We start from the raw sequence: 221691 nt of genomic DNA on the forward strand, positions 1-221691 counted from the left end.
TTCGGCAGATAGAGCGAGGCGACACGCAGGGTCCGGCCGCCGAACGGCCAGACGCCCTCGATATAGCGGGCCTGCTCGTCGCTGGCATCGCCCGGCAGGCCGCGCCGCACCTCGCGCGGCGGCAGGCGGGAAAGAAGGGCGACGCCGTTGAAGCCCTTCTGGCCGGCGGTCTCGACATGATAGCCGGCCGCCTCGATCTCGGCGCGCGGAAAGCCCTCGTCCACCGACTTGATTTCCTGCAGGCCGACGATGTCGGGCTGGCGCTCGCCGAGCCAGGCGAGCAGCGTCTCGAGGCGCGCCTTGACGCCATTGATGTTCCAGGTGGCGACAAGCACGTCGGGGGAGCTCAGATCGAGAAGCTGGTGCCGCAGCCGCAGGAGGCGACGGCGTTCGGATTGCGGATCTGGAAGGACTGCCCCATCAGGTCGTCGACGAAATCGATCACCGCCCCTTCCATATAGGCGAGCGACATCGGGTCCACGAGCACCGTGGCGCCGTCCTTCTCGATGACGAGATCGTCCGGCTCGCCCGCGCCCGTCAGGTCGTATTTGTAGGAGAAGCCGGAACAGCCGCCGCCTTCGACGGAGACGCGGAGCGCGCGCGTCTCCCCGCCTTCCTTCGCCACGATGGCGGCGATGCGGCGGGCCGCGCTGTCCGAAACGGTGATGGGCTCGGCAGGTGTCATGGCGATTTCGACGCGCGCGGCGATCTTTGCGGACCGGCGCCGCCGCCTCTCGTTGTTGGAGCGACGTCACTTAAGTATGCAGCGGCGGGAAGCCGGTCAATCGGCGCGTCGGACAGCTCCGGCGCGGATCGGCAAGGAGCGCGCGCGTGTCGGGCACGATCGGTCAGATGGCGGGACTGGGCTTCGGCCTGGGAAACAGGGCGCCCTATGCCTGCGATCCCGGCGCCTCGCGCGGTCGGCTGTTCCCGGAGGCCGACAGTCCGACCCGCACGCCGTTCCAGCGCGACCGCGACCGCATCGTCCATTCCGCCGCCTTTCGGCGTCTGAAGCACAAGACGCAGGTCTTCCTCGCCTATGAGGGCGACGCCTATCGCACGCGCCTCACCCACACGATCGAGGTCTCGCAGATCGCCCGCGCCTTCGCCCGCGCCTTCCGGCTGGACGAGGACCTGACCGAGGCGATCGCGCTCGTCCACGATTTCGGCCACACGCCCTTCGGCCATGCCGGCGAGCGGGCCCTCAACGCGAAGATGGCGGATTTCGGCGGCTTCGACCACAATGCCCAGGCGCTGCGCGTCGTGACGAGCCTCGAACAGCGCTATGCCGAGTTCGACGGGCTGAATCTCAGCTGGGAAACGCTGGAAGGGCTGGTGAAGCACAACGGCCCCTTGACCGGCCCCTATGCCAAGGCGGAACCGGTGTCGAAGCCGATCCTCGATTTCGACGCGCTGTTTCCCCTGGAACTCGACCGCTTCGCCGGCCTGGAGGCGCAGTCGGCGGCGATCGCGGACGACATCGCCTATGACACCCACGATCTTGATGACGGCCTGCGCGCCGGCCTCATCGACATCGCCGACCTGCGCGGCCTGACGCTGGCCGGCGACATCCTGCGGGAAGTGGAAGCGCGCCATCCGGGACTGGAGCGCTCGCGCCTGATCCACGAGGTGATGCGGCGGCATATCACCCGGATGGTGGAGGACGTGATCCGCACGACCGCCGCCAATCTCGCCGAACTCGACCCGGCCAATGCCGAGGCGGTGCGCGTGGCGGGCCGCGCGATGGTCGCCTTCTCGCCGGCGATGCGCGAGGCGGAAGCCGAGACGAAGCGCTTCCTTTTCGCCAATGTCTATCGCACCGGGTCGGTCCGCAGGGTCATGGACCAGGCGGAGACCGTGGTCGCCCAGCTCTTCGACCGCTACATGACGGCGCCCGAGGAGATGAAGGGGGCCTGGAGCGAGGCGATGGCGGCCGCCCCCGCTTTGGTGCGGGCGCGCCGAGTCTGCGACTATCTCGCCGGCATGACCGATTCCTACGCGATGGCCGAGCATCGGCGCTTGTTTGACGCGACTCCGGAATTGCGTTAGGCGCCCGGCGATCGCTCGCGGCCCTGCGCCGGTGCCCGATGGCTTGGGCCTCGCATGCGCGTTCGCCGCGAGCCATGCCCATTTCCGATCCGCTCGAGACGCTCATGAACATCTTCGCCGATTTCGAAACGCGCATCCGCAAGGCCGTCGGCGCCGTTCTCGGCACGGACGCGCCCGATCTGTCGCGGATCGCGGTCGAGCCGCCGCGCGATGCCGGCCATGGCGATCTTTCGACCAATGCGGCGATGGTGCTGGCCAAACCGCTCGGCCGCAAACCGCGCGAGCTCGGCGAGACGTTCGCCGAGGCGCTGCGCGGCAATGCCGATGTCGAGGCGGTCGAAGTGGCGGGGCCGGGCTTCATCAACCTGCGCCTCAAGCCCGCCTATTGGACGAACCATCTCGCCGAGGTGCTGGAGCGCGGCCTCGACTACGGCCGCGCCGCGCCGACCGGGCGGCGGATCAATGTCGAATATGTCTCGGCCAACCCGACCGGGCCGATGCATGTCGGCCATTGCCGGGGCGCCGTCGTCGGCGACAGCATCGCCAACCTTCTCGCCTTCGCCGGCGCCGAGGTGGTGAAGGAATATTACATCAACGATGCCGGCGAGCAGGTGAACGTCCTCGCCCGTTCGGTCTTCCTGCGCTATCGCGAGGCGCTCGGAGAGACGATCGGCGAGATCCCGGCGGGCCTCTATCCCGGCGACTATCTGAAGCCGGTCGGCGCCGCGCTGGCGCTGACGCGTCGCGACGAACTCAAGCGCATGGACGAGGCGGAGTGGCTGCCGATCGTGCGCGACTACGCCATCAACGCCATGATGATGATGATCCGGGACGATCTGAAGCGGCTCGGGATCGAGCACGAGGTCTTCTTTTCCGAGCGCTCGCTGCATGCCAGGAATGGCGGTAATGCCAGCCGCATCGCTGAGACCGTCGCGGCGCTCCAGGAGCGCGGCATCGTCTATCAGGGCACCCTGCCGCCGCCGAAGGGCCAGCTGCCGGAGGACTGGGAGGATCGCGAGCAGACGCTTCTGCGCTCGACCGAAGTCGGCGACGACATGGATCGGCCGCTCGTCAAGTCGAACGGCAGCTACACCTATTTCGCCGCCGACGTCGCCTATTTCGCCGACAAGTTCGCGCGTGGCTTCGACGAGATGGTCTATGTGCTGGGCGCCGATCACGGTGGCTATGTGAAGCGGCTGGAGGCCGTGGCGAAGGCGGTGTCCGCCGGCCGCGCCGAGGCCTCGGTCGTGCTCTGCCAGCTGGTGAAGCTCTATCGCGACGGCGAGCCGGTGAAGATGTCGAAGCGCTCCGGCGACTTCGTGACGCTGGCCGAAGTGGTGGAGGAGGTGGGGCGCGACCCGGTGCGCTTCATGATGCTCTATCGCAAGAGCGACGCGCCGCTCGATTTCGACTTCGCGAAGGTGACGGAGCAGTCGAAGGACAATCCGGTCTTCTATGTCCAATATGCCCATGCGCGCGCCGCGTCCGTGTTCCGCCAGGCGCAAGGGGCGGGGATCGAGGTGCCGGCGGATGCGGCGCTGGCCGATCGCGAGCGCCTCGCGCTTCTCGCCGACGAGGGCGAGATCGGCCTCATCCGCAAGCTCGCCGAATATCCGCGCCTCGTGCTGGCGGCGGCGGAGGCGAAGGAGCCGCATCGCGTCGCCTTCTATCTCTACGACCTCGCCCAGCTCTTCCACGCGCAATACAATCGCGGCCGCGACGTGCCGGGCTTACGCTTTGTTAACCCTGACGAGCCAAGATTGACCCTGGCGAGACTTGGCCTCGTGCGCGGCGTCGCGTCGGTCGTTGCTTCGGGCCTCAAGTTGATCGGGGCCGACGCGCCCGACGAAATGCGTTGAGCGATCACGCTTTGGTCAACATCGCCGCCTAGGCACTTCGGTTACTTCCGGCCGAAGGTTCGCGGGAACGTCCGGATCGGGCGAAGGATAGCGAGGGGTTGATGGGTAACATGAAGGGCCTGGCTCGCGGCTCCGCCACGAGAGGTGGAGCGCCCGTTTCCGAAGATCCCTTCGCCGAACTCGAACAGATCTTCGAGTCGGAGCTGAAGTATGATGCGCGTTTCGACGACGGCCGGGCCCGCCCGGCGGCGCAGCAGCGCCACGATCCCGACATGGACGGCGCCTTCGACGCGTTGGAGCGGGAATTCGAAACCGCCTTCGAGAGCGACGCCGCCCGGCTCGGCGCCACGCGCCGCGTGGCGGCGCCCTCCGCTCAGCCGGCCCGGCCGGATCGGGCCGTCGCGCGCTCCAGCTCGGCCGCCTCGAAGGGCGCCGGTTCGCGCCCGACCCATCTGACGGACGAGGAGATCGACGACGAGCTGGAATCCGTGCTGCGCAATCTGAGCGCGCCGGCCCGGCCGCGCGATCGCATCGTCGTCGAAACGCAGTCCTTCGCGCCGGAACGGGCCGCCGAGGAGCGGATCGTCCACGAGCCGGTCGCCGAGGTCGACGAGTTCGAGGAACTGATCCGCAGCGAGCTGGCGGTCATCCGCCCGGCCGTCGTGCCGAAGGCGCGCCCGGCCTCGGTGCCGGACGCCGCCTATGCCGAAGGCTATGGCGAGGCGCCGGCGGACACCTATGCCGCCTATGACGGCGCGCCGCACGACTATGTTCCGGCCGGGCGCTCGCGCGGCGGCCTGAAGCGCGGGCTTCTCGCTGGCGGCAGCCTCGCGGCGCTCCTGCTTCTCGGCGGCGTCGGCTATGTCGCTCTGCACGGCTCGGCCTCGACGCTTGGCGCCGATGGCGAGCCGCTTCTGATCAAGGCGGATGCCGAGCCCTACAAGATCGTGCCGAAGGATCCCGGCGGCCGCGCCTATCCGAACCAGAACAAGGCGGTCTACGAGCGCGTCGCCTCGCCGAACAAGAGCGACGACAAGCCGGTCCAGACCGCGCTCCTGCGCAATGCGGAAGAGCCGATGGAACTGCCGAAGGACGAGGACGAGGCCTATCCCGACGCGCTGCCGGGCGTCGAGCTCGGCGCGGACGAGACGGCGGGCGACCAGAAGGACGAGACGCGCATCACCGCCGCGACCGAGACGGAGGAGCAGGGCGCCGCGCATCCGTTGCAGCCGCGCCGGGTGAAGACGATGAAGGTCGGCCCCGACGGCCGTCTGATCGCCAATGACGAGGCGGAGGTCGCCTCCGCCGAGGATGCGTCGATGACGACCGCTTCGACGGCGGCGGCGCCCGCGACGCCGGATCCGGTCCATGTCGCGACGGTGCCGGCGGCGATGAAGCCCGTCGCGGAGAAGCCGGCGAAGGTGCCGCTCGCGACCTCGCGCCCGACGCCTGCGCCCACGCCGGCGGCGCCCGTGGCCGAGGCCCCGGCACAGCCGGTCCAGGTCGCCTCCGCGCTCCCGGCCGGCGGCTATTTCGTGCAGATCTCCTCGCAGCCGAACGAGGCCGCCGCGCAGCAGTCGATGGCGAGCCTCTCCGGCCGCTTCTCCAGCGTGATCGCCGGCCGGTCGGTCGGCATCCAGCCGGCCGAGATCCCCGGCAAGGGCACCTATTACCGGGTACGCGTCGCGGCCGGCTCGAAGGACGAGGCGGCGACGCTCTGTTCCCGGCTGAAGTCGGCCGGCGCGACCTGCATCGTGACGCGCTGACGGACGGGGCAACGTGCAGTCGAAAGCCTGGATCGCCGGCTGCGCCGGCAAGCGTCTCAGCGCCGACGAGAAGGCGTTCTTCGCCGACGAGCGGCCGTTCGGTTTCATCCTCTTCGGCCGAAACATCGGCGAGGCGGGCGAATTGCGCGATCTCATCGCCGAGCTGAAGGAGATCGGCGGTCGGGCGACGACGCCGGTTCTCGTCGATCAGGAGGGCGGGCGCGTGCAGCGCCTGCGTCCGCCGCTGGCGCCGAGCTACCCGCCGGCGGCGGTGCTCGGCGCGCTTCACGCCGCCGAGCCCGAGGCGGCCGAGCGCGCCGCCTGGCTGACCGGGCGGCTCTTCGCCTTCGATCTCGCCGCCTATGGCTTCAACTTCGACTGCCTGCCCTGTCTCGACCTTCATGTCGGAGGCGCGACCAAGGCGATCGGCGACCGGGCCTATGCGGCGGCGCCGGACGTGGTGGCGCGGCTCGGCGGCGCGGCGGCGCGCGGTCTCGCCGCCGGCGGCCTGACGCCGGTGATGAAGCATCTGCCGGGCCATGGCCGGGCGACGATGGACAGCCATCTCCACCTGCCGCGCGTCGAGGCGACGCGAGCCGAACTCTCGGCCTCCGACATCCAGCCCTTCCGGGCGCTGAACGACCTGCCGGCCGCGATGACCGCCCATATCCTCTTCAAGGATATCGATGCGACCGCGCCGACGACATTGTCGGCGATCGTCATCGAGGACGTGATCCGCGAGGAGATCGGCTTCGACGGGCTCCTGATGACCGACGACATGTCGATGAAGGCGCTCGAAGGCGACATGGGCGAACTCTCCCGCCGTGCCATCGCCGCGGGCTGCGATCTCGCGCTGCATTGCAACGGCGACATGGCCGAGATGCGGAAGGTCGCCGGCGCCGTGCCGGAGCTCGACGGCAAGGCGGCACTCCGGGCCGAGGCGGCGGAGGTCTATGGTCCAGCGCGGCTGGAGCCGGCTGACGAGGCGGCGCTGCGCGAGGACTATGCCCGCCTGACAAGTCTCGTCGCCTGAACCGGCCCGGAGGGCGCCCGACCAGTCTCACCTCCGCCACGATCGCGTTCTAGGGAAGCTGGAACGCGTGGATAAGTGCGACCCGAAGCGGCGCGCGACCGCGCGCTGGGCGGTTCTCGTTGATCTCGCACGTCTCTTCGTGTTTGAACAATCGCCGAAGGCCGCTTAACTTGAGAGTTCGGCGCCAGACCATGCCTCGGCGCAGGCGGGCGACCGGCCGGACGCGGAACCGCGCCGCGCGGCACAAGGAGGAAGACAGTGGGTAGCTTCAGCATCTGGCATTGGCTCATCGTTCTGGCCGTCGTGCTGCTTCTCTTCGGTCGCGGCAAGATTCCCGAGCTGATGGGCGACGTCGCCAAGGGCATCAAGAACTTCAAGAAGGGCATGAACGACGAGGACGAATCGACCGTCGCGCAGGAGCGTCGTTCGCTCGACCATCGCGAGGGCGATCTGGTTCGCGAGCGCCAGGCCGAGAAGACCACCATCTGAGCCTTTACGCGGAGGTGACGGGCAGGGGCGTCGACACGCCTTGCCCGCGCCTCCGGCGCGATCGTTTCGACGCCGCTCGTCGCGCCCGTTTCGTCGGGCGCGCCCGCACGTCGCCGGGAGGAGCAGCCGCCGGCAATCCGGGCTCTCAACTCGTTCGAAAGTCTGTCGATGTTCGAAGTCGGTTGGTCTGAGATCCTCGTGATCGGCGTGGTGCTGATCGTCGTGGTCGGCCCGAAGGATTTGCCGCATATGCTGCGCACCTTCGGCCGGATGACGTCGCAGTTCCGACGGATGGCCGGCGATTTCCGCCGTCAGTTCGACGAGGCGCTGCGCGAGGCCGAGATGGACGATGTCCGCGACACCGTTCGCGACATCGGCAAGATGGACCCGCGCAATAATATCCGCGAGGCGTTGAACCCGATCCGGGCGGTCGGCGACGAGATCCGCTCCTCCTTGCGCGCCGCGACCAAGGCGCCGGAGCCCAGGGTGCCGAGCGCCGACGCGCCCGCCGCGCCGACGCCCGCACCGGTCCCTGCCAACGATCCCGCGCCGACGGCGACGCCAGCCGGGCATGGCGATGCCGCCGGAGCGACAGGCACGGAACCGCCCGTCGTCAAGGCTGCGTCCGACGAGCCGGCGCCCGTGCCGGTCGCCGTCGATCGGGAGCGTGCCTGATGCGCGCCGGACAGGACAATATCGACGCCTCCTCGGCGCCGCTGATCGAGCATCTGATCGAGCTTCGCCGCCGGCTGATCTGGTCGCTGCTCGGCTTCTTCGTCGCCTTCGTCATCTGCTTCTTCTTCGCCAAGCCGATCTTCAACCTCCTGATCATCCCGTATCAGACGGCGTCCGGCTGGGCCGGCATCCCGCCGGACCAGGTGGAACTGATCTATACGGCGCCGCAGGAATTCTTCTTCACCCAGGTGAAGATCGCCGCCTTCGGCGGCTTCTTCCTGGCCTTTCCGGTGATCGCCATCCAGGTCTACAAGTTCGTCGCGCCCGGTCTCTACCGGTCGGAGCGGGACGCCTTCCTGCCCTTCCTGGTGGCGACGCCGCTCCTGTTCCTGCTCGGCGCGGCGCTGGTCTATTTCTTCTTCACTCCCATGGTGATGTGGTTCTTCCTGTCGCAGCAGCAATCGGGCGAGGTGCCCGGACAGGCGGCCATCCAACTCCTGCCGCGTGTTTCGGAATATCTCTCGCTGATCATGGGGCTGATCTTCGCCTTCGGCCTCGTCTTCCAGCTGCCGGTCGTCACCTCGCTGATGGTGCGGGCCGGGCTCCTTTCGGCGCAGGGCCTCGCCGAGAAGCGCAAATGGGCGATCGTGCTCGCCTTCATCGCCGCCGCCGTGCTGACGCCGCCGGACCCGATGTCGCAGATCGGTCTTGCGGTGCCGACCATCCTTCTCTACGAGATTGCCATCATCACGGCGCGGATGATCGAACGCAAACGGGCCGGACAATTGGCCGAGACCGAGGCGCCAGCCGAGCTGCAGTGAGGCCCGCGGCCTCGCCGCTTCCAATTGTCCGGGAGCGGAAGAACCATGCTCGATATCAAGTGGATACGCGACAATCCGGATAGGCTCGACGCCGCGCTCGCGGCGCGGGGCGCCGAGTCTCTGGCGGCCGAGATCGTGCGGCTCGACGAGGAGCGGCGCGGGCATCTCAAGCATCTGCAGGACCTCCAGAGCCGCCGCAACGAAGCCTCCAAGGAGATCGGCAAGGCCAAGGCTTCGGGCGATGCCGCCCGCGCCGAGGCGGTGATCGCCGAAGTCGCCGCAATCAAGGCCGCGATCCAGGAAGGCGAGGAGACCGAGCGCCGCATCGACGCGGCGATGACGGACAGGCTCGCCCGCATTCCGAACGTGCCGCTTGACGAGGTGCCCATCGGTCCCGACGAGACCGCCAATGTCGAGGTCCGCCGGGTCGGCACGCCGCGCGCCTTCGACTTCCCGGTGAAGGAGCATTTCGAGATCGGCGAGGCGCTCGGCCTCATGGATTTCGAGCAGGCCGGGCGGATCGCCGGCTCGCGCTTCGCGGTCCTGAAGGGGCCGCTCGCCCGGCTCGAACGGGCGCTCGGCCAGTTCATGCTGGACCTTCACGCCGGCGAGCACGGCTATCAGGAGGTCGTCGCGCCGATTCTCGTCAAAGACGAGGCGATGTTCGGCACCGGCAACCTGCCGAAATTCGCCGAGGACGCCTTCCACACGACGGACGGGCGCTGGCTGATCCCGACCTCGGAAGTGCCGCTGACCAATCTCGTGCGCGAATCGACCCTGGACGAGGCGGACCTGCCGCTGCGCTTCACCGCCCTGACGCCCTGCTTCCGCTCGGAAGCGGGTTCGGCCGGCCGCGACACGCGCGGCATGCTGCGCCAGCACCAGTTCTACAAGGTCGAGATGGTGTCGATCACCTCGCAGGAGACCTCGCTCGCCGAGCACGAGCGGATGACGGCCTGCGCGGAAGAGGTGCTGAAGCGTCTCGGCCTGCCGTTCCGCACGATCGTGCTCTGCACGGGCGACATGGGCTTCGGCTCGCGCAAGACCTACGACATCGAGGTCTGGCTGCCGGGGCAGGATACCTATCGCGAGATTTCGAGCTGCTCGGTCTGCGGCGACTTTCAGGCCCGCCGCATGGGGGCCCGCTATAAAGTGGCCGGCGACAAGCAGGCGCGCTTCGTCCACACGCTCAACGGCTCGGGCGTCGCGGTCGGCCGCTGCCTCATTGCCGTTCTGGAGAACTATCAGAATGCCGATGGCAGCGTGACCGTGCCCGAGGCGCTGCGGCCCTATATGGGCGGCCTGACGACGATCGCGAAGGCAGGCTGATCCCTCATGCGCATCCTTCTCACCAATGACGACGGCATCCATGCGGAAGGCCTCGCGGTTCTCGAACGGATCGCGCGCAGCCTGTCGGACGATGTCTGGATCGTCGCGCCGGAGAGCGACCAGAGCGGCCTGTCGCATTCGCTGACGCTGTCGCATCCTTTGCGCCTGCGGCGCATGGAGGAGAAGCGCTTCGCGCTGACCGGCACGCCGACCGATTGCGTGATCATGGGGGCGAAGCATGTCCTGCCGGGCGCGCCCGATCTCGTTCTGTCGGGCGTCAATTCCGGCCAGAACATCTGCGACGACGTCACCTATTCCGGCACCGTCGCCGGGGCGATCGAAGGCACGATGCTCGGCTATCGCTCGATCGCGCTGAGCCAGGCCCATACGCCGGGCACCGATCGCGACTGCATCTGGGAGACGGCCGAGCGCCACGCCCCGGCGATCATCGCCAAGCTGATCGAGGCGGAATACCGGCCAGGCGTCCTCTTCAACGTCAATTTCCCGGCGGTGCATCCGGATGCCGTCACCGGCATCGAAGTGACGCGCCAGGGCAAGCTCGAATACAATCTCGGCCTCGAAGAGCGGCGGGACGGGCGCGGCTTCCCGTATTTCTGGCTGAAATTCGGCCGGCAGATCGGCGCGGAGATGGAAGGCTCCGACATCGGCGCGCTTCTCGCCGGTCGCATCTCGGTGACGCCGATGAAGCTCGACTTCACCGAGCATGCGCTTCGGGCCGAGCTCAAGACCCTCTTCGACCGCTAGGGGCCAGACGCGATGGAAGGGCTGCGGATGGGGCCGGCGGGCTCGACGGAACGCGACCGCGAGGAACTCGCCGCCTTTCTGATGCGCCTGCGCTCCTCGCGCATCGTCGAACCGCGTCTCCTCCAGGCGGTGGAGGCTGTGCCGCGCCGCCACTTCGTGCGGGCCGGCATCGCCAATCCCTATTCGGACGCGGCGCTGCCGATCGATTGCGGCGAGACCATGCCGGGCGCCTTCTTCGCCGTCTGCCTCGTCAACGACCTGAAGGTCGAGCCGACGAGCCGGATCCTCGAGATCGGCACCGGCAGCGGCTATGTGACCGCCCTCCTGGCGCGTTGCGGCGGTCGCGTGACCTCGCTCGACCGCTATCAGACGCTGCTCGCCAAGGCCGGTGAACGGTTGAAGCAGCTCGGCCTGCCCGGCGTGCAGTTCGTGCAGGAGGATGGACGCGACGGCTATCGCGACGCGGCGCCCTTCGACCGGATCGTCATCCATGCCGCCTTCGAGACGCTGCCGCGCAGCTTTCTCGAACAGTTGGCGCAGCATGGCTCGATCATCTGCGCGCTGGGGCCGGGGCAGGGACAGCAGACGCTCGTCCGCCTCCAGAAGGTCGGCAGCCGCCTGGAGCGCGAGGACCTGCGGCCCGTGCGCTATCAGCCCTTGGCGCATGGCGTGGCGCGCAAGCTCTGAACGACCACGCCGGCATGCCTAACGAAAATATCTCGTGATCCCCGGCGATTAACCGGCGGGTAACCCTGATGCGGTTGAATGATCCCCAACACTGAAGGGTTCACGGGGACATAGATGCGTATCGAGGTGCTGAGGTCCGATCGTCTTCGTCTAGTCCGCACGGTCGCGGTCGTGGCGCTGACAGCGCTCGGCGCCGGCTGCAGCGCGGATGTCGCCCGCTTCGACGACGGGTTCTATACCGGCGCGGTGCCGGGCAAGCCGATGCCGCAGGCGGCGGTCGGTAGTGCTTCGGCCTATCCGTCGAGCATCGACGAGACGCGGACGGGTTCGGTCGGCGGGGCGCGCTCGGCGCTCTATTCCGGCGCGGCGGCGGCGAGCACGCCGTCCTATCCGCAGGTCGCGCGCCAGGACGCGCCGATCCAGCGCAGCATGCTGGCGCCCCCTTCCGCCGCCGCCAGCGCCCCGGCCGAGCCGCCGCACACCTATGCCTCGGCGGCTCCCGCTGTGGCGGATGCGCCCGTCCGCGCCGCGCCGAGCGCGATGAAGGCCGGCTGGAACAAGACCTCGAACACGGTGACCCTGCGCGAAGGCGAGACGCTGGAGACGATCTCCAACCGCTACGGCGTGCCGGTGAAGGCGATCGTCGCCGCCAATGGTCTCGCCAGCGCGGCCGATGTCGCGCCGGGCCAGGCGATCGCGATCCCGACCTATTCCTATGGCGACAAGCCGGGCGCCGCCCCGGCCATGGCGACGGCCGGCGCCGGCGCCGAGCCGCGCACCCTCGGCGCGCCGCCGCAGACCCTGCGCGCGCCCTCGAAGATGGCCGCCGCGACGCCCGGCCGCATCACGGTCGAGCCGGGTGACACGCTGACCGCCGTCGCCCGCCGGGCCGGCGTCAGCGTTGCCGAACTGCGCGCCGCGAACGGCATGACGGACGACACCGTCCGCCTCGGCCAGAAGCTGGTTCTTCCGGGCGGAGCGGCCGAGCCGCGCCGCGTCGCCTCGATCGATCCGCGCGACGGCAGCGAGCCGCGTTCGGCCGTGAAGCCGGCCGCGAAGGCGGTGGCCGAGGCGGCGGAGAAGCAGCCGAAGCCCTATCAGGCGCCGCAGCCGGCAAAGACGGCCGAGGCAGCCAAGCCCGCCGCGCCGCACGCCAAGGCTCCGGCCGCCGCCGATGCGACGCAGCCCGCCGCCGCGACGCCGCCGGCGAAACCGGCTGTCGCCGAGGCGAAGCCCGCCAAGACGGCGCCGGCCGCCAAGCCCGCGGCGGAAGCGGCGCCGGCCGCCACCGTCGCCGAGGCGCCCGCCGCGCCCGCGACCACCGTCGCGGACGAGACGGAGAAGCAGGCCTCGGCCGCAGCGCCGGCCGGCACCGGCATCGATCAGTTCCGCTGGCCGGTGCAGGGCCGGGTGCTGAAGCGCTTCGGCGAGAAGGACGGCGCGCGCCGCAGCGACGGCCTCGACATCTCGGTGCCGCGCGGCACCGCGGTGAAGGCGGCCGAGAACGGCGTCGTCATCTATGCCGGCGACGGGCTGAAGGAATTCGGCAATACCGTGCTCGTGAAGCACGATAACGGCCTCGTCACCGTCTACGGCCATGCCGATGACCTGAAGGTGAAGCGCGGCGAGACGGTGAAGCGCGGCCAGGAGATCGCCACCGCCGGCATGTCCGGCGACGCGCAGTCCCCCATGCTGCATTTCGAGGTGCGCAAGAATTCGGCGCCCGTCGATCCCGGCAAGTACCTCCAGTAAGCCGGGCGCGGAAGCGTCGTCCCGGGTCCGCCGCGACTTCGATGGCGCGGCGGACCCTTCCGCCTTTATGAAAGCCGCTGGCCGAGCTGGCCGGCGAGATCCTGGATGAACTGCCAGGCGACGCGGCCCGACCGGCTGCCGCGCGTGACCGACCATTCCAGCGCCGCGCGATGGATCTCGCCGCGCTCGGCCTTCAGGCCGAAGGCCTCGGCATAGCCATCGATCATCGCGAGATAGTCGTCCTGGCTGCAATTGTGGAAGCCGAGCCACAGGCCGAATCGATCCGACAGCGAGACCTTCTCCTCCACCGCCTCGCCGGGATTGATCGCCGTCGCCCGCTCGTTCTCGATCATGTCGCGCGGCAGGAGATGGCGGCGATTCGAGGTGGCGTAGAAGAGGACATTGTCCGGCCGTCCCTCCACGCCGCCGTCGAGCGCCGCCTTCAGCGACTTATAGGATGCGTCGCCCTGATCGAAGGACAGGTCGTCGCAGAAGAGCAGGAACCGGTAGGGCGCCTCGCGCAGCCGATGCATCAGCGCCGGCAGGTGGTCGATATCCTCGCGCGGAATCTCGATGAGCTTCAGCGGCGCTTCGCCGTCGGGGCGCGCGGCATTCGCCTCGGCATGGGCGGCCTTCACCAGCGAGGATTTTCCCATGCCGCGCGCGCCCCAGAGGAGGGCGTTGTTGGCGGGCAGCCCCGCCGCGAAGCGCGCGGTGTTGTCGAGGAGGATGTCGCGCGAGCGATCGATGCCCTTGAGAAGGGCGATCGGCATGCGGTTGACGCGGGCGACGGGCAAGAGCCGCACCGGCGGCTCGAAGACGAAGCAGTCGGCCGCCTCGAAATCGAGCGGGTCTTCGGGCCGTGGCGCCAGCCGCTCCAGCGCGGTGGCGATCCGATCCAGCAGCACTCCCAGTTCGATCTCTGTGGACATGACGGATGATGCTTGTTTCGCAGCGTGTTGCATTGGGAGGGACCGTTCGTATATTTCGCGCACGCCGTAAAGGGCCGCTCCGGCCCGCAACGCTTTCCCTGGGAGTTCTCGCATGTTCGTTACGCCGGCCATGGCGCAAGCGCAGACCGCTGTGGGCGGAGGGGGCACGAACGAAATCCTGATCTCGATCCTGCCCTTCGTGGCGGTCTTCGCGATCATGTATTTCCTGATCATCCGGCCGCAGCGCAGCCAGATGAAGCGTCGCGACGAGATGATCCGCAACATCCGGCGCGGCGACACCGTCGTCACTGGCGGCGGCATCGTGGCGCGCGTGACCAAGGTGCTGGAGAATGGCGAGCTCGAGGTCCAGATCGCCGAGCAGGTGAAGATCCGTGTCCTCCAGTCGACCGTCTCCGATGTGCGCGTGAAGGGCGAGCCGCAGGCGGCCAACACGAAATAGCCGTCTTCGCGACGCTTGAGGTCGGCCGGCTTTCTCGCAACTGCCGGATCGGAAACGATGATCGGGCGGGTGGCGGCGCAGCAGGCGCCGGCCCGCCCTCCACGCATTCAGGATCGATATGCTGTATTTCTCGCGCTGGAAGACGATCCTGATCTGGGCGGTCATCGCGCTCGGGGCCTTCTTCGCCGCGCCGAACGTCGTTCCCCGCGCCGTCCTCGAGGATCTGCCGGGCTGGGTGCCGAAGCACCAGATGGTGCTCGGCCTCGATCTGCAGGGCGGCGTCTATCTGCTCTACGAGGTCGACCGCGCCGACTATGTCCAGAAGCGGCTGAACAGCCTGCTCGGCGACACGCGCGTCGCGCTCCAGCAGGAGCCGCGCATCGGCTATTCGAACCTGCGAATCAGCAATGGCGGCGTCGAGGTGCGGCTGCGCGACCCGGCGCAGACCGCGCAGGCGCGCCAGCGGCTGGAGCCGCTGCGCAATCCCCTGACTCAGTCGCTGCTCGGCGGCGGCGCCGTGGACGAGTTCGACCTTTCGCTCGGCGACGACGGCCTCGCGCGCTTCACCTATTCCGAGACCGGCCTGACGCGCCGCGTCAGCCAGATCGTCGACCAGTCGATCCAGGTCATCGACCGGCGCATCAACCAGCTCGGCACCGTCGAGCCGTCGATTCAGCGCCAGGGCAACGACCGCATCCTGGTCGAGGCGCCGGGCCTCGCCGATCCGGGCCGTCTGAAGAATCTCGTCGGCCAGACCGCGCAGCTGACCTTCCATCTCGTGCAGAAGCAGGTGAGCGCCGCCGAGGCGCAGGCGAATCAGGCGCCCGGCACTATCGTGCTGCCCGCCAACGAGGACCCGCGCATCGCCTATGTGGTCGATTCCGCGCCGCTCCTTTCCGGCGACGATCTCAACGACGCGCAGGCGACCTTCCAGCAGACGACCAACGAGCCCGTCGTCTCCTTCCGCCTGAATTCCAGCGGCGCCTCGAAATTCGCGCAGGTCACCCAGCGCAATGTCGGCCGGCCCTTCGCCATCGTGCTCGACAACAAAGTGATCTCGGCGCCGGTGATCCGCGAGCCGATTATCGGCGGTTCGGGCCAGATCAGCGGCAACTTCACCTCGCAATCGGCCAACGACCTCGCGATCCTGCTGCGCGCCGGCTCGCTGCCCGCCAAATTGACGATCGTCGAGGAACGCACGATCGGCCCGAGCCTCGGCGCCGATTCGATCCGCGCCGGCCTCATCGCCTCGATCGTCGCGACCGTCTCGATCGCGGTTTTCATGGTGCTCTGCTACGGCAAGCTCGGCTTCTTCGCCGATCTGGCGCTCGTCGCCAACAACATCCTGATGATCGGCATCCTGACGGTGCTCGGGGCGACGCTCACATTGCCGGGTATCGCCGGCATCGTGCTGACCATGGGCATGGCGGTGGATGCGAATGTGCTCATCTACGAGCGCATCCGCGAGGAGGGGCGCGCCGGCCAGTCGGTGCTCGCCGCGCTGGATGCCGGCTTCCGCCGGGCCTTCGCCACCATCATCGACTCCCATCTCACCGCGCTCATCGCCGCCATCGCGCTGTTCTGGCTCGGCTCCGGCCCGATCCGCGGCTTCGCGGTGACGCTGGCGATCGGCATTCTTTCGACGCTATTCACGTCCTACCTCGTCACGCGCTTCATTGTGGCGCTCTGGGTCCGGCGGTCGCGACCGAAGGCTCTCCCCCTCTGAGGCTCCCATGAAGCACATTCGTCTCATCCCCGACGATACGAACCTGCCCTTCATGAAATGGGCCAGGATTCGCACGCCGATCTCGCTCGCCCTGATCGTGCTCTCCTTCGCCCTGTTCTTCACGATCGGGGTGAATGCCGGCATCGACTTCAAGGGCGGCACCGTCATCGAAGTCCATAGCCACCAGCCGGACGCCGATATCGCCGGCATCCGCTCGAAGCTCGACGCGCTCGATCTCGGCGAGGTGCAGATCCAGAATATCGGCGGCCCGGACGAGGTGCTGATCCGCATCGCGGCCCAGCCGGGCGGCGACGCGGCCGAGCAGGCGGCCGTGCAGAAGGTGCGCGACGCGCTCGGCGTCGAGAATTACGACTTCCGCCGCGTCGAGGTCGTCGGCCCGCGCGTGTCGAGCGAGCTCGCCCGCACCGGCACGCTGGCCGTGCTTCTCACCATCGCCGGCATCATGGCCTATATCTGGATCCGCTTCGAATGGCAGTTCGGCCTCGCGGCCGTCGCCACCCTCGTCCATGACGCGATCCTGACCGTCGGCTTCTTCGCCGCGACGCAGATCGACTTCAATCTCCAGAGCCTCGCGGCGATCCTCACCATCATCGGCTATTCGCTCAACGACACGGTCGTCATCTTCGACCGCATCCGCGAACTCCTGCGCAAGTACAAGCAGATGCCGGTGCGCGACATCATCGACCTCGCCACCAACCAGACGCTGGCGCGGACCATCATGACGTCGCTGACGCTGCTGCTCGCGCTCCTGTCGCTCTTCGTCTTCGGCGGCCCGGTGATCCGCTCCTTCACCGCCGCGATGATCTGGGGCATCATCGTTGCGACGGCCTCGTCCATCTTCATCGGCGGGCCGATCCTGATCTATTTCAACATCCGCCCCAGCCAGAGCGACGAGAAGGTGCCGGAGAAGAAGCTCTCGCCCAAGCCCTCCGCCGGAACGCGCTGAGGATGGCGAAGGGGATCGAGATCCGCGAGGCGCATTTTCCGGGACGCGCGCCGATCGAGGCCTATGGCAATGGCGGCTTCCGTTTCGCCGGCATGTCGCATCGCGGCTCGCTCCTCTGCCTGCCCTCCGGCATCTATGGCTGGGACGCCTCGGAGGAGACGCCCTTCGCTGGAGAGCGCCTGTTGAAGGCCTTCGAGGAGGCCGCCGACTACAAGTTCATGCTGTTCGGCACCGGGCGCGAGCTGCGCCGGCTCCCGAAACCGCTCGCCGAGCGGTTTCGCGCCCTCGGGGTCTCCTGCGATCCGATGTCGACCGGAGCGGCGGTGCGCACCTTCAACGTCATGCTGGCGGAAGAGCGACCCGTCGCCGCCGCGCTCGTCGCCGTCGACTGACGCGCCGACGATGAGCGATCCCTTTGTCGAATGCGAGCGGATCGTCCAGCAGGATGATCCCGACCGCGCCGTCGCCACCGCTTTCGCGCCGGCCGATCGCCGACCCTTCCTCAACGCGCTCTACGCCTTCGATCTCGAGACGGCGCGGGTGCGGCGCATCGTCAGTCAGCCGCTGCCGGGCGAGATCCGCCTGCAATGGTGGCGCGACCGCCTGGACGCGCTAGAGGCCGATCCACTGACCAGGGGCGGGCAGGGCAGTCCGGTGGCCGAAGCCCTGCTCCAGACGATCGAGCGCTGCGACCTGCCGCTCGACGCCTTCCGCAATCTCCTCGAAGCGCGCATCTTCGACCTCTATGACGATCCGATGCCGAGCCGGACCGATCTGGAGACCTATGCCGGCGAGACGGCCTCCGCCGTCATGATCCTGGCGGCGATGGTTCTCGACCGCGAGGCGGCGCCGCGCGCCGCGGACGTCGCCGGGCATGCCGGCGTCGCGGTGGTCGCTGTCGCCGCCCTGCGGCTTCTGGCGAGCCGGCCGCTTCATGCGCAGATCTTCTTTCCGAGCGATGTCCTGGAGGCCGTCGGCTGCTCGCGCGACGCCCTGCAGACGGGAGACGTGGACGCCACCGCCCGCGCGCGAACGGCCATGATCGCCTTCGCGCGCGACCATCTCGCCGCCGCCCGCAACGGCTTCGGCGCGCTGCCGAAGAGCCTGCGCCCGGCATTCCTGATGCTGGAGCCGCTGGATCGCTCGCTTCGCGCCCTCGAAGGCGGTGACGCCTCGGGCGAGACCCGCGCGAACCCCTTGCGGCGTCTCTTCGGCTATTGGCGGTCCATGCGCCGATGACGCCCGGCGACGGGGCTCGGCGGCACCGGATCCACACCCTGCTGCGCCGCATGGGCCGAGCGCTCGCTGAAGCGCCCCGCCGGGCCTTCGGCCGTTTCCCGGCGACGATTCTCGCGGTCGCCGGCCTGTCGCTCGTCGCCAATGCCGAGGTGGCGGATGCCGACTGGCTGGCCGGCGGCGAACTCGGCCGGCTGATCGCGGCGCTCGTTTTGGCGGCGGGTGCGTCCCTCGCGGCGGTGCTCTTCGCCGAATCGACCCGGGCCGGACCTGTCGGCCGCGCCGCTCTCGGCTTCGCGACGGCGGTCGGTGCTGGCCTCCTCGTCTGGTTCGGCTCGCCGTCCATCCTCTTCGTGCCGCCGCTCGCTGCCGCCGTGCTGCTGGCGGTTCCGCTCGCGCCTCAGATGATCGGCGCCTCCGACCGCGATTTCTGGAGCTTTTCGCTCTGGACCTTCATCGGGGCCGTGCTCGGCTTCGCCTCGGTGCTGCTCTTCGTCCTCGGCCTTTCGGCGATTCTCGAGATGATCCGCTTCCTGTTCGGGTTCGGCCTCGGCACGCGAAGCTACCAACTCATCTACACGACGGCACTGACCTTCGTCGGGCCGCTTTTCGCCCTGTCGCGGATACCGCTCGACCTGCGGGACGATACGCCGATCGACCGGCGCGATCGCGTCGTCGGCGGCATCGCCTTGCTTCTCGAATGGGTGGCCCTGCCGCTGTGGCTTGCGACGGCGGCGATCCTGCATCTCTATGCCGGCAAGATCGTCATGGCCGGCGCCTTGCCGACGAATCAGATCGGCTGGATCGTCGGCACCTATGCCGGTAGCACGATCGCCCTGCGGATCGCCGCCGATCCGTTTCTGACCACCGGCCATGGGGCGATGCGGCTGTTCCGCAGGCTCTGGGCGTTTGGTCTCGTCGTCCCGCTGGCACTCCTCGCCCAGGCGATCTGGCTGCGCGTCGGCGCCGAAGGCTTCACCGGCGAGCGCTATTATCTCGTCCTTCTGGCGGTGGCGGCTGGGCTCGTGCTGCTCGCCCAGATCCCGCGCCGGAGCCGCGATGCGATCCGGCTCATGGCGGCGATCCCGATCACGCTTCTTGCGATGTCGGCCATCGGCCCGCTTGGCATGGCCTCGGTCGTCGCCCGTAGCCAGACCGGCCTGATCCTCCGCGACTTCACCGATGCGGAGGGACACCTGCGACGCGCCGATCGATCGCCGGAGGCAAAGACCGCGCTTCGACAGCGGATCGCCGCCTTAGCCGAGGTCGATCGGCTGTCGGCACTCGATCCGCTGCTCGACGAGGGCGATCGCCGCGCCCTGGAGGAGCAAGCCGAGCCGGGCCTGGAAGATCGGCTCCTGGCGATGCTCGGCCTCGCCTATGGGATGGAGGAGCCGAGCCCGAGGGAGAGCTTCGCGGCGCGGCGTGACGCGCCCTTCGATGTCGCCGGCTACGACCGCCTCTATCTCCGCTTCGCGCTCCGCGCCGGTGCGTGGTCCGCCCCGACGGATGAGGACGGAGCCCGCCTGTCGGGCGACATCCTCGAACTGCGGCTGAACGGGCGGAACGATCGTCTGCCGGTGCGGCCGGTCTTCGCCGCTTCGCCCGGTCCAGGCGAGGCGCCGATCCGGCTCGAAGGAATGACCGAGGCCGGCCGGCACATCGCCTTGCGCGTCACCGCCTATTCGCGCGATCCGCGCGACCCAGGCGATGCCGAACTCTCCTTCGATCTCGCCGTCAGACGCGCCGAGTGGTCGGACTGATCATTCGGCCGCCGTCGCGACCGGCATGTCGGGCACATCGCCCCGCAGCCAGGCGGCGCAGTCGGCGAGGGCCCGCGCCGACAGAGCCTGTCGCCGGTTCACCGTCTTCTCCTTGCCGCGCAGCCGCTTGCCTTCGACGCGCGGCGCTTCGATCGGCGGGAAGAGCCCGAAATTGACGTTCATCGGCTGGAAGGAGCGCTTGCCGCCTTCTTCCTCGACCGAGAGGTGGCCGCCGGTGATATGGCCGAGAAGAGCGCCCATCGCCGTCGTCGCCGGCGGCGGGGCGGGCATGCGGCCCAGCGCTTCGGCGGCGGCGAACCGGCCGGCAAGGAGGCCGATCGCGGCCGATTCGACATAGCCCTCGCAGCCGGTGATCTGGCCGGCGAAGCGCAGGTCCGGGCGCGATTTCAGCCGCAGCACCGGATCGAGCAGGCGCGGGGAATCCAGATAGGTGTTGCGGTGCAGACCGCCGAGCCGGGCGAATTCGGCATTCTCCAGACCTGGTATGGTGCGGAAGATCCGCACCTGCTCGGCATATTTCAGCTTCGTCTGGAAGCCGACCATGTTGTAGAGCGTGCCGAGCGCATTGTCCTGGCGCAGCTGCACCACCGCATAGGGCTTCACCTCGGGCCGGTGGCGATTGGTGAGGCCCATCGGCTTCATCGGCCCGTGCCGCAGCGTTTCCGGCCCGCGCTCGGCCATCACCTCGATCGGCAGGCAGCCATCGAAATAGGGCGTGCCTTCCCATTCCTTGAAGCTCGTCTTCTCGCCCGCGAGGATGGCGGCGATGAAGCGCTCGTATTCCTCGCGGTCCATCGGGCAGTTCACATAGTCCTCGCCCGTACCGCCCGGCCCGACCTTGTCGTAGCGCGACTGAAACCAGGCCTTCTCCATGTCGACCGTGTCGAAATGGACGATCGGCGCGATGGCGTCGAAGAAGGCGAGGGCATCGGCGCCCGTCTCCGCGCGGATCCCCTCGGCGAGCATCGGGGCGGTGAGCGGACCGGTGGCGACGATCGTCCGCCCCCAGTCGCGCGGCGGCAGGCCCGCCACTTCCTCGCGGCGGATCTCGATCCGCGGGTGGCCTTCGATCTCGGCCGTGACGCGGGCCGAGAAGCCGTCGCGGTCGACGGCGAGCGCACCGCCCGCCGGCACCTGATGCGCATCGGCCGCGCGCATGATGAGCGAGCCCGCGAGGCGCATCTCGGCATGCAGCACGCCGACGGCATTGGTCGCCGCGTCGTCGGAGCGGAAGGAATTGGAGCAGACGAGTTCGGCGAGATCGCTGGTGCGATGCGCTTCCGTCTCGCGCACCGGGCGCATCTCGTGAAGGACGACGGGAAGGCCGGCTTCGGCGATCTGCCAAGCCGCTTCGGAGCCGGCGAGGCCGCCGCCGACGATATGGATGGGGTCGTGTCGCATGCGGAGCGTTTAGCACGATCCAGGAAACAACAACACCCGCCGGGGGAGGAACCGGCGGGTGTCGTTTGGGGGTCTTCGGTGGGAGGAGGATCCGAAGACCTCGATGCCTGCGGTGGGAGGAACCGCAGGCGCATCGCGAAGGGCCGTTGGGAGGAGGATGGCCCTTGCGAAAGCGGAAATTCTTAGGCGACCGCCTTGCGAGCGACGGTCGGGATGTCCGAGCGGGCGATGCCGAGATCGGCCAGTTCGCGCTGAGACAGGCGGTTCAACTCGCTGCAGGTCTCGCGGTAACGGCGCCAGTTGCTGTAGGAGCGGACGAGGTTCATCGTGGTGTCTTTCGGTTCGGACCGGAGCCTTCGGACCATTTCCTCTCGGCCCCGTTGAGCTTGAAGATAGGGGTGGCGGACCTTTCTCACCAGAACGGATTCTGCATGGCAGCGATGCGGATGATGCAACGCAACATGACAGCCCGAAGCCCTGGCACGCAGGGGTTTCGGGCATTGCCGGCGGAATTGTTATGGTGCGGTGCGTTAAGCCTTCCGCAAGGCTCCTGTGCCGCGATGGCGGCACACGTCCCGGGACGCGCGCTGGGGGCGGGCGGGTGCCATCGCTTCGCGCGCGCCGTTTACCCTTTGCCCTATCGGCAAGTGATGGTATGGAGCCCCCCTTGTCGAGCATCGCCGGCAGCGGGTTTGCGGGTGTGGCGAAACTGGTAGACGCACCAGATTTAGGTTCTGGCGCCGAAAGCGTGGGGGTTCGAGTCCCTCCACCCGCACCAAACCTCCCGCTGGCGGGTGTTCGACGGCCATCCCTTCCGGGATGCGATTCATAAAGCGTGCGGACGCGCATCCGACGACGGGCGCGCCGGTCATCGCGACGGAACGGGTCCGCGCGGCGAAGAAGAACAAGAAGGATCGGCGAGCGCGACGGCGTCGGCCGGTCATGAGAGGACTGACGGGAATGCAGGTCAAGGAAACGACGGCCGAAGGGCTGAAGCGCGTGATCGAGGTGGTCGTGCCGGCCAGCGATCTCGAGGCGAGGCTGCAGACCCGTCTGCACGAGGCGAAGGATCAGGCCCGCATCAAGGGCTTCCGTCCCGGCAAGGTGCCGGTCGCCCATCTGCGCAAGATGTACGGCCGCTCGATGATGGCCGAGATCGTCAACCAAATCCTCAACGACACACCCCGCACCGTGATCGCCGATCGCAACGAGCGCTCCGCCATGCGCCCCGAGATCGAGATGACCGAGGACGAGGGCGAGGCCGAGAAGGTGCTGAGCGGCAAGGAGGACTTCCGCTTCAAGATCTCCTACGAGATGCTGCCGACGATCGAGCTGAAGGACACGGCCGGCATCAAGGTCGAGCGTCCGGTCGTCGAGATCCCGGACGACGAGGTCGAGGAGCAGGTCAAGCGCATCGCCGAGAACGCCCGCAGCTTCGAGCCGGTCGAGGAGGCGGCGAAGGACGGCGACCGCGTGACGATCGACTTCGTCGGCAAGATCGCCGGCGAGGCCTTCGACGGCGGCAGCGCCGCCGATCAGGCGCTGGTGCTCGGCTCGAAGAGCTTCATCCCGGGCTTCGAGGACCAGCTCGTCGGCGCGACCGCAGGCGAGGAGCGCGCCGTGACGGTGAGCTTCCCCGAGGATTACGGCGCCGAGAACCTGGCCGGCAAGGAAGCCGTGTTCGACGTGACCGTGAAGGCGGTGGCCCGTCCGGTCGAGCAGGAGCTCGACGATGAAGTGGCGAAGAAGCTCGGCATCGAGTCGCTGGAGCGCCTGCGCACCGTGGTGCGCGAGCAGATCGAGAGCCAGTACGGCATGGCGACGCGCCAGAAGGTGAAGCGCCAGCTTCTCGACGCGCTCGACAAGGACTACGACTTCGACCTGCCGGAGAAGCTCGTCCAGGCCGAGTTCGACAATATCTGGGCGCAGGTCACCCGCGAGCTCGAGCAGGCCGGCAAGAGCTTCGAGGACGAGGAGACGACGGAGGAGAAGGCGCGCGAAGAGTATATGACGCTCGCCCGTCGCCGCGTCCGTCTCGGCCTCGTTCTGTCCGAGATGGGCGAGAAGGCGGGTGTGCAGATCTCCGACGAGGAGATGCAGCGCGCGCTGTTCGAGCAGATCCGCCGCTTCCCCGGTCAGGAGCAGCAGATCTACGAGTTCTACCAGAAGAACCCGGAAGCCCTCGCCAGCCTGCGCGCCCCGCTCTACGAGGAGAAGGTCGTCGACTGGCTGCTGACCAAGATCGACGTCACCGACAAGACGGTGACGAAGGAGGAGCTGATGAAGGAGGACGAGGAGCCGGTCGCGCTCGCGTCCTGAGGTCGCACCCTCTCTTTGCATCTCTGCGAAAGGCCGGCCTCGCGCCGGCCTTTTTTCGTCCACTTTACGAAACGAGAACGCGCGCCCGGCCCCGGAACGCATTTCTAACCACCGACGAGCGCCCCCTCGCGCTCGACTTGCGAAGCGCGGCCGGCAGGTCCTATCTACGCGTCGGGCTCCAGGCCATCCGATTCCTGTTCGCGACGGGTTCTCCGCCGCACCTATCGAAAGCTAGCGAAATGACTCATCCGGTCGAAAGAGCCATGAATCTCGTCCCCATGGTGGTCGAACAGACCAATCGCGGCGAGCGGGCCTACGACATCTTCTCCCGCCTCCTGAAGGAGCGGATCATCTTCATTACCGGTCCCATCGAGGACAGCATGGCGACGCTGGTCTGCGCCCAGCTCCTCTTCCTGGAAGCCGAGAACCCGAAGAAGGAGATCGCCCTCTACATCAACTCGCCGGGCGGCGTGGTGACGAGCGGCATGGCGATCTACGACACGATGCAGTTCATCAAGCCGGCGGTCTCCACGCTCTGCATCGGCCAAGCCGCGTCGATGGGCTCGCTGCTGCTCTGCGCCGGCCACAAGGACATGCGCTTCGCCACGCCGAACGCGCGCATCATGGTGCATCAGCCCTCGGGCGGCTTCTCCGGTCAGGCCTCGGACATCGAGCGCCACGCCCAGGACATCATCAAGCTGAAGCGCCGCCTCAACGAGGTCTATGTCCAGCACACGGGCCAGGACTATGAGACGATCGAGCGCACGCTCGACCGCGACCATTTCATGACGGCCGACGAATCGAAGGAATTCGGCCTGATCGACAAGGTCTATTCGTCGCGCGAGGAGCTGGAGGCCCAGCTCCAGATCACCAGCCAGTGACGCCTCGGCATCGTTCGGGTCCGCCCGGGCGATGCCTTCCCGCCACACTTGTCCGGAAAGCGCCGCAACGGCCCGGCCGGTCCCGACGTTCAGATGCGACGAAGCCGGCCGTGCAAGCTTTCTTAACCGGCCGGACCGTCAGGATGGCTCAAGCTTGCGACATCAGCATCCGAGTCGTCGCAGGAATGTCATAGACGGCGCGTTCCAGCCGCGGGGCGCGACGGTTGCAATCGGGGCAACGTGGCATAACATAGGTCGAGACACGCTGTTTTTGCATCGCAATGCAGGCGTCGGACCGGAAGGAAATTCGAATGAGCAAAGTGAGCGGCGACTCGAAGAATACGCTCTATTGTTCTTTCTGCGGAAAGAGCCAGCACGAGGTTCGCAAGCTGATCGCCGGACCGACCGTGTTCATCTGCGATGAATGCGTCGAACTCTGCATGGACATCATCCGAGAGGAGAACAAGTCCTCGATGGTGAAGTCGCGCGAGGGCGTGCCGACACCGCAGGAGATCATATCGGTTCTGGACGACTACGTCATCGGCCAGTCCTTCGCCAAGAAGGTTCTGTCCGTCGCTGTCCACAATCATTACAAGCGTCTCGCGCACGCCCAGAAGAACAACGACGTCGAGTTGGCGAAGTCGAACATCCTGCTGATGGGCCCGACGGGCTGCGGCAAGACGCTGCTCGCCCAGACGCTCGCCCGCATCCTCGACGTGCCGTTCACCATGGCGGACGCGACGACGCTGACCGAGGCCGGCTATGTCGGCGAGGACGTCGAGAACATCATCCTCAAGCTGCTCCAGTCGGCCGATTACAATGTCGAACGGGCGCAGCGCGGCATCGTCTATATCGACGAGATCGACAAGATCAGCCGCAAGTCGGACAACCCGTCGATCACGCGCGACGTGTCGGGCGAGGGCGTGCAGCAGGCGCTCCTGAAGATCATGGAAGGGACGGTCGCCTCCGTGCCGCCGCAGGGTGGCCGCAAGCATCCGCAGCAGGAATTCCTGCAGGTGGATACGGCGAACATCCTCTTCATCTGCGGCGGCGCCTTCGCGGGTCTCGATAAGATCATCTCGGATCGCGGCCGCAAGACCTCGATCGGCTTCGCCGCCAACGTCGCCTCGCCGGAGGACCGCCGCACCGGCGACCTATTCCGGCAGGTCGAGCCGGAGGACCTGCTGAAGTTCGGTCTCATCCCCGAATTCGTCGGCCGTTTGCCGGTCCTGGCGACGCTCGAGGATCTCGACGAGCCGGCGCTGGTGCAGATCCTGGTCCAGCCGAAGAACGCGCTGGTGAAGCAGTATCAGCGTCTGTTCGAGATGGAGAATGTCGAGCTGACCTTCCACGAGAACGCGCTGCGCGCCATCGCCCGCCGGGCGATCGAGCGCAAGACCGGCGCGCGCGGCCTGCGGTCGATCATGGAGGCGATCCTGCTCGACACGATGTTCGACCTGCCGACGCTGGAAGGCGTGCAGGAGGTCGTGATCTCGGAAGAGGTGATCGAGGGCAAGGCCCGTCCGCTCTATATCTACTCGGACCGCAAGGACGAGAAGGAAACGGTCAGCGCCTGAGGCGCCTTGGCGGCCCGGAACCGTTCAGGTTCCGGGCCGCGACCGTCGAGACCGAACGACATCCGGCTGCGGGCTGGCGCATTGAACCGGACGCCTCCCGTGACCACATAGCCGCCAGGCGTTCGCGTCCGGGTGCTCTCGTGGAGGCTCGGTGCAAGACGGCCTATCGCGGCATCGCCGCAGAAAGGACAGTCATGTCGAATAATCCCACTGAGGGGCAGGGAGGGGCGGTTCTCTATCCGGTTCTTCCGCTTCGCGACATCGTCGTCTTCCCGCATATGATCGTGCCGCTCTTCGTCGGCCGCGACAAGTCGATCAAGGCGCTCGAAGAGGTCATGGGCGCGGACAAGCAGATTTTGCTCGTCACGCAGAAGAATGCCGGCGACGAGGACCCGTCCGCCGAGGCGATGTACGATCTCGGCACCGTCGCCAACGTTCTCCAGCTTCTGAAGCTGCCGGACGGCACCGTGAAGGTGCTGGTCGAGGGCATTTCGCGCGCCCGCATCCAGGAATTCTCGCAGCGGTCCGAATGGCACGAAGCCTCGGCCATCGCCGTTCCGGCGGCCGACGAGGATCCGGTGGAGCTCGAGGCGCTGGCCCGGTCCGTGGTCTCGGAATTCGAGAACTACGTCAAACTGAACAAGAAGATCTCGCCGGAAGTGGTCGGTGCCGCCGGGCAGATCGACGACTATTCCAAGCTCGCCGATACGGTCGCCTCGCATCTTGCGATCAAGATCGCCGAGAAGCAGGAGATGCTGAGCCTCGTCAGCGTCCGGGCGCGGCTCGAAAAGGCGCTGTCCTTCATGGAGGCCGAGATCTCGGTCCTGCAGGTCGAGAAGCGCATCCGCTCGCGCGTCAAGCGCCAGATGGAGAAGACGCAGCGCGAATACTATCTTAACGAGCAGATGAAGGCGATCCAGAAGGAGCTCGGCGACGGCGAGGAAGGCCGCGACGAGGTGGCCGAGCTGGAGGAGCGCATCAAGCGCACCAAGCTTTCGAAGGAAGGCCGCGACAAGGCCATGGCCGAGGTGAAGAAGCTTCGGCAGATGAGCCCGATGTCGGCGGAGGCCACCGTCGTGCGCAACTATCTCGACTGGCTGCTCGGTCTGCCCTGGGGTCAGCGCTCGAAGGTCAAGATCGACCTGAAGCGCGCCGAGGAGATCCTCGAGGAGGAGCATTACGGCCTCGATAAGGTCAAGGAGCGCATCGTCGAATATCTCGCCGTCCAGAGCCGGCAGGCCAAGCTGAAGGGGCCGATCCTCTGCCTCGTCGGTCCTCCCGGCGTCGGCAAGACCTCGCTCGCTAAGTCGATCGCGCGGGCGACGGGCCGCGAATATGTGCGCGTCGCTCTCGGCGGCGTGCGCGACGAGGCCGAGATTCGCGGCCATCGGCGGACCTATATCGGCTCGATGCCCGGCAAGGTCATCCAGTCGATGAAGAAGGCCAAGAAGTCCAACCCGCTCTTCCTGCTCGACGAGATCGACAAGATGGGCCAGGACTTCCGCGGCGATCCGTCCTCCGCGCTTCTCGAGGTCCTCGATCCCGAGCAGAACGCGACCTTCATGGACCATTATCTGGAGGTGGAATACGATCTGTCGCCGACGATGTTCGTCACGACGGCCAACACGCTGAACATTCCGGGCCCGCTGCTCGACCGTATGGAGGTGATCCGCATTGCGGGTTACACCGAGGACGAGAAGGTGGAGATCGCCCGGCGCCATCTCCTGCCGAAGGCGGTGCGTGACCATGCGTTGAAGCCGGAGGAATTCTCGGTCGAGACCGAGGCGCTTCGCGAGATCGCCCGGCGCTACACGCGGGAAGCCGGTGTGCGCAGCTTCGAGCGCGAGCTGATGACGCTCGCTCGCAAGGCGGTGACCCGAATCCTGAAGGGCGAGGCGTCGAAGGTCGAGGTGACGGCGGCGAACATCTCCGACTATCTCGGCGTGCCGCGCTATCGCTATGGCGAGGCGGAGACGGACGATCAGGTCGGCGTCGTGACGGGCCTCGCCTGGACGGAAGTCGGCGGCGAGCTTCTGACGATCGAAGGCGTCATGATGCCCGGCAAGGGCAAGATGACGGTGACGGGCAATCTGAAGGACGTGATGAAGGAATCGATCTCGGCGGCGGCTTCCTATGTCCGCAGCCGTGCCATCGACTTCGGCATCAAGCCGCCGCTCTTCGACAAGCGCGACATCCACGTGCACGTGCCGGAAGGCGCGACGCCGAAGGACGGCCCGTCGGCGGGCACGGCGATGGCCACCGCCATCGTCTCCGTGATGACCGGCATCCCGGTCCGGCGCGACATCGCCATGACGGGCGAAATCACGCTGCGCGGGCGCGTGCTGCCGATCGGCGGCTTGAAGGAGAAGCTGCTTGCCGCTCTGCGCGGCGGCATCAAGACGGTTCTGATCCCGGAGGACAACGCGAAGGATCTCGTGGATATTCCGGACAACGTGAAGAACAACCTGGAGATCATTCCCGTTTCGCGGATGGGCGAGGTGTTGAAACACGCCCTGATCCGTCAGCCGGAACCGACCGAATGGTCCGAGGAGGAAGCCGTGTTGAACTCGTCCGTAGCGGACGATGGCACCGCCGCGGTCGCTCACTGAACCCGTAAAGCTGTGAATTCATTGGGTGCCGCCCCTTCCGGGGCGGCACTTTTTTATTGAAAAGCTCGATTTTCCAGGGTTTCACGACAGACTCACACTTGCCTCATCGGTTCGAGTCGCACATTTTCCTCGCGGATGTAGAAGACGATCCACCGGGATGGAGCACATTGATGAACAAGAACGAGCTCGTGTCCGCAGTTGCGGAAAAGTCTGAGCTGTCGCGCCAGGACGCGGGTTCCGCGATCGACGCCCTTTTCGAGGTGATGCAGGAATCGCTGTCGAAGGGCGATGACATCCGCCTCGTCGGCTTCGGCACGTTCTCCGTCTCGCATCGTGCCGCCTCGAAGGGCCGCAACCCTTCGACCGGCGCCGAAGTCGATATTCCGGCGCGCAACGTTCCCCGATTCACGCCGGGCAAGGCGCTGAAGGACTCCGTCAACAAGGGTAAGTAAGCCCCGTTTCCCCGTTTCGCGCCGCCGAGGACGAGCGAAGGCTCGCCGTCGGCGGCTTTGTCTTTTGTGGCGCCCGAAACGACCCGGTCGCGCCGTGGCTCGGTTCCACCGGAGTGAAATCGGCTGACCGGCGCCTGCTCATATCGCCTGCCTCGACGGAAGGTCGCCGATCGGCGTCTCCGCCGGCGCCGGTCACCGCTCTCCCATTCGCGGTCGGACCCTCGCCATGTCGACCATCGCCTTTGAGGCATTCGTCGGCGCGTCCGACCCCCCCCTATCGCAGCCGCCGTTTCGACCTGCCGTCGCCGGTCGAAACGGCGATGCGACCCTGGTCGCTTCCAAATTCACCGATGATCGTACGCCGGGTTCGTCGCGGAGCCGCGCCGCTGTCCACAATTTCCTGATCCGGCCCAAGCTTGGCGACGGTGATTTACCTCGTGCTGCGGTGCATCGTATTGCCAAAGGCGAAAATGTTTAAAACATTAGCGAACGAGATATTGGTATGGAGCCTTGCATCGGGGCGAGGCGCGCTGGAAGTAGAGTTATCCTTAAGGCAACGAGTGCTCTTCATGAACATCAGAGAACTATTCTGAATTAACGATATGTCTGCTGCGGTGCGTCCATGTGGATTTCAGGCATATTCGTGGTTCCGAAGTCTGTCAGCGCGAAGATAGAGTGCGATTCTCATCGCTGCCGTTTGTTAATGATGGCAATAAGCCTTGATGGTTGATGTTGCAAAGCCGAGTATCGAAATTTCTTCGCCTTATCCCGACGGGAGACTTGCTGCGATGGGGCGGATGGGAGCAATGATCGCTACGGAAGCTAGCCCGCTAAGGAATTTCGGCGGGCGCCGATGACGTGCGATCGAGAGGAAGGGAGGCCAGGGATGGGGGTGACGGAAGCGCGCCGCTTTCTCGTCGTCGGTCGCGTCGGCGACAATTCGTTGCATCGGCACTGGGTTGCCGACACCGCGACCGAGCGGACATGGGATCTGCAGCTGAATGCCTATGGCCATGACGAATCCAAGATCCAGAATGGCGATCTGCCGCCGGTGATCGACCGCGGCACGAAATGGGACAGTCTCGTCCGGCATTTTCGCGCCTATCCGGAGCTTCTCGATCGCTACGACTATGTGATGCTGCCGGACGACGACCTGATGATGGACGTCCGGACGATCAACCGCATCTTCGAGATCGTCGTCCAATACGATCTGACGATGGCTCAGCCCTCGCTCTCCTACGAGAGCTATATCAGCTATCCGATCGTGCTGCGGAGCGCGCCCTTCCGGCTGCGCTACACCACCTTCATCGAATCGATGTCCTGCTGCATGAAGACCTCGTTCCTCAAGCGGCTGCTGCCGATGTTCGAGGAGCATTTCACCGGCTGGGGCACGGACCTGGTCTGGACCATGCTGATGGAAGACCCGGCCTATCGGGCGGCGATCATCGACGAGGTGTCGATGGTGCATACGCGCCCGCTCTATGTCGGGCCGATCTACAAGACCTTCGCGGCGCAATCGATCGATCCCCAGCAGGAGATCGTCACCTTGCGCGAGAGCTTCGAGAACACGCCGGACGCGATGCTGATCTATGGCGGCGTTCTGCGCAACGGCCGCAAGGTCGACGGCGCCGAGGCGCGGCTCCGCAACGGGCTACAGCTCATCGCCTCCTCGCCGCGCTCGCCGAAGCCCTACGACACCTTCCGTTTCGGCGCGGGGTCGCTCCTGCGCATCGTCACGCGCGCCGGCTTCCGCCCCGAGCAGCTTCGGCCGGTGGCGGGAAGCCGCGCCGCCCTCTGGTTTGGAAAGAGCAACGCGTCATGAAGATCCTGATCGTCGGCAATCTCGGCTATGTCGGCCCGATGGTGACCAAGTACCTGCGGGCCGCGCGGCCCGACGCGGTGCTGCACGGCTTCGACAACGCCTATTTCGCCCATTGCCTCACCGGCGCGACCGCGCTGCCGGAAAGCCGCCTCGACCGGCAGATCTATGGCGACGTGCGCCGCGTCTCGCCGGAGATCGTGCGCGGCTATGACGCCGTGATTCTACTGGCCGCGATCTCCAACGATCCGATGGGCAAGCAGTTCGAAGCGGTGACCATGGCGGTCAACCAAGACGCGGCCGTGTCGCTCGCCAAGGCGGCGGCCGAAGCGGGCGTGAAGAACCTCGTCTTCGCGTCGAGCTGCAGCGTCTACGGCATCGCCAGCGGCGGGCCGCGCAAGGAAAGCGATCCGCTGAACCCGATCACCGCCTATGCGAAGTCGAAGATCGGCACCGAGCTCGAGCTCGAGAAGCTCGACACCGACATGGTGATCACCTGCCTGCGCTTCGCGACGGCCTGCGGTATGTCGGACCGACTGCGGCTCGATCTGGTGCTGAACGATTATGTCGCCTGCGCGCTGACGACGCGCGAGATCACCGTCCTCTCCGACGGCACGCCCTGGCGTCCGCTGATCGACGTCGCCGACATGGCCCGCGCCATGGATTGGGCGGTGGACCGCCCGGCGGAAGTCGGCGGCCGCTTCCTGGCGGTGAACGCCGGCTCCAACGACAGCAACTACCAGGTCAAGGATCTGGCCGAGGCGGTGGCGGAGGCGGTGCCCGGCACCTCGATCTCGATCAACCATTCGGCGCCCGTCGACAGCCGGTCCTATCAGGCGGATTTCGGTCTCTACCGGTCGCTGGCGCCCAATCATCAGCCGCTGGTGAGTCTTGGCCAATCGGCCCGCAATCTCATCGAGGGGCTGCGGCGCATGGACTTCGCGGATGCCGATTTCCGCAAGTCGAATCTCATCCGTCTTTTCGTGCTGCAGCGGCATATCGAGGCGGGTCGCCTCAATCAGTCGCTGGAATGGACGCGCAACTGACGGCGACGTCGAACCATCCGGCGGATCGACCGGCATAGACGATCCGTCGACGCCTTTCGGGGGAGAATAGCGATGAAGGTGGCTCTGTTGGCCGGCGGCTTCGGCACGCGGTTGAGCGAGGAGACGACGGTGCGGCCGAAGCCGATGGCCGAGATCGGCGGTCGGCCGATTCTCTGGCACATCATGAAGATCTACGCTCATTACGGCTTCAACGACTTCGTGGTGCTCGGCGGCTACAAGGTCGAGTACATCAAGGAATATTTCCTTCGCTATTTCTCCTATGCCTCCGATTTCACGATCGATCTCGGCACGGGCAGCGTCGACTGGCTGACGAGCCGGACGGAGAACTGGAAGGTGACGGTGCTCGATACCGGCATCGACACGCTGACGGCCGGGCGCGTGAAGCGCGCCCGCGAGTTTCTCGGCGATGGCCCCTTCATGCTGACCTATGGCGACGGCGTCGCCAATGTCGACATCAACGCGCTGCTGCGCTTCCACCGCGATCACGGCAAATGGTGCAGCCTGACCGCCGTCGTGCAGCCCGGCCGCTTCGGCGCGCTGCGCCTGTCGGACGACGGCGCGGAAGTGCACGGCTTCCGCGAGAAGGGCATGGTCGATGGCGGCATGATCAATGGCGGCTTCTTCGTCTGCGAGCCGCAGGTCTTCGACGTGATCGATGGCGACCGGCAGATGTGGGAGGACGAGCCGATGTCGCGCATGGTCGCGGCCGGCCAGGTGGCGAGCTACCGCCACGAGGGATACTGGGAAAGCATGGATACGCTGCGCGACAAGCTGACCCTGGAAAAGCGCTGGTCCACGGGCAATGCGCCGTGGCGGGTCTGGAACGATTGACACCGGTCGAGGCGGCTGCCGATCGGAGGGAGATGCGATGATCATCGTCGACAATGCGTTGAAACGGCGCGAGGCCGAGGGGCGGCCGGTGCTCGTGGGCATGGTGGGGGCCGGGGTCCAAGGCAAGGCGATCACGCGGACGATCGTCCGCTCGACGCCCGGCATGCGGATGGCGGCGATCGCCAACCGCACGATCGAGAATGCCGAGGCGGCCTTCACGGAGGTCGGGCTGGAGCCGGTGCGCTGCGCGACGCTCGCCGAGCTCGAGGCGGCGATCGCCGCCGGCCGACCGGCCGTGACCACCGATCCGGCGCTTCTCGCCGAGGCCAAGGGGCTCGACGCCATCATCGAGGCGACCGGCTCGCTCGAATATGCGGCGCAGGCCGTGCTCGCCGCCATCGAGGGCGGCAAGCATGTCGTGCAGGTGAATGCCGAGCTCGATGGAACGATCGGCCCGATCCTGAAGCAGAAGGCCGAGGCGAAGGGCCTCGTCTATACGGCAGGCGACGGCGATCAGCCGGGCGCGCAGATGAACCTCGTGCGTTTCGTCGAGGGCATCGGCCTGAAGGCGGTGCTGTGCGGCAATATGAAGGGCCTCTACGATCCCTATCGCACGCCGACCACTCAGGCCTCCTTCGCGGCGAAGTGGAACCTGAAGCCGGCCATGGTCGCCTCCTTCGCGGACGGTACCAAGATCTCCTACGAACAGGCGGTGATCGCCAACGGCACCGGCATGAAGGTCGCCAAGCGCGGCATGATCGGCCCGGACTTCTCCGGCGGCGATCCCTACAAGCCGCTGGTGCCGCTGGAGGAGACGATCGCCGGCTTCACCGAATATCTCGACAAGCTCGGCGACGGGCCGGGCTATGTCGACTATGTCATGGGCGCGCGGCCGGGACCGGGCATCTTCGTTCTCGCCAAGCTCGCCGAGGAAGACCCGAAGCAGGCGCATTTCCTCAACTACTACAAGATGGGTCCGGGCCCCTATTACTGCTTCTACACGCCCTATCACCTCTGCCATTTCGAGGTGCCGGGATCGGTGGCCCGCGCCGTCCTGTTCGAGGATGCGACGCTGACGCCGAAGGCGGGACCCAGCGTCGGCGTCATCGCGCTCGCCAAAAAGGATCTCGAACCCGGCGAGCTGATCGACGAGCTGGGCGGGTACGAGGTCTATGGCATGCTCGAGAATATCGAGACGATCCGCGAGGAGGGGTTGATCCCGCTCGGTCTCGCGATCGGGGCCCGGGCCAATCGCGCCATCCGCCGCGACGAGCCGCTGCGCTTCGAGGATCTCGACCGGCCGGACGGCCGCCTGATCGACCGTCTCTACGACGAGCAGGAACAGGTCTTCGGCGCCAGCGCCTGAAGCAGCGGAGCGGGGCGACAGGCCGTGATCTTCGAGAAGACTCATCTCAACGGCGCCTGGCTGATCGATCTGGAGCCGCGGGGCGATCACCGCGGCTTCTTCGCCCGCGCCTATGACACGGCGGAATTCGCGCGACATGGGCTGGTCGCCGACTATCCGCAGACCAACACCTCCTTTTCGGCCTTTCGCGGCACGCTGCGTGGACTGCATTTCCAGCATGGCGAAGCGGCGGAGGCGAAGCTGATGCGCTGCATTCGCGGCACGATGCTGAGCATCATCGTCGATCTGCGCGGCGGTTCGCCGACCTATCTCCAGCACGGGCTTTTCGAGCTCTCAGTGGAGAACCGGCGCCAGCTCTACGTGCCGCCCGGCTTCGCCAATGCCTTTCTCACGCTGACCGACGATGTCGAGGTCGTCTATCCGGTGTCGCAGCCTTACGCCCCCGGCGCGGAAGGGGGCGTGCGCTACGACGATCCCCGCCTCGGCATCCGGCTGCCGATCGAGGTGACGACGATTTCCGACAAGGACAGGAATTGGCCGCTGCTTGCCGAAGGGGCGCCGCCGATCTTCGCGTGAGGCGGAGCGGCGACGGCGCGGCGGAACGAGGAGGAGGGCGCGCGGTGGCGGATGTCGATGTGCTCGTGGTCGGGGCGGGAGTCGTCGGTCTGGCGATCGCGGCGGGTCTCGCCGAGACCGGACAGGATGTCCTGATCGTCGATGCCGAGACCAGCTTCGGCTTCGGCACCAGCTCGCGCAACAGCGAGGTCATCCATGCCGGGATCTACTATGCCGGCACGCCGCTGAAGGAACGGCTCTGCGTGCGCGGCCGGGAGCTGCTCTACCGCTTCTGCCAGGAGAATCACGTCCCGCATCGGGCGATCGGCAAGCTCGTCTTCGCGGCGACGGCGGCGCAGACCGCCGATCTCGACCGCATCGAGGCGAATGCGATGGCGGCCGGCGTTTCGGAACTGCGCCGCCTGACGCGAGGCGAGGCGATCGCCCTCGAACCCGAGATCGATTGCGTCGAGGCTCTCTATTCGCCCGTCACCGGCATCATCGATTCGCACGCCTATATGCTGGCGCTCCTCGGACGGGCCGAGGCGCACGGCGCGCAGTTCGCCCGCTCAACCACGGTCACGGCGCTTTCCCGCGCGCCGGAGGGCTGGGGCGTCCATCTCGAAGACGACGGCGAGCCGGCGCTGGTCGCCCGGCAGGTCGTCAACACGGCCGGGCTGACCGCCCATCTCCTCGCTCGGCGGACCGAGGGGCTCGACCCCCGATTCGTGCCTGAGGTCCGCTACTGTCGCGGCAATTACTTCGCCTATCAGGGGCGATTGCCGTTCGAGCATCTGATCTACCCGGTTCCGGTGCCGGGAGGACTCGGCACGCATCTCACCTTCGATCTCGGCGGGGGCGGGCGCTTCGGCCCCGATGTCGAATGGATCGACGCGATCGACTATTCCGTCGATCCGGGCCGCGCCGACAGCTTCTTCCAGGCGGCGCGACGCATCTGGCCGGCGATCGAGGCGGCAAGGCTCGCGCCGGCCTATTCCGGCATCCGCGCGAAACTGTCCGGCCCCGGCCAGCCCGCCGCCGATTTTCGGATCGAGGGGCCGAAGACCCATGGGCTCTCCGGCCTCGTCAATCTCTTCGGCATCGAATCGCCGGGCCTGACCTCGTCTCTCGCGATCGCCGAGATGGTCAGCGGCCTGCTGCGCGACTGAGCGCCCGCCGCCAAGCCCGCATCCGGCCTCTCGACGTCCCGCGCCGCCATATCGCCGGCAGCGAAGCTCGATGCGGCGAGCAACGGCTTGTTTCGATGGAGAGAAGTGGTGGGCGATGACAGGCTCGAACTGCCGACATCCTCGGTGTAAACGGGCGGGACCGGGCAGTTTATCCTTAAATGCGAAGGATTACGGGGGACTCTGCGTCCCCGGTGAAGGACGCCCTACGCCGCAATCCTCGCCCCCTGCGGCAGGGAGCGGGCAGGGGGAAGGAATACCGGAAATCCTTGCCGATGCACGACCCCTATTTCGACCCAGGCGGTGGGTCGAAACGTGGGTCAAGTTTATCGGATCGTGGGTCGAAATCGAGGGGCCGGGGCGCGCCGACTTGCGTTTAAACGCAAATCCAAAAACATGATTTTAAACGCAAGAAGCCCCCGCGGGCGTCCGGCCGGCGGGGGCTTCCTGTTCATTCCCTCGCCCTTTCGAGCGGAATCTGCTCATCGGCTCGAGCCGACCTTTGATCGCCGACCTTCCCTCGATCGACGACCGGACCCTACGGCGCGGCCGCCGCCCGGATCAACCCGATCCTCGGATCATCCTTTCCGCTCGGTTACCCGTCACAGCGCCAGCAGCCCCGCATAGGGATCGTCCTCGAACAGCGGCAGGTCCGCCTCCGAGCAGCCGCCGTCTTCCTCGTACCGCTCGATCACGTGCCGAAGGAGCTGCAGCGTCTCCGCCATCATCCACATGCCGTTCCGCATCCTCCGCACCGCGACCGTCGTCTCGACCGGCGGCCGGACGAACGCCAGGATCAGCGCATCGTCGAAGACCCTGTGGACGTGCGAGAACCTCGCTCCCTCGAGCGCGTGCGTCGTCGGGTTCGGATCGCGGACGACTTGGTCGCCTTCCCAGTCCATGCCCTCGGGCACCAGGCGCTGGTACGTCCGCCACGCCTTCCTGATCTCGCGGAGATCCTGTGGCGACATGAGCCTGTTCCTGAGGAAGTGGCCGTCGTGCGTTCGCATGAAAGTTGCGATCGACCATCCGATCTGGTCCCAGTACTTCCGCATGCCGGAGACCGTCCAGACGGGGCCGTCCAGCTTCCTCTCGGCTCGAACGTCGGCTGCGACGACGAGCGTGTCGCCGATCGTCTCGACCCCAAGTGTCGAATGCGCCGACAGGACGCGATCGACAGACAGGGTGAGGCGGTGGTGGTAGCGCCGGGGACGAGGGCCCATCCACGTCCCCGAGATCGTCTCCCGGTCGCCGACGCCGATCTCAGTGTTCGGCCAGTCGGGCAGGGAGCCGAACCACCGATCTCCATTCTCCCTAAACCTGGCGACGATCTTCTTCTCGATCTCGTCCATTTAGATCACCAGCAGTTCGGCGAACGGATCGTCGTCTGCCGTCAGCGGCCCGGCCTTCGCCTCCTCCGCTTCCCGTTCTTGTCGGATGACCTCCGCCACGGTCATTCCGGCGAAAAGCGTCCCGTCGGTCGCCTTGATCACCTCGACGGACCGCGCCCAGCCCAGCGGCGTCGTCCAGTGCAGATGCATGGCCGGCCGGAAGCTCGGTCCGGGGCCGAGCCGTAGGCCTTCGCGACTGCTCAGATCGGTCGCGTAGATCGAGCCGATGCAGTGACCGCTCCCGCCGATGCGTCCATCGGCGAGCCACGACTCCGCTTCGGGCATCACAATCGCCTCGCGCCGGAATCCGGCGAAATCCTCCTCGTAGATCCTGCGCTTCCGACGCAGCGCCTTCAGGAACGAGGGCAGGTCGGGGCGGCGTTCGCCGGGCGCCCGGGAAAAGAGGTGCATGCCATCCGAAGCGCGGACGACGAGGTACCAGACCTGGGAGACGCGGAAGGCGATCTTCGTCAGCCCGGAGTTCCAGTACTGCCAGGTGTTGGGCTTCAGGTCGACGCCTCGGAGGAGGTAGATTGGTGCCCCGTCCTGCTTCCTGTTCGCCACCTCTTCGGCGTCGACGAGGACCGTTCCGAGGAAGGTCTCGAAGCCGACACCCTGGACGCGCAGCGCGCCCTCGACCGTCAGCGTGAAAACGTGCCGCGAGGGTTCGTCGGCTCTGCCGGGCCGCATCCTGCGCAATTCTTCGGACCCGTAGCGGTCGTAGGAGATCGCGTCGCCGATGCGGACCTGGGATTGCTCCCACGCATCGATCCCTCGCATCTTCTTCGATCCCAGCTCGCGGAACCGCCCGACGACCTTCTGCTCCAGTTCTATCACGCCGCCGACTCCTCGTACCCGACGACTCGCCGCAGCCCCAGCGCCGTCAGCATCGTCTCGCCCGGCGCCCGGCGTCCGCTCACGACGTCGCCGACGTAGCTCGGCGACAGCCCGACCTCCCGGCACCACGCGGCCCGCGATCCGACCCGGCGGCACTCGATGCGGATGAAACTTCGGACGTCGTCATCGGTGAAAAGGACCCGTCCGAGCGCGTACTTGTGCCCAGCCTTCATCTCGGTCATCAGAACGGCACCTCCTCGTCGACGCCCCACGGCACCACCGGCTCCGGCGTCACCTCCGGCTCCTGGAGCTTCTCCGCCGGCTTCCCGATCAGCAGCACGCCCGCCGTCCGGGCCCTTCCGTCGCCTTCCCGCCAAAGGTACGCCCTCAGCGACCTGCCCGCGTCCAGGTCCGGCGCGACCAGGTCGGCGACGTGCCAGGGCAGGTGGCCGAGCCTGTGATTGTTCCGCCACCAGACGCCGACCGCAGCGGCATGTACGGGATTCTCCGGCTCCCGGACGAGCTGCAGCCGGTCGCCGCGGCGCGGCAGGACGCGGCCGCCGAGGTCGTCCTCGCGGCCGTAGCCGTGGAACTGGAGGCCGGCGATCGACACGGCCGCGTGCGGTTCACCGGCGGAGAGGCGGGGGCGCTCGATGGCAAGGTCGGTGCCGGCGAGATCGGAGAGGTCGATCATGGCGACGACCTGTCTTTCCGGTCCGAACCTTTCAGCGCCTGGCAGCGGGTCTCCCGCGGACCGAACCGCCACAACGGCCACCATTTGTCTGCCCCGTCCGGATCGAACAGCCATTCCTCGGGATCGCCTTCGTGACGCACGAGCACGAGGTGGTGCGTCGCCAGCGTCTCGTCCGACAGGTCCCGGGGATCGGTGAAGACGTTCGCCCGGAGCCAGGCCGCGTAGGCCGCATCGGACGACCCGCTCCACATGTCCAGGGCGATGAACTCGTCGAAGGTCAGCGGCGGCAGGATGAGGACATCTTTCCAGTCGACCTCGTCGACACGGCCAGCGAATTCCGTCGGGATCAGGATCTTCCGCATCACTGGTGCTCCTTCAGATACCGCCTGATTGCAGCCCGGACGTTGAGTGAAGCGCGTCCGAAATCGTCTCCGTGGCCGTGGGGAAGCTTCGTGACGACGTGTCCCTCGATGCGGACGAGGACATGCCTCTTCCGGGGTTCGAGGCTCCAAGGAAGGCGGCAGGCGTTCAGCTCTCTGGCGACGAGCGGATCGAGGCGGATCACGACAGCATCCCCGCGACGACGAGGACGCAGAGCGCGTACGCGGCGGCGTAGCCGAGCCAGATCCAGCCGGCGGGGGTGAGACGGTAGCGGTACCGGGTCATGCCGTCACCGCCTTCCTAGCCTTCGCCTCCGCAGCCCGCCTCGCCCGCCGGTTCGGCGCCCGTGGCGTCCGCGACGCAGGCCCCTCGACGAGCGCGAATTCGCGGATGCGCCGGCCGTCCGGGCCTCGCCTGGGAGCCGGTTTGCTCGTCAGGTCGACGTAGGCGCCATCGAGTTTTCGGACGAGGAGATCGCCGGCGGGCTTCAGCCGCAGCGCGTTCGGGAACGGCCTCATGCCCCGCCTCCCGCCGCGTCCGCTTTCGGCGGCTCGTCCGCCCATTGCGCGACCATGCGCTTCGTCAGCATGACGTCCTCCGGCCGCCCCCCGGCGGCGCGGAGACCAGTCGCGAAGGCGGACACCAGGAGCCTCCGCACGCGTCCCTTGCTCGGGCGCTCGGCGAGGAGCGCTTCGAGGCGCTCGCGTTCGGACCTCTCGCTGACCCGCCACATCGGCGTCGTGCAGTTCGGGCAATCGACGCTCTCCCCGGTCTCGACCGGCACCGGACCATCGGGGCCGGTGGCTTCGAAACGCTGTTCGGCGCCGCAACGAGGGCACCGGCGGAGTCCGGGCACGCACACGTCGTCCTCGAGGCGCCTGATGCGGACCATTGCATCGACCCATCGGTCGAAGTCGCTTTTCGGGCGGTCCATCAGTCCGCCCTCCCGGCTTCGATGGTCTTCTCGACGACCGCGGGATCGGCCGGCGTCAGGGCTCCGGCGCGTTCCGCCTCGGCGAGGTCGCGGACGAACCCCCGGATCGCGTGTTCCGGCATCGAGAGGGCGTGCTCGAGCCACAGCGCCCAGCGTCCGATTTTCCAGCCCGTGCGGCCGCGGTACTGCCGGTGAACCCGCGTTCCCGGGATCTCGTCGAGGATGATGCGCTCGACCTCGGTAACGTGCGCCTTCAAGGACTCGAACGACGCCTGGCCGCCGTGGAGGAGGGCGTAATGCTCCAGCTTGCGGGTCCAGAGCTTTTCGGGGTCGCCTTCCTCGTGCTCGGGCTTCAGCGGCGCCAGGAGCTTGCGGCGGACCTCGTCGGCGGCGTCGCAGAAGACGTTGATCAGGGCGCGGCGTTCGTCGTCCTCCAAGATCTCCGGCTCCAGATGGAACGTGCGGCGGATCGCCTTCGGCCGGCCGGCGGCGTCGAGCTGGATCGACACGCCGCCGAGAGAAGTTGAAGCCGGATTGACGGCGGGAGTCCTCGCCTCAGCCTGGCCGAGGCGTCTGCCGTCGAGAAACGCGTTCATGTAGCGAAGCGCGACAAGCTTGGCGTCGTCGAGAGTACGGCAGCCGAGGAAAGCGATCTCCGGCATCCGGAGGCGACGGTTCAGAAACGTCACCTCCCATTCGTGACCGTCGTTGACCCCGATCCTGCGGGGTACGATGGTCGCGGTGCCGCCAGAGAGGAGATCGGAGATCGCGTCGCGGGCGAGATCGGAGATGCGCTCCGGAACCGCGTCCTCCGGCGTCCCCGTCTTCTCTTCCAGGACCAGGACCTCGGCCTTCACGTGTGCGAGCCGGGCGGCGCTGATCTCGTCGGCGGAGACCGGCAAGCCCCTGCGGCGGTCAGACTCCAGGCGGGCGAGGCGCGCCTTGGCCTCCGCGAGCCTCTCCGAGGCGACGTACCTCTTCACGTCGGCGGCGATCGCCGGATCCGCCGAGCCCGCCTCACGCAGGCGGGCGAGGTTCTCGCCGACTTCATCCGGCGTCAGGCACGGCACGCCGTCTACGGTCGGTCGGCCGTCGAGTTCGTCGAAGAGGGCCTGCGCGGCGTCGCTGGCCTTCCACATCCGCGTCTCGGCGTCCTGGATCGTCATCTCCGGCGCCAGCCGGTCGACCTCGGCGCCGACGGTGTTCAGGAGGACCCGGTGCTCCTCGCGTCCGAGCGACCGCACGATCTCCGCGCAGGACGCGAGGAGCTGCGCGGTGGTGCGGTTGCGGATCGCCGTCTCGTCGAGCCAATCGAGTGGCGCCGTCCTCGCGACCGAGGCCTGGACGATCGGAGCAAGCAGCGGAAGGAGCGCGCCGGGATCGAGCTCGCGAAGAGCGGCGAGCGACATGACAGGCTGGCCTCCGAGACCGCCGGGCGCGTCGACGACGACGGCGAGGTTACTGTTCTCTAGGTCGATCTTCCACCGCTTGTTCCAGGGATTGAACGCCGCGATCGCGTCGAGGTCCGGCCAGACGCCGGTGAACTGGATCCCGCGGTCGTCGATCGTGACGTGCGCCGGCGGGCGGACCTTCGAGAAATCGAGCGAGAGGAAGATCTCGGTGCCCTCTCGAGCCCCGAAGGCGGCGTCCAGTTCACCTTCCAGCCAGCGGCGCACCGCCTCCAGGCCATCGAAATCCTTCAGCCGCGACGACACGACGACCGTCCTGAAGCGGCCGTCGTCGTGCAGAGCCTTGAGGAACTCCATCGCGCCGGGGACGGGGCGATCGGGGATGGTAGACGCGCCCTTCCAGCCGCTCTCGTACCCGTGCAGGACTCCGTCGAAATCGAGCGCGACGAGCTTTCGGTATCCTCCCGTAGAGCGCGCCGTCTCGCTGAGCATCGCCTCCCGCAGCACGCGGTAGACGCCGCTCTTCGGCGAGGCGGAACCGATGTCGCGCCCGTCGACGACGACCCGGGCGCTCTCGCCTTCGTCGATGAGCTCGGCCTTCGCGCCCCCGACGACCTTGTCTGCCAGCTCCTCCCGGAGGCCGTCGGGGACCATTGCGCCCGCGAGCTGGTGCAGCGATTCGAGCGCCCTGATGCGCGTGTCGGTCGTTTTCTCGTTCATCGTGTTCCTCGTTGGAATGCGCGGCCACGCCTCTCTGCGGCGACGTCGCGGGGTTGATTTCAGGTGTCGGAGCGGCTCCGGGCGACGTCGAAGCGGGCCCGGATGCGGGAGAGCGGATCGGCCGGCGGCGCGGCACGGGTGCGGGCGGCTTCGAGCTGGTCGATGAAGGCGGAGACCAGCGCCTGGTCGGCGGCGGAAAGGGCGCCGATGCGGTCGAGGAGGGAGGCGGGGGCGGTCATCACAGCCCTCCCGCCAACACGGCGTCCTCGACGAGGTCGGCCTCGGTCGGCACGTACGTCTCGTCTCGGCGGCGCAGCACCGACTCCTCGTATTCTTCGAGCGCCTGCCTAGCGAAGTACGTCGACTGGTTCACAGTCTCGGGGGCGTGAAAAAGCACCATCCTGCCGTCCGACGCCGGCATCGCCACCGCGCCGACGGCGACGAGGCGCTCGCCGGGAAACCGGATGACGCCGGACACCCGGATCTCGGATGCCGAGCGGGCCTCGGTCAGTCCGACATTCGTGATCGTCACCTCGATCGGCGGCTTGGGCGATTTCTCGATGCCGAAATGTCCAGAGCTCCAGACCGTGAAATCGGCGAGGTCCCACCGGACGTCGGCGATCCGGTCGTACGTGTCGCGCATCCGGTCGGCGCCGGCGGCGGTCCTTCCGACGACGAGGGAGCCGTCGCGGGCCTTGGCGCCGAAGCGCGTCACGATCCGCGGGTTCAGACGGGGCTGTCGGATACCCGTCAGTTGCCAGACGTCGGCGAGAGCGAGACGGCCCTCGACGGCATCGGCGCGGACTAGGATCGCGTCGTCGAAGGCCTGGACGCCGGTCGCTTCCCAGGCGTCCCGGACGGCGACGGCGTCGACGGTGAGGCGATGCCGGTAGACGCGACGTTCGCCATCGATCCGATCGGTCGCACGGGCCCGGAGTCGGGTGACGGCGAGGGCGGGCTCGGAGACGAGCAAGATCTCGGGATCCGCCCACGGCAATTCCGGCGAGACGTGGCCGGAGAGGTACGTGCGGGCGAGGCGGAGAAGGCTCTTGTGGAGGGACTCGTTCCTCATGCCGACGCTCCGAATGCGGCCGACTGGGCACGGGAAGAAATGGACGGCGAGTCCGACCGCAGCTCTTCAACGGCCTCGCGCCGGGCGATGGTCAGGAGACGGCTGCGAACATGGGCGGCCGGGACCCCGAGGCGACGGGCGATCCCGGCCGGCCCGAGCCCCTCGCCGGAAAGCGCGAGGATCCGATCGTCGTGGGGACGACGAACCCAACGCGGATGAATCGTCGATCCCGGGCGGACGATCGCGTGGTAGCGCAGAACGCCCCTCACTTGCGCGAGCGTCAGTCCGAGCCGATTGGCCGTTTCCACCGCCGTCGATCCGGAAACGAAAAGGCGCTCGACTGCATCGACATCGACGCCTTCACGCGGCCGCAACCGTCTCCTCGAGAGCCGGACGGAAATCGCGCCCTTCGACCGGCCGAACCACGCGGACATGTACGAGATCGACGCGCCGGACCGTGCGAGGCGTGCGAGATCCGCGTCGTCCTCCTTCGTCCATACGTCGCCCGAAATGCGCATGTCGTCGTCCTGGATTGCAGTTCCTGAGGACGAAAAATACGCGGATCAGCGGCGGTCGCAAGACGGTCTAAGATGTTTACGTAAATAAAAACGCCAACGTCGATTAAGTTGCAAGTTGCACTTTGCAAACTAATCGCCGAAGGGGGGGTGATACCTGCGAGTACCATACGAAGGATTTCGGGAAATCTTTCTTCGCGGGTGTCTAGGATTTCGTCATTGCCGAATGGAAAGTAAATCGGCGTATGGAAGGAATTCGAGGATGGGTTTGAGAGCACTGATCTCTGCGGCGCTGAAAGCGGCCGTCGCGCTGGTCTTGGTGCCGGTCGAGATGATCGTAGACGGGATCCGCGTCGTGCGGCGATTCCTCGGCATCGCGCCGGCGGCACCGGCATTCGCAATGGCTGACGCGGCCGAAGAGGTGTTGTCGGAGTCCGACGGCGGGATCGCGGCGCAGGACGCGGATCTGGCGACCGCCAGGCGCGCCGGCCTGCGGCTGTCGCCGTCGGAGCGGGTGCGGCGGGCGGCGGGATACGTTCGGAAAGGCCAGGGGGTCCCGCGGGCGTACCTGGATCCCTCGGACGAGGATCAGGCCGAGGTCCTGGAGTGGCTCCGCAGCCTGGACGAGGTCCAGCTCGGCCGCGTCATCGCCGCCGGCGACCGCGACCTTCTGGGCCACCTATCGGGCGTGCAGAAGCTGCCCGTGCCGCTCCTCCCGCGGTTTCAGGAGATCGTAGAGGAGAAGAAGAACGGCGGACGACCGCTCAGCTACGAGCAGTGGGTCCGGTTCCTGAGCGCCCAAGCGGCCGAGGCCGGCGACGACGACGTCGATGTCGATCGGATCCTCGACGAAGCGGAGCGTCTGTCGGCCGAGCATGCGACGCTCGACGACTACAAGACGGCGAACCCGGGCGTCGGGCTCGGGGGCGTCAGCGACGACGGGGAGGAAGCAGCGTGAATCCGGTCTCGAGTTCGGAGAGACGGCGGTACGCTTCGATGAGCTCTGCCTTCAAGGCAGCGTTCCGGCGGCGCTCTGCACGGAGCGCGTTCGCGAGGCGGGACAGGGCGTACGGTCCCGACATGTCGATCGGCTGCGAGGCGCGGGCGGAGGTCGCGGTCGCGAGCGCGGTCGAGCGGATCGCGGTCTCGAGGCCCGACATGAATCCCATGATCGACATCGCTTTTTCCTCTCGCTGTCGACTGCTCCGGCTCCGGCCGGCGTGTCGTTCTCATCATAGGAGCACACAATGGTTGCGAAAACGATAACGCAGCTTCGAAAAGAACGAGACCAAGCCGCGATCCGGGCGGCCCGCTACCGGATCGAGCGTGCGAGCCGGCCGGACGTCAGGGCGGTCGATAAGGCGCTATCGGAAGCGATCGCTGTCCACGCATGCAGCCTTCCGCCGGAAGAAGGCAAGGCGCTCCTGGAACGCCTCGTCCAGCTCGCCGCCGACGGCCTTCGGTACCGCGGGTACGGCGAGAACTCATCGCGGATCCGGACCGCTCGGAGACTGGCCGGATGGACGCGCCCAAACCCGCACAGCGGCTCTGTCAGGGCCGCGAAGCTGCGTGATGGCATCACGGACTGACTCGGCCCACACCCACGTTACTCCCTCATACGGCATCACGGGGACGACGCGGCGCATAACGCATCTACCACAGGAGACGACATCAGCATGTCCGAGAGCATCATCATACGCATCGCCCGCGCCCAGGCCCGCCGACAAGTCCGCTGCGCCGTCGCCAGTCTCGTCGCGGGCCGTGATTTCGGCCGCGACCACCGAGGCGCCTCCGCCGTCCTCGACGCCTCGGATCTCACGGGCCGAGGGTACGAGTGGCTGGACGATCTCCTCGAGTCCGCCGAAGCCGCCGCCCGCGCCGAGGTCGCACCCATCCGGTACGACGACGAACCGCTCGACCCCCCGGACGTCGAGCGCGAGGTCGGCGAGCGGATCGCCGCGGCGCTACAGGATCCGCGGGCGCCCCGGCCGGCAACCGCCTTCCGCTACGGCAGTCGGTAACTTACCGGCAGCCCTCCGACGACCTGCCGCCAACTCCCATCGCCCCGGAGACGATCCGGGGCGCTCTCGTTTCCGGGTCTCGGTAAAGATTTTTCCAGCCGCCGGTTAACGCGGAAAATTCGACGGATCGGTACGGTAAACGTAAGGTATTTCGCCCGCAAGCCGTTGTTCCGCCACTGTTTTCCGGCGCCTCAGGCGTGACGGCGTATTCGAGAAAAGTGATTCCTAAAATCGCAAGTCTGATTCCTGGATCGAGCGGTCCGTTATGCAGCCGATTCCGCGGGTCGGCGGCCGGGGCAGGGGGTGGATTCTGGATTTTCCGGAGAGCATTTTCGAAACGGAGAAGGCCCCGTCCCGGCAAGGACGAGGCCTTCAGAATGTCATCCTGAACCGTCGTGGGGATCAGGGTCTACCGCAAGCCCGAATGTAGCCCGCGAGGGCGCATGAGGCAAGGTCGGATCCCCGCTCGGTTCGCAGAGAATGCGAGAAAAGAGTGGGACTGGCAGCGGTAATCGACGACGACGAGTACGACGGCGCGCAGCCGCAGGACTGGCGCGACGGTCGGCACGCACCCCTGACCCTGCGCTGGGAGACGAGGGGCTTCTGGCCGGCTCTCGAGGGCGTCTTCCCCGGAATGACCGAGGAGGAGGCGGCCGTCGCGATGGCGGTCGTGGACGACTGGGAGCGGGGCGAGATCGGTACGGCCTACTCGCGGAACCGGAACGGCTACCCGAAGCGCGAGAAGCCGAGCAGGCTCCACACCTACCGACGCGTCGTTCCCGCGGTCGACGGCTTGGACGTGCGCAAGCTCGTCGAGCACGACCGGAAGGCGCCGTCGCCGCACGGCACCGGTCGGCAGTCCGCCATCCGCCCGACGCCCGAGCTGATCGCAGGCGTCCGCAAGGCCATCGCGATGGTCGGCCGTCCGGTGCCTGCGATCCCGCCGTACGTGCTCCTCAGGCGCGACCAGGACGGCAACGAGATGTCGGTGCCGGACACGAAGCGCACCCGCGAAATGACCGCGTTCTTGCACGAGATGAACGCCGCCCTGGCCGCAACGAGGATCGAGTACTGGCGCGGCGCCCTGTCCGGCGTCCTCCGCAGGATCTTCAACCGTCACATGAACAGGGGAGGCCGCTTCTACGCCATCGGCCTCGTCTGGCAGCGGATGCCGCCGGAAGAGCGTGCCACGATCACGCTGAACGGAGAGGCGACGGGCGAGCTGGACTACAAGAATCTCCACGTCCGTCTGCTGTACCGCGATGCGTGCTATCGGGTCCCGCCCGGCGACCTCTACGAGCTGCCTGGCTGGCCTCGCGACGTGGTCAAGGTCGCCTTCCTCGTGCTCCTCAACGCCGAGGACGCGGAGCAGGCGGCTTTCTCGATCGCCAGAAAGAAGGCGATGGGGCTCATGGCCGAACTCGGGTCGGCGGAGGCGATGACGCTCGCCCGGAAGCTGATCGTCGACATCAAGGCAGCCCACAAGCCGATCGCCAGCGCCTTCCACAGCGACTGCGGCGGCTACCTGATGCGGAAGGACTCGGACATCGCCGAGAGGGTCATGCGGGCGATGCTGAAGCTGGGCGAGACTGTGCTCCCGCTCCACGACGGCTTCATCGTCCGTCTCGCCGCCCTGGAACTGCTGCGGGAGGTCATGGAGAAGGTCGCGTTCGACGTCGGACTCCACGGAATTCCGATCGAGCGGAAGATCCCAGACAAGCCCATCCCGACCCCGGAAAACAAAGGATCAGAGACCACGTCAGAGGTCCGCGTTCTTACATACCCTCTTCCGTCTCCTTCTCTCCTCTTCTCTCTCTCCTCTCAGGACTCTCAGGATGGGACTCTTGTGGCCGCCGGCGTTTCAGGAGGAGGCGCCTACGCGAGCGAAGCGAGCCGGAGTCACGAGGCCGAAGGCCGCCCGGAGGCTCTGAATCCTTCCATCAGCCCTTCGCAGGCTCGCACCATTCCCGCCACCGCCACCGACCTGCAGGACGTCCAGGAGGCACCTCCGACCGCCACCGCCTCGATCATCCACCTCCGCGACCTCTCCAGGACGCGCCTGGATCCATTCTCAGCCCTCGAAGACGATCACCGGCTGCACGACAAGCCGCAGACTTTCGAGACGCTCCACGACGATCCTGACGCCTCCCATGAACGCTTCATCCTCGTCAGCTGGGGTGACAGACGAGGCGTCGCCCGCATCCCCCTCCGCACTCCCACGATCCGCATCCGCAACCCGCAGGAGCCCGCCATGACCACCGTCGCCACCGAGGCATCCGCCCTCGGCCACCGCCTGGAGATCGCGATCCTCGAGCACGATCCCCGGGGCGGCGACCGCCCGATCTCGCTCGTGAAGTGCTGGCAGCCCTCCGCTTCCGGCCCGTGGCTTCTCCACTGCACGTCGAAGGACGGCACCCCCCGCGAGTCCCGCTACAAGGCCGCCGATCGCCAGGCAGCCATCGTCCGGGCGTTCTCGTTCCTCCTCGAGCCGCACTGGCGGAAGCGCCTGAGGTCGGTGTCGGTGACGTACGACGGACCCTTCGATCCGGCGATGTCCGAGGCCCAGAACCGCCGCGTCCACAGCGTTCCGGCCACGTACCTCCTCGCGACGCCCGAGGTCCTCACGCCGCCCGACACGCCGCTGCCCGTCGGCACGTACGCCTGCCCGACCGATCTCGGACGCGGCTGGCGCGTCCTCCTCGCGACCCCGGACGGCAGCATCCGGATGGACGCCTGGACGCCGCTGTCGGCCGCAGAGATTGCCCGGATCGCCGAGGACGGAGCCCCGGCCGTCCTGCGCGACCTGCCGACACTGGTGCGCGTCGTCGACAGATGCGGGGAACGCCGCTTCGAGATCACCGGCAAGCTCGTGAAGGGGCTCGCGGACGGCCTGTTCCGCCTCGCCTCGGAGCCGCCGGTCGAGCACTGGCGGGGGATCTACGACGCCGCGACGACGCTGGACGAGAACGCTGAGCAGAGGAGGGCAGCCTGAGATGCCCCGTCCCATCGTCGAGATTGATTCCCGTTCCCTCCAGTGCGACGAGCAGGACGAGAAGCGCCACGGCGGAACAGCGGACCGGCGCGATTGTCGTGCGGACGGCGCTTCTCACACTCGTGCCACCCGCCGATCCGGAATCGAACGTCGCCCGACGACGCGAAGGATCTCACCCGGCAGGTCCTCAATGGCGGTCTGCCACGCAGTGACCGTGGTCCCCGAGCACCTCGATGACCCGGCAGGTGTCGACGGAGCCGTGGGTGCAGTCGGCCATGCGAGCGATCTCGACGCGCAGGGCGGACAGGCGTGCGATCTTGTGGTCGATGTCGGCGAGATGGGCCCGTGCGATCTCGTCCGCGCCCTCGCAGGGACTTTCCGGACGATCGGACAATGTCAGAAGCTGGCGGATGGGTTCGATCTCGAAGCCGAGTTCGCGGGCGTGTCGGATGAAGCGCAGGCGCCTGAGGTCGCCCTCGTCGAAGAGGCGCCGTCCGCCGTCCGATCTGGCGGTCGCCAGGAGCCCGATCTGCTCGTAGTAGCGGATCGTCGGAACCTTGATGCCGCAGGCCTTCGAGGCCTCGCCGATCGTCAGGTCGCGCATCGCATCTCCTCCTGATGTCCACCGGGGTAGCGCCGTGGAGCGGAAGGGGCAAGCGACCGCCGGACGGACAACCCGTCGCAGCCCGCATTTTTCCTCTTGCTCCTCTAGCCGCTAGAGGAAGTAGCCGTCGATCCAACAGAACGAACGGGATCGCCCAGATGTCCGAGACCCTCCAGTCACGCTTCCGCATAACCGGCATGGACTGCGCCGCCTGCGCCGCGAAGATCGACACTGCGGTGCGCGGTCTCGAGGGGGTCGTCGACGTCAGCGTCTCGGCCTCCGCCGGCAGGATGACGGTCGGCCACACGCCGGAGGCCCGCATGGAAGCGGTCGCGGACCGCGTGCGCAGCCTCGGCTACCGGGCCACGCCCGAGGCGGCATCCGAACCGGTACCGCGCATGCTCCCGCAAGCCTCCGCGTCCTCCGCGCACGACCACGATCATGCGCACGCGAACGACCATGATCACGGGCACGACCACGCGGATCATGCTTCCCCGGATCGTGCCGAGGATGCCCGTCCGGCGCCAGCGCCGGAGGACGCCGGTCTGCGGGTTCTAGTGACCGGCATGGACTGCGCCGCCTGCGCGGCGAAGATCGACACCGCCGTGCGCCGGCTGGACGGTGTGAAGGACGTCGCCGTCTCGGTCTCCGGCGGATCGGTCCGGATCGCGCACGACGGTCGCCTCGCGGCCGACGCCGTCGTCAGGCAGATCCGCAACCTCGGCTACGGCGCCGAAGCGGAGGCGTCGGCACCGGCGGGCGCCGCCGTCTCCGCTTCCGGACCGACGCCGCACGCCCACGACCATGCCGGCGGAGACGAGGCGGCCGGGCCATGGTGGTGGACGCGCAAGGCGAGGCTGACGATCGCCTGCGGCGCGGCCCTCCTCGTCGCCACCGTGGTCGGCCACCTGTTCCCGCAGCTCGAGAAGCCGGCCTTCCTCGTCGCGCTGCTAGTCGGCCTCGTCCCCGTCGCGAGGCGCGCCTTCGTCGCCGCCCGCTTCGGCACGCCCTTCTCCATCGAGACGCTGATGACGATCGCTGCGGTCGGGGCCGTCTTCATCGGCGCGCAGGAGGAGGCCGCGACCGTGGTGCTCCTCTTCCTCGTCGGCGAGATGCTGGAGGGCGTCGCGGCGACCCGCGCCCGCCGCAGCATCCAGGGCCTGACGGCGCTCGTCCCGAAGACGGCGCTCATCGAGGAAAGCGGCCAGACCCGCGAGGTGCCGGCGGAGAGCCTTTCGGTCGGCGCGGTCATCCTGGTGCGTCCGGGCGACCGCATCCCGGCCGACGGGGCGGTGGTCGAGGGAACGGGCGAGGTCGACGAGGCGCCCGTCACCGGCGAGAGCGTCCCGAAGCGCAAGGCCGTGGGCGATCCCGTCTTCGCCGGGACGATCAGCGCCGGATCGGTGCTCCGGGTGCGGGTGACGGCCGCCGCGGCCGACAACACGATCGCCCGCGTCGTCAAGCTCGTGGAGGAGGCGCAGGAGTCGAAGTCCGAGACCGAGCGCTTCATCGACCGCTTCTCCAGGTACTACACCCCCGCCGTCCTCGTCGTCGGCGCCCTCGTCGCGCTCGTCCCGCCTCTGCTCTTCGGGGCGTCCTGGAATGAGTGGATCTACAAGGGTCTCGCGATCCTCCTGATCGGCTGCCCCTGCGCGCTCGTGATCTCCACACCGGCGGCCATCGCGGCCGGTCTCTCCGCCGGAGCGCGGCGCGGCCTCCTGATGAAGGGCGGCGTGGTGCTGGAGACGCTCGGCAAGATCACGGCGATCGCCTTCGACAAGACGGGAACGCTGACGGCCGGCAGACCGGTCGTCACCGACGTCGTCGCGGTCGGGCGGCCGGCGCGGGACGTCCTGTCGCTCGCGGCGGCGCTGGAGAAGGGATCGAGCCATCCGCTCGCGCTCGCCATCCTCGAGAAGGCGAAGGCGGACAAGGCGCCGGTGCCGCCGGCCTTCGACGCGAACGCGGTTCCGGGCGAGGGGGTGGAGGGCAAGGTCGGCGGCGAGACGGTCTTCCTCGGCTCGCCCAAGGCGGCGGCGAGGCGGCTCGACATCGGCGCGGATCGGCTCGCGGAGATCGGGGCGCTGAACGCGGAGGGCAAGACCGTGTCGGTCCTCCTCGCGAACGGCGCGCTCGCAGGCTTTCTCGCGATGCGGGACGAGCCCCGTCCCGACGCGGTGGACGCGCTTGCGGGCCTCAAGGCGTCGGGCATCCGTCCGGTCATGCTGACCGGCGACAACAGGACCACGGCCGAGGCGGTGGCGAAGGGGCTCAGCATCGAGGCACGGGCCGAACTCCTTCCGCAGGACAAGCAGAGGATCGTCCGCGAGCTGCAGGCCGAGGGCCTCAAGGTCGCCAAGGTCGGAGACGGCATCAACGACGCGCCCGCGCTCGCGGCCGCCGACGTCGGCATCGCGATGGGCGGGGGCACGGACGTCGCGCTGGAGACGGCGGACGCCGCGGCGCTCCACGGCCGGGTGCGCGACGTTCCCGACATGATCGCCCTTTCGAAGGCCGTCATGGGGAACATCCGCCAGAACATCGGCATCGCGCTCGGCCTGAAGGCCCTGTTCCTGGTGACGACCGTCGCCGGCATCACCGGACTGTGGCCGGCGATCCTCGCCGACACGGGCGCCACCGTCCTCGTCACCGCAAACGCCATGCGGGTCCTCGGCTGGAAGCCCCGATGAGCGCCGCCGTCGAAGACCTCCTCCGCTTCGGGCCGGCGATCCTCCTCGCCGTCACCGTCGCATGGCTCGCCCTCGCCACCCGCCGGACCTCCCGGGAGATCGGGGGGCGGGCCTTCGGCTTCGGCAGCGGGCTCCGCCAGCGGTCGGCGCGCCTGCTGTTCGTCGCCTCGATCGGCGGGGCGGCCGCCGCGCTCGTATCGCATGCCGTCGGTAACGCTCCGGCGATCTTCGCGCCGCTCGCGGGCGAAGCGTTCCTGGTCCGTCTCGCCGGGCTGGCCCTTGCCGTCGGCGGACAGGTCCTGACGCTGGTCGCGCAGGGGAACATGGGGCGGCGCTGGCGGGTCGGCGTACCGCGGACGGCGCCCGACGCCCTGGTCACGACGGGTTTATTTGGCCTGTCCCGCAACCCCGTGTTCCTGGGGATGCTCGCGATGGCGGCAGGCCTCGCGGTGGCGGTGCCGTCCCCTGCGGTGGTCGCGTGCGCGCTCGCCTTCTGGATTGCCTGCGAGGTCCAGGTCCGGGACGAGGAGCGCTTCCTCGAACGCTCCTTCGGACCCTCGTACGCCGCCTACCGGAGCGCCGTCCGGCGCTGGATCTGAACAAGGACGAACTCATGGGACACGCACGGACGACGGTCCTCGCCGCCGCGCTCGCTCTGCTCTCCGGATCCGCGCTCGCTGCCCAGAGCGTCGACGTCTTCTCGACGCCGGGCTGCGGCTGCTGCAGCGGCTGGATCGAGCACCTCCGGAAGGCGGGTTTCGAGGTGTCGAACCACGATCTCGGCGCCGCCGACCTGGAGGCGAAGAAGGAGCAGGCGGGCCTGAAGCCCGGCCAGACCTCGTGCCACACGGGCTTCGTCGGCGGCTACGTCGTCGAGGGGCACGTACCGGCGGCGGAGGTGAAGCGCCTCCTCGCCGAGCGGCCCGACGCGATCGGCCTCACCGTTCCCGACATGCCTGCGGGAAGCCCCGGCATGGGGGCGAGCGACGATCCCTACGAGGTGCTCCTCGTCGCCCGCGACGGCACGTCCACGGTCTATGCGAGGTACCCGAAGTGAGAGTTCCGGTACTTGCTGCCGCCGTCGCCGCCTGCCTCTCCGGTCCCGCTGCGGCGCACGAATTCAAGGCCGGCGACCTGACGATCGACCATCCGTCGTCACGGCCGACGCCACCGGGCGCGAAGGTCGGGGTCGGGTACCTCACCATCCGCAACGACGGCGCCGAGGCGGATCGGCTCCTCGGCGGCTCGGCGACCGTCGCCGGACGCTTCGAGATCCACGCCTCCACCGTCGAGGACGGCGTGGCGCGCATGCGTCGCGCCGAGAACGGGATCGTGGTGGGACCGGGGGCAACGGTGAAGCTCGCCTCGGGCGGCACGCACGTCATGCTGCTCGACCTCAAGGAGCCGATCGTGAAGGGGAAGTCCTTCGACGGCACCCTGGTGTTCGAGCGCGCCGGGACCGTCCCCGTCCGCTTCTCGGTGGAGGGGTTCGGTGCCGCGGCAGCGGCCCCCTCCCACGAAGGGCATAAGCCGTGAGGCTCCGCACCTTGCGCCTGTGGCTCTGGGGCGCGGTCGCCGCGACCGCGGGCGTCCTCGTCGGTGCGGCCTGGACCCTTCCGGGCGGCACTCCGGCACCCGCCGCTCAGACGCCGGTCGCCGTTCCGATCGGCGGCGAGTTCGCGTTGGTCGACGAGGACGGGAAGCCGAGGACGTGGTCCGGGTTCCGCGGCAAGCCCGTCGCCGTGTTCTTCGGCTTCACGCACTGTCCCGACATCTGCCCGACGACGCTCGGCGAGCTGTCGGTGCTGCTCGTGGATCTAGGCCCCCGTTCGGACGACCTCCAGGTCGTGCTCGTCAGCGGGGATCCGGAACGGGATACGCCGGAGGTGCTGAACGCCTATCTCCAGTCCTTCGACCCGCGGATCGTCGGGCTGACGGGCCCGGAAGCTGAGATCGAGCGGGCCTTCTCCACCTTCAAGGCCTACCGCAAGAAGGTGCCGACGGAGGACGGCGACTACACGATCGATCACTCCGCCGGGGTCTACCTCTACGACCGGAACGGCGGCTTCGTCGGCACGCTCGACATGCACGAGGACACGAAGGTCCGGCGGGAGAAGGTGGAACGCCTTCTGGCGGCCGATGCCTGAGCGTAGCGACGTCACCGCGATCCGGTCCGGAAGGAGCGACATGACGAGAGCAGCGCCGATCGATCCCCCGCACGTCGAAGGGGAAGCGCGGACGGACGTGCTCCTCGCCGGGGCGTGGATCCTGGCGCTCGCCTCCACCCTCGGCGCCCTGTTCGTCGGGGAGGTCATGGGGCAGGCGCCCTGCGTCCTCTGCTGGTACCAGCGGATCTTCATGTTCCCGCTCGCGATCCTGCTCGGGATCGCCTGCTTCAGGGGCGACGCCGCGGCTCGCGTCTACGCGTTGCCGCTCTCCGCCGCGGGTCTCGCCTTCGCGGCATTCCACACGCTCCTCTGGTTCGGGATCGTGCCGGAGTCGATCGAGCCGTGCGGCCGGGGGCCGTCCTGCACCGAGGCGGACATGACGATCCTGGGCGGGATCCCGCTTCCCGTCCTCTCCCTCGCCGCCTTCGCTGGCATCGCGCTTCTTCTGGTTTCCGCACATAGGAGGATCCGTCCATGAACCGCAGGACGTTCGTCGTCTCGACGGTGACCGTCGCCGCTGCCGTGTTCGCCGGAGGCGCCGCCGTGTTCCGGCGCGGCGCGACGGCACCGGAGCCCGCCACGGCGGGGGCTGACCACCTCGTCCGGGCGCATTCGCCGGTGGTCGGCAAGGCCGACGCGAAGGTGACGGTCGCGGAGTTCTTCGATCCGTCATGCGAAGCGTGCCGCGCCTTCCATCCGATCCTCGAACAGATCCTCGGTGCCCATCCGGAGGACGTGCGCCTCGTCCTTCGCTACGCGCCGCTCCACGACGGCTCCGACGAGGCGGTGAAGATCCTCGAGGCGTCCCGCCGTCAGGACAAGTTCGACGCGGTGCTCGACGCGCTGTTCGAGCGCCAGCCCGAATGGGCGGTGCACGGGGCGCCGGACCTCTCCAAGGCGTGGGAGATCGCCGGGTCGACGGGGCTAAACCTCGAGCGCGCCCGGAAGGACGCGGCGACGCCCGAGGTCGAGGCGGTGCTCCGGCAGGACGTCGCCGACATGGACGCGGCGAAGGTGGACAAGACGCCGACCTTCTTCGTCAACGGCCGGGCACCGGCGCAGTTCGGTCCGCAGCCGCTCTACGACATGATCGTCGCCGAGATCGCACGAGACGGGCGCCCCACCTGAACGCGGCGCCCGGCCACCTCCGCTCCGACAGGCCGCACCCGGACGGACGCTATCGCTTCGGGCGAAGAGGCATCGGCCCCTCAGCCCGAGCGGCACGAGACTACTGGCGATCGATGAAGTGTCTGCATCCGAGGAGGCTGCGGGGACGGTCGCGATCGCCTTTGCAGCGTCGTCATGTGATCCTTTCGAAGAGGAGTACCTCGGTTCCAATCTCCGGCGGAAGGACGAGTGCCTCCAGATCCAGACATCGGGTCGCGACGAAGCCCGTCGGAGCGGCGTAGGCGTCTCGGGCGCCGGTGGCGAAGCCGTGGCGGCTGCCGATCACGAGATAGGTCCGCACGCTCGGCGTCGCGAAGACGAACCGCTCGAAGTCGTTTCCCGGCGGCGGCCAACTGCAGAGGACGACCTCCGGCTCTACCCTCTCCAGCGCGGTCGCCGCATCCATCGACAGCACCTCCGGCGGATACTCGATGGATCCCGACCAACTCCGGTCGTCGGTCGCGACGATGGCGACGTCCTTCAGCTTCAGGAACCGCGACAGGGTGCCGTCGCCGGCGGCGATCTCAAGGCACGACCGGCCGCGGCAGATGCTGGCGATTTCGTCGATCAGCTCCGCGGAAAGGAAGCAGTAGGTCCCGAGCGCCTGCATGCGCGTCAGGAGCGCGCCCTTGCCGCCGACGAGCGGCCACGTCCAGCGGAAGACGCGCAACGGGACGGGCTTCTTGCACCCGCGAGCATCGAAGAACAGACCGTTCGCCAGCGCGCTCGAGATCCGGCGCGGCAGCCAGCTTCCGGCTTCCGACTCGGCAGCTGAGACGGCATGCCGCTCCAGGGCGAGAACGGCCATCCGCCTTCTGACGAGACGCATCGCATGCTCCCGCGACGACCTTCCTTTCCGGTCGGACCCTCGCACGCCGAGGCGTTCCAGACCCACGATCCGGTCCAAGGCGGAGACCGAACGCTTCGACAAGGCGTCGGCGAGTTCACCCTCCAGCGCCCGCCACTCGTCGGGGAACCGACGCCGCATTGCGACGAGGTCCGGCTTGGACGTCAACCAGTCGACGATCTCGAGCGGCGAGGGGGCGTCGGCCGACTTCCTTGAACGACCGGTCATGCCGCTTTCCCAGGCTGGCGCCCGCCGGTGCGGCGGGGCGGGACGGGAAGGGAGGGACGGACAAACGGCGGACGCACCGGTGCCGCGGCGCCAAGCGCGCACGGTCCGGCCGTTGGGCGGGACGGCATGATGATCTCCGAAAGCAAGGTCGACGTCGCGCCGCCGATACGCGGCTTCAGGCGGCGACGGAGACTTTCGGAGGTTCAGGAGACGGATGGAGGTCGACACCTGGACCCCACCGAGTCGATGGCGATGCATGACCCGCACCGCCGGCCGGCGGGGCAAGCAGGTATTCCGGCGGCGTGCCGAGCTTCTCGTGGACATGGCCGCCGTGATCGTGGCGGGCACCGGAGGCGGGACCCCGTCCCGCGTCGTCGTCGCCCACGTGACCGTAGTCGTCGAAGACGGCGGTACCGGAAGTCGCAGCGCCCGGCTCGGCCCATGCGATGGAGGCAACCGGAACGAGAGCGAGCAGGAGCACGAGCGCCAGCACGAAGCGGGCGAGGAACGGCCTTATGGCTCTCCTCATCGACTGCGCGCCTTCAACGTGGGGTGCCCTTCGACTGATCTATCGTCCGCCGTCATCGTCGGCGGCCGACCCGTCGAGGTCAAGATGTCCCGGCCGCGCACGCGGTCATGTCGCAGCCTCGTGCGACGCGTCGGGATCCGGTTCAGCGTCCGGCGGAAAAGGGATCGGCGAGGGCCGCGTCCGGACGGCTCACCGGCACCGAGGTTCGGGAGGTCAGGCGCGACATCTCCTGCGGTCCGAGGCGCGAGAGCAGGTCCCTGAAGCGCGGGTTCATGCCGCCGTCCGAATAGGCGAAGGCAGTCGACGGGACCGACGTCCTCGCCGTCTCGCGCTCGGCGACGAGGTCGGCCTTCCGACGCTCCGAGACTTCGGGCGCCACCTCGGCGACGAGCGCCGGACAGGCGGCCCGCGGGTCCATCGACGCCACGCCGTCCTTGCGTCGCGAGTCGAAGACGTAGCGGCCGGCGCAGGCGGAGACTTCAGGCTCCTTCCGGGTCACCTCGAAGATGTCGTAGCCGGACTTCAGGTTCCGCCAGAAGGAGATGTTCGGGTCGGAGGCATGCTTGGCCATCTGCTGCGGCGTCATCCGGAACGGGAAGGCCTGCACTTGAAAGTCGCTCTGGCCGAGGGCGAACGCTTTCTCGGCCGCCGCGTAGATCTCGGAGACGCCGTCGTCGGTCATCGCGTAGCAGCCCGACGAGGAGCAGGCGCCGTGCACCATCAGGGCATCGCCGGACCACCCGAGCGACTTCTCGAGCGGGTTCGGGAAACCGAGGTTGAAGGAGCGGTGGTACTTCGAGTTCGGGTTCATCAGACCCGCCGTCACCTGGTAGAAGCCCTCGGGCGCCTGCCGGTCGCCCGTCGCCTTCTTCGGTCCGAGCTTGCCGGACCAACGGCACATCGGGAAGCTCTTCACGAGCGCGTATCGGCCGTCGCTTCCCGACCTCCAGAGTTCCAGCTCGCTCTCCTCCTTGAAGATGCGCACGAGGATGGACCCTTCGGGACGGACCTTGTCGGCCTTGACGGTATAGGCCGCCTTCGCCGTCTCGAAGACGTCCTCCGTCGCGGAAACGCATCCGCCGAGACAGGCGAGAAGCACGAGCGCGACGGACATCCAGCGGATTGAAGGACGAGCTGTCCGCACGATCATCCAGGGAACCATTCGACTACGACGTTGCACTGCCGGTGTGCCACGCCCGCCTTGCCCCGGCCAGACCGCAGCGCGACCCCGCCGGCCGAGGAGCGTGAACATCCGATCGCTTAGCGGATCCACCGGGCAGATTTTATGACGCAACTGAAGACCATGCGGCACACGTGCTCCACTCCTGGATCCTGCGAGCGGACGTTTCGCGGGATCGACAGCCGCCCGTGCGGGTCGTTCGACCAAACCGCTCGGAGGACCGGGGTGTCTCGGCTTCAGGTGCTCGGGCCGACGGCGAGCCAGACGGCCAAGTAGTGGACGAGAGCCGCCGCCAGGACGAAACCGTGCCAGATCGCGTTCTGGAAGCGGAGGCGCTCCCAGACGTGGAAGATCACGCCCAGGGAGTAGATCACGCCGCCGGCGCCGACGAGCAGGAGCACCTGCCTGGACAGGACGTCTACGAGCCTGTCGAGGATCGCGACGCCGCTCCAGCCGAGGGCCAGGTAGAGGGCGATCGACAGACGGTCCAGCCGACCTGGCAGGACGACCTTCAGCACGAGGCCGAGAAGCGCGGTGCACCACACCAGCACCAGCAGCCACCAGGTGCCCGCCTTGACGACGAATGGCGTGTAGGTCCCCGCGATCAGGAGGTAGATCGCCGAATGGTCGATCCGACGCAGGATCCACTTCGTCGGGCCGACGGGCCACATATTGTAGAGAGCGGACGCGCCGAGGGCCAAGACGAGCGTCGCCAGGTAGATGCCGGAGGCGACGAGATCATGGGGTTCGGCGTCGCGGCGCGTCATGGCGAACATCGCGGTCCCGGCCAAGGCGAGGAGGATCCCGAGGGCGTGCACCACCCCGTCCGCCCGCCGCTCGCCCGCGGTATAGCGCCAAGGGATCTCTCCGGAACCGGTCGCCTGATGCGCCCTTGATGTGGTTCTCTCCAAGCCGTCGCCTTCTCGGTTCCGCCTGCCGACGCCACAGGGACCTCCGGCCTTCTTTCGGCGCTGCGGCCCGTCGAGCGGCGGCTTTCGCCGACGGCTCGTTCGTGCATCGGTCCACGCCCTCGAGCACGATGGTACACCACAGGATCAGTCCGCTCCGAAGATCTGGCCACGGTGGGAGATCGGGCAACCCTGCGACGCTGTACCCGCGGAGTCACCGGTCCGAACGTCCTAGGGGATCGGACGCCAGTGCGGCATGCGAGATGCGCCTAACCGCGACGACATGACGTCTTGCCTCCAGGGCGGACCTGGATGGCATGGAGGCGGTCCGCAGCCTCTCCGGTGCGGCCGCGACCTCTGGAGTCCGCCTGTCGGTCGCACTCGGATGTCGGTACGTGTCCTTGCCCCGACGCCGCGAGGAAGCCGCGCACCGGTGGCTTCGCAGCAAGAAGGAAGTCGAACATGCGCTCCGTCTACCGCGCTTTCTTCGGCGCGATCTACGCCGTCCTCGGCGCGATGCTCGGCGTCACCATCGCCTTTCTGGCCGTCAAGTTCGTCCACTTGACCGGCTTCGAGCCCGGCGCGGCCGTCGAGGTGCCGGCGGTCGCGGGCGTCGCCACGGCGACCGCCCTCACGGGCTTCTTCGGCTTCTTGAGGTACCGCTGAGAGGTCGAGCCGCGTCCGTCGGCGTCTGACCGGCCGTCACCATCGCCGAACAGACGAATGCAATTGGCGTGCATCCGCCTCGACCGGGTCATCAATCCGTCGACTTCGCCGACCATCCCGGGCCTTCCGAGTCGTTGCCGGCTCGCGAAACCCGACGGAAGGAGCTGCGGATGCGCCTCTCGATATCACCCCTCGTGATGGGCCTCGCGGTCGTCGTGCTCTGGGCGGCACCGCCGGCACTCGCCTCGAGCGACGACGCGTGGGCCGAGTTCGACTCTCGCGTGACGAAGGCCTGCGTCCAGGCGAGCGGCATCCGCAACCCGCGCCCTTCGACGATCGTCGGCTTCGACGACCGGGTCGGGATGGTGGCGATGCTCGTATCGGACCGTAAGCGCGGTTCGACCCTGTCGAAGCTGTGCCTCTACGACAAGAAGACGAGGAAAGCCTTCGTCGACGATGCCGAGACTTGGTCGGCTCCTCCACAGGCTCGCTGAAACCGGTCGCGGGAAGCTTCTGGAGATCTTGAGTAAGCTTCGTCTGCCTGGGTCCGGATGTAGGCCCAGGTGGGGAAACTCGGGGGAGGTTTGCGCCAATCGCGGCGAGATTGATCTTTCAATCAATACCGTCCATGATGGGGCGTAGGATTGATGGATTGATCAATGTCTGGGTTGCAAGCTGTACTGGATGAAGTCAGGTCGGAGGCTCGGCGACACGGCTGGTCGGACGCCGAATTGGCCCGTCGCGCCGGTATCACGCCCGAGGCGCTGTCGCGGATGCGCGGTACCGGCGGCGCCCGGTTCGACACCGTCGAGCGCCTCGCCGCCGTAGTGGGGCAAAAGCTGAAGCTCGCACCGCTCGACGACTATCTAGACGCCCTGCTGGAGGGCGGGCTGCTGGGCGAGATCGACCGATGAGCGACAGGAGCGCCGTCGTCTGGACCAGAGCATCGGGAACGCCTCGTCGTCTCGGTCTGCTCGTGAAGGCCGGCGAGCGGGTGCGCTTCACCTACGACCCCGAGGTCGGCGATCTTCCAGGCATCACCGTGGTGCACGACACGACGAAGACGCGGAACCGCACGATCGAGTACGTGTCGACCGAGGCCAACCCGCTACCGCCGATGTTCCAGTCGCTGGTACCGCCACGACACGAGCAGAACCTTCAGCGCCGCATCCTCATGCACCTCATCGGACGTTCGGGGGGGCGCGTCGACGCGGGCGCCGACCTGGACTGGCAGATGCTGGTCATGGCCGGCCGGAACGGCATCGGTCATCTCGACGTCTTCGCCAGCGACGAGGCCGCACTCGCCTACTACGACCGACCGACGCAGAGCTTCACGCTCGACGAGATCGCCGACGGTCCGCTCTGGCACCTGGTTTCGGACGCGACGTCGCCGACGGCCGACGCCGTTTCCATCGAGGAGGTCGTCGAGACGATCCGGTCGCATCCCACGGTCGGCGGCATGATGCCGAAGCTGCTGGTGAACCTACGCCGGTCGGACGGTACGACGGTCGACGCGCTGGTGAAGATCGGAACGCCCGACTTTCCTCACGTCCTCGCTCTGGAGAACCTCGCCTACGAGATCCACGACAGGATCGGCGTGCACCGTCCATTCAAGCGGTACCAACGGACGGAGGACGGAGTGGAGGTCCTGGCGACCGAACGCTTCGACAGGTCCGAGGGGCGTCCGTTGCCGCTGGAGAGCGTCTTCACGGCCCTCTACGCCGCATCCGCCGGCAAGATCCAGAGCCGCTGGTCCGAGGAGGGTCTCAGGCCGTCGCTGGAGACCGTCGCGACGGCGTTGACGACGCCGATGACGGGCATGTCGTCCTTCCCGGGCCGCGACTGTCGCGAGTTGTTCCGGCGGACGGTGATGGGTCTCCTGACCGGCAACGGGGACAACCACCTGGAGAACCACTCCATCCTCGGCGAGCGGAGGAAGGCGGGGCTTTCGCCGCTCTACGATCCGGCACCGATGCGCGGATACCATCGGCATCAGATGGTGTCGTCCGTCTCCTTCGGCGGGGTCGCCTTCCGCCAAGGGGCCGTTCCCGCCGACTTGGGCGAGGCGGTCCTGCGCTTTGGAGAGGCCTGCGGCCTGCAGGGGCGCGTCGTGCGGCAGGAGATGGCACGCTGCCTGGAGGCGACGGCCGATTTCGCCGATCTCGCCAAGGATGTCGCTCCGGGTCCGGTCGGCGCCGCCCTGGCCGGCAGGCTCGAAGGGGTGCGTTACCGGGTCGAGCGGGCGTCGTTGGCCAACGTCCCGCGTCCAGCCGTCTCTGGAGCCATTCCCGACGGCCTTCGAGAAGAGCCGGTCGATGAAATGGAAGTCGAGGGAGTCACGGTGGAGACCGCGGATCACCGGCGCGTCACGCCCAGCTGGGGGTGAACTCGTCGCCCTCCCACATGTCCTGCGGGATGCGTAAGGGCGCCCGAAAACCGATCGAGCGCCGGCTGCGATCGGCGGCTGGTTGATCGCCGGACGCGCGATAGACGCCGTTGCGAAATGCCGCATGAGGTCGTTCATGTCCGTTCTCGGCTTCGCCCGTGCGCAGCAAGGGCTCCGGACGTCCTGCGACCCCATGGCGGCTCCGGTCGATACGGGCGACGTTCCCATCCAATGGAGAGCCGAGGGACGTGCCTCCGCCCCGCGTATGGCAAGCCTGCCTTGACTGGCTGGATTGCCTCCACGTGAGCGCGGTTCGGCACTGCGGAGCGGTGAGCGGGGGAAATTAAGCGCGACGTGCAGGCCCCGCACGCGGTATCAACGCCGCTTCTTTGGATCTTCCGCCGCCCGCTTCCTTTCGCCGACGTCGCACGCCGGCCGGAAACTGACATAGAGGTTGTCGTCGATCGGCGCGGTCAGGAAGTCGCGCTCGCGTCCGGCCGTCGTCTCCCGGTCGTCATGAAGGGTCCGCGGGGCGCGCACGACCAGAGAGGTGCGCGTCGCGTAGCGGGTCGGGTCGTTCTTGATCCTGCCCATCAGTAGGAACCCAGCACTTTCTGCACCTCCTTCTCGGAGATGTTCGCACGGCATTCGTCTCGAACACGTGTCCGTCGCCCCCCGTTCACCGTCTTGGTTAACTCGCAACTGCGGTCCGGGTTGAGGACGAAGGAATATTCCGTTCCGTTTTCGTTCTTCGTCCAGGTGGTATTATCAGGAGTCCGCGTCATGCGCCAGTCGAACGTCAGGTCGTCGATACCCGACAAGGCGTTCGCGACCGCCAACGCCGAAGGGTAGCGCTGGGCCGGGTCGACCTGGAGGCACTTCCGGACGATGTTCCGGAGCTTCGAGGGAATGTGGGCCGGAAAGGTGCTCCTGTCGGGAAAGCGTCCATTCCGCACGTCGAAGCGGAATCCGTCGCGGTCCGTGATCCCCCGCCCGTATTTCGCGAGCTGCTCGTAGAAGGCGCCGTTGCCGACGCACATCCGATAGAGCGTCAGTCCGATCTGGTAGACGTCGAAGGTGACGTCGAACTCCGCGTTCCTCATGGCCTCCGGCGGGATCATCGGCGTGTAGTGCCGGTCCTGCTCCGCGACCCCGACGAAGTTCATCCTCTTCGCCTGGCCGAAGTCGGAGAGGAGAGCCTCGCCTCGGAGGGAAAGGAGGATGTTGTCGGGTTTGACGTCGAAGTGGACCAGACGCTTGGAATGGATGTTGTGCAGGCCGCTGAGCGTCTGGCATCCGACGGCCACGATCTCCCGCACGGTCATGAACCGTCCGTTCGAGATGAGATCCTTCACCGAACCCCGCTCGTAGTACGGCATCGCCACGTAGACGTGGTCGGCATCCTGGCAGGCGTAGTGGATCTGGACCACGTTCGGATGCGCGCTGGCGTAGAGAGCCTTCGACTCGGCGAAGAACTCGTCGGGATCGCCCAGCTTCGCCTTCGCGATCTGCTTCGTCACGATCTCGGCGTCGAGCTGGTGGTCGCGCGAGAGCCAGGTGCGGGAGTTACGCCCGTCCTGACCGATCTCCCGGATGAAGTCGAAGGCGACCTCGGCCTTGTTGTAGGGCTTAAGCATTCGCGGCACCGATGGCGCAAAGAACCGCTTCCCGGTCCTCCTTCTTCATGTCTTCCCAGCCGTCGACGTCGTAGCCCTCCCGTCCTTCCACCAGGGGTTTGAACCTCTTTCGGTCGATGCCGACCTTGGACGATATGGAGGAGATCTGCCCTACGTAGTAGGCCGTCAGCCTGCTGCTCGCGAAGGCCTCCTGGATGACGCCCTCGATCTGGATCCTCGGGATGTTCAGGGACTGCGCCGAGGGTTCCGTCACCCTGACCCCGGCCTTCTCGACGCCGTACTCCCGCAGCACGTCGAGGAGGTTGCTGCGGAGGTACTTCAGGGCGTCGGGGGTCTGGAAGGCCGCAGGGATCTTGATCTCCTCGACATTGATCACCGTTTCCGTGTCGGTGTCGTAGACGGCGAACGTCACCTCTCGAGGTGCGGCACGAATTCCGATGGTGATCATGCGACGGTGGAGGCTCGTTCAGGATTCTGGCTGCAACCAGAGTGCACGACGCCGTCCGATGTTGCGAGATGAATCGCGCGGACGGTGCTCGAACTTGCGTCGGTGGGAACGGCGAGGTCCGCTCGGCGATCTCCACTCACGGAGGTTCGTCGTCCGATGGACTGCCGTCACGCGTTCCCCAGTTCGACGGCAGTGTCGGCACTCTGAGCGCTTCCGTGATTCCATCGTGTCCTCGTCCTCCTCGGGCAACGCGTCCCGCGATCTCGATCTCTCGTCGGCAGGCACGGAACGAAGGTGGCTCCCGGCGCTTCGGGGCGGACGTCCGACCGGAGAACTCTGCGCGAGGCGAGCATGGTCGGCGCGAAGGAAAGGCTTTCGCCGAAGATGATGACGGTGCTTACCTTGGTCGTCGTCCCAAGGGTGCTCGGTCTCGTGAGAAGGGGAAGCCCGTCGCAAGCGCGCCAGCGGCTGCGGGACCCAGCGAGGACGCCACCAAGTGGGGTCGAAGCCGCGTGACCGCGCCACACGACTGTCGGTTCCAGATTGCGGAAGTCGCCGCTCCGCCCGGGAAGCCGGGACGGATCTGCTCAGGCCGCCCGAGGCGCAAGGAGAATGATCCCGGCACCGAGTAGGCAGACCACCGCGCCAAGCACGTCCCAACGGTCGGGACGGACACCCTCCGCGAGCCAGAGCCAAAGGATCGACGAGACGATGTAGACGCCGCCGTAGGCCGCGTAGGCCCGCCCGGCCGCCTCCGTCTCGACGAGCGTGAGGAGCCAGGCGAAAGCCGCGAGGGAAAGCATGCCCGGCATCAGCCAGAGCGGCGAGCGATCGAGACGAAGCCAAGCCCAGAAGGCGAAGCATCCGGCGATTTCGGCGAGGGCGGCGACAGCGTAGACGACGGGCGTCATGTGGATCCGTTCCTGATGTCGGGCTCGGCGGAACGCGACGGATGCCCCCGGCGGAGGAGGGAGACCAGGCAGACCGAAGCTGCGGCGAGTGCGGTCAGGACGTACAGCGTCGCTGCGACCCCGGCGTACGCGATGATCGCTGCGCCTGCGGTCGGCGCCAAGGCCTGGGCGACCTGGGCCGGACGCGCGAGCCGCCCCATGACCGAGGCATGGGCCTCGGGCCCGAACAGGGCCAGCGGGACGGTGCCGCGGGCGATCGAGAGGATGCCGTTGCCCGCCCCGTAGAACACCATGGCCGCGGCGACCGGCAGGAGGTCGAAGGCGAGCGAGCAGATGCCCACGGCGGTCAGAGCGACGGCGGCACGCATCGTCCAGAGCGGATGGTGCCGCCCGCGGCCGGCCATCTCGAGCACGCGAGCACCGACCTGCGACGGACCGACCATCGCGCCGAAGGCCACCGCCGCCGCCAGCGTCTCGCCCCGCGCCTGGAGGAGCGTCAGCAGATGGACGGAGACCAGCCCGAAGATCGTGCTGCACAGGACCAGGACTCCGGCGAGGAGGAGGAAGGCGCGGCGTTGCTCTCCGGACGGCGCCCGGTGTTCGAACCGCTGTCCCGTGGAGATGTTCGTGGCCACGCCGGAGGGGACGGCGACGAGCGCCAGTGGAAGGGAGACGCAGATGTGGAGGGCCGCGTAGGCGAGACAGGCGCCGCGCCATCCTACGTGCTCGACCATGAACGCCGACAGGGGCCAGCAGACCGTGCTTGCGAACCCGCCCCACAGGGTCAGCGTCGTGATGGCGGACCTGGCGTCGGCGCCGTAGAGCCGCCCAAGCGTGGCGAAGGCCGGGTCGTAGAGGCCCATGCCCATGCCGAGACCGACGACGAGCCACCCCGCGAGGAAGACGGGGAGGTTGGGCGAGAGACCGAGAACAGCAAGGCCGAGCGCCAGCAGCACGGCGCCCAGTGCCAGCACGGATCGCCCGCCGCGCAAGGCAATGGTCGCCCCGACCCGGGGAGAGGCCGCGGCCGAGACGAGAAGGCCGACGCTGACGCCGCCGACGACCCACGGCAGAGACCAGCCCGTGTCCATGGCGATCGGGAGCGCGAGCACGGCCGGCAAGTAGACCGACGATCCCCAGGCGAGGATCTCGAAGACGCCGAGCGCCGAGATGACCTGCCAGCGGGCTCTCACGACACGACCGGGAGCCAGACCCACAGGGCGACGAGGGTCGCGAGGAGGACGGGCGGGGTCAGGACGAGACCGACCTTCATGTACTGGCGCCAGGTAATCCGCTGCCCCTTGCCCGCAAGGACATGGAGCCACAGGAGGGTCGCCAGCGAGCCGATGGGCGTGAACTTCGGCCCGAGGTCGTTCCCGACGACGTTGGCGTAGACCATGAGTTCGCGGGTCAGCGGTGCCACGTCGGCCCGGTCGATGGCGAGAGCGCCGACGAGCGTGGCGGGCATGTTGTTCATGACGGAGGCGAGCGCCGCCACTACGAAGCCCGTGCCGACGGTGGCAATGAGGGTGCCTTGGGTCGCGAGCCACCGCAGAACGCTTGCCGCGATGTCGGTCAGCCCAGCGTTTCCGAGGCCGAAGACGACGAGGTACATGCCGATCGAGAACAGGACGATCTGCCATGGCGCCTCGCGCAGCACCTTGGCCAGCAGGATGACCGCGCCGCGCCCGCCGGAGAACCAGCGTCCGGCGACCGCCATCAGGACGAAGGCGGCGGCGCCCGTCACGAAGGAGATCGGCACACCGAGCGGCCCCGTCACGAAGTAGGCGACGAGCAGGAGACCGAGGAGCGGGAACGCGGCCCGGAACACGGCCTTGTCGCGGATGGCATGGCCCGGATCCTCCAGTTCGTCGACGCGGTAGGCGGCGGGCACGTCGCGGCGGAACCAGAGCCAGAGGACGAGGAGCGTGGCGGCCAGCGAGACGAGGTTCACCGGGACCATGACCGCGGCGTAGCGTCCGAAGGACACGTCGAAGAAGTTCGCGGTGACGATGTTCACGAGGTTCGAGACCACGAGCGGCAGGCTGGTCGTGTCGGCGACGAAGCCGCAGGCGACGACGAAGGCGAGCGCCCCGGCGGGCGGGAAGTCGAGGCGCAGTAGGATGGCGAGCACGATCGGCGTGAGAAGCAGCGCGGCCCCGTCGTTGGCGAAGACGGCGGCGATGGCCGCGCCCAGCAGAACGACGAGCGGGAACAGCCGCCGCCCGTTGCCTCCGCCCCAGCGGGCGACGTGGAGCGCAGCCCAGGCGAAGAACCCGGCCTCGTCGAGGACGAGCGAGATGACGATCAGCGCGACGAAGGTGAACGTCGCGTCCCAGACGATGTGCCAGACCGTCCCGACGTCGCCCCAACCGACGACGCCGGTCGCCAGCGCAACGGCGGCTCCGGCGAGCGCCGACCAGCCGATGCCGAGGCCCCGGGGTTGCCAGATGACGAGAACGAGGGTGGCGACGAAGATCGCGAGGGCGAGCATGGAAGGTCCGGCACGTGAGGTTCAGAGGGTGCGCTGGTTCACGCGCTCGGACAGCTTCTCGGCGCTCTCGACGCGCTCGGAGTAGCGGTCCGTCAGATAGTCGGAGCGGCCGCGCACGAGATGCGTGAACTTCACCAGCTCCTCGCAGACATCGACGACGCGGCTGTAGAGAGCCGACGGCTTCATGCGTCCCGCCTCGTCGAACTCGAGGAACGCCTTCGGTACCGACGACTGGTTCGGGATCGTCACCATGCGCATCCAGCGGCCGAGGATGCGCATCTGGTTCACGGCGTTGAAGGACTGCGAGCCGCCCGACACCTCCATGACGGCGAGGGTCTTGCCCTGCGTCGGCCGCTTGGCGCCGAGGGCCAAGGGGATCCAGTCGATCTGCGCCTTCATGATTCCGGTCATGGCTCCGTGGCGCTCCGGGCTGACCCAGACCATGCCCTCGGACCAGTCGGCGAGGTCGCGCAGTTCCTTCACCTTCGGGTGGTCGGGTTCGGCCCCGTCGGGGAGCGGAAGGCCGCTTGGGTCGAAGGTGCGGACCTCGCAGCCGAACCAGCGAAGCAGGCGCCCGGCCTCCTCGGACAGGAGGCGGGAGTAGGACCGCTCGCGGATCGAGCCGTAGAGGACGAGGATGCGCGGCGGGTGCGTCGGGGCGCCGGGGCCGGCGAGCGCGTCCACGTCGATCGGCTGGAGCTGCGCGAGGTCGACGCTTGGCAGGTCGAGGGCAACGGGGTCCGTCATCGGTCGCTTTCCTTTCGCCACAGGACGGCCGAGGCCGAGCAGAGGCCCATGGCCTGGCGGGTTGCGAGCACTGCGGCGGGCGCCTCCGTCCGGGCGACGCGCCGGAAGCCGAGCGCCGCGAGGAAGGTCCGCTCCCCGGTCGTGAAGGCGAAGGCCTCTGTCGCGCCCAGCTCGCGGCCGCGGTGGATCAGGTCCGCCACGATCTCGCCGCCGAAGCCGTGCCCGCGGTGTTCGGGAACGACGGCGATGGAGCGCAGGAGGACGGCGGCGCCGAGCGGTTCGAAACCGCCTATCCCGACGAACTCGCTGCCTTCGGTCGTGTAGCGCAAGAACACCCGGCCGGGCTCCGCCACGTCCTCGGTCGGCAGCCCCGCCTCGGACAGGAGTCCGACAAGATCGACCGGATCGGCGACGGCGGCCGCAACGAGCCGTGGCGTCATGCCCGGGATGCTCCGACGGTCCCTCCATCCTCCTTGGTAAAGGTGGCAACGGGGTTGTCGAGGAGCGCCAGCACCTTCTCAGACGGGCGGCAGAGCGCGGCGCCCTTCTCAGTGACGACGATCGGACGGTTGATCAGGATCGGGTGGGCCATCATCGCTTCGAGCAGCTCCTCGTCGGACAGCCGGGGATCGTCGAGGCCGAGTTCGGCGTAGGGTGTGCCCTTCTCCCGCAGGATGTCCCGGGGCTTCAGGCCCATCATGTCCAGGAGTTCCGACAGGACCTCGCGACTCGGCGGGTCCTTCAAGTACTCGATCACCTGCGGCTCCTCGCCCGACTGGCGGATCATCTCCAGCGTGTTGCGCGACGTGCCGCAGGCAGGGTTGTGGTAGATCGTGACGGACATGGCGGAGGCCTCAGGCGACGTCGGGCGTGCGAAACGAGGCGCCCTCGAGCTGGCCGATCTCGCGCACCTTCGTGGCAAGCCGGGTCCGCTCCAGGCTCTCGACAGGCAAAGCGGTGAAGGCGGAGATGCGGTTCTTCATGTAGCGGAAGGCCTGCGTGAAGGCGGCGCGCTTCCACATGTCCCCGCGGCTTTCGTAGCTCGGGTCCTTGATGCCCCAGTGGGCCGTCATCGGCTGGCCCGGCCAGATGGGGCAGGCCTCGCCCGCGGCTTGGTCGCAGACCGTGAAGACGAAGTCCATGACAGGCGCTTCGGGTGTCGCGAACTCGTCCCAGGGCTTCGACCGCATCCCATCGGTCGGGTAGCCGAACTCGCGTAGCACCTCTAGCGCCATCGGGTTCACCTCGCCCTTCGGCTGGCTTCCCGCGGAGAAGGCGTTGAAGCGCCCGGCACCGTCCTTGCGGAGAATGCTCTCGGCAAGGATCGAACGGGCGGAGTTGCCCGTGCAGAGGAACAGGACGTTGAAGGGCTGAGCACTCATCGGCAGGTCTCCGGGGCGCAGGTGGAGGCGAAGGCGTCGCCAAGGTTGCCGCAGATCTCTGGATTGCCGGAGCAGCAGTCCTCGGTGAGGAAGGCAAGGAGCTGGCGCATGTCGTCGTAGCTCGCCGCGTAAAGGATGCGGCGGCCGTCGCGCCACGAGCGCACGAGCTTCGACCGCTCCAACGTCGCGAGGTGGAAGCTCATCCGCGTCGGCGGGATGCGCAGCGCTTCGGCGATCTCGCCTGAAGCCATGCCGTTCGGGCCGGCGCGGACGAGCATCCGGAAGGCCGCGAGGCGGTCAGCGTGGGCAAGGGCGGACAGGGCGGCAACGGCTGAGTCGTCGTTCATGGAGTTATAATGCAAATATAATTGTAGATTGCAATACTAACCTGCACGAGGGAGAGCGTCTCTCCCGTCGCTCGCGGCGCTATCGCTCGGCACTTCAGTAATCTCGCTGCGCGGCTAGGCCCCGACACGGAGATAGTATAGAGGGGTATCCTATGGGTCATCTCGCAAAAGACAAAGGCAAGCTCGTCGCTCGGGTGCGTCGACTCCAGGGTCAGCTCGAAGCCGTTGCCCGCAGCCTCGACGAGGATGCTCCCTGCGGGGACACCCTTCAGCTCGTGGCGTCCGTCCGCGGCGCCCTGAACGGGCTGACGGTCGAGCTGATCGAGGAGCACGTGCGAAACCACGTGGTGGATCCCGAACACGAAGCGGACCCGGAACGCGCCAAGGGCGCCGCAGACCTCCTGGCGGTCGTCCGGACCTACATGAAGTGACGGAGGGACATCCGATGTCCACGACCATCCAAGACTGCGGGCACAGCCACGTCTTCCTCGGCGACGACCACGGGCGGAACGAACGACGCGTCCGGGCGGTCATCATGCTCACCGTCACCATGATGGTGGTGGAGATCGCGGCCGGCATCGCCTTCGGATCCATGGCGCTGGTGGCCGACGGGCTCCACATGTCGACGCACGCCGCCGCGATGCTGATCGCCGCGGCCGCCTATTTCTATGCCCGCAAGCACTCGGCCGACCGCCGCTTCTCGTTCGGCACGGGAAAGTTCGGCGACCTCGCGGGTTTTGCGAGCGCGGTGGTCCTCGCGCTGATCGCGCTCCTCATCGGCTACGAGAGCCTGTTGCGGCTGGCGAACCCGGTTCCGATCGCCTTCGGCCAGGCGATCGGCGTCGCGGTCGTCGGACTGGTCGTGAACCTCATGTCGGCCTGGCTCCTGCGGGACGACCACGCGCACCATCACCACGGTCATCATCACGAGCATGGCCACCATGGACACGGCGGCCACGACAACAACCTGCGCGCCGCCTACGTCCACGTCCTCGCCGACGCGCTCACGTCGGTCCTCGCGATCGCGGCGCTCGTCCTCGGCAGCCTCTACGGCTGGCGCTGGCCGGATCCGGCGATGGGCATCGTCGGCGCGTTCGTCATCGCGAGGTGGTCGTGGGGACTCGTGAAGGATGCCGGCGGGGTGCTCCTGGACTACGTGCCGGAAGGCGAGGACCTTCCCGACGAGATCCGCGAGGCCATCGAGGTCGACGGGGACCGGATCACCGACCTCCACGTCTGGCAGGTCGGTCCCGGCCACCATGCGGCCATCGTCTCGATCGCGACGGAGCGCCCGCTGCCGCTCGACGCCTACCGGGCGAAGCTCGCCCACATCCACGACCTGTCGCATCTGACGTTGGAAGTCGACGTGCCGCGGCGGGCGGCGTGACGTCCGGCCAGGCCGGGCAACTGCGAAGTGGACCTCGGGAGCCGATCGCTCCCGAGGCCGGGATGCCGTCGAAGGCTACTTGGCGTGCTTCTCCACCCAGGCGGTCATTTCCTTGATCTCCTTCTTCTGCGCGTCGATGATCATCTGCGCCATCTTCTTGGACTCCTTGTCCTTGCCCGCCTTCAGCTCGACCTCTGCCATGGCGATCGCGCCCTGGTGATGGGCGATCATCCCGCAGTTGAAGGCAAGGTCCGCGTCCTTGATCATGGCCGCCTTCATCATCGGGCCGTGCATCTTCATCATCGCGTCCATGTTGCCCTTCTGGACGTCGTTCATCTCGCTGCCGGACATCATGTCCCGCATCCCGCCCATCATGGACGACATGTCCATGGACCCGGCGGCGGCCTCGCAGGCCTTAGGCAGCGTCACCTGCTCGGAGGACATCGCCATTCCCTGTTGGTCCTGCGCCGAGGCGTGGGAGATGCCGGCGAGGACGAGGACGGCGGAAAGGATCGTGATCTTGCGCATGTATGTTTTCCTGTCGGTGGGGTCGCTCGGGACCGCTGATTGAGACCGGGGCGCCGCGGGATCGCCGCGGCGGTCGTCTGATTGAGGTTCAGGCCGCCATGCGGCGGCAGCTCTCGGCGCATCGACGGCAGGCGTCGACGCAGTCCTGCATGTCGCCGACGCGCTCGCAGTCGGCGGCGCAGGCCTCGCAGATCTCCGCGCAGGTACGGCAGGTCAGTCTGTGATGCTCGGAGCCGATCAGCATGAGGTGCGCCGAGCTGCGGCACGTCTCGGCGCAGGCGGACATCAGGGTGAAGTGGCCTTTCTCGACGTGCTTCCCGCCCATCTCCAGGCAGTGGTTCATCGCCATGGAAAGGCAGGTCTGGTAACAACGCAGGCAGTCGTCGATGCAGGCCTGCATCTCGGGGGACATGTGGTGCATGTCGCCTTCTCCTCGTTCATGGATGTGTCGATGCGGCGGCATTGGCCGCTGGTTCCGTCGTTCGTTCCGCGGTCGGCCGGACGGCTTCGGAGAAAGCGTCGACGGACGCTCCCCGGTCGTTCCGGCGGATCCTCGTTCAGGCGAGTTTCGGCGGACGCTTCGGGCCGGACGGGCGGACGCCCTCGCGGTCGTCGCGGAGAAGGGGAGGCGGGTCCGAAATGCGGGCCCCGCGTTCCAACCGAGGCGGTTCGGGGAACGGAAGGATGCTGGCGCACGACTTCCCGCAGCACGACATGGCGCCGGACGCATCGTCGTGGGCGTTTCCGGCATGGGAGGCGTGCGACCCGGCTTCGGCGGGGGACGCGGAAACCGGGTGTCCGTGGCCCGGTGCGTCCCGGGACATCATCCCGCCGGCCATCGCCGACCCGTGGCCGGCGAACGCGGCGACCGCGACCAGCGACAGGATGACGACGAGTCTACGCAGGCAAGTCCCGAGCATCGGACGTTCCGGTTGTCGATGCTGCGAGAATCCGGAATGCCGCCCGGAGGTTCCGTCCACCAGCTCCCTGGACAATCAGGAAAGGCGATCCGGCCCGCGCCGATCGAGGGCACCCGCCGGCCGTCCGGCGCCGCTCATCTCGGGCCGGCGCGGTAGAAGACCGCAGTTGCCTGCGAGGCCTTCCCGAACGAGAGCACGTCGAACCGCGCGTCCGGGTCGTCGCCCATGCCCGGCGACCCGGCGGGCATGCCCGGCGCCGCGATGCCCGCGACCTGCGGCCTCCCGGTCAGGAGCCGGTCGACCGCCTCCATGGGCACGTGGCCCTCGACGACGTAGCCGCCTACCTTCGCGGTGTGGCAGGACTCCACGGTCTCGGAGACGCCGAGCAGGCGCTTCAGCCCGGCCATGTCCTCGCGGTCTTCGACGGTCACCTCGAACCCGTGCTTGCGGGCGATCTCCACCCACGCGCCGCAGCACCCGCACTCGGGCGACTTGAACACGTGCATGTGCTTCGGCGCATGGTCGGCCGCGGCAGGGACGGCTAGAGCGAGGAAGGCGAGGGCGGCAAGAAGCGGCTTCGTCGGCAGCATGTCGGAACTCCGTCGGATCGTCGCCGGAACCTGCCCGCGATGAGGTCCAGTCCGCAACCCCGTCGGCCGGCGGGCGGGACGGACGGCGTTCACTTGTTCGTTCGACGCAGCATCATACGCGACCCGGATCGGGTCCGCTTTCGACGGAGTCGATCCCCCTTGACCTTCCCATGGTGGGAAGCCCCATCTTCCGGCAAGTTCCATTTTCCGGGATGAAGCCGATGAACCAGATCCTCCCGTCGAAGAAGTTCGAGGACGCCGCCGAAGTCCTCCGCCTCGACATCGAGGGCATGAGCTGCGCGTCCTGCGTCGGCCGCGTCGAGCGCGCCATCGTGGCGGTGCCCGGCGTCTCGTCCGCGTCGGTCAACCTCGCCGCGGAGCGTGCCGACGTGACGTTCGCGGGTCCTGCCGACGAAGCGGCGGTCCTGCGTGCGGTCGAGGAAGCGGGCTACGAGGTCCGGCAGGAAACGCGCGAGATCGGCGTCGAGGGCATGACCTGCGCCTCCTGCGTCGGCCGCGTCGAACGGGCCATCGCCGCCGTTCCCGGCGTCTCCTCGGTTGCGGTGAACCTCGCCACAGAACGCGCCACGGTCCGCGTCCTCCCCGCCGTCGACATGCGTTCGATCGAGGCGGCGGTCCGTGACGCCGGATACGAACCGCGGACCCTCTCGCCGCCCGTGGCCGCCGACGCCGAGGATCCGCGCCGGGCCGCCAAGGAGGCGGAGTACGTCCGGCTCCGTCGCGACTTCCTCGTCGCCGCCGTCCTGACCGCGCCGCTCTTCGTTCTGGAGATGGGCTCGCATCTCGTTCCCACCTTCCACGACCTCGTCATGGACCGGATCGGGATGTGGGAGAGCCGCGTCCTCCAGTTCGTCCTCGCCTCCCTCGTCCTGTTCGGCCCCGGTCTGCGGTTCCTGCGCAAGGGCCTACCCGCCCTGGCGCGCCTCGCGCCGGACATGAACTCGCTGGTGGCGGTCGGGACGCTCGCGGCCTGGGGCTACTCGGTCGTCGCCACCTTCCTGCCCGGAGCGCTGCCCACGGGGACGGTGAACGTCTACTTCGAGGCCGCGGCCGTGATCGTCACGCTGATCCTCCTCGGCCGCCTGCTCGAGGCGCGGGCCAAGGGCCGCACGGGCGAGGCGATCAAGCGCCTCGTCGGCCTGCGCGCCAAGACGGCACGCGTCGCCAGGGAGGGCGGCTTCGCCGAGATCCCGCTCGAGGAGGTCGTCGTCGGCGACACCGTCGAGGTGCGCCCCGGGGAGCGGATCCCCGTCGACGGCACGGTGCTCTCCGGCTCGTCCTTCGTCGACGAGTCAATGATCACCGGCGAGCCCGTGCCGGCCGCCAAGGAGGAGGGCGACACCGTCGTCGGGGGCACGGTCAACACGACCGGCAGCTTCGCCTACCGCGCCGACCGCGTCGGCTCCGACACGGTGCTCGCCCAGATCATCCGCATGGTCGAGGAAGCGCAGGGCGGGAAGCTGCCGATCCAGGCGCTCGTCGACCGGGTGACGCGCTGGTTCGTGCCCGCGGTGATGGCCGCCGCCGCGGCGACCTTCCTGGTCTGGATCGCATTCGGGCCCGACCCGGCGCTGGGCTTCGCCCTCGTCAACGCCGTCGCCGTCCTCATCATCGCCTGCCCCTGCGCCATGGGTCTCGCGACCCCGACCTCGGTCATGGTGGGAACGGGACACGCCGCGGAGCTTGGCGTCCTGTTTCGGCGCGGCGAGGCCTTGCAGGCCCTCCGGGATATCGAGGTAGTGGCCCTGGACAAGACGGGGACCCTCACGGAGGGACGGCCCGCGCTGACCGACCTCGTCCTCGCGGACGGCTTCGACCGGGCCGAGGTGCTCTCCCTCGTCGCCTCGGTCGAGGAGCGGTCGGAGCACCCGATCGCCGCCGCCGTCGTCGCCGCGGCGAAGAGCGAAGGCCTTGCCGTCCAACCCGTCGACCGCTTCGAGGCGGTTCCCGGGTTCGGCGTGGAGGCCGTCGTCGGCGGCCGCTCCGTCGCCGTCGGCGCCGACCGCCTGATGGTGCGTCTCGGCCTCGACTTATCGGCCTTCACCGCGCAGGCGGAGCGGCTGGCCGCGGAGGGGAAGTCGCCCCTCTACGCCGCCGTCGACGGGCGCCTCGCGGCCCTGGTGGTCGTGTCGGATCCCGTGAAGGAGACAAGCGCCGCCGCAGTTGGCGCGCTCCACGACCTCGGCCTGCGCGTCGCCATGGTGACGGGCGACAACGCGGCGACCGCCCGCGCCGTCGCCGCCCGCCTCGGCATCGACGACGTGTTCGCCGAGGTCCTGCCGGAGGGCAAGGTCGCGGCGGTCGAGAGTCTGAGGGCTTCGGGCAAGGTCGCCTTCGTCGGCGACGGCATCAACGACGCCCCGGCCCTGGCCGCGGCCGACGTCGGCCTCGCCGTCGGGACGGGCACCGACGTCGCGATCGAGAGCGCGGACGTGGTGCTGATGTCAGGCGACCTCAACGCCGTCGTCACCGCCATCTCTATCTCGCGGGCGACGATCCGGAACATCCGGCAGAACCTGTTCTGGGCCTTCGCCTACAACGTCGTCCTCGTGCCCGTGGCGGCCGGCGCGCTCTACCCGTTCGGAGGCACGCTCCTGTCGCCGGCGCTCGCCGCGGGCGCCATGGCGCTCTCGAGCGTCTTCGTGCTCGGCAACGCCCTGAGACTGCGGGGGTTCTCCCCCGCAGCCCCGACGTCCGGCCGTCCGCTATCCGGGAGGTGACCCATGAACATCGGTGAAGCCGCCAAGGCCTCCGGCGTGAGCGCCAAGATGATCCGCCACTACGAAGGCATCGGTCTGATCCAGCCGGCGGACAGGGCGGAGTCGGGGTACCGGGTCTACTCGGCATCCGACGTGTCGACCCTCCGCTTCATCCGCCGGGCCCGCGACCTGAACTTCTCCATGGAGAAGATCGGCCAGTTGCTGGCGCTGTGGCGGGATCGGGGACGCGCCAGCGCCGACGTGAAGCGCATCGCCCTGGAACACGTCGAGATGCTCGAGGCACGCATGCGCGAGTTGGAGGAGATGGCCGGGACGCTCCGCCATCTCGCCCGCAACTGCCACGGCGACGGCCGGCCCGACTGTCCCATCATCGGCAGCCTGGCCGACGGGGCGGTGGCGGCCGAGCCGAAGGCGCAGACGCGCCGGTCGTCGCCGAACGCCATCACCAAGGTCGGCGGGATCCGATGAGGCCCTTGACCTTACAACGATGGAAAACCCCATCTTCATGTGAAAGGAGACCGTCATGCTGAAATTGAAGGTGCAGGACATGAGCTGCGGACACTGCGTGTCGTCCGTCACGAAGGCCATCAAGAAGGTCGATCCGGCTGCCGACGTGCGGGTCGACCTCGGAGCGGGCTTGGTGAGCGTGGACACGTCGGCCGCCGTCGACGCCGTGCGAGCGGCCGTCGAGGGTGCCGGCTACCCGAGCGAACTGGCGGCCTGAGCGGGACGGCGGCCGGCATGGAGCGGCGCGGAACGGCCGACCCGGCTGCGTCTCCCCGGTGAGCGCGGAGGTCTGGTCCTACGCCGGCATGTTCTGGTCGGCCCTCCTGTCGGCGACGGTCCTTCCCGGCGCCTCGGAGGTGACCTTCGTCGCCCTTCTCGTCTCCGGCGGCACCGCGCCGGTCGCGCTCGTCGCGGTCGCGACGGTCGGCAACACGCTCGGCTCGGTCTTGAACTGGGCGTGCGGAAGGTTCCTCTCGCGGTTCGCCGACAGGAAGTGGTTCCCGGTCGGCCGGAACCAGGTCGAGAGGGCGGCGCGGATCTTCGACCGCTACGGGACGTGGACGCTGCTCCTGGCCTGGCTGCCGGTCGTCGGCGACGCGCTCACGGTCGTGGCCGGGGTGCTTCGCGTCCGGATGCCGGCGTTCGTGCTCCTCGTCGGCATCGGGAAGCTCGGCCGCTACCTCTTCCTGCTTACCGCCGCCGGATTCGCCACGGCATGATCGCAGGCGTTCCCGACGCAGGGGCCGGCGACCGGAGCGCCCCGCTGGTGCGGAACTGAAGCCGCCGCCGCGTTCCCGATGGACGGGACGCGGCAAATCGTCTACGGAAGACCGATGCTCGACAGGATGGACATGGCGACGGTGACGAGGAGGCTGCTCTCGGCGGTCCTGCTCTGCCTGTCCGTCGTCTTGTCCCAGATGGCGCATGCGGACGTTCCGTCGATCCCGCCCATGCACGACGTTGAAGTCGCGCAGGGCGCCGCGGCCTCGGCCGACGAGGACGCCGCCGTGGAACATCACGCGGCCGGCCACTCCCACGGCGACCGGGACGACGGCACGTCGAAGGCGGACGACCACACGGGACCGTCGGACACCAAGTGCGCCAGCCATTGCCCCTCGGTCTTCGTGCCAACGGAGAGCGATGACGATCGACGCGACTGGATGCGCCAGGGCGGAGCTTCGATCGTGCACGCGTCGCTGACCGGGCTTCCCGGCGCCCTGGCCGAGAGGCCTCCCAGAACGTGACCTGACGGGACGCCCTCGCGGGCGTCCGGCTTCCGCACGTCCGTTCGTCGCGAACGGTGTCCGGAGGCGTTGTGCTGCGTCGTCGCGCCTTCCGGGCTCGGCGGACGCATGTTTCGGCTCGCGCATGATCCGCATCCCGGGGCGAGGCCCCGGCCGGACCGTCATGCCGACGACAGGTCACACCCATGTTCCGCTTCGCATTCCCATGCGCTGCAGCGCTGCTCACGGCAGGCTGCACCGCCACAGGTCCCGTCGGCCTCTCCGACCTCGGCGCGGCCACGCCCCAAGCCGACGCAACGGTCGCCATCGCCCCGGTCCGCTACGGCTCGGTGGTCGGGTCGTACATCCACCGCATGCCGGTGCAGCCGAACGACTGGCGCAAGACGGGCGTCGAGATGGCGCCGGTCGGCCCCGCCGCTCCGGAGGGCGGGCGATGAGCCCGCCCGTTCTGAAGGCCGCAGTCCTTTTCGCCCCGCTCCTCCTCGCGGGGTGCCTCTCCGACGACGACGAGTTCCTGCCGCAGGACGGCTTCCAGACGGTGTCGCTGAGGTCCCGCTCGATCACGGGCAAGGATACGGCCTGGGTCCAGGACCGCCGGCAGGCGGCCGCCGTCGACGCGAAGGTGAGGGCGCTCCTCGCAGGCAGGACGGTCGGAGCCGATGCCGCCGTCCAGGTCGCGCTGCTGAACAACAAGGGCCTCCAGGCCTCGTATGCCGACATCGGCGTCGCGGTCGCAGACCTCTGGCAGGAGAGCCTGCCGCCCATGAACGTCAGGCTCGGGATGAGCTACGGGACCGTCGACTTCACGCGGACCGTCGAGGGGCTCGTCGTCTCGAACGTCATGGCGCTGATCACCCGGGAACGGCGCCTCGACGTCGCGACGAGGCAGGTCGAGGCGGCCCAGCTCGAGGCCGTCCTGCGGACCCTCGAGGTCGCCTCGCAGACCCGGAGGGCCTGGGTCGAGGCGGTCGCGGCCTGGGAGAACGTGTCGCTTCTCAACCGCGCCAAGGTCGCGGCCGACGCGGCGGCCGAACTCGCCGCGGGGCTCGGCGGGACGGGCGCGATGACCAAGGCCGACCAGGCTCGCGAGCAGGTCTTCTATGCCGAGCTGGCTGGTCGCACCGCCTCCGCCCGCCTGGAGGCGAGGCTCGCCAAGGAGCGCCTGGTCCGCCTGATGGGCCTCTACGGCAAGGACATCGACTTCGAGGTGCCGAACGCGCTGCCGCGCCTGCCGAGGACCGTCGCGAAGCGGGAGGGAATCGAGGCGGAGGCGCTGCGCAACCGCGTCGACGTCCAGTTGGCGAAGTTGCGGCTGGAGGCGCTCGCGAGGTCCTACGGCCTGACGAAGGCGACGCGCTTCGTCTCGGACCTCGAACTGGGTGCGGGCGTCGAGGCGGAGGAGGAGGTCGAGGAGAAGGAGGACGGCGGCAAGGAGCGCAAGACCACCTTCGCTCCGGCCATCGAGGCGGGGATCACCATCCCGATCTTCGACAGCGGGCAGGCGCGCCTGCGCAAGGCCGAGTTCGAGTACCTGCGGGCAGCCAACCTCCTGGCGGAACGGGGCGTCAACGTCCGATCCGAAGCGCGGTCCGCCTACCAGGCCTACCGCTCGGGCTTCGACATCGCCCGGCATTACCAGAACAGCGTGCTGCCCCTGCGCACCACGCTCGAGAAGGAGGCGGTGCTCACCTACAACGGGATGATCACCTCCACCTTCGAACTCATCACCGACACCCGCGAACGCATCGAGGCGAACATCGCCGCCCTCGAGGCGAGGAAGAACTTCTGGCTCGCCGACGAGGGCCTCACCAGCGCCGTCTACGGCGGCGGGGAAGGCGACGAGGCCGAGCAGGCGGAGGTCGAGACGGCCGAAGCCGGCGACGACGATTGATCAGGAGATCCATAATGGTTTCGAGACGACAGTTGATCGGCGCCGGCGCGGCGCTCGTGGGTGCCGCGGCCTGGTCGCGCACGTCCGCCATGGGGCTCCCGGAGGCGCCCACCATGGACAGCGCGGCGACGCAGGTGCCGCCGGTCCCCTCGCAGGGGCCGCACTACAATCCCGTCGTGACCCTCAACGGCTGGTCGCTGCCGTTCCGGATGAACAACGGCGTGAAGGAGTTCCACCTCGTCGCCGAGCCCGTCGAGCGTGAGATGGGCGAGGGTATGACCGCCTACCTCTGGGGCTACAACGGCCAGTCGCCCGGCCCGACGATCGAGTGCGTCGAGGGCGACCGCGTCCGCATCTTCGTGTCCAACAAGCTGCCGGAGCACACGACCGTCCACTGGCACGGCATGATCCTGCCGTGCGGGATGGACGGCGTCACGGGTCTGACGCAGCCCCCGATCCCGTCCGGCAAGACCTTCGTCTACGAGTTCGATGCGAAGAAGAGCGGGACCTTCATGTACCATCCGCACGGCGACGAGATGGTCCAGATGGCCATGGGCATGATGGGCTTCTTCGTGATCCACCCGAAGGATCCGAACTTCATGCCGGTCGACCGGGACTTCGTGTTCCTGCTCTCGGCCTACGACATCGACCCCGGCACCTACGTCCCGCGGGTCATGGAGATGACCGACTTCAACCTGTGGGCCATCAACAGCCGGGTCTTCCCGGACGTCGCCCCGCTGGTGGTGCGCAAGGACGACCGCGTGCGCATTCGCGTCGGCAACCTGACCATGACGAACCACCCGATCCACATGCACGGCTACGACTTCGAGGTGACCTGCACGGACGGGGGCTGGGTGCGCCCCGAGGCGCGTTGGCCGGAGGTGACGATCGACATCCCCGTCGGCGCGATGCGGGCCTACGAGTTCGACGCGGTCTACGAGGGCGACTGGGCGCTCCACTGCCACAAGTCGCACCACACGATGAACGCCATGGGGCACGAGATCCCGACGTTCATCGGGATGGACAAGACCAAGGTCGCCAAGAAGATCCGCCAGGTCCAGCCCGACTACATGCCGATGGGCACGAAGGGCATGGCCGACATGGCGGAGATGTCGATGCCGCTGCCCGACAACACCATCCCGATGATGACTGGATGGGGGCAGTTCGGTTCGCTCGAGATGGGCGGCATGTTCACCGTCGTGAAGGTGCGCGAGGGCATCGAGAAGGGCTCCTACGAGGACCCCGGCGAGTACCGGCATCCCCCCGGTACCGTCGCCTACGAATGGACCGGAGCGCTTCCCGAAGCGCCGTCCGCACCCGCCGGCAGCGCCGACGGCAGTTCCCTGCGCCCGGCGGGCAAGTCCGCCTCGGCGGCGCAGGCAGACCATTCCGGCCACGAGTGACGGCCGCGGATACCAACCCTCAACCGAACGGGAAGAAGAGCATGAAGAAGTTGCACATGGCCGTCGCGGCGGCCGCGACCGCTGTCGCCGTGATCGCCGCGGGGCCGGCGCTCGCGTCCGGCAGCCACGCGGGCGGACACGATGAACTCGCCGTCGGCAAGCCGGGCGGCAAGGGCGCGAACGCTCGCATCGTCAAGATCACCATGAAGGAGACGGAGGACGGCAAGATGCTGTTCCAGCCGGCCAAGCTCCAGGTCCGCCAGGGCGAGACGCTGCGCCTCCAGTTCACGAACGCCGGGCAGAACGCCCACGAGTTCGTCATGGACGAGTCGAAGACCCTCGCGGAGCACAAGGAGGTGATGCAGAAGTTCCCCGAGATGGAGCACGACGATCCGAACGCCATCCGGCTCGAGCCGGGCGCCAAGGGCGAGATCGTCTGGACCTTCTCCAAGGCGGGCAACTTCGAGTTCGCCTGCCTGATCCCCGGCCACTACGAGGCCGGCATGCATGGTCCCCTCGTGGTCATGAAGTGATCCATCCAAATCAATCGAAAGACAGGATACCGAAGATGAAGACGTTCACGAAGCTCGCCCTCGCCACCCTCGTCGCATGCGCTGCGGCGCTGCCGGCCGTGGCCGCGGAGTACACCAAAGGGGAGGTGACCAAGGTCGACGAGAAGGCCAAGAAGGTCACAATCAAGCACGAGGAGCTGAAGAACCTCGAGATGCCCGCGATGACCATGGTGTTCGTCGTGCCGGACGAGGCGACGTTCAAGAAGGCCTCGGTGGGCAAGAAGATCGAGTTCGTCGCCGAGAAGGTGAAGGGCAAGATGACGGTCGTCGAGATTAAGTGACGGCTTCGACGGCGGGCCTTCAGGCCCGCCGTCCTCCGGCAGGCCCGTCGGAGGGTCGGCCCCAACCGGCAGGATGAGAAGCCCATGGTGTCCATCGACGCGGCGAGCGGGGATCCGGCGAGGATCCTTTCCGACGTCGAGACGAGGAGCGAACTGAGGACGGCCCTCTGGCGCTTCGTGACCCTTGCGTTATTCGCGCTCGCCGTGGCGCTCGAGCCGGACGGCGGCAGCCACCGCGTCCACCTCGTCCTTCTGCTCGCATACGCTGCCACCACGGTGACGGCGGTCGGACTTGCGATCTTCGAGGCCTATAGGCCGTGGATGAACTGGGTCTACGTCGTCGTCGACGCCGCTCTCGTAATCTACCTCGCCGCCGAGCACATGTTCATCCCGGGAGTCGGCATCGGCGAGGCCGTCTCGACGCCCAGTCTGGCGATTGCCTTCGTCCTCCTCGCGCATGCGGGCCTCAGGATGCGCGCCGGCACGGTGGCGGCCTTTGCGGCGATCGTCTCGATCGGTACCGCAGCCGCCGCTGTCGCCGCGATGCTGTCCGGGCCGGACGCGGGGCTGCCCTCGGCGGGGGACCTGCGGGAGGCGGCCGTCCGGGCCGTCGCCTTCCTCGCCGTAGCCGTGTTCCAGGTCATGCTGGCGGTCGACATACGGCGGGTCGTCGTGACCGCCGTAGCGAGCGCCTCCGAGAGGGTGAACCTCGCCCGCTTCTTCGCGCCGAGCACGGCGGAGCGCATCGCGATCGACGGTCTGCGGATCGGCCTCGCCCGTCGCGAGGCGGCCGTCCTCTTCGTCGACATCCGCGGTTTCACGGGCCTCGCCGAGACCATGCCGCCCGAGGACCTCTGTAGCCTGCTCGCGGAATACCGCAAGCGCGTCGTCGACGCCGTCGGCCATTGGGACGGCACGGTCGACAAGTTCATGGGCGACGGCGTGATGGCGGTGTTCGGCTCCGACGGCTCCCACCCCTCCGACGCCGCGAGGGCGTTCGAATGCGCGTGCCATCTCGTGCACGTCCTGGACACCTGGAGCGAGGCGCGGGCGAGGTCCGGCGCCGAGCCGATGACGTTCGGCATCGGCCTCCACTTCGGAGCGGTCGTCGGGGGCGTCGTCGCCGGCGGTGCGCACGGCGAGCATACCGTCTTGGGCGATACCGTGAACCTTGCGGCGCGCCTGCAATCGATGTGCAAGGCGTTGTCGGCGCGGCTGGTGGTATCGGGCGCCGTCGTCGAGCGGCTGCCGCCGTCTTCCCTCGGAGCGACATGGCAGCTCCGCCGCGGGGTGGAGGTGCCGGGGCGGGTGGAGCCTGTCGACGTCGCCTTCCTGCCTGCGGAATTCCTTCATTGAATGCACGTATGCTTGCCCGGTCGACCGGCGCCGGCGCTTGGGGAGAGGGGAAGCGGATGGACATGTCGGGGCGGATGCCGGCCGTAGACGCCGCGGGAGCCGGCGACGCATCGGAGCGTCCGCGCTGGTCGCGGGTCCAGGTGCTTCTCCACTGGACCGTCGTCGGCCTCGTCGTCGTCCAGTGGCTGACCTACGACGCGATCATGCGCACCCACTCGTCCCTGATGCGCCCGCGACCGATCGACCTCATCGAGCATGCGGTCCACACGTGGTCGGGGATCGCCATCGGCGTCCTCATGGTGGCCCGGCTCGCCTTGCGCTTGCACCGCGGTCGGAACGCGATCCCCGTGCACTTCCGGGAGCGTGCAGCCGCGGTGGTGCACTCCGGCCTCTACCTCGCCCTTCTCGCCCAGGCGGCGAGCGGCTTCACGGCCCGTTACCTCTGGGGAGGAGCCGCCTTCTTCCACGTATGGATCTGGAAGGTCATCCTCGTGCTCCTTGCGCTGCACGTCCTGGGTGCCGTGTTCCACCTCGTCCGGAGGGACGGCGTCGTCGGCGGGATGCTCCCCCGGCGCCGCGCCGTTCGGGGCGCTCCGCGAGGGAAGGTCGAATCCGTGCGACGGCCTTCACGCGCACCCGGCGGCATGGCATCATGACCACGTGAAGAGAACGTACCGCCTCGGAGGTTTCCTCGCGACACTGGTCGTCGCCGCGCTGGCGCTCGTGCCCGCGGGCGAAGCCATGGCGTCGGCGCCGCGGCCGGCCGCCGTGGACGCGGACATGCCGGCGAGGTCCATGGCCGACATGGAAGGCATGGCCGGCGCGGACGGCGAAGCGACAGCCGAAGCAATGCCGTGCTGCCCGGAGAAGGCGAAGCCGGATCCGAAGGACTGCGGGAAGTCGGCGTGCCCGACGATGACCACCTGCGTGGCGCAGTGCATTCCCGCCGGTCTCCCCGCCGCCGCCGACACGGCTTTCGGTAACTGGTCGCAAGCCGTGTTCCGACCGTGGCCCGACCGGATGCTCGCGTCGTTGGCGCGGCCACCGCCACCCCGACCTCCGAAGACCTGACCGCTTCCCGGCGCTCCTCCGCGCCGCATCGAGCGCCCCGGAAACGGGGTGAAGGGACAGCCACGGCATGCGCCGTGCGGCCGAAGGGCACGATGCCCGGCCGATCGATCAGGACGACCACATGAACCACTTCACCAAACGCGTCGCCGCCGCGTCGCTCGTCGCATGCCTGTGCGCCGGCCTCGCGTCCGGCGCGGCAGCCGCGATGTCCGACTACGAGTTCCAGCTCGTGGGAGATACGGTCCCGACGGGCAAGGCCGTCCCCTTCCGCGTCAGGCTCGTCGACACGCGGACGGGTCGGACCGTTCCGGACGCGGTCATCTTCGAGACCCGCCTCGACATGGCGCCGGACGGCATGGAGACGATGACGGCGCCCGTCGAGGTCGTCCCGTCCGGCGAGCCGGGCGTCTACAAGCTGAAGGGGAACTTCGTCATGGCCGGCGGATGGCGGGTCTCGCTCGGCGCGAAGGTGCAGGGCGAGGAGGGGACCCTCCGCGACGAACTGGTCCTCAAGGCCGCCGACTGATGCGACCGCTCTTCTTGGGCCTTTCCCTCGTCGCGTTCGCCGCGGCGGGGGGCGGAGGCTATTGGCTCGGCCTCGGCCGTCCGGACCTCGCGGATCTCGTCGCCACGCTGCCGTCCCTCGTCGCCGGAAGCGCCGCCGCACCCGCCGCCGATGCGCCCGCATCCCCTGCGGTCGCCCCGCGCTCCACGCCCGCGAACGCCGCTCCGACCGCCTACTACCGCGACCCGGACGGCAAGCCCTTCTACTCGGCGGGACCGAAGCGGACGGCCGACGGCCGCGACTACGTGCCGGTCCCCGTCGGAAGCGACGCGGCGGCGGCGGATCCTGCCTCCTCCCCGGCAGCCGGGGCGCCGACGGCCCCGGCGGTCCCGGAGACCGGCGCGAGGAAGGTCCTCTACTACCGCAACCCGATGGGACTGCCGGACACCTCCCCGGTTCCGAAGAAGGACTCGATGGGGATGGACTACATTCCGGTCTACGACGGTCCCGAGGAGGAGGCGGGGATCGTCAGGATCTCGCCGGGGCGGGTCCAGAGGACGGGCGTGCGGACCGAGGCCGTGGAACGGCGGTCCGTCTCCCGGCCGCTCCGCGTCCCGGGCGTCGTCGAGCTGGACGAGCGCCGGATCGCGGTGGTGACGACGCGGGCGGACGCCTTCGTCGAGGAGGTCGCCGACGCGACGACCGGCTCCGCGGTGACGAAGGGAACGCCGCTGGTCAGGCTCTATTCGCCCGAGATGGCGGCGGCCGGGGCGCAGCTCGTCATCGAGGTGAAGGGCGGGGCTTCGAAGACCGGAGGAGGGGCGAGGCTGCGGCTCGAGAACCTCGACGCGCCCGAGGAGGCGATCCGGGAGATCGAGCGGACCGGCAAGGTGCCGCTCTCGATGGTCTGGTCCGCTCCCCAGGACGGCGTCGTCCTCGAGCGGTCGGCAGTGCGCGGGATGATGGCGAAGGCCGGCGACGTCCTGTTCCGCCTCGCGGACATCGCGACAGTCTGGGTCGTCGCCGACGTGCCCGAGAGCCAGGTCGCCGACGTGCGCGTCGGCTCGGCCGCCGCGATCCGTCCGACGAGCCGGCCCGGCCGGACCCTCGGGGGCGTCGTCGACCTCGTCTACCCGCAAGTCGCCGCCGCCACGCGCACCGTCAGGGTGAGGATCGCGGTCGACAACCGCGAGGGACTGCTGCTGCCGGGAATGTACGCCGACGTCGTCGTCGACGGAGGCTCGCCCGCACCCGTCGTCGCGGTCCCGAACGAGGCCGTCCTCGACACCGGCAGCCGCCGCGTCGTGATCCTCGACCGGGGCGAGGGCCGCTTCGAGCCGCGTGCGGTGGAGATCGGCGCCCGCGGGGACGCCTACGCCGAGATCGCCTCCGGCGTCGCCGAAGGCGACCGCGTCGTCGTCGGCGCCAACTTCCTGATCGACGCCGAAAGCAACCTCAAGGCCGCGCTGACGGCCTTGGCACCGCGTGCGGACGAAGCGGAGGCCAAGCCATGATCCCCGGCATCATCGGGTGGTCGGCGCGCAACGTCGTCCTCGTCCTCGTCGGGACGGTCTTCGCGATCCTCGCGGGCCTCCACGCCCTGCGGACGCTGCCCCTCGACGCGATCCCGGACCTCTCGGACGTCCAGGTCATCGTGTACACCGAGTATCCGGGACAGGCGCCCCAGGTCGTCGAGGACCAGGTGACGTTCCCGCTCACGACCGCCATGCTGACCGTGCCGAAGTCGAAGGTCGTGCGCGGCTTCTCGTTCTTCGGCGTGTCCTTCGTCTACGTCATCTTCGAGGACGGCACCGATCCCTACTTCGCCAGGAGCCGCGTCCTCGAGTTCCTGAACGGCGCGGCCCGCCGCCTTCCCGCGGGCGTCAGCCCGACCCTCGGACCGGACGCCACGGGCGTCGGCTGGGTCTACCAGTACGCCGTCGTCGCGAAGGAAAGGACGCTCGCCGAACTGCGCTCGCTCCAGGACTGGGTGGTGCGCTTCGCCGTGTCCGACGCCGACGGGGTCGCCGAGGTCGCGAGCGTCGGCGGCTTCGTCAAGCAGTACGCCGTTGTGGTCGACCCGAACCGCATGCGGACGCAGGGCGTCACCCTCGACATGGTCCGCAAGGCGGTCGCCGCGAGCAACATGGACGTCGGCGGCCGCACGATCGAGCTGACCGAGACCGAGTACATGGTCCGCGGCCGCGGCTACCTGCGCGGCGTCGAGGACATCGGCGACGTCGTCCTCATGAGCGAGGCAGGCGTCCCGCTGCGCCTTCGCGACGTCGCCCGGGTGGAGACGACGGCCGACGAGCGCCGCGGCATCGCCGAACTCGACGGCGAGGGAGAGGTCGCGAGCGGCATCGTGCTCCAGCGCTACGGCGCGAACGCCCTCGACGTCATCGACGAAGTGAAGGCGAGGATCGCCGAGGTGCTCCCGAGCCTCCCCGAGGGCACCTCGATCGTTCCCGTCTACGACCGCTCGCAGCTCATCGGGCGGGCCATCGAGACGTTGAAGGGGACGCTCCTGGAGGAGAGCCTCATCGTGGCGCTGGTCTGCGTCGTGTTCCTCCTGCACCTGAGGAGCGCGCTCGTCGCCATCCTGATGCTCCCGGTCGGCATCCTCATGGCCTTCGCCGCCATGAAGCTGACGGACCTCGGCTCCAACATCATGAGCCTTGGCGGCATCGCCATCGCGGTCGGCGCGATGATCGACGCGGCCATCGTCATGATCGAGAACGCCCACAAGCACCTGGAGCGGGCGCCGCCCGGGAAGCCCAGGCTGGAGATCCTCGTCGAGGCCGCGAGCGAGGTAGGCCCGGCGCTGTTCTTCAGCCTCCTCGTCATCACGGTGTCCTTCCTGCCGATCTTCACGCTGGAGTCGCAGGAAGGGCGGCTCTTCGGCCCGCTCGCCTTCACCAAGACCTTCGCGATGGCGGCGGCGGCGCTCCTGTCGATCACCCTCGTCCCGGCGCTGATGGTGCTGTTCGTGCGCGGCCGGATCGTTCCCGAGCACCGGAACCCGGTGAACCGGGTGCTGATCGCCCTCTACCGTCCGGTCATCGCGACGGTGCTGCGGGCCAAGGTCCCGACGATCCTCCTCGCGGTCGCGATCCTCGCCGTGTCGGTCTGGCCGGCACGCCAGCTCGGCTCCGAGTTCATGCCGGACCTCGACGAGGGAACGCTGATGTACATGCCGACCACCCTGCCGGGGCTGTCCGTCACGAAGGCGGCCGAACTCCTCCAGACGCAGGACCGCATCATCCGGTCGTTTCCGGAGGTCGCGTCGGTCTACGGCAAGGCGGGAAGGGCGCTGACGGCCACCGACCCGGCGCCGACGGAGATGTTCGAGACGCTGATCAACCTGAAGCCCCGCGAGGAGTGGCGACCGGGCACGACGCTCGAGAGCCTGAAGCGGGAGATGGACGCCGCGCTCCAGTTTCCCGGGGTTTCGAACGCCTGGACGATGCCGATCCGCGCCCGCATCGACATGTTGTCGACCGGCATCCGCACGCCCGTCGGGGTGAAGGTCTTCGGCACCGACCTGAAGGAGATGGAGGCGGTCTCCCGCCGGATCGAGACGGTCCTCAAGACCGTGCCGGGCACGTCGAGCGCCTACGCCGAGCGGGTGATCGGGGGCTACTTCCTCGACATCGTGCCGGACAGGACCGCGCTCGGCCGCTACGGCCTGTCGGTCGGCGACGTCCAGGATACGATCGCCACCGCGCTCGGCGCGGAGACCGTCACGACGACGGTCGAGGGCAGGGAGCGGTACGCTGTCGTCGTCCGTTATCCCCGCGAGGCGCGCTCCGACCCGGTATCCGTGGCGAGAAGCGTCCAGGTACCCTTGCCCGGCGGCGGGAGCGTCCCGGTCGGCGACGTGGCGAAGGTGGAGACGACGCGTGGCGCGACGTCGATCCGGACGGAGAACGGCCAGCTCGCCGTCTACGTCTTCGTCGACATCGCCGGGCGCGACCTCGGCGGCTACGTGCGCGACGCGCAGGCGGCGGTGAGGGACCAGGTGAAGCTGCCGCCGGGCTACCGCGTCGCCTGGAGCGGCCAGTTCGAGTACCTCGAACGGGCCGAGGCGCGCCTCGCGGTCGTCGTTCCGCTCACGCTCGCGATCATCTTCCTCCTCCTCTACCTGAACTTCCGGGCCCTGACGGAGACGCTGATCGTCATGCTGTCGCTGCCCTTCGCCGTCGTCGGCGGCGTCTGGCTCATGTGGTGGCTCGGCTTCAACATGTCGGTCGCCGTCGCGGTCGGGTTCATCGCCCTGTCCGGCGTCGCCGCGGAGACCGGCGTGATCATGCTGGTCTACCTCCAGCACGCGGTGGCCGAGGTCAGGGCGAACCGCATGGCCTCAGGGCGGCCGTTCGACCGCGAGGCGCTGCGCGAGGCGATCATGGTCGGCGCGGTGGAGCGCGTGAGGCCGAAGATGATGACGGTGGTCGCCATCATGGCGGGGCTCCTGCCGATCCTTTGGAGCCACGGCGCCGGGTCCGAGATCATGCAGCGCATCGCCGTGCCGATGATCGGAGGCATGGTCTCGTCGACCGTGCTGACGCTCCTGGTGATTCCTGCGGTGTTCGGTCTCGTGAAGGGGTGGGACCTGGCCGGAAGCGCATCGGTGGGTCCGGGACTTCACAAGGACGAGACCGGGTGGGAAGTGGAAGCCGCGTGACGGTCGGTTCCGGATTGCGGAAGACGCCGCTCCGCCCGGGAGTCCGGGACGGATCTGCTCAGGGCGCCCGAGGCGCGAGGAGAACGATTCCGGCACCGAGCAGGCAGACCATCGCGCCGACCACGTCCCAGCGGTCGGGGCGGGCACCCTCCGAGAGCCAGAGCCACAGGATCGACGAGACGATGTAGACGCCGCCGTAGGCCGCGTAGGCCCGCCCGGCCGCCTCCGTCTCGACGAGCGTGAGGAGCCAGGCGAAAGCTGCGAGGGAAAGCATGCCCGGCACCAGCCAGAGCGGCGAGCGATCGAGACGAAGCCAAGCCCAGAAGGCGAAGCATCCGGCGATTTCGGCGAGGGCGGCGGCGGCGTAGATGACGGGCGTCATGTGGATCCGTTCCTCATTTCGGGCTCGGCGGACAGCGACGGATGCCCCCGGCGGAGGAGCGAGACCAGGCAGGCCGAAGCGGCGGCGAGTGCGGTCAGGACGTACAGCGTCGGCGACGAACCCACAGGCGACGACGAAGGCGAGCGCCCCCGCGGGCGGGAAGTCGAGGCGCAGGAGGATGGCGAGCACGATCGGGGTGAGGAGCAGCGCGGCCCCGTCGTTGGCGAAGACGGCGGCGATGGCCGCGCCCAGCAGGACGACGAGCGGGAACAGCCGCCGCCCGTTGCCTCCGCCCCAGCGGGCGACGTGGAGCGCAGCCCAGGCGAAGAACCCGGCCTCGTCGAGGACGAGCGAGATGACGATCAGCGCGACGAAGGTGAACGTCGCGTCCCAGACGATGTGCCAGACCGTCCCGACGTCGCCCCAGCCGACGACGCCGGTCGCCAGTGCGACCGCGGCGCCGGCGAGTGCCGACCACCCGATGCCAAGGCCCCGGGGCTGCCAGATGACGAGGACGAGCGTGGCGACGAAGATCGCGAGCGCGAGCATGGAATGTCCGGGGACAAGAGGATCAGAGGGTGCGCTGGTTCACGCGCTCGGACAGCTTCTCGCCGCTCTCGACGCGCTCGGAGTAGCGGTCCGTCAGGTAGTCGGCGCGGCCCCGTACGAGATGGGTGAACTTCGCCAGCTCCTCGCAGACGTCGACGACGCGCTGGTAGAGGGCGGACGGCTTCATGCGCCCCGCCTCGTCGGACTCAAGGGACGCAGCTCCGAACGTGCCGCGTTAGATGATGCCGGCACTCGGAAAGAGAGGAGGTGCAGACGCTGCTCCGGTTGCGGATTAATATGGAAGTGAAGGGATCGTCAGGCTCGATTCGCCTTCTTCCCCGTACACCAGCGCCTACGAAGCGAGATGCGGACAAACCATGCGGCCCTGATCACGGCCTTGCCGGCCGAGCGGTTGGAAGCCTTCGTGAAGGACTGGCTCAGCGTCCGAACGCGGGACTACCACAGCAGCCAGCGTTGGAACGGTACCGGCGACATGGGACGGGACGTCGTCGGATACGTGACGGAGCGACGCCACGAGGGCGATTGGGACAACTACCAATGCAAGCAGCTGGGGACCAGGCTGTCTGAAGCTTCAGCCTTCGTGGAACTCGGCAAGATCTTCATGCACGTTGCGGACGGTGCGTTTCGGCTCCCGCGTGCCTACTTCTTCGTCGCGCCGAGAGGCATGGTGCGCAACGTTCTGACGTTCATTGCCCATCCCGAGCGGTTTCGGCAGGCGTTCATCGATCGATGGGACGACGTTTGCGCCCCGGCCCTCGTGGAGAACTCTGTGGTTCCCCTTTCGCCGGAGATCGAAGCCGCCATCCGTGCCTTCGACTTCACCCGCGTCCACGGCTTCGACGCAGGCAGCCTCTCGGAGGACCCGGCGATCCGGCCGGTCTTAGTCAAATGGTTCGACGACGACCCCGGCGAAGCGCCTCCCGGCGTCGTTCCCGAAGACATGCAGGCGGAGGAAGCACCCTATCTCCGGCAGCTCGTTGACGCGTATGGAGAGCGGGAGACAATCGTCTTCGCCGGAGCCCATGAGGTTCTGACGCATCCTGTCTGGGGCGACGATCTGCGCGATCAGCGACAGCGTTTCTTCCACGCAGTCGAGTTCAAGAGGTACTACCGGGAGAGCACGTTCCCGGAGGTGATGTCGGCTTTCACGGAAGACGTCTACCATGGCGTGGTCGACACACACAGGGAAGCGTATCCGGATGCGCTCGGACGAATGACCGCCGTGATGAAGGAGGCGAAGAGCGTGGCACCCGCGGGCGCACTTGCCCGTTACGCTCGAGTGCCCGTGAAGCAGGGCGTCTGTCACCACTTTATCAATGAAGGTCGGCTTTCATGGAAACGATGAACCGACCCGATGAATTTCGCGCCCCTTTGTTCAACAGTCCGCTGGAGACCGGGCTGCGGGCCCTCGTCGTGCTGGACGCCCTCCATCCGCGGGGGTGCGACCTTGCGGAGATGACGTGGTTGGACCATCTCGTCGTCCATACCTCCGACCTCGACGGCTATGCCGGAACGGCTGCACCGTCGAGCCTCCATCCCGACCTTCCGAACAGGGTCGGCGAGATCCTCGTCCGTCGTCGTCTGGTGGAGGAGAGCGTGCGGCTGATGCATCGCGTCAACTTGGTTGACGTGGTGCACGACGAGAGCGGCATCCGGTTCGTCGCGGGCGAGGATGCGCCGAGCTTCCTTCGGACCCTGCAGTCCGGATACACCGAAGCTCTGAAGTTGCGTGCTGATTGGTTGGCCGCCCTCGTTCGCGAGCTGCCGGAGGGAGGTCTCGCCCAGCTCGTCACCGAAAAGATCGGTCGCTGGACGGCGGAACTGCCCGTCGACGAACCCGGACGCGATCTGCCGTGACGGGTATCCGCCTCCGCCATCTGGTCTTCACGGGCGAGGGGGTGCAACCTGCCGGCATCCGGTTCGACGAGGGCGTGAACCTCCTCTTCGGTGCGTCCAACACGGGCAAGTCCTTCTCGCTGAAGGCGTTGGACTTCATGCTGGGCGGCTCCACGCCGCTTCCCGCCATCGAGCAGCGGGTGGATTACACCTCCGTCTGGCTCGGACTGACGCTCCCCGACGGCAATCCCGTTACGATCTACCGCGCCGCCGCCGGCGGCGCCTACAAGGTCTTCGACGGCCTGGTCCACGACGCCCAAGACGGCAGAGCGGGCAGGACCCTGCAGCCGGCGCACGACGCGTCTCGGAAGGACAGCCTCTCCCAATATCTCATGGGCGCGCTAGGCCTGGACGGACGGGTCGTCGCCAAGAACATGAACGGGGAGAAGGAATCGCTCACGCTGCGAAGTCTCGTTCCTTACGTCCTGGTGCAGGAGGGAACGATCATGTCCGAGCGCAGCCCCGTGCTCGCTTCGGGCCAAGTGATCCGCGAGACGGCCGAGAAGAACGTCTTCAAGACCCTGCTCACAGGCCGAGACGATTCTGCCGTCGTCGCGACTGTGAACGCGAAGACGCAGAAGACGGTCAGGAACGCCAAGGTCGAACTCGTCGACGAGTGGATGTCCAAGGTCGACATCCAGCTCGGCGATCCCCCGCCGTCGCGCGAGGACGTCGCGCAGAGGCTGTCGCGGGTCGACGAGGAACTCGCCTCGCTCCATTCCGAACTGAGGGAGCTCCAGGACTCGCTCGACGAGCAGGTCGCACGGCGTCGCACGCTGAGCGATCGAGCGGACGAACTGACGGCCCGCCTGCTGGAACTGAGGGTGACCGTGGCCCGCTTCGAACGGCTGCGGGAAATATACGACTCGGACATCTCGCGGTTGGACGCCCTAGAGGAGGGCGGCTTTCTCATCCTGGCCATCGCGGGGCGCGATTGTCCGGTCTGCGGGGCGGCTCCTGCGGACCAGAAGCATTCGCACGGCCTCGACGACATCGCGTCGGCGCATCGCTCCGCGAAGGCCGAGAAGCGGAAGATCGAGCTCGAACGCCGCGACCTCGTCGCGACCATGGCGTCCTTGTCGGCCGAAGGTCGGGGACTCGAAGCGGCTAGGATCGAGAACGAACGGAACCTCGCGGAAGCGGAGGCGGTCCTGGAGGCTCTTCGACCGTCCGAAGGCGGCGTACGCAAGCGCTACGAAGCCATGCTTCTGAAGCGCGCCGAGCTGCACGGTTTGACGGACCTGCTCGATCGCAGAGACGAGTTGTCGGCTCGGAAGGCCCAGCTGGAGAGCGTCGTCAAGAACAAGAAGGGTGAAAAGCTGGTGGTCGGAACCGACGGCAACACCGCCTTCGCGCTTTCGGCGACGCTGCAGGAGGTCCTCGGGCAATGGCGCTTCCCCGGTGCGGAGCATGTCCGGTTCGACAACGACCTGCAGGATCTGACGATTGCCGGAAAGGAGCGGGCGGCGAACGGGAAGGGTGTTCGAGCCATCCTCCACGCCGCGTTCAAGGTCGCGGTCCTCGTCTACTGTCGGCGACACGGCAAGTCCCATCCCGGCTTCGTCGTGCTCGACACGCCGCTCCTGACCTACCGGGAACCTTTGGCGCAACCTCGGTACGGCGAGTTGGAGCCTGACGAGATCGCCCTGCGGCAGGTCGGAATCGTCGAGAGCTTCTACCGGCACCTCCTGTCGATCTCCGACCTCGGACAGTTTGTCGTCATCGAGAACGTGACGCCGCCCGCCTTTCTGAATGAACTCGCCAACGTGGAGACGTTCACCGGCCGCTCGGGCGTTGGGCGTACGGGCTTCTTTCCGCCCCACGCGGAGACGACCGCCTTGGATCTCGTCGCATAGCTCGGATGGGGTTCGGCACGGGTCTCCACAAGGCGATCCTCCCGATCGCGACCCGAAGACCGCCCTTGCCCGACGCTCGTCGGGCTGAGTCGGCCCGCAGCCACGACAAGGACGACAAAAGCCGTGTGACCGCGTCGCATGAGCTTCTTCGAGCCCGAGATGGAGGAGTGGACTCCCGCCATGCCGCTTGCCGCGACCACCGTCTCCTGGACGGTCGACTGGCTGAACTCCTTCGAGTTCTGGACGGTCACGGGGATCTGGCCCGGCGGCGGCCATCATCCGACCGGCGACGGAAACACCCGGAGGGCGATGAGATGATGTCGGCGCCTTCCAGAAGATCCAACGGGACGACCCATCGTACGCGCGAGCGCCAGCCGTCGCCCGAAGGCCGCCCCTTCAAGATCCTCAGCATCGACGGCGGCGGCATCCGCGGCATCCTGCCCGCTGCGATCCTAGCCCAGTGCGAGGACCGCTTTCTCGAGGGCAGGTCGATCGGACCTCACTTCGACATGATCGCGGGCACGTCGACGGGCGGCATCATCGCGCTCGGCCTGGGGAAGGGCATGACGGCGAACGGAATCCTAAACTTCTATCTCGATCGAGGTGACCAAGTGTTCCCGCCGCCCGCAGGGCCGGTCGACCGCATGCTCGGCAAGGTCCGCCGGTTCGTCCTCTCCAAGCACGACAGGCGCAACCTCGAGGGCGAGCTGCGCCGGGTGTTCGACGACACCCTGTTCGGCGAGGCGACCGCTCGCCTTATTGTCCCGGCCTTCGAGGGCGTGCACGGCGAGCCCTACATCTTCAAGACGCCGCATCATCCGGACTACAAGCGCGACGGAAAGGAGAAGATGGTCGCCGTCGCCTGTGCGATGTCCGCGGCCCCGACCTTCCTGGGTACCTTCGACCTCAACGGCTACGTCGTGATCGACGGCGGCATCTGGACGAACAATCCCGTCATGAACGCCCTCGTCGACGCCCTGACCTGCTTCCAAATTGAAAGGAGCGACATCCAGATCCTGAGCATCGGCTGCGGGCAGGCGCGCTATTCGATCACGAGGCGTCAGCGGCATGGCGGGCTCTTCGACTGGCGAGGCGCTCTCGAGGTGGCCTCTCGTGCCCCATCGATGGATGCATTGGGGCAGGCAGGTCTACTGATCGGCCGACAGAACCTCATTCGCCTCGATGCACCCGAGAGCGACGACCTTATCCCGATGGACGATTTCGCACGGGCTGGCGTCGAACTTCCCGGCATGGCGCGAACGATCATAGACGGAGCCGGCGACGGCGTGCGTCGAATGTTCCTGTCCACATGACCGGTCGTGGCTTACCATACGATCCCTCTATGGGAACGCGCGAAGCCACGATCACGCGTTGACGTGATGCTCGTCGCCGGTCTCACATGCTGCCGATACCGATTATGAGCAGCGTCTAGCGCGGTGCTGAACACCCGCTCCAGCCTCCACACCGTGGTCATGTGTCATCCAAAGCTAAGTCCGAAGCGTTCACCCACCGATTTTCGCCGACAGCCGTTCCGAGGAAGCGGCTGTTCAGGGGGCCTCGACGGGCGCGGGCGGCGAGCGCTTCACACTCGACGGCTACTCCGCGACGGTGCCGAGCCGGATGCGCGGGTTCACAGGTAGCTTCACGCTACACGTGCCCTGCGTGCTGTGGACGACGGACGAGAACGGCGACCGGGTATACGACCGCGAGGTCGTCGCGACATGGGGCCCGCTGCCTATCCCAGCGCCCGGCAGCATCGCCGTCGGCCGTGGGGGCCTGGTCTCGTTCGAGATGGGGAAGGTCCGGTGAGCCCCGTGACCGCCCACGCTGTCGTCCGTTGGCTCGAGCGCGTCCGCCGCGTCGACCTCTCCCGGCTGCCTCCGGAATGGTCCAACCTCCGGCGAGCGCAGTGCGGCTGCGACCATCTTCGGATGTCGCTCGACGACGCGAGGGAGGCGATCCTGCCGTCCCGGCTCCATTGCTACTTGGATCTCGATCCGCGGGCGGTCCGTGGCGCCGACCGGGTGCTCGTCGTCCGAGAGCGGAGGGTCGTCACCGTCCTGGCCGCCGAAACCCGCGTTCTCAATCAGCCTGAGGCGGCCTGACGGTCACGTCGTCCGGGTCGATGCCCGCCTCCTTCGCTGCCTCGACGACCTCGGCTTCTTCGACGGCCTCGATGTCCTCGCGCTCGTCGCTTGAGACCGGTGGAACGCTCTCCGTCTCGTTCAGCGGGGGTCGGCTCGGGACGGCCATGGCGTGCTCCTGTCATCGTTTTCTTGCATTCTGCAAAATCTAGAGCGGAGGCCGCCACCGACGAGCTTCCTGTTTTTAGGAAGAAGAGGTTGACTTCCTAAATGTAGGCAGTATGTTCCTCATTACCGGGAGCGGACAGCCGCACCGGGCGCCCGAAGGAGGCCACGATGACCACCACGAACGAGTCCCTGAAAATCCTCTTCCGTCAGGCCCACGAGGCCGCCCGCGCCGTGCACCAGAAGGGCGACAACTACGCCGCCACCTTCGGCCTGGCGCTCCGCGCCGCCTACGCTGCCCTTCGCCAGCCGGCCGCTCCGGTCCGCGAGCGCGTGGACGTCGGCCGCGAGGGCTGGGTCGACGCCGATCTCGAGTACACGAACTATGTCAGGGGCGGCGGCGACGTCACGCCGACGGTGACGGTCTACGACGACTACGCCCAGACCCGCCGCCTGCGCTACGATAGCGACGGCCTGTCCGGCTCGCGCCGCTCGGGCTGGATCTCCTGGAATCTGTCGGAGAACCGCCTGTACCGCCTCGACGGCGTCTCGATCAGCTCCTCGAAAGGCGCGACGCGCTGGGTCAGCACCTTCGAGGGCGTCACCACCTACTACAAGGAAGCCGCCGCCTTCGAGGCCGAGCGCCGCCGCCGCTTCCCGGTCGGCTTCGAGCTGGAGAAGGTCCGGGAGGAGCAGCGCCGCGTCGAGACCGAGGCCCGTCAGCGCCGCGAGATCGAGGAGCAGAAGGCCCGCCTCGAGCGGATGAAGATCGAGGCCGCCGAGCGCGAGAAGGAGATCGCCGAGAAGTGGGCCGTCCTCGACGCCGAAGCGCAGCGCATCGAAGCCGAGGGTCAGACCACGACCGACGGCCTGCCGCTCCTCAAGGGGTCCGCCCGGCAGGTCGCCTGGGCGCTCCGGATCCGCTCCGCCGTCCACCGCCGCGAGCCCGCCAACGCCGCGCTGAAGCGCGCCACGACGGCGAGCTACTGGATCGAAAACTACCGCAGCGTCCTGCCGCGGATCTAAGGGATCATCATGATGGAAAATCGCGATCGGCTCTCCGCCCTCGCCACCGCGGCCTACGGGTCGCGGTGGCAGACCGAGGCGGCCAACGCCCTCGGCGTCTCGGACCGCAGCGTCCGGGCCTGGGTCTCGGGCCGCACCCCCGTCTCCGACGGCGTCGTCCGCGACCTCCGGGGCATCGTCGCCGAACGGATCGGCCTCCTGCGCGAAGCGCTCGCCTCGACCGCCCTGGAGCCGCCGGTCGAGACAACGCCGGTCCTGCTCGATCTCGGGGGCGACCGGCCCGTCACCCGCATCGTCGGCGTCTCCGGGATCCGGCGCTCGGACGGGACCGATGGCGATCTCCTGACCGCGACGGTTCGCGTCGAGGATCCCGAGAGCGGAGAGTTCGTCGAGTTGGAATTCGGCGAGCAGGTCGCCGACGGAGTGTTCGTCACCCTCAACAGCTACCACCAATCCTTCCATCGCGAAGACTGGATCGAGGCGATCGCCCCGGCCCATCCCTGCGCGGCCGACATCGTGTTCGAGGCCGCGAAGGGGCTGGTGCGGGAGCATCGGCCGGACCTGACCGGCCAGGCCGAGGAGGGGGCGGTCCGCGAGGCGCTCGAGGCGGCCGGCTGGAGGATCGTCAGGCGTGATCCGGCCCAGCACTACCACTGGCTCCTCGTCCACGACGGGCACGGGATCCACCAGTGGGAGCCGTCGCTCCGGTCGGCGGCGAGGGAGCTTCTGCCCGACGAGGACTGACGCGGGCCTCATTGGTGCCGAGAGCCCCTCTAGTGCCGCCGCCGCATCCCCGGCGGCGGCTTCCATTGCGCCAAGGCTTCGCGGTTCACGTCCTGAACCAGGCGCCAGCGCACGTACGAGGCCCGCCGCCCGCACCACGAGCACCGCCACCGCAGGTCCTCGATCTCGGCCATCGGCGAGATGAAGCCCTCGAAATTCTGCGCCGGGTCCAACACGCTCTTCCCGCAGCCGCAGCGGACCACGATCGCCATCCTGCGTCGCAAGCCTTCCGCGAAAATCCGGATCCTCTGAACCACCGCCGCGCCTCCCTTTCAGCCTGTGCGGAACTAGAACAGAGAGTGAACAAATCTCGACTCTCATGGCGATCGGGGTCAGAATTACGGCGACGAATTGGAGGATGCCGCGATGTCACGCCTAGCCGAGAAGTTCCTCGACCTGCCCCTCGCCGACGACCTCGACGCTGCCGTGGACGCCGCGATCCACGCCGCCGGCGGCGACGAGCGGACGGCGATCCGCGCCGTGATCCTCGGGCAGCGGAACCTCATGGAAGCGTACGCGGGCGTAATCAGCGCCGGCTACGTGCGGCGCGGGGCGGGGAAGCGGTCATGATCCGCGAGCGCCGACAGATTGCACGAGACCGAGCGTTCTTGTGCATTTCGTCGGGACAGGGGGGGGGCACCGATGATTCGCGAGCGCGAACCCGTTCTCGACGCCAAGGAGATCGGCATCCAGGCGCTGACGTTCATCGCGAGCCATCAGGACCTCATCGACCGCTTCGTCGACGTCACGGGGTTCGCCATCGGTGACCTCCGCCGGCTCGCGACGCAGCCGACGTTCTTCGTCGCCGTGCTCGACTTCTTCCTGGCCCACGAGCCTGACGTGATCGACCTCGCGTCGCAGCTGCACGTGCGGCCGGAGGCGATCGGTCGGGCGCGGAACATGTTGGCGAAGAAGGCGGGAGTCGAGCTGATCGAGCTGCCGGGCTGACCGCTGCACTATTGTCTTTCGTTGCCATTGGCAATATAAAGACGATGTCGAAGTGCCATCGCGGCACGCCCTGCCGGGAGATCCCATGTCCGCCATCGCCGCCGCCAAACCCTCCCGCGCCGATCGCATTGCCGCCGAGTGCGCCGCGATCGCCGCCTCCGGCGTTTGCGTCGCTTCGCACGAGCTGCGCGCCGGCGATCACGTCAGACTGATCGTCTGCGACGATCCGGATTTCAACGTGGGCGCCTACTGCCGCGTCGTCACGGTATTCGAGGGCGAGCACCCGCCGATCAACGTCGCGGCGGCGAAGAAGTACGGGGATCCTTTGCGAAACGTGATGACGAACCGTTGGACCGGAGTGCCGACAAGGATGCTCCACAGCCGGCCCGGCAACCGCTTCCAGATCATCAGCCGCAAGGAGTGACGGCACGTGTCGTACGACCGCATGGACGCAGACGAATTCAGGATGGCTCAGCAGCATCTTGGCCTGTCCGATGCGTCGATGGCCTTGATGCTGGGCATCAGCGACCCGCAACACGTCCGGCGCCTCAAGGCGGGGCCGGAGGCCGGGTACGCACGCGAAATCAAGCCCTGGCACGTCCGGCTGATCCGCGCATACCTCGAGGGCTACCGGCCGGCGGACTGGCCGCAGGAAAATTTCTCGCCGCGCATGCGGAGGACTTGATTTAAGTTGCCATTGGCTACATAACTCTTGGGCGGACATGATCCGCCCACCATCCCCGGTGCCATCGCGGCACTCCAGGAGACGCCAGATGATCAAGACCACCCCGACCGCCGACGGCAAACGCATCTCCATCAGCTTCCCCTACGACCCGAAACTCGTAGCGACCGTGAAGACGATCCCCGGCGCGAAGTGGGACGGAGCGAGCTGGACCGTCGCGAAGCGCTATTCGAAACAGGTCGAGGCGTTCGCCGGTGTCGCCGCCAATGCGGACGCGGCCTACGACGCGCTGATCGAGACGAAGAACCCCGAGATCAAGAAGGCCGCCGGCGGCATAGTTTCCGTCCGCATCGACCGCAAGAACCGCATCGCGGACGTCTCTCCCCTCGGGATGGCGTGGCTCGGACCGGTCGGCAATCTGCAGGGCGCGAGGAGCCAGAAGGACTGGAACGGGAAGTTCCGCGGCTACCACGTTCCGATCGCGACGGAAGACAGGATCGGCGACCTGATCGAGGCCATCGCGGCCGTGGTCGAGGGCGAGAGGGCGAGGAAGGCCGAGATCGAGGCCGCCAGGGCCGCCCGCGCCGCCGAGCAGATCGCCCGCGCCGTCGAGCGCGCCGATCGCATGCAGGCCGACATCGAGGCTGGTCGCGGCCGCAAGATCTACCTGCTCGCCCGCGTCCCGGACGTCGGCAAGGTCGTCCGCATCGGATCCTCGGCCAAGCGCATCACGGGACACGGCAAGGCTTGGCGCCTGGGCGACGACTCGAGCGCGTACGGGATCGACCCCTCCTGGGAGGGCGAGCTGGTCTGCTACGCGTACTACGAGCCGGCGTCCGAAGCGGAGACCGCCGCCCTCGTCGAGCGCGAGACTGCCGCCGAGGCGGCCGAGGCGACCCGCGGGCGCCGCGCTGACGCTATCCGGCAGATCGACGCCTCCACGGACGCCCCCGAGGTCGGATCCGAACCCGACGGAGAGACGATCTGGTCCGACGACAGCGCGGCGCTCGGCGGCTGGCGCCGCTGGGTCGTCCTCACGCCCGACGGCTGGCTCTGGTCGTTGACCTATGCCGGCGGCGACGGCGATAGCTGGGGCATGCGGAACTGCGGGTATTGCACCCGCGGCGTCCGGATCCGCGCCACCGAAGACCTCGTCGCCGCCATCAAGGCCTGATCCACCCCCGGTCCGGCCGAGCCGGACCATTCCATCCCCGGTGCCACCGCGGCACTCCAGGAGTCTCAGATGCCCCCCGACACCACCAAACCGTCCGCCGTCGATCTCGCCCGCGTCCCCGCAATCCTCCTGCGCCGCCGGATGTCCGACACCTCCCGCGTCTACGCCCTCGGGCAGCTGCAGGAGCTTTAGGACTTCATCTCCGCCTTCGGCCGGCCGCCGCGCTTCTCGTACGACGGCCGGATCTTCGAGAACGCGCTAGCGCTCCGTCTCCACGCCTACGAGGCCCTCCTCGCCGCCGAGGACGGCCTCGAGCCGTTGCCGAACCCGCTCGCCGCGCCCCGGAGAAGGCGCGTCCGCAACCGGCCCGCCGCTCCGCCGGCGGCCAGGGATTTCGAGGATTTCAGCCAGGAATACTGGGCCGAAGGAGGTGTGCTGTGATCCCGACATTCTTCTCCGACCTCGGCACCGCCATGATCGTCGACCCGGCCTGCGTTTGGACGAAGGGCTCCGTCTTCCGCAGCGGCTACCGCTTCCTGACCTGCACCCATCGCAGCGCGGATTTCATTGACGCCCGCGGACTCCCGTCCGCCGAGATCCGCTACCGGCCGGCCACCCGCGCCGAGATCGCCACCGCCGATCCGCGCCTTTGGAGCGAGCCGGGCGACCCGAGGACGGTGCAATGAGCGCCGCCTTCGACGCCCGCGCCGTCCTCGACGAGAACGTCCGCCTTCGCGCCGAGGTCGCGTTCCTCCGTGGGCAGCTCGCCTATGTGGTCAGCCAGTCCTCCGCCGGCTTCGCTCGCGGCATGATCCGCACGCCCGGCACCGGACCGTTCCTCGACGTCGCCTCGGAGCCGGAACCGGTCGCCGCGCCCGAGCCCACGCCGCCGCCCGTGAAGGCGGGCGCGTTCCCGCCGGAGCCGCTGCCGCCGGGGTTCGACATGATCGACGCCTACCTCGAATACCTCGCGCTGCCCGAAGGGGAGGACCTGCCGTGACCGTCGCCGAACCCCACAACCTGAAGCCCACCGCCATCTGGAGGACGTCCGACGTCGCCGGTCTCGCTCGGACCTGGCTGCCGGACATCGAGATCGTCGAACTCCCGGACGGACGCTGGAGCACTTCGCTCTATTCCTGGGACGTCGAGAACGACCTCGACGGCTGCATTCACAACACCCGGGCAGCCGCCATCCGGTCGCAGGCCGCCGCCGGGATCCGACACGCCCGCGATCTCGCCGCCGAGCTCAGGTCCGGGATCGAGACGGTCTTCAGCATCTCCGACGAGCAGTTCCGGACCTACGTCGAGTGGCTGCGCGGCATCGTTTCCAGGGAGGCGTCTCGGAGGCAGGCCGCGATCGAGATGTACGAGCGCGGCGTCCGTCGGGCGAATGAATGGATCGCTGACCAGCAGGCGAAGCGAGGCCTGACGGACGACGACCGGTTCGAGGACTCGTATCCGGCCTCCCTGCGGACCGCCCGCGGCAAGGTCCTAGAATACCGGGCGATGCTCGCCGAGCTTCAGGGTCCGATCGGGAAATCCGCGGAGGAAGAAGCGACGTCCGTCGCCGCCGAACCCTTCGCCGCCTATCTCGCCCTCGAGAGCACGCTCGGCGCCAGCATCCAGATCCGCCGTCTCGACGACTTCTGGCAAGCCCGGCACAAATGCAGCTACGGCAACGGCTGCTACTCGATCCAGTATCACGGCAGATTCCCGACGCAGCAGGCGGCGTACGATCATGCCGTGCTTCGGATCCAATCGGCAGCGAGATGGGTGGTCGAGTCGGGCGAAAGCGTGCGGGTGAAGGCTGGCATCGGCGAGCCGGATGTGCTGCGGGCGAAAAAGATCCTGAAGTGGCTCGAGGGACTGACGCCGCCGGAGCCGGACGAGATCCCGGAGCCCGCCCCCGACGCGGCCCCGATCTTCCCCGCGGCGACGCGGAAGAAGGGAAGGAAAAAGGCTGCCGAGGCCGAGACGCCGATCGCCGAGACCGCGAAGCTCGTGCGCACCAGCCGCCGCCTCGAGCACTACCGGGCTCGTCTCGATGGCTGCATCGCCGCGATCGCAAGCGCCAAGGACGATCTCCTCGACCACTACCTGTCCGCCCGCGACGAGCTGCAGGCGATCGTAGACGAGGAGCTCGGGTTCCTGTCGGGTCCGCCCGTGCCGCCGCCGGTCGAGCTGGTCTTCCGTCCGTCGAAGAAGAACGACGAGGTCGTCGAGATCGTGGTCGGCGAGGTGGCGCCGGGGATCTGGTGCGAGGGCACCCGCATCAGCATCGACAACTCGGGCTACGGCGGACCCTCCTGGTCCTTCGGCAAGCGGTTTGCGACCGAGGTCGAAGCCTGGAGCGAGGCCATCGGCAATCTGGCCAAGAACCTCCGCGATCGTCCTCGGCAGCCGGAGTCCGTGAAGAAGGCGCGGGAATGGCTGGAAGGCGTCGCGGCGGAGCGGGGCGTCGACATCGATGCGCAGCTCGAGCGCATGAAGGAGCATCTGCAGGCGGTCCTCGAGATGTATCGATCGCAGAAGATGGCCGACCCGGAGGTCGATGCGCCCATCGCCGATGCCACCCCGCCGTCCAAGCTCGATCAGCTGCGCGGCATGCACGCCGAGTTCACGCGGATGCGCGACCAGCTGGACCGGGCCATCGAGCAGGAGGAGCTGCGGACGGGGAACGGCGCCCCGGAGCATTTCGCGTACTCGACGTTCGCGAAGGCGTGCCGAAAGCGCAAGGCGGACTTGGACGCGTCGATCGCGAAGCTGGACGAGCAGATCGCGGCCGAGACGGCTCCGGTTCTCCCGGCCTGGTCTCCGCCCGCCTGGGTCCGCGACGCCGAGGACACCGGCAGCAACGTCTTCGCTATCGCCGACGCCCTTCCGGACAAGCACGCCCTCGCATGGATCGACGAGCGCAACAGGCAGATCCGCCTCGCGACCGCGACCGTCCCGCCGTTCGAGGCCTGCATCGACTTCGGCCGCAACCTCGGCGCCTCGATCCAGATTCGCTCGACCCAGGACGGCGAGGCCTGGGAAGTCGCGCACGATTGCGCGTGGGGAGGCGGCGGCTACGTCGCACAGTTCCGCGGCCGCTACGTGACGAGGCGGGGTGCGTTCACCGTCGCGGCGAAGGCGATCCGGAAGGAGGCGACGATCCCGATCGAGGCGGCCAAGGTGAAGCCACCGGTGATGTGCGTCGGAGCCGAGGACCTGCGGCGCGCCCGCGAGATCCTGGAGTGGCTCGACGCATTGGCGCCGCCGGGGCCGGACGAGGTCGAGCCGGAAAGGGCGGCGGCGTGAGCGCCGTCGTCGCCCTCCGTCGCCCCGCGGTCCGATATTTCGGCGGGAAATGGCACCAGGCGCCGTTCCTGGTCCGCTTGTTCCCGGCCCACCGCACGTACGTCGAACCGTTCGGAGGCGGCGCATCCGTTCTTCTCCGGAAGCCGAAGGCGCCGGTCGAGGTCCTGAACGATGTGGACGACAACGTCGTGGCCTTGTACCGCGTACTCGCCGATCCACAGCTCTCCCGCCAGCTCGCCTTCGACTGCTACCTGACACCGTTCCGGTCGAGTGTCCTCGCCGACGCATTCCGCGTCCCGGACGACGCCGACGACCTGACGCGGGCTCGCAAACTGGTGACCCGTGGGGCGCTCGCGTACAATTCCTCGGTAAGGCCGAAGACGGGTTCCGGCGCCGGGATCCGGCCACCTCAGAAGAGCGCTGGTCGCGGGACGACGCCCGCACAGGATTGGGCGACCTACCGGAAGAGCGTTCCGGGCTTCCACGCCCGCCTGCGCGAGGTCCGCATCAGCCAGCGTCCCGCGATCGACGTCATGCGCGATCACGACGGCGCCGACACGCTCCACTACTGCGACCCGCCCTACGTCCCGGCGACGCGCATGGCTCCGGACAAAGGGTACCGGCACGAGATGACCGTCCAGGCTCACGTCGAGCTCCTGGAGGTCCTCCGCTCGCTCCGCGGCTACGTCGTCCTGTCGGGCTACCCGAGCACCCTATACGACGACACTCTCGTCGGGTGGACGCGGATCGACCGGTCAGCGACCGACGGCGGCGGGAACCGGAGGACGGAGAGCGTGTGGATGAACCCGCGGGCCGCCGAGGCGACGATGTCGTCCGAGGTCCGGCAGCTCTCCCTTTTCTGACCGCTTGCCCGTCCCGCGTGCGGACACCATTTCAGACGCGACAGGGGGCGAGCCCTGTTGGGGTCCACAGGGCCGCGAACCCGTCGGCGACTACGCCGGCGGGTTCTTTTCCTTCGCCGGCCGCCATGGCGAGTCGTGCCCGGTCCGCGTCCGATCGGCGATGCAGAGCCGGACCGCCTCTTCGAGGTTCCCGCGATCGCCGCGCCGGTCGTTCGCGACGAGGTCGTCGAGCGGCGTCCACGAGTCCGCGCACGCATGCTCGACGGAGCGGAGCGTCGTAGACGTGCCGCGGATATAGAGCCTTGGGCCCACCAGTTCCTGACGCTCGACGACGAGGTCGCCGTAGATGAGGTGTCGCATGCCGCCACCATACCGCACCCTCGGTTTCCGGTCGGTGCACCAGCTGTCCGGCATTCTAGATAAGGCCGATCCACCGCCGACGCTCGAGCCGCAGGGTCTCGTCGAGCGACATCATTCGTCTCCGAACTCGCTGTAGATGCCCTTGGGCGCGATCCCCGGACACGCCTGCCAGCTCGACGACCACGAGACGCGCCCCTCTGGGATATCGAACAGGCCGAACGGGCGGCCGCGCCATTCCCCGACCGCGATCCCGTCGATGATGCCGGCCGGTCCGAGCTGCGCGGCGCCGATGCGGGCCGTGGTCGAGAACGCGCACTTCGGCCTGGCGTCGAGGATCGTCGGATCGGTCGCGGTCCAGCGGATCCGCCAACGGTCGCGGCCGGCCGGCGCGATGTCGAGCTCGCAGACCAGGGTGCCGCATTCCGCGCTGTAGCGGCCCGAATAGCGGTCGGCGGCAATGGTGGGGCAGGTCGCGAGGACGAGCGAGAGGGCGGCGAGAGCGGCTCGCAATGCGGATCTCCAGGATTGGTGGGGCAGGTGGCGGAAGGGGCGTCAGCCCTGGTCGGCGGGGAAATCAAGCCGGCGGGTGCCCTCTGGCGTCAGCTGGTATTCCGTCATGGTCCAGACACCGTCCGGCCGGCGTTGGTGATGCCCGACGCGCCGGGTGACGGTCAGGAGCACGACGAACTCCTCGCGCTCCACCTTCGCCGCCTCGATCGCGGCGAAGAGGTCGGCCGCCGTCGCGTAGTCGTCGCTCGACAGAACGGCTGTCTCCGGCGGCAGGGCGAGGAGCCGGAGGAGGTCGGCCGCCGCGATAACGCGGGTCACTCGCCGTTCTCCGAATCCGGCGCGCCATCTAGGATGCGCAGCGCCGCCGCCGGATCCGCTCGCGACGCACGCTCGCGGAACGTCTGCATCTCGGCCGCCATCTCCTCGGCGCTGCGTGACTCCGGCGCCTTTCCAAACGGCCACTGGAACAGGTCCGGCCGGGCGTACGCGTGCTCGATGTTCGCCGCGGAGACCAACGGTCGCGTGTCAGTGGTGTCGATGATCAGCCGCGGATCGAAGCCCGCGTTCTCGACCTCCGCCGGCCGATGCCGCCCCTGCGCTGCGCGATTATAGCCGCGGGGATTACAGAGGATGCGGGTGCCGCCGATCGAGTAGTCGTGGCGAGCATGCGTATGACCATGGATCCACAAATCCGGTCCGCGCTCGCGGATGAGGTCCTCGAGATCGGAGGCGTACGAGGCGTCGAGCGGCTCCGTTGCGCGGCCGCCGATCAGGCTGCGCGGCGAGGGCGCGTGGTGCGTCAGGACGACGGTCGGGCCGGCGAAGGGGGTGGCCAGGCGGTCCGCGAGGAAGGTGCGGTAGCGGGCGTGCTCCTCGGCGAGGTGGTGCGGCTGCAACTTCCGCTGGTAGTCGAAGCAGCGGATATGCTTAAAATCCTGCATGTGGCGCAGCGCGTCGCGCTCGGCCGTCCAGCGGTCCGAGTACGCGTTGTAGTCCGTCCAGAGGGTGCCGCCGAGGAAACGGACGCCGCCGAGGATCAGCTCGTCCGCATCGAGGATATGGATGCCCTCGGGGAAGGCGTTGCGGTCGCGGAAGCGGGAGATCTCGAGCTCGAGCGAGCCGCGCCAATAATCATGATTTCCTGCGCAGAGGATGATCGGGAGGCCGGTGCGCAGATGCTGACGCGTGAGCCAACGCAGCCCCATGCGGCTGATGCGCCCGGCGATATCGCCCGCGATGATTATCGCGTCGGCTTCGAGATCGGCCGGGACATCGTACGTCCCCATGGACGGCGCGCTGTAGTCGTCGTGGATGTCGCTGAGAATGTGAAGTCGCATCGGAGCATTCCTCGCTTCGACCCGCTTACGGCTTCTGCCGACGTCGGGTACGGCTCTCTTGTAGCAGGCGCTGCTGAACGGATGGTGCAGGCTCGAGTGGAAATTGTAATTGCCTCTCGCTTTTCGGCGCCCCTCGTTTCCTGCGCTTCCGTGCCCGCTCGTCCAGCATCCTGAGGAGCCTACCGGCGGCTTCATCCCACGTCTCGACCTCTCCCGGATCACGCATTTTCGGCGTCTCCGATCCGGGCGAGGATCTCCGGCAGCGCGACAGGACGGTAGCTCCAGCAATCCACGCCGACGTCGCATGAGCGCCCGACGCCGGGACGCCGGCCGTGCACGTGGCCGAACAAGTGGACGGCGCCGCGCCAGTAACCGGCCCATTCGAGGACCGGGTAGTGACATAGGAAAAGACGGTGGCCGTCGACGGCGATCTGCTTTATCTCTGACACCGATTCCCACGCCAGGATCCGCGTGGCCTCGTTGTCATGGTTGCCGACGATGAGGTGCTTGCGACCATGGAGGCGGGCGAAGATCTTCGCCGTTTCGTTGGCCGTGGCGCGGTACGCGAAATCGCCGAGATGGTAGACGTCGTCGTCCGACCTGACGACGGCGTTCCAGGCCGCGATCAGGTGCTCCCGCATTTCCGAAATGCCCTCGAACGGCCGGTTCGAGAGCCTGATGACGTTCGCATGGCCGAAGTGCGTGTCGGAGGTGAACCACACGGTCACGACAGGCCTCCACGGGCTCTGGCGGCGACGAGCTGCATCGCGATGATCCCCAGCGCATGTCTCTCTGGACCGGTCAGATGGCTCCAGACCTCGACTGCCTGGACGATCTGATCGAGAACGGGGATGCCGTCCTCGCGCTCGATCGCGTCCAGGCGTTCGCGGACGTCGGGGCGTAGGGCGATCACCATCAGCGCGACCCTCCGAGTCCGTGCTCCGCTGCGAACGCCTCGAGCGCGGCCTTGCCGAGGACCCGGCGCTCGACCACCAGATCCGCGAGCGCTTCGACGGCCGCCCGGTGCTGGCCGATCAGCCTCAGGGTCCGCCCGTAGAGCTCGCGCAACTTCGTCTCGAGGACCGCGATGTCGACGCGCTCGTCAAAGACTAGGCGGCCGGCGAGACCGGTTCTGCCGATCAGCTGCGCGACGACAGAGGTGGCGCCGTGGAGATCGGCTTCGGCTCCTCCCGAGGCCTCGCCCAAAATGACCTCTTCCGCGGCGCGGCCGCCGAGGCGGACCACGACCTCGTTCTCGTAGTCACGCAGGCGCGCCATTCCGATGAGCGACCCGGCCCGCACGCCGCCGCGGGTGATCCCGTCAGACACGATTGAGACGGACTCCGGGATCCGGCCGAGCAGCATGACGGCGATCGCATGCCCGGACTCGTGGATCGCGACCAGGCGACGGTCCTCGGGCGACAGTCCGTCCGGAGGCATCGCGACGACGAGCAGGTCCTCGGCCGTGACCTCGCGGCGTTCCCGTCTCGCGGCGCGTCTGGCCTCGCGGGCGAAGCGGGCGACATCGGCACCCGACGCGGATCCGACGAGAACGGTCGCCGCCGGCGCGAGCGAGACGGGGTCGATCTCGGGAAGGTGGTGGCGCAGGATGCCGTGCAGCGCCGGCTCGTCGGGCAGCCCGATCTCGAAGCGGCGGTCCAGGCGCCCGGATCTGACCATGGCGGGATCGAGCCGATCGGGATGATTGCAGGCGCCGATCACGACGACGCCTTCCCGCCGATTCGAGCCGTCGAGCTGCTCGAGCAAGGCGCTCGTCACCATCGACCACCAGTCTTCATTGTGTCCGCCACCGCCGCGGGCCCGGACCGTATCGACCTCGTCGATGAAGACGACGCAGGGGGCGTTCGCGTTGGCGGCTTCGAAGATGCTGCGGATCGTCCGGACGACGTCGCTGCCCCACCCCGTCCCTCTTGACTGCCAGTCCGCGTACGAGGTCGGAATGAACGCGACGCCGGCGGTCGCGGCGATCGCGCTGGCGAGCATGGTCTTGCCGGTGCCGGGAGGCCCGTAGAGGAGGCAGCCGGCATCGACTGCGCTCCATCCGATCTCGCCGCGGGCGTAGGCGGCGACATCGTCGGCGAGGTCGAGGGCCCAGAGGGCGGCCTTTCCGTAGCCGTGAAGATCCTCGACCCGAGGAGCCGTCGGACGCAGGACCTCGACGTCCTGCGCCTTGCGCGTCTTCGTCGTTGTCGTCCCCGACTCCTTCGCGATGACCTTCCGGTCCTCCTCGTCGGCGGCGTCGGCGAGAACCTCGAGGAGCGGCTGGACCGACGCCGCGTCCGGCGCCCGGGCGCAGGCGGCGTTGAACGCGATGGCGCCGAAAGCCGTCGCCGGCCGTCCGGTCCAGACTGTCCCGGTCGTCTCGAACGCCGCGTCGATCGCGCCGGCCAGATGGATGGCCGACAGCTCGCGCAGGTCGATGCGAAGATCGATATGCGGCGTCAGGTTCGCAGGCACGACGTCGTCGGCGAGCCGCGTCGTGAAGACGTGGCAGCGGGCGGCGTTGCCGATCACGTCGCCAACCGGCACCTGGTAGATCCGGCTGTCTCTATCGAGCAAAAACTGAACGTGCTTGCGCCCGATGCTCGCTCCGAGATGCCGGACCCCGACGGCATGCAGGAACGCGACGAAGGCACCGTCGACCGCAGTCCGCCAGCGATGATGAGGCAGCACGACGTCGCAGATGAGGAATGGGCTGCGGCCCTCGAGACGCCTCGCGATCGCGCCGTCCTTGTCGTCGAGATGCTCGGACATCGCGAGAAAAAGGGCGTGCTCGGCCGGTTCGAGGCGCTCGACCGCTCGCGAAAGCGCCTGGACCGCTGCGAGCTTCGCTGACGACATCTTCTCTTCGTCGGCGGGGTCGATCTCGGTGACCGTGGCGATCGAGAAGTCGCCGTCGGCGTCCCACGTCAAGTCGTCGGGATCGATGTTCGACACGGCTTCTTCGGCTGTAATCTTCCGCGTGCCCACGACGCGGATCGGACGAATGCCCATCGTTGGCTCCTAGCCAAGCCCCGAGCACGGCTGAAGCCGACGGCGGGGCGATGAAGTGAACCGGATGCTGATGCTGCCGGTCGGATGCGTCCTCTATACAGGAGGGACGGCAAGGAATGGGTTAAGGAATAGCGAAGGATTTTAAAGGTCCGTCGATTTCTGCGGTGCCGGCCGGGGCGGGGGCTCCTCGGAGAGGGTTTTCGAAAACTCGCGGATGCGGAGGCGGAGAAGATTCTCCGGAAGGCCGCGCTCTTTATACTCGTCTACGAGGTCTTCGAGGTCCGCGATCAGGTCGTCGCAGATCGGGGCGAACTGGTCCAGGCGTTCGACGAGGCTCGGCGGATAGGTGCTCTCGCCGCTGAGCCAGCGCTCGGCGTTGCGCTTGCTGACGCCGAGCCAAGTCACGAGCCGGTCGGGCAGGGCGGCGCCGACGACGCGCACGACCAGAGCCTCGATCTCGGCGGTCGGCCTGACGTTCTCGCGGCGGGGTTTCGGGACGTCGGACATGTGCGGCTTTCCTCGCCGTTGGTGTTCGGCGGGATCATGCCCCGCACGCGTTAACCTTCCCTACCACAACCGCTTGCCGAGGTAGGCACCCCCGTCTCATGTTCGGGACATCGAGCAGTCGGCGAATGAAGCCGGAAGCTTCCCCACGGCGCATCTGACGCCGGCAGCGCGGAGAATGACCAATGGCTTCGACGAAGCCCGCACGACTCTATCTTGTCCCCGAACGCCGCGACGAGAACGGCTGGATCCGGCAGAACTCGGTCTGGATGATCCGCGACGGCAAGGTTCGGATCCTCACGAAGTTCGGGCCCGAGCAGCGCCGCGAGGCCGAGGGCAAGCTCGCCGAATATCTCGTCGAGCGCAATCGCAAGGCCTCCAAGGGGGTTAACCGGGCCGCCGCCGACGTGGCGATCGCCGACGTCCTGCAGCACTACGAGGACGAGGCCGGCCGCGACGTCGCCAGGCCAAAGGAGCTGAAGGCGCGCCTCGCCCGCCTCGGCGAGTTCTGGGGCGACCGCATGCTGTCCGAAGTCACGGGCTACACCTGCAAGCAGTACGCCCGGCACCGTTCGACGCCGGGGGCGGCGAGGCGGGAGCTCGAGGACTTCAAGGCGGCGATCCGACTGTATTGCGAGGACGGCCTCTGCCGCGAGCTCGTCGTCGTGAAGCTGCCGCCCAAGGGGGACAGCCGCCAGGGATGGATGACCCGCGGCCAGGTCGCGGCGCTCCTCTGGTTCCTGCTGACGTACCGGACGACGCAGCGCGGCCGGAAGACGCGCCGGCGCTCGCTCCGGCATATCCTCCCGTTCGTCCTGGTCGCCGTCTACACGGGCTCGCGGTCGTCGCGGATCTGGAACGCGTCCTTCGAGAAGGAGGACGGCCGGCCGTGGATCGATCTCGAGACCGGGATCTTCTACCGGGTCGGCGAGGCGGAGAAGCGCTACGACAACAAGCGGGCCGATCCGATCCGGCTGCCGGAGCGGCTCCTGCACCTCTTGCGGATCTGGCAGCGCGGGCCGTTGCGGATCGACGGATACAGGGAGCCGCGGCGCTACCTCGTGGAGTGGCAGGGGCGGCCGGTGGATCCGAAGAAGGGCCTCGTCTTCGCGATGAAGGAGGTCTTCGGCGCCGACCACGGGTTCGTCCGGCACAGCTTCCGCCACACGTGCGCGTCCTGGCTGATCCAGGATCCGGACCAGGACGAGAAGCAGATCGCGAAGTACCTGTCGATGAGCGTTGACATGCTGCGGAAGGTCTACGGGCACCTGCACCCCGACGCCGATCGCGATGTCGGGCAGGCGTTCTCCAGCGGGCGGGCGGGGAGGCGGGGGCAGCCCCGCGGCCACCGGTTCGGCCGCGGGGAGACGAAAAGGGAGAGGGAGGAGGCCTAGGCGGCCTCGCTCCTCCGCACGCGGTTGCGGACAGCCGTCGGGAAGTTCAGGACGGCGAACTCGCCGTGGCGCTCGATCGCCGCGGCGTCGTAGGCCCTGGCGGCCTCGGTCGGCGTCGCGAAGGCGCCGATGAAGACGTTGCGGCCGTCGTGCGTGATGGTCGCGTTCCAGCTCGGCCCCTTGGTGGCCTTGAACACTCCCCTGTAGCCCGACTTGTTCCGCTGCCGCATGCGGCGGTTCGCGGAGTTCTGCTGCGCCGTCGCCTCGCGGAGGTTGGCGATGCGGTTGTCGTCGGGCATGCCGTTCTTGTGGTCGAGGCGGTCCCCCGGCCAGACGCCGTGCGTCCAGAACCAGGCGAGGCGGTGCGCGAAAAACGCGACGCCGTCGATGTGGACGACCCTGTAGCCGTTCTTGTCGAGGTAGCCGGCCGGCCGACCCGGGTGGCGGCCGCGGCGCGGCTTCGTCCAAGTGAAGTGGCCCGTGGCCGGATCGTACACGAGCTCCGCGAAGATCTCGGCATAGGGGCGGTCGTACTTGGGGTGGAGGGACATCCGTGGCGTCTCCGTTGAAGAGACGTCCAAGGGTCACCAGCGCGAAGAAAGATTTCAGCGAAATCTCTCGTTCACCCGCAGTCCCGCCGCATATTTCGCAGGGGTCTGGCAGGGGGTGGTAGCAATCAGTTCGGGAAGGGTGGTGCCTCGATCCGCTGAAGCCCTGCGGCGTAGGGGGTAGGGCTGGTGGGCGATGAGGGACTCGAACCCCCGGCATCCTCGGTGTAAACGAGGCGCTCTACCAACTGAGCTAATCGCCCTTTCGTCCCGCCGCGATACGCGGTTGCGCCGGCAATTTCAAGGCGAGGGGTGGTCGACGCAGATCGGGCGAGGCCGGCGACGGGGCCGGCGCGAATTTTGTCGAAGAGCCGTGATGGATCGCTTGACTCCCAAAGCGGCCTCCCGTACACACCCACTCACGCCGACGGACGAAGCGCCGCGGCGGAAAGCGCGGGTGTAGCTCAGTCGGTTAGAGTGCCGGCCTGTCACGCCGGAGGTCGCGGGTTCGAGCCCCGTCACTCGCGCCATCTCAAAATACCCACCTCCAAAAATTTCTAGAAAACAAACCTTTCGCTCGGATGCGGCCGCTGGCAGCCTTCGCGAAGGTCAGCGCCGATGGCGCGTCGGAGCGTGGAAGTTCGCGGGCTTTTCGGCGACCCAAGTCAGGAAGCGCTGCATTTCGGGATGGGCACGCAGCTCCGCGCCGTCCGTTGTCATCCGTGCGAGTTCGACATTGCTGAAGGTCGCGTGGATCGTCCGGTGGCAGATCGGATGGACCGGCACGGTGTAGCGTCCGCCGCGACTCTTCGGTTGCGGATGGTGCCATTCGATTCTCTCGCCGAGGTCGCGTCCGCATAGCCAGCAGCAGGGATCGATCGGCGACGGCGTTGCGTCCCGCATCTCGGCTTCGCGTTTCAGGATTCGGCGGCGGGACGGTCGCATTCGGGTCCGTTCTCTCGTCTTCGTCTCTTTTTCAGCGCCGGCTGGCCGCCGGCCGTGGCGCCTCGCGCCTGCCGTCCCATATGGGGGCGAGATCCGATCCGGGAGAGTGGGAATGAGCGAGAATTCGGGCGAGGGGTCGCAGCGCAGGATCGAATCGATCGGCGAGCGCCATGGTTTCAGCGCAGATGCGGCCCGAGAGGTCGCGAGCGCTCTTGCCGCCGGTCATGGATCGATGGCGCAGTTCAGCCATCCCGAACTCGGCGGCATGGGGCAATGGTCGCGCGGCGGCATGCTGATGATCGGCGACATGTTCAACGATGGGTTGAAGGGGCGGGTGCGCGCTTTGATCGACGATCTCGCCACGCTCGACCCGGCCGAGATCGCGGGACCGGCGACAGGGCAGGGTGGTGGCTCGGCCCCGAAGCGCTGGTGGCCGGACGAGCTCGGGCAGCCGGCGACGAGCGGCGGACAGAACGACCAGCTCTACGCCGTCTTCCCCGCGCATCGTCGCCTGGCTATCAAGCGGGGCGAGCGGGTGACGATCCACGACACCGGCGATCATCGCATCGGCGGCGCGTCGCAGCAGCAGGGCGCCAGTCGCAGTCTCAGCTTCTCGACGCCCGAGGGCTCGATCGTCGCCGACGATCTGCCGATCGTCGCGGAGTACTGAGGAGGGAGCGGATCCCGGTCGAGCCGAACGGCGCTTCGATACATTTTATAACAGGTTCGGCATCCTGCACGTTATGCGGGAACAAGCACGCCATCATGCAAAACGGACCGAGCGCGCTGGGCGGGCATTTGCCGAGCCGTCGTCCCGAGCGGCGCATCTCTCGTACGCGAAAACCCTTACAACTGGCTCGACAACTGCTGGTACGTATACCCGTGGAGAAAATCCACTAATTTGTGACGCCTGATTTCTTATTTGGATCAATGCTGTGCCGTCCAGAAGCAATCCGATCGACGTTCATGTCGGCAACCGACTTCGGCTCCTCCGCCTTCAGAAAGGCCTGACGCAGGAGGATCTCGGAACGCTGGTCGGCGTCAGCTATCAGCAGATCCAGAAATATGAGACGGGATCGAATCGCATCAGCGCGAGCCGCCTCTATCTGATCTCCTGCCAGCTCGGGGTCGGCCCGGAATATTTCTTCGAGGATCTCGACCCTGCCGCCGCCCTGCGCGCGGCTCAGCATCTTGCGAACGAGGGCGAGGATCGCCATCTCCGGGCCTGAGGACGAGGCGCGTTCGCGTCTCGCTCTCTTCTCTCGATAGTCTCGTCGATCGCGATCGTCCGACCGCGTCGCCCGGCGGCCAACCGACGCATTTACCCTTCGTTGCGGCCGCGTCGTTTAAAGCCGGTTGTCGAAGCACCGCAAATGCGGCTATGGCGTTCCGAGAGCGCGATGCCGCCGTGAATGGCGGGCGCGTCTTCGGAGTTCAAAACGATGCCAGAGCTGCTAGGCTCCTATCTGCCGATCGTCATCTTCGTCGGCGTGGCGCTGCTCATCGGCTGCGCCCTTCTGGTCTCGCCGTTCCTCCTGGCCTTCAAGGCGCCGGATGACGAGAAGCTTTCGGCCTACGAATGCGGTTTCGACGCGTTCGACGATTCGCGCATGAAGTTCGACGTCCGGTTCTACCTGGTCTCGATCCTGTTCATCATCTTCGATCTCGAAGTCGCGTTCCTGTTTCCCTGGGCGGCGACCTTCGGAACGGTGAGCTGGTTCGGCTTCTGGTCGATGATGGTGTTCCTGGCCATCCTGACGATCGGCTTCGTCTATGAATGGAAAAAGGGTGCCCTGGAATGGGATTGAAGGACGGTTTTGACACGTCGCTCGTGCGTGCGCCCGCGACCGACCTCGGCTCCGCCTCGGCGTTGACGCGGCCGGCGGCCGATCCGTTTCTGACGGACATCAACAACGAGATCGCCGACAAGGGCTTCATTGTCACCTCCACCGAGGATCTGATCCAATGGGCGCGCACCGGCTCGCTCATGTGGATGACCTTCGGCCTCGCCTGCTGCGCGGTGGAGATGATGCAGATGTCGATGCCGCGCTACGATGCCGAGCGCTTCGGCTTCGCGCCGCGCGCGTCGCCGCGCCAGTCGGACGTGATGATCGTGGCCGGCACGCTGACCAACAAGATGGCGCCAGCGCTGCGTAAGGTCTACGACCAGATGCCGGAGCCGCGCTACGTCATCTCCATGGGCTCCTGCGCCAATGGCGGCGGCTACTACCACTATTCCTATTCGGTGGTGCGCGGCTGCGACCGCGTCGTGCCGGTGGATATCTACGTGCCCGGCTGTCCGCCCACGGCGGAAGCTCTGCTCTACGGCGTGCTGCTTCTCCAGAAGAAGATCCGCCGCACCGGAACGATCGAGCGCTGAACGCGCCGGTCCCGGCTTCAAGAAACGGACGCGCTTCATGGAAGAATTGTCGAACGACGTTCGCAGGGTGCTCGGCAAGGACGCGGCGAGCCATGTCCTGGCCTATGGCGAACTGAACCTGATCGTTCCGGCCGGCCGGATCGTCGAGGTGCTGACGAAGTTGAGGGACGATCCCTCGCTTCGCTTCGTCTCCTTCATCGATCTCTGCGGCGTCGACTATCCGGAGAACGAGGAGCGCTTCGAGGTGGTCTATCACCTTCTCGCGCCCTATCGGAACCAGCGCATCCGGGTGAAGGTGCGGGCCGGCGAGGACGATCTCGTCCCCTCCGTCACCGGCGTCTTTCCGGCGGCGGACTGGTTCGAGCGCGAGGCCTTCGATCTCTACGGCATCGTCTTCACGGGTCATCCCGACCTCCGCCGCATCCTCACGGATTACGGCTTCGAGGGCTATCCGCTGCGCAAGGACTTCCCGCTCACCGGCTTCGTCGAGGTCCGTTACGACGAGGCGGTGAAGCAGGTCGTCTACGAGCCGGTGCAGCTTCGCCAGGAGTTCCGCAATTTCGACTTCCTGTCGCCCTGGGAAGGGACGGACTATGTCCTCCCCGGCGACGAGAAGGCGCGGCCGAACTGAGGCGGCGATGAGCGAGACCCTCAGCGGCGGTTGCCTCTGCGGCGCGGTCCGCTTCGGCGCCCGTCTCGCCAAGCGCGAGATGGGCGTCTGCCATTGCGGCATGTGCCGGCGCTGGAGCGGCGGCGTCTTCATGGCGGTCGAGGTGGAGCATCTCGACATCGCGGACGAGACGAAGCTCGGCGTCTATCGCTCGTCCGACTATGGCGAGCGGGTCTTCTGCGTCGTCTGCGGCTCCAGCCTGTTCTGGCGCATGCAGGACGGCAGCACGACCGTCGTCTCCTATCAGGCCTTCGACCGGACCGCCGATTTCTCGTTCGAAACCGAAATCTTCATCGACGAAAAGCCCGCCGCCTACGAATTCGCCAATCATACGAAAAAGATGACAGGCGCCCAGTTCGTTGCGGCCATCACGGGCGGAGAAGTGTGACATGGCCGAGATCGACGTCCGCAACTTCAACATCAATTTCGGACCGCAGCATCCCGCCGCGCATGGCGTGCTGCGCCTCGTCCTCGAACTCGACGGCGAGATGGTCGAGCGGGTGGACCCGCATATCGGCCTTCTTCATCGCGGCACCGAGAAGCTGATCGAGCAGAAGACCTATCTCCAGGCGATGCCCTATTTCGACCGGCTCGACTATGTCGCGCCGATGAACCAGGAACACGCCTTCTGCCTCGCCACCGAGCGTCTCGCCGGGATCGAGGTGCCGAAGCGCGGCCAGCTGATCCGCGTGCTTTATTGCGAGATCGGCCGCATCCTGTCGCATCTTCTCAACGTCACCACGCAGGCCATGGATGTCGGCGCGCTGACGCCGCCGCTCTGGGGCTTCGAGGAGCGCGAGAAGCTGATGGTGTTCTACGAGCGCGCCTCCGGCGCGCGCCTGCACGCCGCCTATTTCCGTCCGGGCGGCGTCCATCAGGACCTGCCGCACCAACTGGTCGACGATATCGGCGAATGGTGCGATCCGTTCCTGAAGGTCTGCGACGACATCGAGGGCCTTCTCACCGAGAACCGCATCTTCAAGCAGCGCAATGTCGATATCGGCGTCGTCTCGCTGGAGGAATGCTGGGCGCATGGCTTCTCGGGCGTGATGGTGCGCGGCTCGGGCGCCGCCTGGGACCTGCGCAAGTCGCAGCCCTACGAATGCTATTCCGAACTCGATTTCGACATCCCGATCGGCAAGAACGGCGACTGCTACGACCGCTATCTCATCCGCATGATCGAGATGCGCGAGTCCGTGAAGATCATGAAGCAATGCGTCGAGCGCCTGTCGGGCGCCGAGCGCGTGGGGCCGGTCTCCTCGGCGCAAGGCAAGTACGTGCCGCCGAAGCGGGGCCAGATGAAGCGCTCGATGGAGTCGCTCATACACCACTTCAAGCTCTATACCGAAGGCTTCCATGTGCCGCCGGGCGAGGTCTATGCGGCCGTCGAGGCGCCGAAGGGCGAGTTCGGCGTCTATCTGGTCTCGGACGGCACCAACAAGCCCTATCGCTGCAAGATCCGCGCCCCCGGCTTCGCCCATCTCCAGGCGATGGATTACATGTGCAAGAACCATCTCCTCGCCGACGTGTCCGCGATCCTCGGATCGCTGGATATCGTGTTCGGCGAAGTCGACCGCTGACGTCCGTCCGGCTCGGGCGACGTCAGTCTCCACGTCGAAAGTCTTGGCCCGCGCCCTTCTGCAAGGAGGGGCGCGGATTCGTTTCGGCCCTTGGCGGGATCGGCCGCCCGTCGATTCTCGTCGCGAAAGCGCGGCTCGTGGCTGGCGTCGAAAGGCTTTTGTTCCTATCTGTCTCGCGCGATTGAAAGAACGAACCCGTCGGCTCGTGACGCGGCGGGCAGATTTCGGATCGCTGAGGCCTTCGCATTTCCTCATCCTTTACGGAGGGGAGGGCAAGGTGACGCACCGCCGCCCCCTGGCGGCGGGCAACCGATCCACCACCTCGATTCTCGGACGGGCGTTCGTGATCGATCCCCGCCAACCCGGCCTGTCGATTTCGGTCGAAAGCCCTCTGGAAAGCTGACCGGCAAAGGGTCTATTGCCGGTCCGATCGCTGCGGCCGAAGGGCACTGGCCTTTTGGCAAGCCTGTGTTAGAAGCGGCGCAGCATCGCAGTTTAGAAGCGAACCAAGTTCGATGTCCGTCAGACGCCTTGCGGAAGATTCCGTTCAGCCCGCCAGCTTCGCCTTCAGCAGCGAGAATGCCGTCTGGGCCGAACGGACCATCGGCAAGTATCCCGAAGGCCGCCAGCAATCGGCCGTGATTCCCTTGCTCATGCGAGCGCAGGAGCAGGAGGGCTGGGTCTCGAAGGCCGCGATCGAGCATGTGGCCGATCGCCTTCAAATGCCGCTCATCCGCGTCCTCGAAGTCGCCACCTTCTACACGCAGTTCCAGCTGAAGCCGGTCGGCACCCGCGCCCATGTCCAAGTCTGCGGCACGACGCCCTGCATGCTGCGCGGCTCCGATGCGCTGAAGGATGTCTGCCGTCACCGCATCCACCACGACCAGTTCCATCTGAACGAAGCCGGCACCTTGTCCTGGGAAGAGGTCGAGTGCCTCGGCGCCTGCGTCAACGCGCCGATGGTGATGATCTTCAAGGATACCTACGAGGATCTGACGCCCGAGCGCCTGGAAGAGATCATCGACGCCTTCGAGCGCGGCGAGGGGGCGAGCGTGCCGGTCGGCCCGCAAATCGATCGACATCTCTCGTCGCCTGTCGGTGGTCCGACGACGCTGACGGACGGAAATGCCGGTGAGGGTGCGTCCCGCCCGGCGGCGGAAGCCCCGCATCAGGGCACCGGTGCCGGAGCGGCGACGGGCGGAACGCCGCCTTCGCAGGCCGGCCGGCCCGACACCCATGCACCGGAGACCGATCCGACGCTCGCCGGTCCCGGCAAGGCGACCAATGGCAATGCCGATCAGCACGCGGAAGCGGCCGAGAAGGTCGATGTCGCGGAGGGGGCCGATCAGCCGGGCGCCGGGCGCACTGGTGGAACCCAGCAGGGTCCGACCGGCGCCGCGGAGAAGGATGCCGATGCGCTCGAGCGCGGCTCGGCCTCGAAGGACGCCGACCAGGCGCGTCGCGACGGCCCGCTCGGCGTCAAGGGCGATGCGGCCGAGAGTGCGGTCGTCCAGGATCATAAGCGGGTGGATGCGCCCGATCACGCCGGCGCCGATCGCGCTCCGGCGGGCGATGCGCGCCCCGAGCCATCCGGCTCCGCGCCGGTCGAGAACAAGCGGGTGACCGACGACGTGCTTCCGGGCCCGGTCGGCGGCGATCGTCCGAGGACGAATGCCGAAGTCGAGGCCGACGAGGCGAAGTCGGAGAAGGGGGAGCGGCGCGATGCTTGAGGATAAGGACCGCATCTTCACCAATATCTACGGCCTGAAGGACAAGAGCCTGAAGGGCGCGATGTCGCGCGGCCATTTCGACGGCACGAAGGACATCATCGGCAAGGGCCGCGACTGGATCATCAACGAGATGAAGGCGTCCGGCCTGCGCGGCCGCGGCGGCGCGGGCTTCCCGACCGGTCTCAAATGGTCCTTCATGCCGAAGGAGATCGGCGACCGGCCGCATTATCTCGTCGTCAATGCCGACGAATCCGAACCCGGTACCTGCAAGGACCGGGACATCATGCGCAACGATCCGTTCACGCTGATCGAGGGCTGCGTCATCGCCGGTTTCGCGATGGGCGCGCATGCGGCCTATATCTATGTGCGCGGCGAATATGTCCGCGAGCGCGAGGCGCTGCAGCGCGCCATCGACGAGTGCTACGATTTCGGCCTGCTCGGGCGCGACAACAAGTGCGGCTGGGATTTCGACGTGATCGTGCATCACGGCGCCGGCGCCTATATCTGCGGCGAGGAGACCGCGCTGCTCGAAAGCCTGGAGGGCAAGAAGGGCCAGCCACGCCTCAAGCCGCCGTTCCCGGCCAATATGGGCCTTTACGGCTGCCCGACGACGGTCAACAACGTCGAGTCGATCGCGGTGGCGCCGACCATCCTGCGGCGCGGCGGTGCCTGGTTCGCGGGCTTCGGTCGGCCGAACAATACCGGCACCAAGCTGTTCTCGATCTCGGGCCATGTGAACCGGCCCTGCACGGTCGAGGAAGTGATGGGCATTCCCTTCCGCGAGCTGATCGACAAGCATTGCGGCGGCGTGCGCGGCGGCTACGAGAACCTGCTCGCCGTCATTCCGGGCGGATCGTCCTGCCCGGTCGTGCCGGGCGAGCATATTCTCGACGCTCCGATGGATTTCGACGGCATGCGCGACGTCAAGTCGTCCTTCGGCACGGCGGCGGTGATCGTCATGGACAAGTCGACCGACATCGTTCGCGCGATCGCCCGGCTCGCCTATTTCTACAAGCACGAGAGCTGCGGCCAGTGCACGCCCTGCCGCGAGGGCACGGGCTGGATGTGGCGCGTGATGGAGCGCATGGTCACCGGCAATGCCGAGAAGCGCGAGATCGACATGCTGCTCGACGTGACCAAGCAGGTCGAGGGCCATACGATCTGCGCCCTCGGCGATGCGGCGGCCTGGCCGATCCAGGGCCTGTTCCGCCACTTCCGGGCCGAGGTCGAGAAGCGGATCGACGACTACAGCCGCAACGCGAAGCCAGCCGTGAACAAGCCGGCGATGCTACAGGCGGCGGAGTGATCCGATGGTCGAGATCGTCGGTCGGGCCGAGATTCTGACGGTGCAGAAGGCGGACGTGTCGAGCTCGCTCTTCACGGATTGCGACCTGTCCGACAGCCGGTTCGAGAATGTCGATCTGTCGGGCTCCGAACTCGGAAATGTCGATCTCGCCGAGATTTCCGTCACGAACGCGGATCTCAGCGAGGCGCGCTTCGCCAGGGTCGATCTCACCAATGCCTCCTTCGAGGACGCCGAGATCGAAGGGCTGGTGATCAACGGCGTCAATATTGCGGAATTGATCGGCTCGGGGGCCGGGGCGAAAGCCAAACGAGGCATCAACTGACATGGCGAAGATCAAGGTCGACGGCACCGAAATCGAGGTCCCGGACCATTACACGCTGCTGCAGGCGGCGGAGGAGGCGGGCGCCGAGATCCCGCGCTTCTGCTTCCATGAACGTCTCTCGATCGCCGGCAATTGCCGCATGTGTCTGATCGAGGTGAAGGGCGGCCCGCCGAAGCCGGCGGCCTCCTGCGCCATGGGCGTGCGCGACCTGCGTCCCGGTCCGAATGGCGAGGCGCCCGAGATCTTCACCAACACCCCGATGGTGAAGAAGGCCCGCGAGGGCGTGATGGAATTCCTGCTGATCAATCACCCGCTCGACTGCCCGATCTGCGATCAGGGCGGCGAATGCGATCTGCAGGACCAGGCCATGGCCTACGGCGTCTCGGCCTCGCGCTATCGCGAGAACAAGCGCGCCGTCGAGGACAAGTATATCGGCCCGCTCGTCAAGACGATCATGACGCGCTGCATCCACTGCACGCGCTGCGTCCGCTTCACGACGGAGGTCGCCGGCATTTCCGAGCTCGGCCTCGTCGGTCGCGGCGAGGATGCCGAGATCACCACCTATCTCGAACAGGCGATGACCTCCGAACTCCAGGGCAATGTCATCGACCTCTGCCCGGTCGGCGCCCTGACCTCGCGGCCCTACGCCTTCCAGGCGCGCCCCTGGGAGCTGACGAAGACCGAGACGATCGACGTCATGGACGCGGTTGGCTCGTCGATCCGCGTCGATACGCGCGGCCGCGAGGTGATGCGCATCCTGCCGCGCACCAACGAGGCGATCAACGAGGAGTGGATCTCCGACAAGACCCGCTTCGTCTGGGACGGGCTGCGCACGCAGCGGCTCGACAAGCCCTATATCCGTGAGAACGGGCGTCTGGTGCCGGCGAGCTGGCCGGAGGCCTTCGCGGCCATCAAGGCGAAGGTTGCGGCGGCTCCCGCCGAGCGCATCGGCGCCCTTGCCGGCGATCTCGCGGCGGTCGAAGACATGTGGGCGCTGAAGCGGCTCCTCGAGACGCTCGGCTCGTCCAATTTCGACTGCCGCCAGGACGGATCGCGCCTCGATCCGGCGAATGGCCGCGCGTCCTATCTCTTCAACACGACGATCGCCGGGATCGAGGAGGCCGACGCGCTGCTGATCGTCGGCGCCAATCCGCGCTTCGAGGCCTCTGTCCTCAATGCCCGCATTCGCCGGCGCTGGCGCCAGGGCAACTTCCCCGTCGCCGTCATCGGCACGAAGGAAGACCTGCGCTACGAGGCGCTCTATCTCGGCGCCGGGGTCGACACGCTGTCGGACATCGCCGGCGCCAGCCGCGAGTTCCACGACGCGATGACGGCGGCCAAGAAGCCGATGATCATCGTCGGCGGCACCGCGCTGACGGGCGGTGAGGGGGCGAATGTCCTCGGCCTCGTCGTGAAGCTCGCGCACGAGTTCGGCGTGATCGCCGAGGGCTGGAACGGCTTCAACGTGCTGCACACCGCCGCCTCGCGGGTGGGTGGTCTCGATATCGGCTTCGTGCCGCAGAATGGCGGGCCGACGGCGCTCGACATGGCGGGCGGGGCGGTCGATGTCCTGTTCAACCTCGGCGCCGACGAGATCGACGTCGCGCCGGGCGCCTTCGTGGTCTATGTCGGTACGCATGGCGACAAGGGCGCCCATCGCGCCGACGTCATCCTGCCGGCCGCCGCCTATACGGAGAAGTCGGGCACCTGGGTGAATGTCGAGGGGCGGGCCCAGACCGGCTCCCGAGCGTCCTTCCCGCCGGGCGACGCGCGCGAGGACTGGGCGATCTTCCGCGCCCTCTCGGCGGTGCTCGGCAAGCCGCTGCCCTTCGATTCGCTCGGCGCGCTGCGCCGGGAGATCTATGCGGCGCATCCGAACTATCAGACCGACGCGATCGTCCCGGCCGATGCGAGCGGGCTGCGCGGGCTCGTGGAGCGCACCACCGTTCCGGCGCGCGGCGCGACCTTCGCCTCTTCGGTGGGCGACTTCTATCTGACGAACCCGATCGCCCGCGCCTCGAAGGTCATGGCCGAATGCTCGCGCCTCGCGCGCGCCGAGCATCTCGAAGCGGCCGAGTAGGAGGGAAACACATATGGAATTCTTCTCCCTCTATCTTTGGCCTGCCATCGTCATCCTGGCGCAGAGCGTTCTCTTCCTCGTCGTTCTCCTCGTCCTCATCGCCTATATCCTGCTCGCCGATCGTAAGATCTGGGCGGCGGTGCAGATGCGGCGCGGGCCGAATGTCGTCGGGCCCTTCGGCCTGTTCCAGTCCTTCGCCGATCTCCTGAAGTTCGTGCTGAAGGAGCCGGTGATTCCGGCGACGGCCGACAAGCCGGTCTTCCTCCTCGCGCCTTTGGTGGCGGTGACGCTGGCCCTCGCGACCTTCGCGGTCGTGCCGGTGGCGCATGGCTGGGTGATCGCCGACATCAATATCGGCATCCTCTACATCTTCGCGATCTCCTCTCTGGAGGTCTATGGCGTGATCATGGGCGGCTGGGCGTCGAATTCGAAATACGCCTTCCTCGGCGCGCTGCGCTCGGCGGCGCAGATGGTGTCCTATGAGGTCTCGATCGGCTTCGTCATCGTCACCGTCCTCCTTTGCGTGGGCTCGCTGAACCTGACCAATATCGTGCTCGCGCAGCAGACGGGCGTCGGCACGATGGTCGGCCTGCCGAACACGTTCCTCGACTGGCACTGGCTCAGCCTGTTCCCGATGTTCATCGTGTTCTTCATCTCGGCGCTCGCCGAGACGAACCGGCCGCCTTTCGATCTGCCGGAAGCGGAATCCGAGCTCGTCGCCGGCTTCATGGTCGAATATGGCTCGACCCCTTACATGATGTTCATGCTCGGCGAGTATGCCGCCATCACGCTGATGTGCTGCCTGACGACCATCCTCTTCCTCGGAGGCTGGCTGCCGCCTTTCAACTTCGCGCCCTTCACCTGGGTGCCGGGCGTCATCTGGTTCCTCGCCAAGGTCGCGCTCGTCTTCTTCATGTTCGCGCTGGTGAAGGCCTTCGTGCCTCGCTACCGCTACGATCAGCTGATGCGTCTCGGCTGGAAGGTGTTCCTGCCGATCTCCATCGCGATGGTCGTCATCACCGCCTTCGTCGTGAAGCTCACGGGTGCGACCGGCTGATCGCCGGCCGCGCCCCCGCCAGACGCCTCGAACCGTTCAGGCCCGCCATGAATGCCATCGCACAGACCGTCCGTTCGCTCTTCCTCGCCGAGTTCGTCGGGGCGATCAAACTGACCATGCGCTACTTCTTCGCCCCGAAGTCGACTGTGAACTATCCCTTCGAGAAAGGGCCGGTCAGCCCGCGCTTCCGGGGTGAGCACGCGCTGCGTCGCTATCCGAACGGCGAGGAACGCTGCATCGCCTGCAAGCTGTGCGAGGCGATCTGCCCGGCCCAGGCGATCACCATCGAGGCCGGTCCGCGCCGCAACGACGGCACGCGCCGCACGGTGCGCTACGACATCGACATGGTGAAATGCATCTATTGTGGCTTCTGTCAGGAAGCCTGCCCGGTGGACGCCATCGTCGAGGGGCCGAATTTCGAATTCTCGACGGAAACCCGCGAGGAGCTCTACTACGACAAGGAGAAGCTTCTCGCGAACGGCGACCGCTGGGAGCGGGAAATCGCGCAGAACATTGCGCTCGACGCGCCTTATCGCTAAGCCCCGGGCCGGGCACCCGCGACGCGGGCCAGCCCGACTCTTCACCGAAATGCCGCTCCGGGCCTTCCCGGTTCAACGCTTCCAAGGACACCGGCGATGCTCGGCCTGCAGGCGCTCTTCTTCTACATCTTTGCCCTGATCGCGGTCGGCTCGGCGATTCTCGTCGTGTTCTCGCGCAATCCCGTGCATTCCGTTCTGTTCCTGATCCTCACCTTCGTGGCGGCGGCGGGACTGTTCCTTCTAACGGGCGCCGAATTCCTCGCGCTGATCCTGATCGTCGTCTATGTCGGCGCCGTCGCGGTGCTGTTCCTTTTCGTCGTGATGATGCTGGACGTCGACTTCCTCGCTCTGAAGCGGGGGGCGCTCAGCTACGCGCCGATCGGCGCAATCATCGGCTTCGTCCTGCTCGCCGAGCTGATCATCGCAGTGTCCGGCGCCTACATCACTCCGAGCCCGTCGGTCGCCACCGCGCTGCCGATGCCGCCGATCGAGCAGGTCAGCAATATCGAGGCGCTCGGCCACGTTCTCTACACCCGCTACATCCTGTTCTTCCAGCTCGCGGCGCTGATCCTCTTCGTCGCCATGATCGGCGCCATCGTCCTGACGCTGCGCCACACGGCGCGGCTGCGCAAGCAGTCGATCCCGGCGCAGGTCGCCCGCAATCCGGCGACGGCGGTCGAGATCCGCAAGGTCAAGAGCGGCCAGGGCATCTGAGGAAGGTCTGAAACCATGGAAATCGGCCTTGGCCAATATCTCACCGTCGGCGCCATCCTCTTCGTCACCGGCGTCTTCGGCATCTTCCTGAACCGGAAGAACATCATCACCATCCTGATGTCCGTCGAGCTGATCCTGCTCTCGGTCAATCTCAATCTGGTGGCGTTCTCCGCCTTCCTCCACGACCTCGCGGGGCAGGTCTTCGCGCTGTTCATTCTCACCGTCGCCGCCGCCGAGGCAGCGATCGGTCTCGCCATCCTCGTGGTGTTCTTCCGCAATCGCGGATCGATCGCCGTCGAGGACGTGTCCACGATGAAAGGCTGACCGGCCGATGTATGCCCTTATCGTCCTCCTGCCGTTCCTCGGCTTCCTGACGGTCGGCTTCTTCGGCAACGCGATCGGCGCCAAGGCCTCCGAATATCTGACCTCCGGCTTCATGATCGCGGCCGCGGTCCTGTCCTGGATCGGCTTCATCGCCTATGGCTTCGGCGAAGGCGAGGTGATCCATGTGACCATCCTCGAATGGATGCGCATCGGCTCGCTCGACGTGTCCTGGGCGCTGCGCATCGACCGTCTGACGCTCGTCATGCTGGTCGTCGTCAACAGCGTCTCGGCCTTGGTGCATGTCTATTCGATCGGCTACATGCACCACGATCCGCATAGGCCGCGCTTCTTCTGCTACCTGTCGCTCTTCACCTTCGCCATGCTGATGCTGGTGACGTCGAACAACCTCGTGCAGATGTTCTTCGGCTGGGAAGGCGTCGGTCTCGCCTCCTACCTCCTGATCGGCTTCTGGTATAAGCGGCCGTCGGCCAGCGCCGCCGCGATGAAGGCCTTCATCGTCAACCGCGTCGGCGATTTCGGCTTCGCGCTCGGCATCTTCGGCGTCTTCGTGCTCTTCGGTTCGCTGAACTTCGACACGATCTTCGCCGGCGCCGCCGATCTCGCCGCCAAGATGGGCGAGGGCGGCGAGGCCGGAGCCGCGCCGATTTTCCACTTCGCCAGCTACACGCTGACGACGAGCGGCTTCGTCACCGCCATCTGCCTGCTGCTCTTCGTCGGCGCGATGGGCAAGTCGGCCCAGCTCGGCCTCCACACCTGGCTGCCGGACGCGATGGAGGGCCCGACGCCCGTCTCCGCCCTGATCCATGCGGCGACGATGGTCACCGCCGGCGTGTTCATGCTGGCCCGCATGTCGCCGCTCTTCGAACTCTCGCATACGGCGCTGACCGTTGTGACCTTCGTCGGCGCGAGCACGGCCTTCTTCGCCGCCACCGTCGGCCTGGTGCAGAACGACATCAAGCGCGTCATCGCCTATTCGACCTGTTCGCAGCTCGGCTACATGTTCGCCGCGCTCGGCGTCGGCGCCTACGGCCCGGCGATCTTCCACCTCTTCACGCATGCCTTCTTCAAGGCGCTGCTCTTCCTCGGCGCCGGCTCGGTCATCCATGCCGTGTCGGACGAGCAGGACATGCGCAACATGGGCGGGCTGCGCAAGCACATCCCGAAGACCTATTGGATGATGGTGATCGGCACGCTGGCGCTGACCGGCTTCCCCTTCACTGCAGGCTACTACTCCAAGGACGCGATCATCGAGGCGACCTTCGCTGGCGACAACATCTTCGCGATCTATGCCTGCGGCCTCACCATCATCGCGGCGCTCCTGACCAGCTTCTATTCCTGGCGCCTGATCTTCATGACCTTCCACGGCAAGCCGCGCGCGAGCCACGAGGTCATGCATCACATCCACGAGTCGCCGCCGGTGATGCTGGTGCCGCTCTATATCCTGGCGGCCGGTGCGCTCCTTGCCGGCATCGTCTTCGAGCGCTTCTTCGTCGGCGAGGGCTATGGCGAGTTCTGGCACGCCGCGCTCTTCACCGGCGCCGAGAACCACGTTCTGCACGAGATGCACGAGACGCCGTTTCTGATCGCGATCGCGCCCTTCGTCGCGATGGTCGTCGGCTTCGCGCTCGCCTATCTCTTCTACATCCGTTCGCCGCAGCGTCCGGCGCAGATCGCGGCGCGCAACCGCGGCCTGTACCAGTTCCTCCTGAACAAGTGGTACTTCGACGAGCTCTACGACTTCCTGTTCGTACGCTCGGCCAAGGCCATCGGCCGCTTCTTCTGGAAGACCGGCGATCAGAAGATCATCGACGGCCTCGGCCCGGATGGCGTCTCGGCCCGCGTGCTCGATGTCACCGACCGCGTGGTGCGGCTGCAGTCGGGCTATCTCTATCACTATGCGTTCGCGATGCTGATCGGCATCGCGGCCCTCGTCACCCTGATGATGGTCGGAGGCCGTTGAGGTCCATGGACTTCCCGATTCTCTCGCTCGTCACCTTCCTGCCGCTGGTGGGCGTGGCGCTGATCGCCTTCACCAGCGACGCGACGCCGGAAGGCCGCCACAACATCCGGCGCATCGCGCTGATCACCACGGTCTTCACCTTCGTCGTCTCGCTGCTCATCTGGATCGGCTTCGACAAGTCGCAGGCCGGCTTCCAGATGGTCGAGCATCTCGACTGGATGGGGCAGGGCGGCATCAGCTATCACATGGGCGTCGACGGCATCTCGATGCTGTTCGTCATCCTCACGACCTTCCTCATGCCGATCTGCATCCTGGCGAGCTGGGAATCGGTCCAGAAGCGCGTGAAGGAATATCTGATCGCCTTCCTGCTGCTTGAGGTGCTGGTCGTCGGCGTGTTCTGCGCGCTCGACATCGTGCTCTTCTATATCTTCTTCGAAGGCAGCCTGATCCCGATGTTCATCATCATCGGCGTCTGGGGCGGAAAGCGGCGCGTCTATGCCAGCTACAAGTTCTTCCTCTACACCTTCCTTGGCTCGGTGCTGATGCTCGTCGCCATCATGGCGATGTACTGGACGGCGGGCACGAGCTCGATCCCGGACATGCTCAGCTACAAGTTCCCGGCCTCGATGCAGACTTGGCTGTGGCTCGCTTTCTTCGCCTCCTTCGCGGTGAAGATGCCGATGTGGCCGGTCCATACCTGGTTGCCCGACGCGCATGTCGAGGCGCCGACGGCGGGCTCGGTCATTCTGGCGGGTATCCTTCTGAAGCTCGGCGGCTACGGCTTCCTGCGCTTCTCGCTGCCGATGTTCCCGCTGGCCTCGGACTACTTCTCGACGCTCGTCTTTACGCTCTCCGTCGTCGCGATCATCTACACCTCGCTGACCGCGCTGATGCAGGAGGACATCAAGAAGCTGATCGCCTATTCGTCCGTCGCCCATATGGGCTTCGTGACGATGGGAATCTTCGCGGCGAACGAGCAGGGTGTGCAGGGCGCCTTGTTCCAGATGCTCAGCCACGGCCTCGTCTCCGGCGCGCTCTTCCTCTGCGTCGGCGTCGTCTACGATCGCATCCACACCCGCGAGATCGACGCCTATGGCGGTCTCGTGAACCGGATGCCCGGCTATGCCGCCGCCTTCCTGATCTTCACCATGGCGAATGTCGGCCTGCCGGGCACGAGCGGCTTCATCGGCGAATTCCTGACGATGCTCGGCGTCTATCGCGTCAACACCTGGGTGGCGATCTTCGCCGCGACGGGCGTGATCTGGTCGGCGGCCTATGCGCTCTGGCTTTATCGCCGGGTGATCTTCGGCGCGCTGACCAAGGAGACGCTGAAGGACATCCTCGATCTGACGCCGCGCGAGAAGGCGCTGCTCTACCCGCTGGCGATCCTCACGGTCTTCTTCGGCGTCTATCCGGCTCCGGTCTTCCATGCGACCGAGGCCTCGGTGCAGGCGCTTCTCCAGAACTATACGGCGGCGCTCGAAGCCGCCACTTCCGTCGCCCAGGCGGCGAACTGAGCGGAACGTCCGATGACCCAAGCCTTCTCCGCCAGCCTTGCCATCGCCGCGCCCGAGGTCATCCTCGGGATCGGCGCCATGGTTCTCCTGATGATCGGCGTCTTCACGGGCGAGCGTAGCGCGCGCTTCATGACGACGCTGAGCGTCGTCCTGCTCTTCGTCACGGCGCTCTGGCTGATCTTCGCGACGCCGGACGGACGCGCCTTCGACGGATCGTTCGAGCTCGACGCCTTCGCCCGCTTCATGAAGATCCTCGTGCTGATCGGCTCCGCCGCGACGATGATCCTCACCGTCGGCTATGCCGAATCCGATCACTTCAACCGCTTCGAGTTCCCGGTCATCATCTGTCTGTCGACGGTCGGCATGATGGTGATGGTCTCGGCCGGCGACCTGATCGCGCTCTATATGGGCCTCGAACTGCAATCGCTCGCCGCCTACGTGATCGCCGCCTTCCACCGCGACTCCGTGAAGTCCACCGAGGCGGGCCTCAAATATTTCGTGCTCGGCGCGCTGTCCTCGGGCATCCTCCTCTACGGCGCCTCCATGGTCTACGGCTTCACCGGCCAGATCGAGTTCGAGGCGATCGCCCGGGCCCTGTCCGGCGAGACCCGCTCGGTCGGCCTCCTGGTCGGCCTCGTCTTCGTCATCGCCGGCCTCTCCTTCAAGCTGTCGCTGGTGCCGTTCCATATGTGGACGCCGGACGTCTACGAGGGCTCGCCGACGCCGGTCACTGCCTTCTTCGCCTCCGCGCCGAAGGTCGCCGCGATGGGCCTCCTCACGCGTTTCACGATGGAAGGGTTCGGCCCCTTCGTCGCCGACTGGCGGCAGGTTCTCGTCTTCGTGTCGATCCTGTCGATGGCCTTCGGCGCCTTCGCGGCGATCGGCCAGACCAACATCAAGCGCCTGATGGCCTATTCCTCCATCGGCCATATGGGCTACGCGCTGGTCGGGCTTTCGGCGGGCGATGCCGCCGGTGTGCGCGGCGTCGCGGTCTACATGGCCATCTACATGACGATGACGCTCGGCGTCTTTGCGGTCGTCATGGCGATGCGTCGCCGCGAGGGCCAGACGCAGGACGTCTACGAGCTGAAGGGCCTTTCCCAGACCAACCCGTCGATGGCGCTGGCGCTGACCGTCTTGATGCTGTCGCTGGCCGGCCTGCCGCCGCTCGGCGGGTTCATCGCCAAATACTACGTCTTCATGGCGGCGGTCGGCGCGGGCCTCTGGCCGCTGGCGATCATCGGCGTCGTCACTTCCGTGGTCAGCCTTTTCTACTATCTGCGCATCGTGAAGGTGATGTGGTTCGACGAGCCGGCGGCGGGCTTCGTGCCGGCGAGCCTCGAACTGCGCGGCGTGCTCGCGGTTTCGACCCTCTTCATCTTCCCCGTATACATCTTCTTCGCCGGCCCGATCCTCGCGGCGGCGCAGACGGCGGCGAGCAGCTTCTTTTGAGCAGGAAGCAATGACGGAGCCTGGAAAGGCCCTTGATCGGGAGGCTCCGGCGGCGCGCGTATTTCACGCCGCCGCCGGAGCGCTTTGACGCATGCGCTTCGCTCTGGCGCCTGGCGCCGCGCTCGCCGGCTATCGGCTCGAAACGCATGAGACGATCGGCTCGACCAACGCTCTGGCGCTGGAACGCGCCGCGAAAGGCGAGGCGGGTCCGCTCTGGATCGTCTCGCCGCACCAGCAGGCCGGACGCGGTCGGCGTGGTCGAGCCTGGGCGACGGAGCCCGGCAATCTCGCCGCGACGCTGCTGATCCGCCCGGATGTGCCGCTGCGCGAGGCGGCGACACTCGGCTTCGTCGCGGGCCTCTCGCTGTCCGATGCCTTGAATGCCGTCATGCCGGACGAGAAGCGGATTGCGATCGGCCTCGACGGCGGTTCGGTGGCGGGCGGCGGACGCTTCGCTCTCAAATGGCCGAACGACGTCCTGGCCGATGGCGCCAAGCTGTCGGGCATTCTATTGGAGTCGGTCGTTCTGGCCTCGGGCGCCTATGCGCTGGCGATCGGCATCGGCGTGAACGTCGCGCATCACCCGGACGATCTGCCCTATCCGGCCACCTCGCTGCGGGCCCTCGGGGCAAAGGTCGATGCGGCGATGCTGTTCCTGGCGTTGTCGGATGCCTGGATGGAGAATATCCGGCTCTGGGCGGATGGTCGCGGCCTTCGCGATATCCGCCAGAAATGGCTAGCTCGCGCGGCCGGAATCGGCGCCGAGGTCGCGGTGCGCGTCGACGGCGCGGTTCTGCGCGGTATGTTCGAGACGATCGATGAGGACTGCCGTTTCGTCATTCGCTTGGCGGACGGAAACACAACAAGCATCGCGGCCGGGGACGTCCATTTCGGCGCGGTCGCATCGGCGGGCGCCAGCCCGCGAGCAGGGGATTGATGGCGAATAGGACTGAACCGGAACTCGTGTTCCTGCCGCTCGGCGGCGTCGGCGAAATCGGAATGAACCTCGCGCTCTACGGCTTCGGCCCGGCGCAGGACCGTGAATGGATCATCGTCGATTGCGGCGTGTCCTTCGCGGGGCCGGAATTTCCCGGCGTGGAGCTCGTACTGCCGAACATCTCGTTCATCGAGGCGCAGCGCGACCGGCTGCGCGGCATCGTCATCACCCACGCGCACGAGGACCATTACGGCGCGCTCCTCAGCCTCTGGCCGCGCCTCCAGGTGCCGGTCCATGCGACGCCCTTCACGGCGGGCATGCTACAAGCCAAGCGCGAGGGCGAGCCGGGCGCGCCGAAGATTCCGGTCACCGTGTTCCGGGCGGGCGACCGGTTCTCGCTCGGCGCCTTCGATATCGAAGCGGTGAACGTCACCCATTCGATCCCCGAACCGGTGGCGCTCGCCATCCGCACCCCGCTCGGCACGGTTCTGCACACGGGCGATTGGAAGATTGACGCGCATCCGGCGCTCGGCCGTCCGACGGACGAGACGCGCCTGCGCGAGATCGGCCGCGAGGGCGTGCTGGCGCTGATCTGCGATTCGACCAATGCGATGCGCGAGGGCATTTCGCCGAGCGAGTCGGAGGTCGGCGCCTCGCTGAAGGAGATCATCGAGAAGGCGCCCGGCCGCGTCGCCGTCACCACCTTCTCGTCCAATGTCGGGCGCATCCGGGCCGTTGCGCAGGCGGCGGCGGAGGCGGGGCGCCAGACGCTGCTGATGGGACGCTCGATGAAGCGGGTGGTCGATGTGGCGCAGGAGGTCGGCTATCTGGAGGGCCTGCCGCCCTTCGTCGCGGAAAGCGAGTTCGGCTATATCCCGCGCGAGAAGGCGGTGATCCTGATGACGGGCAGCCAGGGCGAGCCGCGCGCGGCGCTTGCCCGCATCGCCCGCGACGACCATCCGCAGATCGCGCTGTCCAAGGGCGATCTGGTGATCTTTTCGTCCCGCACCATCCCGGGCAACGAGCGCGGCATCATCGACATCCAGAACCGGCTGATCGAGCGCGGCATCGAAGTGCTCGAGGACCGCGATGCGCTCGTGCATGTCTCCGGCCATCCGCGCCGCGCCGAACTGCGGCAGATGTACGAATGGGTGCGCCCGACGATCGCCGTGCCGGTGCATGGCGAGGCGGCGCATCTGGCGGCGCATGCCGAACTTGCCGAGTCGCTCGGAGTGTCGCAGGTGGCGAAGGTGCGGGATGGGCGCATGCTGCGTCTCGCGCCCGGCGCGGCCGAGATCATCGACGAGGTGCCGTTCGGCCGCATCTACAAGGACGGGCTGCTGATCGGCGGCGAAGAGGAGATGGGCATCGCCGAGCGTCGGCGCCTGTCCTTCGTCGGCCATGTCTGCATCTTGGTCGAACTCACCGCCAATCTGGAACTCCGCGACGATCCCGACGTCGTCTGCCTCGGCCTGCCGAAGGCGGACGAAGAGGGCGAGGAGATGGAGGAGATTCTGATCGACGCCGTGGCGGAGGCGATCGAGAGCATTCCCCGCCAGCGGCGCAAGGACCTGGAACTGGTGCGCGAAGCGGCGCGGCGGGCGGCCCGGGCGGCGGCGAACGAGGTCTGGGGCAAGAAGCCGCTGATCACCGTCTTCGTCACGCGGGCCTGACGGCGGGACCGCGTCTCGGCCGTCTCACTTTCGTCGGATAGGTCTCGTCCCATCCGGATGCGGGAGATCGCGGCTTTGCGATCTACCGCTTCGCGGCGGAGCGGCAGGATAGAATGGGCTGGATCAACGCGCTCGCGATCTACTTCATCATCTGGTGGACGGCGCTCTTCGCGATCCTGCCGATCGGTATCCGCTCGCAGCGCGACGAAGGCGAGATGATCCTTGGCACCGAGCATGGCGCCCCGGTGAATTTCAGCTTCTGGCGCAAGGCGTTCTGGACGACGGTCGTCTCGACGCTGGTCTTCGCAGCCTATTACTTCGTGACGGAAGTGCTCGGCATCGGGATCGACAGCTTTCCGAACTTCATCCCCGACAGGCTCTGATACCGGCCCGTTTCTGGGCCGAATTCCCGGTGTGGTTCAGGCGACGGCGAAAAACGCTCCGGGCTTCGGCGACCCCCGTGAAAGCAGGCGTCTTGGAGGCCAGACGCTAACACGCCGCTGCAGCGCACAAAAAAATGCAAGGCCGAAGCCTTGCATGAAATCTTCCGGTCCGGGTTTCACGCCAGATCGTTTGTCCGGGGCAGCGGCGGAACGCCGCGCCGAAAACCTCGCCCTCCCAAGCTTAGACCGGCTGCCGACGTCTTGGAAACGTCGTTTTATGCTCACAAACGCTAGTCGCTCCGTTACCGCTTGTCACGTCGTTTCTCAACTTTGTGACGATTCGCGATGGAGAAGGTGAAAAATTCGGCAAAAGGTGCAAGCGCTTTGGGCAAAACCGCCATCGGCTTTCCAACGGAGCGCGGGGCCGTTAAGAGGTTCCATCCGGCGCGACCCTGCCGGCGGGCTGTCCATTTCCGCGCCATCCTGCCGTCGTAGATCGCGTCCATGCGGTTGTTGTGAGCCCGAAAGCCGAAGCCCCGATGCGTCTGTCGCAATACTTCCTTCCCATCCTCAAGGAGACCCCGAAGGAGGCGGAGATCGTCTCGCATCGGCTGATGCTGCGGGCCGGCATGATCCGCCAGCAGGCCGCCGGCATCTATTCCTGGCTGCCGCTCGGCAAGCGCGTTCTCGACAAGGTCTGCCGGATCGTGCGGGAGGAGCAGGACCGCTCCGGCGCGCTGGAGATCATGATGCCGACGATCCAGTCGGCCGATCTCTGGCGGGAAAGCGGCCGCTACGACGACTATGGCAAGGAGATGCTGCGCATCGAGGACCGTCACGAGCGCGAACTGCTCTACGGCCCGACCAACGAGGAGATGGTGACGGACATCTTCCGCTCCTATGTCCGCTCCTACAAGGACCTGCCGCTCAACCTCTATCATATCCAGTGGAAGTTCCGCGACGAGGTGCGGCCGCGCTTCGGCGTGATGCGCTCGCGCGAGTTCCTGATGAAGGACGCCTATTCCTTCGATCTCGATCAGGAAGCGGCGCGCAACGCCTATAACCGGATGTTCGTCGCCTATCTGCGCACCTTCACGCGCTGCGGGTTGCAGGCGATCCCGATGCGCGCCGATACCGGGCCAATCGGCGGCGATCTCAGCCACGAATTCATCATCCTCGCCTCGACCGGCGAAAGCGCCGTCTTCTGCCATCGCGACTATCTCGACCTGAAGGTCCCGTCCGAGGATGTCGATTTCCGCGATCCGCAGAAGCTCGCCGAGATCGTGACGACCTGGACGACGCCCTATGCGGCGACGGAGGAGATGCACGACGAGGCCGCCTGGGGCACGGTGCCGGAAGGCGAGAAGCTCGCCGCGCGCGGCATCGAGGTCGGCCATATCTTCTATTTCGGCACCAAATATTCCGCTCCGATGGGCGCGGTGGTGACGGGGCCGGACGGCAAGGACGTGCCGGTCCATATGGGCTCCTACGGCATCGGTCCGAGCCGTCTCATCGCGGCGATCATCGAGGCGAGCCATGACGAGGCCGGCATCATTTGGCCGAAGTCGGTCGCGCCCTTCGATGTCGGCATCGTCAACATGAAGCCGGGCGATGCCGAATGCGACGCGGCCTGCGACCAGCTCTATCGCGAGCTCGGCGCGGCGGGGCTCGACGTGCTGCTCGACGACGAGGACAGCCGGGCCGGGGCCAAGTTCGCGACGATGGATCTCATCGGCCTCCCGGTCCAGGTCATCATCGGCCCGCGCGGCGCGAAGGCCGGCGAGGCGGAGGTGAAGATCCGCGCGACGGGCGAGCGCGAGACCGTGCCGCTTTCCGGCCTCGTCGGGCGCCTCACCGCGTGAGCAGCGCGACGCTGGAGGCGGCGGTCGTCGGGGCGCGGGCGAAGACGAAACCCTTCTCGCGCTTCGAGTGGATGATCGCTGCACGCTATCTGCGCTCGCGCCGGCGCGATGCCGGCGTGTCGGTGATCGCCGGCTTCTCCTTCGTCGGCATCATGCTCGGCGTCGCCGCGCTCATCATCGTCATGTCGGTGATGAACGGCTTCCGCGCCGAGTTGCAGGTGCGCATTCTCGGCGTCAACGGCCATGTCGTGATGCGCGACATCGACACGCCCTTCACCGACTATGCGGAGGTGACGGAGCGGGTGGAGAAGGTGCCGGGCGTGACCTTCGCCATGCCCGTGGTCGAGGGTCAGGTGCTCGTCACCGGCGCGACGGACGTGAAGTCCTTCTCGCTGGTCAAGGGCGTGCGCGGCGCCGATCTCGCCAAGCTCACCCCCGTCGCCTCGAACATCAAGATCGGCACGATCGAGGATTTCGATCAGAGCGGCGGCGTGGCGATCGGCACGCGGCTCGCCCAGGCGCTCGGCCTGCAGCTCGGCGACAAGATCACGCTCATCGCGCCGGAAGGCGATTCGACGCCGCTCGGCACCGTGCCACGCGTGAAGTCCTATCCCGTCACCGCCATCTTCGAGATCGGCCTCTCGGATTTCGACGCGGCCTATGTCTACATGCCGCTCTCCGAGGCGCAGCTCTTCTTCAACCAAGAGGGCAGGGTCGGCTCGATCGAGATCTTCACCGACAAGCCGGACCGCGTCGCCGATCTCCAGACGCCCGTCGAGGCGGCCGCCGGGCGGCCGAACTACACTTCCACCTGGCAGACCGACAACCAGGCCTTCTTCTCGGCGCTTCAGGTCGAGCGGAACGTCATGTTCATCATCCTGACGCTGATCATCCTCGTCGCGGCGCTGAACATCATCTCCGGCCTCTTCATGCTGGTGAAGGACAAGGGGCGCGACATCGCCATCCTGCGCACCATGGGGGCGACGCGCGGCTCGGTCATGCGGGTCTTTCTCATCACCGGGGCCTCGATCGGCGTCGCCGGCACGCTGGCGGGTCTCGTCCTCGGCGTCCTCTTCTGCCTGAACATCGAGGAGATCCGGCAGTTCTTCTCCTGGCTGTCCGGCACCGTGCTCTTCAACCCGCAATTCTACTTCCTGTCGAAGCTGCCGGCGGAGATCGATTCCGGCGAGGTCGTCAGCGTCATCGCCATGGCGCTCGGCCTGTCGCTGCTCGCCACCATCCTTCCGTCCTGGAAGGCCTCCAAGCTCGATCCGGTCGAGGCGCTCCGATACGAATGACCGATGCGTCCAAGTCCCTGCGTCTTCAGGGCATCCAGCGCCATTTCGGCGAAGGCGAAACCCGGCTCGACGTCCTGACCGGCGTCGATTTCGCCATCGAGGCCGGCGAGATGGTGGCGCTCGTCGCGCCCTCCGGCACCGGCAAGTCCACCCTCCTGCACATCGCCGGCTTGCTGGAGCGGCCGGATGCCGGCGAGGTCTATGTCAACGGCCTCGCCTGCGGCTCGCTGGACGATGCCCGGCGCACCGAGATGCGGCGCCAGTCGATCGGCTTCGTCTACCAGTTCCACCATCTCCTGCCGGAATTCTCGGCGCTGGAGAACATCATGCTGCCGCAGATGATCGGCGGCCTGCATCGCAAGGAAGCGGCCGACCGGGCGCGGCAGCTGCTCGACTATATGCGCATCGGCAAGCGGGCGACGCATCGCCCGGCCGAACTGTCGGGCGGCGAGCAGCAGCGCGTCGCCATCGCCCGGGCCGTCGCCAACAACCCTTACGTGCTTCTCGCCGACGAACCGACGGGCAATCTCGATCCGAAGACCTCGCATTACGTCTTCGACGCCTTGACCGCGCTGGTGCGCCAGTCGGGCGTCGCGGCGCTGATCGCGACGCATAATCACGAGCTTGCCGCGCGCATGGATCGCGTTATCACCCTCGAAGGGGGGCGGGTCGTTCCCTATTCCATCGAATAGGGGATCGCGTTCGGCATGCAGACGGTCGCCCTCGTTCTCGCGCTGCTGCTCGCCGTCACGCTGTCCCGCTCGCTGGCGCGGCTGACTCGCTGCCCGCTGCCGCTCGTTCAGATTGGCCTCGGCGTCCTCTTCGCGCTCGGACCGTTGCCGAGCGTCGAACTGGAGCCCGAGATCTTCTTCCTCGTCCTCCTGCCGCCGCTGCTCTTCATCGACGGGTGGCGCATCCCGAAGCGCGACCTCTTCCGCGACGGACGGCTGATCGTCGCGCTGGCGATCGGCCTCGTCATCTTCACCGTCGTCGGCATGGGCTATTTCATCCATTGGATGATCCCGGCGATGCCGCTCGCCGTCGCCTTCGCCCTCGCGGCGGTGCTGTCGCCGACCGATCCGGTGGCCGTCGCCTCCGTCGCCTCGAGCGCGCCGATTCCCCGGCGCCTCATGCACATCCTCGAAGGCGAATCGCTCTTCAACGATGCGTCGGGCCTCGTCTGCCTGCGCTTCGCCATCCTGGCGGCGACGACGGGCAGCTTCTCGTTGAGCGAGGCGGCGGCGAGCTTCGTCTGGCTGGCGGTCGGCGGCATCGCCGTCGGCGTTCTCGGCACCTTCGCCGTCACGCAGCTCCAGCGTGTCCTCACCGCCCATATCGGCGAGGATGGCGGTACGCTGACGCTGCTCAGCCTCCTCATTCCCTTCGGCGTCTATCTCCTCGCCGAGGCGATCGGCGGCTCCGGCATCCTCGCGGTCGCGGCGGGCGGGGTCGCGATGAGCTTCGTGGAAGCCGGCGGCCGGGCGCAGGCCCTGACCCGCATGCGCCGCACCGCCGTCTGGGACACGGTGGAGCTCGCCGCCAATGGCGCGATCTTCGTCATTCTCGGCGAGCAGCTGCCGCGTATCGTCCAGGACGCGACGGCGACGATCGGCGCGGATGGCAGCGGAGCGTTGACGCTCGTCCTCTATGTCGTGGCGATCAACCTCGTTCTCGTCCTCCTGCGCTTCCTCTGGGTGTGGGCGACGGTCCATGTCGTGCGCATCCGGCTGCGCTTCATGAAGATGGAGGCGCGCACGGTTTCCCCGCAGCTCGTGCTCGCGACGACGCTGGCCGGCGTCAAGGGCACGGTGACTCTGGCCGGCATCCTCACCCTGCCGGTCGTACTGGCCGACGGCTCGCCCTTTCCGGCCCGCAATCTGGCGATCGTTCTCGCCATGAGCGTCATCCTCTCGACCCTCCTCATCGCGACCGTCCTCCTGCCGCCGATCCTGTCGCATCTGCGCCTCGAGGCGGAGGCCGACGACGACGAACGCCTAGCCTTCGAGGCGAGCGGCGCGGCGGCGCGCCAGGCGATCGAGGCCAAGCACGACCTGTTGCTGAAGGATGGCGGCGACGCCGAACTCCTCGCCGAAGCCGCCGCCCGCGCGCTGCACCGCTACGAGCGGCGCGAGGGCGGAGCCGGCACCGACGACGCGACGGTGGCACGGGCGAGGCACATACGGCGCGCGGCGCGCGAGCTGCAGCTGGCCGGCCTCGAAGCCGAGCGACGTTCGCTCTTCACGCTGCTGCGGCGTCGGCAGGTGGATGACGGCGTCGTGCGCCGGCTCGTGCGCCAGGTCGATCTCCTCGAAGCACGGCTGCGCGAGGATTGAACAGAAAGACTTAACCATGCCGAAGGCCTCCCGGCCTTCGCCTTGACTCGCGCTCGCGAAAGGGACAAAACAAGAACGAACAAAGGGAGAACGAACATGGCGATGATCCTGAAGGATGTGGCGTCCCTCGCGGCGGTGGCGATGTTCCTGATGAGCTTCGGCCTGCTTCTCTCGGTCGTCTGAGGCAAAGCCCGCGGCTGTCCCGAAACCTGTGGGCAAGGGAGGGGCGGACTCGACAGGACCAAGCCCGCGAGCGAAAACTGGCACCTTTGTAAGGGCATGCCGACGAGGACGCGATGGCCGAGAGCACGGAGCCGACGGCGAAGGCGGCGAAGGGGCTGCGTTTCGTTCACCTGCGTTGCCACAGCGCCTTTTCCCTTCTCGAAGGGGCGCTGCGGATCGATCAGATCATCAAGCATGCAAAGGCCGACGGCGCGCCCGCCATCGGCATCGCCGACACGAACAATCTCTTCGGCGCGCTTGAATTCTCGGAAAAGGCGGCGAAATCCGGCATTCAGCCGATCATCGGTTGCCAGCTCGAAGTCGATTTCGGCGATGCGGAGGCCGATGGCGGGCCGGGACGCGACCGATCGCCGCTCGTCGGCTTCCCGCCGCTGGTCTTCATCGCGGCGACGGAGAGGGGCTACGAGAATCTCGTCGAGATCGTCTCGATGGCCTATCTCCAGCATGAGAACAACAGCCGCCCCCATGTGCTCTTCGACTGGCTGACGAACCATGCCGAGGGAATCGTCGTCCTGTCCGGCGGTCCGCTTGGGCCGATCGGCACCGCCATCCAGGCGGGGCGGGGAGCGATCGCGCGGCGGCGCCTGGAGCGCCTCGCCGAACTCTTCGGCGACCGGCTCTATGTCGAATTGCAGCGCCAGAAGTCCCATAGCCGCCGGATCGAATCCGAGACGCTGGAACTCGCCTATGCGCTCGGCCTGCCGATCGTCGCGACCAACGAGCCCTTCTTCACCTGTCCGGACGATTTCGACGCGCATGACGCGTTGATCGCCGTCGCCAGCAATAAGCTGGTGAGCCAGGAGGACCGGCGGCGGCTGACCGCCGATCATTGCCTGAAGTCGCAGGACGAGATGGCGAAGCTCTTTGCCGATCTGCCGGAGGCCCTGGAAAACACGATCGAGGTCGCCCGCCGCTGTTCCTACCGGGTGCGGACGCGCAAGCCGATCCTGCCGCGCTTCGCCGGCGCGGATGCCGACGCGCTGGAGGCGGAGCGGGCGGAGGCGGCCGAGATGCGGCGCCAGGCGGTGGAGGGGCTGGAAGCCCGGCTCGCCGCCCATGGCACGGCGCCCGGCCAGACCGAGCAGGATTATCGCGACCGGCTGGAATACGAGCTCGGCATCATCGAGCGCATGAAGTTCCCCGGCTACTTCCTGATCGTGGCGGACTTCATCAAATGGGCGAAGGCGCACGGCATTCCGGTCGGGCCGGGGCGCGGCTCGGGCGCCGGCTCGCTCGTCGCCTGGTCGCTGACGATCACCGATCTCGACCCCTTGCGCTTCTCGCTGCTCTTCGAGCGCTTCCTCAATCCCGACCGCGTCTCGATGCCGGATTTCGACATCGACTTCTGCCAGGAGCGGCGCGGCGAGGTGATCCGCTACGTCCAGGAGAAATACGGGCGCAGCCAGGTCGGGCAGATCATCACCTTCGGAACGCTGCAGGCGCGCGCCTGCCTGCGCGATGTCGGGCGCGTCCTCGAAATGTCCTACGGGCAGGTCGACAAGCTCTGCAAGATGGTGCCGGCGAACCCCGCCAATCCGGTCACGCTCGCCCAGGCGATCGAGGGCGAGCCGCGCCTGCAGGAGGCGCGCGAGAAGGAGGAGATCGTCGGCCGTCTCCTGTCGATCGCGCTGAAGCTCGAAGGCCTCTACCGCCACGCCTCGACTCACGCGGCCGGCATCGTCATCGGCGACCGGCCGCTGCATCGGCTGGTGCCGATGTATCGCGATCCGCGCTCCGACATGCCGGTCACCCAGTTCAACATGAAATGGGTGGAACAGGCGGGGCTGGTGAAGTTCGACTTCCTTGGCCTTAAGACGCTGACCGTGCTCCAGACCGCCGTCGCGCTGATCGCGCGGCGCGGCGTCGACATCGATCTCGGCAAGCTGCCTTTGGAGGACAAGCCGACCTTCGACATGCTGACGCGCGGCGAGACGGTCGGCGTGTTCCAGGTGGAATCGGCCGGCATGCGCAAGGCGCTGATCGGCATGCGGCCCGACCAGCTGGAGGATATCATCGCCCTCGTCGCCCTCTACCGGCCGGGGCCGATGGAGAACATCCCGACCTACAATGCCCGCAAGCACAAGGAGGAGGAGCCGGACTTCCTCCATCCGAAGATCGAGCACATCCTGAAGGAGACGCAGGGCGTCATCATCTATCAGGAACAGGTGATGCAGATCGCCCAGGTCCTGTCCGGCTATTCGCTCGGCGAAGCCGATCTCCTGCGCCGCGCCATGGGCAAGAAGATCCGCGCCGAGATGGACACGCAGCGCGTCCGCTTCGTCGACGGCGCGGTGAAGAACGGGCTGGACAAGGCCCAGGCCAACACGATCTTCGACCTCCTGGCGAAATTCGCCGATTACGGCTTCAACAAGAGCCACGCCGCCGCCTATGCGCTGGTCACCTACCAGACGGCCTATCTGAAGGCGAACTATCCGACCGAGTTCCTCGCCGCCTCGATGACGCTCGACGTCGGCAATACGGAAAAGCTCAACGAATTCCGACGCGACGCGGTGCGGCTCGGCATCGAGATCGTCGCGCCCTCCGTCCAGACCTCGCACAAGGTCTTCGAGGTGGAGGAGAACCGCATCTTCTATTCGCTCGCCGCCATCAAGGGCGTCGGCGAGCAGGCGGTGGAACATATCGTCGAGATGCGCGGCAGGGACGGCTTCCGCTCGCTGGAGGACTTCTGCGCCAAGATCGATCCGAAGATCGTCAACAAGCGCACGCTGGAGAATCTCATCGCCGCCGGCGCGCTCGACTGCTTCGGCCGCGACCGCGCGCTGCTCGTCGCCAATATCGACCGGCTCAGCGGCTATGCCGCCTGGCGCAGCGAGGGCCGGGCGTCGGGCCAGGACGACATGTTCGGCGGAGGCGGGAGCAAGGGCGAGCTGGAGACCCTGCATCTGGCCGAATCGAAGAAATGGACGTCGTCCGAGCGGCTGATGCGCGAGTTCCAGGCGATCGGCTTCTACCTCTCGGCCCATCCGCTCGACGAATATGCCGACACGCTGAAGCGCCTGCATGTGCAGACCTATGCCGATGTCGTCGCGGCGGTGCGCCGCGGCGCGAGCGCCGGCCGCGTCGCCGGCACCGTCGTGTCCCGCCAGGAGCGGCGTACCCGCACGGGCGGCAAGCTCGGCATCGTCATCCTGTCCGATCCGAGCGGGCAATACGAGGTCGTGCTGTTTTCCGAGACGCTCACGCAATATCGCGACATGCTGGAGCCCGGCGCCTCAGTGATCCTCATCGTCTCGGCGGAGGAGCGACCGGAGGGCATCTCCATGCGGGCCCAAAGCGTCCAGTCGCTGGAGGACGAGGCGGTGCGGACGCAGAAGTCGCTGCGCGTCTTCATGAAGGAGGCGCGGCCCTTCGACGCCTTCCGCAAGGAGCTTCAGGCCGGGGGCGACGCCGAGGTCTCGCTGGTGCTGATCCGCGAGAGCGGCGAGCGCGAGATCGAGATCGCGCTGCCGGGCAAATATCGCGTCTCGCCGCAGATGGCCGGCACGATCCGCGCGACCTCCGGCGTGATCGAGGTGGAACTCGCCTGACGCTTCAGCCGTCGAGGAGGCGGCGGATCTTCGCCGCCGCGTCGGGCCAGCCGGTCGCGGCCTGCGTCCCGGCCGGCATCGGCGGCAGATGCGGCCGGAAGATCTCGTTCGCCATCAGATGCACGAGACTGGCCTTCGGCACGCTGCGCGCGACCGACAGGAGATTGGGCGGCAGGTCGTCGACGAACACCAGCCGGCCCGTCCGCCGCTGCATCAGCTCGGCGGCGACGGCACCCTTCGAGCGCGTCGTCGCGATCATCGGATAGGGCAGGCCGCAGGCATCGAGGAGCCGGCGCCGGGCCGGATAATGATCCGGCGTCATCGCCGTGAGGAAGACGATATCGGTGAGCGGCGCCAGCTCGCCGAGCGCCGCCTGGACGCCCTCGACCGGCGGCTGGCGTGTTTCCTGCTCGCGATAGAGGCGCTGCGTCACCTTATCGAGCTCATGCCCGCTGACCGCCGTTCCGGTGGCGATCGAGCGGACATTGCCGGTCAGCCGGAAACTGTCGACCGACAGGCGCGCGCCATATTCGGCGATGAGGGCGCAGAACGGGTCGATGAAGTGCAGCACGACCTCGTCGATGTCGAGAAGCAGGAGATCGGCGCGGCCGACCGGAATGGCCTCGATCGCAGGGCCGGCCCAGACGATGTCGCGCGTCACCGGGGCACGGTGCCGAAGGCGCGGGCGAGAACGGCGCGCGCCGCGACGATGCGCTCGGGCGGCAGCTCGGCATGGGCCGCGAAGGCGTCGAGCGTCGGCTCGTGGTCGAGCATGAAGTCGAGAAGGCCGGCGAAGAAGGCCGGCCGCTGCGCCTCGCGGCGCAGGCCGTGCGGGTCGAGGCCGGAAAGGGCGAGGAACCGTTCGAGAAGCTCCGGCTGGGCGGCGAGGAACTGCAAAGCCGCGATGCCGATTCCGAGCGCCGCGTCCTCGGTCGGAGCGGCATTTTCCTGTCGTGAACTCTTAAGCATAATTCCAATCGTCTCGCAGAGCCGCCGGGGAGTCCCTAAATTTTAATTGAAATGGTGGTAGTGCTCTAGCTCCTCAACCGGCAGTGAAGCCGGCGGAGTTTGCGCAGCGCATCTGGAGTTCACGGATGCCCAAGACAGTGATGATCGTCGAAGACAACGAGCTTAACATGAAGCTCTTCCGCGACCTCATCGAGGCTCATGGATATGCGACGATTCAGACACGCAACGGGCTGACGGCGATCGATCTCGCGCGCGAGCATCGGCCTGACCTCATCCTGATGGACATCCAGCTGCCGGAAATCTCCGGCCTGGACGTGACTCGCATGTTGAAGGCCGATCCGGACCTGCGCGCGATTCCCGTGATCGCCGTTACCGCCTTCGCGATGAAGGGCGACGAGGAGCGTATCCGCCAGGGCGGCTGCGAGGCCTATATCTCCAAGCCGATTTCGGTCCTGAAATTCATCGAGACGATCAAGTCCTTCCTCGAACCCGCCTGAGAACGGATATGCCCGGACGGATTCTCGTCGTCGACGACGTGGAGATCAACCGCAAGCTCCTCGAGGCGCGGCTGCATGCCGAGTATTTCGAGGTGCAGACGGCGAAAGGCGGCGTCGAGGCCCTGGCGGCCTGCGAGGCCGGCGGCGTCGATCTCGTGCTCCTCGACGTGATGATGCCGGAGATGGACGGCTACGAGGTCTGCCGCCGGCTGAAGGCCTCGCCCCAAACGCGCCATATCCCGATCATCCTCGTGACGGCGCTCGACCTGCCGAGCGACAAGGTGAAGGGGCTGGAAGCGGGGGCCGACGACTTCCTGACCAAGCCGGTGCGCGACCTGCAGCTCTTCTCCCGCGTGAAGAGCCTGCTGCGCCTGAAGTTCCTCACCGACGAACTGCGCATCCGCGCCGATACGACCGCCGCGCTTCTCGGCGGCGACGATTTCCTCGGGCAGATCGGCCAGGGCGGCCTGAAAGGCAATGTCCTCGTCGTCGACGAGACGCATGAGGGTGCCGCGCGCACCGCGCGGCTGCTCGCGACCGAGCATCGCTGCCGCACCGTCGCCGGCGCGCCGAGCGCGGAGGAGACGGGCGATGTCGATCTCGTCGTCATCGCCCTGGCCTCCGGCCTGCACGATCCGCTCCGTCTCTGCTCGCAGCTTCGGGCCAACGAGGCGACGCGACAGATCCCCATCCTGATGATCGGCGATATCGCCGACGAGCAGGCGATCGCCAAGGCGCTGGAACTCGGCGCGAACGATTATCTCATGCGCCCGCTCGACCGGAACGAGCTCTCGGCGCGGGTGCGCACCCAGATCAAGCGGCGCCGGTTCGACGAGGGGCTGCGCCGCTCGCTGCGCACGACGATCGAACTGGCGACCTCCGACGCGCTCACCGGCCTGCAGAACCGCCGCTTCCTCGATGCGCATCTGCCCAGCGTCATCGAGCGGGCGCGCAGCGAGTCGCGACCGACGGCTCTTCTCATCGCGGATATCGATCACTTCAAGCGGATCAACGACACCTACGGCCATGATGCCGGCGACGAGGTGCTGAAGGAATTCGCGCGGCGGTTGCGGGCGGGTCTGCGGGCCAGCGATCTCGCCTGCCGGCTCGGCGGCGAGGAATTCGTGATCGTCATGCCGGACACAGCGGCGGAGGCCGCGGCCCCCATCGCCGAACGGCTGCGCCAGACGATCTGCGAGCGACCTTTCGATCTCGGGAAGGAAAGCCTCGCCGTCACCGTCAGCATCGGTCTGGCGGTGCTGGAGGGCATGGGCGACGACGCGGCGAGCCTTCTGAAACGCGCCGATCTCAGCCTCTATGCCGCCAAGCGCGGCGGGCGCAACCGCGTCGTCAGCCTGGCCGCCTGACGCGAACTTTCGCGCGATGCCGGCCCGCTTGTCATGCGAGCTTCCGGGCCGATTCATGCGGCGCCGGGCGGCGCTCCGTGGCTTGCGCGAGCCGTCGTCGCGCGGCGATGGTTCAGGACCGGTCACTCCGGTCAGGGGGCGAATCAGACTTAACCATTCCTTTCGAAATGGTAAGTCGCAAGGCACCGATCCGATTGCTATTGCTGGCGGATCGCCGGAGACTGGCGTTACGGATCGCAGCCCCGGACCTCGCGTCCCGGCAGAGCTCAGATCCTCATGGGATGTTCAGGTCCGCCGCATCTCCTGAGTCCCGTGGGGCGGCCGATCGGCACCTGGCACAAGCGGTTTCCTCGTTCCGCCGCCGGGGCCGATCGGCCACTTTTCTCATCCCAAACGAAAACGCCGCCCGAAGGCGGCGCATCCAGCATGCAGGATCGAGTAAGGCTTACTTGATCTTGGTCTCTCGGAACTCGACGTGCTTGCGCGCGATCGGGTCGTACTTCGTCTTCGTCATCTTATCGGTCATCGTGCGGCTGTTCTTCTTGGTCACGTAGAAGAAGCCGGTATCGGCCGTCGACAGGAGCTTGATCTTGATGGTCGTGGCTTTGGCCATGGTCACTCGCCTTGCAAAGTCTTGCCATGTCCCTTCGCGGCGGCAGGCCAACGGATGCATGGCGGGATCGGATCGTCGGAGCGGCGCGACTTCGCCGATGGCGAAGGTCCTGCCGAAAATCGTTCGCGCCGCGCGGAAAGCGCGACGCGAACTTTGCCCGGACGTTTATCCGAGCCACCGGCAAAGTCAAGAACGGGCGGCGCGATGGGCGAGGCGGCCGAGCGTCAGCATGATGTAGAAAGCGAAGAAGACGGCCAGCGCATAGGAAAAGCCGTTCAGACCCAGAAGGTCGAGCGAGGCGCCGATGCCCTGCGGGCCGACCAGCATGCCGAGCGCGTAGCAGAAGATGAAGGCTGCATTGGCGGACGCGAGATCGGCGCCCGACAGCTTCGAGCCGAGATGGGCGAGGCCGACAGTATAGAGGCCGGCGACGACGCCGCCCCAGACGAAGAGCACCAGCGCCGTCAGCCACCAGGACTGGATGAGGAAGGGCAGCGCCAGCGAACCCAGAAGGCCGACCACGGCGCAGAGCAGCAACAGGCTGCGCGGATCGCGCACCCGGTCGCTGACGAGACCGAGCGGAATCTGCAGGAAGACATTGCCGAGCCCGACCGCCGTCAGGAGCTGCGCCGCCCCGGCCTCCGAGAAGCCCGCGGCCTGCCCGTAGATCGGAAAGAGCGCGAAGCCGCCCGATTCGACCGCGCCGAAGACGAAGACCGCCGCCGTCGCCGTCGGCACGGCGAGGACGTAGCGCCAGAAGCCGCCCTTGCGGTCGCTCTCGTGGACGGGCGGCTCGCGGTCCCATGCCAGGAGGAGCGGGATCGCCGAGGCGACGAGGACACCGGCGCCAATCGCGAAAGGCAGGACGCCCCGCGAGCCGACCTGCGAGAAGACGAAGGGTCCGAAGGCGAAGCCGAGCGACAGGCAGGTGGCGTAGAGGCCGAGCATCATCCCGCGCCGATGCGGCGGCGCGGCGGTGCTGATCCAGAACTCCGACAGGATGAAGAGCGCCGTCACGGCGAAATGGAAGACGAAGCGCAGCGCGAACCAGGCGGGAAGCGCGGCGAAGAGATAGAAGCCGAAGCCGGAGGCCGCCGCCGCCGCGATCGACAGAAGCATGAGGTTGCGCACGCCGATCCGCTTGGCGAGCGGCGTGACGAGCGGCGCGGCGGCCAGCGAGGCGATGCCGGCGACGGCGGTGTTCGCGCCGATCATCGAGGCGGAGGCGCCGCGTTCCTCGAGAACGACGCTGAGCAGCGGCAGTCCGAAGCCGAGCGAGGTGCCGACCGCGCTGATCGAGGCGATCGCCGCTCCGGCCCCCAGCCAATCGACGGATCGGCCGGCATCGCTGTCGGTCGAGAAGGGCCGGCTCGTCATGGGGCGGAAGTCCAGACCGTCGTGAGGGGAGATCGCGGAAGCGATAGCCGCCCGACGACGGCGTTTCAATGGTCGGCGGACGCGTCCCGGTTGCCGAATCCATGCATGCGCATCGCCCATTGCAACCCGATCGTCAGGCCCTTCATCGGCCGCAGCAGCGCCAGGGTGAGGATGATCGTCAGCGGCAGGAAGATCGCGAGATGCGTCCACATCGACAGGGTGACGAGCTCTTCCAGCGCCATGTAGAGCGCGACGACGAGATGGCCGACCACGAAGACGGTCAGATAAGGCGGCAGGTCGTCGGCGCGATGGCCTTCGAAGATCTGGCCGCAGCTCGAGCAGGCGGGCGCAGTGCGCAGATAGCCGGCGAAGATCGGCCCCTGGCCGCAATTCGGACAGCGGCAGAGGAAGCCCCGCAGCATGGCCTGGACGAGCGGCCGCTCGGCGCCGGTATCGACGGGCGCATGGGTGCGGGTCCGGTCCAGGGTCTCGATCGTCATCGCTTCTTTCTCACCCGGCCGGCGACATTCTTCGGCGGCTTGCCGCGCGGCCGCCCCGAGGGGCGCAGCTTGGTCTTGTGGAACGAGCTTGTCGAGCGCCCGAGCGGACGCGGCTCGGACAGCATCTGGAACTGCATGGAGCCGGCGAGGGGAATGGCCTCCACCAGCTTGACCTCCACGGCGTCGCCAAGCCGGAAGCCGGTGCCGCTGCGACTGCCGACCAGCGAATGCGCCGCCTCGTCGAAATCGAAATATTCGTGTCCGAGTGTCGATATGGGGATGAAACCGTCCGCGCCAAAGCCCGGAAGCGAGACGAAGAGGCCGGATTTCGTGACGCCGGTGATCCGGCCGTCGAACTGATCGCCGACCCGCTCGGCGAGATGATGGGCGATCAGCCGGTCGACAGTCTCGCGCTCGGCCGCCATGGCGCGGCGTTCGGCCTTCGAGATCTCGTCGGCTGTTTCCGTGAGGCGCGCCTCTTCCTCCTTCGTCAGCCCGCCTTCGCCGAGACCGAGCGCCGCGACGAGGGCGCGATGGACGACGAGATCGGCATAGCGCCGGATCGGCGAGGTGAAATGCGCGTAGCGCATGAGGTTAAGACCGAAATGGCCGAGATTCTCGGGTGAGTAGATCGCCTGGCTCTGGGTGCGCAGCACGATCTCGTTGACGAGATGCTCGTGCTCGCCGGCGCGGACCTCGGCCAGAATGCCGTTGAAATGCGCCGGCCGTAGACTGCCGGAGCGGGCCAGCGAGATGTCGAGCGTGCGCAGGAAGTCGCGCAACGCCTCCAGCTTGGCGAGGGAAGGGGCGTCGTGGACCCGGTAGATCAAGGCTTGGCGGCGCGCCTCCAGCGCCTCGGCCGCCGCGACATTGGCGAGGATCATGAATTCCTCGATCAGCCGGTGCGCGTCCAGCCGGTCCGGCACGACGACGCGCTCGACCCGGCCATGCTCGTCGAGGACGATCTTCTTTTCGGGCAGGTCGAGATCGAGCGGCTGGCGCTCCGTGCGGGCTTGGCGAAGCAGCCCATAGGCCGTCCAGAGCGGGCGCAGGACCGTGTTCACGATAGCGGGTGAAACCGGCGATTCGCGCCCGTCGATCGCCGCCTGCGCGTCCTGATAGGCGAGGCGCGCATGGCTGCGCATCAGGACGCGGTGGAACGAATGCTTGACCTTCCGACCCTCGGCCGAGATTACCATCCGCACGGCGAGGGCCGGCCGGTCGACCTCGGGGCGGAGCGAGCAGAGATCGTTGGAGATGCGCTCCGGCAGCATCGGCACGACGCGGTCGGGAAAATAGACCGAATTGCCGCGCAGCCGCGCTTCCTCGTCCAGCCGCGAGCCGGGGCGGACATACCAGGAGACGTCGGCGATCGCGACGGTCAGCACCATGCCGCCGGGATTGGACGGATCGTGGTCGCGTGCGGCATGGACCGCGTCGTCGTGATCCTTGGCGTCCGCCGGATCGATCGTGACGAGCGGCAGCGCGCGCCAGTCCTCGTGTTCGGGACCGAACGCCCGATCGCCGGCGGCCTCGGCCTCCGTGAGCACGCCGCGCGGAAAGATATGCGGAATCGAATGGGCATGCAGCGCGATGGTCGAGATCGCCCGCTCGCTGCCGAGCGAGCCGATCACCGTCACCACGCGTCCGCGTGGCAGGCCAGCCCGGCCGCGATCGAGGGGTTCGACTTCCACGAGATCGCCGCTGCGCGCGCCGCCGGTATCCGCAGGGCCGATCGCATATTCGAGCGCGCGCCGCTCCACCGGCTCGATGCGCCCGCCGCCGCCCGGCGCGGCGCGGAAGACGCCGAGCGCCAGCGTCTGCTTCTTTTCCAGAACCCGGATCACGCTCGCCGTCGGGCCCTCCGGCGCCTCCTGGTCGAGCTTGGCCAGGATGCGGTCGCCGACGCCAGCCGTCGCCGTCCGCTCGTTCTGGCGGACGACGAAGACGGGACGCGGCCCCTGACTGTCTTCCTCCCAGCCGGGCGGCTCGGCGAGAAGGCCGCCATCGTCGTCGCGGCGGCGGATTTCGAGGACGGTGACGTCGGGCAGGGCGCCGGGACGGGAATAGCTGCGGCGGTTGCCCGCCAGCGCGCCTTCCGCCTGAAGGTCGGCGATGATGTCCTTCAGCTCGTTGCGCGACTCGCCCTTCACCTCGAAGGCGCGGGCGATCTCGCGCTTCGTCGCCCGGTCAGGGTTCTCGGCGATGAAGCGCAGCACGGCCTCGCGCGTCAGTTCGGGTCCCGTCGTCCGATGCCCGCCGCGCTTCGCCATCCGAGCTATTCCGCCGCTTCCGATTTCGCCGCCGTCCGCCGCTTGGGCGCCGCCTTCTTCTTCGGCGCCTCGCCCTCGGCCTTCGCCTTCGGCTTGGCCCGCGAGGTGGCGCGCGCCGTCGTCTTGGTCTTGCCGCCGGCGCCGGTCTTCGCCGCCCGCTCGGTCAGAAGCGCGATGGCCTCCTCCAGCGTCACGCTGGCCGGGTCCTTGCCCTTCGGCAGCGTGGCATTGACCTTGCCGACATTGACATAGGGGCCGAAGCGGCCGTCGCGCACGGTGATCGGCCCGCCGAGCTCGGGATGCTCGCCGAGCGTCGCCAGGGCGGCTGGCGTCGAGCGGCCGCGGGCGCCCTTTTCCTTCTTCTCCGCGATCACGGTGACGGCGCGGTTGAGACCGATCGTCAGGACGTCCTCGACCGTCTCCAGATTGGCATAGGCGCCGTCATGCTGGAGGAACGGACCGTAGCGGCCGAGCCCGGCGAGGATCGGCTTGCCGGTTTCGGGATGCAGCCCGACCTCCCGCGGCAGAGACAGGAGCCGCAAGGCCTTTTCGAGATCGATCTCGGCGGCCAGCCAGCCCTTCGGCAGCGAGGAGCGCTTGGCTTCCTTGCCCTCGCCCCGCTGCACATAGGGGCCGAAGCGGCCGGAGCGCAGCGTCACCGCCTCGCTCGTGTCCGGATCGGTGCCGAGCTCGCGCGGCTCGTCGCCCCCGGTGCCCTCCGCCGCGTCGGCGGCGAAGCTCGTGCCGAGCTGGCGCGTATAGTTGCATTCCGGGTAGTTCGAGCAGCCGACGAAGGCGCCGAACTTGCCGAGCTTCAGCGACAGCTGGCCGCTGTTGCAGCGCGGGCAGAGGCGCGGATCGGTGCCGTCCTCCTTGGCCGGGAAGAGGAGCGGCGACAGATCGTCGTTCAGCGCGTCGAGAACGTTCGTGACGCGCAGTTCCTTGGTGCTCTCCACATGCGAGGAGAATTCGCGCCAGAACTCGCGCAGCACGTCCTTCCAGGACAGTTCGCCGGCCGAGATCCGGTCCAGCTTGCCTTCGAGATCGGCCGTGAAGTCGTATTCGACATAGCGCTCGAAGAAGTTCGTGAGGAAGGCCGTGACCAACCGGCCCTTGGCTTCCGGCAGGAGCTTGCGCTTGTCGTTGACGATATATTCGCGGTCCTGCAGTGTCTGAAGCGTCGCGGCATAGGTGGAGGGCCGGCCGATGCCGAGCTCTTCCAGCTTCTTGATCAGCGAGGCTTCCGAATAGCGCGGCGGCGGTTCGGTGAAGTGCTGGCCAGCCTCGACGGCACGCTTGTCGAGCGTCTCGCGCGCCTCGATGCGCGGCAGCCGGGCATCGTCGTCCTCGTCATCGGCCGCGCCGCCGTCCTTCGGCGCGCTGTCGTCGCGGTGATCCACATAGGCGCCGAGGAAGCCGTCGAAGCGCACCACCTGGCCGGTGGCGCGCAGCATCGCCCGCTTCGCGCCGGCCGTCGCCTCGATCTCGGCCACGGTACGCTCGATCTCGGCCGCCGCCATCTGGCTGGCGATCGCGCGCTTCCAGACGAGGTCATAGAGCCGCGCCTGATCACGGTCGAGAAAGCGCTCGACATCCTTCGGATGACGCGTGAACGAGGTCGGGCGGATCGCCTCGTGCGCTTCCTGGGCGTTCTTCGCCTTGGTGGAATAGTGGCGCGGCTTTTCCGGCAGATAGCGCTCGCCGAACGTGCCGCCGATGGCTTTCCGCGCGTCGGCGATGGCCTCCGGCGCCATCTGCACACCGTCGGTTCGCATATAGGTGATGAGACCGACCGTCTCGCCGCCGATGTCGAGGCCTTCATACAGCTTCTGGGCGACCTGCATGGTACGCGAGGCGGAGAAGCCGAGCTTGGCGGAGGCCGCCTGCTGGAGCGAGGAGGTGGTGAAGGGCGGGCCGGGATTGCGGCGCGTCGGCTTCGCCTCGACCGAGGCGACGCCGTAGCGCGCCCCGTCCAGCATGGCGCGGATCGACTGCGCGTCGTCGCCATTGGCGATCGACAGGCGGTTCAGCTTGCGTCCGTCATATTCGGACAGGCGCGCGGTGAACTCGTCGCCGCGCGGCGTCGCGAGACGGGCGGCGATCGACCAGTATTCCTGCGGCTTGAAGCGTTCGATCTCGGATTCGCGATCGCAGATGAGGCGCAGCGCCACGGACTGGACGCGGCCGGCCGAGCGGGCACCCGGCAGCTTGCGCCACAGCACCGGCGACAGCGTGAAGCCGACGAGATAGTCCAGCGCGCGGCGCGCCAGATAGGCGTCGACCAGCGGTTCGTCGATCTCGCGGGGCTTGGCCATCGCTTCCAGCACGGCCGATTTGGTGATGGCGTTGAAGACGACGCGGCGCACTGGCTTCTTGCCGAGCGCCCGCTTCTGCCGCAACACTTCGAGAACGTGCCAGGAAATGGCCTCGCCTTCGCGATCCGGGTCGGTCGCCAGCACGATCGTGTCGGCCTGCTTGGCGGCGTCAGCGATCTCCGAGAGACGCTTCTGCGACGGCTTGCCGACTTCCCAGCTCATGGCGAAATCCTCGTCCGGCAGGACCGAACCATCCTTGGCGGGAAGGTCGCGGACATGGCCGTAGGAGGCGAGAACCTTAAAGTTCGAGCCGAGATATTTGTTGATCGTCTTCGCTTTCGCCGGCGATTCGACGATAACCAGATCCATTCCGAAGTCCTGATTTTCCGGGCGAGGGGCCTGTGCCGCGAACCGTTCGGCGCGCCCATCGGCCGCCGGCCACAGATGGACAGCTTCCGGCGGGCGGTCAAGTCCCGGCTGCATTCCGCCTCGAATGATCGAATGCAACCCTGGGTGACATCCGGATAATTTTACAAACGCAGAAGCTGTGTTATCTCCTTCGCTTACAGCCTCGCATCTCGGAAGACCCATCCATGACGGAGTTTCAGCAGACGCTGCATTATATCCGCGACATGCTGAACCAGCTGATCCGGCTGGTTCCTCCCGAGGCGGGGCGCACGCTTCCCTATCTGCTCGACGTCGCCAAGCTGGAGGCGAACGAGCTGATCGCGAGCGAGGATCAGAAGACGAGCGAGACGTAGCCGCCGCGATGCCGCTCCAGGCGGCCGGCGAGATCGAGTTCGAGGAGGACGAGTTGCAGCGCGGCCGGCGAGGCGCCGGTATGGGCGATGAGATCGTCCAGCGCCGCCGGCGCGGTGCCGAGCGCTTCGAGGATGCGGCCGCGTTCGCCCTCGCTCGGGCCGTCGCCGAGGAAACTCCCCTCCGCGCCCTGGCTCGCGGCGAAGCCGGGTTCCATCCGCGAATCGAGCGGCCGGAGCGCGTCGATCACGTCCTTGCCCTCGGTCACGATGAGGGCGCCGTCCTTCAGCAGCTTGTTCGTGCCGCCGGCGCGCGGATCGAGCGGCGAGCCGGGCACGGCGAAGACCAGCCGTCCCATCTCGCCGGCAAGGCGCGCGCTGATCAGCGAGCCGGAGCGTAGCGCCGCCTCGACCACGAGGAGGCCGTGCGCGAGGGCGGCGACGATCCGGTTGCGGCGCGGGAAATCGACCGCGCGCGGCTCCCAGCCGAAGGGCATTTCGGAGAGGAGGCAGCCGCCGCCGTCGACGATGCGTCGCATCAGCGGGCCGTTCTCCTTCGGATAGGGCTTGTCGAGACCGCCGGCGAAGACGCCGGCCGTTCCCGTCGATATCGCCGCCTCATGCGCCGCCGCATCGATGCCGCGGGCGAGGCCGGAGACGATGACGAAGCCGGCCGCGCCGATCTCGGCGACGAGTTGCCGCGTCAGCTTCACGCCGGACAGCGAGGCATTGCGCGCGCCGACCACCGCCAGCGTCGGCCGGGCGAGAACTGCGGGGTCGCCCATGATCGCGAGAACCGGCGGCGCCGCTTCGGTGGCGAGGAGGATCGGCGGATAGTCGGCTTCGCCCTGGAACAGGAACCGCGCGCCAAGCCGCTCGGCACGGGCGAGCTCGGCCTCGGCGGCGGCTTTCTCGGCGATGCGGATGCGACGCTTCGAGCCGCCGCGCGCGGCGAGGTCCGGCAGGGCCTCCAGCGCGGCTTCCGCGCCGCCATAGCGGTTGATCAGGGCCCGGAAGCTGATCGGCCCGACATTCTCGCTGCGGATGAGGCGCAGCCAGGCGAGGCGTTGGGCGTCGTCGAGACGCGGTCGCGCGGCCTCGCGGCGGGGTGTCACCCCTTGGCTCCGATCCGCCCTTCGGTTCCGGCGAGGAGGCGCCGGATGTTCGGGTGATGCTTGATCCAGACGATAAGGCTCAGCACCGCGACGAAGCCGGCGACGGCGTGCAGCCCGAGGAGATAATAGACGATCGGCACCGCCACGGTCGCGACGAGCGCGGCGAGCGAGGAGAAGCGGAAGGCGAAGGCGGTGCCGAGCCAGGCGACGGCGAAGGTGAGAACGCCGATCGGGGCGAGGCCGAGCAGGATGCCGATATAGGTCGCGACACCCTTGCCGCCCTTGAAGCCGAGCCAGACCGGGAAGAGATGGCCGAGAAAGGCGCCCGCGCCGCCGATCATCGCGCCGGTCTCACCGGCGAAATGGCGGCCGACGAGGACCGGCACGGTGCCCTTCAGAAGATCGCCGAGAAGGGTCAGCGCCGCCAGCGTCTTGTTGCCGGTGCGCAGCGCGTTGGTGGCGCCGATATTGCCCGAGCCGATCTTGCGGATGTCGCCATAGCCGAAGACCTTCGACAGAACGAGGCCGAAGGGGATGGTGCCGCAGAGATAGCCGGCGACGAGGATGAGGAGGAGCGGCAGCGTCGGGAGATCGGTCATCGCGGCATATCCCGGCGGTCCTGTCCGGTCTCGAACACCGTGCGGCCGGCCACGAAGGTGCGCCTCACCTCGCCCTGCAGGCGGGCATTCTCGAAGGCCGTGTTCTTGGACTTCGATCGGATGCGGTCGCGCGAATAGACGAAGGGCGCCTCGAGATCGACCAGCGCGAAATCCGCGACGGCGCCGGGCGCGAGCGTGCCGCGATCGAGCTTCAGGAGCCGAGCCGGAGCGATGGTCAGGGCTTCCAGGATGCGCAGCAGCGGCACGTCGTCCGAATTGTGAAGGCGCAGCGCCGCCGGCAGCAGGGTCTCCAGGCCGATCGCGCCGACCTCGGCTTCCGCGAAGGGATGGCGCTTGCCGTCCGCATCCTGCGGATCGTGGGCCGAGACGATGACGTCGATCGTGCCGTCTGCGAGCGCCGCCACCATGGCCTGCCGGTCGTCCTCCGTGCGCAGCGGCGGCGACAGGCGGAAGAAGGTGCGATACTGCCCGACGTCGTTCTCGTTCAGCGTCAGGTGATTGACGGAGACGCCGGCGGTGACGGACAGGCCGCGCCGCTTGGCGGCGCGCATCGCCTCGGCCGATTCGGCGACGGAAATCTCCGCCGCGTGATAGCGGCAGCGGGTGAGGGCGGCGAGGCGCAGGTCGCGTTCCAGCGGAATGATCTCCGCCTCGCGCGGAATGCCGGGCAGGCCGAGCCAGGAGGCGAGGAGACCCTCGTTCATCACCCCCGCGCCGGTGAGATCGGCATCCTGCGTCGCATGCATCACCAGCGCGTCGAAATCGCGGGCATAGGTCATCAGGCGGCGCAGCAGGGCAGGATTGGCGATCGTGCGCCGCCCGTCGGTGAAGGCCGGCACGCCGGCCTGGCTGAGAAGGCCGATCTCGCTCATCTCGCGCCCCGCCAGCCCCTTGGTCAGGGCGGCCGCCGGAAAGACGTTGACCACCGCCGTCTCGCGCGCCGTGCGCATCACGAACTGGGCGAGGGCGATGTCGTCGATCACCGGATCGGTGTCCGGCATCGTGAGGATCGAGGTGACGCCGCCGGCCGCCGCCGCGCGGCTCGCCGAGCGGATCGTCTCGCGATGCTCGCCGCCCGGCTCGCCGATGAAGACGCGCGCGTCGACGAGACCCGGAATCACCGCCAGGCCCGCGCCATCGACGATCTCGGCCCCGTCCGGCACGCCCTGGTTGCGCGCCTCGGGGCCGGCCGCGCGGATCTGCCCTTCGGCGACGATCAGCGTGCCGAGGGCATCGAGGCCGCGCGACGGATCGAGGATGCGGGCGTTCTCGACGACGATCGGGCGGAGGCTCTCGTTCAACCGTTGCTTCCTTGTGCCGGCAGGAGCGCCTGCATCACGGCCATGCGTACCGCGACGCCCATCTCCACCTGTTCCTCGATGACGCTCTGCGGCCCGTCCGCGACGGAGGAGGCGATCTCGACGCCGCGATTCATCGGCCCCGGATGCATGACGAGCGCGTTGGGCTTGGCCCGGGCGAGCTTGGCCTCGTCGAGGCCGAAATAGCGGAAATATTCGCGGATCGACGGGACGAAGGCGCCGGCCATGCGCTCGCGCTGCAGGCGCAGCATCATCACGACATCGGCGCCCGCGAGCCCGTCTTCCATGCGGTGGAAGATCTCGACGCTCATCTGCTCGATGCCGGCGGGAAGGAGGGTCGAGGGCGCGACGACGCGCACCCGGGCGCCGAGCGCGTTGAGGGCGAGAATGTTCGAGCGCGCGACGCGGCTGTGGAGGACGTCGCCGCAGATCGCGACCGTCAGGCCGCCGATGCGGCCCTTGTGGCGGCGGATGGTGAGGGCGTCGAGCAGCGCCTGCGTCGGATGCTCGTGCGCCCCGTCGCCGGCATTCACCACCGAGCAGCCGACCTTCTGCGCGAGAAGCGCCACGGCACCGGCGGCGTGATGGCGCACGACCAGGATATCCGGCCGCATCGCGTTCAGCGTCATCGCCGTGTCGATGAGGGTCTCGCCCTTCTTCACAGAGGAATTGCCGACGGACATGTTCATCACGTCGGCGCCGAGGCGCTTGCCGGCGAGTTCGAAGGAGGCCTGGGTTCTGGTCGAGGCTTCGAAGAACAGATTGATCTGCGTGCGCCCCTTGAGGACGCTCTTCTTCTTGTCGTCCTGGCGGCTGGTGGCGATCTCGCCTTCCGCCCGGTCGAGCAGATCCTCGATCTCGAACGGCTGCAGCCCGGCCATCCCGAGCAGGTGGCGATGGCGGAAGGTCGGGGCGGGGGATAGGGCGCTCATCTCGAAGCCGGCCTATAGGCAAAAGACGCCCGTCCGGCAAGGATCGTCCGAAGCACGGACGCCGTCTCCCCCCGCCTTTCGCTTCGCCGGCTCCGCGACGCGGTTAGGGTTAACGAAAGGTTACCGATTGCCAGCGGGCGGCGAAGCGCGAGATTGATCGGCATCGCTTGGTTGTCCGGGAGGCGAGACGATGCGACGTCCGATCAGCATGACCTTCCTTGGAGCCTGGGCCGGCTTCTTCGGCACCCTGTCCGCCATCGCGTCGCTGGCGATCGTGGCGGCCGCCTATCCGACCCTGCCACCCGTGCCGCTTATCGGCGACGAGGTGACGCGCATCGCCGTGCTCGTCCTCAGCCAGGGCAGCGCGACCGTTTTCGGCGGCGCGATCGCCGGCTTCGCCTGCGCGGTCCTGACGCTTCTTCTGCTCCTGTCGATGTGGATGCTGCAGGGGGCGGCCCCGACCGACCGGGCGGCCGGCGAGCGGCTGGCGCTCGCGACGCTCGGGCTTGCCGCGCTGCTGCTCGGCCTCGCCTGGGCCGCCGGTCTCGATATTCTCGGCGAGAACGTGACGCTGCCGGGCATCGCCACGGTGCTCGGCCTGTCGAGCCTCGCGCTCGTCTTCGATCGGCTGGTCGAGAGCGAGGGGAGCGGGGAGGGCGACAGCGAAGAGGAATTCTACCGTTCCGCCCTTCTCGTCGGGCGCGAGATGGCGCGCGAGGTGACGCTGCGCCCGGTGCCGACCATTCACCGCCGCGACCGGGAGCTCTGACGCATGCGGACCTTTCTCGTTCTCTGGCTCGGCCCGATCGCCGGCTTCTGGGTCTGGCATCTGATGACGGTGAACGGGCTGGTCTTCTCGCTCGAATATCACGACCGGGTCTTCGCGATCTATGCCGCGCTGCTCGGCATCGAGCCCGCCGCGATCCCGCCGCTCTTCGCCCAGGGACTGCTGTTCGACGGACTGATTCTCGGTCTTGTCCTCGCCTTTCGTCGCCGTCGCGTTCTGGTCGTGCTCGCGCGTGATACGATCCGCCGCCTTCGCGAGACATGGGCGTTGCGTTCCGCTTCCAGCGCCTTTCGGCGGCGGCTGAACGAGGTGAGCGAAACCCGCTATCCGTCCCTGCCGCCGGAGAGCGGCGAGCGGGTCGGCGCTCTCTGAAGTCCGTCGATCGGCGCCGACCAGGGCGGCGATCAGAGCGAGGCGAGGCGATCCAGCGCGCCTTGCAGGATGAAAGCTGCAGCGGCGGCATCGACCCTTTCCGCTCGTTTCGCCCGCGAGACATCCATCGAGATCATGGCGCGCGTCGCGGCCACCGTCGAAAGGCGTTCGTCCCAGAAGGCGATCTGCCGGTCGTCGAATTTCAAATAGTTGCGCACGAAGGCCCGGGTCGACTGGACGCGCGGGCCTTCCGTGCCGTCCATGTTGAGCGGCAGTCCGATGACGATGCCGCCGGCCTGGGTGTCGTCGAGCAGCGCCTTCAAGGCCGTCGCGTCGGCGGTGAACTTGGTGCGGCGGATCACGCTGCGCGGCTGGCCGAAGGCCCAGGAGAGGTCGGACAGGGCGACGCCGATCGTCTTCGTGCCGAGATCGAGCCCGGCAAGGCAGACCCGAGCGTCTCGCAGCGAGGCGAGCTCCGTCACGTCGACGATCGGCATGAAACGCTTTCCCTCGATGGCGCGCGGCGCTTGACCAACTGGCCCGTCGCGGCACTTAACCCGCGCGTCCGGCCGGCGAAAGGCCGCTCGCGCTCCGATTCCCGAGGCTCGCCATGAAGATCATCTATTTCGGCCATTCGGCCTTCCGCATCGAGACCGGGTCCTCCGTCATCCTGATCGACCCCTTCCTGTCCGGGAATACGCATTTCAAGGGCGACGTGCGGCAGGCGACCGAGGGGGCGACTCACATCCTGCTCAGCCATGGCCATGCCGATCATCTCGGCGACACGGTCGAGATCGCGACGCGCACCGGTGCGCGGGTGGCGGCGACCTTCGAACTCGCCAATTTCGTCGGCAAGCAGGGCACCGAGGCGATCGAGCCGATGAATACCGGCGGCACGGTGAAGCTCGGCGATTTCTCCGTCACCCTCACCCAGGCTTACCATTCCTCGTCCTGGATCGATGACGAGGGCACGATCAGCTATCTCGGCATGCCGAACGGCCTGATGCTGCATTTCCAGGACGGGCCCACCGTCTATCACATGGGCGACACCGACATCTTCTCCGACATGGCGCTGATCGAGGAACTGCATCATCCGGCGATCGGCATGGTGCCGATCGGCGACCGCTTCACCATGGGCGGCGCCGTCGCCGCGCTCGCCTGCCGGCGCTATTTCAACTTCGAGAAGATCGTTCCCATCCACTGGGGCACGTTCCCGCCGCTCGACCAGAATGTCGAGAAGTTCCGCGAGGCGATGGAGGGCGAGGCCGACAAGATCCTCGTGCCGACGGTCGGCGAGGCCTTCGAGATCTGACGGGACGTTGCCTCGGCGGCGACCGCTTTGTATAGCGGGAGCCAGAGAAAGAGGTGCGGCATCCGGCTGCGGGACGCACCGACCCGAATCCGAGACTTCCGCCTCATGTCCGTCGATACCGCCACCGTCCGTCGCGTCGCGCGCCTTGCCCGGATCGCCGTGTCCGAAGAGGACGTGGTGGCGATGCAGGGCGAGCTGAACGCCATTCTCGGCTTCGTCGAGCAGCTCGGCGAGGTTGATGTCGAGGGTGTCGAGCCGATGACCTCGGTGACGCCGATGGCGATGAAGAAGCGCCAGGATGTCGTGACGGACGGCGACAAGGCCGAGGACGTGGTGGCGAATGCCCCGATCCATGACGAGCACTTCTTCGCGGTGCCGAAGGTCGTCGAATGACGGCTTTCGTCATCGCCGAGGAAACGGCGCTCCAGCCCTCGGTGCGCGCGCTGGTGGCGGATCTCAACGACCATCTGCGCCCGCTCTCGCCGCCCGAGTTCCAGTTTCAGCTGACCGCCGAGCAGATGGCGGAGCCGGGCGTCACGCTCTTCGTCGTCCGCGACGGCGAGGGGACGGCGATCGGCATGGGCGCGCTGAAGGCGCATGATGCCGAGTTCGGCGAGGTGAAGCGCATGTTCTCCGCACCGACGCGGCGCGGCCAGGGCATAGGCCGCCAAGTGCTCGGCGCCGTCGAGGCGAAGGCCCGCTCGCTCGGCCTGAAGCGCCTCGCGCTCGAGACCGGCGCGACGTCCGGCTTCGAGCCGGCCTGGGCGCTCTACGAGCGCGCCGGCTTCCGGCCCTGCGGCGCCTTTCTCGATTATCCCGATTCCGGCTTCAGCCGCTTCTACGAGAAGAACCTGATCTGATGACCGAACTCACGGCCCTCACCATCGCCGAGGCGCGCGCCGCGCTCGCGAAGAAGGACGTTTCTGCGACCGAGCTGACCGAGGCCTATCTCGCCGCGATCGAGGCCGCCAATCCGGCGCTCAACGCCTATGTCACCGTGACGCCGGACAAGGCCCGCGCCATGGCGAAGGCCTCCGACGAGCGTCTGGCGGGGGGCGAGGCCGGCGCCCTGGAAGGCATTCCGCTCGGCATCAAGGACCTCTTCGCCACCGAAGGCGTGCATATGCAGGCCTGCAGCCATGTCCTCGACGGTTTCGAGCCGCGCTACGAATCGACCGTCACCGCCAATCTCTGGGCCGATGGCGCGGTGATGCTCGGCAAGCTGAACATGGACGAGTTCGCCATGGGCTCCTCCAACGAGACGAGCCATTACGGGCCGGTGATCAATCCCTGGCGGCGGCGCGATTCCAATCTCGACCTCGTGCCGGGCGGCTCGTCCGGCGGCTCGGCGGCGGCCGTCGCCGCCATGCTCTGCGCCGGCGCCACGGCGACCGATACCGGCGGCTCCATCCGCCAGCCGGCCGCCTTCACCGGCACGGTCGGCATCAAGCCGACCTATGGCCGCTGCTCGCGCTGGGGCATCGCCGCCTTCGCCTCCTCGCTGGATCAGGCCGGGCCGATCGCCCGCGACGTGCGCGACGCGGCGATCCTTCTGAAGTCGATGGCCTCGGTCGATCCGAAGGACACGACCTCGGTCGAACGCGAGGTGCCGGATTACGAGGCGGCCGTCGGGCGTTCGGTGAAGGGCCTGCGCATCGGCATTCCGCGCGAATATCGCGTCGAGGGCATGCCGGCGGAGATCGAGGCCGTCTGGCAGCGCGGCATCGACTGGCTGAAGGCGGCCGGCGCCGAGATCGTCGACGTCTCGCTGCCGCATACCAAATACGCGCTGCCCGCCTATTACATTGTGGCGCCCGCCGAGGCCTCTTCCAATCTGGCGCGGTATGACGGCGTGCGCTACGGCCTGCGCGTGCCGGGCCGCGACGTCATCGAGATGTACGAGAACACCCGCGCCGCCGGCTTCGGCCGCGAGGTGAAGCGGCGCATTCTGATCGGCACCTATGTGCTCTCGGCCGGCTATTACGACGCCTATTACATCCGGGCGCAGAAGGTGCGAACCCTGATCAAGCGCGACTTCGAGACCGTCTTCCACGACGGGATCGACGCCCTCCTGACGCCCGCGACCCCATCCGCCGCCTTCGGCATCGCCGACGAGGACCTCGCCTCCGATCCGGTGAAGATGTATCTCAACGACGTCTTCACCGTCACGGTGAATATGGCAGGGCTGCCGGGCATCGCGGTGCCGGCCGGTCTGTCGGAGACGGGCACGCCTCTCGGGCTTCAACTCATCGGCCGCCCCTTCGACGAAGAGACGCTCTTCACGGCCGCGGCCGCGATCGAGCAGGCGGCCGGCCGTTTCGCGCCCCAGCGCTGGTGGTGAGGTCGGACCATGGCTGAGCGCAAGAGCCCCGAATCCTGCCAGGACATGGCCTCCTTGCGGGCGCTGATCGACGGGATCGACGACGAACTCTTCGATCTCTTCGCCGCGCGCATGGCCTGCATCCATCGCGCCGCCGACCTGAAGAAGGCGGAGGGCCTCCCGGCCAATGTGCCGAGCCGCGTCACCGAGGTGATCGCCAATGCCGAGCGCCGCGCGGCGGCGCGCGGGCTCGATCCGGCGCTCTATGGCGGCATCTGGCGTGCCATCGTCGATGCGGCCATCGCCGAGGAAGAGAAGCATCTCGGCGGACAGCCGAGCCGATGAGCAGTGCCGCGCCCCTTCGCCGAGCCCTCGAACGGCTCGAAGTCGGCGACTGGGCGGGGGCGCATGACATCGTACAGGACGATCCTTCGCCGGAAGCGGCCTGGATCCATGCCCATCTTCATCGCGTCGAGGGCGATCTCGGCAATGCCGCCTATTGGTATCGCCGGGCCGGTCGCCCGTGGAATCCGGCGATCTCGATGCCGAGCGGCATCTCATCGCTCGCACCCTCGGTCAGTCGCGCGACACGTTGCGATAGATCTCGGCGAGCGTCAGCGTGACGTCCAGCATCTCGATCCGCGTTTCGCCTTCCGTGATCACCTCCGGCGAATCCGGCCAGTTCCCGTTCGCGTCCCGGGTCCATTGCCAGAGGCATTGCGTATCCTGCGCCGCGATCAGATAGGTGTCGAGCGTCGGCAGACTCAGATATTCGCGCTGCTTGCGGCCGAAATCCTCGGCGGCCGTCGAAGGCGACAGGACCTCGATGATGAGGACGGCGCTGTCCGTCACGCGCGCCTGCCCCGAGCCGCCGACCGTCTCCACCATGACATCCGCATAGCGCACGCTGTGGGGGCCGGTCGGAATGGCGAAGTCGCCCTGATAGACGTCGTATCGATCGCGGTCGATGCGCGACATCAGCAGAAACGAGAAATTGGCGACCAGCTTCGCGTGGTTGCGCTTTACCCAGGGCTGCAATCTCGGCCTTCCCTCGATCAGTTCATATCTTTCGGTATGCGCCTCGCTCCAGGCGAAGAACTCCTCGATCGACATCGCCACCACGGGACGGGAAAGGGTCTGGACATTCATGCGCCGCTCCTTCCATGAGCGTCGAAACATAATCGACATCGCCGCGCCTGACGAGGCGCGGCACCGTCTTCCCTTGAACGCCTCGCCCGATTCCTCTAGCGCTCAGGCGAGCCGATCCGCATCGCCAGACGAACGATGACCATTCTCGACACCCGCACGCCCGACCCGAAGAAGTTCATCCCCGGCGCCACCGGCGACTGGGAAATCGTCGTGGGCATGGAGGTGCATGCGCAGGTGCTCTCCAATGCCAAGCTCTTCTCCGGCGCCTCGACCAGCTTCGGCGCGGCGCCGAACGCCAATGTCAGCCTGGTCGATGCCGCGATGCCGGGCATGCTGCCCGTCATCAACGAGGAATGCGTCAAGCAGGCGATTCGCACCGGCCTCGGCCTGAAGGCGCAGATCAACCATCGCTCGGTCTTCGACCGGAAGAACTATTTCTATCCGGACCTGCCGCAGGGCTATCAGATCTCGCAGTTCAAGGATCCGATCGTCGGCGAGGGCAAGGTGCTGATCTCAGTCGGACCGACGAGCAAGGGCGAGTTCGAGGAGGTCGAGATCGGCATCGAGCGCCTGCATCTCGAACAGGATGCCGGCAAGTCGATGCACGACCAGAGCCCGACCCTCTCCTTCGTCGATCTCAACCGGTCCGGCGTCGCGCTGATGGAGATCGTCTCGAAGCCGGACCTGCGCTCGTCCGACGAGGCGAAGGCCTATCTGACGAAGCTGCGCACCATCCTGCGCTATCTCGGCACCTGCGACGGCAACATGGACGAGGGCTCGATGCGCGCCGACGTCAATGTCTCGGTGCGCCGGCCGGGCGGCGCCTTCGGCACGCGCTGCGAGATCAAGAACGTCAATTCCATCCGCTTCGTCGGGCAGGCGATCGAATCGGAGGCGCGGCGCCAGATCGCCATTCTGGAGGATGGCGGCGCGATCGATCAGGAAACGCGGCTCTTCGATCCGAACAAGGGCGAGACGCGCGCCATGCGCTCCAAGGAGGACGCGCACGATTATCGCTATTTCCCCGACCCGGATCTCCTGCCGCTCGAATTCGACGCGGCCTATGTCGCCGCGCTGGCCGAAGGCCTGCCGGAACTGCCGGACGACAAGCGCGCCCGACTGGTGCGCGACGCCGGCCTTTCGCTCTACGACGCCTCTATCCTCGTCTCCGAGAAGGCGATCGCCGATTTCTTCGAGGCGGTCGCCGCCGGTCGCGAAGCGAAGCAGGCGGCGAACTGGGTGATCAACGATCTTCTCGGCGCGCTGAACAAGTCCGGCAAATCCATCGAGGAGACGCCGATCTCGGCCGCTCAGCTCGGCGCGATCCTGGATCTCATCCGCGCCGGGACGATCTCCGGCAAGATCGCCAAGGACCTCTTCGAGATCGTCTGGACCGAAGGCGGCGATCCGGCGGCGATCGTCGAGACGCGCGGCCTGAAGCAGGTGACCGATACCGGCGCGATCGAGAAGGCGGTGGACGAGATCATCGCCGCCAATCCCGATAAGGTGGCGCAGGCGCAGGCCAAGCCGACGCTTGCCGGCTGGTTCGTCGGGCAGGTGATGCGCGCTTCCGGCGGCAAGGCCAATCCGCAGGCGGTGAACGACCTCGTGAAGCAGAAGCTCGGTCTCGAATGAGCGTCGCGATCCGCCCCGCCGGCGAAGACGATCTCGAAGCGCTGCGGCTTCTCCTCAAGGAGACGTGGCACGCGACCTATGACGCGATCTACGGCGCCGAGGATGTGGATCGGCTGACGGCCGAATGGCACTCGATCGAATCGATGGAGCAGCGCCTGACGCGTCCGCACAGCCGGTTCCTCGTGGCGGTCGTCGGTGATGCGATCGCCGGCATGGCTTTCGCGGCCGAGGAGGAGCCTCGGATAGTCTTTCTACACCAGCTCTATGTTCTACCGGAGAGGCAGGGAGGCGGGATCGGTTCGGCGCTGCTCGCGGCGGTGGAACAGGGCTTCGTCGGCTGCGAGCGGATGCGGCTCGATGTCGAGGTGGCGAACCGTCCGGCCGTGACCTTCTACGAGCGCCACGGCTTCTCGGCGCTCGGCCTCGAGGCCGAGACCAAGGTGCCGAAGATGCTGCGGATGGAGCGCGTCCTTTCGGAGCGCTGATGCGATGGACTTTCGGGCGCGGGGAGGCGATAACCCCTCGCGACAAGCGGTGGGTCACCCCATGAACAAATTGCTTCTGACGATCTTCACCTGGTGGAACGGTTCGACCGTCGGCACCAACTTCTACACCCGCCGTTTCGGCAAGAAGGTGGGCGAGGACGAGCGTGGGAACGTCTATTACCAGACCGCCGACGGCAAGCGCCGCTGGGTGATCTATAACGGTCCGGCGGAAGCCTCGGCCATACCGCCCGGCTGGCATGGCTGGATGCATCACCGCAGCGATGTCGCGCCGTCGCAGCAGAACTACAAGCCGCGCGACTGGCAGAAGCCGCATCAGGAAAATCTCACCGGCACGGCGGCGGCCTATCGCCCGAAGGGCTCGCTCCTGAAGCAGACCACGCGGCCGCGCGTCACAGGCGATTACGACGCTTGGCAGCCTTAAGCGGCGCCGCGTCGCGCGCCGGCTCTTCCCGCATGAGATCCCTCGCTTCCGCCGCGCTGATCGGCGCGGCCATGCTCGCCGCGACCGTGCCGTCCTCGGCCGAGCGCATCCGCAATCCCGTCGCCGAATTCTCCGGCCTCGACAAGATCACCGGCCGACTGACCACCTTCGACGCGCCGATCGACGAGACCGTGCAGTTCGGCGCGCTGCAAGTGACGCCGCGCGTCTGCTATACGAGCGCGCCGGACGAGCCGGCCAAGATCGACGCCTTCGTCGAGGTGAACGAGATCACGCTCGACCGCCAGATCAAGCGCATCTTCAACGGCTGGATGTTCGCGGATTCTCCCGGCCTCAATGCCGTCGAGCATCCCGTCTACGACGTCTGGCTGAAAGCCTGTAAGACGGCGCCGGGCGAGGCGACCTCGCCGCAGGGCGGCTGAAAGCTGGCCTCGGCGGCGACCGCGTCCTGCAACAAAGCCTGATAGGCGGCGCGGCTGATTTCCACCGCGCCGAAGCGTTGGAGATGCGTGGTGATGAACTGCGTGTCGAGCAGCCGATAGCCGCCGCGCCGCAGGCGGTCCACCAGAAAGACGAGCGCGACCTTCGAGGCGTCGGTCTCGCGCGAGAACATGCTTTCGCCGAAGAAGGCGCCGCCCAGCGACACGCCGTAGAGGCCGCCGACCAGACGGCCGTCGCGCCACGTCTCCACCGAATGCGCGTGGCCGGCGGCATGGAGCGCCAGATACATGCCGCGAATATCGGCATTGATCCAGGTCTGCTGGCGGCCGGGCGCCGGCTCGGCGCAGCCGTCGATCACGGCCGCGAAGGCGCTGTCGAAGCGCAATTCGAAGCGGTCCTGGCGAATGACCTTGGCGAGGCTCTTCGGCAGATGGAAGCCATCCAGCGGCAGGATGCCCCGCTCGCTCGGATCGATCCAGAAGATGCTCGGATCGTCGGCGCTCTCGGCCATGGGGAAGATCCCGCAGGCATAGGCCTTCAGCAGGATCTCCGGGGTGATTTCCAGGCGCTCCGAGCGACGGCGGGCCATCGCGCTCAGCCGGACTTCGCCATGCCGAGATATTTCTCCAGCCAGTGAATGTCGTAGGCGCCGTTGACGATGTCCTCGTTCTCGGCCAGCGCCTGGAACAGGGGCAGGGTGGTCTTGATACCGTCGACGACGATCTCGTCCAGCGTGCGGCGCAGGCGCATCAGACATTCGGCGCGGTTGCGGCCGTGGACGATGAGCTTGCCGATCAGGCTGTCGTAATAGGGCGGGATCGAATAGCCCTGGTAGATGGCGCTGTCGATGCGCACGCCGAGACCGCCGGGGGGGTGGTAATAGGTAATCTTGCCGGGCGAGGGCGCGAAGGTCTGCGGGTCCTCGGCATTGATGCGGCATTCGATCGCATGGCCGGCGAAGCGCACGTCGTCCTGCGTCACCGACAGGCCCTGGCCGGCCGCGACGCGCAGCTGCTCGTTGACGAGATCGATGCCGGTGATCGCTTCCGTCACCGGATGCTCGACCTGCAGGCGCGTGTTCATCTCGATGAAATAGAACTCGCCGTTCTCGTAGAGGAACTCGATCGTCCCGGCGCCGCGATAGCGCAGCTCGCGCATGGCATTGGCGCAGGTCTCGCCGATGCGGACGCGCTGCTCGTCGCTCAGCGCCGGAGAGCGCGCCTCTTCCCAGACCTTCTGGTGACGGCGCTGCAGCGAGCAGTCGCGCTCGCCGAGATGGATGGCGTTGCCCGCGCCGTCGCCGAAGACCTGCACCTCGATATGGCGCGGCTTCTCGAGATATTTCTCGATATAGACCGCGTCGTCGCCGAAGGCGGCGCCGGCTTCCGAGCGGGCGGTGGCAAGCGCGACGGAGAGGTCGGCGGCGCCGCGCGCCACCTTCATGCCGCGACCGCCGCCGCCGGCGGAGGCCTTGATGATGACGGGATAGCCGATCTCGCCGGCGATCCGCGCCGCTTCCGCATCGTCCGACACGGCGCCGGCCGAGCCCGGCACCACGGGGATGCCAAGACGCTTGGCGGTGCGCTTCGCCTCGATCTTGTCGCCCATGATGCGGATATGGTCGGCGGTCGGCCCGATGAAGGTGATTTTATGCGCGTCGAGAATATCGGCGAAGCGCGCGTTCTCGGACAAGAAGCCGTAGCCGGGATGGACCGCGTCCGCGCCGGTGATCTCGCAGGCGGCGAGGATCTGCGGAATGTTCAGATAGCTGTCGCGGGCCGGCGGCGGGCCGACGCAGACGCTCTCGTCGGCGAGGCGCACATGCATGGCCGAATTGTCGGCCGTCGAATGGATGGCGACGGTCGGGATGCCGAGTTCCTTGCAGGCGCGCAGCACCCGGAGGGCGATCTCGCCCCGATTCGCGATGAGGACCTTCTTGAACATCGCCGGCGCGCTCAGCCGATCACGACGAGAGCTTCGCCGTATTCCACGGGCTGGGAATTGTCGACGCAGATCCGCACGATCTTGCCGGCGCGCGGCGCGGGGATCTGGTTCATCGTCTTCATCGCCTCAATGATGAGCAGCGTATCGCCTTCCGCGACCGTCTGGCCGACCTCGATGAAGGGCTTGGCGTCGGGGCTCGGCGCGAGATAGACCGTGCCGACCATCGGCGAGGGGACGGAGCCGGGCTCGGGCCCGGTGGCCGGGGCGGGCGCGGCGGCCGGGGCAGCGGCTGCGACGGGAGCGGCGGCCGGCATCGCCGCCGGCGGCACCATCATCTGGAAGCCGCCCGGCGGCAGCATGGCCGGCGCTTCCTTCTTGCGCGAAACGCGGATGCGCAGCGGCCCCTGCTCGATCTCGATCTCGGTCAGGTCCGTATCGTTCAGGATATCGGCGAGCTCCCGGACGAGTTCGCGATCGATGCTGTTTTCCTTCGTGGACATTCCGTTCCTTCCGAACATCATTCGCCGCCGCATCCGGTCCCGCGCGCCGATCCGATCGGCGGCGGCCGATCCGCTGGAGCCGGCGGCCGTGCCGCTGGCGCGGCGGGGCGAAGATGCCGCCCGTTATTTTGATGGAGCCGTATAGACTGCGGCGCGGCCGACGCAAAGCCGGTATTTCGGCCGCCGGTCTCTCGTCTCAGCAGCTGGCCTTGGCGCAGGACCGCATATTCTGGATCTTGGCGGCGAGCGCCTCGCGTCCGACCGCCCCGGACACGACCTCGTCGCCGATGACATAGGACGGGGTGCCGTTCACCTTGAGAAGCGCCGAGAGACGGTTGTTCTCGTCGATCGCCTTCTGGACGTCCGGCGAGCCCATGGCGCCGCGCAGGTCCGCCTCGGCGACGCCGAGACCTTCGGCGACGCCGATCGCGCTGTCCTCGTCCGCGACGCCGCGCATGCCGAGCAACTTCTCGTGGAACTCGCCGTAACGTTGCGGCGCCAGGTGGCGGAAGGCGAGACTGACGCGGCTCGCGGCAACCGACTGCTCGCCGAGCACCGGGATCTCCTTCAGGACGACGCGCAGCTTCGGATCGGCGGCGACGAGCGCTTCCATGTCGGTAAGGGCATGTTTGCAGTAGCCGCAATTATAGTCGAAGAACTCGACCAGCGTGACGTCGCCCTCGGGATTGCCGATCGCGGTGCCGGGCGGCGTCGCGGTGAGTTCGCCCGCGAGACTGGCGATGGCGGCCGACTGATTCCGCGCCTCTTCCGCCGCGCGCTTGGCCTCCAGCGCATCCATCGCTTCCAAGAGCACTTCCGGATGCTCCAGGAGATAGGCGCGGATCTCGCCGCGCAGCTCGCTCTTCTGCGGCTCGTCCATGGCGGCGGCCGCCTGCGGCAGGACGGGCAGGGACAAAAACGCGGCGAGCGCCGCGGCGCGAAGGGGGGCTCTGCTCACGGACAAAAGACCTTTCGAGCGCGCGGCGCTCATTTCGACTGGAGGATGTCCTGCGCCTGGAGCCATTGCGGCGTGCCGGGCTTTAATTTCAGCTGGGCGCGCGCGGCGAAGATCCGGGCGTCCTTCATCGCACCGCCATGCCAGTAGCCCTCGGCCGTGGCAAGCTCGGCGGCGGCATCGTCGCCGAGCGCGTTATAGGCCATGGCGAGGAAGCGATAGGCGACGGAATTGGTCGGGTCGGTCTCCAGGCCCTTCTTGATATGGGCGACCGCATCCTTCATCTGCCCCTTGTCGCCGCCCGTGACGAGCGCCTGGCCGATGGAGGCCTCGATCAGGCCGGATTTCTTCGGGTCGAGCTTCGAGGCCGTCTGGAAGGCGGCGGCGGCGTCGCGGGCGCGGCCGGCCTCCATCAGGATCTCGCCGCGCATCTCGTGGAAATACGGGTTCTTCGGATTCTTCGCGATGACGGCGTCGATCTTCTGCAACGCTAAGGCCGGCGAGCCGGCGAGATGCGTTGAGATCGCGTCGCCGTAGAGGGCGGGAAGGCCGCGCGGGTCCTTGCGGAACACCCGCTGCACGGCGCCGGCGCCGTCGTTATAGGCGATGATCTTCGCCCGCGCGAGATCGTGGCGAAGCTGGAGCTCGGGGCTGTCCGGGACGTCGAAATAGGGGCTCTCATGCGCCGCCGTCTGCAAGAGCGCGATGCGGTCGCGCGGCGCCGGATGCGAGGTGATGTAGCGGTTCGGCTGCACCCCCGACAGGATGTTGTTGCGCTCCAGCCGCTCGAAGCTGGTGATCAGTCCCTTGCCGGACTGGCCGGACTTCTGGAGATAGACGAGAGCCGAGCGATCGGCCGTCACCTCTTCCGAGCGCTGATAGCCGAGAAGGCCGCGCATCGCGGTGGTGCCGCCGCCGGCGAAGATGCCGCTGCCGGCCCGCGCCATGTTGCTCGACCCGGCGGCGATGCCCGCCGCCGCGACGCCCATGCCGAGCAGGCCGGCGATGAGCGCGATCTTCTGCGCCTGGTCCACCTGCTCGCGCAGCCGGTACTGATGGCCGCCGGCCAGATGGCCGGTCTCGTGCGCCAGCACGCCGATCACCTCGTTCGGCGTATCCGACGCGACGATCGTCCCGGTATTGACGAAGATGCGCCGCCCGGAGACGAAGGCGTTGAATTCCGGATTGTTGACGAGAATGATGTCGACCGGCTGCTTCAGGCCGGCGGCCTTGAAGATGGGGCGCGTATAGTCGGCGATGAGCCCCTCGATCTCGGCGTCGCGCACGATCGGCAGGTTCTGCTTCGGCTGCGGCGCCGCCTCGGCCGCGACGCCGGTGATGGCGAGGGTCGCGGCGGCGAGAACGGAAACGAGCCGGGTCTGGAAGCGCATGATCATCGGTTCTATTGAGAGCCTCCCGCGCCCCCGCGAGGCGAGCGCGGAAACGACCATGTCCGACCGTTGAGCACACGGCTTTCCGGCGAAGTTTAGGCGCGTCACCCTATGCCGAACAACCCGATTCGCACTGCGGCAGCCTCGCAACGCTCGGCGGTCGATCCGTTCCGGGCGATGGATGTGCTGGCCGAGGCGAACCGCATGCGGGCGCGGGGCGAGGACGTGATCTCGCTCGCCGTCGGCCAACCCTTCGCACCCGCCCCGCCGGAGGCGATCGCGGCCGCGAGGGCGATCCTCGACACCGGACGCATCGCCTATACCGACGCGCTCGGCCGGCTGGACCTGCGCGAGCGGCTCGCCCGGCACTATCGCGAGCATTACGGCTGCGACGTCGCTCCGGAGCGCATCATGGTGACGACCGGCTCCTCGGCCGGCTTCAACCTCGCCTTCCTCGCCGCCTTCGATCCCGGCGACCGGGTCGCGATCGCCTCGCCGGGCTATCCCGCCTATCGCAACATCCTGAAGGCCCTGGGGATCGAGCCGGTCGAGATCGAGGTCGACGCCGCGAGCGGCTATGTGCTCCATGCCGAGCGCGTGCGCGCCGAGCATGCGCGGCGGCCGCTGCACGGTCTGCTCGTCGCGAGTCCGGCCAATCCGACCGGCACGGTGACGCCGCCGGAAGAATTGCGGCGCCTCGTCGAGTTCGCGGACGAGGCCGGGCTGCATTTCATCTCGGACGAGATCTATCACAACCTCTCCTATGCGAAGGGCGAGGAGACGGCGCTGCGCTTCTCCGCCTCGCCGATCGTCGTGAACTCCTTCTCGAAATTCTACTGCATGACCGGCTGGCGGATCGGCTGGATGGTGCTGCCGGAAGCGCTGGTGCGCCCCGCCGAGCGCATCGGCCAGAGCCTCTACATCTCCGCGCCGGAACTCAGCCAGGTCGCCGCCATGGCCGCGCTCGACGCGACGGCGAGCCTCCTCGCCGTCCGCGACGGCTATGTCGCCAACCGCAATTTCCTGGTCGAGGCCCTGCCGCGTCTCGGCTTCCGCGAGATCGCGCCGATCGACGGCGCCTTCTACGCCTATGCCGCCCTGCCGGCGGGCTTCGACGATTCGACGGCCTTCGCCAGGCGCGTTCTCGAACTTTGCCATGTGGCGATCACGCCGGGGCTGGATTTCGACCTTCGGCGCGGCCAGGGCACGGTGCGGCTGTCCTATGCTTGCGATCACGCCTCGCTGGTCGAGGCAGTGCGTCGCTTGGCAACCGTTCTCTAGGCGCGGGTCCCGGCCGTCGCCGCTGCCGCCGGCGACACGGCGTCGAGTGGCGGCAGGGCGCGGAAGAACCAGAGCACCATCGGTTCCGACCGGCCGCGCAGCAGCATCTGGCGCGTCAGACCGCCGGAGGTGTCGATCCCCCCGATCCGCACCAGATCGTCGGACAGGACGAGTTCGGCATTCGCGTCCTTGGCGAGCTGCTCCAGCCGGCTCGCGACATTGATCGTGTCGCCGATCGCGGTGAGGTTCAGCGCCCGGCCGGCCCCCATCTTGCCGACGATCGCCGGGCCGAAATGGGCGACGAGCACCAGCCGCAGCGGCGCCGGCAATTCGCCGGCATAGTCCGCATTGTAGCGCGCGATCCCGTCGCGGATGCGCAGCGCCGCACGATAGGCCTGGCGCGCCGCCGTGGCGCGATCGGCGGTGAGACCGAACAGCGCCATCGCGCCGTCGCCGATGAACTTGTCGAGATGTCCGCCCTCCGCCTCGACGGCGGCCGTCACGATCTCGAAATAGTGATTGAGGAAGAACACCACGTCGAAGGGCAGGCTGTGCTCCGACAGGGTGGTGAAGCCGCGGATGTCGCAGAAGAGGACGGCGATATCGCGTTCGCTGCCCGATTGCGGCAATTGCCCGTGGGTTCGACCTTCCGCGACGGCGAGGACGGGCGCGACCTCGACCATATGGCTCGGGCGCAGCTGGCAGGCGAGACGCACATGCGGCGGCGCGCCGATGCGCGCCAGCGTCGCCGCCTCGATGGCGCCGGGCGCGGGCAGATTCTTCTCGCCGGACAGAATGCGGACGCGGCAGGTGGAGCAGCGGCCGCGCCCGCCGCAGACGGACGGGTGCGGGATGCCGGCGAGCCGGCTCGCCTCGAGAACGCTCGATCCTTGCGGCACGTCGATGCTGCGCCCGCCGGGATAGCGGATCCGCACCCGGCGGCGACGGTCCCAGAGCGCCCGCGCGCCGCGCCCGCCGAAGACGAGGGCGACCGGCAGGCCGATCAGCGTGTAGATCGTCTCGTCCATCCAGAAGGGCGGACGGACCTTCACCGTCGCCGCCGGATCGACCGACAGCATCTCCGCCTCGCGCCCGGCCGAGGCGAAGCCGGCCAGCGCCAGGATCGGCAGCACGACGGCGCAGGTATAGAGGAAGCGCCCGGCGCTCGGATCGAAGCGGCTGCGGCCGCGTGCCCAGAAGGCGAGGCCGAGATAGAAATGGCCCCAGGCGATCAGGAGCGCGAGACATTGCTTCAAGGCGACGCTCGGATCGGCCAGCCAGAGCGAGCGCACCACATGCGGATAGGTCGCCTCGTGACCGGAGAGGGCGAAGGCGACGCGCGTCGACAGGACATGCGGCACGAGAAGCAGCGGCAAAGCGAGGCCGAAGACGATCTGCATCGCCTCGCCCTTCGCCATCTTCAGCGTGCGGCGACGGAAGAGGGCGGCGAGCGTCAGGCCGAAATGCGCCAGGAGCGCGCCATAGAGCAGGACCGTGCCGGGCGGCGAGCGCCAGGGGCCGGACAGCCAGGGGCGCGCCGCCTCCATCGCGTCCAGGGAGACGAGGCCGAGCGCCAGATTGGCGATATGCATCGTGACGAAAGCGCCGACAACGAGCCCCGAGCCGAGCCGAAGATGGCGCAGCCAGAGATCGCGTCTGGATTTCGAGGGTCCGGCACTCATCCGGGAAGGGTTATCACGCCACTGCGCTCGGCGAGAGGCCGGCGGGCAGGGCGGGCCGATATGCCGCTGTGAACGGTGCGTCGCCTTTACGGTGCCGGCCGACCCGAACGAAAAGGGCGGCTTGCGCCGCCCGTTTCCGTCTCAAAGGAAGCCGCGTCGCGACCACCAGCCGCTGCGCTTCGGCTTCGGCTCGCCTTCCTCCTCTTCGCCGCCGCTGGAGGTCAGCAGGGGTTCGAGAAGCTCCGGCTTCTGCGGCTCTTCCACCGGCTCCGGCTCGCTGGCCGCGACCGGCGCGGCTTCGGTCGCCGCCGGCTCGGCCTCGGGTGCGATATCCGCCGCCGCTTCCGCGGCGGGCGCGTCTTCCGCCGGTTCGGCGACGACCGGCGCGATCGCCTCGGCCGCGAGTTCCGGCACGGTTTCCGCCGTCGCCGGCTCGAAGGCGGCTTCGCTCTCCGCCGGCGAGGCCTCGACAGGGGCTTCCGCAGTCACGGGTTCCGAGCCAGCCACTTCGTCAGCGCCCGCCTCGGCGCTCTCGCCCTGCGCGTCCGGCAGGGCGGCTTCGGCGGTCTCGACCGCCTCGGCGTCAGGCTCGGCGGCGCCTTCGGCCGCGATGCCGTCCTCGTCGCGCGGCTTGCGGCCGCTGCCGCGCCGACCCCGGCGCCGCCGCTTGCGGCCCGCGCCGTTCTCGTCGCCCTCGGCCTCGGCCTCGGCATCCTCGGCCGCGAGCGCGTCTTCGGTCGCCGTCTCGCCGGCTTCCTCGGTCGTCTCGGTTTCCGTCTCGCCTTCGGACTCGGCCTCGGCATCGGCCGCCACTGCGTCGCCTTCGCCGCGCCGCCCGCGACGGCGGCGGCGCTTGCGCCGGGCTCCGTCCTCGGAACGCTCGTCCGTCTCGTCGCCGGCCGAAACCTCCACCGCCTCCTCGGTCTCCTCGACCGTGGCTTCGGGCTCGATCTCCTCCGGCACGACGGTCAGCGGGCTGACGGCCTCGCTCTTCACCGGACGCGGCGCGGCTTCGGCGCCCTGTTCGATCGCCACATGCTGATGGCCATGCGTGTCGTCCGCTTGGATCAGGATGCGCAGACCATAGAGGCGTTCGATCTCGTCGATCGTCCGGCGCTTCTCGTTCAGGACATAGAGCGCCGTGCCGGTCGGCACCTTCACGACGATGTCATGGGTCGACTGCTTCTGCAGATATTCCTCGATCGACCGGATGACATGGAGCGCGAGCGAGGAATTCGAGCGGATGAAGCCCATGCCGGCGCAGGTCGGGCAGACCTGCGTGGTCGATTCCAGAACGCTGGCGCGGATGCGCTGGCGGCTCATCTCCAACAGGCCGAAATGCGAGATGCGGCCGACCTGGATGCGGGCGCGGTCGTCCTTCAGGCATTCCTTGATGCGCTTCTCGACGGCGCGGTTGTTCCGCTTCTCCTCCATGTCGATGAAGTCGATGACGATGAGGCCGGCGAGGTCGCGCAGGCGGAGCTGGCGGGCGATCTCCTCCGCCGCTTCGAGATTGGTCTGGAGCGCGGTGTCCTCGACGGAATGCTCGCGCGTCGAGCGGCCGGAATTGACATCGATCGAGACCAGCGCCTCGGTCTGGTTGATGATGATGTAGCCGCCCGACTTCAGCGTGACATGCGGCTGGAGCATGCGGTCGAGCTGCGCCTCGATGCCGCCCCGGCTGAAGATCGGCACGGATTCACGATAGGGCTGCACGACCTTGGCCTGGCTCGGCAGCAGCATCCGCATGAAGTCCTTGGCTTCGCGGTAGCCGTTCTCGCCCGCCACCAGGATCTGGTCGATGTCCTTATTGTAGAGGTCGCGGATCGACCGCTTGATGAGGCTGCCTTCCTCGTAGACGAGGGCAGGCGCGGTGGAGGAGAGGGTGACGGTGCGCACCGAGTCCCAAAGCCGCATCAGATATTCGTAGTCGCGCTTCACCTCGGGCTTGGTGCGGTTGGCGCCCGCCGTGCGCAGGATGATGCCCATGCCGCGCGGCACGTCGAGATCGCGCACGACCTCCTTCAGCCGCTTGCGATCGGCGACATTGGTGATCTTGCGGGAAATGCCGCCACCGCGGGCGGTGTTGGGCATCAGCACCGAATAGCGGCCGGCCAGCGACAGATAGGTGGTGAGCGCCGCGCCCTTGTTGCCGCGCTCTTCCTTCACGACCTGCACGAGCAGGATCTGGCGGCGCTTGATGACTTCCTGGATCTTGTACTGCTTGCGGGGCGGACGCGCGACGCGGGTCGGCACCTCCTCCATCGCGTCCTCGGAGCCGAGCTCCTCGACGACTTCCTCTTCTTCCTCGCCCGGCAGTTCGTCCTCGGCGCCGTTGCCGCGCCGGCGCGACCGGTGGCGGCGGCCGCGCTCGCCGCGCTGCCGAGTCGGCTCGCCTTCGCTTTCCCCGGAGGCCGCTTCGGCCTCGGTCTCCGTCTCGGCGGTCAGGGTGTCGTCCGACGCGGACTCTTCGGCCGAAGCGGGATCGAACTCAGTCGCATCCGCCTGCTCGGCGGCGAGGCGCAGATCGTCCGACGGCGCGCCTTCGCCCGCTTCGTCGAGAGGCGCGCTCACGGCCTCATCCGGCTCCGCGTCGACATCCGCGCGGGCTTCGGCGGAATCTTCGGCGCCGGACGCCACTTCGTCCGTCTCCGCCAGCGGCTCGGACACGCTCTCGTCGGCACGCTCGGCCCCGGCGGCCTTCGCGGCCGGCTCGGCGGAGGCGCGGCTGAACTTGCGTTCCTCCTGCTCCTCCTCCTCCTTGGCGCGCAGCAGGTCTTCCTCGACCAGGGCCTGCCGGTCGGCGACGGGGATCTGATAATAGTCCGGATGGATCTCGCTGAAGGCGAGGAAGCCGTGGCGATTGCCGCCGTAGTCGACGAAACAGGCCTGGAGCGAGGGTTCGACCCGCGTCACCTTGGCGAGATAGATATTGCCCTTGATCTGCTTCTTGTGTTCCGACTCGAAATCGAATTCCTCGATCCGATTACCCTTCAGGACAACGACGCGCGTCTCTTCCGGATGAGACGCGTCGATCAGCATTTTGTTTGCCATGGTAGTCAATCTCCGGGACCGACGCCTCGGCTGCGCGGCCGCCGGTGAAGGGCGGAGAATTCGCGAGGGGAGGCGTGTCCGCATCGGTCGGGAACGATTCGATCACGGCCAGCCATGCCGACAGCGCGAGGCCCGGGCCGGAAGGCCCCGCTGCTCTCGTCTGTGCTTCGGGAAAGGCTGGCGACAACGTTCTGCGACCTGCAACACTGATTGGTCGCCGAACGGCGACCGACGAAACCGCACGGCCTCTGCCGCTGGGAAGCGGCGGATCTGCGCGAGGGAAACCGCCCAAACGCGATGGATGGGCGAGAATGGCTCTGCAAGGATGGCAATGACGGAAGAAACGGCTCGCGACCCTCACGCCCGCGCTTCGCTGCGCCTGGCATCGGTGCGGCCGATCTTCGTACCTCGGTCGTACGGCGATCGGCCTGTCGCGGGCGGGTCCACTCCGACCGACGGGTGAGTCTTACCAGCCTCACTTTCGCTTTTAAGATGGGCGAAGCCGGGAAACAAGGGGAAAGCCTTGGGACAGCGCGAGTTGCGACTGGCTTTCCGCCATTCCGCGCCAGCGCGGACGATCCGTCACAGCGAATCGAGTCCGATGCCGTCTTCCGCCCTCGTCGTTCTCCGTCGCGTCGCCCTTCTAATGGCGATGCTTCTCGCCGGCTCGCCGACGGTTGCGCGCGAGCCCTATGAATCCGTTCTCACGGGCTTTTCGCAGCAGGCGTCGGGCGACGGCTATGTCGCGGAGATGCGCTTCGCCGGGACGCCCCGCTCGAAGCTGATCCTTCTGGCGCGGCCGAACCGCGTCGTGATCGATCTTTATGACGCGGTGACGGCGATGAAGGATCTGAGGCTGGAGAAGAACGAGTTCGTCGCCGGTCTGCGCCAGGGGCTCATCTCGAAGGACCGCTTCCGCCTCGTCTTCGAACTGAAGCGGCCCGCCTTGCCCGATCTGGCGATGGCGACGGACGATGGCAAGACCACCCTGACCCTCCGCCTCAACACGGCGGACGCGAAAGCCTTCGCGGATGCGGCGGCGAGGCCCCAGGGCCTGGAGGAGGGCGCGACGGCGGCGGCGAAGGAGGCCGAACCGGAGCGGATCTACACGGTGGTGATCGATCCCGGCCATGGCGGCGTCGACACCGGCGCGATCGGCAAGCACGGGACGCTGGAAAAGGACGTCAATCTGCGCTTCGGCCTCGCGCTGCGCGACGCGCTCGCCGGCGATCCGCGCGTCCATGTCCTGATGACGCGCGAGGACGACACGTTCATCTCGCTCACCGAGCGCTCGGAGATCGCGCGGCGGGCGAAGGCCAATCTCTTCGTGTCGATGCATTCGGACTCGATCCGCTATGCGGACCTGCGCGGCGCGACGGTCTATACCTTGTCCGAGAAGGCGTCGGACTCCCTGTCGCGCGAGGTGGCCGACAGCGAGAACTCGGCCGACCGCTTCGTCGATCCGCGCTGGCGCGAGGACAAGCCGGAGGTCTTCGACATCCTTGTCGAACTGATGCGCCGCGAGACGGAGAATCTCTCCGAACATTTCGCCGCCGGCCTCGTGCAGGAACTCGGCCGCCACGACATCCGGCTCATCCGCAATCCCAAGCGTTCGGCCGGCTTCAAGGTGCTGACCGCGCCGGACGTGCCGTCCGTGCTGCTCGAGGTCGGCTATCTGTCGAACGTCGACGACGAGCAGCTTCTCCTCGACGAGAGCTGGCGCAACGACTCCGCGAAGGCGATCGCCGCCGCCATCGAGCGTTTTCTCGGCACCCAAGCCCCCAGAGACAAGAAGGAAATCGCCGGCGGCGGTTGACGGCGGCTCCTGTGGTGGGCATGCAACAAGCCATCGAATAAGGGCGGACGCTCCGGCCGGGTGACATGCGCGCGCCGCATTCCTCCCGCAAGGCGGCGTGGCATACGACAGGACCGGTCGGCGCCAGGACGGTTCCGCGCTTCGTCAGCCGCGGGCCGGCCGGCGAGGTCGTTTGGGGGTTCGCGAATGTTCAGACTGCTCGGCTACCTCTTCGGTATCGCCTGCGTTGGCTTCATCCTCGTCGCGGGCGGGGTGGTCGCCTATGTGCAGAGCATGAGCCGGGACCTGCCGGACTATCAGGTCCTCGCCGACTACCAGCCCGAGGTCACGACGCGCATCCATGCCTCCGACGGCTCGATCATGGCGGAATATGCCAAGGAGCGCCGGCTGTTCCTGCCGATCCAGGCGATCCCGGCTCTGGTGAAGAACGCCTATCTCTCGGCCGAGGACAAGAATTTCTACACCCATCCGGGCGTCGACGTGCAGGGCCTCGGCCGCGCCGTGATGGTGCAGCTGAAGGGCGGCCCGATGCAGGGCGGCTCCACCATCACCCAGCAGGTCGCCAAGAACTTCCTTCTCACCAACGAGCGCTCGCTGGAGCGCAAGGTGAAGGAGGCGATCCTCTCGCTGCGCATCGAGCAGGCCTATTCCAAGGACAAGATCCTCGAACTCTACCTGAACGAGATCTATCTCGGCTTCGGCTCCTATGGCGTCGCCGCCGCCTCGCTCGCCTATTTCGACAAGTCGGTGAACGATCTCGAAGTGCAGGAGGCGGCCTATCTGGCGGCCCTGCCGAAGGCGCCGGAGAACTACAATCCCTTCCGCAACCCGGAGCGCGCGCTGGAGCGCCGCAACTGGGTCATCGAGCAGATGCACCAGAACGGCTTCATCACCGCCGAACAGGCGGGCGAGGCCCGCGCCAAGCCGCTCGGCATCAAGCCGAACCGTTCCGGCACCTATATCGCCGATGCCGAATATTTCACGGAGGAGGTCCGGCGCGAGATCATCCAGCGCTACGGCGTCAAGGAGCTCTACGAGGGCGGCATGACGGTGCGCAGCACGCTCGATCCGAAGCTCCAGACCGAGGCGCGGCGCGCGCTGCATGACGGCCTCGTCGACTACGACCAGGCGCGCGGCTGGCGCGGCCCCGCCAAGCGCATCGAGATCGGCAGCGACTGGGGCCGGACGCTGGGCGACGTGCCGGCGCTCGCCGACGTGCCGGAATGGCGGCTCGCCGTCGTGCTCGATGCCGATGCTGGCAGCGCCCGCATCGGCCTCCAGCCGACGCGCCTCGCCTCCGGCGCGCTCGGCCCCGACCGCGATGTCGGCACGCTCGCGCTCGCCGACATGAAATGGGCGCAGCGCATGGATGTGGAAGGACGCCCGCGCTCGGCGCGTAGCGCCGACCAGATCCTGCAGCGCGGCGACGTGATCTATGTCGAGAAGAAGGAGGGCGCGACCTATCGCCTGCGCCAGCCGCCGAAGGTGCAGGGCGCCCTCGTCTCGATGGACCCGCATACGGGCCGCGTGCTCGCTCTCGTCGGCGGCTTCTCCTATTCGCAGTCCGAGTTCAACCGTGCGACGCAGGCGATGCGTCAGCCGGGCTCTTCCTTCAAACCGATCGTCTACGCGGCGGCGCTCGACAGCGGCTATACGCCGGCCTCCGTGATCATGGACGCACCGATCTCGATTCCCGACGGCAATGGCGGCGTCTGGGAGCCGAAGAACTATGGCGACGAGGGCAGCGGCGGCCCCTCGACGTTGCGGCGCGGCATCGAGCAGAGCCGCAATCTGATGACGGTGCGCCTCGCGCGCGACATGGGCATGAAGCTCGTCGCCGAATATGCGCAGCGCTTCGGCATCTACGACCATCTCGCGCAATATCTGCCGATGGCGCTCGGCGCCGGCGAGACGACGGTGATGCGGATGGTCTCGGCCTATTCGGTGATGGCCAATGGCGGACGCTCCATCGAGCCTTCGCTGATCGACCGCGTGCAGGACCGCTACGGCCGCACGATCTACAAGCACGACAACCGCAAGTGCGACGCCTGCAACGCGCCCAGCTGGAGCGATCAGGCCGAGCCGGAACTCATCGACGACCGCGAGCAGGTGCTCGACCCGATGACCGCCTATCAGATCACCTCGATGATGGAGGGCGTCGTCCAGCGCGGCACCGCCACCGTGGTGAAGCAGCTCGGCGTGCCGATCGCCGGCAAGACCGGCACGACCAACGACGAGAAGGATGCCTGGTTCGTCGGCTATACGCCCGACCTCGTGACCGGCCTCTATCTCGGCTACGACAGCCCGACGCCGCTCGGCAAAGGCCAGACCGGCGGCGGCCTCGCGGCGCCGATCTTCGTGGACTTCATGAAGGTGGCGCTCGCCGGCAAGCCCGCCGTCGACTTCAAGGTGCCGGACGGCATGACGCTCGTCTCGATCAACCGCAAGAATGGCATGGCGGCGGAGGGCGAGGGCACGATCGTCGAGGCTTTCAAGCCCGGCACGGGTCCGGCCGACAGCTATCAGGTGATCGGCGGCGACCAGGGCGGCGGCTCGGCGCCGGCCGTGATCAGCCAGCAGACCCAGGACGCGATCTCGCAAGGGGACGCGGGCGGCTTGTTCTGAGCCGAGCCTGTCGCTATGTCTCCGGCTTCCCTTCCATCAGCCGGAGGCTTTGCGGCATGCGTGCCGAAATCGAGACCATGGTCGACGAAATCAAGCAGGCCATAAGCCTGCTGAGGAGGCATCTTTGACTGGGATGCCGCGAATAAACGCCTGAGCGTCCTGAACGCTCAGGTCGAGAATCCGTCCTTCTGGAACAATGCCGAAGAAGCCCAGAAGCTGATGCGCGAGCGCCAGCGGCTGGAAACCTCCATCACCGGCATTAAGGCTCTCGAACAGGGCCTCAAGGACAATATCGACCTCATCGCCATGGGCGAGGAGGAGGGTGACGCCTCGATCGTGACCGAGGCGGAGGACGCGATCCGCGCCATCAAGGCCGATGTCGACAAGCGCCAGATCGAGACGCTCCTGTCCGGCGAGGCCGATTCCAACGACACCTATGTCGAGGTGCATTCGGGCGCCGGCGGCACGGAAAGCCAGGACTGGGCCTCGATGCTCCTGCGCATGTATATGCGCTGGGCGGAGCGGGCCTCGATGAAGGTCGAGCTCCTCGAAAGCCATGCCGGCGAAGAGGCGGGCATCAAGTCGGCGACGCTGCTCCTCAAGGGGCACAATGCTTATGGCCTGATGAAGACCGAATCGGGCGTGCATCGCCTCGTGCGGATCTCGCCCTTCGACAGCCAGGCGAAGCGCCACACCTCCTTCGCCTCCGTCTGGGTCTATCCGGTGGTGGACGATTCGATCGACATCCAGGTCAACGAATCCGACTGCCGCATCGACACCTATCGCGCCTCCGGCGCGGGCGGCCAGCACGTCAACACGACCGATTCGGCGGTGCGCATCACGCATATCCCGACCGGCATCGTCGTCGCCTGCCAGCAGGAACGCTCGCAGCACAAGAACCGGGCCACCGCCTGGGCCATGCTGCGCGCCCGTCTCTACGAGGCCGAGCTGCAGAAGCGCGAGGAGGCCGCCAATGCCGAGGCCGCCTCGAAGACGGATATCGGCTGGGGTCACCAGATCCGCTCCTATGTCCTGCAGCCCTACCAGATGGTGAAGGACCTGCGGACCGGGGTGCAGAGCACCTCGCCCCAGGACGTGCTCGACGGCAAGATCGACGAGTTCATGGAAGCGGCGCTGGCGCATCGCGTCCATGGCGGCGAAGGCGCCAATGTCGGCGATATCGACTGACGAACCGACCCGCCGGATCAGCCGAGCGCGCTGATCCGGCGTCCGGCCCGGAGATAGCGCTCCGGGTCGATCGCATCGCCCGCCCGGCGCAGTTCGTAATGGAGATGCGCGCCGGTGCTGCGACCCGTCGAGCCGACCTGGCCGACCGGCATGCCGACCGTCACCTTGTCCCCGACCGTGACGAGAATTCGCGACAGATGGGCGTAGCGTGTCGCCAGCCCGTTGCCGTGGTCGATCTCCACCATGTTGCCATAGGAGCCGTTGTCGCCGGCGAAGACCACCTTGCCCGGTGCGGTGGCGGCGACGGGCGTGCCGGGCTCGGCGACGAAATCCACGCCCGTATGCATCGCCTCGCGCCCGAGAAACGGATCGGATCGGATGCCGAAGCCGGAACTGATCGTCTGCGACGTCACCGGCGCCGCGAGCGGCAGGAGCCGCGAGGTCTCGCGCGCCGCCTGAAGCGCGTCGAGGGCGCTCGCCAGCCGGGCAAGGCTGGTGTCGAAGTCATGGCCGGCGGGGACCGGAACGAAGGGGCCGCCTTCGCCCGTCGCCAGGCTGCGGGACGCGCCGCGCGCCTCGATGCCCTCGGTGCGCAGAACCGCGCCGATCGCATCCGAGCGGCCGCGCGCATCGGCGGCCAAAGCTTCGAGACCGTCGATCTGGCGAAGCTCCGCCTCGTCCAGCGAGCGGCCGATCGCCTGGATGAGGTCGGGCGTCGGCGCCTCGCTCCGCGAGGGCTCGGTGCCGGCCGGTTCCGAGCGGTCGATCAGCCGGAAGCGTGCGAGGCCGTCGGTCTTCGCCGCTTCCTCGGTGAAGGCGAGGGCGGGCGGCGCGGCCGAAGGATCGGAGGCGAGGCTCGGCCGGTCCTGCGGGACCGGTATCCCGGTCTTCAGGAGGCCGTTGGAACGCGCGCGTTCGAGAAGCGGGCCGAGCTTCGCATAGCGCTCGGCGAGATCGGCCTGCTGGCTGAGCAGCACGTCGACCTTGCTCGTCACCTTCGCCTGATCGATGAAGCCGCGCGTCGTCAGCCGCTCGACCTCGGAGCGCAGCGCGGCGATCCGCAACTCGTAGTCGCGCGCGAGCGGCGCCGGATCGGTCGCGGCCGGAATGGCGGCCCCGCCGAAGGCCAGGGTGCCGGGCAGGCCGCAGGCGACGATCCCGGCCAGGGCGCAGCCCGCCAGCGTGGAGGAAGCGAGCAGCAACCAGGGGCGCAGGGTCAGCTGACGGACGCGCTCGCCCTTGGCGATGGTGATCGTGGTCGCGAGATGGGGCCGACCGAAGAAGCCGCGATGATGCGTTGCCGACATGCCGGTGAATCGCCGAAGACGCGCGGAGCACAGCCCGCCTCGCCGGCAATTACACCTCGTTAGGGTTAATCAATCCTCAAGATCGGGTCAGCCGGCGAAAAGTTCAGTCGCTTTTTCCAAGACCTCGGCGGCGTGGTTCGGCACCTTCACCTTCGGCCAGACCGCCTTCGCGACGCCCTCGGCGTCGAAGAGGACGGTGGTGCGCTCGACACCCATATATTTGCGCCCGTACATGCTCTTCTCCGCCCAGACGCCGAGCGCTTGAAGGAGGGATTTTTCCTCATCCGAAAGGAGCGTCACGGTAAGATCGTGCTTGTCGCGGAACTTGCCGTGCTTCTTCACCGGGTCCGGCGAGGCTCCGACGACCCTGACGCCGATCGTCTCGAATTCGGGCAGCCGTTCGGAGAATTCCGAGGCTTCCTGGGTACAGCCTGACGTATCGTCCTTGGGATAGAGGAAGAGAACGAAAGGCCGACCCGCGAGTTCGGACAGGGTGACCATGCCGCCACGATCGTCCGGGAGAGAGAAGTCGGGGCAGCGATCGCCGACCGAGATCATGATTGCGCCTTCCTTTGATCCGAGAGCCATGGCATCGACAACGGGCCGTGCCATGATCGTCCTTCTCCCGTTTGCCTGCCCGATGCAACTGCCCGCGCGGGACGGGATGAAGACGCGTGCCGCGCCGGGTGCTCGCTGAATGGCGCGTCTGACCCGGGGATGCCTCGCGCTGGCAAGCGTCCTCATCACCGTTCTCGTTCTTCTCGGCGCCGGCCTCTTCGTGCTCTTCGACAGCATGGCGGGCCGCAATTTCGTGCAGGAACAGACCGAAGCCCTGGTCGATCGTCTGCTCGGTGCGGACTACCGGACGGAGTTCGGCCATCAGTCGATCAGTCTCGGCGAGGGCGAGCTTCGGCTGCGCTGGAGCGACGTGACGGTCGAACGGCTCGGCGTCGTCCAGCCGCAGCTTGCCGTCCGCTCCGTCGCGATCGGCCTCGATGGCATGTCGCTGCTCACCGGCCGGATCGAGGCGCGATCCCTGGAGATCGAGGGAGCGGCGATCGATATCACCGGCAATCCGGCCGCCGCCGAAGCGGCGGCGACGGCCGAGGGTCTGGCGCCGCAGCCGGACGTGACGCCCGTTGCGCCGCCGGTCGAACCCGCCGCCGCCGAGCGCCTGTTGCCGGCGCTGATGCAGCGCATTCTCGGCCAGTCGGAACGGCAGCTCGCGACGCTGGCCCGGATCGGCATCGATTCGGTCGAGCTTGCCGATGTCCGCCTGACCGCCCCGATCGCGCCCGGCGGCACGCCCTTCGTCGTGCGGATCGAACATCTCGGCATGGATCTCAGCGATCCTCGCGCCATGAGCCTGTCCGGCCTCCTCGCCGTCGACAGGACGGAGGTGCCGGTCGAGGCGGGCATCTCCTTCGACGAAAGCCGCGCGAAGCTCGTCTCGGCCCGCTCGCGCATCGGCCCAGTGCGGCTCGGCGAACTCGTGCCGCCGACGCCGGCGGAGGACACGAAGAGCCAGCGGCCTTTCGCCACGGATGGCGATCTGACGCTTTCGCTCGATGTCGACACGCGCCCGGAGGACGGAAAGCGCGCCGCCCGCATCGGCCTGTCGCTCGGCGAAGGCCATGTGCAGGAAGGGCGCGGCCATAGCGAGATCGAGAGCGTCGCCCTCGCCCTCGACTATCTCGAAGGCGAGGACCGGATCGCGATCGGCCCGAACCGCATCGCGGCGGACGGCTTCGAGATGGCGCTCGATGGCGAGATCTCGCCGGTCTATGACGGCACTGAGAAACGCCGTTTCAACGGCTTCTCGATCGACCTCGCCTCACGCCAGTTGCGCTCGGCCGTCGGTTCGGCGAGCGGCCGTTTCCAGGACGGCGTCTTGAAGCTCAAGGCGCGGACCGATCTCGACGCGCGCGCCGTCGATCTCTCGCTGCTGGACCTTCGGGCGGGTGGCGGGTCGCTGACCGGCAGCGCCACCTATCGCTTCGCCGATCCCGACGCGGTGACGGAGCTGCGCATCGACGCCGCGCGGCTGCCGGCCGCCGTGGTGAAGGCCTTCTGGCCCTTCAACGTGGCGCTCGGCGCCCGGCGCTGGGTGGAGGCGAATGTCGGCGACGACGGCGCGGTGACGGCCGGCTTCGTCGCCTTGAAAGCGGCGCGGCGGCGTTTCGCGGAAACCGCGAAGCCTGGCAAGGCTTTCGATCCCAGCGAGCTGGAAGTGCGGTTCGATCTCGAAGGCCTGTCCTCGAAGAGCTTCGGCCAGTTGCCCGAGCTTCTGGACGCCGATGGCACCGTCGAGGTGCATGGCGGCGATACGCTGGTCAGCGTCGCCTCGGCCGCCGTGGCGGGCATGCCGGACGCGAAAGTCGAAGGCGGCCTCGTCAGCTTCAGCAAGAATCCGAACGAGACGTCGCAGCAGAGCGACGCCAAGGTCGTCGTCAATCTCGTGGGCAAGGTGCCGGCGCTGCTCGCCATCGCCGCTAGTCCGCCCTTGCGGGTCGACACGCATCTGCCGCTGCGCGCCGACAAGACCTCCGGCAGCGCCAAGGTCGTGGCCGATGTCGACCTCCTCGTCGGCGACGACGTGCCGGATGGCGAGGGGCTGAAGGGCTGGCGTGTCGCCGTCGACCTCAAGGACGCGGCGATCGACGAACCCGTCCTCGGCCGCAAGGTCGGCGATGTCGACGGCACGATCACCGTCGCGGGCACTGGGGTCGAGGGGCAGCTGAAGGCGAGCCTCGACGGGGCGCGGGGCGAGGTGAGCTTCAAGCGCTCCTTCGCGCCGGAGCCGCCGCAGGGACGGCGGATGGAGGCGCAGCTCCGCATGGGCAGCGCCGAGCTCGCCAAGCTGGCCCCGGCGCTCGGCGACGTCATCGAGGGGCCGGTCGAGGCGAGCCTCGTGGAAGGGCGCGACCAAGCCTATAGTGTCGAGGCCGATCTTTCCGGCGCGTCGCTGAACCTGCCGGCGATCGGCTGGCGGAAGGGCAAGGGCGTCGATGCCGATCTTTCCTTCGCCCTGTCCGGCAAGGGGGGCGAGCGCGGCACCGAGATCCGCGACCTTCTGTTGAAGGGGGACGGCTTCGTCGTCTCCGGCCGGGCGCTGATGACGCGCGACGGCCTCGCCAGCGCCGATCTCGACAATGTGGCGCTCAATCCCGGCGACGAGGTGCGGCTGAAGGCGGAGCGCCGGGAGAACGGCTATTCCCTGGAGATCAAGGGCAGCCAGTTCGACGCGCGCCCGCTGCTCGCGGATCTGCGCAGCAATATCGGCGCCAAGACGGCGACGCCGCCGAAGGGCGCCGGTCACGAACTCGACGTCTCGGCTTCGGTCGCGAAGGTGCTCGGCTTCGGCAAGGAGACGATCCGCGACTTCTCGCTGAACTATGCCGGCAACGGCTCGCGCATCGCGGCGCTGTCGATCGCCGGCAAGGCGAAGAACGACAAGGCCTTCACCATCGATCTCTCGCCGCGCGGCGAGGCGCGGTCGGTGGAGGTGAATGCCGAGGATGCCGGCGCGCTGATCGACTTCACCGGCGCCTATGGCCGCATGGAAGGGGGCAAGCTGTCGCTGTCTCTGCTCGGCTCCTACGATCGCGACTATCAGGGGAAGATCCTGGTGAAGGACTTCACCCTGGTGGACGAGCCGCGGCTGTCGCGTCTCGTCGCCTCGCCGGCTTCCCCGGATTCGCAGAGCCTGTCGCAGGCGGTCGGGCGGGATCTGCGCACCGAACGGGCGACATTCGATCACGCCTCGGCCGGCATCCGCTTCGGCAAGGACGGGCTGCGCCTCGCCGACGGCATCATTCGCGGCCCGGTCTTCGGCTCGAGCTTCGCCGGGACGCTCTACGACACGCGCAACCAGACGGACATTACCGGCTCCTTCATGCCGGCCTATGGCCTGAACCGCGTCTTCGGCGCGATTCCCGTGGTCGGCCAGATCCTCGGCAACGGGCGCGAGGGCGGCCTGATCGGCATCACCTACCGGCTCAGCGGGGCGCTGGCCTCGCCGAAGCTGGAGATCAATCCGATCTCGGCCATCGCCCCCGGCATCTTCCGCAACATCTTCGCCTATCAATAGGCGAGAGGCGGCCGCCCGGTTCAGACCGGGCGGACGAGGACGTGCTTCTTCTTGCCGAGCGAGAGCTTGGCGACGCCGCCCTCCAAAAGATCGGCAGGTCCGATCACCCGCTTCTCGTCCTCGACGACGACATCGTTGAGGCGCACCGCGCCGCCCTTCATGTGCCGCCGCACCTCGCCGTTCGATGCGGCGAAGCCGGCCGCGACGAAGAGCGACAGGAGGCCGATGCCCGCCTCGAACTCGGCGGCGGCGACCTCATGCGTCGGCAGCGACGCGGAGAGCGCGCCTTCCTCGAAGGTCTGGCGCGCCGTCTCGGCCGCGCCCTCCGCCGCCTCGCGGCCATGCAGCAGCGTCGTAATCGCCGTGGCGAGCACCTTCTTCGCCTCGTTGATCTCCGAGCCGCCAAGCGCCTCCAGCCGCGCGATCTCGTCCATCGGCAGGGTCGTGTAGAGCTTCAGGAAGCGGCCGACATCGGCGTCTTCCGTGTTCCGCCAATATTGCCAGAAGTCGTAGGGGCTCAGCATGTCGGCGTTGAGCCAGACGGCGCCGTTCGCCGACTTGCCCATCTTGGCGCCGGAAGCGGTGGTCAGAAGCGGGCTCGTCATGGCGTAGAGCTGCGGCGTGCCCATGCGATGGCCGAGATCGATGCCGTTGACGATGTTGCCCCACTGGTCGGAGCCGCCCATCTGGAGGCGGCAGTCCAGGCGCTTGTTCAGCTCCACGAAATCATAGGCCTGGAGGATCATGTAGTTGAATTCGAGGAAGCTCAGCGACTGCTCGCGATCGAGGCGCAGCTTCACCGAATCGAAGGACAGCATGCGGTTGACCGAGAAATGCCGCCCGACATCGCGCAGGAACTCCACATAGTTCAGCCCGAGCAGCCAGTCGGCATTGTTGACCATGCGGGCCTGCCCGTCGAAATCGAGAAGGCGCGAGAAGACCTTGCGGATGCCGACGAGATTGTCCTCGATGCCTTCGGGGGTCAGAAGCTTGCGCGCCTCGTCCTTGAAGGACGGATCGCCGATCATCGAGGTGCCGCCGCCCATCAGCGCGATCGGCCGGTGGCCGGTCTCCTGCATCCAATGCAGCATCATGATCTGGATCAGCGAGCCGGCATGGAGGCTCGGCGCCGTTGCGTCGAACCCGATATAGCCCGTGACGCTTTCCGTCGCGAAGAGCTTGTCGAGGCCGGCTTCGTCGGAAATCTGATGGATGAAGCCGCGCTCCGAGAGGATGCGCAGGAAATCGGACTTGAAAGCGCTCATGCTTGCGGGTCTCGAATGCTGGAAAGAGCCCGTGAAACCGGGCATTGGCCGGGGTTTACCAGCCTCGCCGGGAAATGAAAGGGCGCGCCCATGGGCAGGAGCCAGGCGATTCGCGCGATCGGCCTGATGAGCGGCACATCGATGGACGGCATCGACGTGGCGCTGATCGAGACCGATGGCGAGAGCCATGTCCGCCGTCTCGGCGCGGCGGGCTTTCCCTACGATGCCGGATTCCGCCGGCGCCTCGCCGAGGCGCTGGACGAGGCGAAGGCGCTTCGCGAGCGCGAGGCGCGGCCCGGTTCCCTGGCGGCCGTGGAGCGCGAGCTGACCGACCGCCATGCCGAGGCGGTGCACCGCTTCGCGGACGAAAACGGGCTCGACCTTCGCGACATCGGCGTCGTCGGCTTCCACGGCCAGACGTTGCTGCACCGGCCGCAGGAGGGGCTGACGGTGCAGCTCGGCGACGGCCCGCGCCTCGCCGAGGCGCTCGGGCGCGACGTCGTCTTCGACATGCGCGCCGCCGACATGCGGGCGGGCGGCCAGGGCGCACCGCTGATTCCCGCCTATCATGCGGCGCTCGCCGCCGGCCTGCCGGACGAGCAGCGCCGCTATCCCATCGCCTTCGTGAATATCGGCGGCATCTCCAACATCACCGCGATCGACGGCGACACGGCGCCGATCGCCTTCGACAGCGGACCCGGCAATGCGCTGATCGATCAATGGGTCGCGCGCGAAGCCGGCATTCCCTTCGACCAGGACGGGGCGGTGGCGAGCGAGGGCCATGTCGATACTGGCCTGGCCGAGGCCTATCTGGCCGCGCCCTTCTTCGACAAGCCAGCGCCGAAATCGCTCGACCGCTTCGATTTCGCGGTGCCGGAGCCCGGCGCCGGTGCGCTGGAGGATGTCGCCCGCACGCTCTGCTTCGTCGCGGCCGAGGCGGTGCTGAAGGCTGCCGCGCATCTGCCGGCCACGCCGAAGACCTGGATCGTCGGCGGCGGCGGCCGCAAGCATCCGGCGATCATGGCGGATCTGAAGGCGGGCGCGGCGCGGCGAGGGGCGCGGGTCTGGTTGGCCGAGGAGGCGGGGCTCGACGGTGACGCGCTGGAGGCCGAGGCTTGGGCCTATCTCGCGGTGCGCTCGCTGAAGGGCCTGCCTTTGTCCTGGCCTTCGACGACCGGATGCCGCCGGCCGGTGACGGGCGGGGTGCTGGCGCGGTTCACGCCCCGCCAGCCTTGAGATGTCGCGTCGCGAGCGGTGCCATTTCGGCGCCGCTCGCGAGCCGGTGTCCTTCCTCGCCTATTTCAGGCGCTTCGGGCGGATGTCGGTCAGCTCGCCCTTCAGGCGGCGGTCCAGATAGTCGGCGCATTCGGCGAGCAGGAGCTCGGTATGGTCCGAGTAGAAATGATTCGCGCCCTCCACCGTCTTCTGGGTGATGAGGATGCCCTTCTGCGTCTTCAGCTTGTCGACCAGCGTCTGCACGTCCTTCGGCGGCGCGACTCGGTCCTTGTCGCCATGAATGATGAGGCCGGAGGACGGGCAGGGGGCGAGGAAGGAGAAGTCGTAGGAATTCGGCTGCGGCGAGATCGACATGAAACCCTCGATTTCCGGCCGACGCATCAGGAGCTGCATGCCGATCCAGGCGCCGAAGGAATAACCCGCGACCCAGCAATGCTTCGAATCGGGATGCAGGCTCTGCACCCAGTCCAGCGCCGCCGCCGCGTCGGAAAGCTCGCCCGCCCCGTGGTCGAACTCGCCCTGGCTCCGGCCGATGCCGCGGAAATTGAAGCGCAGCGTCGTGAAGCCCCGCTCCACGAACATGTAGAAGAGCTGGTAGACGATCTGGTTGTTCATCGTGCCGCCGAAGCGCGGATGGGGATGCAGAACGATGGCGATCGGCGCGTTCTTTTCCTTGCTCGGCTGGTAGCGACCTTCGAGACGTCCGGCGGGACCGTTGAAAATTACCTCGGGCATGTGCGATCCTATGACAACGCGAACGCGAAAGGCCGCGCCTTGACGGGGGAAGGGCGGCCTTTTACTCTTACTTTAGAACGGCTATAAACTACTGCGCCCGCTGAAGGCGCTATGTAGTTCAGCGGGCGGCGGCAATTCAAGAAATTTGCGCTCGGTTCAATCGATAAGGACTCCGCGAGCGGCAGATGGCACCCGTCGGGCGACGCATCTATCTCGATCACAACGCGACCGCGCCGCTTCTTCCCGAGGCGCGGGCGGCTTTGCTCGCCGCATTGGATCAGGTCGGCAACCCGTCCTCGGTCCATGCCGAGGGCCGGGCGGCGCGCGCGCTCGCCGAGACGGCGCGGCGAAATGTCGCTTCCCTCGTCGGCGCCTCGGCCGAAGCCGTCACCTTCACCGCCAGCGCGACGGAATCGGCGATGACGGTGCTCACGCCGGAATGGTATCGCGACGGCGCCGAAGATCGCCGGACGGCGCTGGCCGTTCTCGCAACCGATCACCCCGCCCTTCGCGAAGGGGGGCGCTTCGCCCCGGACGATGTAACGCGGCTGCCCGTCGATGCGACGGGCGTCATCAATCTCGGCGCTCTCGACGCCTGGCTCGCGCGGCTCGACGGCGCTCCGGCTCTGCTAGCGCTCTGTCTCGCCAATGGCGAGACGGGAGTTCTCCAGCCGCTGGCCGCCATCCGCGAACGTCTCGAGGGGCGTGACGTGCTTCTCGTCCTCGACGTGGTCCAGGCCGTCGGCCGCCTGTCGTTCGACATCGGCGCCAGCGGCGCGGCGGCCGTGATTCTCTCCGGCCACAAGCTCGGCGCGGCAAAGGGCGTCGGTGCTCTGATCCTCGCCGATGACGGCCTGCGGCCCGCGCGCCTCGTCGCGGGCGGCGGACAGGAGAAGGGGCTGCGCTCCGGCACGGAAGCCCTGCCGGCGATCGCGAGCCTCGGCGCGGCGGCCCTCGTCGCGGCGGCCCGGGCGGATGCCGGAACGGCTCGCCTCGGGGCGTTGCGGGATCGGATCGTCGCGCGGCTGGAGGCGGCGGGCTGTCGCTTCACGTGGTTGGGCGCGGCCGCGTCGCGGCTGGACAATACGCTGGCGCTCGCCATACCGGGTCTCAAGGCGGAAAGCGCGCAGATCGCGCTCGATCTGGAAGGCTTCGCGGTTTCGGCGGGTTCGGCCTGCTCCTCCGGCAAGGTCGGGCCGAGCCATGTGCTTGCCGCGATGGTCGATGGCGGCGCGGCGGCCGAGCGAGACGGCGGCCTGCTGCGCGTCAGCCTTGGCTTCGAGACCTCGGAAGAGGATGTCGAGGCCTTCGCGGCGGCGCTCGCCGGCATCGTCGCACGGGCCCAGGCCCGGGACCTCGCGCGCCGGGCGGCTTGAAAAGACGGGAACAGACGGCCGAGTCGAGCCTTAAAACTTGACTCTGACACACCATATGATGCTGGAGGCTCAGCCGACAGCGCAGACGAAACCGACCGCCGGGCAGGATTGGCCCGGCGCGTATGGAGCGACCCCATGCCAGCAGTCCAGGAAACCATCGATCAGGTCCGCCGCATCGATGTCGACCAGTACAAATACGGTTTCGAGACGCTGATCGAATCGGACAAGGCCCCGAAAGGTCTGAACGAGGAGATCATTGCCTTCATCTCGGCCAAGAAGAGCGAGCCGCAATGGATGCTCGATTGGCGCCTGGAGGCCTTCGCCCGCTGGAAGACGATGGAAAGCCCGGACTGGGCCCGTCTCGACTATCCGCCGGTCGACTACCAGGACCTGCACTACTATTCGGCGCCGAAGTCGATGTCCGGCCCGGCCTCGCTCGACGAGGTCGATCCGGAAATCCTGCGCACCTATGAGAAGCTCGGCATCCCGCTGAAGGAACAGGAGATTCTCGCCGGCGTGCGCAAGCCCGACGAGCCGTCGGAGTTCGGCAGCGACGAGGATTCCGGTGTCCCGCCTTCGGAAGGCAGCTATGGCGGCCGGGTCGCCGTCGACGCCGTGTTCGATTCCGTGTCGGTCGCCACGACCTTCAAGAAGGAGCTTCAGAAGGCCGGCGTAATCTTCATGCCGATCTCCGAGGCGATCCGCGAGCACCCGGATCTCGTCCGCAAATATCTCGGCTCGGTCGTGCCGGTGACGGACAATTTCTTCGCGACGCTGAATTCGGCGGTCTTCACCGACGGCTCCTTCGTCTACGTGCCGCCGGGCGTGCGCTGCCCGATGGAACTGTCCACCTATTTCCGCATCAACGAGCGCAATACCGGGCAGTTCGAGCGCACGCTGATCATCGCGGACAAGGGGTCCTACGTCTCCTATCTCGAAGGCTGCACGGCCCCGATGCGGGACGAGAACCAGCTGCACGCCGCCGTGGTCGAGCTCGTGGCGCTGGAGGATGCCGAGATCAAATATTCCACCGTCCAGAACTGGTATCCGGGCGACAAGGACGGCAAGGGCGGCATCTACAACTTCGTCACCAAGCGCGGCGACTGCCGCGAGAAGAACGCCAAGATCTCCTGGACGCAGGTCGAGACCGGCTCGGCCATCACCTGGAAATATCCGTCCTGCATCCTGCGCGGCGACAATTCGCGCGGCGAGTTCTATTCGATCGCCGTCTCGAACGGCCGCCAGCAGATCGATTCCGGCACGAAGATGATCCATCTCGGCAAGAACACGTCGAGCCGCATCATCTCCAAGGGCATCTCCGCCGGCCATTCGAACAACACCTATCGCGGCCAAGTGACGGCGAACCGCCGGGCCGAGAACGCCCGCAACTTCACCCAATGCGACTCGCTGCTCATCGGCGAGGACTGCGGCGCCCATACCGTCCCCTATATCGAGGCGAAGAACTCGACGGCGCAGTTCGAGCACGAGGCGACCACCTCGAAGATTTCCGAGGACCAGCTCTTCTACTGCATGCAGCGCGGCATCCCGGAGGAAGAGGCCGTGGCGCTGATCGTCAACGGCTTCGTGCGCGACGTCATCCAGCAGCTCCCGATGGAGTTCGCGGTCGAGGCGCAGAAGCTCATCGGCATCAGCCTCGAAGGCTCGGTCGGCTAACAGCTCGCTCAATCCCTCCCGCGCGGCCCAAGGTGGCCGCGCCCTCTTCGGAACATTCGGATCCATGCTGGAAATCAAGAACCTTCACGCCCGCGTCGCCGACACCGATACGGAGATCCTGCGCGGGCTGGACCTCACGGTGAAAGCCGGCGAGGTCGCGGCGATCATGGGGCCGAACGGCTCGGGCAAGTCGACGCTCTCCTACATCCTCGCCGGCCGCGAGGATTACGAGGTGACCGAAGGCGACATTCTCTACAACGGCGAATCGATCCTGGAGATGGACCCGGCCGAGCGCGCCGCCGCTGGCGTCTTCCTCGCCTTCCAGTATCCGCTCGAAATTCCGGGCGTCGCGACGATGACCTTCCTGAAGACCGCTCTCAACGCGCAGCGCAAGGCGCGCGGCGAGACGGAGCTGACGACGCCGGACTTCATGCGCCGCGTGAAGGAAGGGGCCGCCGGCCTGAAGATCGATTCCGAGATGTTGAAGCGGCCGCTGAATGTCGGCTTCTCCGGCGGCGAGAAGAAGCGCGCCGAGATCCTGCAGATGGCGCTCTTGGAGCCGAAGCTCTGCGTGATGGACGAGACCGATTCCGGCCTCGACATCGATGCGCTCCGCATCGTCTCGGATGGCGTCAACGCGCTGCGCTCGGCCGACCGTTCGTTCCTCGTCATCACCCACTACCAGCGCCTGCTCGAACATATCGTGCCGGACAGCGTCCATGTCCTCTACAAGGGCAGGATTATCCGCTCGGGCGGCAAGGAACTGGCGCTCCAGCTGGAGGAAGAAGGCTACGGCCAGATCATCGGCGAGGCCGCCTGATGAGCGAGGTCGTGTCCCTGCGTCGCATGACGCCCGCCGAGGAGGCGGTGATCGCCAGGGCCGAGGCGGAGGGTGCCGAGGCCGACGGATCGCGCCGCGACGCAATCGCGATGCTCCGCCGCGAAGGCCTGCCGCATCGCCGGATCGAGGCTTGGCATTACACGGATCTGCGCAGCCTCGTCGGCCGTGACGGGCCTGCCGGGTCGGCCGGCGCGCGCGACGATATCCTGGCGCCGCTTCTACCCGGCAGCACGGTGGTGGAACTCGGCCGTCCGGCCGCCGCGAGCGCCGCCGGCCTCAGCCTGTCTCGCAGCGGGACGACGCCGGACTGGCGCCAGTCCGTGAATCATCTCGATCGCGCCTTCGACACGATCCGCCTCCTTGCCACGGCCTTCGGCGCCAGCGGCACCCGGATCGAGATCGCGCCGGGGGCGAAGCTCGCCCAGGCGGTCGAGCTGCGCGGCGAGACGACGGCGTCCGGCGAGCGCGGCTTCGCCGAATGCCATGTCGGCGACGGCGCCAGCGTCACCTTCGTGGAGCGCCTTCCGGCGGGCGGCGAGCGGGCGCTCTCCACCGCCGTGTCGAACCTGACGATCGGCGAGGATGCCGAGGTGCTCTGGATCGTCGATCAGGAGCGCGGTGCCGGCGAGACCCATCTCGGCCAGCTGAATGTCGCGGTCGGCAGGAATGCCAAGTTCCGGCTCTTCGTCCTCAATGCCGGCGGGGCCGTGGTGCGGCTCGAAGTCCATACGCTCGCCGTCGGCGAGGGCGCCGAGATCATCATGCGCGGCGTCAATCTCCTCGAAGCCGGCCAGCATGTCGACGTGACGACGACGCTGAACCACAAGGTCGAGAACACGACGGCGACGGAGATCTTCCGCAATGTCGTGCTTGGCGGCCATGGCGTTTTCCAGGGCATGATCCGCGTGTCGAAGGGCGCGCAGAAGACCGATGCCCGCATGGCCTGCAACACGCTGATTCTGTCGGACGAGGGCGACTTCTCGGCCAAGCCCGAGCTCGAGATCTTCGCCGACGACGTCCAGTGCGGCCATGGCGCGACCGTTGCCGAGATCGACCAGAACCACCTCTTCTATCTGATGTCGCGCGGAATCCCGGCGGCGCCGGCCCGCGCGCTGCTGGTGCGCGCCTTCGTCGACGAGGTGGTCGAGGAACTGGAAGACGAAGCCGTGGTCGAGGCGCTGGAAGCGCGGATCGACGCCTGGCTCGAACGCGAGCGCTGAGACGGGGTGGGGCAGGGTGCCGCGCGTCGCAGGAGGCAGAGCATGAACGCTGAAGCACCGATCCGGGACGCCGGTCTCGCCTATGACGTCGAGGCCGTGCGGCGGGACTTTCCGATCCTGTCGATGCATGTCTATGGCAAGCCGCTGGTCTATCTCGACAGCGGCGCCTCGGCCCAGAAGCCGCAGGCCGTCTTGGATGCAATCCAGAAGACCTATTCGCAGGACTATGCGAACGTGCATCGCGGCCTGCATTACCTGTCGAACAAGGCGACGGAGGAATACGAGAAGGCACGCGAGACCGTTCGCGCCTTCCTCAACGCGCCGAGCGTCGAGGAGGTGATCTTCACCTCGTCGGCGACGGAATCGATCAACCTCGTCGCCTATTCCTACGGCATGCAGGAGATCGGCGAGGGCGACGAGATCGTGCTCACGCAGATGGAGCACCATTCCAACATCGTGCCCTGGCATTTCATCCGCGAGCGGCGGGGCGCCAAGCTCGTCTTCGTGCCGGTGGAAGAGGACGGCTCGATCACGCTCGAAGCCTTCGAGCGGGCGATCACGCCGCGCACGAAGCTGATCGCCGTCACCCATATGTCGAACGTTCTCGGCACGGTGACGCCGGTGAAGGAACTCGCCGCGCTCGCCCGCGCGCGCAAGGTTCCGATTCTGGTCGATGGCAGCCAGGGCGCCGTGCATCTGCCGGTCGATGTCCAAGATCTCGGCGTCGATTTCTATGTCGTGACCGGACACAAGCTCTACGGGCCGACTGGCATCGGCGTGCTCTACGGCCGGCGCGAGATGCTGGAGCGGATGCGCCCCTTCAACGGCGGCGGTGAGATGATCGTCGAAGTGTCGGAGGAGACGGTCACCTACAGCCCGCCGCCGCATCGCTTCGAGGCCGGCACGCCGCAGATCGCCCAGGCGATCGGCCTCGGCGCGGCGCTCACCTATATGCAGACCATCGGCCGCGCCGCGATCCTGGCGCACGAGGAGGGGCTGCGCGACTATGCGCATCAGCGCCTGAAGACGATCAATTCGCTGCGGATCTATGGCGAGGCGCCGAACAAGGGTGCCATCGTGTCCTTCGACCTCGAAGGCATCCACGCGCATGACGTGTCGATGGTCATCGACCGGGAAGGGGTTGCGATCCGCGCCGGAACGCATTGCGCGCAGCCGCTCTTGAAGCGCTTCGGCGCGACCTCCACCTGTCGCGCATCCTTCGGCATGTATAATACGAAGGGCGAAATCGACGTGCTCGTCGAAGCCCTGGAAAAGGCGAGGCGCTTCTTCGCCTGAGGACAACGCGATGACCGATGACGTGGATACCAGCATCGTGCGGGCCGCCGCCGATGACGACAGCGCGGAGGCGAATGCCGCGCTCGCGCGTGGCGAGCGTGCCCCTTCCGCCATTCCTCCGGACGAACTGGCGCGGCTGACCGACGATATCGTCGCGGCGCTGAAGACCGTCTACGATCCCGAGATTCCGGCGGACATCTATGAGCTGGGCCTCATCTACAAGATCGATATCGAGGACGATCGCAGCGTCCATATCGACATGACGCTGACGGCCCCTGGCTGCCCCGTGGCCGGCGAGATGCCGGGATGGGTCGAGAATGCGCTGCTCGGCGTGCAGGGCGTCAGCCATGCGAAGGTCGATCTCGTCTTCGATCCGCCCTGGACGCCGGATCGCATGAGCGAGGAAGCGCAGGTCGCGGTCGGCTGGTTCTGACCGCCGTGCCGCGCCTCGCCGGGATCCTCGAAACCTGCCTCTATGTCGAGGACATGGCCCGGGCGCACGGCTTCTATTCGGGCGTGCTCGGCCTTGCGCGGATTCTCGAGGACGGCGATCGCATCTCGGTCTACGAGGTGACGCCAGCGCAGGTGCTGATCCTCTTCAAGTGCGGCGCGACCCTCGAGCCGGTGGAAACGCCGGGCGGTCGCATTCCGCCGCATGACGGGGCAGGGCCGGTGCATCTTGCCTTCATGGTCGAGGACGCGGCGGTGGACGACTGGCGACAGCATCTCGCGGCGTCGCGGATCGCGATCGAGAGCGAGGTCACCTGGCCGAAGCGCGGCCGCAGCCTTTATTTTCGCGACCCGGACGGCCATGCGCTGGAACTCGCCACGCCGAACCTCTGGTCGAGCTTGCGCTGAGACGCGTCGCGAACCAAATTACTCGGGTGAATTCGAGGACGATCCATGCCCCGCTTTTCGGTGATGACCCTGACGGATGCCGCGGCCGCGCGCGTGAACGAGATCGTCGCTTCGCGCGGCGGGGACGCTCTCGGACTGCGGGTCGGCATCAAGAAGGGCGGCTGCGCCGGCATGGAATATACGGTCGATCTGGTGTCCGAGGCGCGATCGGGCGAGGACCTGATCGAGAGGGACGGAGCCAAGGTCTTCGTCGCGCCGGAAGCAGTGCTGTTCCTGCTCGGCACGGAGATGGATTTCGAGGTGACGCGCCTGCGCACCGGCTTCACCTTCCGCAATCCCAATCAGACCTCGGCCTGCGGCTGCGGCGAATCGGTGGAACTGAAGAAGGCCGATCTCGAAGCCCTGGCCGCCGCGCAATCGGCCTGAGGGCTGTTCGATGGACGAGGAGTTCGTTCGCGATCTCTTCGCTTCGGAAGGGCCCGTGCAGCTGCGCCGCCTCTTCGGCGGCAAGGGCATCTATCTCGACGGGCTGATCGTCGCCGTGATGTTCGGCGACCAGCTGCTTTTGAAGGGTGACGACCAGACCGGCCCGCTTTTCGAAGCGGCGGGGAGCCGGCGTTGGACCTATCAGCGGCCCGGCAAGGCGTCCGTGACGATGCCCTATTACGATCTGCCGTCGGAAGCCTATGACGACCCGGACGCGATGGCGGTCTGGGCTCGGCGCGCCTGGGAAGCCGCGATGCGCGCCGCCCAGGCGAAGTCCGGCAAGCGGCGGCCGAAGCCGCCGCGTTAGAGTCCCGTACCGATCAGCATGAAGGCCGGCACGTCGTCGCCGAAGCCGACCGGGGTCGCCTCGTCGCGCTGGCCGCCGCGATTGCCGCGTCCATGGCCGTTGTCGCTGCCGTTCCGCCCGTTCGGGGCGCGTCGCGCATTGCCGGAAGTGCCCGCCACGACGGCGGCGGGCGCCGCGGCACGAACCTCGGCCTCGACATCGGGCAATTCCTCACCGCGCGACGAGGAAGAAGAGTCCGACCGGCCGCCGGAGCGCCGATCCCGGCCGCGTCCGCCGCCGCGACGCGACGAGTCGCCGGTGCGGCCGCGATGATGGCGTCCGCCGCGCTCCTCGCCGGTGCTTTCCGGCACCGGGAGCTGATCGATGCTGACCTCGTCCAGCCATTCGAGCTCGTTGCCGAGCATCTTCACGATGGCGTCGAGATATTTCGTGTCGCTGCGCGAGACCAGGGTGAAGGCCTTGCCCGAGCGGCCGGCGCGCCCGGTGCGGCCGATGCGGTGGACATAGTCTTCCGAATGGATCGGCACGTCGAAATTGAAGACGTGGCTCACCGCCGGAATGTCGAGACCGCGCGCCGCCACGTCGGAGGCGACGAGGAGCTGGATCTTGTTCTCGCGGAAATTATGCAGCATCGCCATGCGTGAGCGCTGGTCCATGTCGCCATGCAGCGCGCCGACCGAGAAGCCGTGCCGCGACAGCGAGCGGAAGAGCGAGGCGACGTCGAGCTTGCGATTGCAGAAGATGATCGCGTTGGTGATGTCGTCTTGGGCGCGGATCAGCTTGCGCAGCGTCTCGCGCTTTTCCCAGTCCTCGCGCTGCGTCGCGACCAGACGCTGCTCCACCGTCTGCGCGGCGGAGGAGGGGCGGGCCACCTCGATGCGCACGGGGTTCTGAAGGAACTGCTCGGTGAGGCGCGTGATCTCCGGCGGCATGGTGGCGGAGAAGAACAGCGTCTGCCGGGTGAAGGGGATCATCTTACAGATCCGCTCGATATCCGGGATGAAGCCCATGTCGAGCATGCGGTCGGCTTCGTCGATCACCAGGATCTCGACACCGGTCATCAGCAGCCGGCCGCGCTCGAAATGGTCGAGCAACCGGCCGGGCGTCGCGATCAGCACGTCGGCGCCGCGATCGATCTTGCGGTCCTGCTCATCGAAGGACATGCCGCCGATCAGGAGCGCCACGTTGAGCTTCTGGTCGAGCCCGTATTTGGTGAAGCTGTCGGCCACCTGCGCCGCGAGTTCGCGCGTCGGCTCAAGGATCAGCGAGCGCGGCATGCGCGCCCGGGCCCGGCCCTTTTCCAGAAGCGTGAGCATCGGCAGGACGAAGGAGGCTGTCTTGCCGGTGCCCGTCTGGGCGATGCCGAGCACGTCCCGCCGCTCCAAGGCATGCGGGATCGCCTGTTCCTGGATCGGGGTCGGTTGGGTGTAACCGGTCGCCTCGACGGCGGTGAGAACCTTGGCGCTGAGGCCGAGTTCGCTGAAGAGCATTGCGCTGAGCGTGTCTCGCGATTGACGAAAGGATAAGGCGCAGGCGCCTCAGACTGGCCGCTTCCAAGCACGGGCAGTAAGCGGATGGCTTTGTCAAGTCAACGCTTTGCCGTCAGATAAGCGTCCAGTCCGGCGTAAACAAGCCGATATCCCCAATATCGAGCGAAAACGCGCGACGAATTCTCAGCCGCTCTACCGTCAGTTGGTCGCCGGGCCGAAAGTGTAGCTCTTGTCCTTGAGGAAATGCAGTTCGTAGCTTTCCGGGACTTCGCCATCCGGCGGCACGACATCGAAGAAGAGCGTGAGATCGCCCGAGGGCGCGCCGTCTTCCCCTTCTTCGGCGCGATAGCCGACCACCGTGCCCTTCACGCCGGCGACTTCCTTGATCTCGGTGGTCGAGAGAAGCTTCGCGCCCGGTCCGACGCGATCCAGCTTCTGCACGAAGAAGCGATAGACGTCCTTGTCGGCCGGTCCGACCTGCATCATCACCGTCCGCCAGACGCCGCTCTGGTCGCCTTCGCTCCAGGGGCCGACGACCTGGACATCCTCGATCGCGCTCGGCAGATCCTCCGCCGCCTTCTGGAAGGCGGGGTCGACCGGCGGCACGTCGGTGATCGGCGGCGCGACAGGCGCGGCCTCGCCCCCGGTGGCCTCGTCCGGATTCTCCGTCGGCGCGACATAGGGCTTCGGCGCGTCGGTCGCGGCGGGCGGCGGCGCCGGGTCGGTCTGCGCCAGCGCCGGCAGCGCGACGGTGACCATGGCGGCGGCGAGGGCGGTGCGCAGGATCATGGATCGACTCCGTTCGCGTTCAACGGCGACCCTTAGCCCGATCAGACGTCGAGGTCGACGGCGAAAGCGGCCCGATCCTGGATGAATCGGAAACGCGCTTCCGGCCTGTTGCCCATCAGCGCGTCGACCGCCCCGGCGGTTCCCGATTCCGGCGCCTCGTCGATCTCGACCTTCAGCAGGGTCCGGCGCCGGACGTCCATCGTCGTCTCCTTCAACTGCGCCGGCAGCATCTCGCCGAGGCCCTTGAAGCGGCTGACCTCCACCTTGCCCTTGCCCTTGAACTCGCGGGCGATCAGCCGCTCGCGGTCGGCATCGTCGCGCGCATAGACCACCTTGCCCCCCTGGGCGAGCCGGTAGAGCGGCGGCACGGCCAGGAAGAGATGGCCCTGGCGGATCAGCTCCGGCATCTCCTGGAAGAAGAAGGTGATGAGCAGCGAGGCGATATGGGCGCCGTCGACATCGGCGTCGGTCATGATCACCACGCGCTCGTAGCGCAGGTCCTCCTCGCGATAGCGCCCGCGCGTGCCGCAGCCGAGCGCCTGGATGAGATCGGCGATCTGCTGGTTGGCGCCGAGCTTCTCGCGGCCGGCCGAGGCGACGTTCAGGATCTTGCCGCGCAGCGGCAGCACGGCCTGGCGCATGCGGTCGCGCGCCTGCTTGGCCGAGCCGCCCGCCGAATCGCCTTCGACGATAAACAGCTCCGCCCCGGTGGCGCCGGTCTGCGAACAGTCGGCCAGCTTGCCCGGCAGGCGCAGCTTGCGCGTCGCGCTCTTGCGGCTGACCTCCTTCTCCTGGCGGCGGCGCACCCGCTCCTCGGCGCGCTCGACCACCCAGTCGATCAGCCGCGCCGCGTCCTGCGGCGAGGCGGCGAGCCAGATGTCGAAAGAATCGCGCAGCGAGGCCTCGACGATGCGCTGCGCTTCGAGCGTCGCCAGCCGGTCCTTCGTCTGGCCGACGAATTCCGGCTCGCGGATGAAGACCGAGAGCATGGCGGAGGCCGTGAGCATCACGTCCTCGGCGGTGATCATCGCGGCCTTCTTGTTGCCGGAGACCTCGCCGAAGGCCTTCAGGCCGCGCAGCAGGACGTTGCGCAGCCCCGCCTCGTGCGTGCCGCCTTCCGGCGTCGGGATCGTGTTGCAATAGGAGCGGACGAAGCCGTCGGCGCTTGTCCAGCTCACCGCCCATTCGACGGCGCCGTGGCCGGAGGCCTTCTCGGTGCGGCCGGAAAAGCTCTGCGTCGTGACGCGATGCTCGGCGCCGAGCGAGGTCTCGAGATAGTCCTTGAGGCCGCCCGGGAAATGGAAGGTGGCGCGGGCCGGCGTCCTGCCATCCGCCGGCAGGCGCGCGGCGTCGCAGGCCCAGCGGATCTCGACGCCGCCGAAGAGATAGGCCTTCGAGCGGGCCATGGCGAAGAGCCGCGCCGGATCGAAGGCGGCCGTCTCGCCGAAGATCTGCGGATCGGGCCAGAAGCGTGTGCGCGTGCCGCGCCGGTTGTGGACTTCGCCGACCTCTTCCAGGGCCGTCATCGGCACGCCGCGCGCATAGGTCTGGCGATAAAGGCGACGATTGCGCGCCACCTCGACCTCCAGCCGCTCCGACAGGGCGTTCACCACCGAAACGCCGACGCCGTGCAACCCGCCCGAGGTTTCATAGACCTTGGAGTCGAACTTGCCGCCGGCATGCAGCGTCGTCATGATGACTTCGAGCGCCGACTTGTTGGTATATTTCGGATGCGGGTCGACCGGGATGCCGCGCCCGTTGTCGGTGACGGTCAGGCTGCCATCGGCCTCCAACGCCACCTCGATGAAATTGGCATGGCCGGCCACCGCCTCGTCCATCGAATTGTCGATGACCTCGGCGAAGAGATGGTGCAGCGCCTTCTCGTCGGTGCCGCCGATATACATGCCCGGCCGCCGGCGCACCGGCTCCAGGCCCTCCAGCACCTCGATATCGGCGGCGGTGTAGTCGCTCACCTGTGGCTGCGGCTTGGGCGCGGCTTCGCGTAGCGTCGCCAGCGGATCGCTGGCGGGACGGCGCGGCGCGGCACGAGGCTCGCGGCTGCGCGCCGCGTTGCCGGAAAACAGATCCTCGCTCATGAAGGGCGGCTCCCTGCTGCGGATCGGAGGGGCCGAATGTCGCGTGAAACCATCTGTTCTCACTACACTTTCACGAAATGTTCTTCAACCCGCGCGCTGGGTCTCCGGCCTCCTCGGCAATCGCATTCAACCAACTATCCACTATAAATGAGTTGCCGATGACGGGCGCGGTCGTCAAAAGCGCGGAAATGAGATCCCGCGCGCGCCTTCGTCCGCTTCTCGCCGCCTTGTTTCTCGGCGGTGTCATCCCGGCCGTGGCGGCGCCACTGCAGCTTGCGCCCTTCAAGGACGAGCTCTTCGCCTATCCCGCCGGCAGTACGAGCCGCGACGGCGGCGCCGAGACGGATGTCGCCTATTCGGAACTGCGCGACATCAACGGCCGGGACGAGATCCCGGAGCGGCGGGTGAAGCTGGCCTATGTCGATGCCGCGCCGCTCGGGCGGCAGGTGGAGAGAGTCGTCGAGACGCCGGCCGGGCCTTTGAAGACCATGCAGGTCGGCGAGACGGCGCGGCCGAGCGCGACGGTGCTCTTCATCCACGGCCGCAACGGCGACCGCCGGCTCGGCATGTATGACCGCACCTTCGGCGGCAATTTCAACCGCCTGAAGAATCTGATGGCCCGGGCGGGCGGGCTCTATGTCACGGCCGATGCCGGGCAGTTCGCCGAAGGCGATCGCGCCCGCGTGGCGGCTCTGATCGAGCAACTGGCGGACAAGCCCGGGCGCCCGCCGCTGGTGCTCGCCTGCGCCTCGATGGGCGGCGAATTCTGCTGGGATCTCCTCGCGCGGCCGGAGACGGCCGGCCGTATCGCCGGCATCGTGATGCTCAGCGCCAACAACCTGCCCGCCAAGGTCGCCGCGATGCGCCGGGCCGCCGGGGCGCGCCGCATTCCGCTGCTCCTCGCCCATGGCACGCGGGACAAGGTGTTTTCCTGGGAGGCGGCCCACGCGCTCTACGAGGACCTGCGCGGTGCGTCCTATCCGGTGCGGTTCGTTTCCATGACCGACGGCAATCACGGCACGCCGCTGCGCATGCTGGACTGGCGGCTCAGCCTGAACTGGCTTTTCGCGGCTGCCGGATAGACATGAAAAACCCGCCAGCCTCGCGGCTGACGGGTTCCGAAGGACGGGGAGGGCGGGGCCCTCCGCCGGATATCAGGCGGCGGCGGAAACCGCGGCCGGCAGCGGCACCGAGGCGATGGTCTTCAGCACCTGCGAGGCGATCTGGTAGGGGTCGCCCTGCGAGTTCGGACGGCGATCCTCGAGATAGCCCTTGTAGTCGTTCTTGACGAAGGAATGGGGCACGCGGATCGACGCGCCACGATCGGCGACGCCGTAGCTGAACTTGTTCCACGGCGCCGTCTCATGCTTGCCCGTGAGACGCATGTGGTTGTCCGGGCCGTAGACGGCGATGTGGTCGTCGATATTCGTCTCGAAAGCCGCCATCAGGGCCTCGAAATAGGCCTTGCCGCCGACTTCGCGCATATAGGCGGTCGAGAAGTTGCAATGCATGCCCGAACCGTTCCAGTCGGTGTCGCCGAGCGGCTTGCAGTGATATTCGACGTCGATCTCGTACTTCTCGCACAGGCGCTGGAGGAGGTAGCGCGCCATCCAGATCTGGTCGGCTGCCTTCTTGGAGCCCTTGCCGAAGATCTGGAATTCCCACTGGCCCTTCGCGACTTCCGCGTTGATGCCCTCATGGTTGATGCCGGCGGCGAGGCAGAGGTCGAGATGCTCCTCGACGATCTGGCGGGCGACCGAACCGACATTCGAATAGCCGACGCCGGTATAGTAGGGACCCTGCGGCGCCGGGTAGCCGGATTCGGGGAAGCCGAGCGGACGGCCGTTCTTGTAGAAGAAATATTCCTGCTCGAAGCCGAACCAGGCGCCTTCGTCGTCCAGGATCGTGGCGCGGCTGTTCGAGACATGCGGGGTGACGCCATCGGGCATCATGACCTCGCACATGACCAGAACGCCGTTGGTGCGGGCCGGATCGGGGAAGAGGGCGACGGGCTTCAGCACGCAGTCGGAGCTGCGGCCCTCGGCCTGCATCGTGGAGGAGCCGTCGAAGCCCCAGAGCGGGAGCTGTTCGAGCGTCGGGAATTCGGCGAATTCCTTGATCTGCGTCTTGCCGCGGAGATTGGGCGTGGGCGTGTAGCCGTCGAGCCAGATATATTCGAGCTTGTATTTGGTCATCGCGGACCTCTTGTTGGCGGCCACGCACAGATTTCCGATCCTCGCGACGGTCGCCGGAGAACCGGCCCGGCGCATCCGGGAGGGGGAGATCGGAAAGGGCATGCCTCGCGACTTGTTTCACCACGCCCGCCTTTTCGAGCGATCACGCGCAACCTCCACGGCCCTGAGGCCTTACCGGTCTAACGCATTGATCGCTCATGTCGGCGGCATCTCTTGATAGCCTATTGCACAGAAAATAGCGCGCCTATAGTTTGCGCAAATGCTGATAATCTTTTAGGCAGAATGCTTGTCGAAAAGGCAGAGTCTGCTATTCTGTTCATGGGTGGAGGAGATGACGCGGTTAGCGCCACGGAGGAAGTCATGCGAGTCGAGACCTTCGATCATACGGCGAAGATCTATCAGTTCCCGAAAGGGGGCCGCGCCGGCCTTCGGTCGATGATCGAACCGCTTGCCCCCGCCGTGCGGACGCCTCGCTTCGCGCCGCATATCGTCGAGGCCGGCGCCTGGTACCACGACGAGGCCATCGCCGAGGCGAGCCAGGACAAGAACCGCGATCACTGATCGCCCGAGCGGCGAGAAAGCCGCCCGGCGCGTCTAGGCGCCGAAGATCGACCAGCCGAGCCGCTTCGTCAGCTTCTCGAGGGCGATGCGGCCGAGATGCGAATTGCCGGCGGCGTCCAGCCCCGGCGCCCAGACCGCGATCGTCGCCTTGCCGGGGGCGATCGCCAAGATGCCGCCGCCGACGCCGCTCTTGCCCGGCAGACCGACGCGATAGGCGAAATCTCCCGAGCCGTCGTAATGGCCGCAGGTCAGCATCAAGGCGTTGATGCGCCGCGCGCGCTCGGGATGGACCACGGAGCGTCCGGTATTCGGATGGATGCCGCCATGGGCCAGGAAGCGCCCCGCCATGGCCAGCTGCCGGCAGGACATGGCGATGGCGCAATGGTGGAAATAGACGCCGAGCGTGAAGTCGACCGGATTGTCGATGACGCCGAAGGATCTCATGTAATTGGCGAGCGCGCGATTGCGGAAGCCGGTGCGCTGCTCCGAGGCGGCGACCGCCTTGTCGATATGGATCGTCGGATCGTCGGCCAGAAACTGCACGAAGCGCAGAATCTCGCCCAGCGCCTCGCGCGGCTGATGGCCGGAGAGGATCAGGTCGGTGACAGCGATCGCGCCGGCATTGATGAAGGGATTGCGCGGAATGCCGCGCTCGTTCTCCAGCTGCACGATCGAGTTGAAGGGGCTGCCGGACGGCTCGCGCCCGACCCGTTGCCAGAGCCGGTCGCCGACCATGCCGAGCGCGAGGGTGAGGGTGAAGACCTTAGTGATGCTCTGCACCGAGAAGGGAATGTCGCAATCGCCGGCGGCGGCGATCTCGCCGGCCTCGTCGATGACCGCGATGCCGAACTGGGCCGGATCGACGCGCGACAGTTCCGGGATGTAATCCGCGACCGTGCCCCGATCGTCGCGCTTCCTCATCTCGTCCGCGATCTCCTCGACGGCCGCGCGGACCCTTGCCGAATTCCCGCTCATCCCATGCCCCGCTGGATAAAAAAGGGGCGGTCGCAGCGACCGCCCCTCGGAGGATTGTTCCGTGCCGGGACGCCGGAGGCGCCCGGCCTGCGGATCAGAGGCTGTAATACATGTCGAATTCGACCGGATGCGGCGTCATCTCGAAGCGCAGGATCTCCGACATCTTCAGGTCGATGAAGGCGTCGATCTGGTCGTCGTCGAAGACGCCGCCGGCCTTCAGGAAGTCGCGATCGGCATCGAGATGCTCCATCGCCTCGCGCAGCGAACGGCAGACGGTCGGGATTTCCTTCAACTCCTCCGGCGGCAGATCGTAGAGATCCTTGTCCATGGCCGAGCCCGGATGCAGCTTGTTGCGGATGCCGTCGAGGCCGGCCATCAGCATCGCCGAGAAGGCGAGATAGGGATTGGCCATCGGGTCCGGGAAGCGCACCTCGACCCGCTTCGACTTCGGCGACTGGCCGAAGGGGATGCGGCAGGAGGCCGAGCGGTTGCGCGCCGAATAGGCGAGCAGCACCGGCGCCTCGTAGCCCGGGACGAGCCGCTTGAAGGAGTTCGTCGACGGGTTGGTGAAGGCGTTCAGCGCCTTGGCGTGCTTGATGATGCCGCCGATATAGAACAGCGCGCTTTCCGACAGGCCGGCATATTCGTTGCCCGCGAAGGTCGGCTTGCCGCCCTTCCAGATCGACTGGTGCACATGCATGCCCGAGCCGTTGTCGCCGAAGATCGGCTTCGGCATGAAGGTCGCTGTCTTGCCATAGGCATTGGCGACCTGATGGGTCACGTATTTGTAGATCTGCATGTTGTCCGCGTTGCGGACGAGCGTGTCGAACTTGATGCCGAGCTCGTGCTGGGCGGCCGCGACCTCGTGATGGTGCTTCTCGACCTTCACGCCCATCTCGGCCATGACCGAGAGCATCTCCGAGCGGATGTCCTGGCAGGAATCGATCGGCGGCACGGGGAAATAGCCGCCCTTGACGCGCGGGCGGTGGCCGAGATTGCCCGTCTCGTATTCCGTGTCGTCGTTGGACGGCAGTTCGGTCGAGTCGAGCTTGAAGCCGGTATTGTAGGGATCGGCCTTGTAGCGCACGTCGTCGAAGATGAAGAACTCGGCCTCGGGGCCGAAATAGGCGACGTCGCCGGTGCCGGACTGCTTCAGATAGGCCTCGGCCTTCTTGGCGGTGCCGCGCGGATCGCGATTATAGGACTCGCCGGAGACCGGATCGAGGATGTCGCAGAAGACGACCATGGTCGACTGCGCGAAGAACGGATCCATGTGAGCCGTCTCGGGGTCGGGCATCAGGACCATGTCGGACTCGTTGATCGCCTTCCAGCCCGCGATGGACGAGCCGTCGAACATCGAGCCTTCCGAGAACATGTCCTCGTCGACGATGGCGACGTCCATCGTGACGTGCTGCAGCTTGCCCCGCGGATCCGTGAAGCGCAGGTCGACGAATTTCACGTCGTTGTCCTTGATCTGCTTCAGGATGTCGTTGGCTGTCGTCATGGCGTTCCTCTCCGTGGTGCCTTGGACCTGTGGTCGGCGCGAGCGCCGGTATCGAGCGGCGCGCTCAGACGGCGTCGTTGCCCGTCTCGCCCGTGCGGATGCGAATGGCCTCCTCGATCGAGGAGACGAAGATCTTGCCGTCGCCGATCCGGCCGGTCTGCGCCGCCTTGCGGATCGCCTCGACCGCCGCCGGCACCGCCTCGTCGGTGAGTACGACTTCGACCTTCACCTTCGGCAGGAAATCGACGACATATTCCGCGCCGCGATAAAGCTCGGTATGGCCCTTCTGCCGCCCGAAGCCCTTGGCCTCCGTGACGGTGATGCCCTGGAGGCCGACCTCCTGCAGCGCTTCCTTCACCTCATCGAGCTTGAACGGCTTGATGATCGCCTCGACCTTCTTCATCGAATTCCCTTCCCGAGCTGGCCCCCTCGCGGATCTTCGTCCGCCGAGACGGTCGATGCAGGAGGCATGCCAAGCCGCCGGATGTCGCCGAGCGGAAGTCTGCCTCGTAGCCGCCTCGCCGGGAGTAGGCTCAGGCGACGCAGAAGGCAACTGCCAGGGCTCGCAAACCGACTGTTCTTCCGGCATCCAACTGCCGTCCCGGCGGGTTTCCGTCCCGATTGCGCGTTCTGCCGCATGAACCTGTCCAGCAAGGAGGCATGTGCCCTTCAGATGACCATATCGGCGCTAGATATCTGCTTGTTGACGCCCGTCGAGATGGGAGAGGCGGATCGTTTGTCGATTGCCGCCGGCGTGGCGGGCCGAATCCTGATGGAACGGGCGGGTCTCGCCGTCTTCGAGGCCCTGCGCCGTCGCTTTCCCGAAGCGCGGCGGGTCGCCGTTCTGGCGGGCCCCGGCAACAATGGCGGCGACGCCTTCGTCGTCGCGCGGCTTCTCGCCGAAGCGGGGCTCGCCTTGCGCTGCCATCTCCTCGGCCCCGCCGCAGATTTGCGCGGCGACGCGGCACATGCGGCGCGAGGCTATCACGGGCCGGTCGAGCCGCTCGCCGCCTTCGCCCCGGATGAGGCTGATCTTGTGCTGGACGGGTTGTTCGGCGCCGGGCTCTCCCGCCCGGCGGCAGGCGAGGCGGCGGATGCCATCGAACGGGCGAATGCGAGCGGAGTGCCCATCGTCGCGATCGACCTGCCGAGCGGTATCTCCGGCCTGACCGGCGCAGCCCCGGGAGCGGCCATCCGGGCGAGCCTCACCGTCACCTTCTTTCGCCGCAAGCCCGGGCATCTCCTCGAACCCGGCCGCAGCCATTGCGGCGAGACGGTGCTGGCGCCGATCGGCATCGCGCCGTCCGTTCTGGACGAGATCGCGCCGCGAACCTTCGCGAACGAGCCGCCGCTCTGGCGCGACAAGCTACCGAGCCCGGACCGGATCGGGCACAAATACGATCGCGGCCATGCCGTCGTCTTTTCCGGCGGCGTGACGCAGACGGGGGCAGGGCGCATGGCCGCGACGGCGGCGCTGCGGATCGGCGCCGGGCTCGTCACCGTCTTCTCGCCGCCCTCCGCCCTTCTGGCCAATGCGGCGCATCTGACCGCGATCATGTTGCAGCGTTGCGAGGACGAGGCGGAGCTGGCCGAGCGTCTGGAGGACACACGGCTGAATGCCTTCGCCATCGGGCCGGGCTTCGGCATCGGCGAAAAAGCCGCGCGCTTCGTCGCCGCGCTCCTCGCCGCCGACCGCTCGGTGGTGATCGATGCCGATGCGATCTCGTCCTTCCGCGACGCGCCGCAGGCGCTGTTCGAGGCGATCGGGCGAAGCGGCGGGGCAGGGGTGCTGACGCCGCATGGCGGCGAGTTCGCCCGGCTGTTCCCGGATCTCGCCGAGGGCTCCGGTTCGAAGCTCGACCGGGCGCGGGAGGCCGCCGCGCGTTCCGGCGCCGTCGTCGTCCTCAAGGGCGCCGACACGGTGATCGCCGCGCCGAACGGACGCGCCGCGATCAACGCCACCGGCACGCCCTACCTCGCCACCGCCGGTTCCGGCGATGTCCTTTCCGGCATGATCCTTGGCTGGCTGTCGCAGAAGGTGCCGCCCTTCGAGGCGGCATGCGCCGCCGTCTGGATGCACGGCATGGCGGCCCGGCTGCATGGGCCGGGCCTCATCGCCGAGGACCTGCCGGCCATGCTGCCGCAGGTTCTCGCGTCGCTGGACTTCTGACGGCGACGACGTCCGCCGCGACTATTCCGCTGCCTCGGCCTTCTCGATCGGCCGGCGCTCGAGCAGTTCCTTCAGGAAGCGCCCGGTCCAAGAGCGCTCCACCTTGACGATCTCCTCGGGCGTGCCGGTGGCGACGATCTCGCCGCCGCCGTCGCCGCCCTCGGGCCCGATATCGACGATCCAATCGGCCGTCTTGATGACTTCGAGATTGTGCTCGATGACGACGACCGTATTGCCCTGGTCCACCAGCGAGTGGAGCACTTCGAGCAGCTTGGCGACATCGTGGAAATGCAGGCCCGTCGTCGGCTCGTCGAGGATGTAGAGCGTCTTGCCGGTGGCGCGGCGCGACAGTTCCTTTGCGAGCTTCACGCGCTGCGCCTCGCCGCCGGACAGCGTCGTCGCCTGCTGCCCGACCTTGATATAGCCGAGGCCGACCTCGTTCAGCGTCACCAGCTTGTCGCGCACCGCCGGCACCGCCGCGAAGAACTCGACGCCTTCCTCGACCGTCATGTCGAGGACGTCGGCGATCGACTTCTCCTTGAAGGTGACTTCCAGCGTCTCGCGATTGTAGCGCTTGCCGTGGCAGACGTCGCAGGTGACGTAGACATCCGGCAGGAAGTGCATCTCGATCTTCAGGACGCCGTCGCCCTGGCAGGCCTCGCAGCGCCCGCCCTTGACGTTGAACGAGAAGCGCCCCGGCTGGTAGCCGCGCGCCTTCGCCTCGGGCAGGCCGGCGAACCAGTCCCGGATCGGCGTGAAGGCGCCGGTATAGGTGGCGGGATTGGAGCGCGGCGTGCGGCCGATCGGCGACTGGTCGATGTCGATGACCTTGTCGAGAAGCTCCAGCCCTTCGATCCGCTCGTGCGGCGCCGGATTCTCGCGCGCGCCGTTGATATGGCGCGCAGCCGCCTTGAACAGCGTCTCGATGAGGAAGGTCGACTTGCCGCCGCCCGAGACGCCGGTGACCGCCGTGAAGACGCCGAGCGGGATCTCGGCCGAGACGGTCTTCAGATTGTTGCCGCGCGCGCCGACGACCTTCAGCCGGCGCCCCTTCTGGGGCTTGCGCCGCGCCTCCGGCAGGGCGACGCCGAGCGCGCCCGAAAGATAGCGGCCGGTCAGCGACTTCGGATTGGCCTTGATCTCGTCCGGCGTGCCCTCGGCGATCACCTGTCCGCCATGGATGCCGGCGGCCGGGCCGATATCGACCACGTAGTCGGCTGTGAGCACCGCGTCCTCGTCATGCTCGACGACGATGACGGTATTGCCGATGTCGCGCAGATGCTTCAGCGTCGTCAGCAGCCGCGCGTTGTCGCGCTGGTGCAGGCCGATCGACGGCTCGTCCAAGACATAGAGGACGCCGGTCAGGCCGGAGCCGATCTGCGAGGCGAGGCGGATGCGCTGCGACTCGCCGCCGGACAAGGTGCCGGACGATCGCGACAGGGTGAGATAGTCCAGGCCGACATCGTCGAGGAAGCGCAGGCGGTCGCGGATCTCCTTCAGGATGCGGACGGCGATCTCGTTCTGCTTGTCGCTGAGACGGCTGGGCAGCGTCTCGAACCAGTTCTTCGCGGCGCGGATCGAGAGTTCGGTCACCTCGCCGACATGCCGGCCGGCGACCTTCACCGCCAGGGCTTCCGGCTTCAGGCGATAGCCGGCGCAGGCCGGGCAGGGCGTCGCCGACATGTAGCGCTCGATCTCCTCGCGCGACCAGGCGGAATCGGTCTCCTTCCAGCGGCGCTCGAGATTGGGAATGATCCCCTCGAAGGTCTTCGACGTCTTATAGGCGCGCAATCCGTCGTTGTATTGAAACTCGACCTTGCGCCGTCCGGTGCCGTAGAGGATCGCGTTGCGCGCCTCGTCCGGCAGCGCCGACCATTTGTCGGTGAGCTTGTAGCCATATTCGCGGCCGAGCGCTTCCAGTGTCTGGCCGTAATAGGGCGAGGTCGACTTCGCCCAGGGCGCGATGGCGCCGTTCTTCAGCGTGCGATGCGGCTCCGGCACGATGAGCTCGGGATCGATCGACTGCTGGCTGCCGAGCCCGTCGCATTTCGGGCAGGCGCCGAAGGGATTGTTGAAGGAGAAGAGGCGCGGCTCGATCTCCGGGATGGTGAAGCCCGAAACCGGGCAGGCGAACTTCTCGGAGAAGACGAGCTGGCGCGGCTTGCCGTTCTCGTCGAGACCGTCGGCGAATTCGGCGAGCGCAATGCCGTCGGCGAGACGCAGCGCCGTTTCGAGCGAATCGGCCAGGCGCGTCTTGATGTCGTCGCGCACGACGACGCGGTCGACCACCACCTCGATATCGTGCTTGTACTTCTTGTCGAGCGTCGGCGCGTCGGCGATGTCGTGGAACTCACCATTGATGCGGACGCGCTGGAAGCCCTTCTTCTGAAGCTCCTGCAGCTCCTTCTTGAACTCGCCCTTCCGGCCGCGAACGATCGGCGCGAGGAGATAGAGGCGCGTTCCCTCCGGCTGTTCGAGCACGCGATCGACCATCTGGCTGACGGTCTGGCTCTCGATCGGCAGGCCGGTGGCGGGCGAATAGGGAATGCCGGTGCGCGCGAAGAGGAGGCGCAGATAATCGTAGATCTCCGTCACCGTGCCGACGGTCGAGCGCGGATTCTTGGAGGTGGTCTTCTGTTCGATGGAAATGGCCGGCGACAGGCCGTCGATCTGATCGACATCCGGCTTCTGCATCATTTCCAGGAACTGGCGGGCATAGGCCGAAAGGCTTTCGACATAGCGCCGCTGGCCCTCGGCATAGATCGTGTCGAAGGCGAGCGAGGATTTGCCCGATCCCGACAGGCCGGTCATGACGATGAGCTTGTCGCGCGGAATGTCGAGATCGACATTCTTGAGATTGTGCTCGCGGGCGCCGCGAATGGAGATGAACTTTTGCTCGGGCATCGCTTGCCGCGTTCGCTTTCCGATGGGGATCGTCGGCCTCGGCCGTTCCAGGGACATGCCGCCGCGCCCCGCTAGATAACCATCGTCGCCGGGATGTCGAGGCGCCAGAATGACGCCCGCTTTGCGTCGCGGGTTAGAACATACTATGAACACCTTGTCGATACGGCCTTCCCGGCAACGGATTGGGGAAAACGCATTTCCGCTCCGCGCGGTCGGCGAAACGCCTATATATGGACGGATGAGCCGGCCGGACCGGCACAGCGAAGGGATGGTCAGCCATGGCCGGCAGCGTGAACAAGGTCATTCTCGTGGGCAATCTCGGGGCCGATCCCGAAATCCGCCGGCTGAATTCCGGCGATGCGGTCGTCAACCTGCGCATCGCCACGACCGAAAGCTGGCGGGACCGTCAGTCGGGCGAGCGCAAGGAGCGCACCGAATGGCATAACGTCGTGATCTTCAACGAAAATCTCACGAAGGTCGCCGAGCAGTATCTGAAGAAGGGCTCGACCGTCTACATCGAGGGCCAGTTGCAGACCCGTTCCTGGGAAGATCAGCAGGGCCAGAAGCGCTACACGACGGAAGTCGTGCTCCAGCGCTTCCGCGGCGAGTTGCAGATGCTGGGCGGTCGCGGCGAAGGCGGCGATTACGATCGGGGCGGCAGCGGCGGCGGTTTCGGCGGCGGGCGCGGCGAGGAGGATCGGGGTTCGTCGCGGCGCGGCGGCGGTGGCGGCTACGAGCGTGGCGGGAGCGGCGGCGGTGGCGGCGGTTCGCGCGGCGGCGACATGGACGACGAGATTCCCTTCTGAGAATCCCGCCCGGAACCCTCCCAAAAGGTTTCGACAGGCGCATTTTACCGGTCGCGGGGTTGGGCTTGGCGGCGGCGCCGAGCCCAACTCGTTGAAAACCTTCGACGAAATCACCATCTCGGAGGAGCCGGCGGATTTGCCTTCGCCGTGATGGGCTTGCTATAGACGCCCTTCAGCCTTTCCTTCCTCCGGATCTGCAATATTGGCCGACAAGATCGACGAGACCCCGCCCGAGCCGCCGCGCGGCATCGAAAGCATCTCCATCGTCGAGGAGATGCGGCGGTCCTATCTCGACTATGCGATGAGCGTCATCGTCAGCCGCGCGCTGCCCGATGTGCGCGACGGGTTGAAGCCCGTCCATCGCCGCGTGCTCTTCGCGATGCATGAGATGGGCCTGACCTCGACGCGCGCCTTCCGCAAGTCGGCCGGCGTCGTCGGCGAAGTGATGGGCAAGTACCATCCGCATGGCGATGCCTCGATCTACGACGCCCTCGTGCGCATGGCGCAGGACTGGTCGCTCCGCGCGCCGCTCATCAACGGCCAGGGCAATTTCGGCTCGATCGACGGCGATCCGCCGGCGGCGATGCGCTACACCGAATCCCGTCTCCAGAAGGTCTCCGACGCGCTCCTCGAGGACATCGACAAGGAGACCGTCAACTTCCAGGAGAATTACGACGGGCGCGAGATGGAGCCCGTCGTCCTGCCGGCGCGCTTCCCGAATCTGCTCGTCAACGGCTCGGGCGGCATCGCGGTCGGCATGGCCACCAACGTGCCGCCGCACAATCTCGGCGAGGTGGTCGACGGCTGCATCGCGATGATCGATAATCCGGTGATCACGCTGGACGAGATGCTGCAATACGTGCCGGGCCCCGATTTTCCGACCGGCGCGCTGGTGCTCGGCCGCGCCGGCATCCGCGAGGCCTATTCGACGGGCCGCGGCTCGATCCTGATGCGCGGCAAGGTGCATATCGAGCCGCTGCGCGGCGACCGCGAATCGATCATCGTCACCGAGGTTCCCTATCAGGTGAACAAGGCGACGATGATCGAGAAGATGGCCGAACTGGTGCGCGACAAGCGTATCGAGGGCATCAGCGACATCCGCGACGAGAGCGACCGCGACGGCTATCGCGTCGTGGTCGAGTTGAAGCGCGAGGCGTCGAGCGACGTCGTCCTGAATCAGCTCTACCGCTTCACCCCGCTCCAGACCTCCTTCGGCGCCAATATGGTGGCTTTGAACGGCGGCAAGCCGGAGCAGATGACGCTGCTCGACATGCTCGGCGCCTTCATCGCCTTCCGCGAGGAAGTGGTGAATCGGCGCACGCGCTTCCTTCTGCGTAAGGCGCGCGAGCGGGCGCATGTCTTGGTCGGCCTCGCCATCGCCGTCGCCAATATCGACGAGATCATCAAGCTCATCCGCGAAGCGCCCGATCCGCAGACGGCGCGCGAGCGGATGATGGCGCGCGAATGGGACGCGAGCGACGTCGCGCCGCTGATCCGCCTCATTGACGATCCTCGCCACCGCATTTCGGAGGAGGGCACCTATCGCCTCTCCGAGACGCAGGCCCGCGCCATTCTCGACCTTCGCCTACAGCGCCTCACGGCGCTCGGCCGCGACGAGATCGGCGACGAGCTGAACAAGATCGGCGAGGAGATCCGCGAATATCTCGAAATCCTCGGCTCGCGCCTGCGGGTGCGCGAGATCGTCAAGGCCGAGCTCCTGGCGGTGAAGCTCGAATATGCCAATCCGCGCCGCACCGAACTTCTCGAAGGCGCGGCCGATCTCGAAGACGAGGACCTGATCCCGCGCGAGGACATGGTCGTCACCGTCAGCCATGGCGGCTATATCAAGCGCGTGCCGCTCGGCACCTACCGGGCGCAGCGGCGTGGCGGCAAGGGCCGCTCCGGCATGACGTTGAAGGGTGACGAGGATTCGGTGACGCGCGTCTTCGTCGCCAATACCCATACGCCGATCCTGTTCTTCTCCTCGCGCGGCATCGTCTACAAGGAAAAGGTCTGGCGCCTGCCGCAGGGCAATCCGACCTCGCGCGGCAAGGCCCTCGTCAACCTTTTGCCTCTGGAAAAGGACGAACGGATCACGTCCATCCTGCCGCTGCCGAACGACGAGGCGCAGGCGGCCGAACTGAACGTCATGTTCGCGACGACCAAGGGCACGGTGCGCCGCAACAAGCTGGCGGACTTCCTTCAGGTGAACCGCAACGGCAAGATCGCGATGAAGCTGGAAGAGGCCGGCGACGAGATCCTCGCCGTCGCCATCTGTTCGGAAAGCGACGACGTGCTGCTGACGGCCAATTCCGGCTATTGCATCCGTTTCCAGGCGGACGAGGTGCGCCTCTTCGCCGGCCGCAATTCCATCGGCGTGCGCGGCATGGCGCTCAGCAACGGCGACCGCCTGATCTCCATGGCGATCCTCCGCCACGTCGAGGCTTCTCCCGCCGAACGCGCCGCCTATCTGAAGATGCGCCGCGCCGTGGAGGGCGATGCTTCGGCCGAGACGTCGAGCGATGAGGAAGCGGTCGAGGACGTGTCGATCAGCCAGGAGCGCTATGCCTTCCTCAGCGCCGCCGAAGAGCACGTTCTGACGGTCAGCGAGTTCGGCTATGGCAAGCGGGCCTCGTCCTACGATTTCCGCACGACCGGCCGGGGCGGCAAGGGCATCCGGGCGACGGATCTCAGCCGTGTCGGCGAGATCGGGCCGCTGATCGCCGCCTTCCCGGTGGAACAGGGCGATCAGATCCTCCTGATCTCCGATCGCGGCCAGACGATCCGCGTGCCGGTCGAAGGCATCCGCAAGGCGGGGCGCGCGACGAAGGGCGTCACAATCTTCAATACGGCGGATGGCGAGCGGGTGGTCTCGGTCGAGCGCATTCCGGACCAGGGGACCGGCGAGGGCGTCGACGAGGATGCGGCACCTTTGGCCGACGAGGCGGAAGGCGACGCGGAAGCGTGATCCCGGGCGTCCGGCCTCCGGCCGGGCGACCGTCTTTCGAAGAGGGAGTTTAGTGAAGCGGCCGGCGCTTGCGGACGACGGCCTTCACGCGCGAATTCTCGGCCTCGTTATGCAACGCGACGGCCGTGGCGCTGCAAAGCCCGGCGACCATGGCAAGCGAGAGGACGAGAATCAGCATGGCTCATCTCCAAGTAACGCAAGGGGAATGCGGCCGTTAAGCGTTTGTTCCGACGCCTCGATTCACGCGAACGCGAAGTCTGGCGCCAGGGCCGGCCGAGCTTTCCGAAGCCGCCTTGCCCGCTCCAAGAAATACGACCGCAAGCGTTGACCGCGGGTTGTCGAGCATGATGAAAATTTTCCGAATTCCTTCGGATTCCGGCAAGACATGACACGACGGACAGCGCTCTATCCCGGGTCCTTCGACCCTTTCACCCTCGGCCATCTCGACATTCTGCGGCAGACGGCGCGCCTCTTCGATCACGTCGTGGTCGCGATCGGCATCCATCCCGGTAAGGCGCCGCTCTTCTCCTTCGAGGAGCGCCGCGCGCTGATCGAGGAGGTGGCGCGATCGGAAGGGCTGGGCGATCGAATCGCGGTCGAGAGCTTCGAGGGGCTGGTGGTGGAGGCGGCGCGGCGGCGCGGGGCGGGCGCCCTGATCCGAGGCCTGCGCGACGGGACGGATCTCGATTACGAGATGCAGATGGCCGGCATGAACGGCGTCCTGTCACCGGATCTCGTCACGGTCTTCCTGCCGGCCAGCCCGGCGCGACGGCCCATAACGGCCACATTGGTTCGCCAGATCGCCGCCATGGGCGGCGACGTCGCCCCGTTCGTGCCGCCGGCCGTGGCCGCCGCGCTGCGGGCGAGAAACGCGTGAGGGAAGTGATGCGGATGACTCTTCTGGGCAGACTCGGTCTTTCGGCCGCCATCGGGCTCGCGGCGCTCGTCGGCCCCGTCGCGGCGGCCAGCGCCAAGGACATGATGGTCATCACGACCAAGGACGGCGAGATCGACGTGGCGCTGCGCCCGGATCTCGCGCCCAACCACGTCAAGCAGATCGAGGCGCTCGCCAAGAGGGGCTTCTACGACGGGATCGTCTTCCACCGGGTGATCGACGGGTTCATGGCGCAGACCGGCGATCCGACCGGCACCGGCATGGGCGGCTCCGATCTGCCGGACATCAAGGCGGAATTCTCCAAGCAGCCCTTCAAGCGCGGCACGGTCGGCATGGCGCGCGCCGCCGATCCGAACTCGGCCAATTCGCAGTTCTTCATCATGCTCGCCGATGGCAGCTTCCTCAACGGCCAGTACACGGTGGTCGGCGAGGTGACGAAGGGCATGGACGTGGTCGACAAGATCAAGAAGGGCGATGCCAAGGCCAACGGCACGGTCAACGATCCCGACAAGATGGTGTCGGTGAAGATCGTCCAGGCCAAGTGATTTTCGGCGCCCGGGCTTGCCTCCCGGGCGCCGATCCTCCATTTCGGCATCGGATGCGGCGGGGTCCGGCGACGGGTCCCGCCGAATTTTTGGGATCGAACACAAGGAGGCCGCGATGGCCTACGACAATCCGGAAGACACGCTGATCCTCGAGACGACGAAGGGCCGCGTGGTGATCGCGCTCCGCCCCGATCTCGCGCCGAACCATGTCGCCCATATCAAGGCGCTGGCGCGCGAGGGCGCCTATGACGGCGTCGTCTTCCATCGCGTGATCGAAGGCTTCATGGCGCAGACCGGCGACGTGAAGTTCGGCAAGTCCACCGGCCCGCAATTCGACCCGAACCGCGCCGGCATGGGCGGCTCGGACAAGCCGAACCTCAAGGCCGAGTTCAATTCCGAG

229 protein-coding genes, 4 tRNA genes and 1 pseudogene (2 of these 234 only partly in view) are annotated in these 221691 nt (G+C 67.4%); 148 read left to right on the forward strand and 86 right to left on the reverse strand.

The window, feature by feature from the left end:
- Together xth and erpA are read right to left on the reverse strand one after the other, a co-directional pair.
- Positions 1 to 335: the 5' portion of an exodeoxyribonuclease III gene (gene xth / locus IEY14_RS01085; protein WP_188906387.1), read on the reverse strand. The gene continues 448 nt to the left of window position 1, outside the view; 335 of the gene's 783 nt are visible here — the first part of the coding sequence; the start codon lies at positions 333 to 335; the stop codon falls past the left edge of the window.
- Between the two features lie 11 nt (positions 336 to 346).
- Positions 347 to 685 (reverse strand): iron-sulfur cluster insertion protein ErpA, encoded by a 339-nt coding sequence (gene erpA / locus IEY14_RS01090; protein WP_188906388.1) that lies wholly within the window; start codon positions 683 to 685, stop codon positions 347 to 349.
- 167 nt (positions 686 to 852) lie between these two features.
- Between erpA and IEY14_RS01095 the strand changes: the two genes are divergently transcribed.
- The 11 genes from IEY14_RS01095 to IEY14_RS01145 all read left to right on the forward strand — a co-directional run bounded on the left by IEY14_RS01095 (position 853) and on the right by IEY14_RS01145 (position 13225).
- Positions 853 to 2049, forward strand: a complete 1197-nt coding sequence (locus tag IEY14_RS01095) for a deoxyguanosinetriphosphate triphosphohydrolase (RefSeq protein ID WP_188907337.1) — start codon at positions 853 to 855, stop codon at positions 2047 to 2049.
- A gap of 104 nt (positions 2050 to 2153) precedes the next feature.
- Positions 2154 to 3908: an arginine--tRNA ligase gene (gene argS, locus IEY14_RS01100; protein ID WP_188906389.1), complete on the forward strand. Its 1755-nt coding sequence runs from the start codon at positions 2154 to 2156 to the stop codon at positions 3906 to 3908.
- Between the two features lie 101 nt (positions 3909 to 4009).
- Positions 4010 to 5674, forward strand: coding sequence for an SPOR domain-containing protein (locus tag IEY14_RS01105; RefSeq protein WP_188906390.1), 1665 nt, complete (start codon positions 4010 to 4012; stop codon positions 5672 to 5674).
- 13 nt (positions 5675 to 5687) lie between these two features.
- Positions 5688 to 6707 carry a beta-N-acetylhexosaminidase gene (gene nagZ / locus IEY14_RS01110; protein WP_188906391.1) on the forward strand — a complete coding sequence of 340 codons (1020 nt, stop codon included), beginning with the start codon at positions 5688 to 5690 and terminating at the stop codon, positions 6705 to 6707.
- Positions 6708 to 6965: 258 nt separating this feature from the next.
- Complete coding sequence (locus IEY14_RS01115; RefSeq protein ID WP_188906392.1) at positions 6966 to 7196, forward strand: twin-arginine translocase TatA/TatE family subunit; 231 nt, start codon at positions 6966 to 6968, stop codon at positions 7194 to 7196.
- Positions 7197 to 7364: 168 nt separating this feature from the next.
- Positions 7365 to 7871: a Sec-independent protein translocase protein TatB gene (tatB, locus tag IEY14_RS01120; RefSeq protein WP_188906393.1), complete on the forward strand. Its 507-nt coding sequence runs from the start codon at positions 7365 to 7367 to the stop codon at positions 7869 to 7871.
- Complete coding sequence (tatC, locus tag IEY14_RS01125) at positions 7871 to 8692, forward strand: twin-arginine translocase subunit TatC (protein ID WP_188906394.1); 822 nt, start codon at positions 7871 to 7873, stop codon at positions 8690 to 8692. Before tatB ends, tatC begins: the two co-directional genes overlap by 1 nt.
- 45 nt (positions 8693 to 8737) lie before the next feature.
- Complete coding sequence (gene serS / locus IEY14_RS01130; RefSeq protein ID WP_188906395.1) at positions 8738 to 10021, forward strand: serine--tRNA ligase; 1284 nt, start codon at positions 8738 to 8740, stop codon at positions 10019 to 10021.
- Positions 10022 to 10027: 6 nt separating this feature from the next.
- Positions 10028 to 10786, forward strand: a complete 759-nt coding sequence (gene surE, locus IEY14_RS01135) for a 5'/3'-nucleotidase SurE (RefSeq protein WP_188906396.1) — start codon at positions 10028 to 10030, stop codon at positions 10784 to 10786.
- 12 nt (positions 10787 to 10798) lie between these two features.
- Entirely contained in the window at positions 10799 to 11473 is a 675-nt protein-coding gene (locus IEY14_RS01140; RefSeq protein WP_188906397.1) for a protein-L-isoaspartate(D-aspartate) O-methyltransferase, read from the forward strand.
- A gap of 114 nt (positions 11474 to 11587) precedes the next feature.
- On the forward strand, positions 11588 to 13225 hold the full coding sequence (locus IEY14_RS01145; protein ID WP_210318246.1) for a peptidoglycan DD-metalloendopeptidase family protein: 1638 nt from the start codon (positions 11588 to 11590) through the stop codon (positions 13223 to 13225).
- 65 nt (positions 13226 to 13290) lie between these two features.
- Here the strand turns inward: IEY14_RS01145 and IEY14_RS01150 are convergent, their stop codons facing one another.
- Positions 13291 to 14157, reverse strand: a complete 867-nt coding sequence (locus IEY14_RS01150) for an ATP-binding protein (RefSeq protein ID WP_188906399.1) — start codon at positions 14155 to 14157, stop codon at positions 13291 to 13293.
- A gap of 112 nt (positions 14158 to 14269) precedes the next feature.
- On the opposite strand from IEY14_RS01150, the gene yajC reads away from it, so the two are divergent.
- The 6 genes from yajC (at position 14270) to IEY14_RS01180 (ending at position 20309) form a co-directional block, all read left to right on the forward strand.
- On the forward strand, positions 14270 to 14617 hold the full coding sequence (gene yajC / locus IEY14_RS01155) for a preprotein translocase subunit YajC (protein ID WP_188906400.1): 348 nt from the start codon (positions 14270 to 14272) through the stop codon (positions 14615 to 14617).
- 118 nt (positions 14618 to 14735) lie between these two features.
- The gene (secD, locus tag IEY14_RS25815) at positions 14736 to 16343 is read left to right on the forward strand and encodes a protein translocase subunit SecD (protein ID WP_188906401.1); all 1608 of its coding nucleotides are present in this window, start codon (positions 14736 to 14738) and stop codon (positions 16341 to 16343) included.
- A 7-nt stretch (positions 16344 to 16350) separates the two neighbouring features.
- A complete protein-coding gene (gene secF, locus IEY14_RS25820; protein ID WP_188906402.1) occupies positions 16351 to 17310 on the forward strand; it encodes a protein translocase subunit SecF in 960 nt (319 codons plus the stop codon).
- A gap of 2 nt (positions 17311 to 17312) precedes the next feature.
- Entirely contained in the window at positions 17313 to 17702 is a 390-nt protein-coding gene (locus IEY14_RS01170; protein WP_188906403.1) for an Mth938-like domain-containing protein, read from the forward strand.
- Positions 17703 to 17712: 10 nt separating this feature from the next.
- Positions 17713 to 18549, forward strand: a complete 837-nt coding sequence (locus tag IEY14_RS01175) for a phytoene/squalene synthase family protein (protein ID WP_188906404.1) — start codon at positions 17713 to 17715, stop codon at positions 18547 to 18549.
- Positions 18546 to 20309 (forward strand): DUF4153 domain-containing protein, encoded by a 1764-nt coding sequence (locus IEY14_RS01180; protein WP_188906405.1) that lies wholly within the window; start codon positions 18546 to 18548, stop codon positions 20307 to 20309. Before IEY14_RS01175 ends, IEY14_RS01180 begins: the two co-directional genes overlap by 4 nt.
- On the opposite strand, the gene trmFO is transcribed toward IEY14_RS01180, so the two are convergent.
- Together trmFO and IEY14_RS01190 are read right to left on the reverse strand one after the other, a co-directional pair.
- Positions 20310 to 21731 carry a methylenetetrahydrofolate--tRNA-(uracil(54)-C(5))-methyltransferase (FADH(2)-oxidizing) TrmFO gene (gene trmFO, locus IEY14_RS01185; protein ID WP_188906406.1) on the reverse strand — a complete coding sequence of 474 codons (1422 nt, stop codon included), beginning with the start codon at positions 21729 to 21731 and terminating at the stop codon, positions 20310 to 20312.
- Positions 21732 to 21913: 182 nt separating this feature from the next.
- Complete coding sequence (locus tag IEY14_RS01190) at positions 21914 to 22057, reverse strand: DUF1127 domain-containing protein (RefSeq protein WP_188906407.1); 144 nt, start codon at positions 22055 to 22057, stop codon at positions 21914 to 21916.
- A 368-nt stretch (positions 22058 to 22425) separates the two neighbouring features.
- Between IEY14_RS01190 and IEY14_RS01195 the strand changes: the two genes are divergently transcribed.
- From IEY14_RS01195 to IEY14_RS01255, 13 genes are all read left to right on the forward strand, one after another.
- Positions 22426 to 22509 (forward strand) — tRNA-Leu (locus tag IEY14_RS01195).
- A gap of 182 nt (positions 22510 to 22691) precedes the next feature.
- The gene (tig, locus tag IEY14_RS01200) at positions 22692 to 24050 is read left to right on the forward strand and encodes a trigger factor (RefSeq protein ID WP_188906408.1); all 1359 of its coding nucleotides are present in this window, start codon (positions 22692 to 22694) and stop codon (positions 24048 to 24050) included.
- 239 nt (positions 24051 to 24289) lie between these two features.
- A complete protein-coding gene (locus IEY14_RS01205) occupies positions 24290 to 24931 on the forward strand; it encodes an ATP-dependent Clp protease proteolytic subunit (protein ID WP_188906409.1) in 642 nt (213 codons plus the stop codon).
- 311 nt (positions 24932 to 25242) lie between these two features.
- On the forward strand, positions 25243 to 26508 hold the full coding sequence (gene clpX / locus IEY14_RS01210) for an ATP-dependent Clp protease ATP-binding subunit ClpX (protein ID WP_188906410.1): 1266 nt from the start codon (positions 25243 to 25245) through the stop codon (positions 26506 to 26508).
- Between the two features lie 194 nt (positions 26509 to 26702).
- Entirely contained in the window at positions 26703 to 29117 is a 2415-nt protein-coding gene (lon, locus tag IEY14_RS01215) for an endopeptidase La (RefSeq protein WP_188906411.1), read from the forward strand.
- Between the two features lie 170 nt (positions 29118 to 29287).
- A complete protein-coding gene (gene hbs / locus IEY14_RS01220; protein WP_188907338.1) occupies positions 29288 to 29569 on the forward strand; it encodes a non-specific DNA-binding protein Hbs in 282 nt (93 codons plus the stop codon).
- A gap of 226 nt (positions 29570 to 29795) precedes the next feature.
- Positions 29796 to 30047 carry a hypothetical protein gene (locus IEY14_RS01225; RefSeq protein WP_188906412.1) on the forward strand — a complete coding sequence of 84 codons (252 nt, stop codon included), beginning with the start codon at positions 29796 to 29798 and terminating at the stop codon, positions 30045 to 30047.
- Between the two features lie 408 nt (positions 30048 to 30455).
- The gene (locus IEY14_RS01230) at positions 30456 to 31391 is read left to right on the forward strand and encodes a DUF707 domain-containing protein (RefSeq protein WP_188906413.1); all 936 of its coding nucleotides are present in this window, start codon (positions 30456 to 30458) and stop codon (positions 31389 to 31391) included.
- Entirely contained in the window at positions 31388 to 32434 is a 1047-nt protein-coding gene (locus IEY14_RS01235; RefSeq protein ID WP_188906414.1) for an NAD-dependent epimerase/dehydratase family protein, read from the forward strand. The genes IEY14_RS01230 and IEY14_RS01235 overlap by 4 nt, the downstream gene beginning before the upstream one ends.
- Before the next feature lie 72 nt (positions 32435 to 32506).
- Positions 32507 to 33286 carry a glucose-1-phosphate cytidylyltransferase gene (gene rfbF / locus IEY14_RS01240; RefSeq protein ID WP_188906415.1) on the forward strand — a complete coding sequence of 260 codons (780 nt, stop codon included), beginning with the start codon at positions 32507 to 32509 and terminating at the stop codon, positions 33284 to 33286.
- A 37-nt stretch (positions 33287 to 33323) separates the two neighbouring features.
- Positions 33324 to 34652 (forward strand): NAD(P)H-dependent oxidoreductase, encoded by a 1329-nt coding sequence (locus tag IEY14_RS01245; protein ID WP_188906416.1) that lies wholly within the window; start codon positions 33324 to 33326, stop codon positions 34650 to 34652.
- Positions 34653 to 34676: 24 nt separating this feature from the next.
- Positions 34677 to 35228 carry a dTDP-4-dehydrorhamnose 3,5-epimerase family protein gene (locus tag IEY14_RS01250; protein WP_188906417.1) on the forward strand — a complete coding sequence of 184 codons (552 nt, stop codon included), beginning with the start codon at positions 34677 to 34679 and terminating at the stop codon, positions 35226 to 35228.
- A 44-nt stretch (positions 35229 to 35272) separates the two neighbouring features.
- A complete protein-coding gene (locus IEY14_RS01255) occupies positions 35273 to 36376 on the forward strand; it encodes an NAD(P)/FAD-dependent oxidoreductase (RefSeq protein WP_188906418.1) in 1104 nt (367 codons plus the stop codon).
- A gap of 106 nt (positions 36377 to 36482) precedes the next feature.
- On the opposite strand, the gene IEY14_RS01260 is transcribed toward IEY14_RS01255, so the two are convergent.
- The 12 genes from IEY14_RS01260 to IEY14_RS01315 all read right to left on the reverse strand — a co-directional run bounded on the left by IEY14_RS01260 (position 36483) and on the right by IEY14_RS01315 (position 44350).
- Positions 36483 to 36620 (reverse strand) — tRNA-Val (locus IEY14_RS01260).
- Positions 36621 to 36996: 376 nt separating this feature from the next.
- Positions 36997 to 37746, reverse strand: a complete 750-nt coding sequence (locus IEY14_RS01265; RefSeq protein ID WP_188906419.1) for a hypothetical protein — start codon at positions 37744 to 37746, stop codon at positions 36997 to 36999.
- Positions 37747 to 38622: a hypothetical protein gene (locus IEY14_RS01270; protein WP_188906420.1), complete on the reverse strand. Its 876-nt coding sequence runs from the start codon at positions 38620 to 38622 to the stop codon at positions 37747 to 37749. It abuts the gene before it with no gap.
- The gene (locus tag IEY14_RS01275) at positions 38619 to 38864 is read right to left on the reverse strand and encodes a helix-turn-helix domain-containing protein (RefSeq protein WP_188906421.1); all 246 of its coding nucleotides are present in this window, start codon (positions 38862 to 38864) and stop codon (positions 38619 to 38621) included. Before IEY14_RS01275 ends, IEY14_RS01270 begins: the two co-directional genes overlap by 4 nt.
- On the reverse strand, positions 38864 to 39316 hold the full coding sequence (locus tag IEY14_RS01280; RefSeq protein WP_188906422.1) for an HIRAN domain-containing protein: 453 nt from the start codon (positions 39314 to 39316) through the stop codon (positions 38864 to 38866). Before IEY14_RS01280 ends, IEY14_RS01275 begins: the two co-directional genes overlap by 1 nt.
- Positions 39313 to 39678, reverse strand: coding sequence for a hypothetical protein (locus IEY14_RS01285; protein WP_188906423.1), 366 nt, complete (start codon positions 39676 to 39678; stop codon positions 39313 to 39315). The genes IEY14_RS01280 and IEY14_RS01285 overlap by 4 nt, the downstream gene beginning before the upstream one ends.
- Entirely contained in the window at positions 39678 to 39881 is a 204-nt protein-coding gene (locus IEY14_RS01290; protein ID WP_188906424.1) for a hypothetical protein, read from the reverse strand. The genes IEY14_RS01285 and IEY14_RS01290 overlap by 1 nt, the downstream gene beginning before the upstream one ends.
- 330 nt (positions 39882 to 40211) lie before the next feature.
- Complete coding sequence (locus tag IEY14_RS01295) at positions 40212 to 40631, reverse strand: hypothetical protein (RefSeq protein ID WP_188906425.1); 420 nt, start codon at positions 40629 to 40631, stop codon at positions 40212 to 40214.
- Complete coding sequence (locus IEY14_RS01300; protein WP_188906426.1) at positions 40631 to 42760, reverse strand: hypothetical protein; 2130 nt, start codon at positions 42758 to 42760, stop codon at positions 40631 to 40633. The genes IEY14_RS01295 and IEY14_RS01300 overlap by 1 nt, the downstream gene beginning before the upstream one ends.
- A 59-nt stretch (positions 42761 to 42819) precedes the next feature.
- The gene (locus IEY14_RS01305) at positions 42820 to 42999 is read right to left on the reverse strand and encodes a hypothetical protein (RefSeq protein ID WP_188906427.1); all 180 of its coding nucleotides are present in this window, start codon (positions 42997 to 42999) and stop codon (positions 42820 to 42822) included.
- Positions 42999 to 43832, reverse strand: coding sequence for a hypothetical protein (locus IEY14_RS01310; protein WP_188906428.1), 834 nt, complete (start codon positions 43830 to 43832; stop codon positions 42999 to 43001). Before IEY14_RS01310 ends, IEY14_RS01305 begins: the two co-directional genes overlap by 1 nt.
- On the reverse strand, positions 43829 to 44350 hold the full coding sequence (locus IEY14_RS01315; RefSeq protein ID WP_188906429.1) for a hypothetical protein: 522 nt from the start codon (positions 44348 to 44350) through the stop codon (positions 43829 to 43831). The genes IEY14_RS01310 and IEY14_RS01315 overlap by 4 nt, the downstream gene beginning before the upstream one ends.
- A 259-nt stretch (positions 44351 to 44609) precedes the next feature.
- Between IEY14_RS01315 and IEY14_RS01320 the strand changes: the two genes are divergently transcribed.
- On the forward strand, positions 44610 to 45305 hold the full coding sequence (locus tag IEY14_RS01320; protein ID WP_188906430.1) for a hypothetical protein: 696 nt from the start codon (positions 44610 to 44612) through the stop codon (positions 45303 to 45305).
- Here IEY14_RS01320 and IEY14_RS01325 read toward each other — a convergent pair.
- A complete protein-coding gene (locus IEY14_RS01325; RefSeq protein WP_188906431.1) occupies positions 45277 to 45525 on the reverse strand; it encodes a hypothetical protein in 249 nt (82 codons plus the stop codon). The genes IEY14_RS01320 and IEY14_RS01325 overlap by 29 nt on opposite strands.
- Before the next feature lie 69 nt (positions 45526 to 45594).
- Between IEY14_RS01325 and IEY14_RS01330 the strand changes: the two genes are divergently transcribed.
- The 3 genes from IEY14_RS01330 (at position 45595) to IEY14_RS01340 (ending at position 49360) form a co-directional block, all read left to right on the forward strand.
- Complete coding sequence (locus IEY14_RS01330) at positions 45595 to 45936, forward strand: hypothetical protein (RefSeq protein ID WP_188906432.1); 342 nt, start codon at positions 45595 to 45597, stop codon at positions 45934 to 45936.
- A gap of 87 nt (positions 45937 to 46023) precedes the next feature.
- Positions 46024 to 46368, forward strand: a complete 345-nt coding sequence (locus IEY14_RS01335; protein ID WP_188906433.1) for a hypothetical protein — start codon at positions 46024 to 46026, stop codon at positions 46366 to 46368.
- Between the two features lie 493 nt (positions 46369 to 46861).
- On the forward strand, positions 46862 to 49360 hold the full coding sequence (locus tag IEY14_RS01340) for a hypothetical protein (RefSeq protein ID WP_188906434.1): 2499 nt from the start codon (positions 46862 to 46864) through the stop codon (positions 49358 to 49360).
- A gap of 187 nt (positions 49361 to 49547) precedes the next feature.
- Here the strand turns inward: IEY14_RS01340 and IEY14_RS01345 are convergent, their stop codons facing one another.
- On the reverse strand, positions 49548 to 49964 hold the full coding sequence (locus IEY14_RS01345) for a MerR family transcriptional regulator (protein ID WP_188906435.1): 417 nt from the start codon (positions 49962 to 49964) through the stop codon (positions 49548 to 49550).
- A gap of 158 nt (positions 49965 to 50122) precedes the next feature.
- Here IEY14_RS01345 and IEY14_RS01350 point away from each other — a divergent pair, with 158 nt between their 5' ends.
- The 7 genes from IEY14_RS01350 to IEY14_RS01380 are packed head-to-tail and all read left to right on the forward strand — an operon-like array spanning position 50123 to position 55950.
- A complete protein-coding gene (locus tag IEY14_RS01350; RefSeq protein WP_188906436.1) occupies positions 50123 to 52654 on the forward strand; it encodes a heavy metal translocating P-type ATPase in 2532 nt (843 codons plus the stop codon).
- Positions 52651 to 53253, forward strand: a complete 603-nt coding sequence (locus IEY14_RS01355) for a methyltransferase family protein (protein ID WP_188906437.1) — start codon at positions 52651 to 52653, stop codon at positions 53251 to 53253. The genes IEY14_RS01350 and IEY14_RS01355 overlap by 4 nt, the downstream gene beginning before the upstream one ends.
- 14 nt (positions 53254 to 53267) lie before the next feature.
- A complete protein-coding gene (locus tag IEY14_RS01360; RefSeq protein WP_188906438.1) occupies positions 53268 to 53711 on the forward strand; it encodes a DUF411 domain-containing protein in 444 nt (147 codons plus the stop codon).
- A complete protein-coding gene (locus tag IEY14_RS01365; RefSeq protein WP_188906439.1) occupies positions 53708 to 54190 on the forward strand; it encodes a copper chaperone PCu(A)C in 483 nt (160 codons plus the stop codon). The genes IEY14_RS01360 and IEY14_RS01365 overlap by 4 nt, the downstream gene beginning before the upstream one ends.
- The gene (locus IEY14_RS01370) at positions 54187 to 54801 is read left to right on the forward strand and encodes an SCO family protein (RefSeq protein WP_188906440.1); all 615 of its coding nucleotides are present in this window, start codon (positions 54187 to 54189) and stop codon (positions 54799 to 54801) included. Before IEY14_RS01365 ends, IEY14_RS01370 begins: the two co-directional genes overlap by 4 nt.
- 40 nt (positions 54802 to 54841) lie before the next feature.
- A complete protein-coding gene (locus IEY14_RS01375; protein ID WP_188906441.1) occupies positions 54842 to 55300 on the forward strand; it encodes a disulfide bond formation protein B in 459 nt (152 codons plus the stop codon).
- Positions 55297 to 55950, forward strand: a complete 654-nt coding sequence (locus IEY14_RS01380; RefSeq protein WP_188906442.1) for a DsbA family protein — start codon at positions 55297 to 55299, stop codon at positions 55948 to 55950. The genes IEY14_RS01375 and IEY14_RS01380 overlap by 4 nt, the downstream gene beginning before the upstream one ends.
- Positions 55951 to 56122: 172 nt before the next feature.
- Here the strand turns inward: IEY14_RS01380 and IEY14_RS01385 are convergent, their stop codons facing one another.
- The 3 genes from IEY14_RS01385 to trhA form a co-directional block, all read right to left on the reverse strand.
- Positions 56123 to 57292: a hypothetical protein gene (locus IEY14_RS01385; RefSeq protein WP_188906443.1), complete on the reverse strand. Its 1170-nt coding sequence runs from the start codon at positions 57290 to 57292 to the stop codon at positions 56123 to 56125.
- A gap of 443 nt (positions 57293 to 57735) precedes the next feature.
- Complete coding sequence (locus IEY14_RS01390) at positions 57736 to 58707, reverse strand: L,D-transpeptidase family protein (RefSeq protein WP_188906444.1); 972 nt, start codon at positions 58705 to 58707, stop codon at positions 57736 to 57738.
- A gap of 302 nt (positions 58708 to 59009) precedes the next feature.
- Positions 59010 to 59636: a PAQR family membrane homeostasis protein TrhA gene (trhA, locus tag IEY14_RS01395; protein WP_188907339.1), complete on the reverse strand. Its 627-nt coding sequence runs from the start codon at positions 59634 to 59636 to the stop codon at positions 59010 to 59012.
- A gap of 507 nt (positions 59637 to 60143) precedes the next feature.
- Here trhA and IEY14_RS01400 point away from each other — a divergent pair.
- From IEY14_RS01400 to IEY14_RS01415, 4 genes are all read left to right on the forward strand, one after another.
- On the forward strand, positions 60144 to 60347 hold the full coding sequence (locus IEY14_RS01400) for a hypothetical protein (protein WP_152048528.1): 204 nt from the start codon (positions 60144 to 60146) through the stop codon (positions 60345 to 60347).
- Between the two features lie 197 nt (positions 60348 to 60544).
- A complete protein-coding gene (locus tag IEY14_RS01405; RefSeq protein ID WP_210318248.1) occupies positions 60545 to 60841 on the forward strand; it encodes a hypothetical protein in 297 nt (98 codons plus the stop codon).
- Between the two features lie 237 nt (positions 60842 to 61078).
- Positions 61079 to 61261: a hypothetical protein gene (locus IEY14_RS01410; protein ID WP_210318250.1), complete on the forward strand. Its 183-nt coding sequence runs from the start codon at positions 61079 to 61081 to the stop codon at positions 61259 to 61261.
- 80 nt (positions 61262 to 61341) lie between these two features.
- Positions 61342 to 62733, forward strand: coding sequence for a type II toxin-antitoxin system HipA family toxin (locus IEY14_RS01415; protein WP_210318252.1), 1392 nt, complete (start codon positions 61342 to 61344; stop codon positions 62731 to 62733).
- Here IEY14_RS01415 and IEY14_RS01420 read toward each other — a convergent pair.
- The 12 genes from IEY14_RS01420 to IEY14_RS01475 all read right to left on the reverse strand — a co-directional run bounded on the left by IEY14_RS01420 (position 62714) and on the right by IEY14_RS01475 (position 70699).
- Positions 62714 to 62902 (reverse strand): hypothetical protein, encoded by a 189-nt coding sequence (locus IEY14_RS01420; protein WP_188906448.1) that lies wholly within the window; start codon positions 62900 to 62902, stop codon positions 62714 to 62716. The two genes, IEY14_RS01415 and IEY14_RS01420, sit on opposite strands and share 20 nt — an antisense overlap.
- Before the next feature lie 206 nt (positions 62903 to 63108).
- Positions 63109 to 63327 carry a hypothetical protein gene (locus IEY14_RS01425; protein WP_188906449.1) on the reverse strand — a complete coding sequence of 73 codons (219 nt, stop codon included), beginning with the start codon at positions 63325 to 63327 and terminating at the stop codon, positions 63109 to 63111.
- Complete coding sequence (locus IEY14_RS01430; RefSeq protein WP_188906450.1) at positions 63327 to 64370, reverse strand: serine/threonine-protein kinase; 1044 nt, start codon at positions 64368 to 64370, stop codon at positions 63327 to 63329. The genes IEY14_RS01425 and IEY14_RS01430 overlap by 1 nt, the downstream gene beginning before the upstream one ends.
- On the reverse strand, positions 64363 to 64818 hold the full coding sequence (locus tag IEY14_RS01435; protein ID WP_188906451.1) for a hypothetical protein: 456 nt from the start codon (positions 64816 to 64818) through the stop codon (positions 64363 to 64365). Before IEY14_RS01435 ends, IEY14_RS01430 begins: the two co-directional genes overlap by 8 nt.
- Positions 64819 to 65405: 587 nt before the next feature.
- Positions 65406 to 65729, reverse strand: coding sequence for a YnfA family protein (locus tag IEY14_RS01440; RefSeq protein WP_152048536.1), 324 nt, complete (start codon positions 65727 to 65729; stop codon positions 65406 to 65408).
- Entirely contained in the window at positions 65726 to 66922 is a 1197-nt protein-coding gene (locus tag IEY14_RS01445) for an MFS transporter (protein ID WP_188906452.1), read from the reverse strand. The genes IEY14_RS01440 and IEY14_RS01445 overlap by 4 nt, the downstream gene beginning before the upstream one ends.
- Positions 66919 to 68223, reverse strand: coding sequence for an arsenic transporter (locus IEY14_RS01450; protein ID WP_188906453.1), 1305 nt, complete (start codon positions 68221 to 68223; stop codon positions 66919 to 66921). The genes IEY14_RS01445 and IEY14_RS01450 overlap by 4 nt, the downstream gene beginning before the upstream one ends.
- A 21-nt stretch (positions 68224 to 68244) precedes the next feature.
- Positions 68245 to 68970, reverse strand: coding sequence for an arsenical resistance protein ArsH (gene arsH / locus IEY14_RS01455; protein WP_188906454.1), 726 nt, complete (start codon positions 68968 to 68970; stop codon positions 68245 to 68247).
- A complete protein-coding gene (locus IEY14_RS01460; RefSeq protein WP_152048853.1) occupies positions 68967 to 69410 on the reverse strand; it encodes a GNAT family N-acetyltransferase in 444 nt (147 codons plus the stop codon). Before IEY14_RS01460 ends, arsH begins: the two co-directional genes overlap by 4 nt.
- The gene (gene arsC / locus IEY14_RS01465) at positions 69407 to 69814 is read right to left on the reverse strand and encodes an arsenate reductase (glutaredoxin) (protein ID WP_152048854.1); all 408 of its coding nucleotides are present in this window, start codon (positions 69812 to 69814) and stop codon (positions 69407 to 69409) included. The genes IEY14_RS01460 and arsC overlap by 4 nt, the downstream gene beginning before the upstream one ends.
- 10 nt (positions 69815 to 69824) lie before the next feature.
- Entirely contained in the window at positions 69825 to 70352 is a 528-nt protein-coding gene (locus IEY14_RS01470; RefSeq protein WP_188906455.1) for an arsenate reductase ArsC, read from the reverse strand.
- Positions 70349 to 70699 carry an ArsR/SmtB family transcription factor gene (locus IEY14_RS01475; RefSeq protein ID WP_152048856.1) on the reverse strand — a complete coding sequence of 117 codons (351 nt, stop codon included), beginning with the start codon at positions 70697 to 70699 and terminating at the stop codon, positions 70349 to 70351. The genes IEY14_RS01470 and IEY14_RS01475 overlap by 4 nt, the downstream gene beginning before the upstream one ends.
- Positions 70700 to 70851: 152 nt before the next feature.
- Between IEY14_RS01475 and IEY14_RS01480 the strand changes: the two genes are divergently transcribed.
- A complete protein-coding gene (locus IEY14_RS01480) occupies positions 70852 to 71130 on the forward strand; it encodes a metal/formaldehyde-sensitive transcriptional repressor (protein WP_152048857.1) in 279 nt (92 codons plus the stop codon).
- A gap of 14 nt (positions 71131 to 71144) precedes the next feature.
- Entirely contained in the window at positions 71145 to 72086 is a 942-nt protein-coding gene (gene dmeF / locus IEY14_RS01485; protein ID WP_152048858.1) for a CDF family Co(II)/Ni(II) efflux transporter DmeF, read from the forward strand.
- Between the two features lie 75 nt (positions 72087 to 72161).
- Here dmeF and copM read toward each other — a convergent pair whose 3' ends face one another.
- From copM to IEY14_RS01500, 3 genes are all read right to left on the reverse strand, one after another.
- A complete protein-coding gene (gene copM / locus IEY14_RS01490; RefSeq protein WP_152048859.1) occupies positions 72162 to 72614 on the reverse strand; it encodes a CopM family metallochaperone in 453 nt (150 codons plus the stop codon).
- Positions 72615 to 72702: 88 nt separating this feature from the next.
- The gene (locus IEY14_RS01495; protein ID WP_152048860.1) at positions 72703 to 73035 is read right to left on the reverse strand and encodes a four-helix bundle copper-binding protein; all 333 of its coding nucleotides are present in this window, start codon (positions 73033 to 73035) and stop codon (positions 72703 to 72705) included.
- A 633-nt stretch (positions 73036 to 73668) separates the two neighbouring features.
- Positions 73669 to 74124: a DUF411 domain-containing protein gene (locus IEY14_RS01500; protein ID WP_188906456.1), complete on the reverse strand. Its 456-nt coding sequence runs from the start codon at positions 74122 to 74124 to the stop codon at positions 73669 to 73671.
- Between the two features lie 221 nt (positions 74125 to 74345).
- Here IEY14_RS01500 and IEY14_RS01505 point away from each other — a divergent pair, with 221 nt between their 5' ends.
- The 16 genes from IEY14_RS01505 to IEY14_RS01580 all read left to right on the forward strand — a co-directional run bounded on the left by IEY14_RS01505 (position 74346) and on the right by IEY14_RS01580 (position 90379).
- Positions 74346 to 76865, forward strand: a complete 2520-nt coding sequence (locus IEY14_RS01505; RefSeq protein ID WP_244639257.1) for a heavy metal translocating P-type ATPase — start codon at positions 74346 to 74348, stop codon at positions 76863 to 76865.
- 3 nt (positions 76866 to 76868) lie between these two features.
- Positions 76869 to 77333, forward strand: coding sequence for a Cu(I)-responsive transcriptional regulator (gene cueR / locus IEY14_RS01510; RefSeq protein WP_188906457.1), 465 nt, complete (start codon positions 76869 to 76871; stop codon positions 77331 to 77333).
- Positions 77334 to 77388: 55 nt separating this feature from the next.
- Positions 77389 to 77589, forward strand: a complete 201-nt coding sequence (locus tag IEY14_RS01515; RefSeq protein WP_188906458.1) for a heavy-metal-associated domain-containing protein — start codon at positions 77389 to 77391, stop codon at positions 77587 to 77589.
- 58 nt (positions 77590 to 77647) lie between these two features.
- The gene (locus IEY14_RS01520; protein ID WP_244639258.1) at positions 77648 to 78091 is read left to right on the forward strand and encodes a YqaA family protein; all 444 of its coding nucleotides are present in this window, start codon (positions 77648 to 77650) and stop codon (positions 78089 to 78091) included.
- A gap of 114 nt (positions 78092 to 78205) precedes the next feature.
- Positions 78206 to 78616: a hypothetical protein gene (locus IEY14_RS01525; RefSeq protein ID WP_188906459.1), complete on the forward strand. Its 411-nt coding sequence runs from the start codon at positions 78206 to 78208 to the stop codon at positions 78614 to 78616.
- 185 nt (positions 78617 to 78801) lie between these two features.
- Positions 78802 to 79053: a hypothetical protein gene (locus tag IEY14_RS01530; protein WP_152048866.1), complete on the forward strand. Its 252-nt coding sequence runs from the start codon at positions 78802 to 78804 to the stop codon at positions 79051 to 79053.
- On the forward strand, positions 79050 to 80507 hold the full coding sequence (locus tag IEY14_RS01535) for a TolC family protein (protein ID WP_188906460.1): 1458 nt from the start codon (positions 79050 to 79052) through the stop codon (positions 80505 to 80507). Before IEY14_RS01530 ends, IEY14_RS01535 begins: the two co-directional genes overlap by 4 nt.
- A gap of 14 nt (positions 80508 to 80521) precedes the next feature.
- Positions 80522 to 81910 (forward strand): multicopper oxidase family protein, encoded by a 1389-nt coding sequence (locus IEY14_RS01540; RefSeq protein ID WP_188906461.1) that lies wholly within the window; start codon positions 80522 to 80524, stop codon positions 81908 to 81910.
- A gap of 41 nt (positions 81911 to 81951) precedes the next feature.
- Positions 81952 to 82443 (forward strand): cupredoxin domain-containing protein, encoded by a 492-nt coding sequence (locus IEY14_RS01545; RefSeq protein ID WP_188906462.1) that lies wholly within the window; start codon positions 81952 to 81954, stop codon positions 82441 to 82443.
- A gap of 35 nt (positions 82444 to 82478) precedes the next feature.
- Entirely contained in the window at positions 82479 to 82763 is a 285-nt protein-coding gene (locus tag IEY14_RS01550) for a copper-binding protein (RefSeq protein WP_188906463.1), read from the forward strand.
- Positions 82764 to 82847: 84 nt separating this feature from the next.
- On the forward strand, positions 82848 to 84119 hold the full coding sequence (locus IEY14_RS01555; protein WP_188906464.1) for an adenylate/guanylate cyclase domain-containing protein: 1272 nt from the start codon (positions 82848 to 82850) through the stop codon (positions 84117 to 84119).
- Positions 84120 to 84175: 56 nt separating this feature from the next.
- On the forward strand, positions 84176 to 84775 hold the full coding sequence (locus tag IEY14_RS01560; protein ID WP_188906465.1) for a cytochrome b: 600 nt from the start codon (positions 84176 to 84178) through the stop codon (positions 84773 to 84775).
- 4 nt (positions 84776 to 84779) lie between these two features.
- Positions 84780 to 85190: a hypothetical protein gene (locus tag IEY14_RS01565; RefSeq protein WP_188906466.1), complete on the forward strand. Its 411-nt coding sequence runs from the start codon at positions 84780 to 84782 to the stop codon at positions 85188 to 85190.
- Between the two features lie 121 nt (positions 85191 to 85311).
- Positions 85312 to 85716, forward strand: a complete 405-nt coding sequence (locus IEY14_RS01570; RefSeq protein ID WP_188907342.1) for a FixH family protein — start codon at positions 85312 to 85314, stop codon at positions 85714 to 85716.
- Complete coding sequence (locus IEY14_RS01575) at positions 85716 to 87209, forward strand: efflux RND transporter periplasmic adaptor subunit (protein WP_188906467.1); 1494 nt, start codon at positions 85716 to 85718, stop codon at positions 87207 to 87209. Before IEY14_RS01570 ends, IEY14_RS01575 begins: the two co-directional genes overlap by 1 nt.
- Positions 87206 to 90379 carry an efflux RND transporter permease subunit gene (locus IEY14_RS01580; RefSeq protein WP_188906468.1) on the forward strand — a complete coding sequence of 1058 codons (3174 nt, stop codon included), beginning with the start codon at positions 87206 to 87208 and terminating at the stop codon, positions 90377 to 90379. The genes IEY14_RS01575 and IEY14_RS01580 overlap by 4 nt, the downstream gene beginning before the upstream one ends.
- Before the next feature lie 58 nt (positions 90380 to 90437).
- Here IEY14_RS01580 and IEY14_RS26275 read toward each other — a convergent pair whose 3' ends face one another.
- On the reverse strand, positions 90438 to 91310 hold the full coding sequence (locus IEY14_RS26275) for a YnfA family protein (protein ID WP_188906469.1): 873 nt from the start codon (positions 91308 to 91310) through the stop codon (positions 90438 to 90440).
- 22 nt (positions 91311 to 91332) lie between these two features.
- Positions 91333 to 91527, reverse strand: a pseudogene (locus IEY14_RS01590) (arsenical resistance protein ArsH); the annotation flags it as partial.
- Between the two features lie 147 nt (positions 91528 to 91674).
- Here IEY14_RS01590 and IEY14_RS01595 point away from each other — a divergent pair.
- The 6 genes from IEY14_RS01595 (at position 91675) to IEY14_RS01620 (ending at position 97188) form a co-directional block, all read left to right on the forward strand.
- The gene (locus tag IEY14_RS01595) at positions 91675 to 92676 is read left to right on the forward strand and encodes an ABC-three component system protein (protein ID WP_188906470.1); all 1002 of its coding nucleotides are present in this window, start codon (positions 91675 to 91677) and stop codon (positions 92674 to 92676) included.
- A complete protein-coding gene (locus IEY14_RS01600) occupies positions 92664 to 93188 on the forward strand; it encodes an ABC-three component system middle component 2 (RefSeq protein WP_210318254.1) in 525 nt (174 codons plus the stop codon). Before IEY14_RS01595 ends, IEY14_RS01600 begins: the two co-directional genes overlap by 13 nt.
- 74 nt (positions 93189 to 93262) lie before the next feature.
- The gene (locus IEY14_RS01605; protein ID WP_188906471.1) at positions 93263 to 95083 is read left to right on the forward strand and encodes a coiled-coil domain-containing protein; all 1821 of its coding nucleotides are present in this window, start codon (positions 93263 to 93265) and stop codon (positions 95081 to 95083) included.
- A gap of 138 nt (positions 95084 to 95221) precedes the next feature.
- Positions 95222 to 95401, forward strand: a complete 180-nt coding sequence (locus IEY14_RS01610; RefSeq protein WP_188906472.1) for a type II CBASS E2 protein — start codon at positions 95222 to 95224, stop codon at positions 95399 to 95401.
- Positions 95398 to 96396 carry a CBASS cGAMP-activated phospholipase gene (locus IEY14_RS01615; protein WP_188906473.1) on the forward strand — a complete coding sequence of 333 codons (999 nt, stop codon included), beginning with the start codon at positions 95398 to 95400 and terminating at the stop codon, positions 96394 to 96396. Before IEY14_RS01610 ends, IEY14_RS01615 begins: the two co-directional genes overlap by 4 nt.
- A 618-nt stretch (positions 96397 to 97014) precedes the next feature.
- Positions 97015 to 97188, forward strand: coding sequence for a hypothetical protein (locus IEY14_RS01620; protein ID WP_188906474.1), 174 nt, complete (start codon positions 97015 to 97017; stop codon positions 97186 to 97188).
- Here the strand turns inward: IEY14_RS01620 and IEY14_RS01625 are convergent.
- Entirely contained in the window at positions 97166 to 97336 is a 171-nt protein-coding gene (locus IEY14_RS01625) for a hypothetical protein (RefSeq protein WP_188906475.1), read from the reverse strand. The two genes, IEY14_RS01620 and IEY14_RS01625, sit on opposite strands and share 23 nt — an antisense overlap.
- A gap of 167 nt (positions 97337 to 97503) precedes the next feature.
- On the opposite strand from IEY14_RS01625, the gene IEY14_RS01630 reads away from it, so the two are divergent.
- Both IEY14_RS01630 and IEY14_RS01635 read left to right on the forward strand, forming a co-directional pair.
- Entirely contained in the window at positions 97504 to 98358 is an 855-nt protein-coding gene (locus IEY14_RS01630; protein ID WP_188906476.1) for a hypothetical protein, read from the forward strand.
- A gap of 12 nt (positions 98359 to 98370) precedes the next feature.
- The gene (locus IEY14_RS01635; protein WP_188906477.1) at positions 98371 to 99102 is read left to right on the forward strand and encodes a hypothetical protein; all 732 of its coding nucleotides are present in this window, start codon (positions 98371 to 98373) and stop codon (positions 99100 to 99102) included.
- Between the two features lie 29 nt (positions 99103 to 99131).
- On the opposite strand, the gene IEY14_RS01640 is transcribed toward IEY14_RS01635, so the two are convergent.
- Positions 99132 to 99353 carry a hypothetical protein gene (locus tag IEY14_RS01640; RefSeq protein ID WP_188906478.1) on the reverse strand — a complete coding sequence of 74 codons (222 nt, stop codon included), beginning with the start codon at positions 99351 to 99353 and terminating at the stop codon, positions 99132 to 99134.
- 154 nt (positions 99354 to 99507) lie between these two features.
- Here IEY14_RS01640 and IEY14_RS01645 point away from each other — a divergent pair, with 154 nt between their 5' ends.
- The 10 genes from IEY14_RS01645 to IEY14_RS01685 all read left to right on the forward strand — a co-directional run bounded on the left by IEY14_RS01645 (position 99508) and on the right by IEY14_RS01685 (position 106108).
- Positions 99508 to 99711 carry a hypothetical protein gene (locus IEY14_RS01645; protein ID WP_188906479.1) on the forward strand — a complete coding sequence of 68 codons (204 nt, stop codon included), beginning with the start codon at positions 99508 to 99510 and terminating at the stop codon, positions 99709 to 99711.
- An 18-nt stretch (positions 99712 to 99729) separates the two neighbouring features.
- Positions 99730 to 100089 carry a DUF3572 family protein gene (locus IEY14_RS01650; protein WP_188906480.1) on the forward strand — a complete coding sequence of 120 codons (360 nt, stop codon included), beginning with the start codon at positions 99730 to 99732 and terminating at the stop codon, positions 100087 to 100089.
- A gap of 85 nt (positions 100090 to 100174) precedes the next feature.
- On the forward strand, positions 100175 to 100513 hold the full coding sequence (locus tag IEY14_RS01655) for a hypothetical protein (RefSeq protein ID WP_188906481.1): 339 nt from the start codon (positions 100175 to 100177) through the stop codon (positions 100511 to 100513).
- A 6-nt stretch (positions 100514 to 100519) separates the two neighbouring features.
- Complete coding sequence (locus IEY14_RS01660) at positions 100520 to 100774, forward strand: hypothetical protein (RefSeq protein WP_188906482.1); 255 nt, start codon at positions 100520 to 100522, stop codon at positions 100772 to 100774.
- Positions 100775 to 100862: 88 nt separating this feature from the next.
- Positions 100863 to 101945, forward strand: coding sequence for a hypothetical protein (locus IEY14_RS01665; RefSeq protein WP_188906483.1), 1083 nt, complete (start codon positions 100863 to 100865; stop codon positions 101943 to 101945).
- Positions 101946 to 102014: 69 nt separating this feature from the next.
- Positions 102015 to 102137, forward strand: coding sequence for a hypothetical protein (locus IEY14_RS26060; RefSeq protein WP_280515007.1), 123 nt, complete (start codon positions 102015 to 102017; stop codon positions 102135 to 102137).
- A gap of 245 nt (positions 102138 to 102382) precedes the next feature.
- A complete protein-coding gene (locus tag IEY14_RS01670) occupies positions 102383 to 102631 on the forward strand; it encodes a hypothetical protein (protein ID WP_188906484.1) in 249 nt (82 codons plus the stop codon).
- Positions 102628 to 102945, forward strand: coding sequence for a hypothetical protein (locus IEY14_RS01675; protein ID WP_188906485.1), 318 nt, complete (start codon positions 102628 to 102630; stop codon positions 102943 to 102945). The genes IEY14_RS01670 and IEY14_RS01675 overlap by 4 nt, the downstream gene beginning before the upstream one ends.
- Entirely contained in the window at positions 102942 to 105245 is a 2304-nt protein-coding gene (locus IEY14_RS01680) for a hypothetical protein (protein ID WP_188906486.1), read from the forward strand. Before IEY14_RS01675 ends, IEY14_RS01680 begins: the two co-directional genes overlap by 4 nt.
- Positions 105242 to 106108, forward strand: coding sequence for a DNA adenine methylase (locus IEY14_RS01685; RefSeq protein ID WP_188906487.1), 867 nt, complete (start codon positions 105242 to 105244; stop codon positions 106106 to 106108). Before IEY14_RS01680 ends, IEY14_RS01685 begins: the two co-directional genes overlap by 4 nt.
- A 90-nt stretch (positions 106109 to 106198) precedes the next feature.
- Here the strand turns inward: IEY14_RS01685 and IEY14_RS01690 are convergent, their stop codons facing one another.
- The 8 genes from IEY14_RS01690 to IEY14_RS01725 form a co-directional block, all read right to left on the reverse strand.
- Positions 106199 to 106468: a hypothetical protein gene (locus IEY14_RS01690; RefSeq protein ID WP_188906488.1), complete on the reverse strand. Its 270-nt coding sequence runs from the start codon at positions 106466 to 106468 to the stop codon at positions 106199 to 106201.
- 111 nt (positions 106469 to 106579) lie between these two features.
- Positions 106580 to 106978: a hypothetical protein gene (locus tag IEY14_RS01695; RefSeq protein ID WP_188906489.1), complete on the reverse strand. Its 399-nt coding sequence runs from the start codon at positions 106976 to 106978 to the stop codon at positions 106580 to 106582.
- A 42-nt stretch (positions 106979 to 107020) separates the two neighbouring features.
- Positions 107021 to 107296 (reverse strand): hypothetical protein, encoded by a 276-nt coding sequence (locus IEY14_RS01700; RefSeq protein WP_188906490.1) that lies wholly within the window; start codon positions 107294 to 107296, stop codon positions 107021 to 107023.
- Positions 107293 to 108315 (reverse strand): metallophosphoesterase, encoded by a 1023-nt coding sequence (locus tag IEY14_RS01705; RefSeq protein ID WP_188906491.1) that lies wholly within the window; start codon positions 108313 to 108315, stop codon positions 107293 to 107295. The genes IEY14_RS01700 and IEY14_RS01705 overlap by 4 nt, the downstream gene beginning before the upstream one ends.
- 218 nt (positions 108316 to 108533) lie before the next feature.
- Positions 108534 to 109043, reverse strand: a complete 510-nt coding sequence (locus tag IEY14_RS01710) for a metallophosphoesterase family protein (RefSeq protein ID WP_188906492.1) — start codon at positions 109041 to 109043, stop codon at positions 108534 to 108536.
- Positions 109040 to 109231 carry a hypothetical protein gene (locus tag IEY14_RS01715; protein ID WP_188906493.1) on the reverse strand — a complete coding sequence of 64 codons (192 nt, stop codon included), beginning with the start codon at positions 109229 to 109231 and terminating at the stop codon, positions 109040 to 109042. The genes IEY14_RS01710 and IEY14_RS01715 overlap by 4 nt, the downstream gene beginning before the upstream one ends.
- Complete coding sequence (locus IEY14_RS01720; protein ID WP_188906494.1) at positions 109231 to 111330, reverse strand: AAA family ATPase; 2100 nt, start codon at positions 111328 to 111330, stop codon at positions 109231 to 109233. The genes IEY14_RS01715 and IEY14_RS01720 overlap by 1 nt, the downstream gene beginning before the upstream one ends.
- A gap of 141 nt (positions 111331 to 111471) precedes the next feature.
- Positions 111472 to 111837 (reverse strand): hypothetical protein, encoded by a 366-nt coding sequence (locus IEY14_RS01725; protein WP_188906495.1) that lies wholly within the window; start codon positions 111835 to 111837, stop codon positions 111472 to 111474.
- Between the two features lie 182 nt (positions 111838 to 112019).
- Between IEY14_RS01725 and IEY14_RS01730 the strand changes: the two genes are divergently transcribed.
- Positions 112020 to 113228 carry a site-specific integrase gene (locus tag IEY14_RS01730; RefSeq protein ID WP_188906496.1) on the forward strand — a complete coding sequence of 403 codons (1209 nt, stop codon included), beginning with the start codon at positions 112020 to 112022 and terminating at the stop codon, positions 113226 to 113228.
- Here the strand turns inward: IEY14_RS01730 and IEY14_RS01735 are convergent.
- A complete protein-coding gene (locus IEY14_RS01735; protein ID WP_188906497.1) occupies positions 113225 to 113779 on the reverse strand; it encodes an HNH endonuclease signature motif containing protein in 555 nt (184 codons plus the stop codon). The two genes, IEY14_RS01730 and IEY14_RS01735, sit on opposite strands and share 4 nt — an antisense overlap.
- 184 nt (positions 113780 to 113963) lie before the next feature.
- A tRNA-Val gene (locus IEY14_RS01740) sits at positions 113964 to 114039 on the reverse strand.
- 190 nt (positions 114040 to 114229) lie between these two features.
- Here IEY14_RS01740 and IEY14_RS01745 point away from each other — a divergent pair.
- Positions 114230 to 114306 (forward strand) — tRNA-Asp (locus IEY14_RS01745).
- A 79-nt stretch (positions 114307 to 114385) separates the two neighbouring features.
- On the opposite strand, the gene IEY14_RS25825 is transcribed toward IEY14_RS01745, so the two are convergent.
- On the reverse strand, positions 114386 to 114562 hold the full coding sequence (locus IEY14_RS25825; protein ID WP_244639259.1) for a hypothetical protein: 177 nt from the start codon (positions 114560 to 114562) through the stop codon (positions 114386 to 114388).
- Between the two features lie 271 nt (positions 114563 to 114833).
- Here IEY14_RS25825 and IEY14_RS01755 point away from each other — a divergent pair, with 271 nt between their 5' ends.
- The 22 genes from IEY14_RS01755 (at position 114834) to IEY14_RS01855 (ending at position 135366) form a co-directional block, all read left to right on the forward strand.
- On the forward strand, positions 114834 to 115391 hold the full coding sequence (locus tag IEY14_RS01755; protein WP_188906499.1) for an SHOCT domain-containing protein: 558 nt from the start codon (positions 114834 to 114836) through the stop codon (positions 115389 to 115391).
- Between the two features lie 265 nt (positions 115392 to 115656).
- Positions 115657 to 115950, forward strand: a complete 294-nt coding sequence (locus IEY14_RS01760; RefSeq protein ID WP_210318256.1) for a helix-turn-helix domain-containing protein — start codon at positions 115657 to 115659, stop codon at positions 115948 to 115950.
- Positions 115951 to 116163: 213 nt separating this feature from the next.
- The gene (locus IEY14_RS01765) at positions 116164 to 116529 is read left to right on the forward strand and encodes an NADH-quinone oxidoreductase subunit A (protein WP_188906500.1); all 366 of its coding nucleotides are present in this window, start codon (positions 116164 to 116166) and stop codon (positions 116527 to 116529) included.
- Positions 116520 to 117101, forward strand: a complete 582-nt coding sequence (locus IEY14_RS01770; protein ID WP_373288881.1) for a NuoB/complex I 20 kDa subunit family protein — start codon at positions 116520 to 116522, stop codon at positions 117099 to 117101. The genes IEY14_RS01765 and IEY14_RS01770 overlap by 10 nt, the downstream gene beginning before the upstream one ends.
- 37 nt (positions 117102 to 117138) lie before the next feature.
- Positions 117139 to 117732, forward strand: coding sequence for an NADH-quinone oxidoreductase subunit C (locus tag IEY14_RS01775; protein WP_188906502.1), 594 nt, complete (start codon positions 117139 to 117141; stop codon positions 117730 to 117732).
- 7 nt (positions 117733 to 117739) lie between these two features.
- Positions 117740 to 118159, forward strand: a complete 420-nt coding sequence (locus IEY14_RS01780; protein WP_188906503.1) for a GFA family protein — start codon at positions 117740 to 117742, stop codon at positions 118157 to 118159.
- 1 nt (position 118160) lies between these two features.
- The gene (locus tag IEY14_RS01785) at positions 118161 to 119351 is read left to right on the forward strand and encodes an NADH-quinone oxidoreductase subunit D (RefSeq protein WP_188906504.1); all 1191 of its coding nucleotides are present in this window, start codon (positions 118161 to 118163) and stop codon (positions 119349 to 119351) included.
- 277 nt (positions 119352 to 119628) lie between these two features.
- Entirely contained in the window at positions 119629 to 119754 is a 126-nt protein-coding gene (locus IEY14_RS26065) for a hypothetical protein (protein ID WP_280515009.1), read from the forward strand.
- A gap of 112 nt (positions 119755 to 119866) precedes the next feature.
- On the forward strand, positions 119867 to 121081 hold the full coding sequence (gene nuoE / locus IEY14_RS01790) for an NADH-quinone oxidoreductase subunit NuoE (protein WP_188906505.1): 1215 nt from the start codon (positions 119867 to 119869) through the stop codon (positions 121079 to 121081).
- Entirely contained in the window at positions 121074 to 122387 is a 1314-nt protein-coding gene (gene nuoF, locus IEY14_RS01795; protein ID WP_188906506.1) for an NADH-quinone oxidoreductase subunit NuoF, read from the forward strand. Before nuoE ends, nuoF begins: the two co-directional genes overlap by 8 nt.
- Positions 122388 to 122391: 4 nt before the next feature.
- Positions 122392 to 122709 carry a pentapeptide repeat-containing protein gene (locus tag IEY14_RS01800; protein WP_188906507.1) on the forward strand — a complete coding sequence of 106 codons (318 nt, stop codon included), beginning with the start codon at positions 122392 to 122394 and terminating at the stop codon, positions 122707 to 122709.
- Position 122710: 1 nt separating this feature from the next.
- The gene (nuoG, locus tag IEY14_RS01805; protein ID WP_188906508.1) at positions 122711 to 124789 is read left to right on the forward strand and encodes an NADH-quinone oxidoreductase subunit NuoG; all 2079 of its coding nucleotides are present in this window, start codon (positions 122711 to 122713) and stop codon (positions 124787 to 124789) included.
- A gap of 13 nt (positions 124790 to 124802) precedes the next feature.
- Positions 124803 to 125846 carry an NADH-quinone oxidoreductase subunit NuoH gene (gene nuoH / locus IEY14_RS01810; protein ID WP_188906509.1) on the forward strand — a complete coding sequence of 348 codons (1044 nt, stop codon included), beginning with the start codon at positions 124803 to 124805 and terminating at the stop codon, positions 125844 to 125846.
- A gap of 47 nt (positions 125847 to 125893) precedes the next feature.
- Positions 125894 to 126385 (forward strand): NADH-quinone oxidoreductase subunit NuoI, encoded by a 492-nt coding sequence (nuoI, locus tag IEY14_RS01815; protein WP_188906510.1) that lies wholly within the window; start codon positions 125894 to 125896, stop codon positions 126383 to 126385.
- A 96-nt stretch (positions 126386 to 126481) separates the two neighbouring features.
- Positions 126482 to 127099, forward strand: coding sequence for an NADH-quinone oxidoreductase subunit J (locus IEY14_RS01820; protein WP_188906511.1), 618 nt, complete (start codon positions 126482 to 126484; stop codon positions 127097 to 127099).
- 15 nt (positions 127100 to 127114) lie between these two features.
- Positions 127115 to 127423 (forward strand): NADH-quinone oxidoreductase subunit NuoK, encoded by a 309-nt coding sequence (nuoK, locus tag IEY14_RS01825; RefSeq protein ID WP_188906512.1) that lies wholly within the window; start codon positions 127115 to 127117, stop codon positions 127421 to 127423.
- A 7-nt stretch (positions 127424 to 127430) separates the two neighbouring features.
- The gene (gene nuoL / locus IEY14_RS01830) at positions 127431 to 129404 is read left to right on the forward strand and encodes an NADH-quinone oxidoreductase subunit L (protein ID WP_188906513.1); all 1974 of its coding nucleotides are present in this window, start codon (positions 127431 to 127433) and stop codon (positions 129402 to 129404) included.
- 5 nt (positions 129405 to 129409) lie between these two features.
- Entirely contained in the window at positions 129410 to 130921 is a 1512-nt protein-coding gene (locus IEY14_RS01835) for an NADH-quinone oxidoreductase subunit M (RefSeq protein ID WP_188906514.1), read from the forward strand.
- A gap of 12 nt (positions 130922 to 130933) precedes the next feature.
- Positions 130934 to 132373: an NADH-quinone oxidoreductase subunit NuoN gene (gene nuoN, locus IEY14_RS01840; protein ID WP_188906515.1), complete on the forward strand. Its 1440-nt coding sequence runs from the start codon at positions 130934 to 130936 to the stop codon at positions 132371 to 132373.
- A gap of 91 nt (positions 132374 to 132464) precedes the next feature.
- Positions 132465 to 133310: a biotin--[acetyl-CoA-carboxylase] ligase gene (locus IEY14_RS01845; protein WP_188906516.1), complete on the forward strand. Its 846-nt coding sequence runs from the start codon at positions 132465 to 132467 to the stop codon at positions 133308 to 133310.
- The gene (locus IEY14_RS01850) at positions 133310 to 134983 is read left to right on the forward strand and encodes a ribonuclease J (RefSeq protein WP_188906517.1); all 1674 of its coding nucleotides are present in this window, start codon (positions 133310 to 133312) and stop codon (positions 134981 to 134983) included. The genes IEY14_RS01845 and IEY14_RS01850 overlap by 1 nt, the downstream gene beginning before the upstream one ends.
- A gap of 113 nt (positions 134984 to 135096) precedes the next feature.
- Entirely contained in the window at positions 135097 to 135366 is a 270-nt protein-coding gene (locus IEY14_RS01855) for a DUF1467 family protein (protein WP_188906518.1), read from the forward strand.
- A gap of 302 nt (positions 135367 to 135668) precedes the next feature.
- Here the strand turns inward: IEY14_RS01855 and IEY14_RS01860 are convergent, their stop codons facing one another.
- Positions 135669 to 135872: a hypothetical protein gene (locus tag IEY14_RS01860; RefSeq protein WP_188906519.1), complete on the reverse strand. Its 204-nt coding sequence runs from the start codon at positions 135870 to 135872 to the stop codon at positions 135669 to 135671.
- Positions 135873 to 135905: 33 nt separating this feature from the next.
- Here IEY14_RS01860 and proS point away from each other — a divergent pair, with 33 nt between their 5' ends.
- The 5 genes from proS to dnaE all read left to right on the forward strand — a co-directional run bounded on the left by proS (position 135906) and on the right by dnaE (position 144650).
- Positions 135906 to 137228: a proline--tRNA ligase gene (gene proS / locus IEY14_RS01865; RefSeq protein WP_188906520.1), complete on the forward strand. Its 1323-nt coding sequence runs from the start codon at positions 135906 to 135908 to the stop codon at positions 137226 to 137228.
- 71 nt (positions 137229 to 137299) lie between these two features.
- On the forward strand, positions 137300 to 138526 hold the full coding sequence (locus tag IEY14_RS01870) for a lipoprotein-releasing ABC transporter permease subunit (RefSeq protein WP_188907345.1): 1227 nt from the start codon (positions 137300 to 137302) through the stop codon (positions 138524 to 138526).
- A complete protein-coding gene (locus tag IEY14_RS01875) occupies positions 138523 to 139218 on the forward strand; it encodes an ABC transporter ATP-binding protein (RefSeq protein ID WP_188906521.1) in 696 nt (231 codons plus the stop codon). Before IEY14_RS01870 ends, IEY14_RS01875 begins: the two co-directional genes overlap by 4 nt.
- Positions 139219 to 139233: 15 nt before the next feature.
- Positions 139234 to 140859 carry a Na+/H+ antiporter gene (locus IEY14_RS01880; protein WP_188906522.1) on the forward strand — a complete coding sequence of 542 codons (1626 nt, stop codon included), beginning with the start codon at positions 139234 to 139236 and terminating at the stop codon, positions 140857 to 140859.
- A gap of 296 nt (positions 140860 to 141155) precedes the next feature.
- Positions 141156 to 144650, forward strand: a complete 3495-nt coding sequence (gene dnaE, locus IEY14_RS01885; RefSeq protein WP_188906523.1) for a DNA polymerase III subunit alpha — start codon at positions 141156 to 141158, stop codon at positions 144648 to 144650.
- A 4-nt stretch (positions 144651 to 144654) separates the two neighbouring features.
- Here the strand turns inward: dnaE and IEY14_RS01890 are convergent, their stop codons facing one another.
- Positions 144655 to 145311 carry a hypothetical protein gene (locus IEY14_RS01890; RefSeq protein ID WP_244639260.1) on the reverse strand — a complete coding sequence of 219 codons (657 nt, stop codon included), beginning with the start codon at positions 145309 to 145311 and terminating at the stop codon, positions 144655 to 144657.
- Positions 145308 to 145619, reverse strand: coding sequence for a DUF3572 domain-containing protein (locus tag IEY14_RS01895; RefSeq protein WP_188906524.1), 312 nt, complete (start codon positions 145617 to 145619; stop codon positions 145308 to 145310). The genes IEY14_RS01890 and IEY14_RS01895 overlap by 4 nt, the downstream gene beginning before the upstream one ends.
- A 125-nt stretch (positions 145620 to 145744) precedes the next feature.
- On the opposite strand from IEY14_RS01895, the gene IEY14_RS01900 reads away from it, so the two are divergent.
- Together IEY14_RS01900 and IEY14_RS01905 are read left to right on the forward strand one after the other, a co-directional pair.
- Positions 145745 to 146116, forward strand: a complete 372-nt coding sequence (locus tag IEY14_RS01900) for a response regulator (protein WP_188907347.1) — start codon at positions 145745 to 145747, stop codon at positions 146114 to 146116.
- Positions 146117 to 146124: 8 nt separating this feature from the next.
- Positions 146125 to 147483: a PleD family two-component system response regulator gene (locus tag IEY14_RS01905; RefSeq protein WP_188906525.1), complete on the forward strand. Its 1359-nt coding sequence runs from the start codon at positions 146125 to 146127 to the stop codon at positions 147481 to 147483.
- A 445-nt stretch (positions 147484 to 147928) separates the two neighbouring features.
- Here IEY14_RS01905 and rpmG read toward each other — a convergent pair whose 3' ends face one another.
- The 5 genes from rpmG to topA all read right to left on the reverse strand — a co-directional run bounded on the left by rpmG (position 147929) and on the right by topA (position 154930).
- Positions 147929 to 148096: a 50S ribosomal protein L33 gene (gene rpmG / locus IEY14_RS01910; protein ID WP_188906526.1), complete on the reverse strand. Its 168-nt coding sequence runs from the start codon at positions 148094 to 148096 to the stop codon at positions 147929 to 147931.
- Positions 148097 to 148282: 186 nt separating this feature from the next.
- Positions 148283 to 149473, reverse strand: a complete 1191-nt coding sequence (locus IEY14_RS01915) for an MFS transporter (protein WP_188906527.1) — start codon at positions 149471 to 149473, stop codon at positions 148283 to 148285.
- 65 nt (positions 149474 to 149538) lie between these two features.
- The gene (locus tag IEY14_RS01920; RefSeq protein ID WP_244639261.1) at positions 149539 to 149973 is read right to left on the reverse strand and encodes a DUF983 domain-containing protein; all 435 of its coding nucleotides are present in this window, start codon (positions 149971 to 149973) and stop codon (positions 149539 to 149541) included.
- Positions 149970 to 152246 carry a ribonuclease R gene (rnr, locus tag IEY14_RS01925; RefSeq protein ID WP_188906528.1) on the reverse strand — a complete coding sequence of 759 codons (2277 nt, stop codon included), beginning with the start codon at positions 152244 to 152246 and terminating at the stop codon, positions 149970 to 149972. Before rnr ends, IEY14_RS01920 begins: the two co-directional genes overlap by 4 nt.
- Positions 152247 to 152251: 5 nt before the next feature.
- Complete coding sequence (gene topA, locus IEY14_RS01930) at positions 152252 to 154930, reverse strand: type I DNA topoisomerase (protein WP_188906529.1); 2679 nt, start codon at positions 154928 to 154930, stop codon at positions 152252 to 152254.
- Positions 154931 to 155154: 224 nt separating this feature from the next.
- Here topA and IEY14_RS01935 point away from each other — a divergent pair, with 224 nt between their 5' ends.
- Positions 155155 to 155322 carry a hypothetical protein gene (locus tag IEY14_RS01935; protein WP_188906530.1) on the forward strand — a complete coding sequence of 56 codons (168 nt, stop codon included), beginning with the start codon at positions 155155 to 155157 and terminating at the stop codon, positions 155320 to 155322.
- Here IEY14_RS01935 and dprA read toward each other — a convergent pair.
- Genes dprA through IEY14_RS01955 form a run of 4 tightly spaced genes read right to left on the reverse strand, consistent with a single transcriptional unit; the run spans position 155301 to position 159305 of the window.
- Complete coding sequence (gene dprA / locus IEY14_RS01940) at positions 155301 to 156434, reverse strand: DNA-processing protein DprA (RefSeq protein WP_188906531.1); 1134 nt, start codon at positions 156432 to 156434, stop codon at positions 155301 to 155303. The genes IEY14_RS01935 and dprA overlap by 22 nt on opposite strands.
- Positions 156431 to 157033, reverse strand: a complete 603-nt coding sequence (gene plsY / locus IEY14_RS01945; protein ID WP_188906532.1) for a glycerol-3-phosphate 1-O-acyltransferase PlsY — start codon at positions 157031 to 157033, stop codon at positions 156431 to 156433. Before plsY ends, dprA begins: the two co-directional genes overlap by 4 nt.
- A complete protein-coding gene (locus IEY14_RS01950; RefSeq protein WP_188906533.1) occupies positions 157030 to 158355 on the reverse strand; it encodes a dihydroorotase in 1326 nt (441 codons plus the stop codon). The genes plsY and IEY14_RS01950 overlap by 4 nt, the downstream gene beginning before the upstream one ends.
- Positions 158352 to 159305, reverse strand: a complete 954-nt coding sequence (locus IEY14_RS01955; protein WP_188906534.1) for an aspartate carbamoyltransferase catalytic subunit — start codon at positions 159303 to 159305, stop codon at positions 158352 to 158354. The genes IEY14_RS01950 and IEY14_RS01955 overlap by 4 nt, the downstream gene beginning before the upstream one ends.
- Before the next feature lie 190 nt (positions 159306 to 159495).
- Between IEY14_RS01955 and IEY14_RS01960 the strand changes: the two genes are divergently transcribed.
- Both IEY14_RS01960 and IEY14_RS01965 read left to right on the forward strand, forming a co-directional pair.
- Complete coding sequence (locus IEY14_RS01960) at positions 159496 to 160074, forward strand: hypothetical protein (protein ID WP_188906535.1); 579 nt, start codon at positions 159496 to 159498, stop codon at positions 160072 to 160074.
- A gap of 3 nt (positions 160075 to 160077) precedes the next feature.
- Positions 160078 to 160464 (forward strand): DUF6105 family protein, encoded by a 387-nt coding sequence (locus tag IEY14_RS01965; RefSeq protein ID WP_188906536.1) that lies wholly within the window; start codon positions 160078 to 160080, stop codon positions 160462 to 160464.
- Positions 160465 to 160496: 32 nt separating this feature from the next.
- On the opposite strand, the gene ruvX is transcribed toward IEY14_RS01965, so the two are convergent.
- Entirely contained in the window at positions 160497 to 160961 is a 465-nt protein-coding gene (gene ruvX / locus IEY14_RS01970) for a Holliday junction resolvase RuvX (RefSeq protein WP_188906537.1), read from the reverse strand.
- Positions 160962 to 161074: 113 nt separating this feature from the next.
- Here ruvX and IEY14_RS01975 point away from each other — a divergent pair, with 113 nt between their 5' ends.
- From IEY14_RS01975 to IEY14_RS01995, 5 genes are all read left to right on the forward strand, one after another.
- On the forward strand, positions 161075 to 161776 hold the full coding sequence (locus IEY14_RS01975; RefSeq protein ID WP_188906538.1) for a metal-dependent hydrolase: 702 nt from the start codon (positions 161075 to 161077) through the stop codon (positions 161774 to 161776).
- A 105-nt stretch (positions 161777 to 161881) separates the two neighbouring features.
- On the forward strand, positions 161882 to 162169 hold the full coding sequence (gatC, locus tag IEY14_RS01980; protein WP_188906539.1) for an Asp-tRNA(Asn)/Glu-tRNA(Gln) amidotransferase subunit GatC: 288 nt from the start codon (positions 161882 to 161884) through the stop codon (positions 162167 to 162169).
- Positions 162166 to 162636 (forward strand): GNAT family N-acetyltransferase, encoded by a 471-nt coding sequence (locus IEY14_RS01985; protein ID WP_188906540.1) that lies wholly within the window; start codon positions 162166 to 162168, stop codon positions 162634 to 162636. Before gatC ends, IEY14_RS01985 begins: the two co-directional genes overlap by 4 nt.
- Positions 162636 to 164117, forward strand: a complete 1482-nt coding sequence (gene gatA / locus IEY14_RS01990; RefSeq protein ID WP_188906541.1) for an Asp-tRNA(Asn)/Glu-tRNA(Gln) amidotransferase subunit GatA — start codon at positions 162636 to 162638, stop codon at positions 164115 to 164117. The genes IEY14_RS01985 and gatA overlap by 1 nt, the downstream gene beginning before the upstream one ends.
- A 9-nt stretch (positions 164118 to 164126) precedes the next feature.
- On the forward strand, positions 164127 to 164441 hold the full coding sequence (locus tag IEY14_RS01995; protein WP_244639262.1) for a chorismate mutase: 315 nt from the start codon (positions 164127 to 164129) through the stop codon (positions 164439 to 164441).
- Between the two features lie 231 nt (positions 164442 to 164672).
- On the opposite strand, the gene IEY14_RS02000 is transcribed toward IEY14_RS01995, so the two are convergent.
- Positions 164673 to 165245: a Uma2 family endonuclease gene (locus IEY14_RS02000; protein WP_188906542.1), complete on the reverse strand. Its 573-nt coding sequence runs from the start codon at positions 165243 to 165245 to the stop codon at positions 164673 to 164675.
- 135 nt (positions 165246 to 165380) lie between these two features.
- Between IEY14_RS02000 and gatB the strand changes: the two genes are divergently transcribed.
- From gatB to IEY14_RS02020, 4 genes are all read left to right on the forward strand, one after another.
- Positions 165381 to 166880: an Asp-tRNA(Asn)/Glu-tRNA(Gln) amidotransferase subunit GatB gene (gene gatB / locus IEY14_RS02005; protein WP_188906543.1), complete on the forward strand. Its 1500-nt coding sequence runs from the start codon at positions 165381 to 165383 to the stop codon at positions 166878 to 166880.
- Positions 166877 to 167365, forward strand: a complete 489-nt coding sequence (locus tag IEY14_RS02010) for a GNAT family N-acetyltransferase (protein ID WP_188906544.1) — start codon at positions 166877 to 166879, stop codon at positions 167363 to 167365. Before gatB ends, IEY14_RS02010 begins: the two co-directional genes overlap by 4 nt.
- Positions 167366 to 167426: 61 nt before the next feature.
- Positions 167427 to 167807 (forward strand): NADH:ubiquinone oxidoreductase subunit NDUFA12, encoded by a 381-nt coding sequence (locus tag IEY14_RS02015; RefSeq protein WP_188906545.1) that lies wholly within the window; start codon positions 167427 to 167429, stop codon positions 167805 to 167807.
- 32 nt (positions 167808 to 167839) lie between these two features.
- A complete protein-coding gene (locus IEY14_RS02020) occupies positions 167840 to 168247 on the forward strand; it encodes a DUF2155 domain-containing protein (protein WP_188906546.1) in 408 nt (135 codons plus the stop codon).
- Here the strand turns inward: IEY14_RS02020 and aat are convergent.
- The 3 genes from aat to accB are packed head-to-tail and all read right to left on the reverse strand — an operon-like array spanning position 168181 to position 170710.
- The gene (gene aat / locus IEY14_RS02025; protein ID WP_188906547.1) at positions 168181 to 168855 is read right to left on the reverse strand and encodes a leucyl/phenylalanyl-tRNA--protein transferase; all 675 of its coding nucleotides are present in this window, start codon (positions 168853 to 168855) and stop codon (positions 168181 to 168183) included. The two genes, IEY14_RS02020 and aat, sit on opposite strands and share 67 nt — an antisense overlap.
- Before the next feature lie 5 nt (positions 168856 to 168860).
- Positions 168861 to 170210, reverse strand: a complete 1350-nt coding sequence (gene accC / locus IEY14_RS02030) for an acetyl-CoA carboxylase biotin carboxylase subunit (protein ID WP_188906548.1) — start codon at positions 170208 to 170210, stop codon at positions 168861 to 168863.
- Positions 170211 to 170221: 11 nt separating this feature from the next.
- Positions 170222 to 170710: an acetyl-CoA carboxylase biotin carboxyl carrier protein gene (accB, locus tag IEY14_RS02035; protein WP_188906549.1), complete on the reverse strand. Its 489-nt coding sequence runs from the start codon at positions 170708 to 170710 to the stop codon at positions 170222 to 170224.
- Between accB and IEY14_RS02040 the strand changes: the two genes are divergently transcribed.
- Positions 170688 to 170855: a hypothetical protein gene (locus tag IEY14_RS02040; RefSeq protein WP_188906550.1), complete on the forward strand. Its 168-nt coding sequence runs from the start codon at positions 170688 to 170690 to the stop codon at positions 170853 to 170855. The two genes, accB and IEY14_RS02040, sit on opposite strands and share 23 nt — an antisense overlap.
- Positions 170856 to 170906: 51 nt before the next feature.
- On the opposite strand, the gene IEY14_RS02045 is transcribed toward IEY14_RS02040, so the two are convergent.
- Together IEY14_RS02045 and IEY14_RS02050 are read right to left on the reverse strand one after the other, a co-directional pair.
- Complete coding sequence (locus IEY14_RS02045; protein WP_244639263.1) at positions 170907 to 171668, reverse strand: DsbA family protein; 762 nt, start codon at positions 171666 to 171668, stop codon at positions 170907 to 170909.
- Positions 171669 to 171697: 29 nt separating this feature from the next.
- Complete coding sequence (locus tag IEY14_RS02050; protein ID WP_244639264.1) at positions 171698 to 173062, reverse strand: M48 family metalloprotease; 1365 nt, start codon at positions 173060 to 173062, stop codon at positions 171698 to 171700.
- Positions 173063 to 173167: 105 nt separating this feature from the next.
- Between IEY14_RS02050 and IEY14_RS02055 the strand changes: the two genes are divergently transcribed.
- Positions 173168 to 174337, forward strand: coding sequence for a pyridoxal phosphate-dependent aminotransferase (locus tag IEY14_RS02055; protein ID WP_188906553.1), 1170 nt, complete (start codon positions 173168 to 173170; stop codon positions 174335 to 174337).
- Here the strand turns inward: IEY14_RS02055 and IEY14_RS02060 are convergent.
- A complete protein-coding gene (locus IEY14_RS02060) occupies positions 174334 to 176019 on the reverse strand; it encodes an adenylate/guanylate cyclase domain-containing protein (RefSeq protein ID WP_188906554.1) in 1686 nt (561 codons plus the stop codon). The genes IEY14_RS02055 and IEY14_RS02060 overlap by 4 nt on opposite strands.
- Before the next feature lie 141 nt (positions 176020 to 176160).
- Positions 176161 to 179073, reverse strand: a complete 2913-nt coding sequence (locus IEY14_RS02065; protein ID WP_188906555.1) for an Rne/Rng family ribonuclease — start codon at positions 179071 to 179073, stop codon at positions 176161 to 176163.
- A 601-nt stretch (positions 179074 to 179674) separates the two neighbouring features.
- Between IEY14_RS02065 and IEY14_RS02070 the strand changes: the two genes are divergently transcribed.
- From IEY14_RS02070 to prfB, 3 genes are all read left to right on the forward strand, one after another.
- Positions 179675 to 180889, forward strand: a complete 1215-nt coding sequence (locus tag IEY14_RS02070; protein ID WP_244639265.1) for an N-acetylmuramoyl-L-alanine amidase — start codon at positions 179675 to 179677, stop codon at positions 180887 to 180889.
- A 186-nt stretch (positions 180890 to 181075) separates the two neighbouring features.
- Complete coding sequence (locus tag IEY14_RS02075) at positions 181076 to 183514, forward strand: penicillin-binding protein 1A (RefSeq protein WP_188906556.1); 2439 nt, start codon at positions 181076 to 181078, stop codon at positions 183512 to 183514.
- A 56-nt stretch (positions 183515 to 183570) separates the two neighbouring features.
- A protein-coding gene (gene prfB / locus IEY14_RS02080; protein ID WP_188906557.1) for a peptide chain release factor 2 occupies positions 183571 to 184702 on the forward strand; the annotation gives its coding sequence in 2 pieces (ribosomal slippage) (positions 183571 to 183639 and positions 183641 to 184702; 1131 coding nt in all).
- A gap of 17 nt (positions 184703 to 184719) precedes the next feature.
- On the opposite strand, the gene IEY14_RS26070 is transcribed toward prfB, so the two are convergent.
- Positions 184720 to 186009, reverse strand: coding sequence for a M23 family metallopeptidase (locus IEY14_RS26070; protein ID WP_188906558.1), 1290 nt, complete (start codon positions 186007 to 186009; stop codon positions 184720 to 184722).
- 87 nt (positions 186010 to 186096) lie between these two features.
- A complete protein-coding gene (locus IEY14_RS02090; protein ID WP_188907351.1) occupies positions 186097 to 186567 on the reverse strand; it encodes a peroxiredoxin in 471 nt (156 codons plus the stop codon).
- Positions 186568 to 186706: 139 nt separating this feature from the next.
- On the opposite strand from IEY14_RS02090, the gene IEY14_RS02095 reads away from it, so the two are divergent.
- A complete protein-coding gene (locus tag IEY14_RS02095) occupies positions 186707 to 190099 on the forward strand; it encodes a hypothetical protein (RefSeq protein ID WP_188906559.1) in 3393 nt (1130 codons plus the stop codon).
- Positions 190100 to 190119: 20 nt separating this feature from the next.
- On the opposite strand, the gene tyrS is transcribed toward IEY14_RS02095, so the two are convergent.
- On the reverse strand, positions 190120 to 191364 hold the full coding sequence (gene tyrS / locus IEY14_RS02100) for a tyrosine--tRNA ligase (RefSeq protein ID WP_188906560.1): 1245 nt from the start codon (positions 191362 to 191364) through the stop codon (positions 190120 to 190122).
- Between the two features lie 126 nt (positions 191365 to 191490).
- Between tyrS and IEY14_RS02105 the strand changes: the two genes are divergently transcribed.
- Positions 191491 to 192600 (forward strand): anhydro-N-acetylmuramic acid kinase, encoded by a 1110-nt coding sequence (locus IEY14_RS02105; RefSeq protein ID WP_373288884.1) that lies wholly within the window; start codon positions 191491 to 191493, stop codon positions 192598 to 192600.
- A 60-nt stretch (positions 192601 to 192660) separates the two neighbouring features.
- On the opposite strand, the gene IEY14_RS02110 is transcribed toward IEY14_RS02105, so the two are convergent.
- On the reverse strand, positions 192661 to 193335 hold the full coding sequence (locus tag IEY14_RS02110) for an alpha/beta hydrolase (RefSeq protein ID WP_188906562.1): 675 nt from the start codon (positions 193333 to 193335) through the stop codon (positions 192661 to 192663).
- Positions 193336 to 193520: 185 nt separating this feature from the next.
- Here IEY14_RS02110 and IEY14_RS02115 point away from each other — a divergent pair, with 185 nt between their 5' ends.
- The 9 genes from IEY14_RS02115 (at position 193521) to IEY14_RS02155 (ending at position 201393) form a co-directional block, all read left to right on the forward strand.
- Positions 193521 to 194711, forward strand: coding sequence for a cysteine desulfurase family protein (locus IEY14_RS02115; protein WP_188906563.1), 1191 nt, complete (start codon positions 193521 to 193523; stop codon positions 194709 to 194711).
- 135 nt (positions 194712 to 194846) lie between these two features.
- Positions 194847 to 196385 (forward strand): Fe-S cluster assembly protein SufB, encoded by a 1539-nt coding sequence (sufB, locus tag IEY14_RS02120; RefSeq protein WP_188906564.1) that lies wholly within the window; start codon positions 194847 to 194849, stop codon positions 196383 to 196385.
- A gap of 64 nt (positions 196386 to 196449) precedes the next feature.
- Positions 196450 to 197205 carry a Fe-S cluster assembly ATPase SufC gene (sufC, locus tag IEY14_RS02125; protein WP_188906565.1) on the forward strand — a complete coding sequence of 252 codons (756 nt, stop codon included), beginning with the start codon at positions 196450 to 196452 and terminating at the stop codon, positions 197203 to 197205.
- Positions 197205 to 198446, forward strand: coding sequence for a Fe-S cluster assembly protein SufD (sufD, locus tag IEY14_RS02130; RefSeq protein ID WP_188906566.1), 1242 nt, complete (start codon positions 197205 to 197207; stop codon positions 198444 to 198446). The genes sufC and sufD overlap by 1 nt, the downstream gene beginning before the upstream one ends.
- A gap of 42 nt (positions 198447 to 198488) precedes the next feature.
- A complete protein-coding gene (locus IEY14_RS02135; protein ID WP_188906567.1) occupies positions 198489 to 199742 on the forward strand; it encodes a cysteine desulfurase in 1254 nt (417 codons plus the stop codon).
- A 10-nt stretch (positions 199743 to 199752) separates the two neighbouring features.
- Entirely contained in the window at positions 199753 to 200175 is a 423-nt protein-coding gene (locus tag IEY14_RS02140) for an SUF system Fe-S cluster assembly protein (RefSeq protein ID WP_188906568.1), read from the forward strand.
- 5 nt (positions 200176 to 200180) lie between these two features.
- Positions 200181 to 200600 (forward strand): VOC family protein, encoded by a 420-nt coding sequence (locus IEY14_RS02145; protein WP_188906569.1) that lies wholly within the window; start codon positions 200181 to 200183, stop codon positions 200598 to 200600.
- A gap of 45 nt (positions 200601 to 200645) precedes the next feature.
- Positions 200646 to 201026 carry a Fe-S cluster assembly scaffold SufA gene (gene sufA, locus IEY14_RS02150; RefSeq protein WP_188906570.1) on the forward strand — a complete coding sequence of 127 codons (381 nt, stop codon included), beginning with the start codon at positions 200646 to 200648 and terminating at the stop codon, positions 201024 to 201026.
- A 10-nt stretch (positions 201027 to 201036) separates the two neighbouring features.
- Entirely contained in the window at positions 201037 to 201393 is a 357-nt protein-coding gene (locus IEY14_RS02155) for a TfoX/Sxy family protein (protein WP_188906571.1), read from the forward strand.
- On the opposite strand, the gene IEY14_RS02160 is transcribed toward IEY14_RS02155, so the two are convergent.
- The 3 genes from IEY14_RS02160 to parE all read right to left on the reverse strand — a co-directional run bounded on the left by IEY14_RS02160 (position 201390) and on the right by parE (position 205768).
- Positions 201390 to 202883: a DEAD/DEAH box helicase gene (locus tag IEY14_RS02160; RefSeq protein WP_188906572.1), complete on the reverse strand. Its 1494-nt coding sequence runs from the start codon at positions 202881 to 202883 to the stop codon at positions 201390 to 201392. The two genes, IEY14_RS02155 and IEY14_RS02160, sit on opposite strands and share 4 nt — an antisense overlap.
- A 198-nt stretch (positions 202884 to 203081) precedes the next feature.
- Positions 203082 to 203672, reverse strand: coding sequence for a hypothetical protein (locus IEY14_RS02165; RefSeq protein WP_188906573.1), 591 nt, complete (start codon positions 203670 to 203672; stop codon positions 203082 to 203084).
- Between the two features lie 41 nt (positions 203673 to 203713).
- Positions 203714 to 205768: a DNA topoisomerase IV subunit B gene (gene parE, locus IEY14_RS02170; protein ID WP_188906574.1), complete on the reverse strand. Its 2055-nt coding sequence runs from the start codon at positions 205766 to 205768 to the stop codon at positions 203714 to 203716.
- Between the two features lie 188 nt (positions 205769 to 205956).
- Between parE and IEY14_RS02175 the strand changes: the two genes are divergently transcribed.
- A complete protein-coding gene (locus IEY14_RS02175) occupies positions 205957 to 206850 on the forward strand; it encodes an alpha/beta hydrolase family protein (RefSeq protein WP_188906575.1) in 894 nt (297 codons plus the stop codon).
- A 72-nt stretch (positions 206851 to 206922) separates the two neighbouring features.
- Here IEY14_RS02175 and IEY14_RS02180 read toward each other — a convergent pair whose 3' ends face one another.
- Entirely contained in the window at positions 206923 to 207963 is a 1041-nt protein-coding gene (locus IEY14_RS02180) for a glutamine synthetase beta-grasp domain-containing protein (RefSeq protein ID WP_188906576.1), read from the reverse strand.
- A 360-nt stretch (positions 207964 to 208323) separates the two neighbouring features.
- Here IEY14_RS02180 and IEY14_RS02185 point away from each other — a divergent pair, with 360 nt between their 5' ends.
- Positions 208324 to 208524 carry a DUF2735 domain-containing protein gene (locus IEY14_RS02185; protein WP_188906577.1) on the forward strand — a complete coding sequence of 67 codons (201 nt, stop codon included), beginning with the start codon at positions 208324 to 208326 and terminating at the stop codon, positions 208522 to 208524.
- A gap of 33 nt (positions 208525 to 208557) precedes the next feature.
- Here IEY14_RS02185 and IEY14_RS02190 read toward each other — a convergent pair whose 3' ends face one another.
- The 3 genes from IEY14_RS02190 to IEY14_RS02200 form a co-directional block, all read right to left on the reverse strand.
- Entirely contained in the window at positions 208558 to 209499 is a 942-nt protein-coding gene (locus tag IEY14_RS02190) for a glutaminase (RefSeq protein ID WP_188906578.1), read from the reverse strand.
- A gap of 94 nt (positions 209500 to 209593) precedes the next feature.
- The gene (gene glnA / locus IEY14_RS02195) at positions 209594 to 211003 is read right to left on the reverse strand and encodes a type I glutamate--ammonia ligase (RefSeq protein ID WP_188906579.1); all 1410 of its coding nucleotides are present in this window, start codon (positions 211001 to 211003) and stop codon (positions 209594 to 209596) included.
- Positions 211004 to 211067: 64 nt separating this feature from the next.
- A complete protein-coding gene (locus tag IEY14_RS02200) occupies positions 211068 to 211406 on the reverse strand; it encodes a P-II family nitrogen regulator (protein WP_188906580.1) in 339 nt (112 codons plus the stop codon).
- A gap of 315 nt (positions 211407 to 211721) precedes the next feature.
- Here IEY14_RS02200 and IEY14_RS02205 point away from each other — a divergent pair, with 315 nt between their 5' ends.
- Positions 211722 to 213173: an NAD(P)H-hydrate dehydratase gene (locus IEY14_RS02205; RefSeq protein WP_308422002.1), complete on the forward strand. Its 1452-nt coding sequence runs from the start codon at positions 211722 to 211724 to the stop codon at positions 213171 to 213173.
- A 21-nt stretch (positions 213174 to 213194) separates the two neighbouring features.
- On the opposite strand, the gene uvrA is transcribed toward IEY14_RS02205, so the two are convergent.
- Positions 213195 to 216077, reverse strand: a complete 2883-nt coding sequence (gene uvrA / locus IEY14_RS02210) for an excinuclease ABC subunit UvrA (RefSeq protein ID WP_188906582.1) — start codon at positions 216075 to 216077, stop codon at positions 213195 to 213197.
- A 278-nt stretch (positions 216078 to 216355) separates the two neighbouring features.
- Between uvrA and ssb the strand changes: the two genes are divergently transcribed.
- A complete protein-coding gene (gene ssb, locus IEY14_RS02215; protein WP_188906583.1) occupies positions 216356 to 216883 on the forward strand; it encodes a single-stranded DNA-binding protein in 528 nt (175 codons plus the stop codon).
- Between the two features lie 274 nt (positions 216884 to 217157).
- Entirely contained in the window at positions 217158 to 219851 is a 2694-nt protein-coding gene (gene gyrA, locus IEY14_RS02220; protein WP_188907352.1) for a DNA gyrase subunit A, read from the forward strand.
- A gap of 49 nt (positions 219852 to 219900) precedes the next feature.
- On the opposite strand, the gene IEY14_RS26075 is transcribed toward gyrA, so the two are convergent.
- The gene (locus IEY14_RS26075) at positions 219901 to 220029 is read right to left on the reverse strand and encodes a hypothetical protein (RefSeq protein ID WP_280515010.1); all 129 of its coding nucleotides are present in this window, start codon (positions 220027 to 220029) and stop codon (positions 219901 to 219903) included.
- 207 nt (positions 220030 to 220236) lie between these two features.
- On the opposite strand from IEY14_RS26075, the gene coaD reads away from it, so the two are divergent.
- The 3 genes from coaD to IEY14_RS02235 all read left to right on the forward strand — a co-directional run.
- On the forward strand, positions 220237 to 220728 hold the full coding sequence (gene coaD, locus IEY14_RS02225) for a pantetheine-phosphate adenylyltransferase (protein ID WP_188906584.1): 492 nt from the start codon (positions 220237 to 220239) through the stop codon (positions 220726 to 220728).
- A 14-nt stretch (positions 220729 to 220742) separates the two neighbouring features.
- Positions 220743 to 221291 (forward strand): peptidylprolyl isomerase, encoded by a 549-nt coding sequence (locus IEY14_RS02230; RefSeq protein ID WP_188906585.1) that lies wholly within the window; start codon positions 220743 to 220745, stop codon positions 221289 to 221291.
- Between the two features lie 115 nt (positions 221292 to 221406).
- Positions 221407 to 221691: the 5' portion of a peptidylprolyl isomerase gene (locus IEY14_RS02235; RefSeq protein ID WP_188906586.1), read on the forward strand. The gene runs 222 nt beyond the window's last position; 285 of the gene's 507 nt are visible here — the first part of the coding sequence; it begins with the start codon at positions 221407 to 221409; its stop codon lies off the right edge, out of view.

The sequence above is a fragment of the Aureimonas endophytica genome (assembly GCF_014642635.1).
Classification (GTDB): domain Bacteria; phylum Pseudomonadota; class Alphaproteobacteria; order Rhizobiales; family Rhizobiaceae; genus Plantimonas; species Plantimonas endophytica.

Excerpts from the sequence above, each read along its gene's own strand:
- erpA (WP_188906388.1), bottom strand. The coding sequence starts at position 685 with ATGACACCTGCCGAGCCCATCACCGTTTCGGACAGCGCGGCCCGCCGC.
- IEY14_RS01095 (WP_188907337.1), top strand. The coding sequence starts at position 853 with ATGGCGGGACTGGGCTTCGGCCTGGGAAACAGGGCGCCCTATGCCTGC.
- argS (WP_188906389.1), top strand. The coding sequence starts at position 2,154 with ATGAACATCTTCGCCGATTTCGAAACGCGCATCCGCAAGGCCGTCGGC.
- IEY14_RS01105 (WP_188906390.1), top strand. The coding sequence starts at position 4,010 with ATGGGTAACATGAAGGGCCTGGCTCGCGGCTCCGCCACGAGAGGTGGA.
- tatB (WP_188906393.1), top strand. The coding sequence starts at position 7,365 with ATGTTCGAAGTCGGTTGGTCTGAGATCCTCGTGATCGGCGTGGTGCTG.
- tatC (WP_188906394.1), top strand. The coding sequence starts at position 7,871 with ATGCGCGCCGGACAGGACAATATCGACGCCTCCTCGGCGCCGCTGATC.
- serS (WP_188906395.1), top strand. The coding sequence starts at position 8,738 with ATGCTCGATATCAAGTGGATACGCGACAATCCGGATAGGCTCGACGCC.
- surE (WP_188906396.1), top strand. The coding sequence starts at position 10,028 with ATGCGCATCCTTCTCACCAATGACGACGGCATCCATGCGGAAGGCCTC.
- IEY14_RS01140 (WP_188906397.1), top strand. The coding sequence starts at position 10,799 with ATGGAAGGGCTGCGGATGGGGCCGGCGGGCTCGACGGAACGCGACCGC.
- IEY14_RS01145 (WP_210318246.1), top strand. The coding sequence starts at position 11,588 with ATGCGTATCGAGGTGCTGAGGTCCGATCGTCTTCGTCTAGTCCGCACG.
- IEY14_RS01150 (WP_188906399.1), bottom strand. The coding sequence starts at position 14,157 with ATGTCCACAGAGATCGAACTGGGAGTGCTGCTGGATCGGATCGCCACC.
- yajC (WP_188906400.1), top strand. The coding sequence starts at position 14,270 with ATGTTCGTTACGCCGGCCATGGCGCAAGCGCAGACCGCTGTGGGCGGA.
- secD (WP_188906401.1), top strand. The coding sequence starts at position 14,736 with ATGCTGTATTTCTCGCGCTGGAAGACGATCCTGATCTGGGCGGTCATC.
- secF (WP_188906402.1), top strand. The coding sequence starts at position 16,351 with ATGAAGCACATTCGTCTCATCCCCGACGATACGAACCTGCCCTTCATG.
- IEY14_RS01170 (WP_188906403.1), top strand. The coding sequence starts at position 17,313 with ATGGCGAAGGGGATCGAGATCCGCGAGGCGCATTTTCCGGGACGCGCG.
- IEY14_RS01175 (WP_188906404.1), top strand. The coding sequence starts at position 17,713 with ATGAGCGATCCCTTTGTCGAATGCGAGCGGATCGTCCAGCAGGATGAT.
- IEY14_RS01180 (WP_188906405.1), top strand. The coding sequence starts at position 18,546 with ATGACGCCCGGCGACGGGGCTCGGCGGCACCGGATCCACACCCTGCTG.
- trmFO (WP_188906406.1), bottom strand. The coding sequence starts at position 21,731 with ATGCGACACGACCCCATCCATATCGTCGGCGGCGGCCTCGCCGGCTCC.
- IEY14_RS01190 (WP_188906407.1), bottom strand. The coding sequence starts at position 22,057 with ATGAACCTCGTCCGCTCCTACAGCAACTGGCGCCGTTACCGCGAGACC.
- tig (WP_188906408.1), top strand. The coding sequence starts at position 22,692 with ATGCAGGTCAAGGAAACGACGGCCGAAGGGCTGAAGCGCGTGATCGAG.
- IEY14_RS01205 (WP_188906409.1), top strand. The coding sequence starts at position 24,290 with ATGACTCATCCGGTCGAAAGAGCCATGAATCTCGTCCCCATGGTGGTC.
- clpX (WP_188906410.1), top strand. The coding sequence starts at position 25,243 with ATGAGCAAAGTGAGCGGCGACTCGAAGAATACGCTCTATTGTTCTTTC.
- lon (WP_188906411.1), top strand. The coding sequence starts at position 26,703 with ATGTCGAATAATCCCACTGAGGGGCAGGGAGGGGCGGTTCTCTATCCG.
- hbs (WP_188907338.1), top strand. The coding sequence starts at position 29,288 with ATGAACAAGAACGAGCTCGTGTCCGCAGTTGCGGAAAAGTCTGAGCTG.
- IEY14_RS01225 (WP_188906412.1), top strand. The coding sequence starts at position 29,796 with ATGTCGACCATCGCCTTTGAGGCATTCGTCGGCGCGTCCGACCCCCCC.
- IEY14_RS01230 (WP_188906413.1), top strand. The coding sequence starts at position 30,456 with ATGGGGGTGACGGAAGCGCGCCGCTTTCTCGTCGTCGGTCGCGTCGGC.
- IEY14_RS01235 (WP_188906414.1), top strand. The coding sequence starts at position 31,388 with ATGAAGATCCTGATCGTCGGCAATCTCGGCTATGTCGGCCCGATGGTG.
- rfbF (WP_188906415.1), top strand. The coding sequence starts at position 32,507 with ATGAAGGTGGCTCTGTTGGCCGGCGGCTTCGGCACGCGGTTGAGCGAG.
- IEY14_RS01245 (WP_188906416.1), top strand. The coding sequence starts at position 33,324 with ATGATCATCGTCGACAATGCGTTGAAACGGCGCGAGGCCGAGGGGCGG.
- IEY14_RS01265 (WP_188906419.1), bottom strand. The coding sequence starts at position 37,746 with ATGGACGAGATCGAGAAGAAGATCGTCGCCAGGTTTAGGGAGAATGGA.
- IEY14_RS01275 (WP_188906421.1), bottom strand. The coding sequence starts at position 38,864 with ATGACCGAGATGAAGGCTGGGCACAAGTACGCGCTCGGACGGGTCCTT.
- IEY14_RS01280 (WP_188906422.1), bottom strand. The coding sequence starts at position 39,316 with ATGATCGACCTCTCCGATCTCGCCGGCACCGACCTTGCCATCGAGCGC.
- IEY14_RS01285 (WP_188906423.1), bottom strand. The coding sequence starts at position 39,678 with ATGCGGAAGATCCTGATCCCGACGGAATTCGCTGGCCGTGTCGACGAG.
- IEY14_RS01295 (WP_188906425.1), bottom strand. The coding sequence starts at position 40,631 with ATGGACCGCCCGAAAAGCGACTTCGACCGATGGGTCGATGCAATGGTC.
- IEY14_RS01300 (WP_188906426.1), bottom strand. The coding sequence starts at position 42,760 with ATGAACGAGAAAACGACCGACACGCGCATCAGGGCGCTCGAATCGCTG.
- IEY14_RS01305 (WP_188906427.1), bottom strand. The coding sequence starts at position 42,999 with ATGACCGCCCCCGCCTCCCTCCTCGACCGCATCGGCGCCCTTTCCGCC.
- IEY14_RS01310 (WP_188906428.1), bottom strand. The coding sequence starts at position 43,832 with ATGAGGAACGAGTCCCTCCACAAGAGCCTTCTCCGCCTCGCCCGCACG.
- IEY14_RS01315 (WP_188906429.1), bottom strand. The coding sequence starts at position 44,350 with ATGCGCATTTCGGGCGACGTATGGACGAAGGAGGACGACGCGGATCTC.
- IEY14_RS01320 (WP_188906430.1), top strand. The coding sequence starts at position 44,610 with ATGGGTTTGAGAGCACTGATCTCTGCGGCGCTGAAAGCGGCCGTCGCG.
- IEY14_RS01325 (WP_188906431.1), bottom strand. The coding sequence starts at position 45,525 with ATGTCGATCATGGGATTCATGTCGGGCCTCGAGACCGCGATCCGCTCG.
- IEY14_RS01330 (WP_188906432.1), top strand. The coding sequence starts at position 45,595 with ATGGTTGCGAAAACGATAACGCAGCTTCGAAAAGAACGAGACCAAGCC.
- IEY14_RS01335 (WP_188906433.1), top strand. The coding sequence starts at position 46,024 with ATGTCCGAGAGCATCATCATACGCATCGCCCGCGCCCAGGCCCGCCGA.
- IEY14_RS01345 (WP_188906435.1), bottom strand. The coding sequence starts at position 49,964 with ATGCGCGACCTGACGATCGGCGAGGCCTCGAAGGCCTGCGGCATCAAG.
- IEY14_RS01350 (WP_188906436.1), top strand. The coding sequence starts at position 50,123 with ATGTCCGAGACCCTCCAGTCACGCTTCCGCATAACCGGCATGGACTGC.
- IEY14_RS01355 (WP_188906437.1), top strand. The coding sequence starts at position 52,651 with ATGAGCGCCGCCGTCGAAGACCTCCTCCGCTTCGGGCCGGCGATCCTC.
- IEY14_RS01360 (WP_188906438.1), top strand. The coding sequence starts at position 53,268 with ATGGGACACGCACGGACGACGGTCCTCGCCGCCGCGCTCGCTCTGCTC.
- IEY14_RS01375 (WP_188906441.1), top strand. The coding sequence starts at position 54,842 with ATGACGAGAGCAGCGCCGATCGATCCCCCGCACGTCGAAGGGGAAGCG.
- IEY14_RS01380 (WP_188906442.1), top strand. The coding sequence starts at position 55,297 with ATGAACCGCAGGACGTTCGTCGTCTCGACGGTGACCGTCGCCGCTGCC.
- IEY14_RS01390 (WP_188906444.1), bottom strand. The coding sequence starts at position 58,707 with ATGTCCGTCGCGCTCGTGCTTCTCGCCTGTCTCGGCGGATGCGTTTCC.
- IEY14_RS01400 (WP_152048528.1), top strand. The coding sequence starts at position 60,144 with ATGCGCTCCGTCTACCGCGCTTTCTTCGGCGCGATCTACGCCGTCCTC.
- IEY14_RS01405 (WP_210318248.1), top strand. The coding sequence starts at position 60,545 with ATGGGCCTCGCGGTCGTCGTGCTCTGGGCGGCACCGCCGGCACTCGCC.
- IEY14_RS01425 (WP_188906449.1), bottom strand. The coding sequence starts at position 63,327 with ATGGGCAGGATCAAGAACGACCCGACCCGCTACGCGACGCGCACCTCT.
- IEY14_RS01430 (WP_188906450.1), bottom strand. The coding sequence starts at position 64,370 with ATGCTTAAGCCCTACAACAAGGCCGAGGTCGCCTTCGACTTCATCCGG.
- IEY14_RS01435 (WP_188906451.1), bottom strand. The coding sequence starts at position 64,818 with ATGATCACCATCGGAATTCGTGCCGCACCTCGAGAGGTGACGTTCGCC.
- IEY14_RS01440 (WP_152048536.1), bottom strand. The coding sequence starts at position 65,729 with ATGACGCCCGTCGTCTACGCTGTCGCCGCCCTCGCCGAAATCGCCGGA.
- IEY14_RS01450 (WP_188906453.1), bottom strand. The coding sequence starts at position 68,223 with ATGCTCGCCCTCGCGATCTTCGTCGCCACCCTCGTTCTCGTCATCTGG.
- arsH (WP_188906454.1), bottom strand. The coding sequence starts at position 68,970 with ATGACGGACCCCGTTGCCCTCGACCTGCCAAGCGTCGACCTCGCGCAG.
- IEY14_RS01460 (WP_152048853.1), bottom strand. The coding sequence starts at position 69,410 with ATGACGCCACGGCTCGTTGCGGCCGCCGTCGCCGATCCGGTCGATCTT.
- arsC (WP_152048854.1), bottom strand. The coding sequence starts at position 69,814 with ATGTCCGTCACGATCTACCACAACCCTGCCTGCGGCACGTCGCGCAAC.
- IEY14_RS01470 (WP_188906455.1), bottom strand. The coding sequence starts at position 70,352 with ATGAGTGCTCAGCCCTTCAACGTCCTGTTCCTCTGCACGGGCAACTCC.
- IEY14_RS01475 (WP_152048856.1), bottom strand. The coding sequence starts at position 70,699 with ATGAACGACGACTCAGCCGTTGCCGCCCTGTCCGCCCTTGCCCACGCT.
- IEY14_RS01480 (WP_152048857.1), top strand. The coding sequence starts at position 70,852 with ATGGGTCATCTCGCAAAAGACAAAGGCAAGCTCGTCGCTCGGGTGCGT.
- dmeF (WP_152048858.1), top strand. The coding sequence starts at position 71,145 with ATGTCCACGACCATCCAAGACTGCGGGCACAGCCACGTCTTCCTCGGC.
- copM (WP_152048859.1), bottom strand. The coding sequence starts at position 72,614 with ATGCGCAAGATCACGATCCTTTCCGCCGTCCTCGTCCTCGCCGGCATC.
- IEY14_RS01495 (WP_152048860.1), bottom strand. The coding sequence starts at position 73,035 with ATGCACCACATGTCCCCCGAGATGCAGGCCTGCATCGACGACTGCCTG.
- IEY14_RS01500 (WP_188906456.1), bottom strand. The coding sequence starts at position 74,124 with ATGCTGCCGACGAAGCCGCTTCTTGCCGCCCTCGCCTTCCTCGCTCTA.
- IEY14_RS01505 (WP_244639257.1), top strand. The coding sequence starts at position 74,346 with ATGAACCAGATCCTCCCGTCGAAGAAGTTCGAGGACGCCGCCGAAGTC.
- cueR (WP_188906457.1), top strand. The coding sequence starts at position 76,869 with ATGAACATCGGTGAAGCCGCCAAGGCCTCCGGCGTGAGCGCCAAGATG.
- IEY14_RS01515 (WP_188906458.1), top strand. The coding sequence starts at position 77,389 with ATGCTGAAATTGAAGGTGCAGGACATGAGCTGCGGACACTGCGTGTCG.
- IEY14_RS01525 (WP_188906459.1), top strand. The coding sequence starts at position 78,206 with ATGCTCGACAGGATGGACATGGCGACGGTGACGAGGAGGCTGCTCTCG.
- IEY14_RS01530 (WP_152048866.1), top strand. The coding sequence starts at position 78,802 with ATGTTCCGCTTCGCATTCCCATGCGCTGCAGCGCTGCTCACGGCAGGC.
- IEY14_RS01535 (WP_188906460.1), top strand. The coding sequence starts at position 79,050 with ATGAGCCCGCCCGTTCTGAAGGCCGCAGTCCTTTTCGCCCCGCTCCTC.
- IEY14_RS01540 (WP_188906461.1), top strand. The coding sequence starts at position 80,522 with ATGGTTTCGAGACGACAGTTGATCGGCGCCGGCGCGGCGCTCGTGGGT.
- IEY14_RS01545 (WP_188906462.1), top strand. The coding sequence starts at position 81,952 with ATGAAGAAGTTGCACATGGCCGTCGCGGCGGCCGCGACCGCTGTCGCC.
- IEY14_RS01550 (WP_188906463.1), top strand. The coding sequence starts at position 82,479 with ATGAAGACGTTCACGAAGCTCGCCCTCGCCACCCTCGTCGCATGCGCT.
- IEY14_RS01555 (WP_188906464.1), top strand. The coding sequence starts at position 82,848 with ATGGTGTCCATCGACGCGGCGAGCGGGGATCCGGCGAGGATCCTTTCC.
- IEY14_RS01560 (WP_188906465.1), top strand. The coding sequence starts at position 84,176 with ATGGACATGTCGGGGCGGATGCCGGCCGTAGACGCCGCGGGAGCCGGC.
- IEY14_RS01570 (WP_188907342.1), top strand. The coding sequence starts at position 85,312 with ATGAACCACTTCACCAAACGCGTCGCCGCCGCGTCGCTCGTCGCATGC.
- IEY14_RS01575 (WP_188906467.1), top strand. The coding sequence starts at position 85,716 with ATGCGACCGCTCTTCTTGGGCCTTTCCCTCGTCGCGTTCGCCGCGGCG.
- IEY14_RS01580 (WP_188906468.1), top strand. The coding sequence starts at position 87,206 with ATGATCCCCGGCATCATCGGGTGGTCGGCGCGCAACGTCGTCCTCGTC.
- IEY14_RS26275 (WP_188906469.1), bottom strand. The coding sequence starts at position 91,310 with ATGCTCGCGCTCGCGATCTTCGTCGCCACGCTCGTCCTCGTCATCTGG.
- IEY14_RS01595 (WP_188906470.1), top strand. The coding sequence starts at position 91,675 with ATGCGGACAAACCATGCGGCCCTGATCACGGCCTTGCCGGCCGAGCGG.
- IEY14_RS01600 (WP_210318254.1), top strand. The coding sequence starts at position 92,664 with ATGGAAACGATGAACCGACCCGATGAATTTCGCGCCCCTTTGTTCAAC.
- IEY14_RS01610 (WP_188906472.1), top strand. The coding sequence starts at position 95,222 with ATGAGCTTCTTCGAGCCCGAGATGGAGGAGTGGACTCCCGCCATGCCG.
- IEY14_RS01615 (WP_188906473.1), top strand. The coding sequence starts at position 95,398 with ATGATGTCGGCGCCTTCCAGAAGATCCAACGGGACGACCCATCGTACG.
- IEY14_RS01620 (WP_188906474.1), top strand. The coding sequence starts at position 97,015 with ATGTCGCTCGACGACGCGAGGGAGGCGATCCTGCCGTCCCGGCTCCAT.
- IEY14_RS01625 (WP_188906475.1), bottom strand. The coding sequence starts at position 97,336 with ATGGCCGTCCCGAGCCGACCCCCGCTGAACGAGACGGAGAGCGTTCCA.
- IEY14_RS01630 (WP_188906476.1), top strand. The coding sequence starts at position 97,504 with ATGACCACCACGAACGAGTCCCTGAAAATCCTCTTCCGTCAGGCCCAC.
- IEY14_RS01635 (WP_188906477.1), top strand. The coding sequence starts at position 98,371 with ATGGAAAATCGCGATCGGCTCTCCGCCCTCGCCACCGCGGCCTACGGG.
- IEY14_RS01640 (WP_188906478.1), bottom strand. The coding sequence starts at position 99,353 with ATGGCGATCGTGGTCCGCTGCGGCTGCGGGAAGAGCGTGTTGGACCCG.
- IEY14_RS01645 (WP_188906479.1), top strand. The coding sequence starts at position 99,508 with ATGTCACGCCTAGCCGAGAAGTTCCTCGACCTGCCCCTCGCCGACGAC.
- IEY14_RS01655 (WP_188906481.1), top strand. The coding sequence starts at position 100,175 with ATGTCCGCCATCGCCGCCGCCAAACCCTCCCGCGCCGATCGCATTGCC.
- IEY14_RS01665 (WP_188906483.1), top strand. The coding sequence starts at position 100,863 with ATGATCAAGACCACCCCGACCGCCGACGGCAAACGCATCTCCATCAGC.
- IEY14_RS26060 (WP_280515007.1), top strand. The coding sequence starts at position 102,015 with ATGCCCCCCGACACCACCAAACCGTCCGCCGTCGATCTCGCCCGCGTC.
- IEY14_RS01675 (WP_188906485.1), top strand. The coding sequence starts at position 102,628 with ATGAGCGCCGCCTTCGACGCCCGCGCCGTCCTCGACGAGAACGTCCGC.
- IEY14_RS01690 (WP_188906488.1), bottom strand. The coding sequence starts at position 106,468 with ATGCGACACCTCATCTACGGCGACCTCGTCGTCGAGCGTCAGGAACTG.
- IEY14_RS01705 (WP_188906491.1), bottom strand. The coding sequence starts at position 108,315 with ATGCGACTTCACATTCTCAGCGACATCCACGACGACTACAGCGCGCCG.
- IEY14_RS01715 (WP_188906493.1), bottom strand. The coding sequence starts at position 109,231 with ATGGTGATCGCCCTACGCCCCGACGTCCGCGAACGCCTGGACGCGATC.
- IEY14_RS01720 (WP_188906494.1), bottom strand. The coding sequence starts at position 111,330 with ATGGGCATTCGTCCGATCCGCGTCGTGGGCACGCGGAAGATTACAGCC.
- IEY14_RS01725 (WP_188906495.1), bottom strand. The coding sequence starts at position 111,837 with ATGTCCGACGTCCCGAAACCCCGCCGCGAGAACGTCAGGCCGACCGCC.
- IEY14_RS01730 (WP_188906496.1), top strand. The coding sequence starts at position 112,020 with ATGGCTTCGACGAAGCCCGCACGACTCTATCTTGTCCCCGAACGCCGC.
- IEY14_RS01735 (WP_188906497.1), bottom strand. The coding sequence starts at position 113,779 with ATGTCCCTCCACCCCAAGTACGACCGCCCCTATGCCGAGATCTTCGCG.
- IEY14_RS01755 (WP_188906499.1), top strand. The coding sequence starts at position 114,834 with ATGAGCGAGAATTCGGGCGAGGGGTCGCAGCGCAGGATCGAATCGATC.
- IEY14_RS01765 (WP_188906500.1), top strand. The coding sequence starts at position 116,164 with ATGCCAGAGCTGCTAGGCTCCTATCTGCCGATCGTCATCTTCGTCGGC.
- IEY14_RS01770 (WP_373288881.1), top strand. The coding sequence starts at position 116,520 with ATGGGATTGAAGGACGGTTTTGACACGTCGCTCGTGCGTGCGCCCGCG.
- IEY14_RS01775 (WP_188906502.1), top strand. The coding sequence starts at position 117,139 with ATGGAAGAATTGTCGAACGACGTTCGCAGGGTGCTCGGCAAGGACGCG.
- IEY14_RS01780 (WP_188906503.1), top strand. The coding sequence starts at position 117,740 with ATGAGCGAGACCCTCAGCGGCGGTTGCCTCTGCGGCGCGGTCCGCTTC.
- IEY14_RS01785 (WP_188906504.1), top strand. The coding sequence starts at position 118,161 with ATGGCCGAGATCGACGTCCGCAACTTCAACATCAATTTCGGACCGCAG.
- nuoE (WP_188906505.1), top strand. The coding sequence starts at position 119,867 with ATGTCCGTCAGACGCCTTGCGGAAGATTCCGTTCAGCCCGCCAGCTTC.
- nuoF (WP_188906506.1), top strand. The coding sequence starts at position 121,074 with ATGCTTGAGGATAAGGACCGCATCTTCACCAATATCTACGGCCTGAAG.
- IEY14_RS01800 (WP_188906507.1), top strand. The coding sequence starts at position 122,392 with ATGGTCGAGATCGTCGGTCGGGCCGAGATTCTGACGGTGCAGAAGGCG.
- nuoG (WP_188906508.1), top strand. The coding sequence starts at position 122,711 with ATGGCGAAGATCAAGGTCGACGGCACCGAAATCGAGGTCCCGGACCAT.
- nuoH (WP_188906509.1), top strand. The coding sequence starts at position 124,803 with ATGGAATTCTTCTCCCTCTATCTTTGGCCTGCCATCGTCATCCTGGCG.
- nuoI (WP_188906510.1), top strand. The coding sequence starts at position 125,894 with ATGAATGCCATCGCACAGACCGTCCGTTCGCTCTTCCTCGCCGAGTTC.
- IEY14_RS01820 (WP_188906511.1), top strand. The coding sequence starts at position 126,482 with ATGCTCGGCCTGCAGGCGCTCTTCTTCTACATCTTTGCCCTGATCGCG.
- nuoK (WP_188906512.1), top strand. The coding sequence starts at position 127,115 with ATGGAAATCGGCCTTGGCCAATATCTCACCGTCGGCGCCATCCTCTTC.
- nuoL (WP_188906513.1), top strand. The coding sequence starts at position 127,431 with ATGTATGCCCTTATCGTCCTCCTGCCGTTCCTCGGCTTCCTGACGGTC.
- IEY14_RS01835 (WP_188906514.1), top strand. The coding sequence starts at position 129,410 with ATGGACTTCCCGATTCTCTCGCTCGTCACCTTCCTGCCGCTGGTGGGC.
- nuoN (WP_188906515.1), top strand. The coding sequence starts at position 130,934 with ATGACCCAAGCCTTCTCCGCCAGCCTTGCCATCGCCGCGCCCGAGGTC.
- IEY14_RS01845 (WP_188906516.1), top strand. The coding sequence starts at position 132,465 with ATGCGCTTCGCTCTGGCGCCTGGCGCCGCGCTCGCCGGCTATCGGCTC.
- IEY14_RS01850 (WP_188906517.1), top strand. The coding sequence starts at position 133,310 with ATGGCGAATAGGACTGAACCGGAACTCGTGTTCCTGCCGCTCGGCGGC.
- IEY14_RS01855 (WP_188906518.1), top strand. The coding sequence starts at position 135,097 with ATGGGCTGGATCAACGCGCTCGCGATCTACTTCATCATCTGGTGGACG.
- IEY14_RS01860 (WP_188906519.1), bottom strand. The coding sequence starts at position 135,872 with ATGGACGCGATCTACGACGGCAGGATGGCGCGGAAATGGACAGCCCGC.
- proS (WP_188906520.1), top strand. The coding sequence starts at position 135,906 with ATGCGTCTGTCGCAATACTTCCTTCCCATCCTCAAGGAGACCCCGAAG.
- IEY14_RS01870 (WP_188907345.1), top strand. The coding sequence starts at position 137,300 with ATGATCGCTGCACGCTATCTGCGCTCGCGCCGGCGCGATGCCGGCGTG.
- IEY14_RS01875 (WP_188906521.1), top strand. The coding sequence starts at position 138,523 with ATGACCGATGCGTCCAAGTCCCTGCGTCTTCAGGGCATCCAGCGCCAT.
- IEY14_RS01880 (WP_188906522.1), top strand. The coding sequence starts at position 139,234 with ATGCAGACGGTCGCCCTCGTTCTCGCGCTGCTGCTCGCCGTCACGCTG.
- dnaE (WP_188906523.1), top strand. The coding sequence starts at position 141,156 with ATGGCCGAGAGCACGGAGCCGACGGCGAAGGCGGCGAAGGGGCTGCGT.
- IEY14_RS01895 (WP_188906524.1), bottom strand. The coding sequence starts at position 145,619 with ATGCTTAAGAGTTCACGACAGGAAAATGCCGCTCCGACCGAGGACGCG.
- IEY14_RS01900 (WP_188907347.1), top strand. The coding sequence starts at position 145,745 with ATGCCCAAGACAGTGATGATCGTCGAAGACAACGAGCTTAACATGAAG.
- IEY14_RS01905 (WP_188906525.1), top strand. The coding sequence starts at position 146,125 with ATGCCCGGACGGATTCTCGTCGTCGACGACGTGGAGATCAACCGCAAG.
- rpmG (WP_188906526.1), bottom strand. The coding sequence starts at position 148,096 with ATGGCCAAAGCCACGACCATCAAGATCAAGCTCCTGTCGACGGCCGAT.
- IEY14_RS01915 (WP_188906527.1), bottom strand. The coding sequence starts at position 149,473 with ATGACGAGCCGGCCCTTCTCGACCGACAGCGATGCCGGCCGATCCGTC.
- IEY14_RS01920 (WP_244639261.1), bottom strand. The coding sequence starts at position 149,973 with ATGACGATCGAGACCCTGGACCGGACCCGCACCCATGCGCCCGTCGAT.
- rnr (WP_188906528.1), bottom strand. The coding sequence starts at position 152,246 with ATGGCGAAGCGCGGCGGGCATCGGACGACGGGACCCGAACTGACGCGC.
- topA (WP_188906529.1), bottom strand. The coding sequence starts at position 154,930 with ATGGATCTGGTTATCGTCGAATCGCCGGCGAAAGCGAAGACGATCAAC.
- IEY14_RS01935 (WP_188906530.1), top strand. The coding sequence starts at position 155,155 with ATGACGGAGTTTCAGCAGACGCTGCATTATATCCGCGACATGCTGAAC.
- plsY (WP_188906532.1), bottom strand. The coding sequence starts at position 157,033 with ATGACCGATCTCCCGACGCTGCCGCTCCTCCTCATCCTCGTCGCCGGC.
- IEY14_RS01955 (WP_188906534.1), bottom strand. The coding sequence starts at position 159,305 with ATGAGCGCCCTATCCCCCGCCCCGACCTTCCGCCATCGCCACCTGCTC.
- IEY14_RS01960 (WP_188906535.1), top strand. The coding sequence starts at position 159,496 with ATGCGACGTCCGATCAGCATGACCTTCCTTGGAGCCTGGGCCGGCTTC.
- IEY14_RS01965 (WP_188906536.1), top strand. The coding sequence starts at position 160,078 with ATGCGGACCTTTCTCGTTCTCTGGCTCGGCCCGATCGCCGGCTTCTGG.
- ruvX (WP_188906537.1), bottom strand. The coding sequence starts at position 160,961 with ATGCCGATCGTCGACGTGACGGAGCTCGCCTCGCTGCGAGACGCTCGG.
- IEY14_RS01975 (WP_188906538.1), top strand. The coding sequence starts at position 161,075 with ATGAAGATCATCTATTTCGGCCATTCGGCCTTCCGCATCGAGACCGGG.
- gatC (WP_188906539.1), top strand. The coding sequence starts at position 161,882 with ATGTCCGTCGATACCGCCACCGTCCGTCGCGTCGCGCGCCTTGCCCGG.
- IEY14_RS01985 (WP_188906540.1), top strand. The coding sequence starts at position 162,166 with ATGACGGCTTTCGTCATCGCCGAGGAAACGGCGCTCCAGCCCTCGGTG.
- gatA (WP_188906541.1), top strand. The coding sequence starts at position 162,636 with ATGACCGAACTCACGGCCCTCACCATCGCCGAGGCGCGCGCCGCGCTC.
- IEY14_RS01995 (WP_244639262.1), top strand. The coding sequence starts at position 164,127 with ATGGCTGAGCGCAAGAGCCCCGAATCCTGCCAGGACATGGCCTCCTTG.
- IEY14_RS02000 (WP_188906542.1), bottom strand. The coding sequence starts at position 165,245 with ATGAATGTCCAGACCCTTTCCCGTCCCGTGGTGGCGATGTCGATCGAG.
- gatB (WP_188906543.1), top strand. The coding sequence starts at position 165,381 with ATGACCATTCTCGACACCCGCACGCCCGACCCGAAGAAGTTCATCCCC.
- IEY14_RS02010 (WP_188906544.1), top strand. The coding sequence starts at position 166,877 with ATGAGCGTCGCGATCCGCCCCGCCGGCGAAGACGATCTCGAAGCGCTG.
- IEY14_RS02015 (WP_188906545.1), top strand. The coding sequence starts at position 167,427 with ATGAACAAATTGCTTCTGACGATCTTCACCTGGTGGAACGGTTCGACC.
- IEY14_RS02020 (WP_188906546.1), top strand. The coding sequence starts at position 167,840 with ATGAGATCCCTCGCTTCCGCCGCGCTGATCGGCGCGGCCATGCTCGCC.
- aat (WP_188906547.1), bottom strand. The coding sequence starts at position 168,855 with ATGGCCCGCCGTCGCTCGGAGCGCCTGGAAATCACCCCGGAGATCCTG.
- accC (WP_188906548.1), bottom strand. The coding sequence starts at position 170,210 with ATGTTCAAGAAGGTCCTCATCGCGAATCGGGGCGAGATCGCCCTCCGG.
- IEY14_RS02040 (WP_188906550.1), top strand. The coding sequence starts at position 170,688 with ATGCTGTTTTCCTTCGTGGACATTCCGTTCCTTCCGAACATCATTCGC.
- accB (WP_188906549.1), bottom strand. The coding sequence starts at position 170,710 with ATGTCCACGAAGGAAAACAGCATCGATCGCGAACTCGTCCGGGAGCTC.
- IEY14_RS02050 (WP_244639264.1), bottom strand. The coding sequence starts at position 173,062 with ATGATCATGCGCTTCCAGACCCGGCTCGTTTCCGTTCTCGCCGCCGCG.
- IEY14_RS02055 (WP_188906553.1), top strand. The coding sequence starts at position 173,168 with ATGCCGAACAACCCGATTCGCACTGCGGCAGCCTCGCAACGCTCGGCG.
- IEY14_RS02060 (WP_188906554.1), bottom strand. The coding sequence starts at position 176,019 with ATGAGTGCCGGACCCTCGAAATCCAGACGCGATCTCTGGCTGCGCCAT.
- IEY14_RS02065 (WP_188906555.1), bottom strand. The coding sequence starts at position 179,073 with ATGGCAAACAAAATGCTGATCGACGCGTCTCATCCGGAAGAGACGCGC.
- IEY14_RS02070 (WP_244639265.1), top strand. The coding sequence starts at position 179,675 with ATGCCGTCTTCCGCCCTCGTCGTTCTCCGTCGCGTCGCCCTTCTAATG.
- IEY14_RS02075 (WP_188906556.1), top strand. The coding sequence starts at position 181,076 with ATGTTCAGACTGCTCGGCTACCTCTTCGGTATCGCCTGCGTTGGCTTC.
- IEY14_RS26070 (WP_188906558.1), bottom strand. The coding sequence starts at position 186,009 with ATGTCGGCAACGCATCATCGCGGCTTCTTCGGTCGGCCCCATCTCGCG.
- IEY14_RS02090 (WP_188907351.1), bottom strand. The coding sequence starts at position 186,567 with ATGATCTCGGTCGGCGATCGCTGCCCCGACTTCTCTCTCCCGGACGAT.
- IEY14_RS02095 (WP_188906559.1), top strand. The coding sequence starts at position 186,707 with ATGGCGCGTCTGACCCGGGGATGCCTCGCGCTGGCAAGCGTCCTCATC.
- tyrS (WP_188906560.1), bottom strand. The coding sequence starts at position 191,364 with ATGAGCGCTTTCAAGTCCGATTTCCTGCGCATCCTCTCGGAGCGCGGC.
- IEY14_RS02105 (WP_373288884.1), top strand. The coding sequence starts at position 191,491 with ATGAGCGGCACATCGATGGACGGCATCGACGTGGCGCTGATCGAGACC.
- IEY14_RS02110 (WP_188906562.1), bottom strand. The coding sequence starts at position 193,335 with ATGCCCGAGGTAATTTTCAACGGTCCCGCCGGACGTCTCGAAGGTCGC.
- IEY14_RS02115 (WP_188906563.1), top strand. The coding sequence starts at position 193,521 with ATGGCACCCGTCGGGCGACGCATCTATCTCGATCACAACGCGACCGCG.
- sufB (WP_188906564.1), top strand. The coding sequence starts at position 194,847 with ATGCCAGCAGTCCAGGAAACCATCGATCAGGTCCGCCGCATCGATGTC.
- sufC (WP_188906565.1), top strand. The coding sequence starts at position 196,450 with ATGCTGGAAATCAAGAACCTTCACGCCCGCGTCGCCGACACCGATACG.
- sufD (WP_188906566.1), top strand. The coding sequence starts at position 197,205 with ATGAGCGAGGTCGTGTCCCTGCGTCGCATGACGCCCGCCGAGGAGGCG.
- IEY14_RS02135 (WP_188906567.1), top strand. The coding sequence starts at position 198,489 with ATGAACGCTGAAGCACCGATCCGGGACGCCGGTCTCGCCTATGACGTC.
- IEY14_RS02140 (WP_188906568.1), top strand. The coding sequence starts at position 199,753 with ATGACCGATGACGTGGATACCAGCATCGTGCGGGCCGCCGCCGATGAC.
- sufA (WP_188906570.1), top strand. The coding sequence starts at position 200,646 with ATGCCCCGCTTTTCGGTGATGACCCTGACGGATGCCGCGGCCGCGCGC.
- IEY14_RS02155 (WP_188906571.1), top strand. The coding sequence starts at position 201,037 with ATGGACGAGGAGTTCGTTCGCGATCTCTTCGCTTCGGAAGGGCCCGTG.
- IEY14_RS02160 (WP_188906572.1), bottom strand. The coding sequence starts at position 202,883 with ATGCTCTTCAGCGAACTCGGCCTCAGCGCCAAGGTTCTCACCGCCGTC.
- IEY14_RS02165 (WP_188906573.1), bottom strand. The coding sequence starts at position 203,672 with ATGATCCTGCGCACCGCCCTCGCCGCCGCCATGGTCACCGTCGCGCTG.
- parE (WP_188906574.1), bottom strand. The coding sequence starts at position 205,768 with ATGAGCGAGGATCTGTTTTCCGGCAACGCGGCGCGCAGCCGCGAGCCT.
- IEY14_RS02175 (WP_188906575.1), top strand. The coding sequence starts at position 205,957 with ATGAGATCCCGCGCGCGCCTTCGTCCGCTTCTCGCCGCCTTGTTTCTC.
- IEY14_RS02180 (WP_188906576.1), bottom strand. The coding sequence starts at position 207,963 with ATGACCAAATACAAGCTCGAATATATCTGGCTCGACGGCTACACGCCC.
- IEY14_RS02185 (WP_188906577.1), top strand. The coding sequence starts at position 208,324 with ATGCGAGTCGAGACCTTCGATCATACGGCGAAGATCTATCAGTTCCCG.
- IEY14_RS02190 (WP_188906578.1), bottom strand. The coding sequence starts at position 209,499 with ATGAGCGGGAATTCGGCAAGGGTCCGCGCGGCCGTCGAGGAGATCGCG.
- glnA (WP_188906579.1), bottom strand. The coding sequence starts at position 211,003 with ATGACGACAGCCAACGACATCCTGAAGCAGATCAAGGACAACGACGTG.
- IEY14_RS02200 (WP_188906580.1), bottom strand. The coding sequence starts at position 211,406 with ATGAAGAAGGTCGAGGCGATCATCAAGCCGTTCAAGCTCGATGAGGTG.
- IEY14_RS02205 (WP_308422002.1), top strand. The coding sequence starts at position 211,722 with ATGGGAGAGGCGGATCGTTTGTCGATTGCCGCCGGCGTGGCGGGCCGA.
- uvrA (WP_188906582.1), bottom strand. The coding sequence starts at position 216,077 with ATGCCCGAGCAAAAGTTCATCTCCATTCGCGGCGCCCGCGAGCACAAT.
- ssb (WP_188906583.1), top strand. The coding sequence starts at position 216,356 with ATGGCCGGCAGCGTGAACAAGGTCATTCTCGTGGGCAATCTCGGGGCC.
- gyrA (WP_188907352.1), top strand. The coding sequence starts at position 217,158 with ATGCGGCGGTCCTATCTCGACTATGCGATGAGCGTCATCGTCAGCCGC.
- IEY14_RS26075 (WP_280515010.1), bottom strand. The coding sequence starts at position 220,029 with ATGCTGATTCTCGTCCTCTCGCTTGCCATGGTCGCCGGGCTTTGCAGC.
- coaD (WP_188906584.1), top strand. The coding sequence starts at position 220,237 with ATGACACGACGGACAGCGCTCTATCCCGGGTCCTTCGACCCTTTCACC.
- IEY14_RS02230 (WP_188906585.1), top strand. The coding sequence starts at position 220,743 with ATGACTCTTCTGGGCAGACTCGGTCTTTCGGCCGCCATCGGGCTCGCG.